Annotated in this window: 172 protein-coding genes, 5 tRNA genes, 5 other RNA genes and 4 pseudogenes (1 of these 186 only partly in view); 105 read left to right on the forward strand and 81 right to left on the reverse strand. The window is 63.8% G+C overall.

The genetic code is table 11. The annotated features are described in order from the left end of the window. The first annotated feature begins 16 nt into the window (after positions 1 to 16). The gene (ispF, locus tag VC212_RS12605) at positions 17 to 508 is read left to right on the forward strand and encodes a 2-C-methyl-D-erythritol 2,4-cyclodiphosphate synthase (protein WP_055844320.1); all 492 of its coding nucleotides are present in this window, start codon (positions 17 to 19) and stop codon (positions 506 to 508) included. Between the two features lie 4 nt (positions 509 to 512). Here the strand turns inward: ispF and VC212_RS12610 are convergent. Then, positions 513 to 589, reverse strand: a non-coding RNA gene (locus tag VC212_RS12610) — sX9 sRNA. A 166-nt stretch (positions 590 to 755) separates the two neighbouring features. Between VC212_RS12610 and truD the strand changes: the two genes are divergently transcribed. Continuing rightward, positions 756 to 1,859, forward strand: coding sequence for a tRNA pseudouridine(13) synthase TruD (gene truD, locus VC212_RS12615; protein WP_323525982.1), 1,104 nt, complete (start codon positions 756 to 758; stop codon positions 1,857 to 1,859). Positions 1,860 to 2,330: 471 nt separating this feature from the next. Here the strand turns inward: truD and VC212_RS12620 are convergent, their stop codons facing one another. Next, positions 2,331 to 2,870, reverse strand: a complete 540-nt coding sequence (locus VC212_RS12620) for a Smr/MutS family protein (RefSeq protein WP_323525983.1) — start codon at positions 2,868 to 2,870, stop codon at positions 2,331 to 2,333. A 99-nt stretch (positions 2,871 to 2,969) separates the two neighbouring features. Here VC212_RS12620 and surE point away from each other — a divergent pair, with 99 nt between their 5' ends. Genes surE through VC212_RS12640 form a run of 4 tightly spaced genes read left to right on the forward strand, consistent with a single transcriptional unit; the run spans position 2,970 to position 5,832 of the window. Beyond that, complete coding sequence (gene surE / locus VC212_RS12625; protein WP_055844314.1) at positions 2,970 to 3,749, forward strand: 5'/3'-nucleotidase SurE; 780 nt, start codon at positions 2,970 to 2,972, stop codon at positions 3,747 to 3,749. Beyond that, entirely contained in the window at positions 3,746 to 4,426 is a 681-nt protein-coding gene (locus VC212_RS12630; RefSeq protein WP_055844310.1) for a protein-L-isoaspartate(D-aspartate) O-methyltransferase, read from the forward strand. Before surE ends, VC212_RS12630 begins: the two co-directional genes overlap by 4 nt. Positions 4,427 to 4,444: 18 nt before the next feature. After that, positions 4,445 to 5,059, forward strand: a complete 615-nt coding sequence (locus tag VC212_RS12635; RefSeq protein WP_055844306.1) for a YqaA family protein — start codon at positions 4,445 to 4,447, stop codon at positions 5,057 to 5,059. Beyond that, positions 5,056 to 5,832 (forward strand): peptidoglycan DD-metalloendopeptidase family protein, encoded by a 777-nt coding sequence (locus VC212_RS12640; RefSeq protein WP_323525984.1) that lies wholly within the window; start codon positions 5,056 to 5,058, stop codon positions 5,830 to 5,832. Before VC212_RS12635 ends, VC212_RS12640 begins: the two co-directional genes overlap by 4 nt. 216 nt (positions 5,833 to 6,048) lie before the next feature. Here the strand turns inward: VC212_RS12640 and VC212_RS12645 are convergent, their stop codons facing one another. Then, positions 6,049 to 6,423: an Mth938-like domain-containing protein gene (locus tag VC212_RS12645; protein WP_115527603.1), complete on the reverse strand. Its 375-nt coding sequence runs from the start codon at positions 6,421 to 6,423 to the stop codon at positions 6,049 to 6,051. A 15-nt stretch (positions 6,424 to 6,438) separates the two neighbouring features. Then, entirely contained in the window at positions 6,439 to 6,744 is a 306-nt protein-coding gene (yhbY, locus tag VC212_RS12650; protein WP_055844291.1) for a ribosome assembly RNA-binding protein YhbY, read from the reverse strand. 66 nt (positions 6,745 to 6,810) lie between these two features. On the opposite strand from yhbY, the gene rlmE reads away from it, so the two are divergent. The 15 genes from rlmE to VC212_RS12725 all read left to right on the forward strand — a co-directional run bounded on the left by rlmE (position 6,811) and on the right by VC212_RS12725 (position 25,145). Then, the gene (gene rlmE / locus VC212_RS12655; RefSeq protein WP_055844288.1) at positions 6,811 to 7,443 is read left to right on the forward strand and encodes a 23S rRNA (uridine(2552)-2'-O)-methyltransferase RlmE; all 633 of its coding nucleotides are present in this window, start codon (positions 6,811 to 6,813) and stop codon (positions 7,441 to 7,443) included. 60 nt (positions 7,444 to 7,503) lie between these two features. Next, the gene (gene ftsH, locus VC212_RS12660; protein ID WP_323525985.1) at positions 7,504 to 9,444 is read left to right on the forward strand and encodes an ATP-dependent zinc metalloprotease FtsH; all 1,941 of its coding nucleotides are present in this window, start codon (positions 7,504 to 7,506) and stop codon (positions 9,442 to 9,444) included. A 412-nt stretch (positions 9,445 to 9,856) separates the two neighbouring features. Next, a complete protein-coding gene (folP, locus tag VC212_RS12665) occupies positions 9,857 to 10,759 on the forward strand; it encodes a dihydropteroate synthase (protein WP_323525986.1) in 903 nt (300 codons plus the stop codon). Continuing rightward, positions 10,759 to 11,742: a tRNA (adenosine(37)-N6)-dimethylallyltransferase MiaA gene (gene miaA / locus VC212_RS12670; RefSeq protein WP_323525987.1), complete on the forward strand. Its 984-nt coding sequence runs from the start codon at positions 10,759 to 10,761 to the stop codon at positions 11,740 to 11,742. Before folP ends, miaA begins: the two co-directional genes overlap by 1 nt. 77 nt (positions 11,743 to 11,819) lie before the next feature. After that, positions 11,820 to 12,098: an RNA chaperone Hfq gene (hfq, locus tag VC212_RS12675; RefSeq protein ID WP_005915027.1), complete on the forward strand. Its 279-nt coding sequence runs from the start codon at positions 11,820 to 11,822 to the stop codon at positions 12,096 to 12,098. A gap of 11 nt (positions 12,099 to 12,109) precedes the next feature. After that, positions 12,110 to 13,429: a ribosome rescue GTPase HflX gene (gene hflX / locus VC212_RS12680; RefSeq protein WP_115511951.1), complete on the forward strand. Its 1,320-nt coding sequence runs from the start codon at positions 12,110 to 12,112 to the stop codon at positions 13,427 to 13,429. 374 nt (positions 13,430 to 13,803) lie between these two features. Further along, entirely contained in the window at positions 13,804 to 14,298 is a 495-nt protein-coding gene (locus VC212_RS12685; protein ID WP_005992383.1) for a CinA family protein, read from the forward strand. 254 nt (positions 14,299 to 14,552) lie between these two features. Further along, positions 14,553 to 17,087 carry a TonB-dependent receptor gene (locus VC212_RS12690; RefSeq protein WP_323525988.1) on the forward strand — a complete coding sequence of 845 codons (2,535 nt, stop codon included), beginning with the start codon at positions 14,553 to 14,555 and terminating at the stop codon, positions 17,085 to 17,087. Between the two features lie 437 nt (positions 17,088 to 17,524). Beyond that, positions 17,525 to 19,201 carry a 2-polyprenylphenol 6-hydroxylase gene (ubiB, locus tag VC212_RS12695; protein ID WP_323525989.1) on the forward strand — a complete coding sequence of 559 codons (1,677 nt, stop codon included), beginning with the start codon at positions 17,525 to 17,527 and terminating at the stop codon, positions 19,199 to 19,201. 80 nt (positions 19,202 to 19,281) lie between these two features. Next, a complete protein-coding gene (gene lexA / locus VC212_RS12700; RefSeq protein ID WP_055844265.1) occupies positions 19,282 to 19,923 on the forward strand; it encodes a transcriptional repressor LexA in 642 nt (213 codons plus the stop codon). Between the two features lie 172 nt (positions 19,924 to 20,095). Next, positions 20,096 to 21,130 (forward strand): recombinase RecA, encoded by a 1,035-nt coding sequence (recA, locus tag VC212_RS12705; protein WP_055844262.1) that lies wholly within the window; start codon positions 20,096 to 20,098, stop codon positions 21,128 to 21,130. A gap of 248 nt (positions 21,131 to 21,378) precedes the next feature. After that, on the forward strand, positions 21,379 to 21,867 hold the full coding sequence (gene recX / locus VC212_RS12710) for a recombination regulator RecX (protein ID WP_055844260.1): 489 nt from the start codon (positions 21,379 to 21,381) through the stop codon (positions 21,865 to 21,867). A gap of 101 nt (positions 21,868 to 21,968) precedes the next feature. Further along, on the forward strand, positions 21,969 to 24,617 hold the full coding sequence (gene alaS / locus VC212_RS12715) for an alanine--tRNA ligase (RefSeq protein WP_323525990.1): 2,649 nt from the start codon (positions 21,969 to 21,971) through the stop codon (positions 24,615 to 24,617). A 139-nt stretch (positions 24,618 to 24,756) separates the two neighbouring features. Continuing rightward, positions 24,757 to 24,969, forward strand: coding sequence for a carbon storage regulator CsrA (csrA, locus tag VC212_RS12720; RefSeq protein ID WP_003481884.1), 213 nt, complete (start codon positions 24,757 to 24,759; stop codon positions 24,967 to 24,969). Positions 24,970 to 25,052: 83 nt separating this feature from the next. Next, positions 25,053 to 25,145 (forward strand) — tRNA-Ser (locus VC212_RS12725). An 87-nt stretch (positions 25,146 to 25,232) separates the two neighbouring features. On the opposite strand, the gene VC212_RS12730 is transcribed toward VC212_RS12725, so the two are convergent. Further along, complete coding sequence (locus tag VC212_RS12730) at positions 25,233 to 25,394, reverse strand: hypothetical protein (protein ID WP_323525991.1); 162 nt, start codon at positions 25,392 to 25,394, stop codon at positions 25,233 to 25,235. A 1,749-nt stretch (positions 25,395 to 27,143) separates the two neighbouring features. Here VC212_RS12730 and VC212_RS12735 point away from each other — a divergent pair. After that, positions 27,144 to 29,075, forward strand: coding sequence for a PAS domain-containing methyl-accepting chemotaxis protein (locus VC212_RS12735; RefSeq protein WP_323526079.1), 1,932 nt, complete (start codon positions 27,144 to 27,146; stop codon positions 29,073 to 29,075). 265 nt (positions 29,076 to 29,340) lie between these two features. On the opposite strand, the gene VC212_RS12740 is transcribed toward VC212_RS12735, so the two are convergent. Continuing rightward, on the reverse strand, positions 29,341 to 30,042 hold the full coding sequence (locus tag VC212_RS12740; RefSeq protein ID WP_055844255.1) for a pirin family protein: 702 nt from the start codon (positions 30,040 to 30,042) through the stop codon (positions 29,341 to 29,343). A gap of 135 nt (positions 30,043 to 30,177) precedes the next feature. On the opposite strand from VC212_RS12740, the gene VC212_RS12745 reads away from it, so the two are divergent. Continuing rightward, positions 30,178 to 31,122 carry a LysR substrate-binding domain-containing protein gene (locus VC212_RS12745; protein ID WP_115527613.1) on the forward strand — a complete coding sequence of 315 codons (945 nt, stop codon included), beginning with the start codon at positions 30,178 to 30,180 and terminating at the stop codon, positions 31,120 to 31,122. Between the two features lie 44 nt (positions 31,123 to 31,166). After that, positions 31,167 to 32,159 carry a DedA family protein/thiosulfate sulfurtransferase GlpE gene (locus VC212_RS12750; RefSeq protein WP_115561861.1) on the forward strand — a complete coding sequence of 331 codons (993 nt, stop codon included), beginning with the start codon at positions 31,167 to 31,169 and terminating at the stop codon, positions 32,157 to 32,159. Positions 32,160 to 32,445: 286 nt separating this feature from the next. On the opposite strand, the gene VC212_RS12755 is transcribed toward VC212_RS12750, so the two are convergent. From VC212_RS12755 to VC212_RS12795, 9 genes are all read right to left on the reverse strand, one after another. Next, positions 32,446 to 32,522, reverse strand: a tRNA-Arg gene (locus VC212_RS12755). 93 nt (positions 32,523 to 32,615) lie between these two features. Continuing rightward, positions 32,616 to 32,692: transfer RNA gene (locus tag VC212_RS12760), tRNA-Arg, on the reverse strand. A 40-nt stretch (positions 32,693 to 32,732) separates the two neighbouring features. Further along, a complete protein-coding gene (locus VC212_RS12765) occupies positions 32,733 to 33,653 on the reverse strand; it encodes an alpha/beta fold hydrolase (RefSeq protein WP_323525992.1) in 921 nt (306 codons plus the stop codon). Then, positions 33,650 to 34,459 carry a bifunctional hydroxymethylpyrimidine kinase/phosphomethylpyrimidine kinase gene (thiD, locus tag VC212_RS12770; protein ID WP_323525993.1) on the reverse strand — a complete coding sequence of 270 codons (810 nt, stop codon included), beginning with the start codon at positions 34,457 to 34,459 and terminating at the stop codon, positions 33,650 to 33,652. The genes VC212_RS12765 and thiD overlap by 4 nt, the downstream gene beginning before the upstream one ends. A 69-nt stretch (positions 34,460 to 34,528) precedes the next feature. Next, entirely contained in the window at positions 34,529 to 35,011 is a 483-nt protein-coding gene (locus VC212_RS12775) for a hypothetical protein (protein ID WP_055844240.1), read from the reverse strand. Beyond that, a complete protein-coding gene (locus VC212_RS12780) occupies positions 35,011 to 36,408 on the reverse strand; it encodes a PhoH family protein (RefSeq protein ID WP_055844239.1) in 1,398 nt (465 codons plus the stop codon). The genes VC212_RS12775 and VC212_RS12780 overlap by 1 nt, the downstream gene beginning before the upstream one ends. Before the next feature lie 82 nt (positions 36,409 to 36,490). Continuing rightward, a complete protein-coding gene (locus tag VC212_RS12785; RefSeq protein WP_115553585.1) occupies positions 36,491 to 36,973 on the reverse strand; it encodes a peroxiredoxin in 483 nt (160 codons plus the stop codon). Positions 36,974 to 37,012: 39 nt separating this feature from the next. Continuing rightward, a complete protein-coding gene (locus VC212_RS12790) occupies positions 37,013 to 37,363 on the reverse strand; it encodes a ribonuclease E inhibitor RraB (protein ID WP_055844224.1) in 351 nt (116 codons plus the stop codon). Positions 37,364 to 37,376: 13 nt separating this feature from the next. Then, positions 37,377 to 38,003, reverse strand: a complete 627-nt coding sequence (locus VC212_RS12795) for a glycine cleavage system protein R (RefSeq protein WP_323525994.1) — start codon at positions 38,001 to 38,003, stop codon at positions 37,377 to 37,379. A gap of 93 nt (positions 38,004 to 38,096) precedes the next feature. On the opposite strand from VC212_RS12795, the gene dapA reads away from it, so the two are divergent. After that, complete coding sequence (gene dapA / locus VC212_RS12800) at positions 38,097 to 39,005, forward strand: 4-hydroxy-tetrahydrodipicolinate synthase (protein ID WP_115553586.1); 909 nt, start codon at positions 38,097 to 38,099, stop codon at positions 39,003 to 39,005. Between the two features lie 16 nt (positions 39,006 to 39,021). Beyond that, a complete protein-coding gene (locus VC212_RS12805; protein ID WP_055844218.1) occupies positions 39,022 to 39,537 on the forward strand; it encodes a hypothetical protein in 516 nt (171 codons plus the stop codon). A gap of 107 nt (positions 39,538 to 39,644) precedes the next feature. On the opposite strand, the gene fdxA is transcribed toward VC212_RS12805, so the two are convergent. From fdxA to VC212_RS12830, 5 genes are all read right to left on the reverse strand, one after another. Beyond that, a complete protein-coding gene (fdxA, locus tag VC212_RS12810; protein WP_005994928.1) occupies positions 39,645 to 39,968 on the reverse strand; it encodes a ferredoxin FdxA in 324 nt (107 codons plus the stop codon). 301 nt (positions 39,969 to 40,269) lie between these two features. Beyond that, on the reverse strand, positions 40,270 to 41,148 hold the full coding sequence (locus VC212_RS12815; protein WP_323525995.1) for a 2-dehydro-3-deoxygalactonokinase: 879 nt from the start codon (positions 41,146 to 41,148) through the stop codon (positions 40,270 to 40,272). Next, positions 41,145 to 42,056 (reverse strand): SMP-30/gluconolactonase/LRE family protein, encoded by a 912-nt coding sequence (locus VC212_RS12820; protein ID WP_323525996.1) that lies wholly within the window; start codon positions 42,054 to 42,056, stop codon positions 41,145 to 41,147. Before VC212_RS12820 ends, VC212_RS12815 begins: the two co-directional genes overlap by 4 nt. Further along, positions 42,050 to 43,198 carry a galactonate dehydratase gene (dgoD, locus tag VC212_RS12825; protein ID WP_323525997.1) on the reverse strand — a complete coding sequence of 383 codons (1,149 nt, stop codon included), beginning with the start codon at positions 43,196 to 43,198 and terminating at the stop codon, positions 42,050 to 42,052. The genes VC212_RS12820 and dgoD overlap by 7 nt, the downstream gene beginning before the upstream one ends. Continuing rightward, entirely contained in the window at positions 43,195 to 43,827 is a 633-nt protein-coding gene (locus VC212_RS12830; protein WP_115527621.1) for a 2-dehydro-3-deoxy-6-phosphogalactonate aldolase, read from the reverse strand. The genes dgoD and VC212_RS12830 overlap by 4 nt, the downstream gene beginning before the upstream one ends. Before the next feature lie 414 nt (positions 43,828 to 44,241). On the opposite strand from VC212_RS12830, the gene VC212_RS12835 reads away from it, so the two are divergent. The 12 genes from VC212_RS12835 (at position 44,242) to VC212_RS12890 (ending at position 69,326) form a co-directional block, all read left to right on the forward strand. Continuing rightward, positions 44,242 to 45,213 carry a LysR family transcriptional regulator gene (locus VC212_RS12835; RefSeq protein WP_055844203.1) on the forward strand — a complete coding sequence of 324 codons (972 nt, stop codon included), beginning with the start codon at positions 44,242 to 44,244 and terminating at the stop codon, positions 45,211 to 45,213. Positions 45,214 to 45,472: 259 nt separating this feature from the next. Then, positions 45,473 to 48,406, forward strand: coding sequence for a TonB-dependent receptor (locus VC212_RS12840; protein WP_323525998.1), 2,934 nt, complete (start codon positions 45,473 to 45,475; stop codon positions 48,404 to 48,406). Positions 48,407 to 48,740: 334 nt separating this feature from the next. After that, positions 48,741 to 51,461: a TonB-dependent receptor gene (locus VC212_RS12845; protein ID WP_115527624.1), complete on the forward strand. Its 2,721-nt coding sequence runs from the start codon at positions 48,741 to 48,743 to the stop codon at positions 51,459 to 51,461. Positions 51,462 to 51,572: 111 nt separating this feature from the next. Further along, positions 51,573 to 53,831, forward strand: coding sequence for a cellulase (locus tag VC212_RS12850; protein WP_323525999.1), 2,259 nt, complete (start codon positions 51,573 to 51,575; stop codon positions 53,829 to 53,831). Between the two features lie 106 nt (positions 53,832 to 53,937). Next, positions 53,938 to 55,854, forward strand: coding sequence for a sialate O-acetylesterase (locus tag VC212_RS12855; protein WP_323526000.1), 1,917 nt, complete (start codon positions 53,938 to 53,940; stop codon positions 55,852 to 55,854). An 11-nt stretch (positions 55,855 to 55,865) separates the two neighbouring features. Beyond that, positions 55,866 to 57,608: a GH35 family beta-galactosidase GalD gene (gene galD, locus VC212_RS12860; RefSeq protein ID WP_323526001.1), complete on the forward strand. Its 1,743-nt coding sequence runs from the start codon at positions 55,866 to 55,868 to the stop codon at positions 57,606 to 57,608. A 59-nt stretch (positions 57,609 to 57,667) separates the two neighbouring features. Next, positions 57,668 to 60,571 (forward strand): TIM-barrel domain-containing protein, encoded by a 2,904-nt coding sequence (locus tag VC212_RS12865; RefSeq protein WP_323526002.1) that lies wholly within the window; start codon positions 57,668 to 57,670, stop codon positions 60,569 to 60,571. Positions 60,572 to 60,704: 133 nt separating this feature from the next. Further along, positions 60,705 to 63,047: a glycoside hydrolase family 95 protein gene (locus tag VC212_RS12870; RefSeq protein ID WP_323526080.1), complete on the forward strand. Its 2,343-nt coding sequence runs from the start codon at positions 60,705 to 60,707 to the stop codon at positions 63,045 to 63,047. Continuing rightward, positions 63,044 to 64,537 (forward strand): xylulokinase, encoded by a 1,494-nt coding sequence (xylB, locus tag VC212_RS12875; protein WP_323526003.1) that lies wholly within the window; start codon positions 63,044 to 63,046, stop codon positions 64,535 to 64,537. The genes VC212_RS12870 and xylB overlap by 4 nt, the downstream gene beginning before the upstream one ends. A gap of 36 nt (positions 64,538 to 64,573) precedes the next feature. Then, positions 64,574 to 65,911: a xylose isomerase gene (gene xylA, locus VC212_RS12880; RefSeq protein ID WP_323526004.1), complete on the forward strand. Its 1,338-nt coding sequence runs from the start codon at positions 64,574 to 64,576 to the stop codon at positions 65,909 to 65,911. A gap of 85 nt (positions 65,912 to 65,996) precedes the next feature. Continuing rightward, the gene (locus VC212_RS12885) at positions 65,997 to 67,424 is read left to right on the forward strand and encodes a sugar porter family MFS transporter (RefSeq protein WP_055854773.1); all 1,428 of its coding nucleotides are present in this window, start codon (positions 65,997 to 65,999) and stop codon (positions 67,422 to 67,424) included. A gap of 351 nt (positions 67,425 to 67,775) precedes the next feature. Then, positions 67,776 to 69,326: an MASE1 domain-containing protein gene (locus VC212_RS12890; RefSeq protein WP_323526005.1), complete on the forward strand. Its 1,551-nt coding sequence runs from the start codon at positions 67,776 to 67,778 to the stop codon at positions 69,324 to 69,326. Here the strand turns inward: VC212_RS12890 and VC212_RS12895 are convergent. Both VC212_RS12895 and VC212_RS12900 read right to left on the reverse strand, forming a co-directional pair. Continuing rightward, positions 69,265 to 69,756, reverse strand: coding sequence for a hypothetical protein (locus tag VC212_RS12895; protein ID WP_323519123.1), 492 nt, complete (start codon positions 69,754 to 69,756; stop codon positions 69,265 to 69,267). The genes VC212_RS12890 and VC212_RS12895 overlap by 62 nt on opposite strands. A 178-nt stretch (positions 69,757 to 69,934) precedes the next feature. After that, positions 69,935 to 70,156, reverse strand: a complete 222-nt coding sequence (locus tag VC212_RS12900; RefSeq protein ID WP_323526006.1) for a hypothetical protein — start codon at positions 70,154 to 70,156, stop codon at positions 69,935 to 69,937. Positions 70,157 to 70,387: 231 nt separating this feature from the next. Here VC212_RS12900 and VC212_RS12905 point away from each other — a divergent pair, with 231 nt between their 5' ends. Both VC212_RS12905 and folE2 read left to right on the forward strand, forming a co-directional pair. Further along, on the forward strand, positions 70,388 to 71,539 hold the full coding sequence (locus tag VC212_RS12905) for an N-acetylmuramoyl-L-alanine amidase (RefSeq protein ID WP_323526007.1): 1,152 nt from the start codon (positions 70,388 to 70,390) through the stop codon (positions 71,537 to 71,539). A gap of 36 nt (positions 71,540 to 71,575) precedes the next feature. Then, entirely contained in the window at positions 71,576 to 72,499 is a 924-nt protein-coding gene (gene folE2 / locus VC212_RS12910; RefSeq protein ID WP_323526008.1) for a GTP cyclohydrolase FolE2, read from the forward strand. A gap of 441 nt (positions 72,500 to 72,940) precedes the next feature. Here the strand turns inward: folE2 and VC212_RS12915 are convergent. Then, a tRNA-Glu gene (locus VC212_RS12915) sits at positions 72,941 to 73,015 on the reverse strand. 49 nt (positions 73,016 to 73,064) lie between these two features. Between VC212_RS12915 and pcnB the strand changes: the two genes are divergently transcribed. The 8 genes from pcnB (at position 73,065) to VC212_RS12955 (ending at position 79,959) form a co-directional block, all read left to right on the forward strand. Then, positions 73,065 to 74,432: a polynucleotide adenylyltransferase PcnB gene (pcnB, locus tag VC212_RS12920; RefSeq protein ID WP_115511921.1), complete on the forward strand. Its 1,368-nt coding sequence runs from the start codon at positions 73,065 to 73,067 to the stop codon at positions 74,430 to 74,432. Between the two features lie 3 nt (positions 74,433 to 74,435). Beyond that, a complete protein-coding gene (folK, locus tag VC212_RS12925) occupies positions 74,436 to 74,921 on the forward strand; it encodes a 2-amino-4-hydroxy-6-hydroxymethyldihydropteridine diphosphokinase (protein ID WP_323526009.1) in 486 nt (161 codons plus the stop codon). Positions 74,922 to 74,956: 35 nt separating this feature from the next. Further along, positions 74,957 to 75,772, forward strand: coding sequence for a 3-methyl-2-oxobutanoate hydroxymethyltransferase (gene panB, locus VC212_RS12930; protein WP_323526010.1), 816 nt, complete (start codon positions 74,957 to 74,959; stop codon positions 75,770 to 75,772). Then, a complete protein-coding gene (gene panC / locus VC212_RS12935; protein ID WP_323519117.1) occupies positions 75,769 to 76,611 on the forward strand; it encodes a pantoate--beta-alanine ligase in 843 nt (280 codons plus the stop codon). Before panB ends, panC begins: the two co-directional genes overlap by 4 nt. Positions 76,612 to 76,801: 190 nt before the next feature. Further along, positions 76,802 to 77,182: an aspartate 1-decarboxylase gene (gene panD, locus VC212_RS12940; protein ID WP_115511917.1), complete on the forward strand. Its 381-nt coding sequence runs from the start codon at positions 76,802 to 76,804 to the stop codon at positions 77,180 to 77,182. Next, complete coding sequence (gene pgi, locus VC212_RS12945; RefSeq protein ID WP_115561880.1) at positions 77,179 to 78,693, forward strand: glucose-6-phosphate isomerase; 1,515 nt, start codon at positions 77,179 to 77,181, stop codon at positions 78,691 to 78,693. The genes panD and pgi overlap by 4 nt, the downstream gene beginning before the upstream one ends. A 291-nt stretch (positions 78,694 to 78,984) precedes the next feature. Then, positions 78,985 to 79,329, forward strand: coding sequence for a type II toxin-antitoxin system prevent-host-death family antitoxin (locus VC212_RS12950; RefSeq protein ID WP_115527638.1), 345 nt, complete (start codon positions 78,985 to 78,987; stop codon positions 79,327 to 79,329). Between the two features lie 3 nt (positions 79,330 to 79,332). Then, on the forward strand, positions 79,333 to 79,959 hold the full coding sequence (locus tag VC212_RS12955) for an AAA family ATPase (RefSeq protein ID WP_115527639.1): 627 nt from the start codon (positions 79,333 to 79,335) through the stop codon (positions 79,957 to 79,959). Positions 79,960 to 80,908: 949 nt separating this feature from the next. Here VC212_RS12955 and VC212_RS12960 read toward each other — a convergent pair. After that, positions 80,909 to 82,864, reverse strand: coding sequence for an alkaline phosphatase PhoX (locus VC212_RS12960; protein ID WP_323526011.1), 1,956 nt, complete (start codon positions 82,862 to 82,864; stop codon positions 80,909 to 80,911). A gap of 435 nt (positions 82,865 to 83,299) precedes the next feature. Between VC212_RS12960 and VC212_RS12965 the strand changes: the two genes are divergently transcribed. Together VC212_RS12965 and VC212_RS12970 are read left to right on the forward strand one after the other, a co-directional pair. Beyond that, positions 83,300 to 85,912: an exo 1,3/1,4-beta-D-glucan glucohydrolase gene (locus VC212_RS12965; protein WP_323526012.1), complete on the forward strand. Its 2,613-nt coding sequence runs from the start codon at positions 83,300 to 83,302 to the stop codon at positions 85,910 to 85,912. A 259-nt stretch (positions 85,913 to 86,171) separates the two neighbouring features. Continuing rightward, positions 86,172 to 87,734, forward strand: a complete 1,563-nt coding sequence (locus VC212_RS12970; RefSeq protein ID WP_055854870.1) for a sodium/sugar symporter — start codon at positions 86,172 to 86,174, stop codon at positions 87,732 to 87,734. Positions 87,735 to 87,939: 205 nt separating this feature from the next. Here VC212_RS12970 and VC212_RS12975 read toward each other — a convergent pair whose 3' ends face one another. Beyond that, complete coding sequence (locus VC212_RS12975) at positions 87,940 to 89,793, reverse strand: EAL domain-containing protein (RefSeq protein ID WP_323526013.1); 1,854 nt, start codon at positions 89,791 to 89,793, stop codon at positions 87,940 to 87,942. Between the two features lie 426 nt (positions 89,794 to 90,219). Between VC212_RS12975 and VC212_RS12980 the strand changes: the two genes are divergently transcribed. Further along, entirely contained in the window at positions 90,220 to 91,212 is a 993-nt protein-coding gene (locus tag VC212_RS12980; RefSeq protein ID WP_055854873.1) for a glycoside hydrolase family 5 protein, read from the forward strand. Positions 91,213 to 91,265: 53 nt separating this feature from the next. Here the strand turns inward: VC212_RS12980 and VC212_RS12985 are convergent, their stop codons facing one another. Together VC212_RS12985 and VC212_RS12990 are read right to left on the reverse strand one after the other, a co-directional pair. Continuing rightward, a complete protein-coding gene (locus VC212_RS12985; protein ID WP_055854817.1) occupies positions 91,266 to 91,832 on the reverse strand; it encodes a response regulator transcription factor in 567 nt (188 codons plus the stop codon). Continuing rightward, complete coding sequence (locus VC212_RS12990; protein WP_115511910.1) at positions 91,829 to 93,055, reverse strand: ATP-binding protein; 1,227 nt, start codon at positions 93,053 to 93,055, stop codon at positions 91,829 to 91,831. The genes VC212_RS12985 and VC212_RS12990 overlap by 4 nt, the downstream gene beginning before the upstream one ends. Before the next feature lie 120 nt (positions 93,056 to 93,175). On the opposite strand from VC212_RS12990, the gene ispG reads away from it, so the two are divergent. After that, on the forward strand, positions 93,176 to 94,441 hold the full coding sequence (gene ispG, locus VC212_RS12995; protein WP_055854823.1) for a flavodoxin-dependent (E)-4-hydroxy-3-methylbut-2-enyl-diphosphate synthase: 1,266 nt from the start codon (positions 93,176 to 93,178) through the stop codon (positions 94,439 to 94,441). Beyond that, on the forward strand, positions 94,422 to 95,120 hold the full coding sequence (locus tag VC212_RS13000; protein ID WP_115511908.1) for a phosphatase PAP2 family protein: 699 nt from the start codon (positions 94,422 to 94,424) through the stop codon (positions 95,118 to 95,120). The genes ispG and VC212_RS13000 overlap by 20 nt, the downstream gene beginning before the upstream one ends. 133 nt (positions 95,121 to 95,253) lie before the next feature. On the opposite strand, the gene VC212_RS13005 is transcribed toward VC212_RS13000, so the two are convergent. The 12 genes and pseudogenes from VC212_RS13005 to VC212_RS13060 all read right to left on the reverse strand — a co-directional run bounded on the left by VC212_RS13005 (position 95,254) and on the right by VC212_RS13060 (position 111,912). Next, positions 95,254 to 96,534 (reverse strand): MFS transporter, encoded by a 1,281-nt coding sequence (locus tag VC212_RS13005; RefSeq protein WP_323526082.1) that lies wholly within the window; start codon positions 96,532 to 96,534, stop codon positions 95,254 to 95,256. A 188-nt stretch (positions 96,535 to 96,722) separates the two neighbouring features. Next, positions 96,723 to 97,400 carry an aspartate/glutamate racemase family protein gene (locus VC212_RS13010; RefSeq protein ID WP_323526083.1) on the reverse strand — a complete coding sequence of 226 codons (678 nt, stop codon included), beginning with the start codon at positions 97,398 to 97,400 and terminating at the stop codon, positions 96,723 to 96,725. Positions 97,401 to 97,598: 198 nt separating this feature from the next. Continuing rightward, entirely contained in the window at positions 97,599 to 98,510 is a 912-nt protein-coding gene (locus VC212_RS13015) for a DMT family transporter (RefSeq protein WP_323526014.1), read from the reverse strand. After that, on the reverse strand, positions 98,504 to 99,556 hold the full coding sequence (gene murB / locus VC212_RS13020) for a UDP-N-acetylmuramate dehydrogenase (RefSeq protein WP_115561889.1): 1,053 nt from the start codon (positions 99,554 to 99,556) through the stop codon (positions 98,504 to 98,506). The genes VC212_RS13015 and murB overlap by 7 nt, the downstream gene beginning before the upstream one ends. Beyond that, the gene (locus tag VC212_RS13025) at positions 99,553 to 100,608 is read right to left on the reverse strand and encodes a quinone-dependent dihydroorotate dehydrogenase (protein ID WP_055854839.1); all 1,056 of its coding nucleotides are present in this window, start codon (positions 100,606 to 100,608) and stop codon (positions 99,553 to 99,555) included. The genes murB and VC212_RS13025 overlap by 4 nt, the downstream gene beginning before the upstream one ends. Before the next feature lie 4 nt (positions 100,609 to 100,612). Beyond that, entirely contained in the window at positions 100,613 to 101,380 is a 768-nt protein-coding gene (locus VC212_RS13030; protein WP_055854842.1) for a class I SAM-dependent methyltransferase, read from the reverse strand. Positions 101,381 to 101,382: 2 nt separating this feature from the next. Further along, complete coding sequence (locus tag VC212_RS13035; RefSeq protein WP_055854845.1) at positions 101,383 to 101,667, reverse strand: DUF4190 domain-containing protein; 285 nt, start codon at positions 101,665 to 101,667, stop codon at positions 101,383 to 101,385. 333 nt (positions 101,668 to 102,000) lie between these two features. After that, complete coding sequence (locus VC212_RS13040) at positions 102,001 to 103,533, reverse strand: aldehyde dehydrogenase family protein (RefSeq protein ID WP_323526015.1); 1,533 nt, start codon at positions 103,531 to 103,533, stop codon at positions 102,001 to 102,003. 645 nt (positions 103,534 to 104,178) lie between these two features. Further along, positions 104,179 to 105,287 (reverse strand): annotated as a pseudogene (locus VC212_RS13045) (IS3 family transposase). Between the two features lie 374 nt (positions 105,288 to 105,661). Next, on the reverse strand, positions 105,662 to 106,588 hold the full coding sequence (locus VC212_RS13050) for a hypothetical protein (protein WP_323526016.1): 927 nt from the start codon (positions 106,586 to 106,588) through the stop codon (positions 105,662 to 105,664). Between the two features lie 144 nt (positions 106,589 to 106,732). Further along, positions 106,733 to 108,313, reverse strand: a complete 1,581-nt coding sequence (locus tag VC212_RS13055) for a DUF4365 domain-containing protein (RefSeq protein ID WP_323526017.1) — start codon at positions 108,311 to 108,313, stop codon at positions 106,733 to 106,735. A 194-nt stretch (positions 108,314 to 108,507) separates the two neighbouring features. Continuing rightward, positions 108,508 to 111,912 carry an AAA domain-containing protein gene (locus VC212_RS13060; RefSeq protein ID WP_323526018.1) on the reverse strand — a complete coding sequence of 1,135 codons (3,405 nt, stop codon included), beginning with the start codon at positions 111,910 to 111,912 and terminating at the stop codon, positions 108,508 to 108,510. A 274-nt stretch (positions 111,913 to 112,186) separates the two neighbouring features. On the opposite strand from VC212_RS13060, the gene VC212_RS13065 reads away from it, so the two are divergent. Further along, positions 112,187 to 112,789 (forward strand): hypothetical protein, encoded by a 603-nt coding sequence (locus VC212_RS13065; RefSeq protein ID WP_323526019.1) that lies wholly within the window; start codon positions 112,187 to 112,189, stop codon positions 112,787 to 112,789. A 36-nt stretch (positions 112,790 to 112,825) separates the two neighbouring features. Here VC212_RS13065 and VC212_RS13070 read toward each other — a convergent pair. Both VC212_RS13070 and VC212_RS13075 read right to left on the reverse strand, forming a co-directional pair. Next, positions 112,826 to 113,925: pseudogene (locus VC212_RS13070) on the reverse strand (IS3 family transposase). A gap of 86 nt (positions 113,926 to 114,011) precedes the next feature. After that, positions 114,012 to 114,551, reverse strand: a pseudogene (locus VC212_RS13075) (site-specific integrase); the annotation flags it as partial. 29 nt (positions 114,552 to 114,580) lie between these two features. On the opposite strand from VC212_RS13075, the gene VC212_RS13080 reads away from it, so the two are divergent. Next, positions 114,581 to 114,657: transfer RNA gene (locus VC212_RS13080), tRNA-Arg, on the forward strand. Positions 114,658 to 114,976: 319 nt separating this feature from the next. Here the strand turns inward: VC212_RS13080 and VC212_RS13085 are convergent. After that, positions 114,977 to 115,081, reverse strand: a complete 105-nt coding sequence (locus tag VC212_RS13085; RefSeq protein ID WP_323526084.1) for a tyrosine-type recombinase/integrase — start codon at positions 115,079 to 115,081, stop codon at positions 114,977 to 114,979. A gap of 305 nt (positions 115,082 to 115,386) precedes the next feature. Here VC212_RS13085 and VC212_RS13090 point away from each other — a divergent pair, with 305 nt between their 5' ends. Next, positions 115,387 to 115,617, forward strand: coding sequence for a hypothetical protein (locus VC212_RS13090; RefSeq protein WP_323526020.1), 231 nt, complete (start codon positions 115,387 to 115,389; stop codon positions 115,615 to 115,617). A gap of 91 nt (positions 115,618 to 115,708) precedes the next feature. On the opposite strand, the gene pgaD is transcribed toward VC212_RS13090, so the two are convergent. From pgaD to pgaA, 4 genes are read right to left on the reverse strand one after another with little or no spacing between them, the layout of a single operon-like run. Beyond that, positions 115,709 to 116,155, reverse strand: coding sequence for a poly-beta-1,6-N-acetyl-D-glucosamine biosynthesis protein PgaD (gene pgaD / locus VC212_RS13095; RefSeq protein WP_115511895.1), 447 nt, complete (start codon positions 116,153 to 116,155; stop codon positions 115,709 to 115,711). Further along, positions 116,152 to 117,405 (reverse strand): poly-beta-1,6-N-acetyl-D-glucosamine synthase, encoded by a 1,254-nt coding sequence (gene pgaC / locus VC212_RS13100; protein ID WP_323526021.1) that lies wholly within the window; start codon positions 117,403 to 117,405, stop codon positions 116,152 to 116,154. Before pgaC ends, pgaD begins: the two co-directional genes overlap by 4 nt. A gap of 3 nt (positions 117,406 to 117,408) precedes the next feature. Beyond that, entirely contained in the window at positions 117,409 to 119,307 is a 1,899-nt protein-coding gene (gene pgaB, locus VC212_RS13105; protein ID WP_323526022.1) for a poly-beta-1,6-N-acetyl-D-glucosamine N-deacetylase PgaB, read from the reverse strand. Further along, the gene (pgaA, locus tag VC212_RS13110; RefSeq protein ID WP_323526085.1) at positions 119,289 to 121,247 is read right to left on the reverse strand and encodes a poly-beta-1,6 N-acetyl-D-glucosamine export porin PgaA; all 1,959 of its coding nucleotides are present in this window, start codon (positions 121,245 to 121,247) and stop codon (positions 119,289 to 119,291) included. The genes pgaB and pgaA overlap by 19 nt, the downstream gene beginning before the upstream one ends. A gap of 736 nt (positions 121,248 to 121,983) precedes the next feature. Between pgaA and VC212_RS13115 the strand changes: the two genes are divergently transcribed. From VC212_RS13115 to VC212_RS13125, 3 genes are all read left to right on the forward strand, one after another. Beyond that, the gene (locus VC212_RS13115) at positions 121,984 to 123,684 is read left to right on the forward strand and encodes a ShlB/FhaC/HecB family hemolysin secretion/activation protein (protein ID WP_323526023.1); all 1,701 of its coding nucleotides are present in this window, start codon (positions 121,984 to 121,986) and stop codon (positions 123,682 to 123,684) included. Positions 123,685 to 123,754: 70 nt separating this feature from the next. Beyond that, positions 123,755 to 137,221 carry a hemagglutinin repeat-containing protein gene (locus tag VC212_RS13120; protein WP_323526024.1) on the forward strand — a complete coding sequence of 4,489 codons (13,467 nt, stop codon included), beginning with the start codon at positions 123,755 to 123,757 and terminating at the stop codon, positions 137,219 to 137,221. Then, complete coding sequence (locus VC212_RS13125) at positions 137,221 to 137,631, forward strand: hypothetical protein (protein WP_311239573.1); 411 nt, start codon at positions 137,221 to 137,223, stop codon at positions 137,629 to 137,631. Before VC212_RS13120 ends, VC212_RS13125 begins: the two co-directional genes overlap by 1 nt. A 229-nt stretch (positions 137,632 to 137,860) precedes the next feature. Here VC212_RS13125 and VC212_RS13130 read toward each other — a convergent pair. Then, positions 137,861 to 138,072: pseudogene (locus VC212_RS13130) on the reverse strand (integrase core domain-containing protein); the annotation flags it as partial. A 103-nt stretch (positions 138,073 to 138,175) separates the two neighbouring features. Here VC212_RS13130 and VC212_RS13135 point away from each other — a divergent pair. From VC212_RS13135 to VC212_RS13145, 3 genes are all read left to right on the forward strand, one after another. Continuing rightward, a complete protein-coding gene (locus tag VC212_RS13135) occupies positions 138,176 to 138,661 on the forward strand; it encodes a TspO/MBR family protein (protein ID WP_323526086.1) in 486 nt (161 codons plus the stop codon). A 513-nt stretch (positions 138,662 to 139,174) separates the two neighbouring features. After that, a complete protein-coding gene (gene thrA, locus VC212_RS13140) occupies positions 139,175 to 141,682 on the forward strand; it encodes a bifunctional aspartate kinase/homoserine dehydrogenase I (RefSeq protein ID WP_115553616.1) in 2,508 nt (835 codons plus the stop codon). 62 nt (positions 141,683 to 141,744) lie between these two features. Beyond that, positions 141,745 to 142,674, forward strand: a complete 930-nt coding sequence (locus VC212_RS13145; RefSeq protein ID WP_323526025.1) for a homoserine kinase — start codon at positions 141,745 to 141,747, stop codon at positions 142,672 to 142,674. Between the two features lie 74 nt (positions 142,675 to 142,748). On the opposite strand, the gene VC212_RS13150 is transcribed toward VC212_RS13145, so the two are convergent. Further along, on the reverse strand, positions 142,749 to 143,063 hold the full coding sequence (locus VC212_RS13150) for an EthD family reductase (RefSeq protein ID WP_115553618.1): 315 nt from the start codon (positions 143,061 to 143,063) through the stop codon (positions 142,749 to 142,751). 158 nt (positions 143,064 to 143,221) lie between these two features. On the opposite strand from VC212_RS13150, the gene thrC reads away from it, so the two are divergent. Beyond that, on the forward strand, positions 143,222 to 144,526 hold the full coding sequence (thrC, locus tag VC212_RS13155; RefSeq protein ID WP_323526026.1) for a threonine synthase: 1,305 nt from the start codon (positions 143,222 to 143,224) through the stop codon (positions 144,524 to 144,526). 103 nt (positions 144,527 to 144,629) lie between these two features. Continuing rightward, positions 144,630 to 145,370, forward strand: a complete 741-nt coding sequence (locus VC212_RS13160; RefSeq protein WP_055846381.1) for a murein L,D-transpeptidase catalytic domain family protein — start codon at positions 144,630 to 144,632, stop codon at positions 145,368 to 145,370. A gap of 215 nt (positions 145,371 to 145,585) precedes the next feature. On the opposite strand, the gene VC212_RS13165 is transcribed toward VC212_RS13160, so the two are convergent. Further along, entirely contained in the window at positions 145,586 to 146,209 is a 624-nt protein-coding gene (locus tag VC212_RS13165; RefSeq protein ID WP_323526087.1) for a helix-turn-helix domain-containing protein, read from the reverse strand. A gap of 248 nt (positions 146,210 to 146,457) precedes the next feature. On the opposite strand from VC212_RS13165, the gene hisS reads away from it, so the two are divergent. The 11 genes from hisS to VC212_RS13220 all read left to right on the forward strand — a co-directional run bounded on the left by hisS (position 146,458) and on the right by VC212_RS13220 (position 157,448). Continuing rightward, positions 146,458 to 147,894 carry a histidine--tRNA ligase gene (hisS, locus tag VC212_RS13170; RefSeq protein ID WP_323526027.1) on the forward strand — a complete coding sequence of 479 codons (1,437 nt, stop codon included), beginning with the start codon at positions 146,458 to 146,460 and terminating at the stop codon, positions 147,892 to 147,894. Between the two features lie 201 nt (positions 147,895 to 148,095). Next, positions 148,096 to 148,422: a YerC/YecD family TrpR-related protein gene (locus tag VC212_RS13175; protein ID WP_055846394.1), complete on the forward strand. Its 327-nt coding sequence runs from the start codon at positions 148,096 to 148,098 to the stop codon at positions 148,420 to 148,422. A gap of 9 nt (positions 148,423 to 148,431) precedes the next feature. Further along, positions 148,432 to 149,346: an ATP phosphoribosyltransferase gene (gene hisG / locus VC212_RS13180; protein ID WP_055846396.1), complete on the forward strand. Its 915-nt coding sequence runs from the start codon at positions 148,432 to 148,434 to the stop codon at positions 149,344 to 149,346. Next, on the forward strand, positions 149,343 to 150,638 hold the full coding sequence (hisD, locus tag VC212_RS13185; RefSeq protein WP_311239566.1) for a histidinol dehydrogenase: 1,296 nt from the start codon (positions 149,343 to 149,345) through the stop codon (positions 150,636 to 150,638). Before hisG ends, hisD begins: the two co-directional genes overlap by 4 nt. Next, positions 150,635 to 151,723, forward strand: a complete 1,089-nt coding sequence (gene hisC, locus VC212_RS13190; RefSeq protein WP_311239565.1) for a histidinol-phosphate transaminase — start codon at positions 150,635 to 150,637, stop codon at positions 151,721 to 151,723. Before hisD ends, hisC begins: the two co-directional genes overlap by 4 nt. Continuing rightward, the gene (gene hisB / locus VC212_RS13195) at positions 151,720 to 152,847 is read left to right on the forward strand and encodes a bifunctional histidinol-phosphatase/imidazoleglycerol-phosphate dehydratase HisB (RefSeq protein WP_323526028.1); all 1,128 of its coding nucleotides are present in this window, start codon (positions 151,720 to 151,722) and stop codon (positions 152,845 to 152,847) included. The genes hisC and hisB overlap by 4 nt, the downstream gene beginning before the upstream one ends. Further along, positions 152,844 to 153,446 (forward strand): imidazole glycerol phosphate synthase subunit HisH, encoded by a 603-nt coding sequence (gene hisH, locus VC212_RS13200; RefSeq protein ID WP_311239563.1) that lies wholly within the window; start codon positions 152,844 to 152,846, stop codon positions 153,444 to 153,446. The genes hisB and hisH overlap by 4 nt, the downstream gene beginning before the upstream one ends. Then, positions 153,443 to 154,177, forward strand: coding sequence for a 1-(5-phosphoribosyl)-5-[(5-phosphoribosylamino)methylideneamino]imidazole-4-carboxamide isomerase (hisA, locus tag VC212_RS13205; RefSeq protein WP_311239562.1), 735 nt, complete (start codon positions 153,443 to 153,445; stop codon positions 154,175 to 154,177). Before hisH ends, hisA begins: the two co-directional genes overlap by 4 nt. Beyond that, positions 154,171 to 154,947, forward strand: coding sequence for an imidazole glycerol phosphate synthase subunit HisF (gene hisF / locus VC212_RS13210; RefSeq protein WP_055846413.1), 777 nt, complete (start codon positions 154,171 to 154,173; stop codon positions 154,945 to 154,947). The genes hisA and hisF overlap by 7 nt, the downstream gene beginning before the upstream one ends. Further along, complete coding sequence (gene hisIE, locus VC212_RS13215) at positions 154,937 to 155,557, forward strand: bifunctional phosphoribosyl-AMP cyclohydrolase/phosphoribosyl-ATP diphosphatase HisIE (RefSeq protein ID WP_104615444.1); 621 nt, start codon at positions 154,937 to 154,939, stop codon at positions 155,555 to 155,557. Before hisF ends, hisIE begins: the two co-directional genes overlap by 11 nt. A gap of 304 nt (positions 155,558 to 155,861) precedes the next feature. Beyond that, positions 155,862 to 157,448, forward strand: a complete 1,587-nt coding sequence (locus VC212_RS13220) for a calcineurin-like phosphoesterase family protein (protein ID WP_323526029.1) — start codon at positions 155,862 to 155,864, stop codon at positions 157,446 to 157,448. Positions 157,449 to 157,714: 266 nt separating this feature from the next. On the opposite strand, the gene VC212_RS13225 is transcribed toward VC212_RS13220, so the two are convergent. From VC212_RS13225 to VC212_RS13250, 6 genes are all read right to left on the reverse strand, one after another. After that, positions 157,715 to 158,749: a C13 family peptidase gene (locus VC212_RS13225; RefSeq protein ID WP_323526030.1), complete on the reverse strand. Its 1,035-nt coding sequence runs from the start codon at positions 158,747 to 158,749 to the stop codon at positions 157,715 to 157,717. A 509-nt stretch (positions 158,750 to 159,258) separates the two neighbouring features. Next, positions 159,259 to 159,957 carry an acireductone synthase gene (gene mtnC / locus VC212_RS13230; RefSeq protein WP_055846422.1) on the reverse strand — a complete coding sequence of 233 codons (699 nt, stop codon included), beginning with the start codon at positions 159,955 to 159,957 and terminating at the stop codon, positions 159,259 to 159,261. Between the two features lie 2 nt (positions 159,958 to 159,959). Then, positions 159,960 to 160,526, reverse strand: a complete 567-nt coding sequence (locus VC212_RS13235; protein WP_115512852.1) for an acireductone dioxygenase — start codon at positions 160,524 to 160,526, stop codon at positions 159,960 to 159,962. 35 nt (positions 160,527 to 160,561) lie between these two features. Continuing rightward, positions 160,562 to 161,215, reverse strand: coding sequence for a methylthioribulose 1-phosphate dehydratase (locus tag VC212_RS13240; RefSeq protein WP_055846428.1), 654 nt, complete (start codon positions 161,213 to 161,215; stop codon positions 160,562 to 160,564). Positions 161,216 to 161,306: 91 nt separating this feature from the next. Then, entirely contained in the window at positions 161,307 to 162,737 is a 1,431-nt protein-coding gene (locus VC212_RS13245; protein WP_323526031.1) for an amino acid permease, read from the reverse strand. A gap of 177 nt (positions 162,738 to 162,914) precedes the next feature. Next, entirely contained in the window at positions 162,915 to 164,387 is a 1,473-nt protein-coding gene (locus VC212_RS13250; RefSeq protein ID WP_323519080.1) for an amino acid permease, read from the reverse strand. Between the two features lie 176 nt (positions 164,388 to 164,563). On the opposite strand from VC212_RS13250, the gene VC212_RS13255 reads away from it, so the two are divergent. Then, positions 164,564 to 165,112: an NUDIX hydrolase gene (locus VC212_RS13255; RefSeq protein WP_323526088.1), complete on the forward strand. Its 549-nt coding sequence runs from the start codon at positions 164,564 to 164,566 to the stop codon at positions 165,110 to 165,112. Between the two features lie 159 nt (positions 165,113 to 165,271). Here the strand turns inward: VC212_RS13255 and serA are convergent, their stop codons facing one another. Next, positions 165,272 to 166,513, reverse strand: coding sequence for a phosphoglycerate dehydrogenase (serA, locus tag VC212_RS13260; RefSeq protein WP_323519079.1), 1,242 nt, complete (start codon positions 166,511 to 166,513; stop codon positions 165,272 to 165,274). 208 nt (positions 166,514 to 166,721) lie between these two features. Between serA and VC212_RS13265 the strand changes: the two genes are divergently transcribed. The 4 genes from VC212_RS13265 (at position 166,722) to VC212_RS13280 (ending at position 170,487) form a co-directional block, all read left to right on the forward strand. Further along, entirely contained in the window at positions 166,722 to 168,140 is a 1,419-nt protein-coding gene (locus tag VC212_RS13265; RefSeq protein ID WP_323526032.1) for an FAD-binding oxidoreductase, read from the forward strand. A 34-nt stretch (positions 168,141 to 168,174) separates the two neighbouring features. Continuing rightward, entirely contained in the window at positions 168,175 to 168,468 is a 294-nt protein-coding gene (locus VC212_RS13270) for a DUF2388 domain-containing protein (RefSeq protein WP_323526033.1), read from the forward strand. Further along, on the forward strand, positions 168,465 to 170,351 hold the full coding sequence (locus VC212_RS13275) for a DUF4105 domain-containing protein (RefSeq protein ID WP_323526034.1): 1,887 nt from the start codon (positions 168,465 to 168,467) through the stop codon (positions 170,349 to 170,351). The genes VC212_RS13270 and VC212_RS13275 overlap by 4 nt, the downstream gene beginning before the upstream one ends. 60 nt (positions 170,352 to 170,411) lie before the next feature. Next, positions 170,412 to 170,487: non-coding RNA, sX9 sRNA (locus tag VC212_RS13280), on the forward strand. Between the two features lie 248 nt (positions 170,488 to 170,735). On the opposite strand, the gene VC212_RS13285 is transcribed toward VC212_RS13280, so the two are convergent. The 6 genes from VC212_RS13285 to VC212_RS13310 form a co-directional block, all read right to left on the reverse strand. Beyond that, positions 170,736 to 171,116 carry a hypothetical protein gene (locus VC212_RS13285; RefSeq protein ID WP_323526035.1) on the reverse strand — a complete coding sequence of 127 codons (381 nt, stop codon included), beginning with the start codon at positions 171,114 to 171,116 and terminating at the stop codon, positions 170,736 to 170,738. Continuing rightward, positions 171,116 to 171,682, reverse strand: a complete 567-nt coding sequence (gene yeiP / locus VC212_RS13290; protein WP_104615458.1) for an elongation factor P-like protein YeiP — start codon at positions 171,680 to 171,682, stop codon at positions 171,116 to 171,118. Before yeiP ends, VC212_RS13285 begins: the two co-directional genes overlap by 1 nt. A 101-nt stretch (positions 171,683 to 171,783) precedes the next feature. Beyond that, complete coding sequence (locus VC212_RS13295) at positions 171,784 to 172,554, reverse strand: SDR family oxidoreductase (RefSeq protein WP_115527678.1); 771 nt, start codon at positions 172,552 to 172,554, stop codon at positions 171,784 to 171,786. A 139-nt stretch (positions 172,555 to 172,693) separates the two neighbouring features. Further along, positions 172,694 to 173,590 carry a hydroxymethylglutaryl-CoA lyase gene (locus VC212_RS13300; RefSeq protein ID WP_323526036.1) on the reverse strand — a complete coding sequence of 299 codons (897 nt, stop codon included), beginning with the start codon at positions 173,588 to 173,590 and terminating at the stop codon, positions 172,694 to 172,696. A gap of 106 nt (positions 173,591 to 173,696) precedes the next feature. After that, the gene (locus VC212_RS13305) at positions 173,697 to 174,086 is read right to left on the reverse strand and encodes a VOC family protein (RefSeq protein WP_323526037.1); all 390 of its coding nucleotides are present in this window, start codon (positions 174,084 to 174,086) and stop codon (positions 173,697 to 173,699) included. Next, entirely contained in the window at positions 174,083 to 174,880 is a 798-nt protein-coding gene (locus VC212_RS13310) for an enoyl-CoA hydratase-related protein (protein ID WP_323523080.1), read from the reverse strand. Before VC212_RS13310 ends, VC212_RS13305 begins: the two co-directional genes overlap by 4 nt. Before the next feature lie 116 nt (positions 174,881 to 174,996). Between VC212_RS13310 and VC212_RS13315 the strand changes: the two genes are divergently transcribed. The 15 genes from VC212_RS13315 to recJ all read left to right on the forward strand — a co-directional run bounded on the left by VC212_RS13315 (position 174,997) and on the right by recJ (position 189,537). Then, the gene (locus VC212_RS13315; protein WP_064634959.1) at positions 174,997 to 175,245 is read left to right on the forward strand and encodes a FeoA family protein; all 249 of its coding nucleotides are present in this window, start codon (positions 174,997 to 174,999) and stop codon (positions 175,243 to 175,245) included. After that, positions 175,242 to 177,101 carry a ferrous iron transporter B gene (locus tag VC212_RS13320; protein WP_323523052.1) on the forward strand — a complete coding sequence of 620 codons (1,860 nt, stop codon included), beginning with the start codon at positions 175,242 to 175,244 and terminating at the stop codon, positions 177,099 to 177,101. The genes VC212_RS13315 and VC212_RS13320 overlap by 4 nt, the downstream gene beginning before the upstream one ends. A gap of 1 nt (position 177,102) precedes the next feature. Further along, entirely contained in the window at positions 177,103 to 177,357 is a 255-nt protein-coding gene (locus tag VC212_RS13325; RefSeq protein WP_055846469.1) for a DUF6587 family protein, read from the forward strand. 60 nt (positions 177,358 to 177,417) lie between these two features. After that, on the forward strand, positions 177,418 to 177,918 hold the full coding sequence (locus VC212_RS13330) for a nuclear transport factor 2 family protein (protein ID WP_161963042.1): 501 nt from the start codon (positions 177,418 to 177,420) through the stop codon (positions 177,916 to 177,918). A gap of 93 nt (positions 177,919 to 178,011) precedes the next feature. Next, positions 178,012 to 178,089: non-coding RNA, sX9 sRNA (locus VC212_RS13335), on the forward strand. A 68-nt stretch (positions 178,090 to 178,157) separates the two neighbouring features. Further along, complete coding sequence (locus VC212_RS13340) at positions 178,158 to 179,360, forward strand: PLP-dependent aminotransferase family protein (protein WP_323526038.1); 1,203 nt, start codon at positions 178,158 to 178,160, stop codon at positions 179,358 to 179,360. Further along, positions 179,357 to 180,025, forward strand: a complete 669-nt coding sequence (locus VC212_RS13345) for an MOSC domain-containing protein (protein WP_323526039.1) — start codon at positions 179,357 to 179,359, stop codon at positions 180,023 to 180,025. Before VC212_RS13340 ends, VC212_RS13345 begins: the two co-directional genes overlap by 4 nt. Before the next feature lie 116 nt (positions 180,026 to 180,141). Beyond that, positions 180,142 to 180,217, forward strand: a non-coding RNA gene (locus VC212_RS13350) — sX9 sRNA. Positions 180,218 to 180,564: 347 nt separating this feature from the next. Then, positions 180,565 to 181,281, forward strand: coding sequence for a 4-hydroxy-tetrahydrodipicolinate reductase (dapB, locus tag VC212_RS13355; RefSeq protein WP_323526040.1), 717 nt, complete (start codon positions 180,565 to 180,567; stop codon positions 181,279 to 181,281). Between the two features lie 238 nt (positions 181,282 to 181,519). Continuing rightward, entirely contained in the window at positions 181,520 to 182,695 is a 1,176-nt protein-coding gene (carA, locus tag VC212_RS13360; protein ID WP_323526041.1) for a glutamine-hydrolyzing carbamoyl-phosphate synthase small subunit, read from the forward strand. Beyond that, a complete protein-coding gene (locus VC212_RS13365) occupies positions 182,695 to 183,138 on the forward strand; it encodes a hypothetical protein (RefSeq protein ID WP_115561927.1) in 444 nt (147 codons plus the stop codon). The genes carA and VC212_RS13365 overlap by 1 nt, the downstream gene beginning before the upstream one ends. A gap of 8 nt (positions 183,139 to 183,146) precedes the next feature. Beyond that, positions 183,147 to 186,389: a carbamoyl-phosphate synthase large subunit gene (carB, locus tag VC212_RS13370; protein ID WP_115512870.1), complete on the forward strand. Its 3,243-nt coding sequence runs from the start codon at positions 183,147 to 183,149 to the stop codon at positions 186,387 to 186,389. Between the two features lie 8 nt (positions 186,390 to 186,397). After that, the gene (gene greA / locus VC212_RS13375; protein WP_193552439.1) at positions 186,398 to 186,862 is read left to right on the forward strand and encodes a transcription elongation factor GreA; all 465 of its coding nucleotides are present in this window, start codon (positions 186,398 to 186,400) and stop codon (positions 186,860 to 186,862) included. A gap of 18 nt (positions 186,863 to 186,880) precedes the next feature. Continuing rightward, positions 186,881 to 187,801 (forward strand): phosphoglycerate mutase, encoded by a 921-nt coding sequence (locus VC212_RS13380; protein WP_323526042.1) that lies wholly within the window; start codon positions 186,881 to 186,883, stop codon positions 187,799 to 187,801. After that, on the forward strand, positions 187,798 to 189,537 hold the full coding sequence (recJ, locus tag VC212_RS13385; RefSeq protein ID WP_323526044.1) for a single-stranded-DNA-specific exonuclease RecJ: 1,740 nt from the start codon (positions 187,798 to 187,800) through the stop codon (positions 189,535 to 189,537). Before VC212_RS13380 ends, recJ begins: the two co-directional genes overlap by 4 nt. A 99-nt stretch (positions 189,538 to 189,636) precedes the next feature. On the opposite strand, the gene VC212_RS13390 is transcribed toward recJ, so the two are convergent. The 3 genes from VC212_RS13390 to VC212_RS13400 form a co-directional block, all read right to left on the reverse strand. Continuing rightward, positions 189,637 to 190,668, reverse strand: a complete 1,032-nt coding sequence (locus VC212_RS13390; RefSeq protein WP_323526045.1) for a DUF1176 domain-containing protein — start codon at positions 190,666 to 190,668, stop codon at positions 189,637 to 189,639. 298 nt (positions 190,669 to 190,966) lie between these two features. Further along, positions 190,967 to 192,004, reverse strand: a complete 1,038-nt coding sequence (locus VC212_RS13395; RefSeq protein ID WP_323526046.1) for a DUF1176 domain-containing protein — start codon at positions 192,002 to 192,004, stop codon at positions 190,967 to 190,969. Positions 192,005 to 192,269: 265 nt separating this feature from the next. Further along, complete coding sequence (locus tag VC212_RS13400; protein WP_323526047.1) at positions 192,270 to 193,481, reverse strand: acyltransferase family protein; 1,212 nt, start codon at positions 193,479 to 193,481, stop codon at positions 192,270 to 192,272. Positions 193,482 to 193,640: 159 nt separating this feature from the next. On the opposite strand from VC212_RS13400, the gene VC212_RS13405 reads away from it, so the two are divergent. From VC212_RS13405 to VC212_RS13425, 5 genes are all read left to right on the forward strand, one after another. Next, positions 193,641 to 194,591, forward strand: a complete 951-nt coding sequence (locus VC212_RS13405; RefSeq protein ID WP_323526091.1) for a LytTR family DNA-binding domain-containing protein — start codon at positions 193,641 to 193,643, stop codon at positions 194,589 to 194,591. Between the two features lie 254 nt (positions 194,592 to 194,845). Beyond that, positions 194,846 to 195,971, forward strand: a protein-coding gene (gene prfB, locus VC212_RS13410; RefSeq protein ID WP_115561934.1) for a peptide chain release factor 2 whose coding sequence is annotated in 2 segments (ribosomal slippage) — positions 194,846 to 194,920 and positions 194,922 to 195,971 — 1,125 coding nt in all. Because the reading frame shifts where the segments join, the coding sequence is not laid out codon by codon here. 195 nt (positions 195,972 to 196,166) lie between these two features. Continuing rightward, the gene (gene lysS / locus VC212_RS13415; RefSeq protein ID WP_323526048.1) at positions 196,167 to 197,684 is read left to right on the forward strand and encodes a lysine--tRNA ligase; all 1,518 of its coding nucleotides are present in this window, start codon (positions 196,167 to 196,169) and stop codon (positions 197,682 to 197,684) included. Positions 197,685 to 197,823: 139 nt separating this feature from the next. Next, positions 197,824 to 198,960: a two-component system response regulator gene (locus VC212_RS13420; RefSeq protein ID WP_055846510.1), complete on the forward strand. Its 1,137-nt coding sequence runs from the start codon at positions 197,824 to 197,826 to the stop codon at positions 198,958 to 198,960. Positions 198,961 to 198,963: 3 nt separating this feature from the next. Then, entirely contained in the window at positions 198,964 to 201,150 is a 2,187-nt protein-coding gene (locus VC212_RS13425; protein WP_323526049.1) for an ATP-binding protein, read from the forward strand. Between the two features lie 50 nt (positions 201,151 to 201,200). Here VC212_RS13425 and VC212_RS13430 read toward each other — a convergent pair whose 3' ends face one another. From VC212_RS13430 to VC212_RS13440, 3 genes are all read right to left on the reverse strand, one after another. After that, the gene (locus VC212_RS13430) at positions 201,201 to 202,070 is read right to left on the reverse strand and encodes a crotonase/enoyl-CoA hydratase family protein (protein WP_323526050.1); all 870 of its coding nucleotides are present in this window, start codon (positions 202,068 to 202,070) and stop codon (positions 201,201 to 201,203) included. 450 nt (positions 202,071 to 202,520) lie between these two features. Further along, positions 202,521 to 202,973, reverse strand: coding sequence for a hypothetical protein (locus VC212_RS13435; RefSeq protein ID WP_323526051.1), 453 nt, complete (start codon positions 202,971 to 202,973; stop codon positions 202,521 to 202,523). 184 nt (positions 202,974 to 203,157) lie between these two features. Continuing rightward, on the reverse strand, positions 203,158 to 204,840 hold the full coding sequence (locus VC212_RS13440) for a long-chain fatty acid--CoA ligase (RefSeq protein ID WP_115512881.1): 1,683 nt from the start codon (positions 204,838 to 204,840) through the stop codon (positions 203,158 to 203,160). A gap of 97 nt (positions 204,841 to 204,937) precedes the next feature. On the opposite strand from VC212_RS13440, the gene VC212_RS13445 reads away from it, so the two are divergent. Continuing rightward, positions 204,938 to 205,384, forward strand: a complete 447-nt coding sequence (locus tag VC212_RS13445; RefSeq protein WP_323526052.1) for a nuclear transport factor 2 family protein — start codon at positions 204,938 to 204,940, stop codon at positions 205,382 to 205,384. Between the two features lie 215 nt (positions 205,385 to 205,599). Here VC212_RS13445 and acnA read toward each other — a convergent pair whose 3' ends face one another. After that, on the reverse strand, positions 205,600 to 208,368 hold the full coding sequence (acnA, locus tag VC212_RS13450) for an aconitate hydratase AcnA (RefSeq protein WP_323526053.1): 2,769 nt from the start codon (positions 208,366 to 208,368) through the stop codon (positions 205,600 to 205,602). Positions 208,369 to 208,515: 147 nt separating this feature from the next. Between acnA and VC212_RS13455 the strand changes: the two genes are divergently transcribed. The 4 genes from VC212_RS13455 (at position 208,516) to VC212_RS13470 (ending at position 212,837) form a co-directional block, all read left to right on the forward strand. After that, positions 208,516 to 208,764, forward strand: coding sequence for an AbrB/MazE/SpoVT family DNA-binding domain-containing protein (locus tag VC212_RS13455; RefSeq protein WP_016903180.1), 249 nt, complete (start codon positions 208,516 to 208,518; stop codon positions 208,762 to 208,764). Beyond that, on the forward strand, positions 208,761 to 209,171 hold the full coding sequence (locus tag VC212_RS13460; RefSeq protein WP_011259444.1) for a type II toxin-antitoxin system VapC family toxin: 411 nt from the start codon (positions 208,761 to 208,763) through the stop codon (positions 209,169 to 209,171). The genes VC212_RS13455 and VC212_RS13460 overlap by 4 nt, the downstream gene beginning before the upstream one ends. Before the next feature lie 65 nt (positions 209,172 to 209,236). After that, complete coding sequence (gene acnB / locus VC212_RS13465; RefSeq protein WP_115561945.1) at positions 209,237 to 211,828, forward strand: bifunctional aconitate hydratase 2/2-methylisocitrate dehydratase; 2,592 nt, start codon at positions 209,237 to 209,239, stop codon at positions 211,826 to 211,828. A gap of 193 nt (positions 211,829 to 212,021) precedes the next feature. After that, a complete protein-coding gene (locus VC212_RS13470; RefSeq protein ID WP_323526055.1) occupies positions 212,022 to 212,837 on the forward strand; it encodes an alpha/beta fold hydrolase in 816 nt (271 codons plus the stop codon). Positions 212,838 to 213,354: 517 nt separating this feature from the next. Here the strand turns inward: VC212_RS13470 and VC212_RS13475 are convergent. From VC212_RS13475 to VC212_RS13530, 12 genes are all read right to left on the reverse strand, one after another. Beyond that, positions 213,355 to 215,718: an EAL domain-containing protein gene (locus VC212_RS13475; protein WP_323526056.1), complete on the reverse strand. Its 2,364-nt coding sequence runs from the start codon at positions 215,716 to 215,718 to the stop codon at positions 213,355 to 213,357. 6 nt (positions 215,719 to 215,724) lie between these two features. Further along, positions 215,725 to 216,801 carry a chemotaxis response regulator protein-glutamate methylesterase gene (locus tag VC212_RS13480; protein WP_055846532.1) on the reverse strand — a complete coding sequence of 359 codons (1,077 nt, stop codon included), beginning with the start codon at positions 216,799 to 216,801 and terminating at the stop codon, positions 215,725 to 215,727. Beyond that, positions 216,798 to 217,394: a chemoreceptor glutamine deamidase CheD gene (gene cheD / locus VC212_RS13485; RefSeq protein WP_005993860.1), complete on the reverse strand. Its 597-nt coding sequence runs from the start codon at positions 217,392 to 217,394 to the stop codon at positions 216,798 to 216,800. The genes VC212_RS13480 and cheD overlap by 4 nt, the downstream gene beginning before the upstream one ends. Further along, positions 217,391 to 218,257: a CheR family methyltransferase gene (locus VC212_RS13490; protein WP_055846534.1), complete on the reverse strand. Its 867-nt coding sequence runs from the start codon at positions 218,255 to 218,257 to the stop codon at positions 217,391 to 217,393. Before VC212_RS13490 ends, cheD begins: the two co-directional genes overlap by 4 nt. 219 nt (positions 218,258 to 218,476) lie before the next feature. Then, positions 218,477 to 218,552: non-coding RNA, sX9 sRNA (locus VC212_RS13495), on the reverse strand. A gap of 53 nt (positions 218,553 to 218,605) precedes the next feature. Next, on the reverse strand, positions 218,606 to 220,984 hold the full coding sequence (locus VC212_RS13500; protein WP_323526057.1) for a methyl-accepting chemotaxis protein: 2,379 nt from the start codon (positions 220,982 to 220,984) through the stop codon (positions 218,606 to 218,608). An 82-nt stretch (positions 220,985 to 221,066) separates the two neighbouring features. Beyond that, on the reverse strand, positions 221,067 to 221,450 hold the full coding sequence (locus VC212_RS13505; protein WP_005993867.1) for a hypothetical protein: 384 nt from the start codon (positions 221,448 to 221,450) through the stop codon (positions 221,067 to 221,069). Between the two features lie 313 nt (positions 221,451 to 221,763). After that, a complete protein-coding gene (locus VC212_RS13510; protein WP_011037040.1) occupies positions 221,764 to 222,249 on the reverse strand; it encodes a chemotaxis protein CheW in 486 nt (161 codons plus the stop codon). Between the two features lie 121 nt (positions 222,250 to 222,370). Then, on the reverse strand, positions 222,371 to 223,159 hold the full coding sequence (locus VC212_RS13515; protein ID WP_323526058.1) for a flagellar brake protein: 789 nt from the start codon (positions 223,157 to 223,159) through the stop codon (positions 222,371 to 222,373). A gap of 977 nt (positions 223,160 to 224,136) precedes the next feature. Continuing rightward, positions 224,137 to 226,809 carry a Cache 3/Cache 2 fusion domain-containing protein gene (locus VC212_RS13520; RefSeq protein WP_323526059.1) on the reverse strand — a complete coding sequence of 891 codons (2,673 nt, stop codon included), beginning with the start codon at positions 226,807 to 226,809 and terminating at the stop codon, positions 224,137 to 224,139. A gap of 477 nt (positions 226,810 to 227,286) precedes the next feature. Next, the gene (locus VC212_RS13525) at positions 227,287 to 229,548 is read right to left on the reverse strand and encodes a methyl-accepting chemotaxis protein (protein WP_323526060.1); all 2,262 of its coding nucleotides are present in this window, start codon (positions 229,546 to 229,548) and stop codon (positions 227,287 to 227,289) included. A 743-nt stretch (positions 229,549 to 230,291) separates the two neighbouring features. Further along, on the reverse strand, positions 230,292 to 230,686 hold the final stretch of the coding sequence (locus tag VC212_RS13530) for a methyl-accepting chemotaxis protein (RefSeq protein ID WP_323526061.1). Its footprint extends 1,870 nt past the window's final position; only the last 395 of its 2,265 coding nucleotides appear in the window; its start codon lies beyond the right edge, outside the window; its stop codon occupies positions 230,292 to 230,294.

Below are 230,686 nucleotides of genomic sequence, written 5' to 3' on the forward strand. Positions count from 1 at the left end.
TCACCACGGGTTTTCCATGTCCTTCAATTTCCGAATCGGCCAGGGCTACGACGTACATGCGTTTGGCGATGGCGACCATGTGATGCTTGGCGGCGTGCGTGTCGCGCATAGCCACGGCGTGCTCGCGCACAGCGATGGCGATGTGGTGTTGCACGCGCTCTGCGATGCCATGCTGGGCGCCTTGGCGCTGGGCGATATCGGCCAGCATTTCCCGCCCTCGGATGAGCGCTGGAAGGATGCCGACAGCGCGCAGTTTCTGCAGCACTGCGATCAATTGCTGCGCGAGCGTGGCTGGCGCGTCGGCAATGCCGATATCACCGTCATCTGCGAGCGGCCCAAGGTTGGCCCGCATGCGCTGGCCATGCGCGAACGCATTGCCGGGCTGCTGGGCATCGAGCTCGATGCGGTCAGCGTCAAGGCAACAACCAGCGAGAAGCTCGGCTTCACCGGTCGTGGCGAAGGTATCGCCGCGCAGGCTGCGGTGCTGCTGGGCAAGATCGCGCTCTAAGCGCGGCTAACACACATAGCGAGCGGTCGTCAGGTGGGTGTGGACGGCCGCGCTCGCAACTGCAGTGTACGAGTCGTGCATACCGCACCGAGTACCGGCCGCATCCGGCTGGCGGTGAGCGCCGTGGTTTTGTTAGCTGCTCTACAACGCACTCCTGCATGCCGGGTTGTTGGCATGCACCACCACATTCCGCGCCGAAAGCTCGGCAAACAGCGCACGATCCGTCGGCGCGAAGGCGAACCACACTATGAGCGAGACCTCCTCTCTTCCGCGTGCGCATGGCGCAGCGGTCCTCAGCGCGGCAATGCGCAGCACGCCGGAAGATTTCCAGGTCGATGAGCTGCCGTCGTTCGAGCCCTCGGGCGAAGGCGAGCATCTGTTGCTCACCATTCGCAAGCGTGGGCAGAACACGGCTTACATCGCTAAACACCTTGCGAAATGGGCGGGCATCGCGGAGATGGGCGTCAGCTATGCAGGGCTGAAGGATCGCCATGCAGTGACCACGCAACGTTTCAGTGTGCACCTGCCCAAGCGCATCGCGCCGGACCTTGCCACGCTCGACGATGCGCAGATGCAGGTGGTCCACAGCACCTGGCATAACCGCAAGCTGCAGCGCGGCGCGCTGCTGGGCAATCGCTTCGTGCTGACGTTGCGTCAGGTGGAGGGCGAGCGGGATGCCATCGAGCAACGCTTGCAGGCAATCGCCGCGCGCGGCATCCCCAACTGGTTTGGCGAACAGCGCTTCGGTCGCGATGGCGGCAATGTGGCGTCTGCGCTTGCGATGTTCGGTTACCTGCAGGAGGCCGACGGCACGCTGGTGCCGGCCCCCAAGCGCCGTCTGCGCAACGATCAACGCTCGATCCTGCTATCTGCGGCGCGCTCGTCGCTGTTCAATCGCGTGCTGAGCGCACGTGTGGAACAGGGCAGCTGGGATGCGGCGCTGGATGGCGAAGCGTGGATGCTGGATGGCTCGCGTAGCGTATTCGGCCCCGAGCCGTGGAGCGAGGTGTTGGCCGAGCGGCTGGTACGCTTCGACATCCATCCGAGCGGTCCGTTGTGGGGCGTGGGCGAACTGCGTCCCACCGCTCAGGCCGCCGCGGTGGAGCAGGGCGCGTTAGCAGACCCGCAATCGGAGGCGTTGCGCCAGGGACTGGAAGCTGCCGAATTGAAACAGGAGCGCCGCGCGCTGCGCCTTCGTCCGCAAGAGCTGCAGTATCGCTGGCTGGACGAGCAGATTTTGCAGGTGGAATTCGCGCTGCCACCGGGCTGCTACGCCACTGCAGTGCTGTGGGAGTTGGGCGATGTCAGCGATGCGGGTCGTGCAGCGGCAACCAGTCGTTCCGATGACTAAGCGTGCTCAATCAGAGCACCCTATGCTGCAGATGCCAGGCCCAACGCAGCCATCCGTCTCGTAGGAGCGGCCCCGGCCGCGACCCGCACCACCGATCGCTTGTCAGCCGCACGCAAGCGCGGTTGCAAGCGAAGCAGTTATCCGGCGCAGCGAATACTCGGGAATGAAGGCGGCTGAGCGGATCAAGCAAGCCGTCTGCTGCCGCACGCACAACAACGAGCCCCGTTCTCGTAGGAGCGGCCCCGGCCGCGACCCGCACCACCGATCGCTTGTCAGCCGCACGGAAGCACGGTTGCAAGCGAAGCAGCCTCTCCGGCGCAGCGAATGCTCGGAAGTGAAGACGAATGCTCGGGACTGACTATGGGTGGCGCAACGCAAGCGTCAGGCTGCATGCGCATAGACCGCAACTCATCCCAACACGTCTGCCTGTCAGGCAGCAAACACACCCGCACCTACCCACACATCACCCCACTATCGCCGCGCCAGTAACACCAACAACGCACCGGTGCCGCCCTGCGTCGGCGGCGCCGAATGAAATGCCAGCACATCGTTGCGCTGGCGCAGCAGGCGGTCCATCAGGTTCTTCAGGACTGGCGCGCCATTGTCCGATTGCAGGCCCTTGCCATGGATGATGCGCACGCAGCCATGTTCGTGCGCATGGGCATCCAGCAGGAACTGCCGCAGCAACACCTCGGCCTGCGCTGCGGTGGCGCCATGCAGATCCAGCTCGTCCTGCACCGAAAATTGCCCGCGCTTGAGGCGTTGAAACAAACGAGTGGGAAGATTGTCGCGACGATAACTAGCCGTGTCGCCGGCTTCCAGCGGCGCGCTGTCGCGTAGCAATCGGACGAATTCGGTGTGCGCTTGCGCCTCGTCGCGCTCGGCCATGCGCGCGCGGGGTTTTGGGCGCGGTTTGGCATTGGCCGGCGGCGCCACTTCGCGGATCGGCTTCACCGCGCCGATCGCCGCGCGGAACAGCGCGCTGTCGTCTTCGTCTTCAGGATGTGACATCGGTACAGCGTAACCGGTCCAACCTCAGACACACGCGAAGATCAAGCGGCAAGCACATGGACGCATCCGGTATCATGGACGGGTTTTCCGAGGAGTCTCATGCGCGTACTGGTTAGCAACGACGACGGTGTCGACGCCCCCGGCATCCAGATCCTGGCCGAGGCGCTGCGGCATGCCGGTCATGAAGTGATGGTAGTCGCGCCCGATCGCGACCGCTCCGGCGCTAGCAATTCGCTGACGCTGGATGTGCCGATCCGCACCCGCCGCATCGACGCGCAAACCTGCGCGGTGGCTGGCACGCCCACCGACTGCGTACATCTGGCGCTCACCGGCATGCTGGATTACGACCCGGACATCGTGGTCTCCGGCATCAACAACTCGGCCAATCTCGGCGACGACGTGATCTATTCCGGCACCGTCTCTGCTGCGATGGAGGGCCGCTTCCTGGGCCTGCCCGCGGTGGCGGTGTCGCTGGTGACGCATAACCACGAAGCCCATCACTACGACACCGCCGCGCGCGCCGCAGTGGAAATCGTCGCGCGGCTGAAGGCCGACCCATTGCCGGCCGACACCATCCTCAACGTCAACGTGCCGGATCTGGCCTGGTCGGATGTGCTCGGTTTCGAAGTCACCCGGCTCGGCAACCGGCATCGCTCCGAGCCCTGCGTGCCGCAGCAAGACCCGCGCGGCCGCACCGTGTATTGGATCGGCCCGGCCGGTCCGGAGCAGGACGCCGGCGCCGGCACCGATTTCCATGCCGTGCGCACCGGGCATATCTCGATCACGCCGATCCATGTCGATCTCACCCGCTACCAGGCGCTGGAGACGGTGGCCGGCTGGGTCGGCGGGCTGACCGCTGCGCTGGACGGCCCGGCATGACGCCGAGGCTGCGCATGCTGCAACCGGAATCGGTCGGCATCGGCATGACCTCGCAGCGCGTGCGCGACCGTCTGGTCGAGCGCCTGCGCGAGGCCGGCATCCAGGACGAAGCCACGCTCAATGCCATGCGCACCGTCCCGCGGCATCTGTTCATCGACGAAGCGCTGGCCTCGCGTGCCTACGAAGACACCGCGCTGCCGATCGGCCACGGCCAGACCATCTCGCAGCCCTGGGTGGTCGCGCGCATGACCGAGGCCGTGCTGCAGGTGGCGCCGACCAAGGTGCTGGAAGTCGGCACCGGCTCCGGCTATCAGGGCGCGATCCTCGCCGCGCTGGGCCTGGAGGTCTACACCGTCGAGCGCATCGGCGACCTGCTGCGGCAGGCGCGCAAGCGCTTTCGCCATCTCGGCATGAACGTGCGCAGCAAGCACGACGACGGCCGCATCGGCTGGCCCGAGCACGGCCCGTACGACGCCATCGTGGTCACTGCTGCAGCGCCGGCTCTGGTGGATGCGCTGGTCGATCAGCTCGCGGTCGGTGGGCGCCTGGTGGCCCCGGTCGGTGGTGCGTCCTCGCAGTCGCTGGTGCAGCTCACCCGCGCTGCCGACGGCGAGATCGAGCAGCAGGTTCTGGCGCCGGTCACGTTCGTCCCGCTGTTGTCGGGCATGCTGGATTGATCTGATGAGAGTGACTCGATGAAGATTTTCGGGCCGTTGTACGACGTGGCCATCCGTTGGTCGCGCCACCGCCGCGCGCCAGCGCTGCTGACCGGCCTCAGCTTCGTGGAGGGCTTCATCTTTCCGGTGCCGCCGGAAGTGATGCTGGCGCCGATGTCGCTTGCCGAGCCCAAGCGCTCGCTATGGTTCGCCACCTTGAGCCTGGTTGGCTCGGTGTGCGGCGCAATGGTCGGCTATCTGCTGGGGCATTTCGCCTTCGCCGCGCTGCAGCCGCTGATCGAATGGCTGGGCTGGAGTGTGAAGATCCAGGCCCAGATCGAAACCTTGCGCGCGCTGGTGGCGGAGTCGCCGTGGAAGGCGTTCTGGGCACTGGTGCTGGTCGGCTTCACCCCGATCCCGCTGAAGATCTTTACCTGGGCCTCGGGCGTGGTCGGCGTGCCGATCCTGCCTTTCATCGCCAGCATGCTGGTCGGGCGCGGCAAACGCGTCTATCTGGTCGCCGGCGCGATCCGCCTCGGCGGCGCACGGGCCGAAGCGGCGCTGCATCGCTGGATCGAGCCGCTGGGCTGGATGGCGATGGCGGTGCTTGCAGCAGGCGCAGCTTGGCTGGTGTGGAAGACAACGAACGGATGAGCAAGACGCAGATGAATTCGGTACGCAAGACAGCAGTCGTGCTCGTAGTGGCAATCGGGCTGACCGCCTGCAGCAGCGCGACAGTGGTGCGTTCCCCTGGCGCCGGTGGCGGTTCGTCATCCTCGCGACCGTCTGCCGCGCCACGGCCATCGGTGCCCCGTCCCGGTGCGACGGTGACCGTGCAGCGCGGCGACACCCTGTATGCGATTTCTCGCCGCACCAATATCACCGCGCCGGATCTGGCCGCGTGGAACGGCCTGTCCTCGCCCAACACCATCTATCCCGGCCAGACCTTGAAGCTGTATCCGCCTGGTGCCAGCAAGCCGGGAACTAGCGCGCCGGTGGCTGGCACGGTGGTGGTGCCGCGTCCGGCCACGCCGGTCGCCGCGCCTGTCAGTAGCGGCTTTTCCTGGCGTTGGCCCGCCGACGGCGTGGTGGTCGGTACCTTCGTGACCGGCGAAACCACCAAGCAGGGCGTGGACATCGCCGGCGCCAGCGGTCAGGCCGTGCGCGCAGCCGCCGATGGCGTGGTGGTGTACTCGGGCGCCGGCCTGGTCGGCTATGGCGAGCTGATCATCATCAAGCACAACGACCAGTGGTTGTCGGCATACGGCCACAACCGCAAACGTCTGCTCAACGAAGGCCAGAGCGTCAAGGCCGGCCAGCAGATCGCCGAGATGGGTCGCAGCGGCGCCGCCCGCGACATGCTGCACTTCGAGATTCGCTACAACGGCAAGCCGGTCGATCCGTTGCTGTATTTGCCCCGGAAGTGATTGGGGAGTGGGGATTGGGGATTCGTAACAGCCTGGGGCTGTTAGCGCTGCGGGATGGGCTGGGTCGCCGCGCTAAGGCCGGCTGATTGTGGAGTTGGGGAATTTTCACTTGACAGTGAAGCCTGCGAAAACACGCTTTCCCGATTCCCGATTCCCGATTCCCGATTCCCGATTCCCGATTCCCGATTCCCGATTCCCGATTCCCGTCCCAGCCAATCAGCCAGGCAAGACCATCGCCAACGCCACCCGGCGGCCTTCGCTGGCCAGCACGTTGTAGGTGCGCGCCGCAGCGGCATTGGTCATCGCTTCCAGCCCGATGCCGCGGGTCAGGCAGGCGGCAAGCACTTGTGCGTTCGGAAAGCGCTGGCGCTCGCCGGTGCCCAGCAGGATGACCGCCGGCGTCAGCGCCAGCACCGCATCCATGTGGCTTGCCTGCAGGTGTTCCAGATCCTGCACCGGCCAGCGTTCCACCAACTCATCCGGCATCAGGATGAAACTCTGCTGCAGGATCTGCTCGTTGACCTTGGCATGGCGGCCGTCGGCCGCGCGCAGCGCGTAGGCGTAATCGGGGTGTTCTTGGCTTAAAGGCATAACAGACTCGGTTGATCAGCCGCGCGGCAGCACGATCTGACGCTTTTCCTTGCTGGGGCGGTACAGGATGGCGACGTGGCCGATACGCTGCACCAGGGCACTACCGGTTTGCCCGACCAGTTCGGCGATCAGCGCGTCGCGCGTCTCACGATCCTCGGAGGCCACCTTCACCTTGATCAGTTCGTGGCGCTCGAGCACTTCCTCGAGTTCGGCCAGAAATGCTGGCGTGACCCCTTTGCCGCCGGTTTGCAGCAGCGCCTTGAGATCGTGGGCCTGGCCGCGCAGGAAACGGTTCTGGGCGGAGGTGAGAACAATGGACATGCAGGATCGAAAGGCAGCAAAGGGTGTTCAGGGTATCATGGCGGCCCGTTCGGACCCCCGTTGCCAATGCCTTCCCGTAGTAAAAGCAGCCAGCGCTGGCTCAAGGAACACTTCGCCGACCCTTACGTGAAGAAGGCTCAGGCCGAAGGCATGCGCTCGCGTGCCGCCTACAAGCTGGAGGAATTGCTCCAGCGCGACCGCCTCCTGAAGCCGGACATGGTGGTGGTCGATCTGGGCGCCGCGCCCGGTGGCTGGTGCCAGCAGGTGCGCAGGTCGCTCGGCGACACCGGTCGGGTGCTGGCGCTGGATATTCTGGAGATGCCCCCGCTGGCCGGGGTGGAGTTCCTTCATGGCGACTTCAGGGAACAAGCGGTCCTATCAGAATTCGAAGCGATGTTGGGCGATGTGCCGGTGGACCTTGTTCTGTCCGATATGGCCCCCAATAAGAGTGGCATGGATGCGGTCGACCAACCGCGGATGATGCACCTGGCGGAACTGGCGATGGAATTTGCCGACACCCACCTCAAGCCGGGTGGGGCGTTTTTGATCAAGCTGTTCCAGGGTGTTGGGTCCGACGACTACATTCGCGAGCTTCGCCGCCGCTATGACAAGGTGACGATTCGCAAACCGGCGGCCTCGCGCAAGCGATCCCCGGAAGTTTATGCGCTCGGTCAGGGCAAGCGTGCCCAGATCAAGTAAGCTGCCAATGATCGCTGAATTTCAAGAATAGAAGAGTAGAGGGCACCGGAGCCAATGAGGATGAACGACTTGACCAAGAATCTGCTGCTGTGGGTGGTCGTCGCGGTTGTGCTGATGGTCGTCTTCCAGAGCTTCTCGCCGCGGATGGCGGGCGGCGTCGGCCCCGACTCGATCACCTATACCCAGTTTCTGAAAGAAGTGGACTCCGGGCGCGTCAAATCGGTGGACTACACCGATGAGACCAACCTTGCGGTCAACGCGATCCGCTTCAAGCGTACCGATGGCAGCGAAGCCACCGTCTACGGTCCGCGCGACGACAAGTTGGTCGACGTGCTCTACAGCAAGAACATCGAAATGACCCGCCAGAAGCCGTCCACCGGACCGGGTTTCTGGTCGCTGGTGCTCAACTTCCTGCCGGTCATCCTGATCATCGGCTTCTGGCTGTTCATCATGCGCCAGATGCAGGGCGGTGGTGGCGGTGCCAAGGGTGCGATGAGCTTCGGTAAGTCGCGGGCCAAGCTGCAGGGCGAAGATCAGGTCAAGATCACCTTTGCCGACGTTGCCGGTTGCGACGAGGCCAAGGAAGAAGTCAGCGAGCTGGTCGACTTCCTGCGCGACCCGACCAAGTTCACCAAGCTGGGCGGCAAGATTCCGCGCGGCGTGTTGATGGTCGGCCCACCGGGTACCGGTAAGACCCTGCTTGCCAAGGCGATTGCGGGCGAAGCCAAGGTGCCGTTCTTCAGCATCTCCGGTTCGGATTTCGTCGAAATGTTCGTCGGCGTCGGTGCGAGCCGCGTGCGCGACATGTTCGAGCAGGCCAAGAAGCACGCGCCGTGCATCATCTTCATCGACGAAATCGATGCAGTGGGCCGTCATCGCGGCGCCGGTCTCGGCGGCGGGCATGACGAGCGCGAGCAGACCTTGAACCAGTTGCTGGTCGAAATGGACGGCTTTGAAGGTGGTGAAGGCGTGATCGTGATCGCGGCTACCAACCGTCCTGACGTGCTGGATCCGGCGCTGCTGCGTCCGGGCCGCTTCGATCGCCAGGTCGTGGTGGGGCTGCCGGACGTCAAGGGTCGCGAGCAGATCCTGCGCGTGCATATGCGCAAGCTGCCGCTGGCCGACGACGTGGTGCCGATGGTCATCGCACGCGGTACCCCGGGCTTCTCCGGCGCCGACTTGGCCAACCTGTGTAATGAGGCCGCGTTGTTTGCGGCGCGTGGCAGCGAGAAGGAGGTCCGCATGGACCACTTCGACCGTGCCCGCGACAAGATCCTGATGGGTGCCGAACGCCGTTCGATGGCCATGAGCGAAGACGAAAAGACGCTGACCGCGTACCACGAAGCGGGCCACGCCATCGTCGGGCGGCTGGTTCCGGAGCACGACCCGGTCTACAAGGTCACCATCATTCCGCGCGGCCGCGCACTTGGTGTGACCATGTATCTGCCGGAAGGCGACCGTTATTCGATGAACCGTGTCGCGATCGAATCGCAGCTGTGTTCGCTGTATGGCGGCCGTGTTGCCGAAGAGTTGATCTTCGGTGGCGACAAGGTCACCACCGGTGCGTCCAACGATATCGAGCGTGCGACCAAGATGGCGCGCAACATGGTCACCAAGTGGGGCTTGTCCGACGAGCTTGGCCCGGTCGCTTATGGCGAGGAAGAGGATGAGGTGTTCCTGGGTCGCTCCGTGACTCAGCACAAGAATGTCTCGGACGAAACCGCGCGCAAGATCGACGAAGTGGTGCGTTCGATCCTGGACAAGGCCTACGGCAAGACCAAAGCCATCCTCACCGAGAACCTGGACAAGCTGCACGCGATGTCGCAATTGCTGCTGCAGTACGAAACCATCGACGTGCCGCAGATCGACGCCATCATGGAAGGCCGCGAGCCGCCGCCGCCTGCGGGTTGGGCCAAGTCCGACAAGGACGGTGGCAACAACAACGATAAGGGCAGCCCGCGTCCGTTACCGCCGATTGCAGGACCGGCCGAGCAGATTTAAGTCGGGCGTTTGCAGTTGCAGGTATCCAACGGGGCCAGGAAGCGATTCCTGGCCCCGTTGCGTTGTGCTGTTTGGAGACGGTGAGCGATCGGCCGGCGGTGAGCGATGAAGTGCATTGCGTTCCGTTCTCCGATGCAATCGAAGCTGCATTCCAGTGTGGGCGCAGCCCTGAGTTCTCCACGCACAGGGTGCGACGCGGTGCGGGCTGCGCGACAATGGCAAACGCTCCCTGCAACACGCGGACGACCCTGCATCAAGCCGCATCCGCTAGCCTCAGCCGTTCACCGGGTGCGCGCAGTCGCTGCAGTCGGTAGCGATTGTCTGCCGATATCCAAATCGGCGGGCAGCTGTCCGCTCACGCCGCACCGGCTCAGATCACCCTCTCTCTCACTCGCTTCAGGAGAAACCACTGATGTTCGATACCGCCCTCAAGCTGGATTGCGCTGGTCGCAGTTTGCGACTGGATGCGCCGCAGGTGATGGGGATCGTCAACGTCACGCCGGACTCGTTTTCCGATGGCGGCCAGCACGCGACCTGCGAGGCGGCGATCGCGCACGGGCTGCGGCTAGTGGAGCAGGGCGCTGCAGTGCTCGACATCGGCGGCGAATCCACCCGTCCCGGTGCCACGGCGGTATCGCTGGAAGACGAATTGCAGCGTGTGATCCCGGTGATCGAGGCACTGGTGCAGAAGACCAGCGTGCCGATCAGCGTGGACACCTTCAAGCCGGAGGTGATGCGCGCGGCGGTCGCTGCCGGTGCCGGCATGATCAACGATGTCCATGCGTTGCGTTCGCCGGGCGCGCTGGACGCAGCATCCGAACTGGGCGTGCCGGTGGTGCTGATGCACGCACGCAGCGCACCGCATGCGATGCAGGACGCGCCGCAGTACGACGACGTGGTGGCGGAGGTGCATCGCTTTCTGGCCGAGCGCATTTTTGCCGCCGAGATGGCCGGCATCGACAAGCGCCGGTTGATCCTCGACCCGGGCTTCGGCTTCGACAAGACCACGGCGCATAACCTGACCGTGCTTGCGCAGTTGCAGCGCCTGCAGGAGTTCGGCTTGCCGGTGCTGGCGGGGCTGTCGCGTAAACGCAGCATCGGCGAATTGACCGGGCGCGAGGTTGCCGCCGAGCGGGTGCATGGCTCGGTCGCGGCGCATCTGATCGCCGCGCAACACGGTGCCTTGTTGCTGCGCGTGCACGATGTGGCGGCGACCGTGGATGCCTTGAAGGTCTGGAACGCGGTGGCGGCGATTCCTACCCCGCGGGTCAGTGCGCCGGCGGCGCCGACCATTCGCTGGCCGGACGAGGACTGATGCCGGCCGACCGACGCCCGCTGGCGATCGCCTTGATGGGCCCTACCGCCAGCGGCAAGACTGCGCTGGCCCTGGAGGCGGCGGAACGCTGGAACGGGGAGATCGTCAGCGTCGATTCGGCTCTGGTCTACCGCGGCCTGGAGATCGGTGCGGCCAAGCCCGATGCCGCGATGCGCGCCGCAGTACCGCACCATCTGCTCGACCTGCGCGACCCCTGGCAGATTTATTCGGCCGCTGAGTTCGCCGCCGATGCACGCAAGGCGATCGACAACATCGTTGCGCGCGGCAAGTTGCCGATCCTTGCCGGCGGCACCGGGCTGTATTTCCGTGCCGTGCTCGAAGGGCTGTCGCAATTGCCCGAAGCCGATCCGACCGTGCGCGCCGCAATCGCCGCCGAGGCCGAACAGATAGGCTGGGCCGCATTGCATGCGCAACTGGCGCAGGTCGACCCGATCGCTGCGGCGCGCATCCATGCCACCGACCCGCAGCGCATCCAGCGTGCGCTGGAGGTGTACCGCCTCAGCGGGCGGCCGATCAGCTATTGGCAGGCGCTCCCGTCAGGGCCGCGCCTGCCGCTGCGGGTCTTGAAAATCGTGCTGGCGCCGCAAGATAGAGCGGTGCTGCACACACGCATCGCGCAGCGCCTGGACGCGATGCTGGCGCAGGATTTCCTGGCCGAAGTGGAGCGATTGCGGGAGTTGCCTCAGATGCGCGCCGTGGCTACGCCGCTGGATTTGCCGGCAGTGCGCGCGGTCGGGTATCGCCAGGCCTGGGACTATCTGGATGGCGCCGGCAGCTTGGCCGAGTTCCGCGACAAGGCGATCCAGGCGACCCGGCAACTGGCCAAACGGCAGCTCACCTGGCTACGTGGCGAGCTCGACGCACGTTGGTTTGACCCAGAGCGTGATCGGCATCAATTGGACGACGCACTTGTCGGCTTCCTCGCTCATCGTTCCACTGTGCAGCAGGCTTCAGGCGTGTAACATCCCGTTTCCGGGGCCGGCTGGGGATAGCAGGTGTCGACCGGGACAATAAGAACAATAATGAAGAGGATTTTTCGATGGCTAAGGGGCAATCGTTGCAGGACCCATTCCTGAATGCGCTACGGCGCGAGCGGGTGCCGGTCTCTGTGTATCTGGTCAACGGCATCAAGCTGCAGGGCACCATCGAGTCGTTCGACCAATTTGTGGTCCTGCTGCGCAACACCGTGAGTCAGATGGTTTACAAGCACGCCATCTCCACGGTCGTGCCGGCGCGCAACGTGCGCGTGGGGCCGGGTGGTGGGTATGTGCAATCCAATGAAGGTAATCAAGCGGAAGATGACGACGTCGAGCAGTAATGGAGTAACGCGTGTTTGATCGTTCCCGCAAGGGTGAGCACGCGCTGTTGATTCAGACCCATGCAGGTGGGCCTGCCGAAGACGATGTGCTGGAGGAGTTCGCCGACCTTGCAAGGTCGGCGGGCGCCACGGTGGCGGCAACGCTCACCGCGCGCATCGACAAACCCAGCCCGTCGACCTTGATCGGCAGCGGCAAGCTGGAAGAGATCAAGGCCGCCGCTGAGGCGACTGGCGCGGATCTGGTGTTGGTCAACCACACCTTATCGCCGGGTCAGGAGCGCAATCTGGAGCGCTACCTGGAGCGGCGGGTGATCGACCGTACCGGCCTGATCCTGGATATCTTTGCGCAACGCGCGCGCAGCCACGAAGGCAAGCTGCAGGTGGAGCTTGCCCAGCTGCGGCATATGGCCACACGGCTGGTACGCGGCTGGACCCACCTGGAGCGTCAGCGCGGCGGTGCGATTGGTCTGCGCGGCCCCGGCGAAACCCAGCTGGAAACCGACCGCCGCCTGCTGCAGAAGCGCGTGGAGCAGTTGCAGCAGCGCTTGGAAAAAGTCGAGGTGCAGCGCACCCAGATGCGCCGTGCGCGGATGCGCAGCGAATTGCCGCGCATTGCATTGGTCGGCTACACCAACGCGGGCAAGTCGACGCTGTTCAATGCGTTGACCGGTGCGCAAGCCTATGTGGCCGATCAATTGTTCGCCACGCTGGACCCCACCGTGCGCCGCATCGCATTGCCCGGCGGCAGTGCGATTCTTGCCGATACGGTGGGCTTCGTCCGCGATTTGCCGCACCAATTGGTTGCTGCCTTCCGTTCGACGTTGTCCGAAGCACGCGACGCCGATTTGTTGTTGCACATCGTCGATGCCGCCGACCCGCTGCGCGAAGAACGCATCCTGCAAGTCGATGAAGTGTTGCAGGCGGTGGGCGCTGGCGATCTGCCGCAGCTGCTGGTGTTCAACAAGATCGACAAGATCGACGGTGCCGAAGTTCGCCACGATGCGCAGGACGGCATTCCGGATCAGGCGCGGCGCGAACGCGTGTGGGTGTCGGCGCGCGACGGGCGTGGCTTGCAGGAACTGCAGCACGCACTTGGTCAACGCCTGGATCTGCGTCATTTGACCGGACAGCTGCGCTTGCCGTCGTCGGCCGGTCGCTTGCGTTCCAAGCTGCATCAGCTGGAAGTGGTGCGCAACGAGCAGTCCGACGAGGACGGTTGGTTGCTGGAAGTCGATCTGCCGATGGTCGAAGCCGAACGGCTTGCCGCCGGAGATGACGGCGCGCCGTTGCGCGCGATGCTGCCGGACCGTCGGGAAGACTGGGAAACCTGACGCGGCATTCGACGGGGCTGGCCGCAGTCAGCTGCGTGCCAGCTGCAGATTGCAGGCCCCGTTCACCCATCGCAGGCGTCACCACGCACGGGCTGCCGCGTCCCGATGCATTTCGGTGCGGACCGTCAGGTCCGCCGTGACTTCAGTGTCGTGTGCGCTCCCTGGATCGATCATCTGTTGCTGCGCAGATCAGCGGGAAACAGTCACCTACGTGCGATGTCAGGCTGCAGCTCCATCAGCGGCGTCCCGCACTGCGTGGGCACTTGCCGAAACAGGCGGGCGGTCCAAACACCGATCGCTGACCAGGCAGCTGGCGGAAGACAGCGCGGGCAAATTCGGATAAAAGTGACCGCTGTTCAATCCTGACCCCCGCAATGACGTCTCCCACTGATCACGACCTTCTGCAGCTCGCCGAGTCGCTGAGCGCACAGTTACGCGCGGCGCGCGAGCGGCTGGTGACCGCCGAGAGCTGTACCGGCGGCTGGATTGCCAAGGCAATGACCGACATTGCCGGCTCTTCGGACTGGTTCGATTGCGGCATGGTCGCTTACAGCTACGAGGCCAAGCAGGCGCTGCTGCGGGTCAGGCCGCAGACGCTGGAGGTACATGGCGCGGTCAGCCGGGAAACCGTGATCGAAATGGTATCCGGTGCATTGGTGACCTCCGGTGGCAGCATTGCCGTCGCCGTGACCGGCATCGCCGGGCCGGGCGGTGGCAGCGAAGACAAACCGGTGGGCACGGTGTGGATCGGCTGGAAACGACGCGGCGGTTACGCCACGGCGCAGTTGTTCCAGTTCGACGGCGACCGCGATGCAGTCCGTCGTCAAACCGTAGTCGCGGCACTGCGTGGCTTGAGCGCGCTGCTATAGCGGACGTGCGGCAGCTGCTGCACTCACCGATGTTCCATCACTGACATCCATGACATCCATCCGGCAGCGGTCAATGTGCGTGCCCACGCCGGGATCGCTCAAGTTCCATGGTGTAGCGCTAGAGTTCGCTAGGGGAGCGCCGTGTTCGGATTGAGGTCCGCGCTCCCTGCAAGTGGGCGTTAACGTCTTCCCCACACGGCTCGTACCATTTGCTGCGCTTGCGCATGTACGCGTCTCTTCATCCGGGGAAGTTGATGAGCATCGAACGCTGCTATTGCACTGCACTTGCGCTTGCCGTTATCGCCGCAATTCAGACCCCGCTGTTGCATGCGCAAACGCAGGCAACTGCCGAGCACACCGAGCCGGCAACGCTGGCCGCGATGAAAGTCACCGCGCAAAAACGCGAAGAAGAACTGCAGGATGTGCCTGTGATCGTGTCGGTGCTGTCCGAGCAGCTCCTGCTGGACACGGGCGTGAACGACATCAAGGATTTACAGGTACTGGTGCCCGGCTTGATCGTCACTAGTACGCAGAGTGCGGCACAGACCAGCATCCGCATTCGCGGCATCGGTACCGTGGGCGACAATGCGGGCCTGGAAGCCTCGGTCGGCGTGGTCATCGACGGTGTGGCGCGTGCGCGCAACGGTGTGGCGTTCTCCGATCTGGGCGAACTAGAGCGCATCGAAGTGCTCAAGGGCCCGCAGGGCACGGTATTTGGCAAGAACACCTCCGCTGGCGTCGTCAACGTGGTGACCCGGCGGCCCAGCTTTACGCGCAGTGCCGATGCAGAAATCACCGCCGGTAATTTTGGCGCATTCGGGCTGGCCGCTGCGTTCAATGATGCGGTGGGTGAAACCGCCGCGCTACGCGTCTACGCGGCAAAGCGTCGCCGCGATGGTTTTGAAGACGTGGTCACCGGTAACGGCCCGCGTACCGATACACGCGACGGCGATCAGAATCTTGAGACCGGACGCGTCCAGCTGCTCTGGGAGCCGTCTCACGATCTGGCGATCAACTTCTCTGCCGATGCCACCAACCGCGCGGAGAATTGCTGCGTCACCGTCACCACCGAACGCGGGCCGCTGGCGGCGATCATGGATGCAGTCGCTCCGGGAGGTCAGGCCGGTATTCCGATTGCCGACCCGTCGCGCCGGCTGGCCTACAGCAATCGCGGCACCGTTCAGAACATTCGCGATCGCGGCGTGTCCGCGCAGGTCGACTGGACCACGCCCTGGCTAAACGAGGCGACGCTGACATCCATCACCGCACTGCGCGACTGGACGGCGGTCAACGGCTTGGACTTCGACTACAGCGCCGCCGATGTGCTGTACCGCGAGCCGCGCAAGGACGAGACGTTTACCGGCTTCAGAACCTTCAGTCAGGAGTTGCGCCTGGCCGGCTCCACCGAACGCGTGGACTGGATGATTGGCTTCTTCTATGCCGACGAAAGGCTGCGACGCAACGAGTCGTATCGCTTCGGAAGCGCCTACGAACCCTATCTTTCGACAGCACTGCTGGCGCGGATCAACCCGGCCTTGGCCACGCGTGCAGATGCACCGCGTTTTCTCGCCGATGCCACCGGCGTGCCGGCCGGTTCGCTGTTCCGCGGACTTGGTAGCCAGGATCGTTATCGTCAGGATGGCAAGAGCGTGGCGCTGTTTACCAACAACACCTGGCATGCGACCGATGCATTGGATGTGGTGATGGGTTTGCGCTACACGCACGAAAACAAGGTGCTGGCCTCGACCTACGACAATCCGGACGGCAGCCCGGCGTGCGCCAGTTATTTCGCTGCCAACGGGCAGTTGAATCCTGCGGCATTGCGCCGTATCGGCGCCGCCCTGGGTGCACGTGGCGTGCCTGCCACGGCGGTCCCGCTGATCGCGCCGCAGGTGATCGGATTCACCTGCCTGCCGTGGAGTAACGTGGCACACAACGGCCGCAGGACCCACCAGGAACTGACCGAGCGCGAATGGTCCGGGACCGTCAAACTGGCTTATCGCTGGAGCGACGAAGTGATGACGTATGCCTCGGCCGCCCGTGGCTACAAGGCCGGCGGCTTCAATCTGGACCGGGTGCAGTCGGCAGATGGCCTGTCCAGCGGCGCGCAAGGAATCGTGCCGGTAGACGACACCGCGTTTCCCGGCGAGTTCGTCAACAGTTTTGAATTGGGTGCCAAGACCACCTGGATGGACGGCAATCTGCTGTTGAATGCGGCGCTGTTCTACCAGAACGTCAGCGATTTCCAGCTCAACAATTTTCTCGGCACCAGCTTCGTGGTTCGCTCCGTGCCCACCGTGATTTCGCGGGGAATCGACACCGAATTGCTCTGGCAAACCGGCGTGCGTGGCTTGATGCTGCAAGGTGGGCTCAGCTACACGGATACCACGTATGGTGATGACCGTTTGCCCGACGTCGATCTTGCGCTGTTGCCGGGTAGCCGCATGAGCTTCGCACCGCGTTGGTCGGGCAATCTGTCGGCTACCTACGAACGCCCGTTGGGCAATCAGCTGACGGCGCGTTTCAATCTGGGCGCCAAATACTCATCCGATTTCAACGCCGGCACCGACCTGGACCCACAAAAGGTGCAGCCGGCCTACACCATCGTCAATGCCAGGGCCGGTATCGGCGCAGACGACAAGCGCTGGATGGTGGAAGCCTGGGCAGAGAATCTGGGCAACGAAACCTATCGTCAGGTCGTCATCGACGCGCCGCTGCAGGCCGGTTCCTGGAACGCATTTCTCGGCGCGCCGCGGACCTATGGGTTGACCTTGCGCCTTCGGTATTGAAGCCGCTGGGCCGCACTGCGTGCTGCGGGATCGAAGCGTCAACTCGCACGCGTGCCACACTGCGAGCTAAGCCCGCAGCGGACAGAAGCGCGACAGCGGCAGAGAGATCGGCTACAAACTAGAGTCTCTTCGCCAACCTTTGTGCCGATGTTCGGGTTTTCCGCTGCTGTGTTCGATACGTTGCCATCCATCTTCATCCGGCGCAGTCCGCCTGGTGCGTCGCCGGTTATTGCTGCGCAGGTGCGCCGGCTTGCGCGACGTGAGGCGGGGAGTCACGCGGCTGTCTTGCCGGCACGTGATGCTGGTAGGCCTGTGGTCCTGGATCGGTCGGTCCGCGAGGCATCGCTATTGCATCGAGAGATCGCTCACGTTGGGGCCTGCGCGCAGGCGTGTAGCGAGCCAGCCACCCGTTTCGAACCTGCGCAGGCGGTGCACTGATGTGGGAAGCGCTTGTCACCGTGCGTGACCTCGGGCGTCTGCAGGAAATCGCCTCGGTCCTGATTCGATACGGCTTTGGCGATGTGGTGCGCCGCATCGGGCTGGCCGATGTGCTCGAACGTGCCGGCAGGTTGCTGCACTGGAACAACGCCGAGGGCCGCTTGCGGATGTCCGCCGCCATGCGTGTGCGTCGTGCGCTGGAGGAACTCGGGCCAACCTTCGTCAAGCTGGGGCAAGTGCTGGCGACGCGTGTCGACTTGCTGTCGCCGGAATGGATCGAAGAACTGAGCGAACTGCAAAATGCGGTTCCTGCATTGCCGTTCGAACAGATCCGGCCGCAATTGGTCGCCGCATTGGGCGCAGAGCCGGAAAGCGTGTTCGCACGCTTGGACGAACAACCCCTGGCCGCTGCATCGCTGGCGCAAACGCATCGCGCCTGGCTGGCCGACGGCACGCCGGTGGTCTTGAAGATCCGTCGACCCGGCATCGGCGACACCATCGATGCGGATCTACGTCTGCTTGCACGGCTGGCTGACATCGTCGAAACGCGCGCACCCGATCTCAAGCGCTATCGCCCGGCTGAAGTGGTGCAGCAATTCACTGTCTCGCTGCGGCGCGAGCTGGACTTCGCCGCCGAGTGTCGCAATGCCGAGCGCATCGCCGCCAACTTCGCGCACGACCCGCAGGTGGTGGTGCCCGCGGTGTATTGGCAGTGGACCTGCGAGTCGCTCAATGTGCAGGAGTTCATCGATGGCATCCCAGGGCGCGACATGGTGTCGGTCGATGCGGCGGGGCTGGATCGCAAGGCGCTTGCGCGCACGGGTGCCGGCATCGTGCTCAAGATGGTGCTGCAGGACGGCTGCTTCCACGCCGACCCGCATCCGGGAAATATTTTCTATCTGCGCGACGGTCGTATCGCCGTCATCGATTTCGGCATGGTGGGGCGTGTGTCCGAACAGCGCCGTTTCCAGGTCGCGCAGCTGCTGCACGGCATGGTCAGCTACGACGCCGAGGCGGTCATCGATGTGCTGCTGGAGTGGGCCGGCACCAGCCTGGAGATCGACGAGGCGCGGCTGCAACAGGACATCGGTGCATTCGTCGACGAATACCGTGGCGTGCCGTTGAAAGAGCTACGCATCGGCGCGATGCTCGGCGACGTCACCGCCATCCTGCGCGATCACGGACTGACGCTGCCGTCGGATCTGGCGCTGATGATCAAGGCCTTTCTCACTCTCGAAGGGATGGGGCGCCAGCTGGATCCGGATTTCGACATGGCCACCGAAGCGCGGCCGTACCTGGAGCGCGTGGTGTTGCAGCGGTACGCACCCAGCGCCATGTTGCGCCGCAGTCGACGCACCGTGACCGGTGCGATCGATCTGATCGGCGATCTGCCACGCGATCTCAAGCGTCTGATCCAGGCCGCACGGCGCGGCAAGTTGCAGCTGCACGTGGAAACGCGCGCCCTGCGCGAGTTCGGCGAGCAGGTCGACCGCGCCGCCAATCGCCTCACCATGGGCATCGTGACCGCTGCCTTGGTGATCGGTTCGTCGATCGTTATGAACAGCGTCGGCGGGAGCGCCAGTCGATGGTTGCTGGCGCTGGGCGTTGGCGGATTCATCGGCGCCGGCTTGTGCGGCATCTGGATCCTGTTTTCGATCTGGCGCAGCCGGCGCTAGCGATCGGCAGGGCTGCCGGCCTTCTCGACAGGGGAAACTAGCTCTTGCGCTTGGCCTTGTTAGTAGTAATACTACTAACCATGGACCTGACCGATACCCAGCAAGCAATCCTGGCCTTGATCGCAGAGCGCATCGACGCCGACGGCGTCCCGCCTTCGCAGACCGAGATCGCCCGTGCCTTCGGCTTCAAGGGCGTGCGCGCCGCGCAGTACCACCTGGAGGCATTGGAGCAGGCTGGCGCGATCCGTCGCGTGCCGGGTCAGGCACGTGGCATCCGGCTGGCCGGGCAGGGCGCGCACTCGCGGACGCCGCCGGTCGCCGAGCCACTGCGCGACGACGTGCTGCGCCTGCCGGTGCTAGGGCGCGTTGCAGCGGGTCTGCCGATCGGTGCCGATATCGGGTCCGACGACTTCGTCGTGCTCGACCGGGTGTTCTTCTCGCCGTCGCCGGACTATCTGCTCAAGGTGCAGGGCGACTCGATGCGCGACGAAGGCATCTTTAACGGCGACCTGATCGGTGTCCACCGCACTCGCGACGCGCGCTCGGGGCAGATCGTCGTGGCCCGGATCGATGAAGAAATCACCGTCAAGTTGCTCAAGATCGGCAAGGACCGGATCCGGCTGCTGCCGCGCAACCCGGACTACGCCCCGATCGAAGTGTTGCCGGATCAGGATTTCGCCATCGAAGGCCTGTACTGCGGGCTGCTGAGACCCAATCGCTGAGGGCTGCACCGATGTCTGTGCTGGCGTTTTCCCCAGCCGGCATTGCAGGATTCGCCGCTGCCCGCACAGGATTCGCAACATTACGCTGAGTGTGTCGCCACCAGTCTCAGCCCGTGCGATACACCGCCGTTACATTTGCTCCACACCGAAATCACTGACAAGGATCACCCAGATGGATGAGAACAAGAAGCGCGCCCTTTCCGCCGCACTGAGCCAGATCGAAAAGCAATTCGGCAAGGGCTCCGTGATGCGCATGGGCGATCGCGTGATCGAGGCGGTCGAAATCATTCCGACCGGTTCGCTGATGTTGGACATCGCACTGGGGATCGGCGGCCTGCCGAAGGGCCGCGTCGTGGAAATCTACGGGCCGGAATCCTCGGGCAAGACCACCCTGACCCTGCAGGCCATTGCGCAGTGCCAGAAATTGGGTGGCACCGCTGCGTTCATCGACGCCGAGCATGCGCTCGACCCGATCTACGCGGGCAAGCTGGGCGTCAATGTCGACGATCTGCTGCTGTCGCAGCCGGATACCGGCGAACAAGCGTTGGAAATCGCCGACATGCTGGTGCGCTCGAGCTCGGTCGACATCGTGGTGATCGACTCGGTGGCTGCACTGACGCCGAAGGCGGAAATCGAAGGCGAGATGGGCGACCAGCTGCCAGGTCTGCAGGCACGTCTGATGAGCCAAGCGCTGCGCAAGCTGACCGGCAACATCAAGCGTTCCAACACCCTGGTGGTCTTCATCAATCAGCTGCGCCACAAGATCGGCGTCATGATGCCGGGTCAGAGCCCGGAAGTGACCACCGGCGGTAACGCGTTGAAGTTCTACGCCTCGGTGCGTCTGGACATCCGTCGTATCGGCGCGATCAAGAAAGGTGACGAGATCATCGGCAACCAGACCAAGATCAAGGTGGTCAAGAACAAGTTGGCGCCTCCGTTCAAGCAGGTCGTGACCGAAATCCTTTACGGCGAAGGCATCAGCCGCGAGGGCGAACTGATCGACATGGGCGTGGAAGCCAAGCTGGTGGACAAGGCAGGCGCCTGGTACAGCTATGGCGACGAGCGCATCGGTCAGGGTAAGGACAATGCACGCGGCTACCTGCGCGACAACCCGCAGGTGGCGGCCAAGCTCGAAGCCGAGCTGCGTGAGAAGTTCCAGCCCGCAGAAGCGCCGCGCGAAGCGGGCGACGACGCCGAGAAGGAATAAGCGCTACCGGCAGCAAGCGATTGCGGTCCGAGTGGGACGGCATGGCGCACATCCCGTCATGTTCCCGCAGGACATGACGGGCTGAAGCGCCTGGCAACAGCTCACTGCTGAGCGACCGGTAAGGCGGAGTTTTTCTATCGCGAGGACAGCGGAGTCAGTGCCGTTGCTTCTCGCGGTAGATCTATCGAAGGCCAGGAGGGCAGGCGCCATGGAAGGCGCATTGATTCAGCGATCGGGGACACGTCACGATGGACGAGCAAGAGCCCGCACCAAAGCGGGGGCGGCGGTTCAAAGAGCAGACGCCGGTCCAGCGCGCACTTGGTCTGCTGGTGCGGCGCGAGCACTCGCGCAAAGAATTAAACCGCAAGCTGCTGGCGCGCGGTATCGAGCCAGATGCCGCACAGGCGGCGGTGGAGCGGCTGGCTGGCGAGGGCTGGCAGGACGACACCCGGTTTGCTGCCGCGGTGGTGCGCAATCGTGCCGGCTCCGGCTACGGCCCCCTGCATATTCGTGCCGAACTCGGAACCCATGGCCTGGATAGCGAGGCAATCAGTGCCGCCATGGCGACGTTTGAAGGTGACTGGACCGAGAACGCGCGCGATCTGATCCGGCGCCGGTTCGGCGAGCAAGGCCCGGTAGATCTGCCGCAGCGACGCAAGGCCGCCGATCTGCTGGCCCGGCGCGGTTTCGACGGCAACAGTATTCGTAGCGCCACGCGCTTCGACCTTGAGGACTGAGGGCGTCAGGCCTGCTACCCTTCGTGGTTTCAGGTTGTTCCCCTCATCTGCGCCCACATCTCATTGGGTGACCGGGACTGCCGCCCGCCCAATGCCAGCTCATGAACGCACCTGCCAAATTCAGCACTTCCCAGATTCGTAGTGACTTCCTCGCGTTTTTCGAGGGGAAGGGTCACACCATCGTGCCGTCCGCGCCGCTGGTGCCGGGCAACGACCCAACCTTGCTGTTCACCAATTCCGGCATGGTCCAGTTCAAGGACGTCTTCCTTGGCGCGGAAAAACGCAGTTACGTGCGTGCTGCGGACGTGCAGCGCTGCCTGCGTGCCGGCGGCAAGCACAACGACCTGGACTCGGTGGGCTACACCGCGCGCCACCACACTTTCTTCGAAATGCTGGGCAACTGGTCGTTCGGCGACTACTTCAAGAAAGACGCCATCGCCTGGGCGTGGGAGCTGCTGACCCAGGTCTGGAAGCTGCCGGCCGACCGTCTGCTGGTGACCGTCTACCACACCGACGAAGAAGCCGTCGCCTTGTGGCGCGACATGATCGGCATTCCCGAAAGCCGCATCGTGCGTATCGGCGACAACAAGGGTGCGCCATACGCGTCCGATAATTTCTGGCAGATGGCCGACACCGGCCCGTGCGGCCCGTGTACCGAAATCTTCTTCGACCATGGCGATCACATCGCTGGCGGTCCGCCCGGTTCGCCTGACGAAGATGGCGATCGCTTCATCGAGATCTGGAATCTGGTCTTCATGCAGTTCGACCGTCAGCCCGACGGCACCCTGGTGCCGCTGCCGGCGCCGTGCGTGGATACCGGCATGGGGTTGGAGCGTCTGGCGGCGATCCTGCAGCACGTCCACACCAACTACGAGATCGATCTGTTCCAGGCCTTGATCGGCAAGGCCAGTGCGCTGACCGGCATCGCCGATCTGGAAAACAAGTCGCTGCGGGTGATCGCCGATCACATCCGCGCCTGTTCGTTCCTGATCGTCGATGGCGTGCTGCCTTCCAATGAAGGCCGTGGCTATGTGCTGCGCCGAATCATTCGGCGTGCGCTGCGGCATGGCTGGATGCTGGGCGTGCGCCAGCCGTTCTTCAGCAAGATGGTGCCCACCCTGGTCGAGCTGATGGGCGAGGCCTATCCGGAACTGGTGGTGGCGCAGGAAACAGTGGCGCGCGCCCTGCTGGCGGAAGAGGAGCGTTTCGCCGAGACGCTGGACGCCGGCATGAAGATCTTCGACGACGTTGCATCGCGCTCGCAGGACGTGATTCCCGGCGCGGATGCATTCCGTCTGTACGACACCTATGGCTTCCCCGTCGATCTGACCGCCGACATCGCACGCGAGCGCGGCATGCGCGTGGACATGGAGGGCTTCGATTTCGCCATGGAGCGTCAGCGCGAGACCGCGCGTGCGGCAGGCAAGTTCGGCGGCGGCGTCGCACTGCCCGCCGACTTGGTTGCGACCATGTCGCCGACCGTATTTCTGGGCTACGAGGCGTATGACGCCGACGCGCTGAAGGTTGTCGCGCTGCTCAAGCAGGGCCGCCCGGTCGAGCGTGCCGAAGCCGGCGATGAGGTCATCGTGTTCACCGATCGCACGCCGTTCTACGCCGAATCCGGCGGTCAGGTCGGCGATAGCGGGCAGTTGAGCACGGCCGATGTTTCCATCGACGTCGCAGACACGCAGAAGTTCGCCGGCCAGTTCCATGGGCATGTCGGACGCATCACCGAAGGCGCGCTGGCGCTGGGCGATGTGCTGGCAGGCGGCATCGACGTGCAGCGCCGCGGCAAGACCATCCTCAACCACTCGGCCACGCACTTGCTGCATGCCGCATTGCGCGAAGTGCTGGGCACGCATGTGCAGCAGAAGGGCTCGCTTGTGGCGCCCGACCGCTTGCGTTTCGACTTCTCGCATTTCCAGCCCATCACTGCGGAAGAACTGGCAGTGGTCGAGCGCAAGGTCAATGCCGAGGTGCGCACCAACCACAGTGTCGAAGTGCACAACATGGCCATGCAGGAAGCGCTGGATTTCGGTGCGATGGCCTTGTTCGGCGAGAAATATGGCGAGCACGTGCGCGTGCTGAAGATGGGGGGGTATTCCACCGAGCTGTGTGGCGGTACCCATGTCAGCCGCACCGGCGACATCGGTCTGTTCAAGATCACCTCCGAAGGCGGCGTGTCGTCGGGCGTGCGTCGTATCGAGGCGGTGACCGGGCAGGGCGCGCTGGATTACGTTGCCGATGAAGAACGCCGGCTGTTCGAGGCGGCAAGCCTGCTTGGCGGCAACACCACCGAGGTGGTCGACAAGGTGCGCGCACTGACCGAGCGTCAGAAGCGTCTTGAGCGCGAGCTGGAATCGCTGAAGGCCAAGCTGGCCTCCGGCGCGACCGCAGATCTTGGCGCCAGTGCTGTCGACGTGGACGGGGTCAAGGTAGTTGCCGTACGTCTGGAAGGATTCGATGCAAAGGCGCTACGCGAGGCGATGGACCGCTTGAAGCAGCAACTCGGCGATTCGGTGATCGTGCTGGCCGGTGCATCGGCGGGCAAGGTTGCGCTTGTCGCCGGCGTGAATGGCAGCCCAACTGGCAAGGTGAAGGCGGGGGAACTCCTCGGCCATATCGCCAGTCAGATCGGAGGCAAGGGCGGTGGCCGTCCGGATCTCGCCCAGGGTGGTGGCGAGGACGGGCCCGCCCTTGCGACCGCACTCGACGGTGTGCCCTCCTGGGTCAAGCAACACTTGGGCTGAACACTTGTCCTGCTATGCCTTGCTGGCTAGCAGGATGTCCCGCTACCATTTCTGGTCTATTCCCTTTACCTAGGGCGCGTCTCACTCACGAGGCCGTCGATGCTGGTGGGAAATCCACCGGTTCCAGGAGATTTGCAAAATGTTGATCCTCACTCGCCGGGTAGGCGAAACCTTGATGATCGGCGACTCGGTCACTGTTACCGTGCTCGGCGTCAAGGGTAATCAGGTGCGTATTGGCATTACCGCACCGAAAGATGTGGCTGTGCATCGCGAAGAGATTTATCAGCGCATCCAACGTGGGGACGAGCCGGTCGCCTCTGGCGCGCATCACGGCGACGATTCTTCGAATTGATCGTCATAAAGGGTTTACGTTAGCCCCTGTTACCCGGTATTCTTCGCGGCCTGCCACGGACATCGCGGCAGGACGCAAAAACTGGAGCGATGCCCGAGCGGCTGAAGGGGCTCCCCTGCTAAGGGAGTATAGGGTCAAAAGCTCTATCGAGGGTTCGAATCCCTCTCGCTCCGCCAGTGTTCTAGACGCCCGCAAATCCTTGATTTGCGGGCGTTTTTATTTGGGTTGATGGGTGTAGTCAGCGGTGATCGCCAGCTGTGACGTCAAATTCCATCGCCACTGCCATCGCCACTGCCTTTGATGGATTGCGAACCGTACGCTCGCTCTTGCTCGGGTGCCTGCTCGGCGGTCATGCCTTCCTGTGCTGTTGTTCCTCGATCGCTGCGTTCTTCATGGCCGCCGCCGGGGATCTTTGCATCGCTCATGGTTGAGGGCGCTGCGGTGCGAGCTGTGTTGCATCGAAGGCGTGAATCCGCGATGCCTGCAACAGGCGGGTGTGTTAATCGACGATGCGTGGGACAGGCGATCGGCAGCTGTGTTGCGGGAGGCTCAGGCATCTTGCGAAGCATGCGCGGCGGCGTTGCCGCTGCACGTGGCAGCGCTGGCTTCTTGGTCAAGGCTTATCGTCATCGCTTCCGATAACTGACAGCTACCGCGCCAGACGCGCATTCGTGAGTGTGCGTCGCGGGTTGGTGGCTTGAGCGATGTCGGATTGCCGCGGGATGATATGACTGGTGTGCTGGCATTGCGCCCTGGGTGAGGCCGCAACCGCCATAAATCGCAACCGACATGCAGTTGCCGGGTCTGATGGGCGCCATCCGCCATCCGCCATCCGCTAACCGCTAACCGCTAACCGTATCGGTCGCGTCGTCGACCATTTCGGCACCGAGTGTCGCTGTTCAAGCGATATGTATCGGGTCGCCTGCCACCTGGCTCGGTCGGCGCGTTGTTCTTGGCTTGTTGCCCTGTTGCGTGCCCTCATGCTTTTTGATGTTCGAAAAATAGGCGCGTTTGGAGGGAGCGGTTAGCGGGCTGCGAAACCATCTTCGCTTGCCGCTTGCCGCTTGCCGCTTGCCGCTATTTCCCGCCATGCAAACAGCAAACAGCAAACTGTAGGGTCAATCTCCTGCGTTCAAGTTCGCAGATCACCTACTGCGCTAACTGCAGAACTAAGGCCTAAGAACTAAGGAAGCTCTGAACAATTCGTTCGCGTGTTTTCGATCCAAACTCCTGGCAGTCTTCACTACGCGCAACGGCTTGATTTTCAGTATGGAAGACCACCGCGTTCGAGCGACATCCCAGGATCACTCGTTCCGCGGCGAGTCGCTCAGGCCTTACCCAAGCTGCTGGGCTTGCCTTCTTGCTGGTGCGTTTTGCCCGGCGTCCCCATCTTGCTGCTAGTTGCCGGTTCCTTGTTCAAGGCGGCAACTTTTTTGCCACACGCGTGTTCCAGTGCGCGTGCCTCGCCGATGCACGACGATGCTGCGAGAGGACGTGGCCGATCTTTATCTGAGCCTCGTTCTGCCGATGATCCTGCGCATGTTGCCGCGTCGGTGACGCCGCCAGTGATGTTGGCAGTGATCTCTGCATGGCGAGAGATGCTGTGGAGCGTGTGGCGCTGTCGACGGAGTCGCTATGCAACGGGTAAGTCGTCGGTCGCTCGAAAATGCAGAAGCCAGCGGTCCGGAGAGCCGGTCGCATCCGCCAGTGTGAGCGGCGTTTATGGGTGCTTTTTTCCAACGATGCAAGACGGAGGAGCGCCCATCGCGAGCGATCGCCGATACGCTGGCGCTGCGCGCGCCTTGGCGGCCAACGTACGGCATCAGCCACTGTGTTGCAGATCGGAGAAGAAAGTCTGGTCTCCCTTGTACGCCAGGAAACAAGGCCTCGACTTTACGCTGGCGCTGCGCGCACCTTTGCGGCCAACGCACTGCATCCGCCCTTGTCTTGCAGATCGGAGAAGAAGAGTCTGGTCTTCCTTGCATACCCGGAAATAGGGTCTCGACTTTGGGAACGCTGGGGCATGAAGAGGATGATCAGAGAGAGACCGTCTGACATCTGAACCACTCGACTCTATGGCAAGCGAAGGGGGTCAAGTACGGCGCGTGCGTGTCGCTAAAGACGTGACCCATATCTCGGATTTCGACGTGATGCGCCTACCGTTGCTTGGACGCCTGTTCTCTTCCTGGAGCCGTGGGCTGCAGCACAAGGCCAATGCAGTGGATCGGGTGATGGCGGTGATCGAATTCGATCTGGACGGCCGCATTCTGGATGCCAATCAGAACTTCCTCACGCTCATGGGATACCGGCGTGACGAGGTGGTTGGCCAGCATCACCGCATGTTCGTGACGACGAGTGATCGCGACAGCGAGAGCTATCGCCAGTTCTGGGATGCGTTACGGCGTGGCGACTTCAATGCCGGGCGCTTTTGCCGACTGGATAAACACGGTCGCGAGGTCTGGATCAATGCCTCCTACAACCCGCTACTGGATCGTGCGGGCAAGGCCTACCGCGTGGTGAAGTACGCCACCGACATCACCGAGCAGGTCCGTCAGACCGCCGATTTCGAAGGGCGCATCGATGCGATCGACAAGGTGATGGCGGTGATCGAATTTTCGCTGGATGGCACGGTGCTCGATGCCAACCAGAACTTCCTGCAGGTCATGGGCTATCGGCTCGATGAGATACGCGGCAAGCACCACGGCATGTTCGTGGAGGCGCAGACGCGTCAATCGGCGTCCTATCGCGCGTTCTGGGATTCGCTTGGACGCGGTGCATTCGATGCTGGTCGCTACAAGCGCATCGGCAAGGATGGCAGGGAAGTGTGGATCCAGGCGTCCTACAACCCGGTTCTCGACGAACTCGGTCGCCCTTACAAGGTGGTCAAGTACGCCACCGACGTCACCCGTCAGGTCATCGATTCGGCCGATGCGGATGGGCGCATACAGGCCATCGACAAGGTGATGGGCGTGATCGAGTTTGATCTGCACGGCCGAGTGCTGAGTGCCAACGATAATTTCCTGGCGATTCTTGGTTACTCGTCGAACGAGGCCATTGGCCAGCATCACGGGGTGTTCGTCGATGCGGCCTATCGCGCCTCCGACGAATACCGGCATTTCTGGGCAAAGCTGGCGCGCGGCCAGTTCGACGCGGGGCGGTATCGGCGGTTGCGCAAGGATGGCAGCGCGGTGTGGATCCAGGCGTCCTACAACCCGATCCTGGATGTCTCCGGGCGCCCGTACAAGGTGGTCAAGTACGCCACCGACGTGACCGATCAAGTGCGCTCTGCCGAGCGCATGCGCGACCTGATGCGGCAGACCATGAGCATCGCGCAGAACGTGCAGCGCGAGTCGCATCATATTTCTGCCAGTAACCAGGAGCTGGTCAGCCGGGTGTCCACGCAGTCCAGCGCCGTGGCGCAGACCTCGAGCACGATCGATCAACTGGCCGCCACCGTGCGCACCAATTCCGAAAATGCCGGCTCGGCCCGACGCATGGCCGAGGATTCGGCTGCGGTGGCGCGGCGCGGTGCAGACGTCATCGCCGACGTGGTCAAGACCACCGCCGGCATTCGATCGGCAACCGACCGCATCGGTCAGATCATCGAAGTGATCGACGGCATCGCGTTTCAGACCAACATTCTGGCGCTCAACGCGGCGGTGGAAGCGGCGCGCGCCGGCGAGCAGGGACGCGGGTTTGCGGTGGTCGCCACCGAGGTGCGCAGCCTGGCGCAGCGCTGCGGCGTGTCGGCCAGGGAGATTCGTTCCCTGATCGACAATGCGACCAACCAGGTCGGCGATGGCTCGCGCCTGGCCGAACAGGCCGGCGTGGTGATGCAGGACGTGGTGGCCTCGGTACTGCGTGTCACCGCGACGGTGGAGCAGATCGCCGCCGCCAGTCACGAGCAGGCGCTGGATATTTCGACTGCGAACACGGCGCTGCACTCCATTGGCGTGCAGGCGCGCGACCAGGCGCAGATGGTCGACGATCTGGCGCGGTCGGCACGCGTGCTGGAAGCCGATGCGGACGCGTTGTTCGCGCTGGTCAATGGCGATGCCGACGGAGCTGCGCAGCCCGACGCGCCGTTCAAATCGCAGGCCGCATAACGGCCAATCGCTGAGACTGCGACCCCGGTGGCCGGGTGTCGAAGCCTTCGTCTTTGGCGCTGAAGACTGGCGTCATGTCGTGTCGCGGTGCGTGTAAGCCAAGCGTTGTCGCAGCAAGGTAAGGCAAGCGCACGAACCACACGCACAGCGTCGCGCTCAGATTTTCGCGCGCAGCACAAAGCCCGCTAGCGCGGGCCTTGTGCGTTGGGGGCAGCGCCGCTTGCAACACATGAATGTCGCGTGCGCTGCAAGAGCCGTGAGCGGCTTACTTCGGCAGATCGAACACCAGTACTTCGGCGTCGCGTGCGTCGGCCAGCACGATCTCCGGCTCGCCGATGACCTGCACCGCATCGCCAGCCGACAACGCCTGTCCATTGACGCTCAGGCTGCCGCGGGCCACTTGCACGTAGCCGATGCGGCCTTCAGCCAGCGGCTGCTGCAGGCGTACGTCGCCATCGAGGATCGATGCATACAGCCGTGCGTCCTGGTGCAGGCGCAGCGAGCCGTCATCACCAGCCGGCGAGGCGATCAGACGCAGCTGGTTGCGCTTGCTGTCGGCATCGAAATGCTTTTCTTCGTAGCTGGGCTCGATACCGTTGCGCTCGGGCATCACCCAGATCTGCAGGAAGTGCACCGGCTCGCTGGACGAATGATTGAACTCGCTATGGGTCACGCCGCTGCCGGCGCTCATGCGCTGCACATCGCCGTAGTGCAGCACCGAACCGGTGCCCATGCTGTCCTTGTGTTCCAGCGCGCCGTCCAGGACGTAGGAAATGATCTCCATGTCGCGGTGGGCGTGGGTGCCGAAGCCTTCGCCTGGGGTCACCTTGTCTTCGTTGATTACCCGCAGCGGGCCGATGCCCATGTGGCGCGGGTCGTGGTAGCTGGCGAAGGAGAAGGTGTGGCGCGAAGACAGCCAGCCATGCTCGGCACGGCCACGGGTTTCGCTCTTGCGGACATTCAACATGTTGCTTCTCCTTGAAAGATTCGAATTGGCGCCGGGGGTGAATCGGTGTCCCTGCGGCTTGATGCGTAGTCTCCGCCTCTGCCGATCAGAGAAAAAGCGAGTAGATTTGGCTGCTACCATCGAAAAATTCGAACAATGAAAATCAGCCTGGAAGCGCTACAGATCCTGGATGCGATCGACCGTCGCGGCTCGTTCACCGCGGCGGCCAAGGTGTTGTTCAAGGTGCCCTCGACGATCTCGTACACGGTTTCCAAGTTGGAAGACGATCTAGGCGTGCAGCTGTTCGAGCGGGTGGGGCCGAAGGCAACGCCGACCCAGGCCGGGCGCGAACTGCTGCGCGAAGGGCGCAACCTGCTGCGTGCCGCGCAGGAGCTGGAGGTGCGCGTGCGGCGCGTCGCCTCGGGCTGGGAGTCGGACTTTGCGATCGGACTGGATGCGATGTTGCCGGCTGCACTGCTGCAGGCGCAGATCCTGGACTTCTACGCCGTGGCCGACAGCACCCGGCTGCGGGTGCTCAGCGAGTCGCTGTCCGGCAGCTGGGAGGCGCTACTGGACCGGCGCGTGGATTTGATTGTGGCGGCGGGCGAGGGGCCAAGCGGCGGTGGTTATGTCGCCGAACAGATCGGCACCGTGCGCTTTGTGTTCGCAGTGGCCGCGACGCATCCGTTGGCCGGCGCTCAGCTGCTCGGTGCGACCGAGCTGGCCGACCATCGCGCGATTGCCGTGGCGGACTCGGCGCGGCGTCTGCTGCCGCGCACGGTCGGCCTGTTGTCCGGCCGCGATGTGCTGACCGTGCCGGACATGCACACCAAGTTGCTGCTGCAATTGGCCGGGGCAGGCTACGGGTTTCTGCCTGAGCCGTATGCGCAGGGGGCGCTGCTGGAGGGCCGTTTGCGCCAGGTGCCGGTGGAAGCGCACAAGGCCGACGAGACCTTCTCCCTGGCGTGGCGGCCGGGAGAAGAGGGCGAGGCGCTTGGCTGGTGGCGGCGCGCGTTGCGGGCCGACGGTCTGTTCGAGCGATGGTTGCAAGCGCTTGCCGAAACGTATCGTTTCGCTGCCGCCGGGCAGTCGCAAACGTGATCAAGAGCGGATAATGACCGTTCGCCGTCGCGCAGGGTCGTCGCATGCAAGGCTTGATCGAACAGTACGGATTGGCGCTGGTGTTTGCCAACGTGCTGGCGTTGTCGCTCGGGCTGCCGGTGCCAGCGCTGCCGACGCTGGTGCTGGTCGGCGCCGGTTACGCGCTGCGCGGTGGAAGCGAGGCGTGGCTGGCGGGTCTTGCCGCGTGGGGCGTGTCGGTGCTGGCGAGTCTGCTTGGCGACTTGGTGTGGTATCTGGCAGGCCGTCGTTTTGGCAATCGCACCTTGCAGTCGCTGTGCCGGTTGTCGCTGTCGCGCGATACCTGCATGAAGCAGACCGAGCGATTCTTCTCGCGGTGGGGCGTGCGCGTGCTGGCGGTGGCCAAGTTCGTGCCGGGCCTGTCGATGGTGTCGGTCCCGATGGCTGGTGCGATGCGGGTGCGGCCGGGCGCGTTTCTGCGTTACGACGCGTTCGGCGCTTCGCTGTGGGCATTGGTCGGGCTGGGTCTTGGGGCGGTGTTCGCCCATCAGGTGCAGGACGTGCTCGTGTTCTTGTCCGAGCTTGGTTCCGGTGCGGTGGTGGTGTTGGCCGCGCTGCTGGCCTGCTACGTCGGGTGGCGCTGGTGGCGGCGTCACACGCTGCTGCGCTCGCTGGAGCAGGCGCGTATTGCAGTGGACGAGCTGGTGCCGCTGCTGGACGGTGACGAGAGCCTGCGGCCGACGGTGCTGGATATCCGTGCGCCGGGATATCGCGACCTGCAGCCGTACACGATTCCTGGTGCGGTGTTTGCCGACGAACGCCAGCTTGCGCAGATTCTGGCCAGCGTGCCGCGCGATCGCAGTGTGGTGATTTATTGCGCGTGTCCCGATGAAGTGTCTGCGGCGTGGCTGGCCGGCCGGATGCGCGAGCGTGGCTATCGCGATGTGCGTCCGTTGCTGGGCGGGCTGGATGCATGGCGCGATGCCGGGCATCCGGTGACCTCGTTATTGCCGGTGGTGGTGGTCGGCCAGTCGGATGCTGTGGGCGCTACCGCGTGAGCGTTCTGCGTCCTGTTCGATAAGAACAGCTCACCAAACGACTGTGCAGTTGCCTGGCGGGTGGGCGGGCGGGCGCGGCCGGTGCTCGCTGCCGCGTCGCTTACAGTGTGGTTCTGAGCGCGCCTTCCATACCCATCCAGCAACGCGCGCTACGTCTTGATGGGCGCTTTAACGCGCATCGCAGCGCATTCGTATCGATACGCTGCACAAGTCGCATTCGCGGGCGATGCAGGACAAAAACGACAGGCAAAAAAAAGACCAGCAAGCTGGTCGTTTTCTTCAAGATTGGTGCGCCCGGAGAGATTCGAACTCCCGACCGCCTGGTTCGTAGCCAGGTACTCTATCCAACTGAGCTACGGGCGCATATCTTGTTTGACTTGCCATCCGATGCAGTGCAGTCGGACGTTTTAACTAAAAAAACAGCGGTTCAGTGCTGTCTTTTTTTGTTCCTGAAGATGGTGCGCCCGGAGAGATTCGAACTCCCGACCGCCTGGTTCGTAGCCAGGTACTCTATCCAACTGAGCTACGGGCGCCTCGTCAGGAGCGGAATTATGCGGATGCCCGACGTACTCGTCAATCCCTTTGTGAAATTCGATTGTCGCCGACCGCATCGGCACGCGTGCGTTGCAGCGCAGCCGCGACGGCGGCGGGCGCCTTCATCCATGCAAAGTGATCGCTGCGCACGCCCAGTTGCGCATCGTCCAACTGCTGCACCTCGGCATGCGCCTGCGGCATCTTCTGCAGCAGTGCATGCAACGCCGCAGCCGGGCCGAAGTGATCGTGGTCGAAGGTCAGCGCCTTGATCGGTACCGTCAACGCGCCCAAGGCGCGCTCCAGATCCCAGCCGCTGCCTGCAGCACGATAGCGATTGCTGCGGCCGACCTGTGCCCAGTCGGCGATCAGGCTGCGTGCCTCGGTGCCGCCGAAGCCGAGCGATCGCCCGTGCAGCACGCCTTGCACGCGTGCAAGCCAGGGCAGGGCGCGATACGCCAGCGGCAGCCCGTAGCGCATCGGGCGCGGAAAGTTGCGCCAGTATGGCGAGCCGCTGGCAACCAGCCACAGCTGCGTCAGCGGTGAGTCGCGTTGCGAAGGAACTCGCGACGCCTGCAACGCGGCATGACAGCAGGCCAGCTGCCCGCCCAGGCTGTGCCCGCCAACGATGCGTGGGTGCTGCGGGTCGTGCCGATCCATCAGCGCCTGGCTGGCCGGGAGGTCGTCGGCAAGCAAGGCGCGATAGCCCCAATCGTGTTGGCGCGATGGGCGCAGCGTGCTGCTGCCATTGCCGCGCCATTCGTGCAGGTAGACCGCGATCCCGGTAGCGGCCAATGCATCGGCAAACGCTTGGTAATGCGGCGCTGCCACGCCCAATGCCGGCAGCCACAGCAAGCTGGCGATCGGTTGCGCTGGTGCGCTGCGAATCACCTGCCAGCGATGTCCATCGGCTGCGCTGGCGGGCAGCGTGTCGCTGTGCACGCCCTCGCTGTGCACGCTCATACCGCTGGAGCGGCGCCGAAGTGGTCGAGCACCAGTACCTCGCTGTGCCCTGGGCGCTGCCCCAGGCGAATGGCGCGCGCCACGTAATCAATCGCTGCTTCGCAGGCATTGAGCAGCGACAGGCCCTGGCACAGTTGCGCGGTAATCGCTGCCGACAGACTGCAGCCGGTGCCGTGCGCATCGACGTCGACACGCGGATGCATGAACACATCCTGGGTGACGCCGTCATCGAAGCGATCGATCACGCGCGCGCCCTCATGCAGATGGCCGCCCTTGAGCAACACAGCGTTCGCGCCCAGCTCCAGCAGCGCGGCAGTCGCATGTTCGGCGGCGTCGGCCGTGTCGATGCGGCGGCCGGTCAGCAGCTCGGCTTCGGGCGTATTGGGCGTGATCAAGGTTGCCAGCGGCAACAGGCGCGTGCGCAGCGCATCCAGTGCCGCGTCCTCGAGCAGGCGCGCGCCGCTGGTGGCGACCATGACCGGGTCCAGCACGATGAAGGGTGGGCGATGGGTTTCGAGCAGATCCGCCACGCAGTGGATGACGTCGGCATTGGCCAACATGCCGAGTTTGACGGCCTGGATCTGGAAATCGGCGAAGCAGGCATCCACTTGCGCGCGCAAAAATTCAATCGGCGGGATGTGCACGGCGGTGACGGCGCGCGTGTGCTGCGCGGTCAACGCGGCAATCGCCGACAAGCCATGCACGCGGTGCGCGGCGAAGGTTTTGAGATCGGCCTGGATGCCGGCACCACCGCCGGAATCGGAGCCGGCGATGGTCAATGCGGACAGCGTGCTGGGCGTGGTCATGCGCCGATTCTGCACTGCCGGCTGGCGGCTGTGCAGGGATGGTGCAGCGATGCTGACGTGTGGGCGGTGTTACGGCGTGCCGTTGACCGCGATCTGCGAGAACGCGCCGGTCTGCGGGTCGTACAGCGCACCCCAGAAGGCGCTACCGCCGTCGCAAACCTTGATCGCTTCCCTGGCCGGTTTCACTGGCGGGTCGTTGGGCAGCTTGAAGGCGTTGATGTAGATCAGTTGCTGGCCCTCGATCACCACGCCCACATATTGCCGGTCGAACTCGCGCGGCTCGGCGATGCTTGGCGTCAACGCATCCTGCCGGGATTCGAGCTGCTCGATCTGTTGATGGCTCGGTTCCCAGTAGCCGGTGATCTGGCCTGGGTGACGCGCCGGACTGTCGCGCGAGCAGGTGTCCAGCACCTGCTCGGCGACGCTCTGACGGGTGATGATCCACGACTGCCCGCTTTTGAGGTTGGTCGGTACGGTAGAGGGCGCTTGCGTGGTCGCACAGCCGGCCAGCGCGAGCACTGCAAGGGCTGTAGCGCTGCGAAGCGTTCGCATCACAGCACCTCCGAGGCGAAGTCGGCCAGACGCGAACGTTCGCCACGGCGCAGCGTGATATGCGCGCTGTGTGGCCAGGCCTTGAAGCGATCCACCGCGTAGGTCAGGCCGGACGTGGTCTCGGTGAGGTAGGGCGTATCGATCTGCTCGACGTTGCCCAGACAGACGATCTTGGTGCCGGGGCCGGCGCGGGTGATCAGCGTCTTCATCTGCTTCGGCGTGAGGTTCTGCGCTTCGTCCAGAATCAGATACCGCGACAGGAAGGTGCGGCCGCGCATGAAGTTCATCGAGCGAATCTTGATGCGGCTGGCAAGCAAGTCGTTGGTGGCTGCGCGGCCCCACGAGCCGCCGTCCTGGTTGTGGGTGAGCACTTCCAGGTTGTCGGTGAGCGCGCCCATCCATGGCGTCATCTTTTCTTCTTCGGTGCCGGGCAGAAAGCCGATGTCTTCGCCCACGCTGACGGTGGCGCGGGTCATGATGATTTCGCGGTAGCGCTGCTGATCCATCGTCTGCGCCAGGCCCGCGGCAAGCGCGAGTAGGGTCTTGCCGGTGCCGGCGGTGCCGAGCAGCGTGACGAAATCGATCTCCGGGTCCATCAGCGCGTTGAGCGCAAAGTTCTGCTCGCGGTTGCGCGCGGCGATGCCCCAGACCGCGTGCTGGGTGTGGCGGAAATCATCCACCAGGCACAGCGTGGCCTTGCCGCCGCCGACCTTGGCCACACGCAGTTCGACGTCGTCTTCGCCCGGCAGATACAGGTACTGGTTGGGGTACCAATCTTCGTCGTCGGCCAGCACGATCTCGTAATGGGTGCGGCCGCGCTCGTTCCAGCTGCGCAGGTCCTCGTTGTGCTTTTGCCAGAAGTCTTCCGGCAACTCGATGGCGCCGGTGAACAGCAGGCTGAAATCGTCCAGCGCGCGGTCGTTCTGGTAGTCCTCTGCCACCAGGCCGCTGATGTAGGCCTTGATGCGTAGGTTGATGTCCTTGGACACCAGAATGACCGGCACATCCGGGTTTTCTTCGCGCAGCGCCAGCACCGAGGCCAGGATCTTGTTGTCCGGCAGCATCGCGCCGAAGGTGCGGCCTGGGTCGATCGGGTGAATCTGGAAATACAGCCGGCCAATCGCGGCCTGGCCCTTGAGCTGGATGCCCTGCGGATGACTCAGCAGGATGCCGGCCTGAATCTGCTCGGCGTTGGTGTTTTCCAGCAGCTCGTCCAGGAAGCGGCTGACCTGGCGCGCGTTGCGGCTGACTTCGGAAGTGCCCTTCTTGGCGTTGTCGAGTTCTTCGATCACCTGCATCGGCAGGAACACATCGTGTTCTTCGAACTTGAACAACGAGGTGGGATCGTGCATCAGCACGTTGGTGTCCAGCACGTAGATGCGCTTGCCTCGGGTCATTGGGTCTTCCAAGTGATGGAGCAGGGGCGAGCCATCACGCCTGCGTGTGCAGGGTGATGGAGGACAGGGGAAACGAGGGGCGTCACTGTTTGGCGTGCGCCTTCACGGCAGCCAGCACAGCCTCGGCATGGCCGGCAACCTTGACCTTGCGCCAGGCCTGCACAATGCGCCCCTCGGGCGACAGCAGGAAGGTGCTGCGCTCGATGCCGAGCACCTGCTTGCCGTACATGTTCTTTTCTTTGATCACGTCGAAAGCGCGGCACAAGGCTTCGTCGCCATCGCTGATCAACGGGAAGGTGAAGCCTTGCTTGGCGCAGAAGTTGTCGTGCGACTTCACCGAGTCGCGCGAGACACCCAGGATGGCAGCGCCGGCTTTTTTGAAGTCCGGCAGCAAGGCATTGAAGTCCAGGCCTTCGGTGGTGCAGCCGGGCGTGCTGTCCTTCGGGTAGAAGTACAGCACCACCCACGTGCCGGCATAGCCGCGCAGGGTGGTCTGGGTGCCGCCGGACAGCGCCAGCGGCAGGTCGAGAGTGGTAGCGGGCAGTTCCAGTACAGCGTCGGTCATCGTTGCTCAGCCTGAAGGGGAGAGGCGGTCGGCGGCCGATCAGGCCGGCCCGACGTCCATCCCATCATAAGCAGCTACATGGAAACGTTTGGCGAGTGCATCGAACTCTGCATTGCGCTGATTCAGCGATTCAATGGTGTGGTGTTCGCGCTTGTCCACATGCAGGAAATACGACTCCTCATCGTCGCCGTCGTCTTCGTCGCGTTCGCCGAGAAAGATGTCGATGACGCGATAGCCGTCCTGGGTCAGCTGCTCGGAAAGTTGTTGCAGCGGCTGCTGCGCCGGGTCGGCGAAAAAGTATTCCCAGCGCAACGGGCCGTCGAGATTCCAGTCGGTCTCGGAGCGGATGTGATCGAACATCTGTTTCAGCGCGGATTTGGCGATGGCCATCGGTGCGTCTGCCTTAGAACTTCATCGGGTCCATGATCGCGTCGAGATTGAGGTGATCACAGAATTCCAGGAAATCATCGCGCAACGCGGCGATGTGCATGTTGGCCGGTACCCCGATGGTCACCTGCGCCGAGAACATCTCCGCACCGGTCTGCATGGCGCGGTAGCGGGTGCTCTGCAGGTTTTCGATGGTGATGCCCTGGCGGTCGAAGAAATCGGCCAGTTGGAACAGGATGCCCGGCTTGTCGGCGGCGATCACTTCGACGATATACGGCAACAGGTTGGACTGGGTCTGCTTGGGGCCGGTGCGGTACCAGACCAGCTTGAGGCCTTCCTCGCGTTCCAGCCGGGTCAGCATCGCTTCGAGCTTGGCGACCGAATCCCAGGAGCCGGTGGCCAGTGCGGTGACCGAGACATCGCGCCCCACCGTGGCCAGGCGAGCGTCCACAAGATTGCAGCCGCTGTCGGCGATGCGGCGGGTGACAGACAACAGGGGGGACTCCGGATGCGTCGTGTAGGCGTTGATCAGGAGGTGATTTTCGGTCGGCGAGGGCCGGGGTGTAGAGTCAGTCAAAGGGGCTTCCGGCATTGCATCAGGCTGAATGGCCGCCCGGACAGGCGCCCTGGCGGTGACCAGCATACTTGCCCGTGGTTTCGCGCCGCAAGTAACATGCAGGCGGTCGCAACCCGCGTGCGCGCGGGCCTCCCCTTGTCACGTAAGAGCAGCAGAATCTTGTCCCTTTCCGGCATCATCACCGCGCTGGCGACCCCCTTCGGGCCGGACGGCGCACTCGACCTGGATGCCTGGCGGCGGCTGCTGGAGCAGCAGCTGCACGGTGGCGTCCAGGGAATCGTGGTTGCCGGCTCCACCGGCGAAGCCGCCGCGCTGAGCGACGACGAATACGACACATTGCTGCGCGCCGCGGTGGCCCAGGTCGCCGGCCGGGTGCCGGTGCTGGCCGGTACCGGGCTGTCCGGCACCGCAAAAACCATTGCGCAGACGCGCCGTGCCGCCGCGCTGGGCGCGCAATACGCGCTGGTGGTGACGCCGCCGTACGTGCGCCCGACCCAGGCAGGGTTGAAAGCGCATTTTGTCGCCGTGGCCGACAGCGGCGGGTTGCCGGTGGTGTTGTACAACGTGCCCGGCCGTACCGGCTGCGATCTGCTGCCGGAGACGGTGGCCGAGCTGGTCGATCACCCCAACATCGTCGGCATCAAGGAAGCGCGTAGCGAGCCCGAGCGCGTCGCCGCGCTGGTGGCGTTGCGCAGCGACTCCTTCGTGGTGCTCAGTGGCGATGACGGCAGTGCCGCGCAATCGATGCTGTCCGGCGCCCAGGGGCTGATCTCGGTGGCGTCCAACGCATTGCCGTCGGCGTACCGTCGCTTGTGCGATCTGGCCCGCGATGGCCAGCGCGATGCCGCCCTCGCATGGGATGCGCGCCTGAGCGAATACCATAGCTTCTGCGGGATCGAATCCAATCCCATCCCGGTCAAGGCGCTGCTGCAGCGCGCCGGGATCGGGCACGGCCTGCGCTTGCCGCTGCTGCCACTTTCTGCGGCGCACCAGCCTGCCGCCGACCGCCTTGCCGCCGACGCCGTTGCGTTGGAAGCACTTTCCAGCCGCGAAATGCTCGCGGCCTGACCCAGGAGATCTATCGATGCGTCATTCCGTTTCCCCCGTCCGCGTGCTGTCGCTCGCGTTGCTGGCGACCGCCACCGTCGCCGCCACGAGTGGTTGCAGCTGGTTTCACAAGGGCGCGCGCGGTGACTATGCGTTGGCCCCGGAAGCCCGTCCGCTGGAAGTGCCGCCGGATCTGAACCTGCCCGACACCTCCGGTGCGATGAAGGTGCCGACCCTGGCATCGACCACCCAGCAGACCAACACGCCGCCTTCTGCGAGCGCCAACAGCGGTTTCACCGTGCCGGGCGAGCGCGATGAAGTGTTTGCCAAGGTCGGCACGGCGCTGGCCGAGATTCCCGGCCTGACCGTCGCCAGCAAGGCGCAGATGCTGGGCTCCTACGACGTGAGCTACGAGGGTTCCAGCTTCCTGGTGCGCGTGGTCAAGGTCGAGGCGGGCAGCTATGTGTCGGCAGTGGATCCGCGCGGCATGCCAGCCACGGCTGCTGCACCGGTGGCGGTGATCAGCGCGCTGAAGGGCAAGCTCGGCGGCTGAGTGGTTTGGCCATTACCGGACAGCAAAACGGGCGCTCAGGGCGCCCGTTTTGCGTTGTTGCGGTGTGGTTAGCGGGCAGCGATGCTGTCGCGCGCCGGGAGAGTGGCTTAGCGCTGCAGCAGCGGTAGCTTGTTCGGCTTGCCGTCCCAGTCTGCCGCATCGGGCAGGGGCTCCTGGCGCACCGTCAACACTGGCCAGGCCTTGGCCAGTTCGGCGTTGAGCGCGACGAAGCCTTCCTGGCCCGCGGGCACGTCATCTTCCGGATAGATTGCGTTAGCCGGGCACTCGGGCTCGCACAGGGTGCAGTCGATGCACTCGTCCGGGTCGATGACCAGGAAATTCGGGCCGACGTGGAAGCAATCCACCGGGCAGACCTCGACGCAGTCGGTGTATTTGCACTTGATGCAGTTTTCGGTGACAACAAAAGGCATGGCGGAATCCGGCGTTTAGCCTGGTAATTCTAAAGCAGTCGGGTGGTGGGTGTGAGGTGGGACGGAGATTGTTTGCCGCGCAGATGATGGATTGGTCGTGGTCTGCGGGTGCCTTGATGCCTGGATCTCGCTGGGTGGGTTGGCTGTCTTCCGCCGTACCCTCACTCCAACCTCCGCTCCGCGTCCCGGCCCGCGCTTGCGGCGCGGGCGCTCCAAGGCCCGCGCGCCGCTGGCGCGCAAGCCGTGCCTTCTCGCCCCACGGGGAGAGAGGGGCTTTGCATCCTGTCTCCCCTCAGGGAACTCAGGTCAGGCCGTGTTGCCGGGCCAGCGCGAACAGGCCGGTGGCGGCCAGGTCTTCCGGGTGTTGTTGTGTGGCGACGCCCAGGTGCGTCAACGCCAGGGCGTAACGCTGCGCCAGGGCGGGGCTGCCGACCAGATGCACAGTGGCGTGGCTGCCGCGATGCTCGCGTAGCTCGTGGCCGATCAGCAGGCCCGAGAGATACGAGGGCAGGGCCTGTGCGCTGAGGCGGTCGAACAGGCCCAGCGTGCGGGTGCCGAACAAGTGGTGACTGAGGCCGCCAGGTTCGGCGCTGCGATCCACGCCTGACAGGAATGCGGCCTCATCGAGATCGGCATGGTCGTCGGGCATCAGCTTGCCGAGGATGCTGTGCTGGCGCAGCACCGCGTACAGCTCGCCGGTCATCACGGTGGCGAAGTCGGTCAGCTTGCCGTTGGCGATCGTCGCCCATTTGCTGTGCGTGCCGGGCAGGCAGGCGATGTGGTCGCCGTCGCCAAGTGTGGCGATCAGGCCGACCAGTTGGGTTTCTTCGCCGCGCATGACATCCGGCACGCCATGCTGCGCGCCGGTGCTGACGCCGGGGACGAACCACAGCGTGCGGCCGGGCAGCAGATCGTCGTAGCGGCGCATGGCAGCGGCCAATGCGGCGGTGTCGGCCGGGCAGGGCAGGTAGGCCTGTTCGACCCAACCGTTGCGGCTGCCGATCATGCCCGACAGCACGACCGGGCCGTCCCAGCCGTCGATCAATGTGCTCAGGACCTCGCCGAAGCGGCCCTGGCAGGCGAGGATGCCGTCGCTGCCACGGCGTTGATCGAGCACGGCGCCGGTGGCGTCGAGCAGGTAGGCGCGCAGGCTGCTGGTACCCCAATCGACCGCGATCATGCGCTGGCCACCCGGCTTTCGGGCAGGCCGGCGATGGCGACGTCGCAGACGAACAGGCCGCCGGCTTCTGGCATGCGTGCGAGTTCTTCGGCGCTATGGTCCAGGCGCGAGGAGATCACGTGCAGGCGATCCAGCGCCGCGCCACCGAAGGCGCTGCAGGTGGGGTGTTTGACCGGCAGGTGCACGATGCGCTCGACACTGCCGTCGGGGCGATAGCGCACCACGCGCGAGGCGCGCCATTGCGCATTCCACAGATGGCCTTCGCTGTCGATGATCGAGCCGTCCGGCTCGGCGTCGTCGCGGTCCAGGGTGGTGAACACGCGCGCGTTGCTGGTTTGCGCGGTCTCCGGGTCGTAGTCGCAGCACAGAATCTGCGGGCGCACCGAGTCGCAGTAATACAGTGTGCGGCCGTCGAGGCTGAAGCAGATCGAGTTGGGGATCGACACGCCCGGCAGTGGCAATGCGCGTAAGCCATGTGCCAGCGAGAACTGATACATCGCGCCGCGCGCGGTCTTGTTGTCGTGTTCGTCCATGGTGCCGAACACCAGATTGCCGTGCCGATCGGCGCGGCCATCGTTGCTGCGCGTCAGCGGGTTGTCTGCCTCGATATCGGCCAGTTTTTCGAAGGGCAACACGTCGTCTTCGGTGCTGTCCGGGTCGGCGATGCCGATGGCCTTGGCCAGTGCGATCAGCAGGCGGCCATCGTCCATCAGGCCGAGGCAGCCGGGGCGATCGGGCAGCGTCCAGTAGCGCGTCTGCGCGCTGGCCGGATGATGCCGCCACAGGCGTTTTTCGCTGATGTCGACCCAGTACAACGCCTCGCGCCGTTCGCACCACAGCACGCCTTCGCCGTGCGTGCAGCGGCTGTCGACCGCCAGTACGGCGGTGTGCTCGGGCATGCTCACCATTCGGCGATGCTGCCGTCGGCGTGGCGCCACACCGGGTTGCGCCAGTCAGGCGGATTTTCGTTTGCGCGCTTGAGCATCTCTTCGTCGATTTCCACACCGAGCCCGGGCTTGGGCAGTGCGGCGATACTGCCATCCACGCACTGAAAATCTTCTTTATTGATGACGTAATCGAGCAGGTCGGCGCCTTCGTTGTAATGGATGCCGATGCTCTGTTCCTGCAGTACCGCGTTGTGCGAGACGAAGTCGACGTGCAGACAGGCAGCCAGCGCAATCGGGCCGAGCGGGCAGTGCGGGGCAAAGCCGACGTCGTAGGCTTCGGCCATCGCGGCGATCTTGACGCACTCGGTAATGCCGCCGGCATGCGACAGGTCCGGCTGCACCATGCCGATGCCACCGGCGCACAGCACGTTCTTGAATTCGAAGCGCGAAAACATGCGCTCGCCGGCCGCCAGCGGAATCGAGGTGCTGGCGGCCAGGCGCGGGTAGTACTCGGCCTGTTCGGCCAGCACCGGTTCTTCGACGAACAGCGGCTTGAACGGTTCGAGCTCGCGCAGCAACGCCTTGGCCATCGGTGCGCCGACGCGGCCGTGGAAGTCGATGCCGAAGTCGATGGTGTTGCCGAAGGCTTCGCGGATTTCGGCGACCTTCACCACGGCGGCATCGACGGCGCGCGCGCTGTCGATCAGCTTCATTTCTTCGGTGCCGTTGAACTTGAAGGTGTCAAAGCCCAGCGCGCGGTAGTCGGTGATCTGCTGAATGATGGCGCCGGGGCGGTCGCCGCCGACCCAGCGGTAGGTCTTCATGCGATCGCGCACCAGCCCGCCCAGCAGCTCGTACACCGGCACGCCCAGCGCCTTGCCCTTGATGTCCCACAGCGCCTGGTCGATACCGGCGATGGCGCTCATCAGGATGGCGCCGCCGCGGTAGAACCCGGCGCGGTACATGGTCTGCCACAAGTCGTTGATGCGCGCCGGGTCCTTGCCGACGACATAGCCGGCCAGTTCGTGCACGGCCGCTTCCACGCTACGCGCGCGGCCTTCGATGACCGGCTCGCCCCAGCCGGTGATGCCCTCGTCGGTCTCGACCTTGAGGAACAACCAGCGCGGTGCGGCGTGGTAGGTGGTGAGGCGGGTGATCTTCATCCTTGCAGTTCCTGGTAGGCCTGCACGAAGTTGCGTGCATGCGTCTGGGTCGTTTCGAGTGATTGCGCGGGTTTGTACAGTTCGCCACCGATGCCGGCGCCGGCGGCGCCCTGGGCGATGAAGCCGGCCAGGGTCTGCGGGCTGACGCCGCCGACCACGTAGACCGGGATGTGGGTGGGCAGCACCGAGCGCAGCGCGCGCACATGCGCAGCGCCATAGGTCGCGGCCGGGAACAGCTTCAGGATCGTTGCGCCGGCGTCGATGGCGTCGAACGCCTCGCTGGCGGTGGCGAAGCCGGCCACCACGGTCAGCCCGCGCGACACCGCATGGCGGATCAGGCTGGGGCGCGTGTTGGGGGTGACGATGAAGCGCGCGCCGATGTCGGCCAGGGTGTCGACGTCTTCATTACGCAGCACGGTGCCGGCACCGATCCAGGCGCGCTCGCCATAGGTTTGCTGGGCGAGGGCGATGCTCTGTTCCCAACGCGGCGAATTGAGCGGGATCTCGATCGCATCGAAGCCGGCGTCGATCAGTGCGCCGACATGGTCCAGCGTTTCTTCCGGCGTGATGCCACGCAGGATGGCGATCAGTGGCAAGGCGAACAGGCTGGCGGTGGTGTCTGAGGTCATGGTGTTACTCGCGATAGAGCGGAAAGCGGCCGTTGGCGGCCAGATGGCCGGCAACGTCGTGGGAGCTTGCGCGACTGCGCGCGGCAAGCAGGTGCTGCCGATGCGCAATCCGGAGAAGAAAACGAAGCGCGGGTGGGCGGGCGCCCGGGTGGTCGATGCGCGCGTGATGCGCGACATGTCTACCGCTACGGCCTGCAAGTGGCCGGCAAGATGCCGTCATCGTCGTCCACCTCCGCGGTCATGGCGTGCGTGCTGCCACCTGATCAAAGGCGGTCACGTCTGTTCTGGCCGCGCCCGGGAGGTAGGGGCTCCTGCTGCGGCGAGCGCTAGCCTCGCCTGGGGAGATATGTGCTGCAAATGAAATTTTCGGCATATTCTATTCCTCCGACGAATACACAGCCGCAACCGCACCCCATGGCAAATTCCGGTACTCCCTGGTTCAACGCAGCCCGCCTCAAGACGCGTCAACTGCTGCTATTGCTGCATCTGCACGAACAGCGCTCGGTATTGCGTGCGGCCGAGGCCGCCAGCATGACCCAGCCGGCCGCGTCCAAGCTGCTGGCCGAGATGGAAGACATGCTGGGGGTCAAATTGTTCGAGCGGCATGCCCGCGGCGTGGAGCCCACCTGGTACGGCCATGTGTTGATCCGGCGTGCCCGTGCGGCGATGTCGGAGATTGGCCGCGCGCAGGAAGAAATCGCTGCGTTGCGCGCCGGCCGCATGGGCCAGGCCTCGATCGGGACGGTGGTCAATCCAGGAACCAATCTGGTGCCGCAGGCCATTGCCGAGGTCAAGCGCGAGTTTCCGGACATCCTGGTGCGGGTGGAGATGGACTACAGCCGCCCGCTCGTTGCCAAGTTGCTGGATGGTCAGCTGGACATCGTGATCGGCCGCATCCTCGGCCCGGAAGGCGTGGGCGAACTGGAATTCGAGCCGCTGGCCGATGAGCCGCATTCGGTGATCGCCCGTGCCGGCCATCCGCTGGCCAGCCGCGTCGGCCTGCAGCATGCGGACCTGGTGCGGTATGGCTGGATCCTGCCGCCGGCCGACAGCGTGCTGCGCGCGCGGCTGGACTCGATGTTCATGGAGCACGGCGTGCAGACGCCGACCAACGCCATCGAAACCTCGTCGTTGCCGGTGACTTCCACGCTGTTGCGCGGCACCGACATGTTGACCGCATTGCCGGTGGAATCGGTGGCGCCGCTGATCCAGGCCAAGTTGCTGACGGTGCTGCCGATCGAGCTGGGGGTGCGGATGGAGTCGTTCGGCATCATCCGTCGGCGCGATTACATCCTGCCGCCGGGTGCCGAGCGCATCCTGCAAGCGCTGCGGACTACGGCGCGCCGCTTGTACCCCGGTCTGCGCGGGCCGGAATCCCTTACCTAGCGGGCTCTTCCATTTCTATTCCGTGAAGTAATACCAGTCCGTGAATTTTTCATTGGCTGGCGCTAGACCGTGCGCCTATATCTGTGCGCCAGATCGCACGCTGAAGCGCACGTGAAGTCGGGCAGGTGATCGGCGGCCAAGCCGCCAAGTTGAGCAACGGTGGAGATCGGCATCAGTGCCTGTTTCCACCCGATCACGCGGGGCGTCTTGCGCCGCGACAACCAGTCTTCAGTCGTCTTGCGTCCTGGGAGGGATTCAGATGTTCAAGTTTTCAAGCCATGCCTCGGCAGGTATGGGCGTGCGCGCCTGTCGTCTGCAACATCTGCGTCACTCGGCCATGGCCGTCAGCATCGGCGTGTTGCTTGCCGCACCGGTGTATGCGCAACAGGCGCAATCGTCGCCGGGCGCTGCCTCGAACAAGGCCGGCGCCAGCGCGGTGGACCTGGATACGGTGGAGGTGCGCGGTGTGCGCGCCAGCCTGATCAAGTCGCAGGTGATCAAGCGCGACTCCACCCAGATCGTGGATTCGGTCAGTGCCGAAGACATCGGTGCGCTGCCCGACCGCAGCGTCACCGAAACCCTGCAGCGCGTCAGTGGCGTGACCATCGACCACTTTGCCGCGCGCAGCGACCCGGACCACTTTTCGGCCGAAGGCAGTGGCGTGATGATCCGCGGCCTGACCCAGGTGCGCGGCGAACTCAATGGCCGCGACATCTTCAGCGCCGCCAGCGGCCGTGGCTTGAGCTTTGAAGACGTGCCGGCCGAGTTGATGGCCGGCGTGGACGTGTACAAAAACCCCTCGGCAGAAATCATCGAAGGCGGTCTGGGCGGCACGGTCAACCTGCGCACGCGCATGCCCTTCGACAACCCGGGGCGCATCGTCGGCGGCAATATCGACGTCAATTACGGCGACATGAGCAAGAAGTACAAGCCGTCGGCGTCGTTCTTGTTCAGCGATCGCTGGGACACCGGTGTCGGCGAAATGGGCTTCATGATCGATATCGCCCATTCGGAACTGGCGACACGCTCGGACGGCATCCAGGTGGAGCCGTATGTGCGGCGCACCGACGACGCGGTACTGGCCGGCAGCGGGCGCAGCGAGGTGTACGTGCCCGGTGGCGTCAACTGGCGTCAGCTGGATTTCGAACGCAAGCGCGACGGGATTGCCGCAGCGTTCCAGTGGAAGCCCAGCGACCAGACCGAGATCTACGCGCAATACCTGCGCTCGCGTTACGACATGAACTGGCAGGAGCGCGCGGCGTTCTTCAACGACAGCAACAACAGCATCAGCCCGGCACCCGGCACCACCTTCGAGTACGACCAGGACGGCGTCTTCCAGCGCGGCTCGCCGGTGTCCAACTCCTGGCGCGGCGTGCTGACCGGCGACGGCGTGCGCTTCAATACCGACAACCGCTATTCCGAGCAGCGCACCACCACCTCGGACCTGTCGGTGGGCTTCAGCCACTATTTCAACGACAACCTGCAGATCAAGGGCGATGTGCAGCTGGTGCAGTCGGAGAACGACCAGCTGGACTTCACCGTGTTCAGCGCGACCTATCTGCCTGGCTTGACCTATGACGTGTCGGGCAAGTATCCGACCGTGCAGATCGCCAACCAGGGCTTCACCCAGGACCCGTCCAATTATTTCTGGGCGGCGGCGATGGATCACCTGGGCAAGAACCGCGGACGGCAGCTCTCTACCCGCGTGGACCTGGAATACACCTTCCAGGACAGCAGCTGGCTGCGCTTCATGCGCTTTGGCATGCGCGCCACCGACCGTAACCAGACCAACAAGAACTCCGGGTACAACTGGGGCGTGTTGTCGGACAACTGGGCGGCGATCCCCGGCAGCGCGACGGGCCTGGCGGACATGTCGCAATACCTGCCCGACGAGTCGTCGCGGTTCACCTTCTCCAATTTCTTCCGTGGCGGCGTGAATGTGCCCACCACACTGGTGGTGCCCAACGGTGGCCTGGTCAAGAACTACCGGCGCGCATCGGACCTGCTGCAACAGCAGATCGTGGCATTGCGTGGCTACGGCTGGGCGCCGGATACCTATCAGCCGCAGGACACCAATCGCCAGTTCGAGCGCACCCAGGCCGCGTACGCGGCGCTGTACTTCGGCAACGACGAGGCATGGGGTGTTCCGGTGGACGGCAATATCGGCGTGCGCATCGTGCAGACCAAGACCCAGGCCGAAGGCTTCGGTCAGTTTCAGGACCTGTCCGGGTTGAACGTGTCGCCGGAGCTGCAGGCCCGTTACACCGGCCAGTACTTCGACAACAACGCGCAGGGCAGCTACACCAATGTGCTGCCGAGCTTGAACATGCGCTTCCGCTTCACCGATACCTTGCAGTGGCGTATCGCTGCGTCCAAGGCGATGGCGCGCCCGGATTACACCCAGTTGCAGCCATACGTATTGCTCAACGTGGAAACCGACGACGCCGGCAATGCGACCAATTTCGTCGGCACTGCGGGCAATCCGACCCTCAAGCCGATGACCGCCAACCAGTTCGACACCGCGCTGGAGTGGTACTTCGACAGCAGCGACATGCTGTACACCACGCTGTTCTACAAGAAGGTCAAGGATTACTTCTCCACCCAGACCCGCAGCGAGACCTACGACAACCGCGAGTGGCTGGTGACCCGGCCGTACAACACCGACGAAGGCACCATCCGTGGCGCCGAAGTGGGCTACACGCAGTTCTTCGACGAACTGCCGGGCTGGATGAGCGGGTTCGGCATCAACGCCAACTTCACCTTCGTCGACAGCAAGGGCGGCGCCAATACCGCCATCGACCCGTACACCCGCACCACGGTGACCGGTGTCGAGCTGCCGCTGGAAGGCTTGTCGCGGCGCAGCTACAACCTGGCCGGCATCTACGAGAAGGGCCCGCTGTCGCTGCGCCTGGCCTACAACTGGCGCTCGCGTTATCTGTTGACCACCAGCGATGCGGCCACGCGCCTGCCGACCTGGGCCGACGACTACGGCCAGCTCGACGGCTCGTTCTTCTACCGCTTCAACGACCATCTGCAGCTGGGCGTGCAGGCCAACAACCTGACCAATACCGTGACCAAGGTGCTGATGGGCCCGACCTCGTATGCGGACGGCGAAGTGGACCCGCGCCTGTACACGCGCTCGTCCTTCGTCAACGACCGGCGCTACTCGCTGGTGCTGCGCATGAACTGGTAAGCGACGTCGATCACGGATCCACTGTGCGCGGACTCGCAGAGTCGAGTCCGCTTCTGCCGGGCCACTTACCCTGCCTGCCGATGCCAGAGCAATCGGGTTTAACGGGCTTGCTATAGCTTTAACGAATACCTTTCCAGGAATATTTCATTGGTGTGGCATGACGGCCGCGCCCTATGCTCCCGCCGCAGCCGCAGGTCTGCCCGCCAGGGCGACCACGCATCCGCGCCTCCGGTCTTGTCCGGGTGGCAGATGCGGGCCAGCAACAACGACGGGCAGGGCGTTCGCGCACCGGCCCGCTAAAACGAGTAGTACATGCGTCCTGGGAGGGAGCACCATGTCAGTGCAATATCGCCACATTCCGGCAGGCCGGACTGTGGGTCAGCGTTCGATCCGTGATTTCCGCCGCTCCGTGATGGCCATCAGTGTGGCCACGCTGCTGAGCGCGCAGGCCTACGCGCAGGATGCGACCACCACTGCCGCGCCCGCATCGGACGCCACCACCCAGCAGCTGGACACCGTGCAGGTCACCGGCACGCGCAGCAGCGTCACCAAGGCGCAGCTGGTCAAGCAGAACGCCGAGCAGATCGTCGATTCGATCGTCGCCGAAGACATCGGCAAGCTGCCCGACAACAACGTCGCCGAGGCGCTGCAGCGCATCTCCGGCATCCAGATTTCGCGCAACTACGGCGAAGGCAGCTCGATCGCCATCCGTGGTCTGACCCAGGTGCGTACCGAACTCAATGGCCGTGACATCTTCACCGCCAACGACGGCCGCGGCCTGAGCTTTGAAGACGTGTCGGCCGAGCTGCTTGGCGGCGTCAACGTGTACAAGAACCCGTCTGCCGACATGATCGAAGGTGGCCTGGGCGGCACCGTCGACCTGCGCACGCGTCTGCCGTTCGATTACGACGGCCGCAAGATCGCCGGTAGTGTGCAGTACAACCATTACGACCTGGCCGACGACGGCAAGCCGGCGTTCTCTGGCCTGTTCAGCGATCGCTGGCAGACCGGGATCGGCGAGATCGGCATCCTGGTGAACTACTCGCAGCAGAAGAGCCCGTTCCGCCAGGACACCATTTCGATCGAGCCCTGGTACACCCAGACCGATCTGCCGGGCTATGAAGGCCAGCAGATCTCGGTGCCGCACGGCGCCGGTATCAACACCACCGTCGGCGAGCGCGAGCGCAAGACCGGCGCGTTTGCGATGCAGTGGCGTCCTAACGATGCGGTCGAGGTCTATACGCAGGTGCTGCGTTCGGACTACGACTTCAGCTGGCACGACTATTCGTTCTTCGCGTTGACCGGTGCCAACCCGATGCAGGGCACGCCGGGCATCCAGATCAACGACCGCAACGAGTTCGTCAACGGCACCTTCCAGAACGTGCCGGCCGACTCCAACACCAGCCTGACCGAGCGGCATTCGGTGACCACCGATTACTCGCTGGGCGCCAAGTGGACGGTCAACGAAAAGCTGACCCTGAGCACCGACTTCCAGTATGTCGATGCCACCACCACCGGCACGCGTTACATCGTGGCGACCGGCTTGAACAACACGCCGTTCTTCAATATCGATTTCCGCGGCGACCTGCCCAAGTTGTCGGTGACCGATGCAAGCGGTGCCGAAGGTTTCCTGGCCAACCAGGACAACTACAACGGCTGGCGCTGGCACCTGGATAACAAGGACGACAACAAGGGCACCGAATTCGCCTGGCGTTCGGATATGGATCTGGCGTTCGACAGCGATTTCGTGCGCAGCTTCAAGGCCGGCGTGCGTTACACCGACCGCGATGCCGAGACCAAGGGCAACGTGTTCCGTTTCATGTGCATCAACGGATGCGCCGGCACACCGTTCTCGCAGTTCCCCACCGTGGGCGTCGTGACCAACCCGATCACCGACTTCTTCCGTGGCAAGAGCAGCACCTTCGGCCCGACCTTGACCGCATCCGATGTGGCTGTGGGTAACTACGAGCAGACGCTTGCGACCTTTGGCGGCACCCCGCTGGAATTTGCGCCCAACAACATCAACACGCAGAACGAGAAGACCTACGCCGCCTACGGCGTGCTGCGCTTCGGCGTGGATGGCGACATCCCGTTCGACGGCAACATCGGTGTGCGCGTGGTGCGGACCGAAGTCGGCTCGCAGGGCGTGCGGACCGGCACCGACGCTGAAGGCGGCGGTCTGATTCCGGTCGATGCACAGCAGACCTACACCGACGTGCTGCCGAGCTTGAACCTGCGTTGGATGCTGAGCGATCAGCTGCAGTGGCGTTTTGCGGCCTCGCGCGGCATTTCGCGCCCGACCTTCGATCGCCTCAATCCGAACCTGAGCCTGAGCACCGGTACCTCCAACGGTGCGTCGACCTTCACCGGTGCCGCAGGTAATCCGAGTCTGGAAGCGGTCAAGGCCGACCAGTTCGACACCGCGCTGGAGTGGTACTTCGGCCAGGGCTCGATGATGTACGGCACCTTGTTCTACAAGAAGGTGGAAGGCTTCATCGCCAACGCCGTCTTCAACGAGGTGTACGACGGCCAGGTGTGGCAGATCACCCGTCCGGTCAATGGCGACTCGGGCAAGATCCGCGGCGCGGAACTGGGCTACACGCAGTTCTTCGACTTCCTGCCGGGCTGGTTGAGCGGCTTCGGCGTGCAGACCAACTACACCTACGTCGACAGCGAGGCGCCGAGCCCGACTGCCACCGACACCAACGGCCAGTCGTTGACGGTGCCGCTGGAAGGCCTGTCCAAGAACAGCTACAACGCGATCCTCAGCTACGAAACCTCGCGCTTCCAGGGCCGTGTGGCCTACAACTGGCGCAGCGACTGGCTGGTGACCACCGCAGGCAACGGCACCGGCAATCTGCCGGTCTACAACAAGGGCTTCGGCCAGCTGGATGCCTCGCTGCGTTTCAACATCAATGCTGTGTGGTCGATTTCGCTGGACGGCGTGAATCTGCTCGATACCCGTCGCGAAAGCTACCTGGGTAACGAGTCGCGCTACCGCGACTTTGTGATCAACGATCGTCGGTATGGCCTGACATTGCGGGCCAGCCTGTAGAACGCGCCGTAGGAAGTGCGTCTCCGGTCCGGCGAGCTGTGCAGGCAGCTCGTTGGACCGGTGTTTTTCCTATCGATGGCGCTGCCGTCGATCGCGAAGGGAGCCGGAGGAATGATCGCCATGATCGATCCGCCTACTAAGCGCCGCCTTTTCGCAGCACATGCGTGGCTGACAGCTGTTTGCCTGACGCTGGTGTTGCTCTTCATGACGTCTCACGTGCACGCGGCCGAGCCCGTCACGCAGGGGCCGTACCAGTGGCGCAGCGTGGCCATTGGCGGTGGCGGCTTTGTCACCGGTGTGCTGTTTCATCCCGCCGAACGCAATCTTGCCTATGCGCGCACCGATGTCGGTGGCGCGTATCGCTGGGATGCGCGTGCGCAACAGTGGGTGGCACTGACCGATTGGTTGGGCGCCGACGACTGGAATCTGATGGGTATCGATGCATTCGCCATCGACCCTGCCAATCCCGCCGCTATCTATCTGGCCGCTGGGACCTATATGCACACGCGCGCCGGCAATGCCGCGGTGCTGCGTTCGTTCGATCGCGGCCGCAGCTTCAAGCGCGCCGATCTGCCGTTCAAACTGGGCGGCAATCAACTGGGCCGCGCCAACGGCGAACGGCTGGCGGTGGACCCGCACGATGGTCGTGTGCTGTTGCTGGGCGCACGTGATGCAGGCCTGTGGCGCAGCGACGATCGCGGCGCGCACTGGGCGCGTGTGGACGGATTCCCTGCCCAGGCAATGGCCGGCGCCACCGCGCGCAACCATGTCGGACGCGACCAGGCGGTGGGGATTGCCTTTGTCGTGTTCGACGCCGCCAGCGGCCGCGCTGGCAGTCCCACGCCACGGATCTACGTTGGCGTTTCCACCGCACACACCAGCCTGTATGTGTCCGACGACGCCGGTCGCACCTGGTCGGCGGTAGCCGGGCAGCCGCACGGCTTGCGCCCCAGCCATATGGACGGCGGCCGCGATGGGCAGTGGTATCTCAGCTACGGCGATCAGCCCGGCCCGGACCTGATGGCCGGTGGTGCGCTGTGGAAGTACAGCCCGGCGCAGGGGCGCTGGAGCGAGATCAGCCCGATTCCGCAACCGGCCACTGGCGATGGCTTCGGCTGGGGCGCGGTGTCGGTGGACCCGCACGATCCACAGGTGCTGCTGGCCAGTACCTTCCGCCGGCGGACGCCGCGCGATGAGCTGTTTCGCAGCGTCGACGGCGGCAAGCACTGGACGCCATTGTTGGCCGATGCGGTGTTCGATCACAGCGCCGCGCCGTGGACCGCGCAGGCGACACCGCACTGGATCGGCGCACTGGCGATCGATCCGTTCGACAGCAACCACGCGCTGTTCGTCACCGGCTACGGCATCTGGGCCTCGCGCAATCTGCGCGATTTCGCCGACACGCGGCAGCCGTTGCAGTGGTGGTTCCAGGACCGGGGGCTGGAAGAGACCGTGCCGTTGGACTTGCTCAGCCCGATGGCCGGCGCGCATTTGCTCAGCGCGCTGGGCGATATCGATGGGTTTCGCCACGACACTCTGGATACCGCGCAGCTGCAGTATGCCGGCCCGCGTCTGACCAACGGCGAGAGCATCGATGCTGCAGGACAGGTGCCGCTGACGGTGGTACGCAGCGGTACCGTGCGCGACCGTCGCAACAACGAGATCCGCGCGCTGCTGTCGCGCGATGGTGGCGCGCACTGGAGCGCGTTTGCCAGTGAACCACCGGCCGGGCAGGGCGCGGGCACCATTGCCATCGCGGCCGATGCATCGCAGGTGGTCTGGACGCCCAACAACGGTGGCAACTGGCGCACGGCCGATGTCGGCAGGCACTGGCAACGCGTGCAAGGGCTGCCCGACACGGCGGTGGTGGTGGCCGACCGCGTCGATGCGCAGCGCTGGTATGCCGCCGACACCGTCAGCGGACACTTTTACGAAAGTACTGATGGCGCGGCCAGCTTCCGCGATACCGGGCACCAGGTCGGCAACCCTGCACGCGATGAGCGTGCGCGTCCGCAGCTGCGGCCCGACCCCTGGCGTGCCGGCGTGGTATATCTGGCCAGCCCTTCGCTGGGCGTGATGCGTTGGCAGAACGGACGCTTGCAGACCCTGTCCAAGCCGGACGAAGCGCGCTCGCTGGGCATCGGCAAGCCCCTGCGCGATGGCGCACCGCCAGCGCTGTATCTGGCCGGGCGCGTGGCCGGTGTAGATGGCGTATTCCGCTCCGACGATGACGGCGCGCAGTGGCTGCGCATCAACGACGACGCGCACCGTTTCGGCAAGCCTTACAGCGTCACCGGCGACCCACGACGTCCTGGTCGCGTCTACTTCGCCACCGGTGGCCGTGGCATTTTTTACGGTGATCCACGATGAGCGCTGCGTGCCTGCGCGCGGCATCGCGCTGCCGTACCTTGACCCGCTGCATTCCCTATCGCCTCGTTGCGCGCCGACCGGCCGCGCTGTTCCTGGAGATCACCGCATGACCGCACCTCTCGTTCGCCGCGCCTGCCTGCTGGGTCTGGTGCTGGCCAGCCCGCTCGCGCTGGCCCAGCCGACCCTGCCGCTGTTGTTTGCCGATGGCGCGGTGTTGCAGCGCGACCAGCCCATGCCGGTGTGGGGGTGGGCATCGCCCAATGCCGCGATCACGGTCAGCTTCGATGGCAGGCGCGCCACCGCCAAAGCCGACGCACAGGGCGCCTGGAAGGTGAGCCTGCCCGCGCACAAGGCGGGCGGCCCGTATGTGTTGAGCGTGCAGGGCGATGGTGGGCAGCTGCAGGTGCGCGACGTGCTGGTCGGCGATGTATGGCTAGCCAGCGGGCAATCGAATATGGAATTTACGTTGGCGCAGGCCAACGATGGCCCGCAGGCGGTCGCCGCCGCCAACGACCCGCAGTTACGCCACTTCAAGGTACCCAAGTCGTGGTCGGTGCAGCCGGAAGCGCGCTTGACCGGTGGCGAGTGGAAGGCCGCCACGCCGGCCACTGCCGGCGAGTTCACCGCGGTGGGGTATTTCTTCGCCAAAGAGCTGCGCGCCAGCACCGGCGTGCCGATCGGCATCGTCAACAGCACCTGGGGCGGCAGTGCGATCGAGGCGTGGATGGATGCTGCATCGCTGGGCTTGAATGCCGAGCAGAACCAGGGCGCGATCGAGGCGATCAAGCAACGCGACGCTGCCGCACAGGCCGCCACCGGCAAGCGCATCGCGCGCTGGCCCAAGGTCGACGGCGACATGCCGCAATGGCGCGACGCCGAGTTCAACGACAGCGATTGGGACAGCATCCCCACCACCCAACAATGGGAATCCAGCGGTTACGACGGCATGGATGGCATTGCCTGGTACCGCACTACGGTGACCTTGAGCGCTGCCGAGGCGAAGGCCGGCATTACCCTGGGCGTGGGCCAGATCGACGATTCGGACATCACCTACGTCAACGGCCAGCAAGTAGGCAGCACCGAGAAACAATGGAATCTGCCGCGCGTCTACAGCGTGCCGGCGGCGGCACTGCATGCCGGCGTCAATCACATCGCCGTGCGGGTAGAAGACCTCAGCGGCGGTGGCGGCATGCACGGCCCGGATGAGCAGCGCTTCGTGCAGACCAACGATGGCGCCAAGCGCGCGCTGAGCGGCTGGAAATTCCGCCCGGCGCAGGTGCGCGTGTCGTTGGTCGACAACAAGAACCAGCTGCCCACGCTGCTCTACAACCAGATGATCCACCCGCTGCAGCCGTTCCCGGTCAAGGGCGTGATCTGGTACCAGGGTGAAACCAACGCCACCGACAACGGAGCAGTGGCGTATCGCGAGCAGTTCGCCGCGATGATCCAGCAATGGCGTGCCGAGCGCGGCGCCAAGGCGCTGCCATTTTTGTGGGTGCAGCTGGCCAACTTCAAGGCCGGCGGCGATAAGGGCGAACTGAGCCCGTGGGCGCTGTTGCGCGAGTCGCAGTCCAAGACGCTGGCGCTGCAGGCGACCGGGCAGGCGGTGATCATCGATATCGGCAACCCCACCGACATCCATCCCACCAACAAGCGCGATGTCGGCCATCGTCTGGCGCTGGCGGCGCGGCACGTGGCGTACGGCGAAACGCTGGTGTACAGCGCGCCGGTGTTCAAGCGGGCAAGGTTTGAAGGTGGCAAGGCGGTGCTGACATTCGACCTGCAGGGCAGTGCGCTGCAGGTACGTGGCGGCGGTGCAGTGCAGGGCTTGCGTGTCGCTGGTGCCGACAAGCAGTTCCATCCGGCCACCGCGCGCATCGACGGCGATCGGGTGAGCGTGCAGAGCGATGCGGTACCTGCACCCGTGGCAGTGCGCTACGGCTGGAGCGAGAACCCCGACGACGCCAACCTGATCAATCGCGACGCCCTTCCTGTTTCCCCCTTCCGCACCGATACCTGGTGACACGGAGCCTTATGTCCATGTATTCCCCCGTTGCACATGCCATCACCTATTCCAACGCGCGGCGTTGCCTGCGTCCGCTGCTGCTGTCCGCGCTGACGCTGGCCTTGGCCGCGTGCCAGTCCGGCGAGCAGGGCGATGCAGCTAAGCCTGCCGCCTCCACGCCGGCTGCAAGCACCGCAGCGGCAACGCCGGTAAGCGCACAGACACCGGCCGCGCAGACAGCGATGCCGCAGTTCGTCAGCAAGGACGGCAAGCATGCCTTGATGGTCGATGGCGCGCCGTTCCTGATCCTGGGCGCGCAGGTCAACAACTCCAGCAACTATTCCGGCGTGATGGACAAGGTGTGGCCGGCCATGCAGGTGCTGGGCCCCAACACCGTGCAGGTGCCGATCGCCTGGGAACAGGTCGAACCGGAAGAAGGCAAGTTCGATTTCTCCTTCGTCGACACGCTGCTGAGCCAGGCGCGCGAGCACAAGGTGCGGCTGGTGCTGTTGTGGTTTGCGACCTGGAAAAACAATGGCCCGGCCTACGCGCCGTTGTGGGTCAAGGCCGACAACCAGCGCTTCCCGCGTGTGATCACTCGCGAGGGCAAGGCGATCGGGTCGCTGTCGCCGCATGCGCAGGCCACGCTGGATGCCGATCGCAAGGCCTTCGTCGCCTTCATGCAGCACCTGAAAAAGGTCGACCCGCAACACACCGTGATCATGATCCAGCCGGAAAACGAGCCGGGCACCTACGGCAGCGTGCGCGACTTTTCGCCGATGGCGCAAAAACTATTCGACGGCCCGGTACCGGAGGCACTGCTCAAGCGCTTGAACAAGCAGCCGGGCAGCTGGGCGCAGGTGTTCGGCGCCGATGCCGATGAAATCTTCCATGCGTGGTCGATCGGGCGTTACATCGATCAGGTCGCCGAAGCCGGCAAGGCCGAGTATCCGTTGCCGATGTACGTCAATGCCGCGCTGCGTGGCCCGTTCAATCCGGGACAGCCCGGCCAGTACGCCAGCGGTGGCCCCACCGACAACGTGCTCGATGTCTGGAAGGCGGCCGGCCCGCATATCGATCTGCTGGCGCCGGATATCTACATGCCCGAATACCGCATGTACACCACGGTGCTGGAGCGTTACGCGCGCCCGGACAACGCCTTGTTCGTGGCCGAAACCGGCAACCGCCAGGAATACGCGCGTTACCTGTATCCCACGCTGGGCCACAACGGCATCGGCTGGTCCGCGTTTGGTATGGACTACACGCGCTATTCCAACTATCCGCTGGGCGCCAAGCACGTCAATGAAGAAACGCTGGCACCGTTCGCGCTCGGCTTCCAGGCGGTGAGCATGGGTATGCGCCCGTTCGCCAAGGCCGCCTCTGAAGGCAAGCTGCACGGCACCGCCGAAGAGCCCGGCCAGGCCGTGCAGGAGCTCAAGCTCAACGACCGCTGGAGCGCCACCATCACCTACGGCGTGCCACAGTTCTGGTTCAAGGGCGAGCCGCCGGGCAACCCGGAACCGATCGGCGCGGCGTTGATCGCCGAGCTGGGCCCGGATGAATTTCTGGTCACCGGTTACCACGTGCGCGTGACCTTGCACCCGGCCAGTGACGCCACCGCGAACATGTTCTACGACCGTGTCGAGGAAGGCGTGTACGAAGACACCCAGTGGAAGTTCCAGCGCAATTGGAACGGCGACCAGACCGATTACGGCGTCAATTTTTCCAGCGTGCCACAGCTGCTCAAGATCAAGCTCGCCACCTACAAATAATCAGCAACCCATGCGCTGCCGCCCCCGCGGCAGCGTTTCGAAATTCAAAGGGAGTGACCATGCAAACCACCATCCGTTCCGCCGGCGCCGCGCCTGCCAACCGACGTACACCGCTTGCCCATTGCCTGGCGTTGTCGCTGGCCCTGTTGGCCAATGCCGCGCATGCGCAGGAAGTGCGCAAGGCCGCCGATGGCGTCACCGTGGTGCCGAGCGCCAAGGGCGCCGCACCGGTGCGCCTGCAGGTGGTCGATGCCGGCATCATCCGCGTCAGCGCCGATCCGGACGGCGACTTCGCACGCAGCCCCAGCCTGATGCGCGTGCCGGTGCATGGCGATAGCGCCTTCCAGGTGGCCGAGCAGGCCGACAGCGTGCAGCTGAAGACCGGCAAGGTGACCGCCACGGTGTCCACCGTCGACGGCCATGTCAGCTTCGCCGATGCCAATGGCAAGCCGGTGCTGTCCGAAGTGGCCGGCGGGCGCAGCTTTGCCCCGCTCAAGGTCGAAGGCAAGCAGTACCTGAGCGTGCGCCAGCGCTTCCAGTCGCCCGATGACGAAGCGTTGTACGGCTTCGGCCAGCACCAGCAGGGCTGGATGAATCAGAAGGGCCGCAACGTCGAATTGCAGCAGAACAACATCGACATGGCGGTGCCGTACCTGGTGTCCAGCCGCAACTATGGCCTGCTGTGGGACAACAACTCGATCAGCCGCCTGGGCGACCCGCGCGGTCTGCAGCCGCTGCCCAAGACGCTCAAGTTGTACGACGCCAAGGGCAAGGCCGGCGCACTGACCGCACGCTATGCCATCAACGGCAAGCAGGTGCTGGAGCGTCGCGAGAGCGAGGTGAACTACCAGTACCTCAGCGACCTGACCAAGTTCCCGAAGAAGGCCATCACCAAGGACAAGGACAGCCGCATGCAGGTCACCTGGGAGGGCGAGATCGAAGCGCTCACCGGTGGCGAGCACACCTTCTCGCTGTATTCGAGCGAATACGCCAAGTTGTACGTGGACGGCAAGCTGGTGATCGATCGCTGGCGGCAGAACTGGAACCCGTGGAATCACGAGTTCAAGCTGGACCTGGAGCCGGGCAAGCGCCACACCGTCAAGGTCGAATGGGATCTGATCGACCCCAGCTATATCGCGCTGCTGCATCGCGACCCGCTGCCGGCAGCGGAAGCGAAAGATCTCTCGCTGTGGTCTGAAGCCGGCCAGATGATCGACTACTACTTCGTCTCGGCCGATTCCTACGACCAGGCCGTGGCCGGCTACCGCGAACTCACCGGCAAGTCGGTGATGCTGCCCAAGTGGGCCTATGGTTTCTGGCAGAGCCGCGAGCGTTACAAAAGCCAGGATGAGTTGGTCGGCGTGCTGGCCGAGTACCGCAAGCGCAAGCTGTCGCTGGACAACATCGTGCTCGACTGGTCGTACTGGCCGGAAAACGCCTGGGGTTCGCATGATTTCGACCCGAAGCACTTCCCGGATCCGGATGGCATGGTCAAGTCCGTGCACGACATGCACGCGCAAATCATGATTTCGATCTGGCCCAAGTTCTATCCCACCACCGCCAACTACAAGGAACTGGATGCCGCCGGTTTCATGTACAAGCGCAACGTGGAAGTGGGTGAGCTGGACTGGATCGCCAAGGGCTACAAAAACTCGTTCTACGACCCGTACTCGGAGAAGGCGCAGGCGATCTATTGGCGCCAGGTCAACGAGAAGCTCAACAGCAAGGGCTTCGATGCGTGGTGGATGGACGCCGACGAGCCGGACGTGCACTCCAACCTGGACATCGGCGAGCGCAAGGCACGCACCACGCCGACCGCGCTGGGCTCGTCCACCGAATACTTCAATTCCTACCCGCTGCCGCACACCCATGGCGTCTACGAAGGCGACCGTGCGGCTGACGACAAGCGCGTGTTCATCCTCTCGCGCAAGGGCTATGCCGGCACCCAGCGCAATGCGGTGGCGGTGTGGAGCGGCGATATCGTGTCGCGTTGGGACGACATGCACGACCAGATTTCCGCCGGCGTCAACATGGCGCTGTCGGGCCTGCCCAACTGGACCTTCGACATCGGCGGGTTTGCGGTGGAGAAGCGCTACGAGAACCAGGACCCGGCGCATCTGCCGGAATGGCGCGAGCTCAATACGCGCTGGTTCCAGTTCGGTGCGTTCGTGCCGATCTTCCGCTCGCACGGCCAGTTCCCGTACCGCGAAATCTGGAACATCGCCCCGGAAGGCACGCCGTTCTACGACAGCATGGCTTACTACAATCGCCTGCGTTATGCGTTGCTGCCGTACATCTACAGCCTGGCCGGCGATACCTATCAGCGCGATGGCGTGATCATGCGCGGCATGATGATGGACTTCCCGGATGATGCGAAGGCGCGCGACATCAACGACCAGTACCTGTTCGGACCGGCGTTCCTGGTCGCACCGGTGACCCGCTTCGGCGCCACCTCGCGTCAGGTGTATCTGCCGGCCGGCACCAGCTGGCTCGATTTCGCCACCGGCAAGCGTTACGACGGCGGCCAGACCATCGAAGCGGCCGCGCCGATCGAACGCATGCCGCTGTTCGTGCGTGCCGGCTCCATCGTGCCGACCGGCCCGGTGCAGGAATATGTGGACCAAAAACCCGACGCGCCGCTCACCGTGGTGGTCTACACCGGCGCCGACGGCCAGTTCTCGCTGTACGAAGACGACGGCAAGGGCTATGGCTACGAGAAGGGCGAGTTCAGCCGCATTCCGCTGGTGTGGAACCAGGCCAAGGGCGAGCTGAGCATCGGCAAGCGCGAAGGCAGCTGGACCGGCATGCAGGCCAAACGCACCATCAATGTGCGCTTCGTCGATGGCCCACGCGACGATGCCGGTGCGCTCGAGCCCAAGACCGACACCAGCCTCCAGTACGACGGCAAGGCGGTCAGCGTGTTGCAGCGCAAGATTGCGTCCGGCAAAGCGCGTCGTCGATGATCGCAGGCTGTCTTCAGTCGATGAGCAAGCAGATGCCGGAACGCCGCAAGGCAGTCGCGGGCGGTTCCGGTGATGCAACACGGCGGTGGCCGTGCTGACCCGTCGGGAACTGTGCAAGGCAACCGGGGCCGCGATGGCGGTCCTGGGCGCCGCACCGGTTGACGCGCAGGCTGCAGCGCAGGCTGCAGCGTCTTCCAAACACGCCGCGTTGCCGCCCGTGGCGGCCGCTGACGCATTGCAGCTGTGGTACCGCGAACCGGCCAACGAATGGGTGGAGGCTCTGCCGGTCGGCAATGGCCGAGTCGGCGCGATGGTGTGGGGCGGTATTGCCCACGAGCGCCTGCAACTCAACGAAGACACGCTCTACGCTGGCGGGCCCTACGATTCCACCAGCCCGGACGGATTGGCCGCGTTGCCGCAGGTACGTGCGCTGATCTTCGCCGGGCGCTATGCCGAGGCCGAACAACTGGCCGATGCCAAGCTGCTCTCGCGTCCGCTCAAGCAGATGCCGTATCAACCGCTGGGCGATCTGTTGCTGGATTTCGATCGTGTCGACGGCATCAGTGAGTATCGCCGTCAGCTGGATCTGGACACCGCAGTGGCCACCACCAGCTTCCGCTCTGGCGGCGTGCTGCATCGGCGCGAGGTGTTCGTCTCTGCGCAGTCGCAGTGCATCGTGGTGCGTCTGTCGTGCGAGCGGCCGCGCGCGATTTCCTTGCGCGTTGGCATCGACAGCCCGCAACACGGCGAGGTCACGGCAGAGCAGGGCAGTTTGCTGTTCACCGGCCGCAACGGCAGCTTTGCCGGCATCGACGGCAAGTTGCGGTTTGCGTTGCGCGTGCTGCCGCAGGTGAAAGGCGGCAAGGTGACTGCGTTGCGCGATCGCTTGCGTATCGAAGGCGCCGATGAAGTGGTCTTGCTGCTCACCGCAGCCACCAGTTACCAACGCTTCGACGCGGTGGATGGCGACCCGCTCGCACGCACCGCAGCGAGCCTGCGCAAGGCCGAAACGCTGGACTATGCCGCATTGCTGCGCGCGCATCTGGCCGATCACCAACGCCTGTTCCGGCGTGTGGCGATCGACCTGGGCACCAGCGACGCGGCAGCGCTACCCACCGACCAACGCGTGCAGCGGTTTGCCGGCGGCAACGACCCGGCATTGGCCGCGCTCTACCATCAGTACGGCCGCTATCTGCTGATCTGCAGCTCGCGGCCCGGCTCCCAGCCGGCCAACCTGCAGGGCATCTGGAACGACCTGATGCAGCCGCCGTGGGAAAGCAAGTACACCATCAACATCAACACCGAGATGAACTACTGGCCCAGCGAGGCCAACGCATTGCACGAGTGCGTGGAACCGCTGGAATCCATGCTGTTCGACCTGGCCACCACCGGCGCGCATACCGCACGTACGCTCTACGACGCGCCCGGCTGGGTGGTGCACAACAATACCGATCTCTGGCGTCAGGCCGGGCCCATCGATGGCGCCAAGTGGAGCCTGTGGCCGATGGGCGGGGTGTGGTTGTTGCAGCAGCTGTGGGACCGCTGGGATTACGGGCGCGACCGTGCGTATCTGAGCAAGATCTACCCGTTGTTCAAGGGTGCGGCGGAGTTCTTCGTTGCCACCTTGATGCGCGACCCGCAAACGGGCGCGATGGTGACCAATCCATCGATGTCGCCGGAAAATCAGCATCCGTTCGGCGCCGCCGTGTGCGCCGGGCCGAGCATGGATGCGCAACTGTTGCGCGACCTGTTTGCGCAGTGCATCGCGATGAGCAAGGTGCTCAACGTCGATGCAGCGCTGGCGCAACAGCTGGCCACGCTGCGCGAGCAACTGCCGCCCAACCGCATCGGCAAGGCGGGGCAGTTGCAGGAGTGGCAGCAGGATTGGGATATGGACGCGCCGGAGATCCACCACCGCCACGTCTCGCATCTCTACGCGCTGCATCCGTCGAGCCAGATCAATCTGCGCGATACGCCGGAGCTGGCCGCTGCTGCCAGGTGTTCGCTGGAAATCCGTGGCGACAACGCCACCGGCTGGGGGATCGGTTGGCGGCTGAATCTGTGGGCACGGCTGGCCGATGGCGAGCATGCGTATCGCATCCTGCAACTGCTGATTTCGCCCGATCGCACCTACCCGAACCTGTTCGACGCACATCCGCCGTTCCAGATCGACGGCAACTTCGGCGGCACCGCCGGCATCACCGAAATGCTGTTGCAAAGCTGGGGCGGCAGTGTGTTCCTGCTACCCGCCTTGCCCGCTGCCTGGCCGCGCGGCAGCATGCGCGGCGTGCGCGTACGTGGCGGCGCCAGCATTGATCTGGAATGGGATGGCGGTCGCTTGCAGCAGGCACGCCTGCACAGCGATCGTGGCGGACGCTATCAACTGTCCTATGCAGGGCAGACCCTGGACCTGGAACTGGGCGCGGGCCGCACCCAGCAGGTGGGACTCAACAACAACCGATTGGTGAAGCAATGAGCTTGTACGTAGGACTGGACGTAGGCACGCAGAGCGTCAAGCTGGTGGCCTACGACGCGCAGGAGCGCGCTGTGGTTGCCACGATCGCCGCACCGATGGAGCTGATCAGCCGCGATGACGGCACCCGCGAACAGCAGGCGCAGTGGTGGGTCGACGGCATCGTGCATTGCTTCGCGCAGCTCGATGGCGAACAACGTGCGCGCGTGCGCGGTATCTCGGTGTCGGGCCAGCAGCACGGCTTCGTGCCGGTGGCCGCCGATGGCAGCGTCACCGCGCCGGTCAAGCTGTGGTGCGATACCAGCACGGCGCTGGAATGCGACGAAATCATGGACGCGGTGGGCGGCGCAGCGGGCAGCGTGGCTGCCGCAGGCAACCCGATCCTGGCCGGCTACACCGCATCCAAACTGCCGTGGACGCGCAAGCATCGCCCTGAGGCGTATGCAGCGATGACCACGGTGATGCTGCCGCACGATTACATCAATTTCTGGCTCACCGGCGAGCGCTTTGCCGAAGTGGGCGATGCCTCCGGCACCGGCTGGCTGGATGTACGCACGCGTCAGTGGTCCGAGCGCATGCTCGGCGCCGTCGATGCACAGCGCGACCTGCGCGCGGCGTTGCCGCCGCTGGTGGAAACCGGCGCGGTGTATGCCTTGTCCGATGCGGCCGCCGATGCATTGAAGTTGCCGGCCGGCGTGCGCGTCACCACCGGTGGTGGCGACAACATGATGGCGGCCATCGGCACCGGCAATGTGGTGCCGGGTCGCCTGACGATGAGCCTGGGCACCAGCGGCACTTTGTTCGCCTACGCCGATCATCCGGTGGTGGACGACGACGCACGTTGGGCCGCGTTCTGCTCGTCCAGCGGCGGCTGGTTGCCACTGATCTGCACCATGAACTGCACCGTCGCCACCGAAGCGGTGATGCGCATGTTTTCCATCACTCGGGAGCAGACCGAGGCGATGATTGCCGACACCGCACCCGGTGCCGACGGGCTGGTGTTGCTGCCGTTCTTCAACGGCGAGCGCACACCCAATTTGCCCGATGCACGCGGCTGCTTGTTCGGTATGGATCTGCACAACACCACCGCTGCGCATTTCTATCGCGCCGCGATGGAAGGGGCCACCTACAGCCTGCGCAATGGCTTCGACGCCTTCGTCGCGGCCGGTCTGCAGTTCGATACCATCCTGCTCACCGGCGGCGGCAGCAAGAGCGCGCAGTGGCGGCAGATGGTGGCCGACGTTTTCAATCTGCAGGTCGTGGTGCCAACCCAACCCGAAGGCGCCGCCTTCGGTGCCGCGCTGCAAGCGTTGTGGGCCTGCGACCGCGACGATGGTGGCGATGCCGCGTTGTCGGAGGTGGTGCTGGAGCACCTGCAGGTAGACGACGCGCTCGCCGCACAGCCCAACCCGCAGCGCGTAGCCCAGTATCAGCAGCACTACCAAGCCTTCCTCAAGCACCTGCACGTCGTCAGCCCGCTCTACGCTGACTGATTCACCACTCCCCCAGAACCAAGGACATCACACCCCATGAGCAACACCGTTTTCATCGGCGCGAAGGAATATTTCCCCGGCATCGGCAAGATCGGCTTCGAAGGCCGCGACTCCGATAACCCGCTCGCGTTCAAGGTCTACGACGCCAACAAGAAAATCGGCGACAAGACCATGGCCGAGCATCTGCGCTTTGCCGTGGCCTACTGGCACAGCTTCTGCGGCAACGGCGCCGATCCGTTCGGCCCAGGCACGCGCGCGTATCCGTGGGATGCGGGCAATACCGCGCTGGGTCGCGCCGAAGCCAAGGCCGATGCCGCGTTCGAATTCTTCACCAAGTTGGGCGTGCCGTATTACTGCTTCCACGACATCGACCTGTCGCCGGATGCCGACGACATCGGCGAATACGAAAGCAACCTCACCCACATGGTCGGCATCGCCAAGCAGCGCCAGGCCGATACCGGCATCAAGCTGCTGTGGGGCACTGCCAACCTGTTCTCGCACCCGCGCTACATGAATGGCGCATCCACCAACCCGGACTTCAATGTGGTGGCGCGTGCGGCGGTGCAGGTCAAGGCTGCGATCGATGCCACCGTGGAATTGGGCGGCGAAAACTACGTGTTCTGGGGCGGCCGCGAAGGCTATGCCTGCCTGCACAACACGCAGATGAAGCGCGAGCAGGACAACATGGCGCGCTTCCTCACCCTGGCACGCGACTACGGCCGTGCGATCGGATTCAAAGGCAATTTCCTGATCGAGCCCAAGCCCATGGAGCCGATGAAGCACCAGTACGACTTCGACAGCGCCACGGTGATCGGCTTCCTGCGTCAGCATGGCCTGGACCAGGATTTCAAACTCAATATCGAAGCCAACCACGCGACGTTGTCGGGCCACAGCTTCGAGCATGACCTGCAGGTGGCATCCGATGCCGGCCTGCTCGGCAGCATCGATGCCAACCGCGGCAACCCGCAGAACGGCTGGGATACCGACCAGTTCCCGACCGACCTGTACGACACCGTCGGCGCGATGCTGGTAGTGCTGCGGCAGGGCGGGCTGGCACCGGGCGGCTTGAACTTCGATGCCAAGGTGCGTCGCGAATCGTCCGACCCGCAGGACCTGTTCATGGCGCATATCGGCGGCATGGACGCGTTCGCACGCGGTCTGGAAGTGGCCAATGCGCTGCTGACGTCCTCGCCGCTGGAAACCTGGCGCGCCGAGCGTTACGCCAGCTTCGACAGCGGCGCCGGTGCGGCGTTCGTCAATGGGTCCAGCACGCTGGTGGACGTGGCCAAGCATGCGGCCGGCAATGTGCCGACCCAGATCAGCGGCCGCCAGGAAGCCTACGAAAACCTGATCAATCAGTACCTGACGCGTTGATGTCCCGTGGCGGGCGGCGCATCGCGTCGCCGGCCGACGGCGGCCACACCAGTGACCGCTCCCTTGCATGTTTCCAGGTGAACCCATGTCCAGTGTCTCCGTAAACGGCGCCCCCGATGCCGGTGAGAACACCCGTTTCATCGTCCTGATCAGTTGCGTTGCAACGATCGGCGGTTTTTTGTTCGGTTTCGATAGCGGCGTGATCAACGGCACTGTCGATGGCCTGAAGCAGACTTTCCATTCCAGCGCAGCCGAGACCGGATTCGAGGTCGCCTCGATGCTGCTGGGTTGCGCCATCGGCGCCTTCTTCGCCGGCCGCCTGGCCGACCGTTGGGGCCGCCGCGCGGTCCTGATCATTTCTGCGGCGCTGTTCCTGCTCTCGGCCATCGGTGCCGGTGCCTCGCACAGCTCCGGCTTTTTCATCTTCGCGCGCGTCATGGGCGGCTTTGCCGTTGGTGCGGCGAGCGTTATTTCACCGGCCTACATCGCCGAGGTTGCCTCCGCGCGCTATCGCGGCCGGCTCGCCACGATGCAGCAGATCGCCATCATCAGCGGGCTGTTTTGCGCCTTCCTGAGCAACTATCTGCTCGCCAACGCGGCGGGTGCCTCCACCGAGCCGTTGTGGGCCGGGCAGGCCGCCTGGCGCTGGATGTTCTGGATGCAGGCGATTCCGTCGCTGGCGTTCCTGCTGTTGCTGCTGGTCATCCCCGAAAGCCCGCGCTACCTGGTGGTCAAGGGCCGTCGCGAGCAGGCGCTGGTGGTGCTCAAGCGGCTGTACGGCAACGCTGCTGCGCAGACCAAGCTGACCGAGATCTCCGCGTCCATGTCGGCCGACCAGCACAAGCCCAAGTTCTCCGACCTGATCAGCAAGGCCACCGGCAAGGTTCGCCCCATCGTCTGGATCGGCGTCGGCCTGGCGGTGTTCCAGCAATTGGTCGGCATCAACGTGGTGTTCTATTACGGCGCGGTGTTGTGGCAGGCGGTGGGCTTCTCCGAACAGGATGCACTGCTGATCAACGTGCTCTCCGGCGGCCTGAGTATCGGCGCCTGCCTGGTCACGGTGATGCTGGTCGACAAGATCGGCCGCAAGCCGCTACTGTGGATCGGCTCGGTCGGCATGGCAGTGTCGCTGGCCTTGGTGACTTATGCGTTCGCCACCGCGTCGCTGGACGCCACAGGCAAGCTGGCGATGTCCGATGCCATGGGCATGCTGGCACTGGTGGCCGCCAACGTCTACGTGGTGTTCTTCAACGCCTCGTGGGGCCCGGTGATGTGGGTGATGTTGGGCGAGATGTTCCCCAACCAGATCCGCGGTTCGGGCCTGGCCATTGCCGGTGCCGCGCAGTGGACTTCCAACTTCGCCATCACCGTCAGCTTCCCGATCCTGCTCGGCAGCATCGGTCTCGCCGGCGCCTACGGCATCTACACGGTTGCCGCCTTCATCTCGGTGTTCTTCGTGCTCAAGTACGTCTACGAGACCAAGGGCAAGGAGTTGGAGCAGATGGAAGGTTGATTTAGCCTGCTATGCAACTTTCGGCATGAAAAAAGAAGAAAGCCGCGCAACAACGCGGCTTTCTTTTATGTCCTAGCGCATGCGGCGTCGAAGACGACTGCTGCATAAGCGCATCAAGATGAGTGTTGATGGCTTGAGTGTTCCTGCACCTGATCCGGTCAGGGCGACGCGATGCCGGCTAGCGCACTTCCTCGAGTTGAGTGACGCACCAGTAAAGTGCAAAGCGTGTCCTCGAATGCATTTGCCGAGTGAAGAGCAACTGCCTCTTCTAGCGAATTGTGCGCCACCGCTATACTCCAATCCGCAGTTCCCTCCAGACTAGGGTGAATCGTGGAACCAAGGAGTGGTGGTATGGCTTCAGCCAGGGAAGTCCTCAGGGGCACGCTGATCGGCGTGTGCTACGGACTTACGTTTGTGATGCTTTGGTTCTGCTCGATAGACCAGTGGTACCTGCCTGTCGGCTTGCGCGTCATCACCTTGCTGTTTCGGCCGTACCGTGAGTGGCCGTTTTTGTTGGCGGGTGACGCTGCTGCCATGCTCTGGCTGCGCGTCCCACTGGCACTGCGCCAAGATTACAGCTTGATATGGGCCTATCTCAGTCCGTTTTTGCACGCGCCAATGATTGCGTACGTTATATGGCTAGCAAGGCATCATTCGCGCGGGCAGGTCTACCAAGTTCGTTGGTTGATCCCATTTGCCATCGCTGTCGCTTTTTGTAATTCATTGTGGAGCATTGTGATCAATGCACTGCTGGATGGCCCGGCGACAGTTAACTTTTTGGAGTTCCTACTCCGTTATTGGGTAGGTAGCTATCTCGGCATCTTGATGTTCCTGCTTCCAGTGATGCTTTGGTCGCCCAAGCAGTCGCAGCCGATCAGGGCTGAATTGCCACGTGATCTTGGTGCTTCGGTAGTCGCCATCGTTGCGTTGTTTTATATGCTCAATTACACGCACGATGCGCTTCCCCGTAACATCTTGATGATCGCATTGATAGGGCCCGCAGTTTTATTGACTCGACGTCACGGCATTACAGGGACTGCTCTAGGTACCTTGTTGGCGATGGTGGCGCTTGCTATCAGTATTCCAAAGGTCTATCAAATTGGATTCTATGATCCGAATCTTTTTTTGATTCAGTTGTTCCATGTCCTGGTAAGTGCCACGCTTTTCATTTTTGGTGCTCGTCTGACCATTCCTTTTGAGCGATTCGATACGATCCGCAGAATCAGGGCGGACTCGCAACAGGCCGTAAAAGATAGTTATTTAGGTGCCGAACGTACCTTGCGCAATCAAGTGTTGGAGTATTCGGATGTCAATGCTCAGATCAATCGAATGCGCAAAGATATTGTGGCGGATTTGCGTTCGAGGGGGCATCACGCGGCTGCGATGGAAATTACTCGTGTCGCTGTGATTGAATCTCGGCTTCTTCAGGAGTATGTCGCCAATTTGTACCCTCTGGAGATTGAAACGCACGGCTTGTTTCAATCGCTGCGTTCGCCAGCTTTGGCGCGATTCAAATCCACAGGGTTCGAGTATCTTTTGCGAGGGGATTGCCGTCAGCTCTCACTCGGTCTTCAGTTGGCTGCCTATCGCTGCACGCTTAGTGCAATCGAGTTGCTGCCCCATGCAAACAAGCATTTTATCCAAGCCCGCGCATGGCGGGGCCGGGGTGGGCAAGGTGTTGTGATACGTGTGTTCGCGGATACATCTTTGGTGGACTCCGTGCGGCGCGACTCGCCCGAAGCGGAAGCCGAGTTTCGCGCCCGATTGAAATCGCATGGCGGCATGTTCCGTCGCCGCCATGCGTTAGTACTCACCTTCCTTGTCGCGGAGGCGTCTGCTGTTACTTCGAAGGAGAGACTCTCCAGTGTTCCCCGTTGGCTTGCGACTCGACGTGCACAGTGAAATTTGCATTCCGATAGACCATGCGAGACGTGTTGCTGATTGCACTATTCACGTTGAAAGAAACCGCGTTTTCCGAAATAGAGTTGGTGGTCGGTACTGAAACGCGGTCGACATCCTTGCCCATTGGGACTACCCAAAGCGCATTGTCGACACGCGCGACCACGGCCCGTACTGTGCCTGCGGTGTCGTTGATTTGCAGGTAGGTGACGCCATCACGTTGAAATTCGTAAATGGACCAAGCGGCATCCAATGCGAGGTTAGTGGCACTCGGATGGTTTTCGCCGAGTCCGGTTGCTCTCACTCCTACGCCTCCGGAAGGACAACATGTTTGAGCGATCGCATGACCCATCACCAGAAATCCCGTTAGCACAAGAATTGCTTTCAGTGCATTATTTTTCGCGTCCATAATGTCTTTGCCTTCCCCCTGCATGGGGCAACTCCGCCTGCAATTCAGGCGCTTATACGTTACGTGTTGAGGGAAGCGTTTTGTTGATTGTTTGTCGCATAAAAACGCGACCACATATCACGGGTGATAAATAAGCGTAGTCAACCACGGTATGCATCCCGGACCCATCTTCTTCACCAAGCGTCGCGGCTTTGAGAGGTGCTTACTTAGCCGAGCACTCGCTGCCGGCACGCTCGAACCATTCAATCACTTGCCGGTGGTGTGCCAGGCCCCAACGACGCAGAAATTGTTGGGTTTGGTGGTTGGCGGTGTCGCGCAGTTCGATGAGGCGCTGCGCAATGAAGACCGGCGTCAGCGGCTGGGCACAAGCGATCTCGATGCAGTGACGCCAGGCAGAGTAGCTATCAGGAAGGTGGGCAGACATCGGGCGGGCTCCAGGGCGGGTTGTTAGATGAATGTCGAGGCACAGGGTTGGACGTTCCCTAGTGCTGCGACAGCGTTGTGTTATATTATAACAATTACGGATCTTCGCGCGCTTCCTGCCTCTCGTGTCTTACCCCCTATCTCTGTCTAAATGCTGTTCGATCGTGCGTCACCCTCCACGGATTCCCCTGTCCGGGCGAGCTGATGGCTCGGGCAGGCGCGGGTGCCAACGATGAACCGGCGACATCTGTTGCAAGGCGCGAGCGCTGCGTTGCTGCTGTCGCCCGTTGCCGGCTATACGCAAGGTCTTCCTTCCCTGCTTGAGTGCAGCGTGCAGCAGCAAGGCGATGTACTGCGTCTTCGGCTGGCCTTGAGTGGACAGGCTGGTTATCGCAGTTTCGGCTTGTCGGGTCCTGAGCGTTTGGTGATCGATTTATCCGGTGTGTCGGCACAATCGCCCCACATCGTGCCGCCAGCTGACGATGTTGCGGTCACACGCATCCGCAGCGGGCCACACGCCGATGGGATGCGTGTGGTGCTCGATCTGGCCCAGCCGGTCGCAGTCACTAAGCACTGGGACGGCAATGTTTTGTTACTGGACCTGGTTGCCGCATCCAGCGCGGTGCCGCTGCCGACAGTCGTTGCTGCAGACGCGCCGGTCATCGCGATGCGCTCGCGCCTGCATCCGTACGTGATCGCCATCGACGCCGGCCATGGCGGCAAGGATCCCGGTGCGGTCAGTGCCGATGCGCGTTATGAGAAGTATGTCGCCATGGCGGTGGCTGGGCGTCTGCATCAGCGGCTCGTTGCCGACACGCGCTATCGACCGACCATGATCCGTAGCGACGACCGTTTCGTACCGTTGCACGAACGGGTGTTGATCGCCCATCGCCACAATGCCGATCTGTTCGTGTCCATCCATGCCGACGCCGCGCCCAACGCGCAGGCCAGCGGCGCGTCGGTGTTTGCTTTGTCCGAAAATGGTGCCAGCTCGACGTTGGCGCGTTGGATTGCCGACAGCGAGAACGCCGCAGACGACATGGGCGACAACGCACGCCGGCTGCGCGTGCCGAGCAATCCGGTGCTGTCGCAGGTACTGGCCGATCTGTCGCTGAGCGGAACCATCGCCAGCAGCGTTGCGTTCGGTAATTTGATGCTGGGCCGCCTGCAGCACGTGACCCGGCTGCATCAGCCTCAGGTGGGGCAGGCCGGTTTTGCGGTGCTGAAGTCGCCCGACATTCCCTCGCTGCTGGTGGAAACCGGCTTCATGAGCAACCGCGACGATTGCTATCGCTTATGCGGCGATGCGCATCAGGACGAGCTCGCGCAGACCCTGCATGCGGGCATCGACGACTACTTCCAGGCATTTCCTGGCCGCGCCTGATACGCGGCTGTCATCTTCATCATCAACGAGTTCCCGATGTCCGCCACGCTTCCCGATGTTGCCGTTACCGAACCGCCCGCGTTGAGCGCACCGCTGCGCTGGGTGGGCATGCACGATATTGCCATCCCCGTACGCCTGGATGAGGCCGAGCCCAGCGGCACCGTCTCGGCTCGCGCCAGCGTGCAGGTCGATCTACCGCGCCCCGAGATCAAGGGCATCCATATGTCGCGGCTGTATCGCCTCTTGGACCGGCATCTGGAACAGCCGGTCTCGCCAGCGATGTTGTCGCAGTTGCTGCAGGCCTTGATCGACAGCCATGCCGACTGCGGCAGCCGGGCGGCGCGGGTGACGCTGTCGTTCGAGGTGATGCTGCGCACGCCGGCTTTGCTCAGCGAAGGCCTGGCCGGCTGGCGCGCATACCCCGTGCGCATCGATGCGCAGTGCAGGGCAGGGCGCAGCCAGGTCCAACTGCAGATCGACGTGCTGTATGCCTCGACCTGCCCGTGTTCGGCGGCATTGTCGCGGCAGTTGTTGAGCGAGGCATTTGTGCAGCAGCACGCCGGTCGCGCTGCGGTGCCGTTGGACGACATTGCGCAGTGGCTGCAGGTGCACGGTTCGTACGCCACACCGCACAGTCAGCGCAGCCTGGCGCAGGTGCGCGTGGATCTGTTGGCCTGCCTGCAGCGGCTGGATATCCGTGCATTGATCGGCGTCTGCGAACAGGCATTGGCGACGCCGGTGCAGGCGGCGGTGCGGCGGATCGACGAGCAGGCATTCGCACGTTTGAACGGCGCCAACCTGATGTACGTGGAAGATGCCGCGCGGCGTTTGCGCATGGCGTTGGCCGAGCGCTACACGTCCTTCGACGTGGCAGTGCGCCACCTGGAAAGTTTGCATGCCCATGACGCCGTTGCCGAAACCGGCAGCGATGAAGATCGCACATCCCCGTTTGCCAGTTGAGGAGAGGCCATGCACTGCAAGTATCCAAGGCGTGTCGCGCGGATGGCGCGCAAGTACGGCATGTCGGCTATCGCGATGGGGCAGGGGCGATACAACATGCGCTGCGCGCCAGGGATCGATCTGTCTGTGCTGCTGGCACTCATCGTGTTGCTGTGATCGACCAGCCTGCGGATCACGCCGCGCACGCGTGGCAGTGCAGCAGATCGCTCGGCAGAGTGCGATCTCGATTGCTTCCAGGTCGGCCAATGGTGTGGCGCTCAACCGGACTCGGCCAGATGACTCGATTGGCCTAAGAGTGCTGTGACGGAGGCTGCCGAACGTCACGGCCTGTGCGGTCACGCTGCCCGCCGCTGCAGCGCCGCCGCCCATTAAAACTACCTGCGCCACAATGCAAAAACCCCGCAATGCGGGGCTTTGGCGTGGTCTGCAGCAGGACGAACGTGGTGCTCCCTAGGGGACTCGAACCCCTGTTTTAGCCTTGAGAGGGCCACGTCCTAACCATTAGACGAAGGGAGCGTTTTTGTCGCGTCTTGTGCAGCGCGCTAGTATAGTGAGGTAATAGCCGTTGGGCAATCCTGCAACACAAGACGGAAGCGCCATCATCGAACCCTCAGTTACATCCCCGTTCACGCTGCGCGTCATCCCACGCGATCAGCACACCATTTCGCGTAAGGACATCAGCCCCAACGCGCTGCGCGTGCTGTATCGCCTGCGCGAGTCCGGCTTTGGCGCCTATCTGGTCGGTGGCGCAGTCCGCGACCTGCTGGTCGGTGGCCACCCCAAGGATTTCGACGTTGCAACCAGCGCCACGCCGGAAGAAGTCAAGGCGCTGTTCCGCAATTGCCGGTTGATCGGCCGCCGCTTTCGTCTGGCGCACGTGGTGTTCGGCCGCGAGATCATCGAAGTTGCCACGTTCCGCGCCAACATCGACGATGGCAGCGGCGACCGCGAGCTGGATAACGGCCGCCTGGTGCGCGACAACGTCTACGGCAGCATCGAAGACGATGCGATCCGTCGCGACTTCACCTGCAACGCCTTGTACTACGCGATCGAAGATTTTTCGGTGCGCGATTACTGCGGCGGCTTCGAAGACGTGCAGGCACGCCTGATGAAGTTGATCGGCGACCCGGAGCTGCGTTACCAGGAAGATCCGGTGCGTATGCTGCGTGCAGTGCGCCTGGCGGCCAAGTTGAACTTCGAAATCGAAGCCGGCAGCGCCGAACCGATCCCGCGTCTGGCCGGGCTGTTGTCCGAAGCCGCGCCGGCACGCCTGTTCGAAGAAATTCTCAAGCTGTTCCTGTCCGGGCACGGCGTGGCCAGTTTCGAAGGCCTGGAGCGTTACGGCCTACTCGGTGCGTTGTTCCCCGAGAGTGCAGCGGCGCTCAAATCCAACCGTAGCGGCGCATTGCGCGCGATGGTGCTGGAAGGTTTGCGCAATACCGATGCGCGCGTGGCCAACGACGAGCCGGTGTCGCCGGCCTTCCTGTTCGCGTTGCTGCTGTGGCCGGCGTTCTGCCGCACCTTGATGGGGCTGCAGGCGCAGGGCGTGCAGCCGGAAGATGCGCAGCGGCGCGCCGCCGACCGGGTCACCTTGCACCAGCTTGAGCGGGTGGCGTTGCCGCGCCGCTTCTCGCTGCCGATGCAGGAAATCTGGTTGCTACAGACGCGCTTCTCGTCGCGTCAACGCAAGCGCGTGTTCCGTACCTTGTCGCATCCGCGCTTCCGCGCGGCGTTCGATTTTCTGGTGTTGCGTCAGTTCGCGTCGGCCGATCATGCGGCCGATGTGGAGTTCTGGCGCGAGGCGCAAAAGTCGTCCGGCCAGGAGCTGGTCGATGCGATCGAATCGGCGCAGGCCGATCACGACGGCGACGAGGGTGCGCCGCGCAAACGTCGCCGTCGTCGTCGTCGCACCGGCGCGTCGGCAGGCGAGTAAGGCATGCATGTCGCCTTTGTCGGCCTGGGTGCCAACCTGGGCCCGGCCGAGGCCAGCGTGCGCGAGGCCATCGCTGCGCTCGGCGCGCTGCCGCAGTCCACGCTGATTGCGGCTTCGCGCCTGTACCGCACGCCGGCCTGGGGCCACGAGAACCAGCCCGACTTCATCAATGCCGTGGCGCAGCTGCGTACCGAGCTGGCGCCGCTGCCGCTGCTGGAGGGCTTGCTCGGCATTGAGCAGTCGTTCGGCCGTGAGCGCCGCGCCGGCGAGCGCTGGGGCCCGCGCACGCTCGATCTGGACCTGCTGCTGTACGCCGATCAAGTGATCGATCTGCCGCAGCTGCAGGTGCCGCACCCGCATCTGCACGCGCGCGGCTTCGCGCTGCTGCCGTTGTCCGAGCTGGCACCGGAGGCCATCATTCCAGGTCATGGAACAGTGCGGCACGCATTGCAGGCCATCGATGTCTGCGGGCTGGAGCCGATTGGGTAGATAATGGCCGGCTTATCACCCCACGTAATGACTTCATGAGCAGCCACGCCGACAGCAAGCCCTGGACCGTGCCCGCCTTGGCGCAGGCCAAGCGCGAGGGTCGAAAACTGGTGATGTTGACCGCCTACGACGCCGGGTTTGCGCGCAGCTTCGACGCCAATGGCGTGGACCTGATCCTGGTCGGCGACTCGCTCGGCATGGTGGTGCAGGGGCACGATTCCACCTTGCCGGTCACCACCGCCGACATGGTCTACCACACCGCTGCGGTCGCGCGCGTGCTGGAGCGGGCCTTGCTGGTGGCCGATCTGTCGTTCCAGGCCGATGCCACGCCCGAACGTGCGCTCGATGCCGCCACCCAGCTGCTGCAGGCCGGTGCGGAGATGGTCAAGATCGAAGGCGCCGGGCACAAGCTCGACGTCATCCGTTACCTGGTGGAGCGCGAGATTCCGGTGTGTTCGCACCTGGGGCTCACCCCGCAATCGGTGCTGCGGTTTGGTGGCTACAAGGTGCAGGGCCGCGGCGAAGCCGGCGAGCAATTGCGCCGCGATGCGCGGGCGGTGGTCGACGCAGGAGCCAGCCTGGTGGTGCTGGAATGCGTGCCCACGCCGATCGCCGCGCAGATCAGCGCCGACCTCAGCGTGCCCACCATCGGCATCGGTGCCGGCCCGGGCTGCGATGGCCAGGTGCTGGTGATGCACGACATGCTGGGTCTGGACAGCGGCCATCGCCGGCCCAAGTTCGTCAAGGATTTCCTGGCCGAAGGCGGCTCGGTGGCCGGTGCAGTGCGTGCCTATGCGCAGGCCGTGCGTGATGGCAGCTTCCCCGATGCAGAGCACGCGTACGCCGCATGATCCAGACCATTACCGATCTTTCCACCTTGCGCGCCCTGGTCACCGGCTGGAAGCGCGAGGGCCTGCGCGTGGCGCTGGTGCCGACCATGGGCAACCTGCACGCCGGGCATTATTCGCTGGTGATGCTGGCGCGCCAGTATGCCGACCGCGTGGTGTCGAGCGTGTTCGTCAACCCGACCCAGTTCGGGCCCAATGAAGACTTCGCCCGCTACCCGCGCACGCCCGAGGCCGACCTGCGTGGGTTGGAAGACGCCGGTTGCGATGCGCTGTGGCTGCCGGACGTAGACACCATGTATCCGCTCGGCACCGCGTTGGCTACACCGGTCCACGCACCGGGCGTCAGCGATGTGCTGGAAGGCGTGTGCCGGCCGGGGCATTTCGATGGCGTCTGCACGGTGGTGGCGCGTCTGTTCAACCAGGTGCAGCCGGATGTAGCTGCATTCGGCAAGAAGGACTACCAACAGCTGGCGGTGATCCGGCAGATGGCGGCCGACCTCGCATTTCCGATCGAGATCCTGGGCGGCAGCATCGTGCGTGAAGCCGACGGCCTGGCGATGAGTTCGCGTAACCAGTATCTGTCGGCCGAAGATCGGCCCGTGTCGGCACAGATCCGCAAGGTGCTGCTGCAGATGCGCGACAGGTACACCGCCGGCACGCCACGCGCGCAGGTTGAAGAAAGCGCCGTGCAGGCGCTGGAACAGGCCGGTTTCCGGGTCGATTACGCGGTGGTGCGCCTGCCCGATCTGAACGAGCCGGACGATAGCAATGCCGGTGCGCGTGTGGCCTTGGTCGCCGCGCGTCTGGGCGCGACGCGGCTGATCGACAACCTGGAATTCTGAGACTGCCCGGATCGCCGCGTGCTGCCGCGCTGGGCGGTAGCGACAAGCGCGCGATCCAGGGCCAAAGGTCGGGGCCAAAGGTCTTGCCTCACCGCCGCCTGAAGCCCTCACCAGCGGCCGCGCGGCACCCGGGTGAGCGCGGGCGCTTTCCGCTAAAATGCCATCTTTCCTTTCGTTGTTGCCTGCGTCCATGCACCTGTCCCTGCTCAAAGCCAAGATCCACCGCGCCACCGTCACTCACTCCGAGCTCAATTACGAAGGCTCGATCGCCATCGACGGCCTGCTGCTGGAAGCGACCGGCATCCGCGAATTCGAACAGGTCCACATCTGGGACGTCACCAACGGTGCGCGCTTCAGCACCTACGCCATCCGTGCCGAAGACGGCAGCGGCATCCTGTCGCTCAACGGCGGTGCTGCGCGTCACGTGCAAGTGGGCGATCTGATCATCGTGGCTGCGTTCGCCAGCATGAGCGAAGACGAAGCCAAGACCTTCAAGCCCAATCTGGTATATGTGGACGCGCACAACGCAATCTCCCACACCAACCACAGCATCCCCACGCAGGCCGCATGACACAGACCAACGGATTCGACGCGCTTCACGCCCACGCCCAGCGCCTGCGCGGCGCTGCCATCCCCGCATTGCTTGCCGCCGAGCCGGAACGGCCGACGCAATACGCCAGGCAAGTCGGTCCGTTGTATTTCAATTTCGCGCGCCAGAAGTACGACCGCGCAGCGCTCGACGCACTGTTCGCCATCGCGCGCGAGCGCGATCTGGCCGGTGCATTTCAGCGCCTGTTTCGTGGCGAGCAGGTCAATGTCACCGAACAGCGCGCTGCATTGCACACCGCGTTGCGTGGCGATTTGACCGACGCGCCGGTGGCCTCTGAGGCTTATGCCACCGCTGCGGAAGTGCGCCAGCGCATGGGTGCGTTGATCGAGCAACTCGAAGCCACCGACGTCACCGATATCGTCAGTGTCGGCATCGGTGGGTCGGACCTGGGTCCGCGTCTGGTCGCCGATGCATTGCGTCCGGTGACCGGTGCGCGCTTCCGCGTGCATTTCGTGTCCAACGTCGATGGCGCCGCCATGCAGCGCACGCTGGCCACGCTGGACCCGGCACGCACCGCCGGCATCCTGATTTCCAAGACCTTCGGCACCCAGGAAACCCTGCTCAACGGCGGCATCCTGCATGCCTGGTTGGGCGGCAGCGAGCGCCTGTTTGCAGTGAGCGCCAACCCCGAGCGCGCGGCCAAGGCATTCGACATCGCACCAAGCCGCGTGCTGCCGATGTGGGATTGGGTCGGCGGGCGCTATTCGTTGTGGTCGGCGGTCGGTTTCCCGATTGCGCTGGCGATCGGCTTCGAACGTTTCGAACAGCTGCTCGAAGGCGCCGCGCAGTTCGATGCGCATGCGCTCAACACGCCGCTGGAAGAAAACGTCGCGGTGCTGCACGGCCTGACTGCGGTGTGGAACCGCAATCTGCTCGGCAGCGCCACGCATGCGGTGATGACCTACGACCAGCGCCTGGCCCTGCTGCCGGCGTATCTGCAACAGCTGGTGATGGAGAGCCTGGGCAAGCGCGTCAAGCTCGATGGCTCGGCGGTCGACAGCGACACCGTGGCGGTGTGGTGGGGCGGTGCGGGCACCGATGTGCAGCACAGCTTTTTCCAGGCGCTGCATCAGGGCACCAGCGTGGTGCCGGCCGATTTCATCGGCACCGTGCACAACGACGACCCGTATGCCGAGAACCACGTGGCCCTGATGGCCAATGTGTTGGCGCAGACCGAGGCGTTGGCCAATGGTCAGGACAGCAGCGACCCGCACCGTAGCTATCCGGGAGGCCGTCCGAGCACGGTGATCCTGCTCGATGCGCTCACTCCGCAGGCGCTGGGCGCATTGATCTCGATGTACGAGCACAGCGTCTACGTGCAATCGGTGATGTGGGGCATCAACGCGTTCGACCAGTTCGGTGTGGAGCTGGGCAAGCAGCTGGCCAGCCAGTTGCTGCCGGCACTGAAGGGCGAGTCGGCCGACGTCGCCGACCCGGTGACGCGCGAGCTGCTGAGCAAGTTGCGCGGCTGAGCGACTGCGCAGCTGTAGCGTCAAACGACGGGGCCTGCGGGCCCCGTTTCAGTTTGGGCGGCTAACAAGACGACTGCGCTCGCCGCCAGATGGGTGCGGCCGCTGCTGGGTGCAGCGTATTTACTCGTCTGTCTTAGTGCTGAGTGCGCCGTTTGCACCCACCTGATGACTGCCCACTACGGTTTTTAGCCTCTCGTGTAGGGTTTGGCGTGGAGTAGTCCAAAATGGACAAATTTCCAAAAATGGGTATTTTGGCGTAGCCTGGGACCACTCACATCGCAGGACCGCCCCATGTCCCGTCATCAGGACTTGCCCGAGCTCGAAAAAGCGCCAGCGGCCGACATCAAGATCAAGGGCTGGCCCAGCCTGATGCGCAAGGTGCGCACCCATGGCGCGGTGGTCATCACCAATCACAATCACCCCGAAGCGGTGGTGGTGGATGCGGATAAATACCGGCATCTGGTGCGGCAGGCCAGCGCGCTTGCCGATGCGGCCACGCGCGCGCAGTCGCTGCAGGCCTTGCAGGTCAGATTCGACGCGCATCTTGCCGCGGTCACCGATGGCGCGGTGCTGGGACAGGTGATCGCCAAGCCCGCACGCCGTGGCCGCAAAATTCCCTTGGGTCCGTCGCTCTGATCGATGGGACATATTCTGGTACTGGCCGGCGTCAACGGTGCCGGCAAGAGTTCGCTGCTGGGCACCTTGCTGCAGGAAGACGGCGCTACCTGGTTCAACCCGGATGCCTTCACCCGGCAACTGGTGGAGCAGGGCTGGACGTTGGAAGAGGCCAATGCCCAGGCTTGGCAGGAAGGTGTGCGACGGCTGCGCCAGGCAATGGCGGACGGCAGCGATTACGCCTTCGAAACCACGTTGGGCGCAACCACCATCCCGCGCTTGCTGCGCGAGGCCTGCGAACGGCACACGGTGGCAGTCTGGTTCTGTGGCTTGTCGACGGTGGAGTTGCATATCGAACGCGTTGCAGCGCGGGTTGCCGGCGGAGGTCATGCGATCGCCGAGCACAAGATCCGCGAGCGCTTCGATGCCTCGCGCGCCAATCTGATCGCCTTGCTGCCGCATCTGTCGGTGCTGCACGTCTACGACAACAGCGCCGCTGCCGATGCATCGGGGCAGGCCGAGCCGCTGCTGGTACTGGAACTGGATCGGGCCGGTCTGCATTACCCGCAGACGCCCGCAGAGCTGGCACAGGTACCGGAATGGGCCAAGCCCATTGTGATGGCAGCACTGGAAACGCGCCGCGTGTCTTGAAGCGTGCATCCGGGTGGGGCTGCGCGAGTTCCCTGCCTGATTCGCAACGCATGCGTTGAACATCAGAGTGGCTAGTAAAACTACTTCACACCGGTCTACCGCAGGCCGGTTGATCTGCTGCCTGGCTGCAGGGTCCTTGCCCGCCCACCCTCGCGGGACACGCCGTGAATCCGTCCCTGGAGGCTCTTACGCGGCATCCATGCCGCGTAAGGTCCCGCGAGGTTGGGCGGGCAAGGACCAGTCGGGAATGTCGGTCCGCATGGTGCAAGCAATGCGCGATGTATGTTGTTGGGATAACCGTGGTTTCGGTTAGCTTTCCAACGCAAGCCGAGCCACCAATAAGCTTTCAAAGAAGCAACCGACTACCTTTCTGGTGCGGTGTCCTCACCGCTTGCGGGACCGTGTGGCGGCATGGATGCCGCCACACGGACGGATTCACGGCGTGTCCCGCGAGCGGTGAGGGCACCGTGCCCTCGACTCACTCAGCTTCTGACTGTATCCAAACGCCTCTACGACTCAAATCCTTTGCTGCTTTTGCATCTTGTGTCTGGATGGAATGAGACAGTCGGATGGATCAAAAAACAGAGCGAATGATCTGCAGCGTGCAACACCACTGCATTCATTACTAGGCGAGTGCTCGCTACGTTGTGTCAGTCGCTCAACATCTGTGCCGCAGGCAGACCGCGATTGCACAGACGGGCGCCGATCTCCCAGCCTCGGCAGACATCGGTGTTGCAGAACAAACGCGTTGCCGAATTGCAGAAATGCAGGTTGCCGAATTACAAAAAGCAGATGGATTGGATTCGACGTCTTGCGTTGTTTGCATCAGATAGCCGTATACCAGCGCGCCCTCGCGCAAGCGTCCGTCGCCCATCGCCCAGTTGCAACGACAGAAAGACGGTGCCGCTCGCAGCGCTTTGCCAGCACTGCGAGCGACGACAACCTGCGCTTACGCCTTGCTCAATTGCACTGCCACCGGGTCGCCGGTGAGATACCCCACTGCAGCGCCAAAGCGGTTCTTGTAATTGGCGCGCACCAGCGGGTCCAGGGTGGCCTTGACGGTGTCGTGCAGCGGGGTTTCCCAATCGCCGGGGTGCTGGAAGTTGCTCATCACGTAGGTCCAGCCGTGGATCTGGTCGACCGCATGCAGGCCGGTGGATTCGGCGCCTGCCGGCACCGACAGCACGCGTGTCAGTGCGCCGCTGTCCACGTTGTAGGCCCACAGGAAGTTGTTGACGTGCAGGCTGCTGTCTTCGCCGATGAACAAGGTGCGCAGCGCTTCGGAGAACTTGAGATTGTCCGGGTTGGCCAGCCGTTCCGGGTCGGCGAGATTGCCCAGTGCATCGGCGCTGGCCAGGTCATGGCCGGTGAGCGCGGCCGGGGCGGCCATATCGATTGGCACCCAGTCGCTGTGGATCGTCGCACCGTGGCTGTCGCGCTGCCCGCCACGTAGATTCAATGCGTACACCGCGCCGGATTCCGGGCCTTGCACTTTCACGTCGCCCGAGCCGTTGAGCATGCTGGTGACGATGTAGGACATCGCCATGTAGGCGACCTTGTCCTTTGCATTGACGGTAGTGCCTTCGAGTTTGGTAAAGCCCAGGCTGCCGCCGGCCAATGCCGCGTAGCGGTGGGTTTCCAGATACGTGGCGGCCTTTTCCATGCCGGGCTTGATGCGGATCCAGTTGAAGGTGCCGTTGAACGGGATCTTGGTGAAGCTGGCATCGCCCGGGTCGCTCAGATGCACGTCGAGAATGTCGTCGGCGGTAAGGCGGTCGGCCATCGCCTGGATCTCGGCGCTGGTGGCGTGGCCCAACTTGATCCAGCTCAGCGTGGCCGCACCCGGGCCGATGCCCGAGGTCTGGTGCCACTTGCCGACATACAAGGTGCCAGCCGACAGGTCAGCCTTGCGGTCGGCGATGAACATGAAAAGCCCGCCATTGGTGGCGTCGTCGCCCATCAGCACGGTGCGTTGGTCTGGCATCACCTGCACCAGTTCGTGCGAGATGCGGCCCAGGCAGTAGTGCTTGCGCACGCTCCCGGTGCCATCCGGGTGCACGGTGATCTCCGGCAGGTGGCCGTAGTGATACGGGTTGGCCTTGGTCGGGTCGCCGTAGAGATGCGTGCTGTAGCTGCGGAACTGGGTATTGCTGGCCAGCGCGGTGGCGTCGGGTTCGTACTCTTCGCTGGATAAGTGGGTATTCCACGGCGACAGGCTGGCGCCGCAGGTGGTCCATAGCCCGTGCACCGGCGCAGTGTCGACGTTGTGGTACTTCACCAGCGATAGCTTGCCGGTGGTCGGGTCCTGGTCCAGCGTCAGCACCGCGATCGGCGCCGGAAGGTGACGGTTGGTGTCGTTGCCGGCCTGGTCGCGGGTGGTGTATTCGAACTGCACCACCGCAAACACGTGATTGCCCTTGACTCCGGTCACCTTGGCATTGGGCAGGGTCAGCAGCGACGAGCCGTCCGGGCAGTCGGAAAAGAACGGGCGCTCGGCGCCGGGCTTGGAGCGGTCGATGATGGGGCGATGCTGGATGTCGTAATAGCCGCCGGCCAGCACGGTGCCGCCCTTGCCGTCGGGCACTTGATCGCCGGTGATGAAGAACGGGTGGTAGGCCAATGCGTAGCGCTGGGTACTGCCGTCGCTGCGGGCCACGGTCAGTGCCGAGCCCACCGTGGTGGTGGCCATCGCGGCCGGGTTGGTCAGGCTGGGCGCAGGCATGCCATGGAAGGTGGCCGAGACCAGACGGGTGGGGTTTTCCGATGGCCGCAACCCACGCGCGGCCATGGCGGCACCGCTAAGTTGCTGGAGCGCGGCGGCGCTGGCGCTGCCGAGCGGCAACAGGGGAACGGCCGCCAGCAGTTGCATGAGGCGGCGACGGGAGGGGTCGGGGGAGGCAGACATCGGAACTCCAGGCAAAGACAACGATCAACGATGGCCGGTGGCGCATCGGCAAGCGGGTCACGCTAGGCCCGGGATATGACAGTTGTTTGACGGCGAGCTCACCCGTTGGCGTCGGTTCGGATGCCGCGCGTAAAGCGGACGCGACCAGTTCGCTGCGAGGCGCAGCGCCTGCGCAGTGCGGTCCGAGTCCGGTGGTGCGATGCAGCAAAGTACGAGATGGGCCAAGGCCAAACGGCGCGCCGGATTTGGCGATTTTCCGTGGTTTGACAGGTGCTGTCGGTATTCCAAGGCTATAGCCCCGGCCAATAAGTTGGCCGTCATTCGGCATACGGGCGAGCGTGGTTGACAGGGTAGGGGAATCACGCAAGCGTACGCCGCCTAATGGCCTGCGGCGCAACGCATCGCCGTGGGAGAACCACCCTGGAGACCCGGATCTTGGACATGCTGCTTCGCCGTACCGCCGCGCCCGTCGCGCGCCGCGCCCTCTCTCTGGCTACCGCTGCGGCGGTGCTCATGCTGGCCGCCTGCCAAGGCAAGGATGCCACTGCCGAGGCCAGCAAGACCGCGCCGGCCGCAGCGCCTGCCGAAGCGTCTACCACCATCCATCCGGACCAGTGGCCGTCGCCGAAGTGGCCGTTTGCGCAGGATGCGGCGCTGGAGCAGCGCGTCACCGACGTGATGGCCAAGATGAGCGTGGAAGAGAAGGTCGCCCAGACCATCCAGGGCGACATCGCCAGCCTGACCCCGGACGATGTGCGCAAGTACCGCCTCGGCTCGGTGCTGGCCGGCGGCAACTCCGATCCCGGCGGCAAGTACAACGCCAGCCCGGCCGAGTGGCTGAAGTTGGCCGACGCCTTTTATGAGGCGTCGATGGACACCTCCAAGGGCGGCAACGCGATTCCGATCATCTTCGGGATCGATGCGGTGCACGGCCAGAGCAACATCGTCGGCGCCACGCTGTTCCCGCACAACATCGGCTTAGGGGCCACGCGCAACCCGGAGCTGATCAAGAAGATCGGCGAAGTCACCGCTGCCGAAACCCGCGTCACCGGCATGGAGTGGACCTTCGCGCCCACCGTCGCGGTACCGCAGGACGACCGCTGGGGCCGCAGTTACGAAGGCTATTCCGAGTCGCCGGATGTGGTGGCCAGCTTCGCCGGCAAGATGGTCGAAGGCGTGCAGGGCATTCCGGGCACTCCGCAGTTTCTGGATGGCAGCCACGTGATTTCGTCGGTGAAGCACTTCGTCGGCGACGGCGGCACCACCGACGGCAAGGATCAGGGCGACACCAAGGTGTCCGAAGCCACCATGCGCGACATCCACGCCGCCGGTTACCCGCCGGCGATTGCGGCCGGCGCGCAGACGGTGATGGCCTCGTTCAACAGCTTCAACGGCGAAAAGATGCACGGCAACAAAGTCATGCTGACCGACGTGCTGAAGGGCCGCATGAACTTCGGTGGCTTCGTGGTTGGCGACTGGAACGGCCAGGGCCAGGTCAAGGGCTGCACCAACGACAACTGCCCGGCCTCATTCATTGCCGGTGTCGACATGGCGATGGCTGCCGACAGCTGGAAGGGCATCTATGAAACCGAACTGGCGGCTGTGAAGTCCGGCCAGATTTCGGCCGAGCGCCTGGACGATGCGGTGCGCCGCATCCTGCGCGTCAAGCTGCGCCTGGGCCTGTTCGAAGCCGGCAAGCCGTCCAAGCGTCCGCTCGGCGGCAAGTACGAATTGCTGGGCGCGCCGGAACATCGCGCCATCGCCCGTCAGGCGGTGCGCGAGTCGCTGGTGCTGCTGAAGAACCAGGCCGGCATCCTGCCCCTGGATCCAAAAAAGCGTGTGCTGGTGGTCGGCGATGGCGCCAACGACATGGGCAAGCAGTCCGGTGGTTGGACGCTGAACTGGCAGGGCACCGGCACCAAGCGCAGCGACTACCCCAACGGCAACACCATCTGGGAAGGTCTGGACAAGCAGATCAAGGCCGCCGGCGGCACCGCCGAGCTGGCTGTGGATGGCGCCTACAAGACCAAGCCGGATGTGGCGGTGGTGGTGTTCGGCGAAAACCCGTACGCCGAATTCCAGGGCGACATCGCCACGTTGCTGTACAAGCCGGGCGACGACAGCGAGCTGGCCTTGCTGAAGAAGCTCAAGGCCGACGGCATTCCGGTGGTGGCGGTGTTCCTGAGCGGCCGTCCGCTGTGGATGAACCAGTACATCAACGTGGCCGATGCGTTCGTCGCTGCATGGCTGCCGGGTTCGGAAGGCGAAGGCCTGGCTGACGTGCTGCTGCGCAAGGCCGATGGCACGGTGCAGAACGACTTCAAGGGCAAGCTGAGCTTCTCCTGGCCCAAGACCGCAGTGCAGTTCGCCAACAACGTGGGCCAGAAGGATTACGACCCGCAGTTCAAGTTCGGTTTCGGCCTGACCTACGCCGACAAGGGCGACCTGGCCGCACTGCCGGAAGACTCCGGCGTGTCCGGCGAGCAGTCGGTGGGCGGGGTGTACTTCGTCCGCGGCAAGCCGGCGCTTGGCATTGCGATGCAGCTGTCCAACGCGGGCCAGGCCAACATGCCGGCGACCACCCTGCCGGTGGGCCTGTCCGATGGCAGCCTGAAGATGAGCGCAGTCGACCACAAGGCGCAGGAAGATGCGCGGCGTCTGGTGTGGTCCGGTGCCAAGACCGCCAGCGTGCTGCTGGTGTCCGGCAAGCCGGTGGATGTCTCGCGTGAGAGCAACGGCGATGTGCAGCTGCAGCTGACCATGCGCCGCGACAGCGCAGTGACCGCGCCGGTGTGGCTGGGCGTGGGCTGTGGCGACAAGTGCGGCGGTCGCGTCGATGCGCAGAAGACCCTGGCCGCACTGCCGCAAGGCCAGTGGAAGGTGGTCGGAATCCCGCTCAAGTGCTTTGCCAAGGCAGGTGCCGACGTCACCAAACTGACCCAGGTCGCCAGCATCGAAAGCGGTGCGGCACTGGATCTGGCGGTGTCGAAGATCGCGCTGGGCGCGCTCAACGAAGCCGACGTCGCGGTGGACTGCGCGGTCAAGTAATCCCCATGCCCGGAGGCACGCTTCCGGGCACGGTGCAGGTCAAGCGAAACAGGTGCGTCGCCGTTTCCGGCGACGTCTCAAAGCGGCCACCGATCGCGGTGGTGCCATCAGCCGCCGCGGGGGCGGTGTTGTCGATCGGCCGGGATGGCCTGCAGACGCGGTTCGCCGCGCTGCCATTGCGCACCTGGTGCGCTGCGGCGGCATTCTGCAGCCCTGCCTGATCGTCGGCGCATACCCCAGAGCCAGACAGGAGAGTGCAGTGGGTTTGGCGACGTTGGATATCGTGATTGTGCTGGTCTACCTGACCGGCATCTTCGTGCTCGCGCAGTGGGTGTCGCGCGAGAAGGCAGGCCACAGCAAGAGCGCCGAGGATTACTTCCTGGCCAGCAAGTCATTGCCGTGGTGGGCGATCGGCGCTTCGCTGATTGCCGCAAATATTTCTGCCGAACAGATCATCGGCATGGCCGGCTCCGGCTATGCGATCGGCTTGGCGATTGCGTCCTACGAATGGATGGCGGCGTTGACGCTGCTGATCGTCGGCAAGTTCTTCCTGCCGATCTTCCTGCGCAACGGCATCTACACCATGCCGCAGTTCCTGGAGCAGCGTTACGGCAAGTGGATACGCACGCTGATGGCGGTGTTCTGGCTGCTGCTGTACGTGTTCGTCAATCTCACCTCGATCCTGTGGCTGGGGTCGATCGCCGTCAGCCAGGTCACCGGCATGGACCAGACCCTGGCGCTGACGCTGATCGGCGTGTTTGCGCTGGTCTACCAGCTGTATGGCGGGCTGAAGGCGGTGGCGCTGACCGATATCGTGCAGGTCACCCTGCTGGTGCTGGGCGGGCTGCTGGTGGCCGGGCTGACGCTGGCGCGGATCGGCGATGGCGCCGGCGTGCTGGCTGGCTTCAAGCAGTTGTGGGCCGCGCACCCCGAGCACTTCCACATGATCCTGACCAAGGACAACCCGTTCTACAAGGATCTGCCGGGCCTGAGCGTGCTGCTCGGCGGGCTGTGGGTGATGAACATCAGCTACTGGGGCTTCAACCAGTACATCATCCAGCGCGCGCTGGCCGCCAAGAACATCGGCGAAGCGCAGAAGGGCATGGTGTTTGCGGCGTTTTTGAAGCTGCTAATGCCGTTGGTGATCGTGGTGCCGGGCATTGCCGCGGTGGTGCTGGCGCCGGATCTGGCCAAGCCCGATCAGGCCTATCCGACCATGATGCAGTTGCTGCCGACCGGCATCCTGGGTCTGGTGTTTGCGGCGTTGGTCGCGGCGATCGTGGCGTCGCTGGCATCGAAGATCAATTCGGTGGCAACCATCTTCACCCTGGATTTCTACGCCAAGTTCCGCCCGCAGACCGAGCAGAAGCAGCTGGTACGCGTGGGCCGGATCGTGGCCGCAGTGTCGGTGCTGATCGGCATCCTCACCGCGCGTCCATTGCTGGGCAACTTCGATCAGGGCTTTCAGTTCATCCAGGAATTCACCGGCTTCTTTACGCCCGGCGTGGTGGTGATCTTCATGCTCGGCCTGTTCTGGAAGCGCGCCAACGAAGCAGGTGCGTTGACCGCAGCGATCGGCTCGGTGGTGCTGTCGTTCGCGCTGAAATTCGCCTGGCCGGAACTGCCGTTCATGGACCGTATCGGCGTGGTGTTCCTGGCCGCACTGGTGCTGGCGGTGGTGGTGTCGCTGATGACCGCACCCACCCAGGCACGTGACCTGATTCGTACCGACGATGTGGCCTACGGCACCACGCTGGGCTTCAAGATCGGCGCAGCCGGCGTGATCGCGATCCTGATCGTGCTGTACACGGTGTTCTGGTAAGTCAGGGAGTTGTATGGAGTTGCCGACGCATCGTCTGTCGGCTGCTCCAGGGCTGAAAAACAACGCGGCGCGACACTTCGGTGTCGCGCCGCGTTGCGTTACAGCGTTCGTCGCTGGCGTAGCAACCAGTGACAGTCACGTTGCTTGCATGGCGAGCGGCTGCGTAGCGGCAGCGCGCGATGGTGCAGGCATCGGGTGCGCGTGCTTACACCCGCGCCGCAGCCAGGCTTGCTGCAAGCAACGTGGCCGGCGCGTTGAATTGCGCGTGCCACGGCGTCTGTAGCCAGGTTTCCAGTGCGGCGGCCGGCATCGGCTTGGCGATCCAGTAACCCTGGCCTTCGTCGCAGCCCCAGGCGCGCAACTGCGCATACGCCTCGGCCGACTCGATGCCTTCGGCCACCACGCGCTGGCCCAGGCTGTGGCCGAGCTGGATCATCGCCGGCACCAAGGTGCGGTCGGTGCGGTTGTCCGGCAGCGAGCGGATGAAGGATTGATCGATCTTCAGCGAGCTGGCCGGCAGCTGCTTGAGGTAGCTGAAATTGCTGTAGCCGGTGCCGAAATCGTCGATGGCGATGTGCACGCCCAACGCGGCCACATCGGCCAGCTGTTCGGCCAGATGATCGGGGTGGCGGATCATCGCGCTTTCGGTGAATTCGATTTCCAGCCGGCGCGGGTCGAGCTTGTGACGTTCCAGCCCGCGTCGCAGCATGCCGGCAAAGCCGGGACGGTCCAGATCGGCCGCCGACACATTCAAGGCCAGGTTGAAGTCCAGGCCCTGCTGCTGCCAGCGCGCGGCCTGGGCGATGCCGCTATCGATGACCCAGGCAGTGATGCGGTTGATCAGCGCGGTCTTTTCGGCCATCGGTATGAAGTCCGATGGCATCACCGGGCCGATCATCGGGTGCTGCCAGCGCAGCAGCGCTTCCACCGCCACACAGCGGTGATCGTTCAAGTCCACGCGCGGCTGGTAATGCAGACGCAGCTGGCTGGCGCTGTCCAGCGCGGCGGGCAGGGCGGCGAGCAGACGAAAGGTGTTGCGCTGTGCCACATCGTGCTTGCGCTCGTACATGCTCCACGCCAAGCAGCGTTCGCGCGACACGTCCACCGCAGTGGTCAGCGAGCGGATGGTGTCGGCCGCGCCGTAGCTGGTCTGCAGCGACACCGCGCCGATCGAGGCTACCGCGGTATGCGGGATGCCCTGGTGATCCAGCGGCTCGGCAAACGCCTTGGACACCTTGTTGCACAGGCTGGACAGGCGTTGGCTTTCGGCCTGGGTGAGGAAGCCGAAGGTGGTCGGGTCCAGCCGGTACAGCACCGTGGTGGCAGGCAGGTAGGCGGCCAGGCGACGCTGTGCCAGCGCGACATACCCGTCGGCGTAGTCCCAGCCCAACGCCTTGACCATGTCGCGGAAATAGTCGCTGCCGCAGATGTCCACCGCCACCGCAGTGGTGGTCGATGCGGTATCGCGCTGCAACAGCCAGGCATCCAGATCTTCGCCAAAGCGCGAACGATTCGGCAGCCCGGTCGACCCGTCGCGATAGGTGGTGCTGCGTAGGTTTTCCACCCGCAGCACGGCCAGATCGCGCAAGTCCTGCAGATGCGTCAAGGCGTCCGCATCCAGACCCTCGCGCGGGCTGGTGCCGATCACGCACAGGGTGCCGATGCGGTGACCGTCGCGCAGCCGCAACGGCGCGCCTGCGTAGAAGCGGATGAAGGGCGGGCCCAGCACCAGCGGGTTGTCGCAGAAACGCGGATCCAGCTGCGCATCCGGTACCACCATCACCTCGTCCGAGCGGATCGCATGCGCGCAGAACGCCTGGTCGCGCGGAGTTTCCGGTGCGTCCAGACCGACACGCGCCTTGAACCACTGGCGATGTTCGTCCACCAGCGACACCAGCGCGATCTCCGCGCCCAGGCTGCGCGCTGCCATCGCGGCAATGGTTTCGAACATCGGGTCCGGCGGCGAATCCAGCAGGCACAGGCCGCGTAGAACGGCCAGACGGGTGGCTTCGTCGGACATGGAGGTCGCTTCAGTATCGGAGGTGGGCACGGATTGCATGTGGCTCTATCGGCCTCGGCCGTATCCACTTGACGTGACCGTGCCGGCTTATTCAGCTGCCAGCAGCGCAACGGCATGCTGCAGCGCGGCGGATGGAGCGCGCGCGCTGTTGTTACTGCTCACGCGGCAGATCCGGTTTTCGCGCTGCAGCACGCGAGTGCGCGCTGCCGCGTGTCACCAGTGCGTTGCGCTGTCAGGCTGGGCGCGTCGTCATGCCGACACCGCAAGTCGCTTGAACACACGGAAGTTAACGTTACCAGCGGGCTGGTGCCTGGTCTGCGCGCTCGGTCTGCATCCCGCAATTTTTTCGGATCTGTGAACCAGCCGCAGATCGCGCCCGCCGGCCACCGGCACGGTTGGGCGCACGTGGGCCGGACATGCGAGTGCGTGTCGACGCGCCCGCGCTACCCACTCCTGGAGCCGATCATGAAGATCTTCAATCGTCTGGCGCAGCGCCTGGTGCTGCTGGTCGCCGGTCTTGCGCTGGCCTCGGCCGCGCACGCCGGCCTGTCCGTGTCCGGTACACAGTTGCGAGAGACCAACGGCAACACGCTGGTCCTGCGTGGCATCAACCTGCCGCATGCCTGGTTTGCCGATCGCACCGATGCTGCGCTGGCGCAAATTGCCGCCACCGGTGCCAACAGCGTGCGAGTGGTGCTCAGCAGCGGCCACCGCTGGAACCGCACGCCGGAGGCGGAGGTGGCGCGCATCATCGCGCGCTGCAAGGCATTGGGCCTGATCGCCGTCCTGGAAGTGCACGACACCACCGGCTACGGCGAAGACGGCGCGGCAGGCACCCTGGCCGATGCCGCCAACTACTGGACCAGCGTGCGTGGCGCGCTGGTGGGGCAGGAGAACTACGTCATCCTCAATATCGGCAACGAACCGTTCGGCAACCGCCTCAGTGCCAGCGAATGGGTCACCGGCCATGCGCGTGCGATCGCCACGCTGCGCAATGCCGGCCTCACCCACGCGTTGATGGTGGATGCCCCCAACTGGGGCCAGGACTGGCAGTTCTACATGCGCGACAACGCTGCGGCGTTGCTGGCGCTCGACAGCCGCCGCAACCTGGTCTTCAGCGTGCACATGTACGAAGTGTTCGCTAACGATGCGACCGTGGACAGCTATCTGCGTGCGTTTCGCAGCAATGGACTGGCCTTGGTGGTCGGCGAATTCGGCGCCGACCATCGCGGCGCGCAGGTCGATGAAGCGTCGATCATGCGCCGTGCGCGCGAGTACAACGTCGGCTACATGGGCTGGTCGTGGTCGGGCAACGACAGCAGCACGCAATCGCTGGATATCGTGCTGGGCTGGGACCCGACGCGGCTCAGTAGCTGGGGTCGCACGCTCATTCAAGGCCCCGACGGCATCCGTGCAACGTCGCGCAGGGCCAGCGTGTTCGGTGCCAGGCAGCGCTGACTCAATGGTCGCGGCGACTGGTTACGTTTTGCCCGGGCGGCATCAGCGCCCGGTCAGCGCAACGGTCCAGGGCTGGGCCGCTTGGTCAGCTTGCGCTGCAGTGAGCGCCGATGCATGCCCAGCAAGCGTGCGGCAGCGGAGACGTTGCCGCCGGTTTCGTGCAGCGCCTGCTGGATGTGTTCCCACTGCAGGCGGCTGAGCGGGGTCATCATTTCCTGCGCGGTTTCTTCTTCGTTCGGCTCGGGCAGGTCGTCGTCTTCTTCGCCCAGCGCCCGCATGATGGTGGGAATATTGGCCGGCTTGGGCAGGTAGTCGTCGGCACCGAGTTTGATCGCTTCCACTGCGGTGGCAATGCTGGCGTAGCCGGTCACCAGCAGGATGCGCATGTCGGCGCGAATTTCGCGCAGCGGCTGGATCAGGCTCAGGCCGGAATCGTGGCCGAGCTTGAGATCGACCAGCGCGAAATCCGGCAACGCGCTGCGCGCGATCGATAGCGCGCTTGCCGCATCGGTGGCGGTCAGGGTTTCCACGCCGCGTCGAGCCAGGCTGCGTTGCAAGGTGCGCAGGTACAAGGTGTCGTCGTCGATCAATAGACCGGTGCGGATCGGAGTGCTTGTCATGCCAAAGCCTCGTGTTCGGAAAGCGGCAGGCGGAAACCGACGCGGGCGCCGCTGCCTTCGGCGGGCAGCATCCACAACTCGCCCTGCAAGCGCTCGACGGTGGCGTGCGACAGCGCCAGACCGACGCCCATGCCATCGTGCTTGCCGCTGTTGAACAAGGTACCCGGCAACATGGCTTGCGCGGTGTCGAAGCCGGGCCCGTAATCGCGGACTTCGCCACTGAGATGGTCATGTTCCACCCGCAAGGTCAGATCGATCTGCGGGCGTCCGGCGCGTTCGCCGGCATCGGCGGCGTTGTTGAGCAGCACCATCAGCAGATGGCTGACGCCGGGCTGCAGCATCAGCCGCATCGGTGCGTCGTCGTTGCGACGCAGTTCGATTGTAGGGCGCACCAGCCGCCACTGCTCCAGCACATCCTTGACTGCCACTTCGCGGCTCAAATGGCCGTTGTCGGCCGGCGCGGCCAGCGCCAATACGCGTTCGTGGCATTGCACCAACAGCTCGCGCAAGGTGTCCAGATCTTCGCGCAGTTCGTTCTGATCGCACTGGTCGGCAATGTCGTCGACCAGCAGGGTCATCGTGGCCAGCGGCGTGTTGAGTTCGTGCGCCACCGACGCCGCATGCGTGGCCAGCGCGACGATGCCCTCATTACGGGCGAAGCGCTCGCGCAGGGTGGAGATTTCCCGCTCGCGTTCGCGCATCGACAACGCCAGCCGGGTGGCGAAGGCCAGCACCACCACCGTAGACAGCAGGAAGTTGGCCGCCATGCCCCACATGTGCAGGCTGAGCGGGTCGAAGCTGCCGTACGGCAACGGCAGGCCGAACGCGGCGCTGATCACATAGCCGGCCACGCACGACGCCGCCACGGCCATCGCCCAGCTCAGCGGCAGGGCCAGCGCGGCCAGCGCGATCAGCACCAGGAACAATGAGCCGAACGGGTTGGCGATGCCGCCGCTCCAGCCCACCATCCAGGTCAGCACCGTCACATCGACCAGGATGTGGCCGAACTCGGTGGCCGGGCTCACCGCGCCGCGATGCGCCACGCGCAGCTGCGCATACAGGTTGAACACCGCCAGCGCGGCGACGCCGGCCCACAGCGGTTGTTGCGGCAGGTGCAAGCCCATCAGGCCGGAGGCGACCAGGATGGTGGCGGCCTGGCCGGCGGTGGCGAGCCAGCGCAGGCTACACAGGGTCCGCAGGAAGGAAGCGTCGGAGCTGTTCATCTGGGCAATGCTATGCGCTCAGGGACGTGATGGCCTGCGACAAACCGTCGCATCGGCCGGGATGGCGGCCCGCACGACGCTTCAGCTGTGAGCGGACGACGGACAGGCTAAAATAGCGCCATGTATGACGCCGTGACCCGCCCAACCCCTCCCGCCGACGCCACCGCCTGGCCGCGCCGCATCACTCAGGCCGTCAAGATCGGCAGTGTGATCGTGGGCGGCGGCCACCCGGTGGTCGTCCAGTCGATGACCAACACCGATACCGCCGACATCGCCGGTAGCGTCAAACAGGTGTCCGAACTGTGGCGCGCCGGCTCGGAGATGGTACGTCTGACCGTCAACAACGCCGAGTCCGCCGCCGCCATCCCGCGCATCGTCGACAAGCTGCGCATGATGGGGATCGAAGTGCCGCTGATCGGCGACTTCCATTACAACGGCCACCAGCTGCTCGCTGCCGAGCCGGCCTGTGCCGAAGCGTTGGCCAAGTACCGCATCAATCCTGGCAACGTCGGGTTCGGCAAGAAGAAGGATCTGCAATTCGCGCAGCTGATCGAATTCGCAATCAAATACGACAAGCCAGTGCGCATCGGCGCCAACTGGGGCTCGCTGGACCAGTCGCTGGCCGCGCAGCTGATGGACGAAAATTCCAAGCGCGACACGCCATGGGACGCCAGCCGCGTATTGCGTGAGGCGCTGATCCGGTCTGCGGTGGATTCGGCCGAGCGTGCGGTGGAGCTGGGTTTGTCGCGCGAGCGCATTATCTTGTCGGCCAAGGTATCCGGCGTGCAGGAGCTGATTGCGGTGTATCGCGACATGGCGACGCGCTGCGATTTCGCGTTGCACCTGGGCCTGACCGAAGCCGGCATCGGCAGCAAGGGCATCGTGGCCTCGGCCGCGGCGTTGAGCGTGCTGCTGCAGGAAGGCATCGGCGACACCATCCGCATTTCGTTGACGCCGGAACCGGGCCAGTCGCGCACCCAGGAAGTGGTGGTCGCACAGGAGCTGCTGCAGACCACCGGCCAACGCGCCTTCACTCCGATGGTCACTGCGTGCCCGGGCTGCGGCCGTACCACCTCCGAGTTCTTCCAGGAGTTGGCCGGCGTGGTGCAGAACCATGTGCGCGCCAAGATGCCGGAGTGGAAGATTTCCAACCCCGGCGCCGAGAACATGACCCTGGCGGTGATGGGCTGCGTGGTCAACGGCCCGGGCGAATCGCGCCACGCCAATATCGGCATCTCGTTGCCGGGCACGGGCGAAGCGCCGTCGGCGCCGGTGTTCATCGATGGCGAAAAAAGCGTCACCTTGCGTGGCGAAAACATCGCGTATGAATTCATCGATCTGATCGATCAGTACGTCGAACGCACGTATGTCCGCCGCGCCGGCTGAATCGCCGGCCGGTTTCAGCGTCTGGCTGCGCAACAATGCATGGCGCATGGCGCTGTTGTTTGCCGGCGTACTGCTGCCGCTGGGTCTGTTCGTGGACCTGGCCGATGAAGTGCATGAGCTGGAAAACTTCTATTTCGACGAACCCTTGCTGTGGAGCATGCGTAGCATCGCAACGCCCGGGCTTGATGCGTTTTTCGGCGTGATTTCCAAGGTGGGCTACCAGTACGGCGTGATCCCGATCGATATCGCGATCGTGGTGGTGTTGTTGGCGCTGCGGCGCTGGCGCGAGGGCACCTTTGCGGCGCTGGGATTTGCTGGTTCGGCGTTGTTGAACATGGGCGCCAAGCAGTTCTTCCAACGCGATCGGCCCAGTTTGTGGGAGTCGATCGCGCCGGAAAGCACGTTCAGCTTTCCCAGTGGCCACGCGATGGGCTCGATGACGCTCGCCGCCGTGGTCATCGCGCTGGCATGGCGCACGCGCTGGCGTTGGCCGGTGACCATCGCCGCCAGTCTGTTCGCCGCGTTGGTGGGCATTTCGCGCATCTATCTAGGCGTGCATTATCCCTCCGACATCCTCGGCGGCTGGTCGGCGGCGTTGGTATGGGTGGTGGGGCTGTATCTGGTGATGTTCCGCGGCGCACGGCGGCCGCATTGGCGTCGCCCGGTCGTGTCGGGCTAAGCCAGGGTAACCGGGCGACTGCGCAATGGGCAGGCATGCGCGGCTGATGTTCGGTGCGGCATGTGCACGTTGTATTCGGTTGCTCCGCGCTGGACGCCCCGGTCAACGATTGCTCGTTCTGTCAGATGCCGCTCTACGCAGACGGATGGCCGGCACGTTCCCGTCGCGATAGCTGCAATCCAACCGTCGTGCCGATCACTGCCAGTAACACCATGTAATAGCCCGGTCCCATGGGATGTTGCTTGGCCAGCATCACCACCAGCAGCGGTGTCAGCCCACCAAATACGGCATAGCCCAGGTTGTAGGCGAACGACACGCCGGACAGGCGCACTTCCGGCGGGAACGCCCCGACCATGATGCGCGGGATCACCCCAAGCACGCCCAGTGCGGCGCCCAGCAGCGCATACAACGGAAACACCAGCTGTGGATCGCCGGCCAGGCGGTAGAACAACCATGCCGAAACGCCCAGCAGGACGCTGCCGATGAGCAGTACGCGCCCATTGCCGTAACGGTCGGCCAACGCACCGGCCACCACCGACCCCGCAGCCTGCAGCACGATCGCCAGACTATTTGCCTGCAGCGCCACTGCCGCCGGGTAGTGGTAACTGCTCTGCAACAGGCCAGGTGTCATCAACGACACCACCAGTACGCCGCCGGCCACCATCCAGGTCAATGCCAACGACAGCAGCACGCCAGGCCGATGATCGCGCAGCACCAGCTTGAGCGGGGTTTCGCGCGCCAGCGCACGCATGGCGACCAGTTCTGCGAACACCGGCGTCTCGTGCAGCCAGCGCCGCAAGTAGACCGATACCAGCCCGAATACGCCGCCCGCCAGGAACGGCAGCCGCCAGGCATAGTCGGCGATCTCGGCAGGGCTGAAGTGGCGGTTGAGGGCGCCGGCGCCCAGTGAGCCGAGCAATACGCCACCGGCCAGGCCGGCGGTCAGGGTGCCGCAGGCGAGTCCGGTGCGGTGCGCGGGGACATGCTCGGCGACGAACACCCAGGCGCTGGGCACCTCACCGCCGATTGCGGCACCCTGCAACAGGCGCGCGCCCAGCAGCAGCAGCGGCGCAGCGATGCCGATCTGCGCGTAGGTCGGCAACAGGCCGATGCACAGCGTTGGCAACGCCATCAGCAGCAGGCTCAGGCCGAGCATGCGTTTGCGACCGAGCAGGTCGCCGAAATGGGCCATCACCATGCCGCCGAGCGGACGCACCAGATAACCGGCGGCAAAGATGCCGAAGGTCTGCAGCTGGCGCATCCACTCCGGGATGCCGGGAGGGAAGAACAATTCGCCCAGCACCGCGGCAAAAAAGATGAAGATGATGAAGTCGTACAGTTCCAGCGCGCCGCCCAGCGCAGACAAGGCCAGCGTCTTGTAGTCGCCGCGTTTCAGGTGCGGCTTCGGTGCAATGCCTGTGGATGGCTGGGTCTTCAAGGCGTGACATCCTGTAGCGGGTGATGGCGCGCATGCGCGTGGGCAGCAGTACAAGTGCAGGCGGCAATGCTAGCGCGCCAAGAGAGTCCAGCTTGCATGCTTGTGTTGGATGGCACGTATGCGGGTTTCGGTAAACGCGTGGTGCCTGCGCCCGTGGTAACGCATCAAGCGCGCAGGCTTGCCAACGCCGCTGCTTCGGCATGCAGCACGGTGGTATCGAACAGCGGCCGCGCTGCATCGTCGGCATCCACCAGCAATGAAATCTCGGTGCAGCCAAGCACGATCGCTTGCGCGCCTTGCCGGTCGAGTTCGGCCATGACCTGACGAAAATACGTGCGCGACCCGGCATCGATCACGCCCTGGCACAGCTCCTCGTAAATCACCCGATGCAGTTCCGCGCGTGCATCGGCAGGCGGTATCGACACCGTCAGCCCACGTGCTTCCAGACGCTGACGATAGAACGGCTGCTCCATGGTGAAGCGCGTGCCGAGCAGGCCGACCTGGGTGATGCCTGCCGCGAGCAAGGCATCGGCGGTGGCATCGGCGATGTGCAGCAACGGCAGTGGCGTTGCTGCGGTGATCGCATCGGCAACGCAGTGCATGGTGTTGGTGCACAGCACGATGAAGTCCGCGCCGCCAGCGTGCAGCGCACGCGCGGCGGCCGCCATCTCGCGTCCTGCGCCTTCCCAGTCGCCGGCGTGCTGCAGGCGTTCGATGTCGTGGAAGTCGACGCTGTACAGCAACAATCGGGCCGAATGCAGCCCGCCACGTTCGCGGCGAATGGCCTGGTTGATATGTCGGTAGTAGGGCAGGGTGGACTCCCAGCTCATGCCGCCGATCATCCCGATGGTTTTCACGTGCAGTGTCCTGGCGCAACCGTGTTCGCCTGCATGGTCGCATACGACCTCAGTCGCGTGACAGCAGTGCCAGATGGCCGCCGGTAATTGCTCGTGCGCCGTGACGCCACTGCCTTGGGTGTGGTGCGCATGATGACGCGTGAGACCAAGCGCACTGCGCGCGTACTGCCCATCGCTGTCGCGTCACTCGCCCGGTTTTGCGCCCTCCACCGGGGCATGCGTGGCAGCACGACGTGCCAGCACCGCTTCGCGATGGGCGATGTAGACGTTGGCACCGATGATGATGGCCGCGCCAATCAAGGTGTGACGCTCGATGGCCTCGCCAAACAACCACCAGCCCAGCAAGGCCACCAGCGGTAGCTGCATGAAGCTGATCGGCTGCAGCGCGGACACTTCGCCCATCTTCAGCGCACGCGTCCAGAACAACTGCCCGACAGTGCCGAAGATGCCGGTCGCCACCAGCCACAACCAGTCGATGCCGTGCGGCAACGTCCACTGGAATAGCGCCGGAATCAGCGACATCGGCACCCAGAACACATAGGTGTAGAACACCACCGTATCCGAGTCGTCGCTTCGCGACAGTTGCTTGATCTGGATCGCGACGATGGCGCTGATCACTGCAGCCAGCAATGCAATCAACAGCCCCGGACTGAAGGTGGATGAGCCCGGGCGCAAAATCACCAGCACACCGATAAACCCGGCCGCCACCGCCAGCCAGCGCCGCATGCGCACCTGCTCTTGCAGCCACACCACCGCCAGCACGGTGACGAACAATGGCGTGGAATAGGACAGCGAAATCGCCTGCGACAGCGGCAGATGCCCGATGGCCCAGAACCCGCACAGCATCGAGGCCAGGCCAATCAACGTGCGTGCCAGATACTGCGGCAGTTGGCGTGTACGCGGCAGCGTCTTGCCGGGGCCGATGAGCAACGGCAGCAATGCCAGCAACCCGAATGCATTGCGGAAGAATGCAATCTCGGTAGTGGCGATATTCTTCGATGCCAGTCGGATGGTGATGGCCATCAGGCCGAACGCGAGTGTGCTGATCAGCATCCAGACGGCGGCGCGCACGGGCGCCGATGCAGCAGTCACCAATGCGCCCCGATGATGCGTGGCTCCGGTTCCAGGATCACCGAGTAACGCTCGCGCACCGATTCGGCGATGCGCCGCGCAAAGTCGAGCAACTGCGCGCCGCTGGCAGTGCCGTAGTTGACCAGCACCAACGCGTGGTCGGGGGACACGCCGGCATCGCCTTCGCGCTGGCCCTTCCAGCCGCATTGCTCGATCAACCACGCGGCCGATAACTTGCCCTGGCCTGGCTGCTCGCCGGGATACACCGGCATGTCGGCGAAGGTGGCCTGCAACGCGGCGATCTGTTCGCTGGGCAACAATGGATTCTTGAAAAAACTGCCTGCATTGCCCAGCACATCGGGGTCCGGCAGCTTGCGTCGACGGATGTTGATCACCGCCTGCGCCACGTCGGCCGCGCCCGCCAGTTCGGCGCCCATGCTGGCCAATTCTTCGCGAATGCCGGCGTAATCAAGGCGTAGTTCATGCAGCAACGGCAGATTGAATTCCACCGCCACAATCAGATAACGCTCGGGCTGCTGCTTGAACACGCTGTCGCGGTAGGCGAATGCACACTCGGCCGCGGTCATCCGCACAAACTGCTGGCTAAGCCGATCGAACGCTTCCACCACGTGGATGAAGTCGCCCACCTGCGCGCCGTAGGCACCGATGTTCTGGATCGGGCTGGCGCCGACAGTGCCGGGGATCAATGCCAGATTTTCCAGGCCCGACAAGCCTTGCTGCAACGAATACAGCACCAACGCATGCCAGTTCACACCGGCCCCGGCGCGCACGATGGCGTGGTCGGCGTGGTGCGCGATGATGGCGATCTCGCGATTTTCGAAACACAGCACGTAACCTTGCGGGTCGCCGGCCAACAGCACATTGCTGCCGCTGCCAAGCACCAGCAATGGAAGCTCGGCAACCTCAGGCGCGGCCAGCGCCTGCGGCAATGCCTCGGGCGTGTGGATGCTCAGCAACCAGCGCGCCGTTGCCTCGACATGAAACGTGTTGAGCGCACGCAGCGGCGCATGCGCGCTCAAGCTCCAGCCGGTCTGCACTGCATCGCTCATAGCGGCGAAACCGCGCCACCGCTGGGCGCTTCGCGACGACGACGGATGGCGTCGACGCACTCGCCGATCAACGGCGGACCGCGATACACCAGGCCGCTATAGCACTGCACCAGGCTCGCACCGGCCGCCATTTTGGCTAATGCATCGGCGCCAGAATTGATGCCGCCCACGCCGATCAACGGAATCGACTCGGGCAGGCGTGCGCGCAAGCGTCGTAGCACCAGGGTGGATTGCCCCAGCAACGGCGCGCCGGACAAGCCGCCGGCCTCACCAGCCAGCGGATGATTGGCTATCAAGGTGCGCGTCACCGTGGTGTTGGTAGCGATCACGCCATCCACCGCCAGATCGGCCAACACGCGTGCGGCGGCATCGATGTCGCGGTCGTTGAGATCCGGCGCCACCTTTACCAGCATCGGCACGCGCTTGCCATGTTGCGCAGCCAATGCTTCCTGGGTTTCGCGCAGATCGGAAATCAGCCGACGCAGCGCCTGTTCTTCTTGCAGCTCGCGCAAGCCGGCGGTATTGGGCGAGGAAATGTTGACGGTGATGTAGTCGGCCAGCGGATACACGCGCTCCATGCAATAGCGGTAGTCGCTGGTCGCGTCTTCGTTGGGCGTGTCCTTGTTCTTGCCGATGTTGATGCCGAGCAGCCCGCCGCGTCGGCGCGCACGTTGCACATTGGCGACCAGCGCATCCACGCCCAGATTGTTGAAGCCCATGCGGTTGATCACCGCCTGATATTCCGGCAACCGGAACATGCGCGGCTTCGGGTTTCCCTCCTGCGCGCGCGGAGTCACCGTGCCGATCTCGATGAAGCCGAAGCCCAACGCCAGCAGCGCATCGATGTGTTCGCCGTTCTTGTCCAGGCCGGCGCCAAGGCCGACCGGGTTGGGAAACATCAGCCCGAATGCCGGCGTCGGCAGCGGGACCGGTTGCTTGGCCAGCAGCGACGTGGTGCCGGTGCGGTAGGCGATGTCGATGGAGCGCAGCGCCAGCGCATGCGCGCGCTCGGCATCGAGGGTGAACAGCAGGGGGCGGGCAAGCGAATACATGGGGTCAGTTCAATTTTCCTGCGAACACGCGGGTCTGGTATTGGAAGTCGATCTGCCCGTCCTGTGCATGCGCGTCGAACAGCGTGCGCAGCGCGGCGAGCATCGGCGCATGGCGTGGGTCGTGTGCGAGCGGCGCGTATGAAGACGACAACAGGCGGCCGCGCAGTGCGTCGAAATCCAGTCGCTGCACATTGGGAAAGCGCGCCATCGCACGGAACCCATCGCCGAACCAGGCCTGCATGGTCGCATCGTCCTGGTAGCGCTCTGCCACTGCCGAGTAGTCGGTGCCGTAGTCCAGCAATAGTTGCTCGTAGCCGCGCAAGAAGGCGGTGGTGTCCAGCTCGCGCGAGTTCCAGTAGATCACCGCCAGCCCGTCGGGCCGCAGCACGCGCGCCCATTCGGCACGGATGGCCTGGGTGTCGAACCAGTGGAAGGCCTGCGCGGCAGACACCAGACCCATGCTGGCATCGGCCAGCCCGGTGGCTTCGGCCGTGCCATCGATGGCCTGAAACTTGGGGAAACCCGCCAGCCATTGCTGCGCGGCCTCACGCATGGCCGGATTCGGCTCCACTGCCGTGACCGCATAGCCGGCTTCCAGAAACAACCGGCTGGAAATGCCGGTGCCGGCGCCGATATCGGCCACCGCGGTCGCTGGGGTGATGCCAAGTTCGTCATGCAGCCAGCGCAGCAACTGCGGCGGATAACTGGGCCGGTAGCGCACATAGGCCGCCACGCGGTCGTTGAAACGCTGGGCCGAGGAGGGCGCGGCCATGCTCAACTGTTTGCGGCCGCAAGCCAGGCCATGCCGCCAAAGAACAGGACAAAGATTGCAATGCCGATCAGCCACATGGCCGCTGCCAGCCAGCCGAGGATCAGCCCGCCGATCGCCAAGCCGTCGCCTTCCAGCCCCTGCGGGTTGCGGCGGATTTCTGCGCGCGCCAGGTGGCCGGTGATGATGGCGCACACGCTGCCGAGGAACGGGATCAGCGTCCAGCCGAGAATGCCTGCGACCAGGCTGACGATCGCCATGGCACTGGTCTGTCGAACGACAACGTTCATCATGAACTCCTAGAGATTGGCGGCAGCAGAGGGCTGGCGTGGGCCGATTATCCCAGAGCGGCCGCCCGAATGGCGTGCCGTCTGCGGCGGAAACGCGATCGCCGGGCCATCAGTGGCCGGGAAGAGGGGCCTGAACTGTCTGATTGCGTGGGGCAGGGAGGCGTTACCGAATGGGCTCCGGTCCCGGCCGAGACGTCATCGGCCCTTGGCGAACCGCTGCGGGGTGGCGCGTACCGCTCTCTTTATCGCGATTGCAGGCCGCCCGTAGCAGAGGGTGGCCATGTGACAGCTGCAGCGCGCCGGCCATGGCCGGGCGCGCTGCGATGCCATCGATTACAGATCGAACTTGATGCCCTGTGCCAGCGGCAGCGAGTCGGAGTAATTGATGGTGTTGGTCTGGCGACGCATGTAGACCTTCCACGCATCCGAGCCGGACTCGCGACCGCCGCCGGTTTCCTTCTCGCCACCGAACGCGCCGCCGATCTCCGCACCGGAGGTGCCGATGTTGACGTTGGCAATGCCGCAATCGCTGCCCGCAGCAGACAGAAACTTCTCGGCCGCTTTCAGGTCCTGGGTAAAGATCGACGACGACAGGCCCTGCGGCACGCCGTTCTGCAGATCGATCGCTTCATCCAGCGTGCTGTACTTCATCACGTACAGGATGGGGGCGAAGGTCTCGTGCTGCACCACCGCGTCGCTGTTCTGCAGCCCGGTGACAATCGCCGGCAGCACGAAGTTGCCCGGGCGATCGATCGCGGTGCCGCCCACTTCCACCGTGCCGCCGGCGGCCTTGGCCTTGGCGATCGAAGCCAGGAACTGCTCCACCGCGCCGCGGCTGTTGAGCGGGCCCATCAGGTTTGCCGGGTCGGTGGGGTCGCCGATCTTGCTGTCGAGCTGCTTGTACGCCTTGACCAGCGTCGCCAGCACGTTGTCGTAGATGGACGCATGCACGATCAAGCGGCGCGTGGTGGTGCAGCGCTGCCCGGCGGTGCCGACCGCGCCGAATACGATGCCGGGGATCGCCAGCTTCAGGTCGGCGGTGTCGTCCAGGATGATGGCGTTGTTGCCGCCCAGCTCCAGCAGGCAACGGCCCAGGCGGTGCGCAACCTTCTCGGCCACCACACGACCGATCTGGGTCGAGCCGGTGAAGCTGATCAGCGGGATGCGGGTGTCTTCGACCAGCTTTTCCGACAACGCCGTGCCGGCATCGTTGATCAGGAAGAAGATGTCCGGGAAACCGGCGTCTTTCAATGCCGCATTGCAGATCTTCATCGTGGCGATCGCGGTCAGCGGCGTTTTGTTGGACGGCTTCCAGATACAGATATCGCCGCAAATCGCCGCCAAAAACGCATTCCACGCCCACACCGCCACCGGGAAGTTGAACGCGCTGATGATGCCCACCAGCCCCAGCGGCTGGTACTGCTCGTACATGCGGTGACCGGGACGCTCCGAATGCATGGTGTAGCCGTAGAGCATGCGGCTCTGGCCCACGGCAAAGTCGGCGATGTCGATCATCTCCTGCACTTCGCCATCGCCTTCGGGCTTGCTCTTGCCCATTTCCAAGGCCACCAGCGAACCGAGTGCATCCTTGTGCTTGCGCAGCGCCTCGCCACACAACCGCACTGCCTCACCGCGACGCGGCGCCGGGGTGGTGCGCCACACCTTGAAGGCCGCCTGCGCGCGCGCCACGATCAGCTCGTAGTCGTCCGGCGTGGTCGCCTGCACATCGGCGATGACCACGTTGGTGGTCGGATTGAGCGGCTGCAGCACGCCGGCGCCGGTGGCCTGCGACCAGGTCGCCTCGCCGAGGTAAGTGCCGGAATTGGACGCAGCGAGGTCGAGCGCCTTGAGCAGGTCAGCGGACATGGAATCTCCTGGAAACAGTGGCGGTCGCGCGGTAGCCAAGGCCGGCAGCGACACGGGTAGCCGCCGATTTTAGCAGGCTCCACCCACCCCCGGCCGGCTTGGCAAGCTGGCTGAACATGCGACAATGCCGCCCTTGGCCCCGTAGCTCAGCTGGATAGAGCGTCCCCCTCCTAAGGAAGAGGGGAAATTGAAGGACCACCTTTATCTGGTCTAACCTCCTGTTTCATAAGGCGTACGGCTGACCTTGCAGTGGGCGCTATGCAGGTCTAGACAACGTAAAGCAGCTTCTAAAAGCGCTTGTTCGTCACAGCATTGCCACGGCTTCCAAGGTCTCTTTAGCTACGCTATAAGACAATTGTAATGAGTCTAGGGATGGCCCATCTCGCATGTCTGCAAGCGCGCTTCAAACGCTTCGAGAGTTGTATCCGCAGCGCTATGCACTTCGGCCCGAAGAGGTCGCACATGTGCTTCGCGGTCAAAGCACAAGTCTGGTTGGCAAGTGACTCTGGCGCGGGTGTATCGACAAGTGATTTGGCGTTGTGCGTTCGACGTCCCCCCGCCCTGAGTAGCGGTCTGGTTTAGAGTCCGGGGTTGATTGACCCACCCCCGATTACCTTGCCATTCGAAAGTAGAGAATTCGACCTTCTACGGCGCCTGGGAATTCGCTTGGGACCCGCAATTTCGGGCGAATTCCTCAGGGGTTTTCCATGCCAGTGCACTGTGGGGTCGCTCCTCGTTATAGAAGCGCCGCCACGCTTCGATTTTGCTCCGCGCGTCGGCCAGTGACAAGAACCAGTGCTCATTCAGGCACTCCTGCCGCAGGCGCCCGTTGAAGCTTTCCACCAGCGCGTTGTCGGTCGGTGTCCCTCTGCGGGAGAAGTCCAGCTCCACGCCGTTTTCATACGCCTAGCGGTCCATCACCTTGCCGGCAAACTCGCTGCCGTTATCCACCTTGATCGCCTCCGGCTTGCCGCGTTGAGCGGCCAACCGTGTCACTGCCTCGGCCACATCGTCGGCCCGCAAGGACTGGTCTACGACGATGGCCAGGCACTCATGCGTGAAGTGATCCAGTACCGGCAACAACCGGAAGCGACGGCCATCGAACAGCGCATCACTGACGAAGTCCATGCCCCACAGGGGATTGGGCGCAGTGGCCACTTTGATCGGTTGCCGTCGGCGTGCACTGCGACTGCGACGAGGCCGACAATGCCTTAAAGACAGGCCTTCCTCCTTGTAAATGCGATGGATGCGCTTGTGGTTGTCCCGCCAGCCTTCCCGGCGCAGCATCACGAAAACCCGCTCGCACCCGTAATGAACACGGCTCAAGGCGATCTCCCGCATTCGCATGCGCACCACGCTGCAGTCCCGCGCCTTGGCCTTGTAGGAGTAGCTGGACTGGGACATCGACATCATTTGCAACGCGCGGCGCAGGCTGACCCCAAAACGCTCACGCAGCTGGCCTACCCAGGAACGTCGCTGGGCAGGCCTCAGAGCTTTTTTGTGACCACCTCCTGCAGCATCGCCTTGGCCAGGCTCAGGTCGGCCACCAGTTGCTTGAGCTTGCGATTCTCCTCTTCCAGCAGCCGCAGGCGCTTGAGCTCGGACGGGCCCAGCCCACCCTATTTCTTGCGCCACACGTAGAACGTGGCCTCGGCTATGCCCATCTTCCGGCAGATCTCCCCGACCGCCATCCCCAGCTCGGCCTGCTTGAGCGCGTAGGCCATCTGCTCTTCAGTAAATCGTGACTTCTTCATCGCTTGAATCCTCGTTGCTACGGGGGCCCATGCTGCCGAAGTCTCTACTTTACTGTGGCTTAGTTTTCAGTGGGTGGGTCAACGCCAAATTCAATGGAAAAGCGTCCATCTCGCAGTGCTCGCTTGTGAGTGGTGCTGGCCGATGAATTGGATGTTTTGAAGAACTTCGAAATTTCGTAGGGCTTCTCGTTGGCTTCCGCGACGCTATAATCCTGATGTGGTTGAGTTCTGTGCCTTAAACAGCAATACGCTCAACACTTCTGGCTTTCCGGGCGCCACCGTGGAAACTAGTAATTTAAGATGACTACCCACCATCTGTTGCTGCGCCCAAAGGGCCGCTATGCTTCATAGGCAAGCTTAAAATGTCTTGCAAACTAGCCCTCGCCGATGTGCCAGTCGTGAAGAGCCAATATATCGCTCTGGATATCAATGTTTTTTGCGCGTAATGCAATGGTGATCGCAGGAATTACGTGCCATGTGATCATTTCGCTGGGCAGATCGATCGCTGCGCGCCAATGAGAACCCATAGCTAAATCCCGCATAGAGGAAAAATCCAAGTGATTTAGCATTGCAGAAATCTCTTCGGAATTTAGATAAATTCCTGAAAATACCTCAGGTTCCTCGGTTCGCCACACATCTATCTTCTTCCCAGAATGGTGATCGTTAGGGTCAAGGCTTGCAAGTTTTATGAATTTTCCGATTGCCAAATTCCAATCTTGAGTCGTGCTTAAAAAGTAACGCCATGCGTCTTGAGCAAGAGGAGAGGTGAGAAACGTAAGCCTTTCTTCAAGCTCTTTGGCTAGCTTTATCCGCGACTGTTCGTATCGGGCAAGGAGAAGTTGGTCATTGGCCGCTATGCTAACCACCGTTTTTTCCAAGTTTACCTTGAATTGAACAGCCTCTTGTTCAATCGCGTGGAGCGCAATGCGCGTGGCCAAAGCCTCCTGATCACTTGGTGTGCCAGTAAATTTGTTTAGTTCGCCCAGTGTTATGGTTTCAATTGCTGATGGCGCTTGTGAAACAGGGGTTGCGCCATTAGCTCTGATGTGAATTAGAAGGTCATTTAAGTCATCCAGTCGTTTCATTAAATTTTGATGCGACTCTCTAAGGAAGGTTTTTGTGCTTGAAGCGGTTATTTGGTTTGATTCGAGCAGGGCAATCACATCATCATGCCTTTTCGTAGCAAGCCAGGATTTGAACTCTTCGATCTCTGCGTCGCGAGAAGATTTGCGCTGCGCTACGAAGTCGGAAGCAAGCGAGACGATGGTGGCTAAGCCTGACGCTGCAGTGATCGGATCCATGATAACCTCTTGTCGGTTGCAAGCTGGGATTTTTAAGTAATAGATTGAAAGTAGCGCAGGTTAGAACGAGATTTGGTCGCCTTTGCTGTTCTTCCGTTGATCGCACGCTGAAGGTATGACCAAATTCACGGCTGTTCAAAGTCATCAGAGTTGCATCTTCCGAACTTTATTCTCTAAGTCTGTGGAGCGTGGAGCGGTGGAGTGGTCGTCGTGCGAAAGCATGCCGAGGTGCTTTCCTTCCTTTGTGAGCTTGTGCATCGGCGATCCATCCAGCGGCGCTACCTTGAAATCGGGAAGTTCGATCTTGACGGGAAGCTCGGCAAGAAGCAGTTCGCCAATCTCAATTCGAAGCGTCGTTTGAACTAAGATTTCGTAATCTTTAGCTTCAAACGGTGCCTTGGCTTCAAACTCAAGTGGTCCCATGACAACTGATAGCGTCTCGCCCTTCAAGAGTGCATAAGCAAGCTCGATATCTCCCATTTCGCCCGGTGTGATGTCATAGCCAGGCGGCAATTGGAAAGAAGATTGGACGGCGTCGGCCACAAGGTGGAGCCTCCCAAACGTTCGGGCGGTATTTATCAGCGATTGGAGCTCCGGCGCCGTGGCCAGCGTAATGGGAAGAACGTGGTGCGCACCTTCGAAACTAAATTCAATCCTTGCACACTGCTTGATCTCCACTGACGTCGCCCATGACTCCCAATCGCGAAGCGCGGTGAGATCTCGCATGAGAACCGATGACAATCTCACATCACTCCAATTGATGTGCCAATCTACTTTTCCCCTCATGGCACCTTGTTGATGGAAGTCGGCAGACATATCCATGAGGCGATCTGGATGACATGCCAGCACCGACGCGCCTTCCTGCCCAATGAAGAGTTCAGCGGGAAGCGTAACGGTTGGCGAAGATACAGTTTGACGTTCACCCGCATGCAGGCGAATGAATCCTGTGCGGCGTTGAGTTGGTTCGATTGATATCGTTCCACCGGACCTGGAATCTAAGCCGAGAGTGGAGAGAAGGGGAGACCCCATCGAGCGTACATCTTCCACCTGGATCTCTGCAGGCTTACCTAGCCTAATGGCGTCAGACAAAGCTTTTAAGTTAGCCTCGCCGGCAGCAGCTTGAAATTGGATGCGGGCTTTGGAATTGTCCACAGTAGCCCGGACAGTGAAGCACTCATGCCCATCGACGAGTCCAACTTCAACCTCAAGGCTAGGATCAAGAGAGTTAAGGTAGATGCGACGATCTTCCGCAAGTTCAGCTAATGCATGAGGCCGCTGTGCAACTGGCGTTAGACTTGCTTGGAGGAAGTGTTCGAAGCTCTCGCGTTCGTTAAGTTTTTGATTGAGGTCCATCCGCACACCCGCATTGCCTGAGCCGCTCAATCGACCTGGATTGGCTTTGGCCCACGCCTGCGCGTGAACCCAATAGAGCTCCCCATTACCGGTGCGCCTGACGATAATAACGGGCTGTGGATCTTCCGCGTAGTGAAGAAGACGCTTCTTAGCAACCGGTGCTGTAACGCTACGCTTCTTGCCAATTTTCGCCTCCCCCTTGACTTGGACCGAAAATCGAGCGCCCTTGTAAAGAGCGCGATCAGGCATAACGAGAAGGTCGTAGCCATCGTCAATGTGGTCTGTGCCGACCACCCATCCCCAACTGTTGAAGAGCTGCTCAACCTCGAGTTCAGCGGCCCGTCCTGTAATTTGATTGGCTGAAAGACTCAAAGCAACCCCTCATTTGTAAAATAGCTGCCTCTAAGCCAATGCCGCTGGGCACCGGGAGATGACTGCATAAGCAGCCGGACCTTTACCAAATTCCCGGCCTAGCCCCGGTTCCGGATACCGGTTCATGCTCATGCCGCGACAAACTGAGTCTATTCACTGCTTTTGCCGTTGTAGGTGTGGCTACGTTCGGAGGTTCAAAGCATCTGCTCGAGCATCGCGAAGTGCCCGGCTCCTGACCAAAGTGATCGATTGCCAATGACATACACCGCCTCCTTGGCGCGCGTGACTGCAACATTGAGGAGGTTTGGCGTCGATCCAGCCCATCCTCGCGCACCATGCTGGGCAGCTTGCGGAGCGCCCAGCACGAAGATCACAGCCTGGGCTTCGCGACCTTGGACAGTGTGTACGGTGCCAATACGCTCTTTGGTCCAATCGTAATCGCTATCCACCCAGCCGGTGAGCAAGCCTGAGCGACGGATCAAATCTCGAAGTTCGTCCTGAACCACGACGAATGGCGTGACGATATAGAGATCAGGCTCAATGTTAGCTGCGTGCAATGAATGCAAGAGCGCGATCACCTGCTCGCCTTCCTCAGGCGAATACTTATCGCGCCCACTTCCGCGAACATCGATCCAGCGTGAAGGACCCAAAACATCCCGGATGAGCGAAGCGTCAGGCACTTTGGCTTGCACCATGAGGTTGTTGTAAGCAACCCGGTTAGAAATATCGAACATCGGCGAGGCACAACGCCTATGCACCAAGAGAGGCGCGCCAACCATGCGCGAACCTGATGTGGTTTCAAAGCGTGCGCAGTGCAGGCTGCCATCGTCAGCAAGCGTTTGGGCAGAAGCGTTGGGAGCAGCAAAGCGATCCGGATCAACCCTGAACTCGCGCATCACTGCTTGCGTGAGGACGGGCGGCAGCGGGACCACGGGCTCTACCTGCAATGGATCGCCCACAATGAGCGCGTGCTTGGTTCGAAGCAGTGCACCAACGGTCGACTGAGGCGTTGCTTGGCCAGCTTCATCGACGAGCAACCAACCTAGGCTCTCATCAGGGAGCTGGTTGAGCATACGCTCGACTGATGCAAAAGCAGTGGAAATGACTGGCACCACAAGGAACAAGCTCGCCCACAGATCTGCTACCAGTTGCTTGCGATCAGCCCCGAGCTTGAAGTTGCTGCCCACAAGCCCCTGCAAGTTGCGAAGGAGTGGTAAGGCCGCCGCATCGATAAAGGCGCGGTGGACATCCATTGCCGCTTCAAACAGCTCAGAACGCTGGGTTTGAAGATCGCGATCCAGCCAAGGCAACGCCAAATTCTTGGCGCCGTGCGCAAGATCGTGGAAGCTCGCATCAAGCACGCAAGCGCCGTCGCCCACTTGAATGCTTGCGCATCGAGCAAGGACCTTGTCCAGCGCATCCTTTGTTGTGACGTGAGATGCGGCGGTATCATGGGCGGCTTTTCGCGCCTGCTCAGACGCTTGAAGGGCGGCATCTTCTTCGGACTTTAATTTCCGACAGGCAACTTGTGCTTGATCATGCTCGCGAGCAAGGGGTGTATGTGCGGCCTCCCACTGCTTCACGCTGGTCGAACCAAACAGGCGTTTCACGGCGAACAAACCAGGACGATCCCGCTCATGTTGGCTCAGCGCTTCCCGGCTGCCTTCAAGCTGGCTCCTGGCGTTGGTTGATATCGATTGTGCTGTCTGCCAAGTCTCCATCGTTGTGGCAGCGCTATGCTCAGCATCGGCTCTTTGCCGCGAGGCGTGTTCTTCGCGCTGCCGAAGAGAGGGCAGTGCACTCAGCGCCTGTCGCAGTGCCTCCAATTCCGCCAAGCGCTTGCTCACTTGCGCTGAGCGGGTTTGGAAATTCTGTTTTGTTTGCTGCCAACGAGCCATCGCCTCAGCTGGATTGGCCGGAGCTTGGCAAAGCTCAGCTAAGCCCTCGGGGTCGGATTCTTGGCGCGGCGTGATAGCACTGACGCGTTCCAGGTAGGTCTTGAATGAAAGATGCGATTCGGTCCAAAACGCCTTTCGAAAGCGTGAGCGATTGGCGCCGTTTCCTAGGACAGCTGCCGAAAGACCCCAGGCGTTTTTTCCAAGCAGCTGGGTTGCTAACGGTTCGAAGTAGCGAAGCGTGCTCCCGGACGCAATTGATTTGAGAGCCGGGATCTCTTCGCTGATGTTCTCGACTGCTTTGTTGTTCGAGCTTGCTACGACCATTTCGAAACCACGAAGCGACGGATCAAGAGCAAAAAGCTCCTGGTTTTCGCCTCGGATGCGTTTACTCCATGCGGTCTTGAAGGCCTTATTTGGATCATTGAAGGCGCACATGGCCTCAGCCCGACGCGTCAGCTGATCGGCCACAACATCGCGCAGTAGCGTGCTCTTGCCCGTGCCAGGAGGACCATTGACGCCCAGCAAGGGGCTCGTCTTAGGCAACTGTGAGGCGAGGTTTACCGCCGCTTGCTGCAAGAGCGCAGGACGCTGGTTTGGTGGGGTGATCCAGCGCCCCAAGGGCGTAGTAGCGGGTGACAGCGCTTGGTCGAGCGCTTGGGGATCATGCAAAAGATCATGGCGTTCTGAGGGCTTCGTCTGGCCTAAGAAGCGCGCCAATGCGGGCGGAAGCGTCTGACGCACCGCGCGATCCTTGGCTCGGGCCAGATCGCGCAAGAAGAAGCTGTTGAGCAGGAGCGGATCCGGGATGAGGCTGCTACGAAAGCCTATGTAGGCAGCGACGGCAAATTGCGGGCCCTGCGCCAGCTCGGCAGGGAGTCCGAGGGTTTGCACCAGCCAAGAGAACGCCTTTTGGATTGTGGCGTAGGCGATCGGTGTATCCGTCCCACTTGGGTCGGGTCGGAGCTGCTTGGTCAGACCTTCAATCAGGCGTTCTTCCTCCTGTGTCCAAGCAGCCAAGCTTTGCAATGAGCCGCCCAGCGCCACAGGTAGGCCCCAGCCGAACGCCGAGAGGGACACCGGCATTTCGCCAGCCAGAAGCCCATCTTTGTCGACCAAGATCGACGCCAGAACGACTTCGCCCTTGATGTTGGGTGGGTTGGGGCGTGCATCTTGAAAGCGCGTTAGAAGCTTGCCGAAAGCGGGCTCGGCTGCAAGTGTTCCCAGTATGATATGAAAGTAGACCTTGAAGTTCGGTTTGGAGCGGGCTGAGCCTCTATCCCAAGGCAGTCCTGGTCCAATCGAGACGACATTTTGCGCGATGTTGCTCGCAAGTTCTGCTCGGCGCTTGAAGGTCGTAGGAGACAACACCTCCAGAGCCGACCAAGCATCCAGAATGTCGGGAGCGCGATTGGTGTAGTTCACTGGTTCGAGGTCAGGCGAGGGGATGGTGGGCCCAGCCGGATGCTCCGCCGTATCGCCCGGCTCAGAACGAGAACGCATTGACTCGTTTGGAGCGTCGGGTGGCGGTGCCGGGTTGCGATCCAAGGCATTGACCACCTCGGTAGCAAGCTCCTTCGCACGAGGGGTCCGGCGAAAGCCAAGCTCCTCTGAGAGTTCAGTGAGCGTAGCCGGATCGTAGAGCGACGCTGCGTAAAGCTCTTCGAGCTGATCGATGGACTTAGATAGATGCGGGCGGCTCATCCGTGGGCTCAGGTGCAGAATAGGCCTAGCTTCGTAACTGCGGCGTTCATCGTCAAGCTTCTAGCGAGTTTTCGCCAAACGAGGATTTTGTTAAATCAGTCCGTTGGCATTTTTGCGACATTTCTGTGCGGGTTTAGAGCCAATTCCCAACTATGCTTCTAGCCAGCTCATCGAGAGTGGGTGGAACTGTGTCCTTCGTTGCGGAATGGCAGGCGGGCGTTTGCGTTTGCGTAGGTTGGGTGACCAGATAGCACGCCGTGGCCCTGGTGCTGTAATGAGTGCAACCGATCTGATTGCGGAAGTATCCAAGACGAGCTTCGCTCTGTTTTGCCAACTGCTTGGTCAGAGCAGAAAAACCGTGTGGCGGCGCCTTAGCTTCATGATGCTCATGGGCATCTTGATCTGTCTTGGCTCATCTATCTTTGTCAAGCTCCTGATGGCCGAAATTGATAGTCGCAATTCCCAGCGAAGTGCCGAACAGCGTTGGGCAATTGAGGATGCTTTTCGTTTTCGTGCACTCAGCGCCATTGATGATTGCATCGGGGCCATGCAACGCAAAGACCCAGAGGTGGTGTGGTATTGCGACGAGGCGAAGTGGAGCTACACACAGGTTGTTTGGCCGACGCCTCAGCAAAGAGAGCAGGAGATCATCAAGCGTGAGGTCTACTGGGCCATGCGCTCGGACCTGCTGATGCAGGAGCATCGTGCAGATGCCAGTCGAAAAGCGGCTAAGCCGGAGCGATGGGAGCGGGCAGTTGACTCACTCGGCAAATTCGAATGGATGTTGACGGCCTCGCTCTTGGTGCTAATTCCTTACTTGTTGGCCAGTGGTGCACTGTATTGGGGTCTCGGACGTTGGGGATCCCACAGGACTTGACCGAGTTTCTGGGTGAAGCGTCCTCGATTCTTCGAGTCACTCAGAAGTAGAGGTGGTTGCTGATTGTGCCATTGCGAAGCGGATGGGCGGCAAGCCGCCGAGTGATCGATGTGGCCGTTGGTGGTTGTATCGATGACGCCAGTCCTCTGCCATGCGCCGAACCTCGTCGAGCGTGGTGAACACGAAGCGGTCCAGGACTTCGCTGCGGAAGGTGCGGTTGAAGCGTTCGATGTAGGCGTTTTGGGTAGGTTTGCCCGGCTGGATGTGGATCAGGGTGACGCCGTGCTGCTGTGCCCACTGCCTGAGCGCAGCGCTGATGGACTCGGGGGTCGTTGTCCAGGCGCAGTCGCCTTGGGGCACCACGCAGCTCGACCAATTCGTCCAGTGCGCGGATGACCCGTGCCGAGGGCAGGCTGGTGTCGATTTCGATCTTCATCGATTCGCGATTGAAGTCATCGTTGATGTTGAAGGTGCGGAAGCGGCGTCCAGACCACAAGGCATCGGACATGAAGTCCGCCGACCAAGTGTGGTTTGCCGCTTGCGGGATCTCCAGCGGCGCGCGGATGGGGTCAGGTAATCGGCGTTTGCCGCGACGTGGAAGGTTGAGCTTCAGCGCGGTATAGACCCGCTAGGCGCGGGTCTTGCCCCAGCCCTGCGGTCGCAATGCCCAATCCATCAGCAGGCCAAAACCGTGGCCGGGGTTGTCCTTCAAGTGCGCCTTGATTGCGGCGATGAGCAGGCCATCGTCGCGCTGGCGCGGACGGTAATGCCGTGCAGATCGGGACAGCTGCAGCACCCGATCAGCTCGACGGGCACTGAGGCGTGAGTAGTTTGCATGGCCAGACTCAATTCCAGTCGACGAGCCTGGCTCAACCTTTTCGCGACAGCACGTCCTTGAGCGCGTGGTGATCCAATGCCAACTCGGCATACATGCGCTTCATCCGGGCCAACTCGGCTTCCACATCCTTCAGATGCCGCAACTGCGACACCTCCATGCCGGCGTACTTGGACTTCCAGACGTAATGGGTCGGCTCGCTGATCCCGTGCTTGCGGCAGGTCTCGCCAACCCTTGCACCGGCCTCGACTTCTTTGAGGATCCGAACCATCTGTTCTTCGGTGAACTTCGACTTCTTCATACAGAGCTCCTTGGGATGGAACTCTACTTCCAAGTGGATCGAGTTAACGAGGACGCTTCACTTGATGTAGGAGTTCACAAAGAGCCGGCATGGCGCCCCAAGAAGTCATCCTGAGTCAGATCCTTGGCCAACTTGCGTGTGAGGTGGGGCATGTCGGTTTGGCTCAATCCAAGACCTTTTCCACCTCCCAAGAAGAGATAGGTATTGGAGTGGTCGGTCCTGACCGAAGCGTGCTTGATCAGTCCATCATCGATTTCTTGGACAAACCGGCGCAGCAGATCCCCGAAGGTCCAGGCCTCTGCCGTGTGCGCGTAGGGCGTTTGCCGAAGCTCTAATGAGGGATGCTCACGGCGGATATAGGCCTCGGCCATGAGCCGAGCAGCATCGATGTAATGCTCAGTGTTCGTGGGCGCCTTGGGGTCGACGGGATAGCGCACCAGCGGGAACTTCAATACCTGGCCGTTGAGTGAGCGGCGGATGCGCGCCTCCCACCTGAGTTGACCATCGGTTCTGAGCGTCACGCCCGCCACAGTGCTAACGGCCTGGGAGGCCTTGATGCCGCGCGGGAGCGTGCCATTGAAGGTCTTGGTACGCCCAGGCTTGACGGCCGCTTTGGCTTTGCTCACTTAGCGTCTCGCTGTATCCTTAGACATATGGCCCCGTGGCACAATTGGATAGCGCGCGTCCCTCCTAAGGACGAGGTTGCTGGTTCGAACCCAGCCGGGGTCACCACTTTTTGGCAAACGGCGGGAGTAGGACCGTCGTTACCACAGAATCGCCACAGTCAAGCCAAATTTACGTGCAAAGCCTCGTTCCGCTTGGGTCGTAGTCTAGCGACGTTGTTCCTCCTAAGGGGAAGGTCGCCCGTTCGAATCGGGCCGGGGTCACCAAACGCAATCGTCTCGAGATTTGGCACGGAGTGTGAGGCTGCCATATTTTGCCGTTATCCACAGTCCTTGGTCACAGTGGTCACACCTGGGACCGTAACTTCCTGACAGCTCCATCGCCACCCTCCGGCGTCAGGTGCGCGTAAGTACTTCTCCGTCGTCGCTTAGTCGGCATGGCCGGCCAAGATCTGCACCCACCGCAGCGGTTCTCCAGCGATCACCATGTGCGCGCAGAACGTGTGTCTTAGCCGATGCAGGCTGCCTCCAATTCCTGCCTTAGCGGCGTCCTTCGCGAACCAGTCTGATACCGTTCAAGCTAGGCGCTCACCGGAGGCAGGCGAGCGAGGATGCGAACGCCATGGGTTAGCTCAGCTTCTTTCGCTGCTCGTATTTCTTCAGCCTCATGAGGGCCGAGGCGGCCGAGAGAAATGCGGTGAAGTATGCCGCGTTGGTGCCAGAGGAAGTAAGCGCTTGCGCCTCGCAGACGCTAACGAAGCGAGTTGGCGGACCGCTAGTTACTTGACTTGCCGCGGTGCGGCCAAGCAGCCTCCGCTGCATCTAAGGACAGATTGATATGACCATGCGCGAAATTGATGGATGGACGGTGACCGCCCATGTGGAGACTGATGAAAAGGGCAAGCCCTTGGCCGGCGTTTTGAGTAGGCGCATCGAAGGCCGGACACGTCACATACTCTGGCTGCGTGGCTTCAAATTTCGCAGTGAACGTGAGGCGAGAGAACACGCTGAGCGTGTTATTGCCAAGATTCGGGGCGTCACCGGTGAAGGCATTCCGATACCTTTCTGAGTAGTGCTTGTCTGAGGAGTGCTTGGGAGGCAGGGCCTGCCCGCGCAAAATAGGCACTAGCTCGTTTGTCGTTACGCAAACGCTACCTTTCTCACCGATGCCGCACCACCCGCACCCCCACCGGCCGTGCGGACTTATCCATCGACACCGATGAGATGCGGCTATGGCGGAGCAGGGTGCCGAGTTGTTCGGTGGCGCCCAGGCGTTGGTCCACTTCCAGTTCGGCCACGGTGCGGGGGCGTTTGCGCTTGTCGGCGTTGGCGAAGCGCAGGCGGTTGTATTCGGCCCAGCCGACCGTGGTGATGGCGGCCATCAGGGCGATGACCGGCAGTGCGCCGAGGGCGAACGGGTCGATGGCGTTGTGCTGCAGGTAGAGCTCGGTATACGCGCTGCGCAGGCCGAAGAACCAGGCGATCAGCGTGGCCAGCGGTGCCCAGAGATAGAAATAGACCATCCAGGCGCCGGCGGTGGCAGCGCCATAGGCGAGACGGCGCGAGCGGCCGAGGCGTTGCGGCAGGTTGATGATGGGCGGGGTCATTGGATTCCTCGGTCGGGGCTCTTCCATCGCGCGCGTTTATTGCGGCGTGCGATGAGAGCGCGGGGGAAGGCGATGACGGCAGTGAGCATGCCGATCATCCAGAAGGCAGCGGGGTACCAGATCACCCAGAAAAACTGGCGTGCCAGGCCTTTTTCGTAGCGACGTTCGATGATCAGGCTGGTGCCGAACTGCAGCAGGCAGACCACTGCCAGCACCAGGCCATGCCAACGTGGCAGGATGGTGTCGATATACAGCGCAGGCGGCATCGCGATGAACTTGCCGAGCACCCACAGCACGATGATGAACAACATCACGTAGGCCCAGATCAGGCTCAGCGTGTATTCCAGCAGCACTGCCCACATGCGCCGGCTGCGCCAGGCCAGTGCGCGGCGGCCATGGCTCAGCAGTACCTCGACGCCACCGCGCGCCCAGCGCAGGCGCTGCATCCACAGGCCGCCAAAGGTTTCGGGCATCAGGATCCAGCACAGCGCGTTGGGCTCGTAACGGATATCCCAGCCATCGAGCTGCAGGCGCCAGGAGATGTCGATGTCTTCGGTGACCATGTTGTCGGACCAAAAGCCGACGTGGTGCAGGGCCGAGCGACGAAACGCGCAGATCACACCGGACACGGTGAACAGGCGGCCGTACACGCGTTGGGCGCGCTTGATCAGGCCCACGATTGCGGAGAACTCGCCGACCTGCATGCGGCCCATCAGCGTGGTGCGATTGCGCACGCGCGGGTTGCCGGTAACGCCGCCGACGCGCGGGCCGGAAATCAGGTGACCCACCATCCAGCGCGTTGCATGCGGATCGAGAATCGCATCGGCATCCACGCACACAAGATAATCGGACCGCGCCGCAAGCGTGCCGACCCGCAAGGCGTTGGCCTTGCCGTGGTTCTGCTCAAGATGCACCACGCGCAAGCGCGGATGCTGATGCGTGAGGTCGTCGAGGACTTCGGCGGTGCGGTCGGTACTGCCGTCGTTGATGGCAATGATCTCGAAGTCCGCGTAGTGCTGCGCACTCATCGCTGCGATGGTTTCCGCGACATGCTTGGCCTCGTTGTAGCAAGGCATCAGCAACGACACGAACGGCTCGCTGGCCATCGGCGGCGGCTTGGACGGCCCTGGTGTGCCGCGTTCGCGCCGCAGGTAGTAGTAGATACCGCCGATCATCCAGAAAAACGCCATGATGATCGGGTAGTAAAACGCGAAGTTGAACAGGGCGGCCAGTAAGAGGCTGGTCGTCATCGGTCATCGCTCGATATAGGGGAATTGGCGGGCCGAGATGGCTTCGCGCGCTTCGGGCAGGGACGGATGGCCGCCAATGAAATCGTCGGGGTAATACGCCAGATGACGCACGCCGGCCGCCAGCAGCAGTTTGGAATGTGCCAGTAGCACGCCCTCAGGTAGCGGCTTGCCGGTGCGCCAATCCACGGTCTGCAGTTCGAAGATGGTCTTGTCGAAACCATGTGGCTGCTGACCGACGCGCGTGGCCAGTTGCGTGAGCCACTGCTGCGGGTCGTCGGCCTTTTCCATGTAGGGCATCGCCATCAGCGCGGTGTAATCGTAGGCGGCAGAAAAAGCGTCCAGACGCTGCGCAAACCACGCTTCGCTGTGCGGCTCCAGCACCGGCTGCGCGAACAAATTGCGCACCGTGACCAGCTTGGGACGCCAGCGCTCTGCGGCGACCTTGAGCTGCTGAGTGAAGCCGATCAGCGCCTGCGTGCGCTTGGCCGGATCGCCGCCGCCGTAGGCCGGCACTTCGTCATCGCGCAGGTAGGCATCGTCATGGAACAGAAGGCCTTCGAAGTAGGCATTCGCAGCGAGGTCTTCGTAGACGTCGGCGACCAATTGGCGGGTGCGCGGGTTGCCCGGGTCCAGACGCGGCACATCCTTCGGGTCGTTTGCACGGATCTGCAATGCGGCCTGTTGCTGCGCGTCGGGCAGATGGAAGCCGAGCACCGGCAACCAGGCGAATACGCGCACACCGGCGCGGGTACGCAGCTGCCATGCCACGCGTCCGAACAGGTCGGCGCGCATCGGCAGATGCCGATTGGGGAAATACAGTGCATCGGCCGCGCCATCGCCATCCGGGTCGGCAAAGGCCTGCAGGAAGACGTGGCTGGGCCCGATGTCCTTGACGCGCTGAACCAGGATGTCGAGGTTGCGCGCCAGCTGTGCCGGGTCCGGGTCGTAGACGTAGTCCAGGTCGATCTGGATGGCGCGCAGCCCATCGCGTGACAGATCGCGGCGCAGTTCGCCGGCCAGATCGCGCACGTCGGGGTTGTTGAACAACAACAAGCGCCCGAGGCTGGCCAGCAATTGCCCATCCACGCGGTCGCGGCCTTGCTGGCCGATATCGGCTTCGTGCGAGCGGCCTTCCAGATCGAAACTGAGCGTCATGCCCAGTTGCGCGGCAATGGCGTTGCTGGCGCGGTTGTAGGCGGCATACGGCCACACCATCGTGCGCGGCGGCTTGCCCAGATGCGCCACGATGGCATCGCGGCTATGCCGCAGATCGGTTTCGATGCGCTGGCGATAGTCGGCTTCGTTCTCGTAGCCGCTGCTCGCATCCCACAGCCGTGTGACTGCCGCAGGGGTCTGGTTGCCGAAAGGATTGCCGGCAATACCTTTATGCAGGTCGTCGCTATGCGAGCCGATCTCGACCAGGCCGCTGTCCTGCATCTCGCGCAGTTGCGCCCAGGTGACGAAATCGTCGCGGGTGAAATCGCGCGGGCCGTACGGCACCACCTTGCCCGCAGGCAGTTCGACCCAGCTGGTTACCGGCGCGACCAGGGCGGGGTAGCCGTAGGCCTGCAACAGCGGAAATACCCGTGTATAGACGCTACGTAAGCCGTCATCGAAGGTGAGCAACACCGGCCGCGAGGGCAGGGCACGCCGGCCGGCGCGTGCATCCAGCACCTGCTGCACGCTCACCGGGTGATACGCGTGCGAGCGCAGCCAATCCAGATGCGCGGCGAAGTTGCTGGTGGACACCGCATAGCGATCCGGGTCGCCTTTGGCGGCGACGTCGTCGCGAATATCGTGGTAGCTGAGCACCAGCAGACCCGCATGCGCCGACGACGCGAAGGTCATCAGCAGCAGTGCGAGCAGTAACAGCGGCAGGCGGATCAAGGCGTACCTCCCCATCGGAAATCCAGGTCCAATCCAAGTTGTTGTTCGCGCCGGCCGTCGTAGACCGGGCGCGACCAGCTCACGCCATACGTCAACGCGCTGCCATCGCCCAGCGACCACAGATGCCGATAGGCCAGCGCAGGCACCCATTGGCTGCCAAAGCCGGATTGGTAGGTCGGGCCGGCGGTGACTTCCAGACGCTGCCGAAACGCGTAGTCGTAACGCCGCCAGCCAATCTGTTCGATCCGCACACCCGCAGCCACGCCTGCGCTGCGGCGTGGGTTGAAGTAATCGACCACACGGTCGTCTTCGGCACGCCCGGCAGATGCAGAAATCAGCCCATCGATCAGCACATGCGGCCGTGCCCACAGCCGTTGACTGCCCGAGAGATCGAGCTGGTTACGCCGATTGCCATCGCTGTAACGCAGCTGGCGTGCCTGCAGGTCCCAGCGCGTTTCATCGCTGGGTGTCCAGCGCAGCGTCGCGCCGATGCTGTCGCCGGTGATGCCCAACCGACGCGCTTGCAACGATGCCTCCGGGTCGCGTGTGCGCCAGGCAACGCTGCCGTACCACGCATCGGAGAATCGCCAGCCCGCATCCAGTGCCCAGGCGGTGCCATCGCGATCGAAATCATCAAGTGCGCGGCCACCGTAGGCGCTCAGATCCAGCCGGTCGTAGCGGTAGTGCGTGCCCAGCCAGAAGCTGCGATAGCGCACGCGGGTGTCCTGAAAATCGGCCCAGTCGTCGCGCGCGCGCAAGCCCACGCGCCAGCGCTCGCCCAGCAGCGGCGATTCGGCTTCCAGCAGCGAGCTGCCGAAATGATTGCCGAGCGGCGAGGTTGCGCTGGCGCTGTTGTCGTTGTCGCTGCGTCCCCAGGCATGGCTCAGATGCACCTGCCAGCCGCGTTGGCGCTCCAGCGACGCACCCAGCCGTTGCAGGCCGACATCATCGGGATACTCGGTGCGCAAGGTCTTGAACTGCGCATCGGCCAGATCCAGGCGATCGAGATCGCGCTGGTTTTCGACCACGCCGCTGCGTGCCTGCTTTTGATGCGGGTCCAGCGTCAGCGCGATCTGATTGCGTTGCAGGGCTTGCGTGGTGTGTCCGCGGCGCGATTCGATCGAGGCCAATGCCGCTTGCAGCTCGGCATTATCGGGCCCAATTGCGATGCGCTCGCGCAATACCTGGTCCGCACCGCGGTTGTCGTTGGCTGCAGAGCGCGCGGTGGCGAGTGCGACATCGGCGCTGAAACGGTCCCAGTTTTCGTAGCCGCTGGTTGCGCCGGCGCGACGTGGCCAAGGCGCTTGCGTGGCCGCAAGTTGTTCGAACAACGGCATCGCCTGATCGAAGCGTTCTTGCTCCAGCAATGCGTAGCCGAGCAGTAGTTGCGTGTTGAAGTCGTCCGGGCTGTGTTGCAGCGCTTGCCGCAGCACGGTCTCGGCTTCGGCAGGGCGACGCAGCCCCATCAGCGAATCGCCAATCGTCGGCAGCACGTAGCTGGGCACCTCGATGCCTTCCGCACGCAATGCCTGATAGTTGGCAACGACGTCGCGATGGCGCTGACGCTGATTGAGGGCAACCAGGCTGTCGATGCGCAACCGCGTCGCTTCCCAGGCCACCTGTGGTGGTGCATCGCGCTCGATGCGCGCCACATTGACCAACGCCTGATCGGTCTCGGCATAGCGGTGCGCGGCATCGACCGGCTCGGCGCTGGCCCAGCCGATCATGCGCGCGACGCGATCGTTGTCGATGCGCTCGCGCTCCTGCTGCGAAAACCAGTCCGGATGGCGCCACATCGCTTCTGCGGCAAGCTGCGCGCTGCCCAGATCGCTGAGCGTGAGCGCACGCAGCGTGTACGCGCCTTTGTCGCGCGGGTCTGCACGCAACACGCGTTCGTAGATGGCGAGCGCCTCCGCATAGCGCTGCTGGCCGCGCAATTGCTCGGCTTGCTGCATGGGCGTAAGGGCGATGGAGGCGCCAGTCACATCTGTCGACCGCACTTCTCCGCTGTGCGCCAGGGGCACACATGCGGCAAACAAGGCAAGGCTGATCAGGGGAGTGAGTGCGCCTGTACGGTCAGGACGACCGCGCTGCACGTGCATGTGCAAACAGGGGGGAAGAGAAGTTCACAAGCGATCCAGCTATGAAGTGCGGCGATACTGCGTATGCCCGTGTAAAGCGAGCGTCATCACTATGTTGATGAGATGTTCATTACTTGAGATCGGTTGGCACAAATGCGCAGGTCTGCACAATCATGGGCGCCAATGTAGCGGCCCATCTATTGAGTCGACAGCAGCGTCCGGCCTCATTTTTGAAAAGCCGTCTACGCATCAAGAATGAGTTAAGACACAGGTAGGGGTAACGGTATGCGTTGTGGTGCATGTCTTGAATAGTCTCAATAGCCGCGCGTTGGCGGAACTTCGGGCCTATGAGGGCGATTAAGCGACCCTGCGATCTCCGTGACCCTTACGGTAGCGTCCGATATTTGTGTGATTTATGTCACATAAATGCATTTGTCGGCATTTTCTTACAGGGTGGCCCCTACACGCTGCGTTGACCTGCTCTTAACGCTGCAGCACAGTGGCGCCGCATTCGCCGTGTCCAAGGGTTGTGCTGCCGTTTTGGCAGCCAGGTGCGGCGATGTGAGCAACGGCAGGCCCAGGTCTGACCGGTGCACAGGGGGCATGACAGATGTGGATGCGATCGGCGCCGTTGGCGCTGGCGGCTTGCCTATGGGCGGTCGCCGGGCTGGCGGCTGCACAACAATCGGCACCGACCAGCCTGGACCGGCAGGAGCAACTGCGCCAGGCCGAAGAGATTCAGCGTCGGCAGGATCAGGAGCGCCAGGCGCCTTTCGCCGGCCCGCGCGAGGATGCCGAGCGCGTGGACGTACGCAGTACTGTGCTTCCCGAAGAGGCGCTGTGTTTTTCGATCACGCGTGTGCGCCTGTCGGGCGCGGGCCAGGATGCTGCGCGGTTCGCTTGGCTGTGGAAATCGCTGCGCCGTTACGAGGGACGCTGCATCGGCCGCATCGGCATCGATGTCATTCGTCGTCGCGCACTGGATCGGCTGGTCGCGCGCGGTTTTGTCACAACGCGCATCGGCGTGCCCGAGCAGGATTTATCACGCGGCGAGTTGCGCTTCGAACTGATGCCGGGCCGTTTGCGTGCGGTACGTGTGGTGTCTGATACCGACGGTGCGCACTGGAAGACCGCCTTGCCATTGCGCACTGGCGATCTGCTGGATTTGCGCGCGATCGAACAAGCCGTGGAGCAGTTCAAGCGCCTGCCATCGCAGGACGCCAAGATCGATATCGCACCGGGCGAAGCGCCAGGCGAATCGGATCTGGTCATCACCTTGCAGCATGGGCGGCGTTGGCGCGGTGTGGTCAACGCCGAGGATTCGGGCGTGGAAGCCACCGGTCGCGTGCAGGGCGGGCTGGATGTGTCGCTAGACAATCCGTTGGGGCTCAACGACCTGCTCAGTGTCGGCTACAGCCACGATCTGGCGACACGCGATGAAGAGCGCGGCACCCGCGGCAACAGTCTGAGCTACAGCCTGCCGTGGGGCTGGTGGACGGTTGCGCTGTCGGCGTCGTCGTACCGCTATCACCAGCGCGTGGACGGGTTCTTGCAGACCTTCCAGTCCAGCGGCGAATCCAGCAATGCCCAGCTGGACATCCAGCGCGTCTTGCATCGCGATGGCACCAGCAAGACTTCTGCCGGGGTGACAGTGGGGCGGCGGCGTGCGCGCAGCTATCTGGACGGCGTGGAGATCGGTATCCAGCGGCGCGATACCAGTAGTGCCGAGTTCTATTTCACGCATCGGCGTTACCTGGGCGCGATGCAGCTGGATGTGCGCATCGCACACCGACGCGGCACGCCGTGGTTCAACAGCCAATGGACCGGCTATGACCCGCAAATCGGTTTCCCCAGCTTTCGATATGGCGTGACCACGCTGGATGTGAGCACTGCGCTGCCGTTCAAGCTGGGTGCGGTGCCCATGGCCTGGGAAAGCAGCCTACGTGCCCAGACCGCAGGCGAACTGTTGCTTGGCTCGGAATTCTTCACGATCGGCGGCCGGTACAGCGTGCGCGGCTTTGATGGCGAAGCGACCCTGGGTGCCGAAAAAGGCGGGTATTGGCGCAATACCCTGAGTTTTCCGGTGCAGCAGATCGGGCTCACGCCTTACCTGGGTTTGGACGCGGGACGCATCGATGGCACCAGCGCCAGCGGGCTACGCAGTCGCAGTCTGGTCGGTGGCGCGGTAGGGCTGCGCGGCGGCTGGTTTGGCGCCAGCGTCGATGCATTTGCCGGTTGGGCGATCCACCGGCCCGATGGATTTGGAAGTGCGCAGCCGGCCTACGGCGCGCGTGTGATCTACCAGTTTTGACATGGATCGCGCTGCCAGCCGGCGGCGCGCTTGTTGATTGATGACGCCTGCGGGCGGCGAGAGAGAAACGATGGACACCGAAGCGATGAGCGTGCGTGGTTACGTAGCCGAACAAAGCAAGCGCGCGTTGGCGCTGCTGCTGTGCTTCACCGTGACCTGGACATCGTTTCCGGCGTGGGCGCAGGTTGTGCCGACGGCCAACCCCGGTGGTCAGACACCCGGCCAGCAGGTCGCGGCCAACGGCGTGCCGGTGGTGGATATCGTCGCCCCCAATGCGCGCGGCATTTCGCACAATCGCTACAGCAATTTCAACGTCGGCCCGAACGGGTTGATCCTCAACAACAGCGCGCAGATCTCCAAGACCGAGCTGGGCGGCTATGTGGCCGGCAACAATAATCTGCAGCGTAGTGGTGCGGCGTCGTTGATCCTCAACGAGGTCACCTCCGCCAGCAGCCGCCTGCAGGGCTACACCGAAATCGCCGGCGCCAAGGCGCAATTGGTCATTGCCAATCCCAATGGCATTTCCTGCGACGGCTGCGGATTTCTCAATACCTCGCGCGTCACGCTGACCACCGGCACGCCCAACCTGGGCGGCGATGGCGCATTGACTGGCTTCACCATCACCGGCGGTGCGCTCAGCATCGGCAGCAATGGTCTTGACGCCTTCAATGTGGATCGTCTGGATCTGCTGTCGCGTCAGCTCAGCGTCAATGGGTCGATCTGGACCAAGGAATTGGTCGCGAGCGCTGGCGCAGGGCGCGTCAACTACGACGGCATGTTGCTCGACGTGCTGCCTGGTACCGATGGTGCTGCGCCGTCGATCGGCATCGATGTCGCGCAACTGGGCGGCATGTATGCCGACCGCATCCGCCTGATCGCTACCGAAGCCGGTGTGGGCGTGGTCAGCCGCGGCACCCTTGCCGCGCAGAGCGGTGATCTGCAGATCGACAGCGCTGGGCAGGTGAGTCTGAGCGGCACCGCCGTGGCACGCGATGGCTTGAACGTGCGGGCAAGCGGTGATCTGGACCAGCGCGGCGTGCTTGGCTCGCAGCAGGGTGATGTCAGCCTGCGTGGCGCAGGCATGCGCCTAGCCGGCGACCTGGTGGCCGCTGGCGCGTTGACTGCGCAGGCCGACGGTGCGTTGAGCCATACCGGGCGTAGCAGCGCGGGGGCGATCCGTCTGTTCGGCTCCGAATTGACCGCCGATGGCAGCCTGCATACCACCGGCGCGCTGGAGCTGGGCGCTGACGGCGTGTTGCGCAGCGGCGGTGTGGCCTATGGCGGCACGGGTGCAACGCTACGCGCGAATCGCATTGCATTATCCGGCACCTTGCAGAGCGGTAGCGCCATTGCATTGAACGCAACCAGCATCGATGCGCTGGGGACGCTGGATGCAGCGTCCGCACTGCGTGTGGTCGGCAGCGGTGATGTGCGCATGGACGGGTTGGCCCAGGCCGGGCAGGCTGCAGAGATACAGGCCGGTGGCCGCCTGGATGTGCAGGGTCGGGTGATCGCTGCAGATACGCTCGTGCTCAACGCCGCTGCGATCGATATTGCGCAACGCGGCGCCGTCTCGGCTGGCACGGATCTGGATCTGCGCAGCGCCGGCGCGTTGAGCAATGCCGGCAGCGGCTACGCGGGGCGCGATTTGCGTGTCCAGGCCAACAATCTGACCACCACCGGCAGCTTGTCTGCCGCGCGTGACGTGCAGGCAACCGTGGTTGGCGGGCTGGTCAACGCCGGGACCGTCGTCGCCGGCAATGCATTGACCGTGGACGCCGCACAGCTGGAAAGCCGCGGCGACATTGGTAGCCAACGCGGCGACGCCACGCTGCGCAGCCGCGCTGGCTTGAGCTTGAGCGGCAACACGGTGGCGGGCGGCACGCTGGCACTGGATGCCGGCACGGATGCACGGATTGCCGGTGCGGTGAATGCCGCCAGCGTGAACCTGCGCAGCGGCGGCGATACGGCGGTGTCCGGCACATTGCAGAGCACGCGTGGTGCACTGAACATCGCCACCGGCGGCGCGCTGAGCAGTGATGCCATCGTGCAGTCGGCTGGTGTGCTCGACCTGCAGGCGAACGGTGCATTGCGTCAACGTGGGCAGCTGCGCAGTGGCGGCGCGCTGCAATTGCGTGGCTCCACCGTTGATCATGATGGCGTGATCGATGCAGGCGGTGATCTGCGGATTGCAAGCACTAATGGTCTGGCCCTGAGCGGCACGGTGCAGAGCGCAGGCGCTGCTACCTTGCAGGCAGGTGGGCTGCTGGACAATCGCGCCAACGTGGTTGCAGCAGGTGCACTGCAGGTGGATGCGGCGTCGCTGCGTAATGCGCAGGGTGCTGCATTTTCGTCCGATGCCGATATGCGCTTGCGCACCACCGGTGCGTTCGACAATGCCGGCAGCCTCTATGCCGGCAATGCACTCCAGCTCGCCGCTGACACGCTGACCCAGAGTGGCCGGGTCGGTTCGGGCAATACGCTGTCGGTGTCGGTAGCAGGTGCGCTCGACAACACTGGCAACATCGTGGCCAAGAACGCCTTGCAGATCGAGGCCGGTAGTTTGCGCAGCAGCGGTCAACTCGGCAGCGAAGCGGCAGAGGTGCGCCTGACCACCGATGGCGACATCGCATTGCAGGGTGTGGTCGCTGCGGGGACGTCGCTGCAGGCCACGGCCGGTGGCGATCTGCAACAAGCAGGTTCCGCGACCGCGCAAACCATGGTCCTCGCTGCCGGTCGCGATCTCACTGCGGCCGGCACCTTGCGTGCTGCATCCGCGCTGGATGTGCAGGCGCAGCGCACGCTGACGTTTGCCGCACAAGGCCAGGTGGGTGGCGATGCTGCATTGCGTGCAGCCACCGTGATTAACAGCCAGGGTGCGGTGTTGCAGGCTGGCGGTGCGATCGCGTTGGACGGCGCCGCAATCGATAGCCGCGGCACGCTCGACGCAGGCAGCGATCTGCAAATGCGCAGCGATGGCGATCTGTCCCTGGCTGGCATTGCACAGAGCGGACGTGATGTGCGTCTGAGCGCGGCCGACACCGTCAGCAATGCCGCGCAGGTCGTCGCAGGCCGCAATCTGACAGTGCAGGCGCAACGTCTGGACAACACTGCCGCTGGCGTATTGGCAGGCGAGGGCAATGTGTCCCTGACGACGACGGCGCAGCTCAACACCGCCGGCCGCGTGCAGGCCGGTGGCGATATGCAGCTCACCGCGGCAGCGCTGGACCAGAGCGGCAGCGTGTCTGCAGGCAAGGCAATGACGGTTGCGGTAGCGGGCACGCTGGACAATCGCGGCACGCTGATTGCCAAGGATGCGATGCAGATCGATGCAGGCACGCTGCGCAGCACCGGGCAGTTGGGCAGCGAACGTGCCGATGTGACGTTGGCGAGCCAGGACGTCATGCAGCTGGGTGGCGTGGTCGCCGCGGCAACCGCGCTGCGCGCTACCGCCGGCAGTGATCTTGAGCAAGCCGGCGCGCTCAACGGGCAGTCCATTGCACTGCAGGCTGGCCGCGATCTCACTCTCGGCGGCACCCTGAATTCTGCATCCACTCTGGATCTGCAGGCCGAGCGCACGCTGGCCTTGAATGGCCAGGCAGCGAGCACGGGCAGCGCCGTCCTCAAGGGCGCAACCATCGCCACTGGCAGCACGGCTGTCCTGCAGAGCGGTGCCAACATCACCCTGGATGGCGCAGCGATCGATAGCCGTGGCTCGCTCGATGCAGCAACCGACCTGAGCGTGCGTAGCGCAGGCGATCTGACATTGGGCGGTATTGCCCAGGCCGGACGCGACGTCGCGCTGACTGCTACTAATGCATTGCGTAATGGCGCGCAGGTTGTCGCCGCACGCGACCTCAGTGTGCAGGCGGCCAGCGCCGAAAACCTGACGAATGCGACGCTGGGTGCGATGCGGGACCTGCGTGTCGACGTCGCTGGCGCACTGGACAATAGCGGTACCTTGCACGGCGAGCGTGGGCTGGCGCTGTCGACAGGGTCGCTGTTGCAGCGCGGCCGACTCTATAGCGGCGATGCGATCTCGATCGCATCGACTGGCGCATTCGACAATCGTGGTCAGCTGGTTTCCGGCAAGGATCTGAGCATCGCCGCCGGCAGCATTACCAGCACCGGCCAGCTTGGCTCGGTGAATGGCGCGCTGACGCTGATCAGCCAGAATGCGATCGATCTGCAAGGCGTCGTCTCTGCCGCCACCACGCTGCAGGCCACTGCAGTGGGTGACCTGGTGCAATCTGGTTCGCTCACCGCGCAGACAGTTGGCCTGCAAGCGGGGCGCGATCTCACTGCCGGCGGTACGCTGCAGTCAGCTTCCACACTGGACTTGCAGGCGCAGCGTGCGCTGGTCTTGAATGGTCAGGCACAGGCAGGCAGCGATGCCGCGTTGCGTGGCAACAGCATCGCCACCGGAACTGCTGCTGTGCTGAAAAGCGCTGGTTTGATCACCCTAGAGGGCGCGGCCATCGACAGCCGCGGCACGCTCGACGCCGGTAGCGACCTGCGTCTGCGCAGTACCGGCGCACTGGCATTGGCAGGCGTGGCGCAAGCCAATCGCGACGTCGTACTCAGTGCCGACGGCGCGTTGAGCAACGCCAGTCAGGTCATCGCAGGCCGTGACCTATCGGTGCAGGCAGGCACTGTCAGCAATGCTGCCACGGGCACGCTGGCTGCACAGGGCGGCGTCACACTTACCACTGGCACATTGCAGAACGCAGGCAGCGTGCAGAGCGGTGGCGATTTACGCATGACCGCCACCAGCATCGACCAGAGCGGTGCCGCCATCGCCGGCAAGGCGTTGACTGTCACGGCGAGCGGGCTGGTCGATAACCGCGGCAACCTGATCGCCAAGGACGCGTTGACGGTGGACACAGGCACCCTGCGCAGCAGCGGGCAGCTTGGCAGTGAAACAGCCAACGTCACGCTGGTCAGCCGTGGCGACATCGCGTTGCAAGGTGTTGTGGCTGCCGCAACCACGTTGCAGGCAACCGCTGCTGGTGACCTGCAGCAAGGCGGGTCGCTCAAGGCGCAGTCGGTCGCATTGCACGCAGGGCGCGATCTGGTTGCAGCAGGCACGTTGCAGTCGGCTTCGTCCCTCGACCTGCAGGCGCAGCGCACGCTGGCGTTGAACGGGCAGGCCGCCACTGGCGGCAACGCAACCCTGCGCGGTGCGACGGTCACCACGGGACAAACTGCTGTCCTGCAAGGCGGCGGTGCGATCAGTCTTGATGGCGCGGCGATCGACAGCCGCGGCGCGTTGGATGCGGGCACTGATTTGACCCTGCGCAGCACGGGTAACCTGGCAGTGGCCGGGGTGGCACAGGCTGATCGCGCAGTCGTGCTGAGTGCGGCCGGCGCATTGACCAACGCGGCACAGGTTGTCGCCGGCCAGAATCTGTCCGTCACCGCAGCCAGTGCAAGCAACACCGCCACGGGCGTGCTGCTAGCACAAGGCGATACCACGCTGTCCATCGCCGGCTTGCTCGACAATGCAGGCGCGATGCGCGCAGGCAATCAATTGACGCTTGGTGTCGGCTCACTACGTCAGACCGGCCAGGCGTACGGCTTGCAGCGCTTGGGTCTGACCGCCGCAGGTGCGGTGGACAATCGCGGTGATTTAATTGGCGGCAACGGCCTGCGTGTGGAGGCCGCGCAGCTCGCCAGCACTGGTCAGCTCGGTAGCGAGCGCGGCGACGTCGCCTTGATCAGCCGTGGCAACCTGCAGCTCGACGGAAGCCTGGCAGCAGCGGGCGCGTTCTCTGCGCAAGCCGACGGTACGTTGGCGCAAAGCGGCACCCTGAGTGCAGGCAGCACGCTCGACCTGCGTTCGAAAAGCGATCTGACCGTTGCAGGTCAGCTGCGCGGCCAGCAGATCACGCTCGCCAGCGACGCCGTAGTGCGTCAGCAGGGCGTGGTCAGTGGTGAGACGGTGGGACTGCAAGGCGCGCGTATCGAAAACGCCGGGCAGACCACTGCCGCCGGAAATCTTAGCCTGCGTGCGGGTGAAATCACCATCGCCGGTACGGTTGGTGCAGGCATTGCGGGTGATGGCAACCTGGGAACCGGCAGTACGTTGAGTCTGGTCGCCGATCGCCAGCTGAGTGCCTCGGGCAAGTTGTTGGCGGGCGGCAATCTGCTGGCGCAGGGGGCCCAGTTGCAGCTGGCTGGTGCCAGCACGCGCGCCACCGGTAATGTCGCGCTGACCACCGGCGGTAGCCTCGACCATCGTGGCGGCGACCTGCTCGCCGGCGGCACGCTGACTGTGCAGGCAGGCGGCACTATCGATAACGGCCGTCTCACGACGACTGGCGGCCAACTCCAGGCCAGTCAGCTCAGCATCGACGGCGGCAGTTTGAACAATGCCGGCGGCCGTCTCGTTCAAAGTGGTGCAGGCGCGACGCGCGTCAGCATTGGTGGCGCAATCGACAACACGTTGGGAACCTTGGCCAGCAATGGGCAGGATCTGACCATCACTGCCGCAAGCCTTGAGAATGCGCAGGGACGGATCGAACACGCTGGTACTGGCACTGCGTCGGTCACCAGCCGTGGCGCATTGGGCAATGCCAACGGTCGCATCGTCTCGCAGGGGACGCTGAACATCGGCGCCAGCAGCGGCATGAACAATCAGGGCGGCACGGTGGCTGCCGCTGGCGATGCAACGCTTGCTGCGGCCAGCCTCAACAATCTCGGTGGTTCGGTCGCTGCACGCGGTTTGACGGTGCAAAGCGGTGGTGCTGTCGACAACCGTAGCGGCCTATTGCAGGCCAGCGGTGGCGCGATGACGTTGCGTGCCGATAGCCTCAGCAATAGCGGTGGCACGCTGCAGGCGGTGAGCAGCGGTGGTGTGGGCGGCAGTCTGCGCGTCGAGCTCACTCGTGGGTTGGATAACGGCACTGGCCTCATTGGTGCCAGTACCGATGCAGTGATCACTGCGGAAAATATCGCAAGCTCCGGTGGCAGCCTGCAAGCCGGGCGCGACCTCAGCGTCACCGCACGCGGCCAGCTGGACAATCACCAGAGCGGCAAACTCAGTGCGGGCCGCGATCTCAATGTTGCGGTAACAGGCGCGCTGCTCAACAGCGGCGGCCAGCTCGACGCCGGTAACACGCTCACCGTATCGGGCGGACGGATCGACAATACGCAGGGCAGCATCGTCAACAATGGCGGCGGACTGACGCGTATCACCACCGGCGGCGCATTGACCAACACCAGCGGTAATCTCGGTGGACGCGGCAGCGTGGTGATCGATGCCGCCAGTATTGCCAATAACAGCGGGCAGCTGGTGGCAGGCGGCGACTTGATCGCCAATACCAACACCTTGAACAATCAGGGCGGCAACATCTATGCCGGCGCAAGCTTCCTGCTGCAGCGCGCAGGCGCCACGCTGAACAATCAGAACGGCAGGATCAAAGCCGAGCAGGCAGTTCGCCTGAACCTGCAGAGCCTGAGCAATGCCGGTGGCCAGATTGGCGCGGGCAGCATCACCGGCGGCGCCGGCGATGTGGTGATCGATACCGTCGGGTTCGACGGTGGTGGCAGCATCCTGGCGCAGAACCTGCTGGATCTGACCTTGCGCAGCGACTACACGCATCGCGCCGGCGCAGATCTCACCAGTAATGGCGATTTCAACCTGCGTCTGGGCGGCAACCTGGTCAACGAGGCCACGCTCAAGGCAGCGCGCCGCCTGGACATCACCGCCAGCAGCATCGCCAACCGCGCCGGCGCCAACATCCTGTCCAACGATACCCGCCTCAACGGCGGCAATGTCATCGACAACGCCGGCAGTATTTCCGGCAACGCCGCGCTCTCGCTGGTGGCAAACAGCGTCTACAACACCGGCAGCATCGTCGGCGGCAATGTGTCGGTGAATACCGGCACGTTGGTCAACGGCGCAGATTTTGGCGGTGTGACCAACAACGCTGCCTATGGTTCGGCCCTGCTGGGTTCCACCGGCAACATGAACCTGATCGTGCGCGATCAACTGCTCAACCGCGATGCGCGCATTTTCAGCCTGCGCAATATCGCCATTGGTGGTGCGCAGGATGGTGGTGGCACCTTGGTCTCGCGCACCGGTGTGGTGAATAACCTGTCGGGCAGCATTGAGGCCGATGGAAGTATTTTGATTGCGGCTAGTCAGCTGAATAATCGGCGGCGTGTTGTTAATGCCAGAACTGGACCTCTGACAGAGGCGGAGCGTGTTGCTGCTAATGCTGCTATGCCCGAAGACGTTATCCGAAGAGATCCAAGGCCGGGGAGTTCCGGTGCCGGTGGTGTTCGCTACGCAGGACACGATCCTGGTGTATACCGTTCTTACGATGTGCGTGAGCGCGAGCAATTGATTTCGGCTAGCGCCGAAGGCCGGATTATTGCCGGTGGTAATATCGGCTTGTCGGGTTACATAACAAACAATACGTCGACAATAGCTGCTGCGGGTTCTCTGCTGGTGAACCAGCGTGGTGTCGGTGGTTTGTCAGACGGAATGCTGGCCAGTAGTGATGATGTGCTCAATCAGGCCTTGGCGCTTAAGCAGGTCGCCAATTACACAGACACCGAATATACGGCTAGGGCAGTCTATAACGACTGCATGCAGCGGCCTGGTCAGAACGTGGTCTGCTATTGGGAAACAGATGAGCGTGTCGTAGGTTCTGGCAGCGTAGATAGTAGCTACCTCGCCCTAGGCGCCAGCATGACCGGCGGCCAAGGCGTCAGCATCAACGGTGCCAGTATCAGCAATGGCGCGGTCGGCAGCGATGGCCGTAACATCAGTGGTGCCTCGCTCAATGGCGTCAGCGCACAAGGCGGATTGAGCGGTCGCACGCGGCAGACCGCGGCAAATGTCGGTGGTCAGGCTGTCATCGGCCGGGCCAATGGCGGCGCAGCCAGCATCAGCGTGGCGAGCAATACCGCCGGCAACGCGGGTGCGCAGGTTGGCGCGAATACGCAGGATGCGTCGCTTGCGGCATCTGGCGGCATCGTCGCCATGTCGGCTGCACCGGTCATGACCAATGACAGTGTCTTGGTGCGCAGCACTGTTGATCAGGCCAACGTGCAGACCACCGCTACCGGTACCGGCGTCGTTGCAGGTGCTGGCGAAAGCCGCACCCGCGTCGATCCGGCCACCATTCCGGTGACCAACATCGTTGGCGGCGGCCAGACCTCGCTGACGCAGATCGATCTGCCCATCGGCGGGTTGTATCGCTTGTCCAATGGCAACGCCACCGATCGCACTGCCATGGGGCGCGCGGCAGTCGGCCTCGGCGGCATCAATGCCTGGCGCAGCAATGGCCCGGGCCGTCGTTACCTAATCGAGACCGATCCGCGCTTCGTCAATTACGACAACTTCATCAGCAGCGACTTCCTGCTGGACAAGCTGGGCGTGGACCCGGAGTGGACCCAGACCCGCCTGGGCGATGGCTTCTACGAGCAGCGCCTGGTGCTGGACCAGATCACCCAGCTCACCGGTCGTCGCTATCTGGGCAACTACGCCGATGGCGTGGCGCAGTACCGCGCCTTGCTGGAGTCGGGTGTCGCGGCCGCTGGTCAGCTGCAGCTGAGCATGGGCGTGGGCTTGACCGCCGCCCAGGCGGCAGCGTTGACGCAAGACATCGTGTGGATGGTGGAGCAGGACTACCAGGGCCAGAAGGTACTGGTGCCGGTGGTGTATCTGGCCTCCAACTCGTTGCAATTGCGCGGTAATGGCGCCTTGATTGCTGGCGGCAACGTCGAGCTCAACGCCACCAATGCCATGAGCAACCAGGGCGTGATCGCCGGTGCCGACGTCAGCATCACCGCAGGCAACCTGCTCAACCAGGGCCGCATCAGCGGCACCGGCGCTGTCTCGCTGGAAGCACGTAACGACCTGTTCAATCAGGGCCAGATCCAGGGCCGCGATGTGGCGCTGGTCGCTGGCAACAATCTGATTAGCGAAGCAACCAAGGCCATCAACGGCGTCGGCATCCTGTCGGGCATTACTGCCAGCAACACCTTGCAACTGTTTGCCGGCAACGACATGACGCTGACTGGTACCCGCGTGCAGGCCGATGGCAGCGCGGCCTTGATCGCAGGCAACAACCTCAGCCTTACCCCAAGCGCGTTGCGCGACGATAACGGCCTGCTGCGCGGTGGCGACGCCGTGTCGGTCATCACCGGCAAGGATCTGATCGTCTCGGCAGGCAACGACCTGCAACTGCACGGCGTCACCATCAAGGCCGGCGGCAGCGCCGCGCTGCAGGCGGGTAACGACCTCTCGCTGACCCCGACCACCGGTCTGGACGGCAAGGTCGCCACGCGTACCACCATCAGCACCGGCGACAGCCTGCAACTCACCGCAGGCAACGACCTGACCATCCGCCAGGCCAACGTCAACGCCGGCGGCGATCTGATCGCGGCAGCAGGCAACAACCTCAACGTCGAGTCGGTGCTCAACGACAGCGAAACCAACAGCTATAAGACACGCAACGGCAAAACCCGCGTCACCACGACAACCACGACCCAAACCATCGATCAGCAAGCACTGACGGCCGGCGGCAACCTCATCCTCAGCGCCGGCAACGACGTGAATCTGGTCGCGGCCAAGCTGGACGCCGGCAAAGGCCTGGGCATCAGCGCCGGCAATGACATCAACGCCAGCACACTGACCACGGTGGACACCAGCAACACCCTGGAAACGCGCAAGCGCTTCAAGCAGACCACCGCAACCAGCGATGAAACCGTCTACGGCACCGAGTTCAGTGCCGGCGGCAATCTCGCCATGCAGGCCGGTAACGACATCAACCTGACCGCCGCATCTGCGGCCGCCAAGGAAGGTGGCATCACTCTGGCTGCCGGCAACGACGTCAACCTGCTCGCCGCCAGCGAGCAGCACGATGCCGTGCAGGACATGACCAAGAAGAAGAAGGGCACGTTCTCAAGCAAGACCACGACTACGCATGATGAGTGGCACGACAACGTGGCCGTCACCACCACGCTCAGCGGCGAAACCGTGCAGATTGCGGCAGGTAACGACCTGTTGTCGCAGGGCGCGCAGGTCGCCAGCACCGGCGATGTAGTGTTGGCCGCAGGTAACAACCTCACGCTGGACACTGTGCAAAACACCCGCAGCGAAGAGCACGAAAAGACCGTCAAGAAGTCCGGTCTGTATGGCGGTGGCGGATTCAGCGTTGCGATAGGCGTCAGCAAGAAGACCGACGGCCTGGATGTTACCGAGGTGACCAACAGCGGCAGCCTGGTCGGCAGTACCGATGGCTCGGTGACAATGACCGCCGGTAACAAAGTGGCCATCACCGGCAGCGATGTGCTGAGTGCCACCAGCACCACGATCGTGGGTAAGGAAGTCACGATTGCCGCGGCGGAAAACACCGTGGATACGGTGCAGACGTCCAAGCAGCAGAGTGCGGGCATTACGTTGGGATTGACGGGTGGAGTGGTGGCTGCTGCGGAAGCGGCCTATAGCGCGACTAAACGTGGCTCGGAGGTGGAAGACGACCGTCTAAAAGCCCTCTATGCCGCCAAGGCGGGTTACGCGGTCAGCGACGGCGTGGCCGAGTATCAGGCAGCCGCGGCCGCTGGCAGCAATATGGGGGGCGTGAGTCTACGCATCGGCATTGGCGCTAGCAGTGCGTCGAGCAAGACGACTACACATGAGGAAACCACTGGCGGTAGCCGCATTCTAAGCGACGGCAACGTCACCATCGCAGCGACCGGCGGCGACCTGAATGTCATTGGCAGCAAGATCAATGGTGAAAATGTCGCGCTGTCGGCGGCGAACGACCTGAATCTGCTGAGTAGCCTGGAGACAAACACCAACAAGTCGGAGAACAAGAACGCAGGCGGCGAGATTGGTGTAAGCGTTGGTACCACGACGGGTGTGTATCTCACTGCTTATGCGGGTAAGGGCAGTGCCAAGGGCAATAGCGATGTGCACGCTGAGAGCGTTGTGACCGCTAATGACAGGTTGACTTTGATCAGTGGCAACGACACCACAATCAAGGGTGCACAAGCGATCGGCGACAGAGTGCTGGCCGACGTAGGCGGTGACTTGCTGATTCAAAGTGAGCAAGATACAAGCGACTACAAGAGCAAGCAGCAACAGGCCGGTATGACGTTGGTGTGGGGCTTTAGTGGCAGTAGTGCGAACTACAGCCAGCAGAAGGTCAACAGCACTTACACCAGTGTTAATGAACAAAGCGGAATTCAGGCTGGCACTGGTGGATTTGACATCACTGTTGGTGGCAATACGCACCTTGTTGGCGGTGCCATTGCAAGTACGGCGGATGCGACACTTAATCGATTGTCAACCAATGGTCTGATCGTCGAGAGTCTTGAGAATAATTCTAGCGGTAATGCCTCGGGGTTAGCATTGTCTGTAGATTCTGAGATGTTAAGTGGTAGCAAGTATGCCGCAGCCAAAGGGATTGTTGGCAATATGCTAGGTGACGGAAGTGCAAAGGAGAGTCATGCAAGCGCTACTCACAGTGGTGTAGCTATGGGTTTTATTGAAGTGCGAAATGGCGACTACTCGGCTTTACCTGATTTAGCTGGAGATCATTCAATTTTAAGTGGCGATGGCCTGAGGAAGGTGGATGTCACGGATCTGCAAGAAAGAGTTGAATTTGAGCAGCAAGCCAAAAATCTCGTTTATGATCAAGCAGTCAAATTTACGGATGAAGCTTACAAAACAATATTTTTAAAGGAGGCAAAAGTATATGTGGTTGAAAAAGACGAGAATGGAGGGTTGCTTGATCCACGGGAATTGAGTTTTGATGAAAAGTCAAAATTGGAGCCTTCTGCTGATGGGATGGTACATATGGCGAGCAATGGGATAAATAATGTTCTTAGTGGAGCTAATAAATATGCCAATCAACACTCTTCAGTAGATGGCCCTCAGTATTTTGTGCATTTTCCAAAGGCGGGTGATGCTTTCTCTGAGCTATTAATTGCCGGCTATCAGAAGTATCTGGAAAGCGATCTTTTGGGATTGGCGAATGCTACTGAAGTGACGCGCGGATACATGTTGCAGTATGGTCAAGAAGGCTTGGTTCTTGATGCACATAGTCGTGGCTCACTGACAGTGGGGAATGCAATGGAGTCTCTAGAAAATTTATCTAATTCTGTCGGATTACTTAGTGAGACAAGAGTTAACTTTATGGGCCCCGCTTATAATGCGGGTGCGGCTGATCATATTTTAGCGTACTTGCAGGATCGTGGCTCGTGGTCGAATCCCCAGGATGGTGTCCTTACGCTGCAAAATCATGCTAATGACTTCGTGGGAATATTTAGTGGTCTAAATCCTGTTACCGGAGGCGTAACTCCTGATGGTGGATCATCTCTTTGGGAGTTACTCAGAGTCATGGGTGGTAAGAATACTCCTCATAATTGTTATGGCGCAGCTCCGGCTGAATGTGCGCCGCTCTGGCTTGGCTCACCAGGAAATCGTTCGACCCCTGTTCCTATTGATAAGGTTCCAATGACTGTTATTGATAGATTTATTCGAAATGTAGAAATTTTTAGGGGGGGGTTAAAGTGATGAGATTTTTTATATCAATTCAATTGGCTTTTGTTTTGTCTGGTTGCATTCCCGTGGTCGTTGATTCCCCTCCTTCTGACGATTATGAAACCTGGAAGAAGGCTGGATCTAATAGTTTAGATATTTGGAAGGTGATGCTTGAGTGTGGTTATGCTAGTCCCTTTAGGCCCCGTGAGAAATTTTCTGGTGGCTATCGGACAGAAGAGGAAGTTACGGATTCTATGCTTTGTATTCAAAGCATGGGTTATGTTAAAAGCGTGGATGGAAAGGTTTCGCCTGTGTGTGATGGATTTAGAAAAAATCTACTTCCCTGTCGGGATGGCTTTAAAGTTCGTAAGCCGAGTGTTAGTGTAAGGCTGAATAGTGGGTATTGTAAGAGTTATCCGAAATCTATTGCCTGCGTATCTTGATATCTATTACTTGCCTGTCTTGATGTGTGTCTAATTTTTAATTTTTTAGAGTTGATACATAGGGTTAATCCTGGACTGCTGGACTGATAGGTGTTGTCGCTTATGCAAAGAATTTTTGCTGCGCACCGGGGTCCTCCCGTTTTCTAGTGGAGCCCCAGTTTGGAATCCAATTCCCTACCCATGGAGGTTGGACGGTAAGAGGCGTTTTACCGAAGAGAAGGTCATAGTTTCAGCCGCCGCAACTCTGTACCACATGAAACTTAGAGGTCCGCGATGGATGTTGACCACGAAACTCGGCGGGCGTAGTCCGCCCATGCTGTCGTGCGGTGTCTGTTCGTTCTAGGCGTTCAGCCAATGCGTGGTCTGCTCGCTCAACTCGTTCGGTGTGCGGAAGATGTGCATCTCCAGCATGCCGTGCCGGTAGCCTCCGTTGAAACTCTCGAACGCAGCATTTGCACCGTCTGGACGGCCGTTATGGCAGCTTAGCGGCTTCTGCGAGTGCGGCATCAGCGCCTCGTTTTTCACTCTGGGATATGCCGTGATGATGTCGAAGAAAGGGCAGTGGTTCGGGCTGATCGGCTGGCTGGCACTGTGCTACGCCGTGGCCGGGCTTGGTGCGATGGCGTCCATCCAGGCGGCCATCTTCTATGCGGAGCTGGCGCGGCCGGCGTGGGCGCCGCCCGGTTGGTTGTTCGGTCCGGTGTGGACGGCGTTGTACGGGATGATGGCCGTGGCGGCCTGGCTGGTCTGGCGACGCGGGGGATGGCGTGCGTGCCGGGGAGCGCTTGGTCTATTTGTTCTGCAGTTGGGCTTGAACGGGCTGTGGAGCTGGTTGTTCTTCGCGTGGCATCAGGGGGCGTGGGCCTTCGCGGACATCGTGGCGCTGTGGCTGTCATTGGCCTGCACGATTGCCGCCTTCGGCAAGCGGCAACGGTTGGCCGGGTGGCTGTTGGTGCCGTATCTGTTGTGGGTCAGCTTTGCAGCAGCATTGAATTACGCGGTGTGGCAGCTCAACCCTGGCGTGCTGTGAGCAAGCTAGCTCAAGGCGCTTTGGCCGAGTTCCAGGCGGGATTGCTAAGCGCACGAACCGAGCTGCGCGCGAAGATCTGCTTGCTGCGACGCCCTTTTCGCGGGTACATGGGCTGCGCAAGCAACGGTCTTGCCACTGCCTAAAAAGTTTCCATAGCAATCAATCGCTTGCCGAAGGATTGCTTAAAGCACTGTCCAGCAAGGTTTTCTGATCAGGCGATCATCGGGGCGCAAGCGCGCATTCACGCAATGCTTGACAGGCCTCGGCCCGGTGATGTCTTTTGCGTACATGCCTAACGCCTGTTCCACCGCTTCGCTTCTCTGTCAGCCGCTGCTGCGGCCGGGTGCGGGCGTGGCCGGCATTACCACCACCATTACCACCGTCACCATTCGCCCGGTGCGGCCCGTCGTCTTCGCGTAACTTCCGAAAACAACGGCCCCGCACCCGGATCAGGATGCGGGGGCTTTCCTCCCTCATCTGATGCGGACGGGGCCTCCCTAACGAGGTCTGTCGATGTCATCGCCTGTCGTTTCGCTCGAACCTGCTGCTGTTGCCGCCTCTTCCGCACGCACCGTTGTGCACAAATTCGGCGGCACGTCGGTGGCCGATGCCGAGCGCTATCGGCATGTTGCGCGCCTGTTGCTGGCGCGCGAGGAGACCGTGCAGGTCACCGTGGTCTCGGCGATGAAAGGTGTCACCGATGCCTTGATCGAACTGGCCGAGCTGGCTTCGCAGGATCGCCCGGAGTGGCGCGAGCGCTGGCATGACACGCGCGCACGCCATCGCGGTGCGGCGGTGGCCTTGCTCGGCGAACACTCGGGTCCCACGGTGGAATGGCTGGACGAACGCTTCGAGCATCTGGCGCAGATCCTGGGTGCCTTGGCGGTGATCGGCGAGTTGCCGCGCGAGGTGCTCGACCGCGTGCAGGGCCTGGGCGAGGTGTATTCGGCGCAACTGCTGGGCGATCACTTCCGCGCCATCGGCGAAGACTGCGCGGTACTGGATGCGCGCGATGTGCTGGTGGTCAACCGTGGTGAGCTCGGCGTGGATGTGGACTGGGATGTCAGCGCGCAGCGGCTTGCGACCTGGCGCCAGGCGCATCCGCAGACGCGGGTCGTGGTGACCGGATTTGTGGCGCGCGACCGCGCCGACCGGATCACCACGCTGGGGCGTAACGGCAGCGATTATTCCGGCGCGATCTTCGCGGCCTTGTTCGATGCCGAGGAGCTGCATATCTGGACCGACGTGGATGGCGTGCTGTCGGCCGATCCGCGCGTGGTGCCGGAGGCGGTGCAGCTGGAAACCTTGAGCTACGACGAGGCCTGCGAGCTGGCCTATTTCGGTGCGAAGGTGGTGCACCCGCAGACCATGTCGCCGGCGATCGAGCGCGGCCTGCCGATCATCATCCGCAACACCTTCCAGCCCGAACATCCGGGCACGCGCATCACCGCCAGCAGCGCGGTGAGCGGGCCGATCAAGGGGTTGACGCTCAGTCCCGACCTGGCGGTGTTGAATCTGGAAGGCACTGGCTTGATCGGCGTGCCAGGCACTGCCGAGCGCGTGTTCGCGGCGCTGCGGACGGCGCAGGTGTCGGTGGTGATGATCTCGCAGGGCTCGTCCGAGCATTCGATCTGCTGCGTGGTCAAACAGCACGAATCCGAGCGTGCACGCAATGCGTTGTTGCAGGCGTTTGCGCACGAACTCACCGTTGGCCAGGTGCAGCGTGTGCAGCTGACCACCGGCATCAGCGTGTTGGCGGCGGTGGGCGATGGCATGGCCGGCCAGCCGGGTGTTGCTGCGCGCTTGTTCGAATCGCTGGGGCGCGCACAGGTCAATATTCTGGCCATCGCGCAGGGTTCGTCGGAGCGCAATATCTCGGTGGCCATCGATGCGGCGCATGCGACCAAGGCCTTGCGCGCGGCGCATGCCGGCTTCTGGCTGTCGCCGCAGACGTTCTCGGTGGGCGTGATCGGGCCGGGCAATGTAGGCGCGGCGTTGCTGGATCAGTTGCGCATCGCGCAGCCGCAATTGCTGGGCAAGGCCAATATCGACCTGCGCTTGCGCGCGGTGGTGTCGCGTGGCCGCATGTTGCTTGACGAGCGCGGTCTGGTGGGCAACTGGCGCGATGCCTTCGCGTCCGCAGCTACCGCGACCGATCTGGAGCGGTTCACCACGCATCTGCTGTCTGCGCATCTGCCGCATACGGTGATCATCGATTGCAGCGGCAGTGCCGAAGTGGCCGACCGCTATGCGGGTTGGTTGGCGGCCGGTATCCACGTGGTGACGCCGAACAAGCAAGCCGGCTCCGGCCCATTGGCGCGCTACGAGGCGATCCGTGCGGCAGCCGACGCCAGTGGCGCGCGTTTCCGTTACGAGGCCACCGTGGGTGCAGGCCTGCCGGTGATCACCACGTTGCGCGATCTGGTCGATACCGGCGATGCGGTGACCTCGATCGAAGGCATCTTCTCCGGCACGCTGGCGTGGCTGTTCAACAAATACGACGGCAGTGTGGCGTTCTCCGAACTGGTCACCCAGGCGCGGGGCATGGGCTATACCGAGCCGGACCCGCGCGACGATCTGTCGGGCGTGGATGTGGCCCGCAAGCTGGTGATTTTGGCGCGCGAAGCGGGGCGCGCGATCAGCCTGGAAGACGTCAACGTGGAAAGCCTGGTGCCCGAAACCTTGCGTCAGGCCAGTGTGGATGACTTCATGGCGCATCTGCAGGACGTGGACGCGGGATTCGCGCAACGGCTGGCCGATGCGCGTGCACGCGGCAATGTGTTGCGCTATGTCGCGCAGCTGCCGCCCGATCGCGCGCCCAGCGTGGGCCTGGTGGAACTGCCGGCCGATCATGCGTTCGCCAATCTGCGTCTGACCGACAACGTGGTGCAGTTCACTACGCGGCGTTACTGCGAAAACCCGCTGGTGGTGCAGGGCCCGGGCGCCGGGCCGGAAGTCACCGCGGCCGGTGTCTTTGCCGATCTGCTGCGCGTTGCAGCAGGCGAGGGGGCGCGGTTGTGAATCAGGCGGTGAGCGGTCAATCCGCAGTCGCGTATACGCAAGCAAGCGGTGCGTCTTCCGGCATGGGCGCTCTGCACCAAGCGCGCGCCTTCGCCCCGGCATCGGTTGCCAATGTTGCCGTGGGCTTCGACCTGTTGGGGTATCCGGTCGATGGCGTGGGCGATACGGTGACGGTGCGTCGCATCGATACGCCGGTGGTACGCATCGCCGCCATTCGCGGCACTACCGTCGCGTTGCCGCTGGATGCCGAGCGCAATACCGCCGGCGCCGCCTTGATGTCACTGCGCGCTGCATTGGAGCTGCCTTACGGCTTTGAAGTGGAGATCGACAAGGGCATTGCGCTGAGCTCGGGGATGGGCGGCTCGGCAGCCTCGTGCGTGGCCGCGTTGGTGGCGGCAAACGCACTGCTGGACACGCCGTTGAGCACGACACAGTTGTATCAGCATGCGCTCGATGGCGAAGCCGTCGCCAGCGGTAGCCGGCATGGCGACAATCTGGGGCCGCTGTTTTTAGGGGGCTTGGTGTTGTGCACGCTGGAGCGGCTGGTGCGGATCGCGGTGCCAGCGGCGTGGCATAGCCTGTTGGTGCACCCGGACGCAGTGCTGGAAACCCGTCGCGCGCGCGAGGCCCTGGCCGGCGATTATCAATTGCGCGAGTTTGTCGCGCAGAGCACCAATCTTGCGTTAGTGCTGGCGGGCTGCCATGTCGGCGATGCCGGGTTGGTGCGTGCCGGCTTGCGCGATGTCCTGGTCGAGCCACGCCGTGCGCCATTGATCACCGGCTTTGCCGCCGCCAAGCAGGCTGCGCTGGGGCATGACGCAATGGGCGCCAGCATTTCCGGTGCCGGCCCCAGCGTGTTTGCATGGTTCGAAACGCGCGCCGCCGCGCAAGCCGCGGCGCCTGCGGTGCAGGCTGCCTTCGCCGCTGCCGGGTTCGATAGTCAGTCCTGGGTGTCGCCGATCGCCAGCCCGGCCGCACGGCTGATCGAATGAGCCGGCATCTGCATGTCCCGGCTAGGCAGAATGCAGCGTGCGGCGTGTGGAGCACGCAACACGCTGCAAGCAGCTCATTCCACCACGACCTCGCTGATCTGCATCACCGGGCTGAGGTCGGTGTAGTTGGCGATGTCGGCCAGGATCTCTGTCGCGTGCGGGCCGAAGCTGCCGTTGAAAGCTTCCACCGAGTCGCAAAAGATATGGCACATGCCGATGAAGGCCGGCGTGCTGCCGGGCTCGCCGCCACTGAGCCCCTTGTCCACCGTGTAACGCAGGCAGGCCGCACCCATGCGCGCGGCCACCAGCGGCATGTGCTGGTCGCGGTAATAGGTGTGGTCGAAACGGGCGCCTTCGCGGTAGGGGTACATCACACTGACCTTGATCATCTGCCGACTCCACGGAAAGGTGCGCGCAGCATAGCGCCGCGCCGGCGCGCGCAGGCGACCATTCGGCGGAACGCAGCAACCGCGCCAGCCATGCCCATTGCCTCGATCATTTCATTGCCGGGTCACGCCCGGTCCTGTTTTTGCCTGGAGTCACGCTGATGTTCATCTCCACCCGTGGCGGCGCACCCGCCGCAAGCCTGAGCCAGGCGATTGCCGCCGGCCTGGCCCCCGATGGCGGACTGTATGTGCCGCAGACCTTGCCGCCGGCGCGCACGCTGGCCGCTGGCGCCGACCTGGCCGCGACAGCCACCACCTTGCTGCAGCCGTTTTTTGAAGGCGATGCGTTGGCGCCCGAGTTGCCCGCCATCTGCGCCGAGGCGTTCGATTTCCCGGCGCCGCTGGTGGCGCTGGCCACGCCCGGCGATTACGCGCTGGAGCTGTTTCATGGCCCGACCGCTGCATTCAAGGATTTCGGTGCGCGCTTTTTGGCTGCCTGCCTGACCCGTCTACGCCGTGCTGAAGACCGCCCGCTCACCATTCTGGTGGCCACGTCCGGCGATACCGGCGCTGCGGTGGCGGCGGCATTCCATCGCCAGCCGGGCTTGCGCGTGGTGGTGCTGTATCCGGACGGGCGGGTGTCGCCGCGTCAGGCGCATCAGCTGGGCTGTTTTGGCGACAACATCCAGGCATTGCGGGTGGCCGGCTCGTTCGACGATTGCCAGGCGATGGTCAAGCAGGCCTTGAGCGACACAGCGCTGCAGACGCAGGTGCCGCTGAGCTCGGCCAACAGCATCAGCCTGGGCCGCTTGCTGCCGCAGATGAGCTACTACGCGCATGCCGCCCTGCAGCACCAGGCGACGGCGGGCAGTGTGCTGAATCTGGTGGTGCCCACCGGCAATCTGGGCAACGGGCTGGCCGCGATCCTGGCGCGCGCGCTCGGGGTGCCGTTGGGCAAGATCGCGCTGGCGTCCAACGCCAACCACGTGTTGCCGGATTACTTTGCCGGCGACGACTACGCCCCGCAGCCCAGCGTGGCGACCCTGGCCAATGCGATGGACGTGGGTGCACCAAGCAATTTCGAGCGGCTGCGCTGGCTGTACCAAGGTGACGATGCGGCGTTGCGCGAGGCTTTCCGCGCCCTGTCGGTCGACGATGCGGCCATCAGCCACACCATCCAGCAGCGCTATGCGCGCTACGGCGAAGTGCATTGCCCGCACACCGCCACCGCAGTGCATGTGCTGGAGCAATTGCGTGCCGAAGGTGCCGAGGGCGTGACCGGCGACTGGGCCGTGGCCGCCACCGCGCATCCGGCCAAGTTCGAAGGGGTGGTGGAGCCGTTGATTGGCCGCGCGGTCGATGTTCCGCCGGCATTGGCGGCGCTGCTGCAACGTCCGGCACACGCCGAAGCGCTGGCGCCGGATTACGCCGCGTTCCGGCAGCGTCTGCTTGCGGATGCGGGCTGAGCCAAACGCGTTCAGCCAGCCGGGGTTGGAAAGTGCCGCGCATGGGGCTATCTCTATCGGGGTGCGGCCCCGGCGTGGCGCCGCGTTCGATGTGGGTTGCTGCATGTCTTATCGAGTGATTGCCGTTGCCGCCGCGTTGTGCGGATGGGCAGCGGCGGGTGCGGCCGTGGCGGCCGATACCATGGCTGCGTCTCCGGTGTCGCCATTGGGCGCGCCGCGTGCCGGGCTGATCGATGCCTTGGCGCGTCAGGCGCCGTCGCTGGATCGCCAGGTTCTGGCGTTGGCCACCGAAGCGTTGCAATGCGCGCGGCAACGCCAGCAGGTGGGCGATGAGCGTGTGCTCAGCGTCATCGACTACAGCCGGCCGTCGACCGAACGCCGGCTGTGGGTGTTCGATCTGGCACGGCAGCGGTTGTTGTTCCAGGAATGGGTGGCGCACGGGCGCAATACCGGCGAGAACCTTGCCGCGAAGTTCTCCAATGCCGACGGCAGCTTCCAGTCCAGCCTGGGGGCGTTTACCGCGCAGGAGTCCTACACTGGCCACAACGGTTATTCGTTACGGCTCAAAGGCCTGGAGCCGGGTTTCAACGATCACGCGCGCGACCGCGCCATCGTGATCCACGGTGCGCCCTACGTCAGCGAGGCCATCATCCGCAGCCAGGGTCGGCTGGGGCGGAGCCTTGGCTGCCCGGCAGTTCGGCCGGCAGTGGCCAGGCAGCTGATCGACACTTTGCGCGAGGGCGCGTTCGTGTTCGCCTATTACCCCGACCGTGCCTGGCTGCGGCAGTCGCAACTGCTGAGTAGCGGCTGCGGTGCATCGGTGGCGAGTGCGGGTGGGCGTTGAAGTGTCGTGCGCTGCGTGCTGATTCGACAACGTAGTTGAGAACACAGCCGGCGCGAGTTGAGCGCATCTGCGCTGTCGCATTGCGTGCCGCCATCCGGCCAGCACACAGCTGTCTTCGTCACCGCCGAGCGTATTGGCGCCGCGTCGTCGCCAACGTGCAGTGGCGCGGCCATGCAATCAAACCAATTGTTCAACCACCATCGACCAGATAGCGCTCAGACCGTGTCGCACGCCAGGCTGCGCAGGGCGGCGTAGTCCAGGATCTGCACCAGCTGCAGTTGCGGCAGCGCGATCAGCTGCTGCTGCCTGAGTTTGGTGAAGGTGCGGCTTACCGTTTCCATGGTCAGCCCGAGATGGTCGGCGATGTCGCCGCGGCTCATCGGCAGCGCCACGGTGTCGCCGCTGGCGCCGGGCTGGGTGGAGCGGGCGGCCAGGCGCAGCAGAAAGTGCGCCAACCGTTCGCTGGGCTGCAGCCGCGCCAACAGCAGGCCGGTGTCCTGCGCGGCGGCCAGTTCCATGCTGGCGCGTTGCAGCAGCTTGCGCTCCAGATGCGGGTAGCGATCGCGCAACTGGCGCATCTGCGCCATCGGCGTACGACACACGCGGCTGTCGACCATGGCTTCGATATCGTGGCGGTGCTGCGCGGTTTCGGTCAGCCCTACATAGTCGCCGGGTAGCACGAAACCGGTGATCTGGCGGCGGCCGTCGGCCAGCGTGCGCACCAGGCGCAAGGCACCGGAGGTGACGGTGTAGACGTGCTGGCGCGCATCGCCGGCACGCACCAGCGTATTGCCGGGTGCATAGCTGGACGCAGTGGTGGCCTCATCGAGTGCGTCCATTTCCTGCGGCGACAATGCCGCGCAGATCGCACGGCCGCGGACCGCGCATAGCGCGCAATCGGAGCTGCGCGCGTCGCTGCCGGATGCGGTGCCGGGCGCCGGGCAGGTCACGCTGGGGTCTGAAAGCTGCCGATACATGGGTCACGCACTGCCTGGGACGCAGATCGATGATACGCCATGCGCTCAGCGCGGCCGCCCAGCCGGTAGAATTGCGGGCTCGCCCCAGTCGTTCTGCAGGAGTTTCGCTCGTGATCAAGCCCCGTACGCCGCCCGGCATCATGGAATTGCTGCCACGCGAGCAGATCGCGTTCCAGCGCATGCTGGACGTCATCCGCCGCAACTACGAGCGGTTCGGGTTCCTGCCGGTCGAGACCCCGGTGTTCGAGCTGTCCGACGTGCTGCTGACCAAATCCGGCGGCGAAACCGAGCGTCAGGTCTATTTCGTGCAGTCCACCGGCGCGTTGGCCAATGCGGCAGCCGCAGCTGACGACGGTACCGAAAACGGCGGCTTGCCGGAGCTGGCGCTGCGCTTCGACCTCACCGTGCCGCTGGCGCGCTATGTCGCCGAGCACGAGCACGATCTCAGCTTCCCGTTCCGTCGTTATCAGATGCAGCGCGTGTACCGCGGCGAGCGTGCGCAGCGCGGGCGTTTCCGCGAGTTTTACCAGTGCGATATCGATGTGATCGGCAAGGATGCGCTGAGCATCCGCTACGACGCCGAAGTGCTGGCGGTCATCCACGCGGTGTTCGCCGAACTGGGCATCGGCGATTTCAAGGTGCAGTTGAACAACCGCAAGTTGCTGCGCGGGTTCTTCGAAAGCCTGGGCGTGGCCGAAGGCGAGTTGCAGCTGGCGGTGTTGCGCGAGGTCGACAAGATCGACAAGCGCGGCGCCGATTATGTGCGCGACACGCTGGTGGGCGAGGGCTTCGGCATTGCTGCCGAGCAGGTCGCCAAGATCCTGGCCTTCGTGGCGGTGCGCTCAAGCGGCCATGCCGATGCGCTGGCGCAGTTGCAGGCCTTGGAAGCCTCGGTCGGCGCCAGCGCGACGCTGGGCGAGGGCATTGCCGAATTGCGCGAGGTGCTGGAGCTGGTCAAGGCGCTGGGCGTGCCGGAAAGCGCGTACTGCCTGAACTTCTCGATCGCGCGCGGGCTGGACTACTACACCGGCACCGTCTACGAAACCACGCTCACCGACCACCCGCAGATCGGCTCGATCTGCTCCGGCGGCCGCTACGAAAGCCTGGCCAGCCACTACACCAAGTCCAAGCTGCCGGGCGTGGGCATCTCGATCGGCCTGACCCGATTGTTCTGGCAGCTGCGCGAGGCCGGCCTGATCCAGGGCATTGCCGAAAGCAGCGTGCAGGCCATGGTGGCGCTGATGGACGAAACCCGCCTGGACGACGCGCTGGATATTGCGCGCCGGCTGCGCATCGGTGGCATCAACACCGAAGTGCAGATGGAGCCGAAGAAGGTCGGCAAGCAATTCCAGTACGCCGCCCGCGCCGGCATCCGCTTTGTGGTGCTGGCCGGCGACGACGAACTCGCGCGCGGCGTGGTAGCGGTCAAGGATCTGGTCCGCGAGCAGCAGTTCGATGTGGCGCGCGAAGAGTTGGCGAGCACGCTGCAGGTGGAGCTGGAGCAGGCCAAGGCGATGTTGGTGGCCGGGGGCGACAAGGCCGGTTGAGCGGATGGTTCGGCCGATGCGCTTGGCTAGACCCAGCCGACTGATCGCTGCGAAGACGAACCCACTGATGCCTGGCATCAGTGGGTTTTTCATTGCCTGCATGTAGCTGATTCGGATTTTGGCCTGAACAGTTCGCGTCCCAGGCCTTGTCGCTAGCGCACGATTTGCGTTAATGTACTAACACGCTATTACATTAACGCAATGAAACAACGACCCGCTCCCCGCGAAACCACCGACGTCGCCGCCTCCCTCAAGATGCTGGCCGATGCACTGGCATGCCTGACCGAGCCCGGTTCGGTCGAGGCATTTCTGCGCGATCTGTGCACGCCCGCCGAGCTGGAGGCCATGGCCGACCGCTGGCGGGTGGTGCCGCTGCTGATCAAGGGCGTGCCGTACCGAGAAATCCACGAGCTGACCCAGGTCAGCGTGACCACCATCGGGCGCGTTGCGCGCACCCTGGATCATGGCGCCGGCGGCTATGCCGAGGCCTTGCGCGAGCAGTCGTCGCGCCCTGTCGATTCCCACTGAGAGAACAAGATGAGTGCTTCCACGGCAGCGCCGGCACGTGACCGGTTGCGTATTGCCATCCAGAAAAACGGCCGTCTGGCCGAGCCGGCGCGCAGCCTGCTGGCCGCCTGCGGGCTGAGCTGGCGGCAGAGCCGCGACAAATTGTTCTGCTATGGCGAATCGTTGCCGGTGGACTTGCTGCTGGTACGCGATGACGACATCCCGGGCCTGATTGCCGATGGCGTCTGCGACCTGGGCATCGTGGGCCAGAACGAGCTGGACGAGCAGGCGTCGTCGCGTCGTCGCGCTGGCTTGCCGGCTGCGTACCACGCTGTTCGCGGGGTCGGTTTCGGCCAGTGCCGGCTGATGCTGGCAGTGCCGGAAGAATGGGACTGGCAGGGCATCCAGCAACTGGCGGGCAAGCGCATCGCCACCAGCTACCCGGCGATCCTGGCCGACTGGCTGGAGCGGCAGGGCATCGATGCGGCGGTGGTGGAATTGTCGGGTTCGGTGGAGATCGCACCGCGTCTCGGCACTGCCGATCTGATCTGCGACCTGGTGTCCAGCGGCGCCACGTTGGCGGCCAATCAGCTCAAGCCGGTGGAGCTGGTGATGGAAAGTGAAGCCGTGCTGGCCGGCGCCGTACGCGAGCCGGCCGATGCGCGCGCCGCGTTGCTGGCGATGCTGCTGCGACGCATGGACGGCGTGCTCAAGTTGCGCGACAGCAAACTGCTGATGTTCCGTGCCGAACACGGCAACGTGGATGCGCTACGCCGCCTGCTGCCCGATGCCGACCCGCTGGTACAGCTGCCGGACGATGGCAACGGCGCACTGCGGCTGCAGACCATGTGTCACGGCGCGGTGACCTGGCAACGGTTGGAAGAACTCGAACGCGCAGGTGCGCAAGGCTTGATGGTGTTGACAGTGGAGCGCTCGCTGGCATGAACATTCTCGATTGGTCCCAACTCGACAGCGCGTCGCGTACCGACGCCTTGACGCGCCCGGTGCAGACCGTGGCCACACAGACCCGCGACGCGGTCGCCAGCTTGATCAGCGATGTGCGTGCCCGTGGCGATGCGGCATTGCGCGAAATCACCGCGCGTTTCGATGGCGTGTCGCTGGACAGTTTTGCAGTGAGCGCGGCCGAATTTGCCGCCGCCGAGGCCGCCGTGGCGCCGGAGTTGCGTCAGGCCATGCAGGACGCTGTCGCGCGCATCGACACCTTCCACCGCGCCGGCATGAGCGAAGGGTATGCAGTGGAAACCGCGCCAGGCGTGGTCTGCGAGAAGATCGTGCGGCCGATCGGGCGGGTGGGGTTGTACGTGCCGGCCGGCAGCGCGCCGTTGCCGTCGACCGCGTTGATGCTCGGTGTTCCCGCGCGTCTGGCCGGCTGTCGCGAGGTCGTGCTGTGCACGCCGCCGCGCAAGGACGGTAGCGTGGATCCGGCGGTGCTGGTCGCCGCGCAGCTCACCGGCGTGCGCCGCGTATTCAAGCTCGGCGGCGCGCAGGCGATTGCGGCGATGGCCTATGGCACCGAGTCGGTGCCGAGCTGCGACAAGTTGTTCGGGCCGGGCAATAGCTACGTCACCGAAGCCAAGCAGCAGGTGGCGCAGTCTGGCGCGGCAGCGATCGATATGCCGGCCGGTCCGTCGGAAGTGCTGGTGATTGCCGATGCCGGCGCGCAGCCCGCCTTTGTGGCTGCCGACCTGCTATCGCAGGCCGAACATGGCCCAGACTCGCAGGTCTTGTTGTTGTCCGACAGCGATGCGTTGATTGCCGCCGTGCAAGTGGAGTTGGATGTGCAACTGGCGCAGCTGTCGCGTGCCGCTATCGCCCGTCAGGCGCTGGCGCAGTCGCGGCTGGTCAAGGTGCAATCGCTGGACGAGGCATTTGTGATCAGCAACCGCTATGCGCCCGAGCACTTGATTCTGGCGCTGCGCGAACCGCGCGCATGGTTGAACCAGGTGGAAGCGGCCGGCTCGGTATTTCTCGGCGACTACACACCCGAAGCCTTGGGCGATTACTGCAGCGGCACCAACCATGTGTTGCCGACCAGCGGCGCGGCGCGCGCGTATAGCGGCGTGAGCGTGGCCAGCTTCCAGAACATGGTCAGCGTGCAGGCGGCGAGCAAGGCCGGCATCGATGGCATCGGCGAGTGCGCGTTGATTCTTGCGCGCGCCGAAGGCCTGGATGCGCATGCCAATGCGGTGGCGCTGCGCATGGGAGTGGCGGCATGAGCACGCCATCGATTCTTGAGTTGGTGCGCGAAGACCTGCGTGCATTTGCCGGCTATTCGTCGGCGCGCACCAGCGCGTTGCAGGGCGATGTCTGGCTCAACGCCAACGAATCGGCCTGGGGCAACCCGGCCGATCCCCACGGCAGCACGCGACGCTATCCCGACCCGCAACCCAAGGGCCTACGCGTGGCGCTGGCAGAGTTGTATGGCTGCGCCCCCGAGCAACTGCTGATTGGCCGCGGCAGTGACGAAGCGATCGACCTGCTGGTACGCGGCCTGTGCGTGCCCGAGCGCGATGCAGTGGTGGTGACGCCACCGGTGTTTGGCATGTATGCGGTCTGCGCGCGCTTGCAGAATGCGCCGCTGGTGGAGGTGCCATTGGTCGATGGCAGCGATGGATTCCATGCAGACATCGCCGCCATCGTCGAGGCGGCACTGGCCTCGAAGGCGAAGCTGGTGTTTTTGTGCTCGCCCTCCAACCCGGCGGGGTCGGCGATTGCGTTGCAGGACATCGAAGTTGCAGTGCAGGCGCTGCAGGGCAAGGCGCTGGTGGTTGTGGACGAAGCCTACGGCGAATTTTCGGACGTGCCATCTGCGGTGACGCTGCTGAGCCGCTACGACAATCTTGCCGTGCTGCGCACCTTGTCCAAGGCGCATGCGCTTGCCGCTGCACGCATTGGCTGCCTGATCGCCAATGCCGAATTGATCGCGTTGTTGCGACGCTGCCAGGCCCCGTATCCGGTCCCCACGCCGTGCGCGGTGATGGCCGAGCAAGCGTTGTCTGCGCCGGCACTGGAGGTCACACGCCGGCGGATTGCCGAGGTGCGCAGCGAGCGTGAGCGCGTGCGTGTGGCATTGACGCAGCTTGCCGGCGTCCGCCAGGTGTATGCGTCGCAAGGTAACTTTTTGCTGGTGCGGTTCGACGACGCAGAGGCTGCCTTCCAGGCGCTGTTGGAAGCCGGCGTGGTGGTACGCGATCAACGCGCGGTGCCGCGCCTGTCCGATGCATTGCGTATCACGCTGGGCACGGTCGAACAGAACCAACGCGTGCTTGGCGCGCTGCAGCGCAAGCAGGAGGCCGCATGACCCCGATCCTTTTTGTCGACCGCGATGGCACGCTGATCACCGAGCCGGCCGACTACCAGATCGACGCCTACGAGAAGCTGCGCTTTGTCGATAACGTGATTCCGGCGATGCTCAAGCTGCGCGATGCCGGCTATCAGTTCGTCATCGTCACCAATCAGGACGGTCTGGGCAGCGACAGCTATCCGCGCGCCGCATTCGATGGCCCCAACAACCTGATGCTGCAGATCTTCTCCAGCCAAGGCATCGAGTTCCGCGAAGTGCTGATCGACTGCAGCTGGCCGGCCGATAACGCGCCCACGCGCAAGCCTGGCGTTGGGCTGATGGTGCCTTACCTGCAAGACCGCAACATCGACTGGGCGCGCTCGGCAATGGTGGGCGACCGCCTCACCGATATCCAGTTTGCGCAGAACCTCAACATCCGCGGATTCCAGCTACGCACCGACGAATTCGGCGGCGACTGGGATTGGCCGGGCATCGCGCACGAACTGGCCGATGCGCCACGGCGTGCGGTGGTTCAGCGTAATACCAAAGAAACCAAGATCCGTGTCGAGCTGGACCTGGATCGCGTGGCCGAACCGCATACCGCCACCGGCCTGCCGTTCTTCGATCACATGCTGGAGCAGATCGGCAAGCACGGCGGCTTTGCGCTGGATATCCGCGCCGACGGCGACCTGCATATCGATGAGCACCACACCATCGAAGACACCGGCCTGGCGCTGGGCCAGGCACTGCGCGAAGCCCTGGGCAACAAGCGCGGAATTGGCCGCTATGGGTTCGATCCGGCCGAAAGCCCTTGGCTTGCGGCGGGCGAGGGCGCGCAACACGGGTTCACCTTGCCGATGGATGAAACCATCGCCAGCGCTGCGCTGGATTTCAGTGGCCGGCCGTACTTCGTGTTCGATGGTGAGTTCAAGCGCGAACGCGTGGGCGATATGCCCACCGAGCTGGTCCCGCATTTCTTCCGTTCCATCTGCGATGCGTCCGGCTTGAACCTGCATCTGAGCGTGCGGGGCGAGAACGATCACCACAAGGTCGAGGCGTGCTTCAAGGCGCTTGCACGCGCCTTGCGCCAGGCGATCCGTCGCGAAGGCACGGCGCTGCCCTCGACCAAGGGCGCGCTATGACTGACCTTGCGCTGATCGACGCCGGTGGCGCCAATCTGGGCTCGGTGCGCTACGCATTGGAGCGGCTCGGCGTGGAAGCCCGACTGGTGCGCGATGCGGCTGGTTTGCAGGGTGCCGATCGGGTGATCCTGCCCGGCGTCGGCGCGGCACCGGAAGCGATGAAACGGCTGCGTTCACAAGGATTGATCGAGCCGCTGCGCCAGTTGCAGGTGCCATTGATCGGCATCTGCCTGGGCATGCAGCTGCTGTTCGAGCGTTCCGAAGAGGGCGATGTGGAATGTCTGGGCCTGTTGCCGGGTGTGGTGCGCCACATGACGCCGGCGCTTGGCATCCGCGTGCCGCATATGGGATGGAACCAATTGGTGCCGATGCGCGAATCGGCCTTGCTGGCCGGCCTGCCCGAACGCGCCAGCGCCTATTTCGTGCATGGGTACGCCGCGCCAGTCACCCCGGATACGGTGGCTGCTTGCGATCACGGCGGCTTGTTCACTGCAGTGGTGCAGCAAGGCCTGCGTTGCGGCGCGCAGTTTCACCCGGAGCGCTCAGCCGAGACCGGTGCCCGCATCCTGCGCAATTTTCTTGAGATGAGCTTCCCATGAGTTTTACCGTTTACCCGGCGCTGGATATCCGCAACGGCCGCGTGGTGCGCTTGTTGCAGGGCGATTACGCGCGCGAAACCCAGTATGGCGACGATGTGCTGCCGCGTGCGCAGGCGTTTGCCGATGCCGGCGCACAGTGGATGCATCTGGTGGATCTGGATGCGGCCAAGGCCGGTGGCTATACCTTGGCCGGCACGCTGGGCGAGATTGCGCGCGCCACCGGCTTGCAGGTGCAGACCGGCGGCGGCGTGCGTTCGCGCGACGATGTGGCGCACATCCTCGACGCCGGTGCGGCGCGCGTGGTGATCGGCTCGCTGGCGGTGCGCGAGAGCGACACCGTGATTGCATGGTTGCAGGAATTCGGCGCGGATCGCCTGACCATTGCGCTGGACACGCGGCAGGATGCGGCGGGTGTGTGGCAGCTGCCGGTGCATGGCTGGACCGAAGCGGCCGAGGCCACGTTGGACCAATTGGCGGTGCGCTACGCGCAGGCCGGCCTGCAGCACCTGCTGTGCACCGACATCGCACGTGATGGCATGTTGTCCGGGCCGAACATGGACCTGTACGCGCATCTGCGTGTGCTCACGCCGCAGCTGCAGGTGCAGGTCTCCGGCGGCGCGCGCAATCTTGCCGACGTCGCCGCGGCCAAGGCCTCGGGCTGCGCCGGCATCGTGCTGGGCAAGGCCTTGCTCGAAGGTCACCTGGATCTCAAGGACGCACTGGCATGTTGAGCCGTCGCATCATTCCCTGCCTGGACGTGCGCGATGGGCGTGTGGTCAAAGGCGTCAAGTTCCGCGACCACATCGACATGGGCGATATCGTCGAACTCGCATTGCGTTATCGCGCGCAGGGCGCCGATGAGCTGGTGTTCTACGACATCGGCGCCAGCCCGGAAGGGCGCTCGGTCGATTACACCTGGGTCGAGCGCGTGGCGCGGCTGATCGACATTCCGTTTTGCGTTGCCGGCGGCATCCGCGATGTCGAGACGGCACGTGCGGTGCTGCACGCCGGTGCCGACAAGATTTCGATCAACTCACCTGCACTCGGCCGCCCGCAGCTGATTTCCGAACTGGCCGATGCCTTTGGTGTGCAATGTGTGGTGGTCGGTATCGATTCCATTCGTGAAGAAGACGGCCAGTGGCGGGTACGTCGCTACACCGGCGATCCGAGCAAGACCCAGGCGCTACCGATGCGTACGCTGGATTGGGTGGCCGAAGCGCAGCGTTTGGGCGCCGGTGAGATCGTGCTCAATTGCATGGACAACGATGGCGTGCGGCGCGGCTACGATATCGCGCAGTTGCGCCAGGTGCGTGCGCTGTGTCGGGTGCCGTTGATCGCCTCCGGTGGTGCAGGCGAACTGCAGCATTTTGCCGATGTGTTCGACCAGGCCGATGTGGACGGCGCCCTGGCCGCCAGTGTGTTTCATAGCGGCGCGATTCCGATCCCGGAACTCAAGCAATTTTTGCGCGCGCAACAGATCGAGGTACGTGATGGGCAGTGACACCGTGGCAACCGACGACGCGCTGCAGGCGCTGGACTGGAGCAAGGGCGATGGCTTGTTGCCGGTCGTCGTGCAGGATGCCGACAACCTGCGCGTGCTGATGCTGGGCTACATGAATGCCGAGGCGTTGGCAGTGACGCAGCAGCGCGGCGAAGTCACCTTCTTCAGCCGCAGCAAGCAACGCTTGTGGACCAAGGGCGAAAGCTCGGGCAACGTGTTGCGCGTGGTCTCGATCGAAGCCGACTGCGACGCCGATACGTTGCTAGTGTTGGCGCGTCCGCATGGTCCCACCTGCCATCTGGGTCGCACCAGTTGTTTTCCGAGCGCGCCCGGTCAATTCCTCGGTAGCCTGGATGCATTGATCGCCACGCGCGAGCGCGAGCGGCCGCATGGCAGTTACACCACCCAGCTGTTCGAGCAAGGCATCCGCCGCATCGCGCAGAAGGTGGGCGAGGAGGGCGTGGAAACCGCCCTGGCCGGCGTGGTGCAGGGCGATGCGGAGTTGCTCGGCGAATCGGCCGACCTGCTGTACCACCTGATCGTGCTGCTGCGCGCACGCGGCCTGGGCCTGGGCGATGCAGTGGCATTGTTGGAGTCGCGGCACAAGTAGTGGATTGGTAGGAGCGCACCCAGGCGCGACGCGTTACCGATAAGGCCCCCATCGCGCCCGGGTGCGCTCCTACGACGTAGTGTGGAGTGCCCGTCTCGTTCACGTGGCCGCAGAGCACGTACCCGTCCCGCCGGTCTTTGCGTAGGAGCGCACCTGGGCGCGATGTGGGGGCGTTAATGGTGAGACCCCGTCGCGCCCTGGTGCGCTCCTACGTTGCGATGCGATGCGATGTGGTTTGCACGCCTACGCCGTCCACGTTGCCTCGGCGGGTACAATTTCCGCTGGTCTTATCGCGGGAACACGCATGCAGCTTCGCTTCGCTCTTCTAGCCCTGGGTGTGCTCGCCGGCAGCGCGTATGCACGCGATGCGGTGGTCGATGGCATCGTGTACGAAGAACGCGACGGGCGTGCCGGCCGCAGTGCCGATGAGTCCGGTGTTGCCGATGTGGCGGTGTCCAACGGCACGCAGATCGTGCGTACCGATGTACAAGGTCGCTATCGTTTGCCGGTGCGCGAGGGGCAGACGGTGTTCGTGATCAAACCGGGCGATCGCGGTTTTGTGCCTGCCGCTGACGGCTTGCCCGGGTTCTGGCGGCACTACGCGCCGCGCGGTTCGATCAAGCGCAAGTATCTAGGCATCGCCGCGACCGGTCGCAAGATGCATGACTGGAATTTCGCGCTGACGCCGCGCACGCAGGCGGCAGGCAGTGGCTTCGACATGCTGGTGTTTGCCGACACCCAGACCGCCAACCTCACCGATGTGGGCTATTACCAGCGCGATATCGTGGCGCCGCTGGTCGGCAAGACCGCCGCCCGGCTCGGCACCACATTGGGCGACATCGTCAGCGACGATCTGAGCCTGTATCCGGCCTTGAACAAGGTCACCACGCAGCTTGGCGTGCCGTGGTTTCATGTGCCCGGCAATCACGATCTGAATTTCGATGCCGGCGACGATCTGCAGTCGCTCGACAGCTGGCGTGCGGTGTACGGGCCAGACACCTACGCGGTAGAAGAAGCCAACGCCAGTTTCGTGTTTCTGGACGATGTGATCTATACACCCGGCGGCAAGCCGGCGTATGTGGGCGGTCTGCGCGAAGACCAGTTCGTGTTTCTGCAGGCCTATCTGGCGCAGCTGCCGCGCGAGCGCTTGCTGGTGCTGGGCATGCATATCCCGTTGTTCGATGCAGCCCCGGGGCAGGAGACCTTCCGGCATGCTGACCGTAGCCGCCTGTTCGCGCTGCTGAAGGATTTCCCGCATGTGCTGGTGCTCAGCGGGCATAGCCACACGCAGCGGCAGGTGGAGCATGGCGCGGACGAAGGCTGGCAGGGCGCGCGCCCGTTGCACGAATACAACGTTGGCGCGGCCTGCGGTGCGTTCTGGTCCGGCGTCAAGGATGCCGACGGCATTCCCGCTGCGACGATGAGCGACGGCACGCCCAACGGTTATGCAGTGCTGAAGGTCGCTCCCAGCGGCGACTACACCCTGGCCTATCACGCTGCGCGCGCGGCCGACGATGCGCAACTGTCGCTGTCTGCGCCCAAGTTGCTACGGCAGGGTGCGTATGCGGCCTGGGGCGTGTACGCCAATGTGTTCATGGGGCAGGACAGCACCGTGGTGGAGTCGCGCATCGATGCTGGGCCGTGGCAGGCGATGAAGCGCGTCGAGCGTGCGGACCCAGTGCTGCTTGCGGAGAATGCGCGCGACGATGCAGCGCCGGAACTGCGTGGTTACGACCGCTCGCCTGAAGCCACGCCATCGACGCATCTGTGGCGCAGCGCGTTGCCCACCACGCTCGGCGTTGGCGAACATGTCGTCGAGGTGCGCGCCACCTTGCCGACCGGGCAATACAGCGCACGCACGGTGTATCGCTTGCAGCGCGCCGATCCTTGAGCAGATGCGCGCGTGCAAGGCGGCAAGAGGTGTTGCGGTAACGCCCGCCGCGCCCAATGACGCTCTTGCGGCATCGCTGGGGGGCTCGGTATCGAGCCCCACAAACGCAAACGCCTCCACGAAGGAGGCGTCTTGAGATCCGGGCTGGCAGGCGAAGGCGCGCTGGCGAAGATCGGTGCTGGCTGGCGAGGTGCTGGCTGGCTGCGCGAGTGTAGCGATGCGCAGACATTGCTGGCGAAATGAGAATTAGTCTCAGCGCGTCGGCTTTATCGCGATGATGCGGGTGTCGGGCGAGTCGGTGCGTTGCGTCGCGACGCAGGCGACGCCGCTCCCGCCGTATCGGCTGCCGGTTCGGCGTCAGCCTCGCTCTGCGCTTCGGCGTCCATATCGGCGTTGGGGTCGACCTCCAGCGGCGGATACGGATAGGCAATTGCTGGGCCGAGGTGCAGCCCGGCGCGCCAGCGCGCCACTACCGGCGCAATGCGCCGGCCCAACGATTGTTGCGGCAATGACGGCAACTCGCCGTCCTGTTTCTCGCGCGCGGTGATCGCGGTCTTGGCGATGTCGAAGGCGGCCAGCGGATCGTCGCTGCGGTTCATCGCATCGATCAGCCAGGCTTGGCCGAAGTAGGTGGCATTGGACGTGTTGCCACAGCCGAACGATGGCCGATCGGCACGTGCCGCGGTCAGGACTAGCGTGTCCGGCGAGCGCAGCGCCGGAATGAAGCCGCCCGAATAGCAGGCCGACAGCACGATGATGCGATTGTCGATACCGGCATCGTCCAGCGCCTTGCGCAGATCCTGCGGGCTGATGAAGTCTTCTTCGTTCTGATCCACCTGCACATACAGCGTGTGGTCTTCGGTACCGTGGGTGGTGACGAACAGCAGCAGCGCATCTTCCTTGCGATCCATGCGCTTGCCGATCGCAGCGAGCGTGTCGTAGAGATTGTCGTAGGTCGCCAACGGTGCGTACGGCTGCTCGCCCAGATTGTCCGGGTTGTTGACCAGCGCGACCACGCGGCCGCGCGCATCGAAGCGTTGTTCGAACAATTGCTTGAGGTACAGCGTTTCGTTACGAAACACGTCGTCGCTCGCGTCGCCGGCAAAGCCGACGACATATAGATCGGTGACGCCGGGGCGTTGCGGCTGCACGGCGGCCAGCGCTTTTTTCAGCGCGGCCTGGTCGACCGGGTCCACCTGCGCCGCGTCGTCCGCAGTCTGTGCTGGCAACGCCGCACCCGCATCGGGATGACAGCCGGCAACCAGCAAGACCACGGCGAGCAGCACCAGCATCCGGCGCATCAACGCGTGCGACGCCAAGCGTGATTGGAGCGATGGGGACAACGCCGATGCCTCGATGATGCGTGGAATGGGAATGTGTGGGGCGGTCGATCGAACGTTGCATCTGGCGACTGCGACTGCCCTCAGACAGATGCGGAGACTGCTCAAGCCAGAAGTGGTGGGGCGCAGATCAGAACGCATCTTTCAGCCTTGCAAGCCGCTGCGCATCGTCTTCCAACCCGTCGTTGGCGCATGCATCAGCTGGCGAACCAGTTACTCCACTGACGCATGCGCTAGCTGGCAATCGGTTGCGCCAAGCCAGCCTGCTTCGGTGGCTTCAACACGGCTGTGCTGCTTACAAGATGTGCCCTCATGCGGCCGCGATCAGTCGTCGCACAAGGGCCAATCCATCACATGAGGCTTCGGTCCAGGTGCCTGTAGGTCCTACGTGCAACGCATCACACACGGCGTTCTTGCAACCTCATCGGCCGCCGCACCGCGACAGCCGATGTCTCAGCGAACTTGCCAGCTCAAAACACCAGCTGCGAAAAACTTTCCACGCGCAGGTGGCTGCCCACGTCCTCGGCCGAGCGTGGCGTTGGATAGTCTTCGCGGCGGTCCAGCAGCGCGGTGCGCATGCCGGTGCGCTTGGCGGCGTCGAGTTCTTCGATCACGTCCGACAAGAACAGGATCTCCGTTGCAGGCTTGCCGATGCGCTCGATAATGCGGCGATAGCTGGCGCTCTCGCGCTTGGGGCCAAGCTCGGTATCGAACCAGTCGGTGATCAAACCACTCAGGTCGCCGGCATCGCTATGCGCGAAGAACAGCTTCTGCGCCGGTACCGAGCCGGACGAATATACGTACAGCGGGATTCCCTGCGCGTGCCAGGCCTGCAGCTGGATCGCCGCATCGGCATAGATGTGCGCGGTGAAGTCGGCAGTCTTGTAGCCGTCGCCCCAGATCAGCCCTTGCAAGGCCTTGAGCGCGGTGTGCTTGCGGTCCTCGTCGATCCAGGTCTGCAGCGTGGTGATCAACACCTCGTCCGGCACGTCTTCGCCGATCTCGTCGGCCACCTGGTTGAGCCAGTGACGCACCTGCGGGTGATTGCCGTGCTCGCGCACGTAGGCGGGCATGGCACGGCGTGCATACGGAAACAGCACGTCCTTGACGAACGAAATGCTGCTGGTCGTACCTTCGATATCGGTGAGGATCGCTTGCGGTCGTGTCATCGTCAGCTGGCCTTGTGAGGTGTCTCGGGGGCGTAGCGGGGGAATTGTTTGGCGATTTCGGTGCCGGTGAAATGTCCGACCCAGCCGTCCGGCTCGGTGAAGAAGCGGATCGCCACAAAATGCGGCTCCGGCCCCATGTCGAACCAGTGCAAGGTGCCATCGGGCACCGCGATCAGGTCGTCCTTGACGCACTCGATCTCGTAGACCTTGGCATCCACGTGCAGCGTGAACAAGCCCGAGCCGGCGACGAAGAAACGCACCTCGTCTTCCTTGTGAAAGTGTTCGTCCAGGAACTTGGCGCGCATTTCTTCGCGCTTGGGGTTATCCGGCGCGATGCTCACCACGTCCACGGTCTTGAAGCCGCGCTCGCTGCTGATGCGGTCGATGTCGGCGCGGTAGGCGGCCATCACTTGTTCGGGCGTGGCGCCGGGTTCGACCGGCTGGCTGGCAGCCCAGCGCTCGAAGGTGACGCCGATCTTGACCAGCTCGGCAGCGATCGCATCGCCGTCGCGGCTGTCGAATTCCGGAGTGGTCGGGTTGGTGTCGGCAAAGATACGCAGTCGGCTCATGTCGGTCTGGCTCACGAATGGGGGGCGGACAACACTCAGCGCGGGCCGCGCAGTTTCAGCAGTTCGAGTTCGCAATGCAGCAGGAATTCGAACGCTTCCAGATGGCGGCGTGCCTCGGCCATGTTGCGGCCCCAGGCATACAGGCCGTGTCCTTCGATGAGATACCCCCACATGCTCTGTTTGTCCAGCAAGGCCTCGACCTGCGCGGCCAGCACCTGCATGTCCTGGGTGTTGGCGAACACCGGCACGTCCATTGCAGTGTCGTGGGTGGTATTGCCTTCGAACGCCTTGAGCAATTCGTAGCCTTCCAGACGGATCGCGCCGCTGCCTGCATACAGGCGGGACGCAATTGTCTGCACCGGCGAATGCGTATGCAGCACGCAGCCGATCTCCGGGAAGCGGCGATACAGCTGGGTATGCAGCAAGGTTTCGGCGGATGGGCGCAGCGGGCGGCCAACGGCCTGGCCATCGAAGTCCACCACCATGATGTCTTCTTCGACCAGGCGGCCCTTGTCGCGGCCGGACACGGTAATCGCGGCGTGCTGTTCGTCCAGACGATGAGAAAAATTGCTGCTGGTGGCGGGCGTCCAGCCGGCCTGGGCCAGCTCGCGGATGTTGCCGATCAGCAACTGCGCCAGCTCGTGCAAACGGGCGGCGCTATAGGGCAGGGGGGCAGTGGTCGCATTCATACGGCTATTCTACTGCCCCACCAGATTACGGTCAGGTGCAGCGCAGCAGGGTGTTCGACCTGCCACGCCCGGACTCCGTACACGCGCGGGGTCAGCGGTTGTCGCGCAGACGGCTGTGGCGATAGCCGTAGCCGAAATAGACCACCAGCCCCACCAAGGTCCATAGACCCATCAGCATCCAGTTGTGCAAGGTCATTGCCGACAGCAAGGCCAGGCAGCTCAGCACACCGGCGCTGCAGATCAGCCACGCGGCCGGCATGCGGAACGGACGCGGCAGTTCCGGATGTGTGCGGCGCAGGATCAAGACACCGGCGCACACGGCAGCGAAGGCGATCAGCGTGCCCATCGAGGTCAGCTCGCCCAGTACATCCAGCGGGAAGATGGCAGCCAGTAGTGCGATTCCCACGCCGGTGATGACGGTATTGATATGCGGCGTGCGGTACTTGGGATGGATGCGGGTGAAGATCGCCGGCAGCAGGCCGTCGCGCGCGATGATCATGAAGATGCGCGGCTGCCCGATGATCATCACCAGCACCACCGACGACAACCCGATCAGCGCGCCCACTTCCACCACCACCCGCAACCAGGCCAGCTGCGGATGCGCAGCCACAGCCGTCACTACCGGCTCGTCGGTGCCCAGCTGGGTGAACGGCACCAGGCCAGTCATCACCGCGGCCATGGCGATGTAGAGCACGGTGCAGATCACCAGCGACAGCATCATGCCGATCGGCAGGTCGCGCTGCGGCCGGTGCGATTCCTGCGCCGCCACCGACACGGCCTCGAAGCCGATATAGGCGAAGAACACCATCGCCGCACCGCGCAGCACGCCCTCCATGCCGTACTTGCCCGGTGCTTCGTTGGCGGGGATGAAGGGATGCCAGTTGGCCGGGTCCACGTACTTCCAGCCGGCCGCGATGACCAGGATGATCAGCCCGGTCTTGAGGATCACCATCGCCATGTTCATCGCCGACGATTTGCGGATGCCGACATAGCACAGCCAGGTCAGCAACAAGACGATGCCCGCGGCCGGCAGATTGGCGATCGCGCCGGTGCGCTGCAGCTTGCCGTCCAGCGGTGCGCTGACCAGCGAGGCGGGTAAATGGATGCCGAAGTGTTCCAGCAGGCTGAGGAAGTAGCCGGTCCAGCTGACCGCCACCGCCGAGGCGGAGACGCCGTATTCCAGCACCAGCATCCAGCCGATGAACCAGGCCGCCAGCTCGCCGAAGGTGGCGTAGGTATAGGTGTAGGCGCTGCCGGACACCGGCACCATGGCCGCAAATTCGGCGTAGGCCATGGCGCAGAACGCGCAGCAGATCGCTGCGAGCACGAACGACAGCACGATCGCCGGGCCGGCATGGTCGGCCGCGGCCTGGCCGGTGATCACGAAGATGCCGCCGCCGATCACCGCGCCGATGCCCAGGGCAGTCAGCCCCCAGGGACCGAGCGCGCGTTGAAGGCCCAGCCCGTCGGCCGCCTCATGGCTGGCGTGCGGGTGTTTGGTAGCCCAAAGTTGTTTGAACATGGAGCGATTCCTGTTGAATCCCTGCGCGTGACGGTGCGTGCTTTTGCGGGATGTGCGGGCTGTTGCGGGGGACTCGCGTTGTCAAATCCCCGCACACGGATGTGCGGGCTGTTGCGAGGGACTCGCGTTGTCAAATCCCCGCACACGGATGTGCGGGTTGTTGCGAGGGACTCGCAATCAAGCCTTGCGGGCCAGACGGCTATGGTGGATGCCATAGCCGAAATAGATGAACAGGCCGATCACGGTCCAGCCCACGAACACCTTCCAGTGCTCCTGGAAGGCCTGGAAGAACAGGAACAGGCAGGCCAATGCGCCCAGCGGGCAGATCACCATCGCCAGCGGCACCCGGAACGGGCGCTCCAGCTCGGGCTTGGTGAAGCGCAGCACCATCACCCCGGCGCACACGGTGGCGAAGGCGAGCAGGGTACCCATCGACACCAGTTCACCCAGCACATTCAACGGAATCACCCCGGCCAGCAGCGCCGCGACCACGCCGACGAAGATGGTGCCGACGTAGGGCGTATGGAATTTCGGGTGCACCTTGCCGAACAGCTTGGGCATCAATCCATCTTTGGCCATGGTGTAGAAGATGCGCGGCTGCGCCATCAGCATCACCAATACCACCGAGGACAGGCCGGCGATCGCGCCGATCTCCACCGCGGTTTTGAGCCAGCTCAATTGCGGGTGCGCTTCCAGCGCGGTGGCCACCGGCTTGGCGGTGCCAAGCTGGGTATAGGGCAGCAATCCGGTCAACACCGCACAGACGATGATGTAAATAACCGTGCAGACCGCCAGCGACACCAGGATGCCGATCGGCATGTTTTTCTGCGGGTCCTTGGTCTCGCCAGCGGAGGTGGAGACCGCGTCGAAACCGATGTAGGAGAAGAACACGATGGACGCCGCGCGGAACACCCCATCCCAGCCGAACTGGCCCGGACCGGTGTTTTCCGGGATGAAGGGGTGCCAGTTCGCCGGGTCGATATAGGCGATGCCGAAGCCGACGAACAGGCAGATCACCACGACCTTGATCGCCACCACGATCGCATTGGCGAACGCTGATTGCGTGACGCCCACGTAGCACAGCATGCTCACCGCGGCGACGATCAGCACCGCCGGCAGGTTGACGATGTTGCCGGAGCTGACAAAGCCATGACCGTCCCAGGCCAATGGCGCACCCGCAAGTTCTGCCGGGAACGGCAATCCGAGCGTGCCGGTCAGGAAGCTGATGAGATAGGCGGACCAACCGACCGCGACGCTGGAACCGGCAAACAGGTATTCCAGCACCAGGCACCAGCCGATGAACCAGGCGATGCCTTCGCCGAGGGTGGCGTACGAGTAGGAGTACGCGCTTCCCGAGACCGGCATCATCGCCGCGAACTCGGCGTAGCACAGGCCGGCGAAGGCGCAGGCGATACCGGCGAAGACGAACGACAACATCACTGCGGGGCCGGCGTGATTGGCCGCGGCCTGGCCGGTCAACACGAAAATACCGGCGCCGATCACTGCGCCGATGCCGAGCATGATCAGATGCTTGGCGGTGAGGGTCCGTTGTAGCGTCGCTTCGCCCTGCAGGCTGCCTTCGACCGGTTCGCCCGCATCCACATGTCCAGCGGGCTCGATCGGTTTGACCCTCAACAGAGACTTCAGCATTCGGTACATCCCTAAGTGGCAGAACAAAGGCGCGCGCGCCTGGGCGAAGGTGTGCGCCGCATCCCAGTGGGACAGGCAAGCGGCCTACCTTGCCAAAGCTACACGCTCACGACAAGCGCGTACGCAGCATGAATGGCGATAATGGTCGCTGATCCATGCGCAACCGAGAACGACAGATGGTGGATGCAACCCTGCGGCAGCAACTGGCTGCCTACCGCGCACGTTGGCCGGACGAGGCCGAGGTGGCCGACCAGTTCGTGCAGCTGCTGGACGATGCCACCGATCCGTTCGTGCGCGAGCGTGTCGAAGGTCATTTCACCGGCTCGGCCTGGGTGGTCAGCGCCGACGGCAGCCGCACGCTGCTGACCCACCACCGCAAGTTGCAGCGCTGGCTGCAGCTGGGCGGCCACGCCGACGGCGACCGCGATCTGGCGCAGGTGGCGTTGCGAGAAGCCGAAGAAGAATCCGGTCTGACCGGTTTGCGGCTGGCAGATGCCGAGCTATTCGACCTGGACCGCCACTGGATCCCCGCGCGCGGCGAGGTGGCGGGGCACTGGCATTTCGACGCGCGTTACGTGGTGGTCGCAGGCGCGGACGAGGCGTTCGAAGTCAGCGAAGAGTCGCTGGCGCTGGCGTGGCGCCCGATTGCCGAGCTGCTCGCCGAGCCAGAGCTGGATCCGTCGATGCGGCGTATGGCCGAGAAGTGGGTGGCCCGAGGCGTGTGATGGGGGCTAAAGGAGTGCGCCCTCATCCGCCCTGCGGGCACCTTCTCCCGCAGGCGGGAGAAGGCAGCACGCGGGAGAAGGATGACCTGCACTCCTTCTCCCGCTTGCGGGAGAAGGTGGCGCAAAGCGCCGGATGAGGGCCGCTCCTCCACCAACACCTCAATACAAAATCCGCGTCCGCAATGTCCCTTCGATCAAGGCCAGGCCTTCCTTCAGCGCGGTGGCCTGCGCTTCGCTGGCGCTGACGTCGATCACCACGTAGCCGACCTTGGCATCGGTACGCAGGAACTGGCCGTCGATGTTGACGTTGTGGCGCGAGAACAACTCGTTGATCTTGGACAGCACGCCCGGCACGTTGCGGTGGATGTGCAGCAACCGCAGGCTGTCGGGGTGCTCGGGCAGCGTCACTTCCGGGAAATTCACTGCCGACAAGGTGCTGCCGTTATCGCTGTAGCGCACCAGTTTGGCGGCCACTTCGATGCCGATATTGTCCTGCGCTTCCAGCGTGCTGCCGCCTACATGCGGGGTCAGGATCACGTTGTCGTGCGCGATCAATGGCGATTCGAATGCATCGCCATTGCCCTTGGGCTCGATCGGGAACACGTCCACCGCCGCGCCGCCGATCTGGCCGGAGGTGAGTGCCGCATCCAGCGCGTCGATGTCGATCACGGTGCCGCGCGAGGCGTTGATCAGATGCGCGCCAGGCTTCATGCGGGCGATTTCTGCCGCGCCGATCATGTCCTTGGTGGATGGCGTCTCCGGCACGTGCAGCGTCACCACGTCCGAGCGCGCCAGCAGGTCGTCCAGATCGATCGCCGCACGGGCGTTACCCAGCGACAGCTTGGTTTCGATGTCGTGGAAGATCACCTGCATCCCTAAGGATTCGGCCAGCACGCCAACCTGGGTGCCGATGTGCCCGTAGCCGACGATGCCCAGCACCTTGCCGCGCGTTTCGTGGCTGCCAGCGGCCGATTTGGACCAGCCTCCGCGATGACATTCGGCATTTTTCTGCGGGATGCCGCGCAGCAGCAGGATCGCCTCGGCGATCACCAGCTCGGCCACGCTGCGGGTGTTGGAGTAGGGTGCGTTGAACACCGGAATGCCGGCCAGCTCGGCCGCGTCCAGGTCGACCTGATTGGTGCCGATACAGAAGCAGCCCACCGCCATCAGCCGCTTGGCATGCGCCAGCACCTCGGCGCTCAACTGCGTACGCGAGCGGATGCCAACGATATGCGCGTCGGCGATGCGCGCGATGAGCTCGTCTTCGGGCAACGACTTGGCGTGCAATTCGATCTGCGAATAACCGGCGGCGCGGAATACATCCACGGCGGTCGGGCTGATGCCTTCCAGCAACAGGACGCGGATGTCCTGCTTGGGAAACGAGGTTCTCTTCGGCGACATGGGGGAGCGCATTGCAGCAATCGGGTCGGCAACTATGCCAGATGAGGTGCCGGATTGGGTGCTCGCCATGCATGGGTTGCACGCGGCAATCCCTTGCGCTGCAACGGTTTCAGCTGAATCCAACGCAGCGCAAGCGCACCACAGCGCAACTGGACGAGGCCGGCGCGCACTGGCACGCTGTGCGGTTCCTACTGCCGCGCCGTGCCCCATGACCGATCCCCGCATTCTTTCGTTGCAACAGGCCGTGCCGGCATTGCGTTTGAAGACCGAGCCGGCCGACCTGGAGCATTACGGCCGCGACTGGACCCGGCGCTGGACGCCCAACCCGCTGGCCATTGCACTGCCAGGCTCGGTCGAAGAAGTGCAGGCCGTGGTGCAATGGGCGAATGCGCAAGGCGTGGCGGTGGTGCCATCGGGCGGCCGTACCGGTTTGTCCGGTGGCGCGGTGGCCGCCAATGGCGAGCTGGTGCTCAGCCTGGAACGCTTGAACAAGCCGCTGGACTTCAACGCGGTGGATCGCACGCTCACCGTACAGGCCGGCATGCCGCTGGAAGCGGTGCACAACGCCGCGCGCGACCACGGGCTGGTGTATCCGGTGGATTTCGCCGCACGCGGGTCCTGCTCGATCGGCGGCAACATCGCCACCAATGCTGGTGGCATTCGCGTGATCCGCTATGGCAACACGCGCGAATGGGTGGCCGGTTTGAAAGTGGTCACCGGCGGCGGAGAGTTGCTCGAGCTCAACAATGCGTTGGTGAAAAATTCCAGCGGCTACGATTTCCGTCATCTGATGATCGGTTCCGAAGGCACGCTCGGTATCGTGGTCGAAGCGACGCTGCGGCTGACCGACCCGCCGCCGCCGAGCAATGTGATGCTGCTGGCACTGCCCTCGTTCGAGGTGTTGATGCAGGTGTTTGCCGCGTTCCGCGCGCAGCTGCGTCTGGAAGCGTTCGAGTTCTTCACCGACCGCGCGCTGGAGCACGTGCTCGCGCACGGCGCGCAGGCACCGTTTGCCGAGGTGCACCCGTATTACGTGGTCACCGAGTTCGCGGCCGGCGATACAGCGCAGGAAGCTGCCGCGATGGCTGCGTTTGAAACCTGCATGGAGCAGGGCTGGGTCAGCGACGGGGTGATCAGCCAGAGCGATGCGCAGGCCGCGCAACTGTGGCGGCTGCGCGAGGGCATCACCGAAGCGGTGGCGCGCTATACGCCGTACAAGAACGACGTGTCGGTGCGCATCTCGGCAATGCCGCCGTTTTTGGCCGAAACCCAGGCGTTGCTCGGCGAGGCGTATCCGCACTTCGATGTGGTGTGGTTCGGTCATATCGGCGACGGCAACCTGCATATCAATGTGCTCAAGCCCGACGACACCAGTCAGGCTGATTTTGTGACGGCCTGCGATCAGGTCACCAAGGTGCTGGCGCACGCGTTGCAGCGCTTTGGCGGCAGCATTTCCGCCGAACACGGCATTGGCCTGGTCAAGAAGCCGTACCTGGGGAGCACGCGCTCTGCCGCAGAAATCGCGCTGATGCGTGGCGTCAAACATGTGCTGGATCCTCAGCTTTTGCTGAATCCCGGCAAGCTGTTCGACATGGACAACGTGCCCGGCGCGACGCCTGCCGGGTAGTCTCTTCATCACCTCACATGGAATCGACACGCCGATGATGCGCTCTCTGGTGTTTTGTGCTTTGACCGTGCTGCCGCTGGCAGCCGCCGCATCCAGTCTTGCGGGTACTTCGGCCGGTGCATCGTCTGCCGGTTCGTCCAACAGCAGCAGTTCCGGCGACGACAAGGTGGTTGCCGACGCACGCGAAGATGCGGCCGGCTTCGTCGCCAGCGATGGCGCCATTCGCGGCGCGCGTCTGGAAGCGGCGTTGCTGCAATTGCGCAGTCGCAGCGATGCGGCGCGTGTGTCCAGCGATCTGGAATTGGCTCAGTCCATCCTGGCGCAGTGAATCGTCGTCGCCGGTGCGCATGGCTGTGGCTGGCCGCAGCGATCGCACCGGCGGCGCAAGCCCAACCGCAGCTTTCGCCTAAGCTGCAGGTGACGGTTGTCGCATCGGAGTTGACTCCGTCAGAGCGCGCTGCCAGCCAGGCGCTGGTGCAGCAAGTCTTACAGCGGTTGCCGACGGGCTGGGTAGGGCGCGACGCGGAACCCGTTCAATTGCAGTGGCGCCGCGATCTGCCGGCGCAGGTGCACGGCCGCGCGATCGGCAATCGCATCCTGCTCGATCATGCGTTGTTGCAAGCCTGGAGCGTGCAGTCCGCCAGCGCACGCTCCGACATCGGCGCACCAGCCACGCGGGCGGCGATGGCAGCGGTGGTGCACGAATTGGCACATGTGCGCGACCGTGGCACCGGCAGCAGCTTATCGCGCGACCCACGCCTGCGCGATCTTGCCGGCTGGCAGGTGCGTCCCTGGCGGGTCGGACGCGGCGCAAACCGCTTCAGTGACCGTAGTCCCGATGCGTACGAGCGACATAGCCCGGCCGAATTTGTTGCCGTCAATCTCGAGCATTACGTGCTGGATGCGGACTATGCCTGCCGCCGTCCCGCGCTGGCGGCATGGTTTTCCGAGCGGTTAGGGCCGTCGCAGAATGCGGCAGCATGCGCGCCGACCTTGCCGTATCTACAGGCCGACAACGATGCCGGTGCGATGTCGCTGCTGACGCTGGATCCATCGCGCGTCTATGCGGTGGATTATCTGCTTGCCGAAGGCAACGAGCAGCCGATGAGTCGCTGGGGCCATAGCATGTTGCGGCTGGTGATCTGCGCGCCCGGTCGCATGCCAGGGCCGGCGTGCCGGCTGGATCTGCAGTATCACCGCGTGCTGTCGTTTCGTGCGTTCGTTGGCGATGTGCAGATCTCCAGCTGGCGCGGGCTGACCGGCTCCTATCCGTCGCGGCTGTTCGTGCTGCCGTTGAACCAGGTCATCGACGAATACACCAAGGTGGAACTGCGTGCCCTGTCGTCGGTGCCGCTGGCGCTGAGCCCGGATGAGATCGCCGCTTTGCTGACGCGCGCCGCGCAGGTGCACTGGAGCTACGACGGGCGCTATTACTTCATCAGCAACAACTGCGCGGTGGAAACCTACAAGTTGTTGCACGACGGGGTGCCGCGTCTGGCCGCAGCCGGCCTGTCGTCGATCACTCCGCGTGGCGTGCGCCAGCGCCTGCAGCGTGCCGGCCTTGCCGATCTGCGCGTGCTGGACGACCGCGCGCAGGCCACACGTCAGGGCTATTACTTCGAATCGGCGGCCGCGCATTATCAGGCCATGTTCGATGTGCTTCGACGCGGCATCCCGGTGCCGCAGACGAGTGTCGCGCAATGGCTGGATGCTGCGCCTGATGCACGCGCGCAGTGGTTCGACCGCGGTGGCTTACGCGAAACCGCAGCCGCATTGCTGCTGGAACAAGCCGCGTTACGGCGACAGGAACTGGTGGCGCGCGATGCGCTCAAGCGCCTGTTGCGGCCCGGCATTGCCGAGCGCGCAGCAGTGCAGGAGCAGCTGCAGAGTCTGTTCGCCCGGCAGGCGCAGCTCAGTCACCCGGCGGCGCTTCTCGATGACTCCGATCTCGATGGCCCCGGCTACGGACTGCCGCAGGCCGACGAGCAACAACGTGTGAGCGCGCAGGTCGCCCAGGCAAGCGGTGGCTTGGCCGATGGCTGGAAGCAATTGCAGGCCTTGGGCCGACAACAGTTGCCGGCTGAGTTGCGTGCCGATCTGGAGCAAGGCGAGGCGAACGTGGAAAGACTGCGTGCACGACTGCGGGTGCTTGCACAGCCGGTGCAGGCGGTTGCGGTATTGCCGGAGCAGCGTGTGGCAACTGCACAATAAGAGCAGCTAACAACACGGCTGTGCAGCCGCGAGGCGGGTGCGGCCGGTGCTCGGTGCGGCATGTGCCACGCGTACACTCCGCTTCCTCCGCGCCGCACGCACCCACCTGGCGACTGCTCGCTACGTGTTGTTAGCCGCTCTAAGTGGCGTCCGCGTCTTTGGGTAGCAGCGTTGCAGGCATTGCGGGGCAGCCGGGAAACGGACACGCCCGCGACGTGAAAGTCTTTCCAGACGATTACGAATGAGTCGACACTGACAATAGCGCGCATGCGGCGTTGCGCCGCGAAGTAAAGTTCGGAATACACGGCACTGGGCACGTTCCATCGTGAAAGAGCGGCTTGCGGCAATCGAACCCGCAACAAGCCGCTATAACTCACGCACTGCTCAGCTCGCCGGCTGCAACTCCGCCTGGGTGGCGTATTGCCGCAACCACTGGCTCACCTGCGCATCGTTGCGGTACCGCTGCATCAGCTTGGCAAGGCGTGCCGGTGCCGGTGTGCAGAACTGCGCAATCGCCACTTCGATTTCGTGGCGACGGTCGGCGTCGTACGGCTCTTCGCCGGCGAAGTGTTCGCAGGTGTCGTAGTCCTCCACCAGCTTGCGCACATCCTCCGGCATGCCGCACAGGCCTGCCGGATGTTGCAGCCATTCTTCTTCCACCTTGGGATCGGTGCAGGCGACCGCAGCGGAGGCCGGCGCAGGGGCCGGTTCCGTGGTGCAGGCAGCCAGCAGCCCCAGCGTCAGGGCAACGGCCAGGCGACGCATCAGTCGGCGCGGCCGGCAAATTCGCCGGTGGTGGTGTTGACCAGCACGCGCTCACCGTTGGTGATGTACTCGGGCACCATGATTTCCATGCCGGTGTTGAGCTTGGCCGGTTTGGGACGCTTGGTGGCGGTGCCGCCCTTGAGCTCCGGTGGCGTCTCGATCACTTCCAGCGTCACCGTCTGCGGCAGCTGCACCGCCACCGGCTGGTCGTCGATCACCTGCACATAGATGCCGGTCAAGCCATCGGTGATGTAGCCGGCGTCGGTGCCGATCACATCGGCGTCCAGCGTGTAGGGCGTGAAGTCTTCGTCGTCCATGAACACGAACGCTTCGCCATCCTTGTACGAAAACGTGGACAGGCGACGCAGCAGTTCCACTTCGGGCAGATTGTCGTCGGCATCGAAACTGGCATCGGTTTTTACGCCGCCCGGCACGCTGTACATGATGAAGCGGAAGCGCACGTTGCCGCCGCGCCCCTGCGGCGAGCTGCGCTCGATGTCGCGAATCTGGTAAATGCCGCCGTTGTATTCGACGACGTTGCCTTTCTTGATGTCGTTAGCTTTCATGGGAATCGTGAGTAGGGAATGGGGAATTGGAAAAGCCGGTAGCGGGGTGCTGAGAGTAAGGCGCCATTGCGATTCCCCATTCTCGATTCCCCATTCCCGGCCTACTTGGGCGCCAACCGCACGCCGCCATCCAGGCGAATCGTTTCGCCGTTGAGGTAGCGGTTGCGCAGGATGAAGGCGACGGTGTCGGCGTATTCGTCGGGTTGACCCAGGCGCGACGGGAACGGGATGGAGGCGGACAGCGATTGCTGCACGGCCTCGGGCATGCCGTCCACCATCGGGGTCCAGAACACGCCCGGTGCAATCGTCATCACGCGAATGCCGAAGCGCGCCAGTTCGCGCGCCATCGGCAGGGTCATGCTGACCACGCCGCCCTTGCTGGCGGCATAGGCCGCCTGGCCGATCTGGCCTTCATAGGCGGCCACCGAGGCGGTGTTGATGATCACCCCGCGCTCGCCGTCGTCGCCGGCAGCGTTGTGCTGCATCACATCGGCCGCGGCCTTGGCGACATTGAAGCTGCCGACCAGGTTGACCAGCACGGTGGTGCGGAAGGTCGCCAGCGGCATCGGCGCCTCCTTGCCCAGCACACGGCCGGCGCCGAGGATGCCTGCGCAATTCACCGCAAGATTCAGCCCGCCCAGCGCTTGCGCGGCCTGCGCGATATTGGCGGCAACCTGCGCCTCATCCGTGACATCGGTGGCGAAGTAATGCGCGTTGCCGGCACCCAGCAAGGCCAGCGCCGCATCGGCCTTGTCGGCATTGACGTCGAACAACGCAACCTTGCCGCCGTCGGCCACGATGCGCTGCGCCACTGCCAGGCCCAGGCCGGACACGCCACCGGTGATGACGGCAAGAACAGAAGATGGCTGCATGCGGTGGTTCCCTGGTAGAGACAAGCATGGCGGCGGATGCCGACACGCGAACGGTGGACGAGGCGGCCGGCAATTCTAGCCGAAGCCTTTGCGTGATCGTGCCGGGGGACGCTGCCACTGCAACGGCAGCGGCGCGGTGTCAGCCGGCGGCCGCCAGCGCCTTGCCGACCTTGCTGCCGGTGTCGCGGCCCAGTAGCTGCGCCAGCCAGCGGCCAGTGTGGGCGAGGGCAGGCAGGTCGATCCCGGTCGAGATGCCCAAGCCGTGCAGCAGATACACCACGTCTTCGCTGGCGACATTGCCGCTGGCGCCCTTGGCGTACGGGCAACCACCGGCGCCGGACACCGCGGCATCGACCACGCGCACGCCTTGCTCCAGGCAGGCCGCGATATTGGCCAGCGCCTGCCCATAGGTGTCGTGGAAATGCACCGCCAATGCGTGCATCGGCACCACCTCTGCCACCGCGGCCAGCATCTGCCGCGCCTTGCGCGGGGTGCCGACGCCGATGGTGTCGCCCAGCGAAATTTCGTAGCAGCCCAGTGCGTAGAGCCGCTGCGCGACATCCGCCACGTCGGCCACTGGCACCTCGCCTTGATATGGGCAACCCAGCACCGTGGAGACGTAGCCGCGCACGCGCACGCCGTCGCGGGCAGCCTGTGCAAGGATCGGCCGGAAACGCTCGATCGATTCGTCGATACCGGCATTGGTATTGGTGCGGTTGAAGGCCTCCGACGCGGCGGTGAAGACCGCCACTTCCTGCGCGCCGGCTGCCTGCGCACGGGTGTAACCCTGCAGGTTCGGCACCAGCACCGGATAGGCGATGCCTGGCGCCTGGGCGATGCCGGCGAAGACCTCGGCTGCGTCGGCCAGCTGCGGCACCCAGCGCGGGCTCACGAAGCTGGTCGCCTCGATGGTGCGCAGGCCGGTGGCCGACAACCGATCGATCAACGCGATCTTGTCGGCAGTGGCGATCGGCTGCGCCTCGTTCTGCAGCCCATCGCGCGGGCCGACCTCGACAATGCGCACGAAGTCGCTCATGCGCGAGCCCCGCTGCCTGCAGTAGTGCGAACAGCGACCAACACCACACCGCGCAAGGTCGCTGCGGTGCGTCGACGATCATCAGTGAAAGACATCGTTAACGTGCTCATGCGGCGCGGTGACAGACCACTTCGATGTTGTTGCCATCGGGGTCGAGTACGAAAGCGCTGTAATAGTCAGGGTGATACTGCGTGCGCAGGCCAGGTGCACCATGGTTGCGGCCGCCTGCAGCGAGCGCAGCCCGATGAAACGCATCGACCTCGGCGCGGTGGGTGGCGGCCAACGCCAGATGCGTATTGCCCGGCGCCTGTGGGTCGGCGCCCAGCCAGAGAACTGGCCGCTCGATACCGAAGCCGGCGTGGGCGCGGGTGCCTGTTTGTTCTGCACTCAGCTCCGTGATCAATGCAATGTTCAATGGAGCCAATGCGGCCTGATAGAACGCCACGCTGGCGCCCAGGTCGCTGCATGCAAGTCCCACATGATCGATCACGCTCATGCCGCGTTCTCCGGCATCCAGGCCGGCGAGCGTTTTTCCAGGAATGCGCCCAGGCCCTCCTGGCCTTCGGGCGAGACGCGCAAGCGGGCGATCCACGCGGCGTTGGCGGCATCGATGGCATCGCGGTCGGCAGCCGGCAGCACCGAACGGACCAACGACTTGGCCGTGCTGGCGGCCAGCGGCGCGGCCGCCAGCAGCAGGCGCACCTGCCGCTCCACCGCAATGTCCAGTTGATCGGCCGCCACCAGTTGATGCAGCAGCCCCAACAACTGCGCGGTGCCGGCGTCGAAGATCTCGCCGGTGGCGAACCAGCGGCGTGCCTGGCGTGCGCCGATGGCGGCGATGACATACGGCGAAATCACCGCGGGCAAGAGCCCCAGCTTGCTCTCGGTCAGGCCGAAGCGCGCCTCGGTGCAGCCGATGGCGATATCGCAGCACGCCACCAGCCCCACGCCGCCGCCGAATGCTGCGCCGTTGACGCGCGCGATGGTGGGTTTGGGCAGTTCGTCGAGCGTGCGCATCAGGCGCGCCAGCGCCAGTGCATCGGCGGCATTCTCGGCCTCGCTGGCGGTGGCCATGCCGCGCATCCAGTGCAGGTCGGCGCCGGCAGAGAAGGCGCCGCCGTCACCGGTCAGGATCACCACGCGAATGTGCGCCGCCGCGCCGGCCTGCTGCAGTGCGTCGGTCAACGCGGCAATCAAGGTCGCATCGAAGGCGTTGTGGACGGTCGGGCGGTGCAGTCGCAAGCTGCGGACCGGTCCCTGGTCCTCAACGATCAAGCCGGTGTCCTGCATTGCGCATACGTCCATGAATGGGATGCGAACCATGATAGCGGCACGGGTCGCCGGAGCCATGACGCGGTGCGTCGATGCTAGAATTGAGAACCATTCCTAACAATCAGGCCGTCTTTGTGACGCTGTCCGACATGCCTTTGCATCGCGCCGCCATCGTGGACTCCGTGGAGGATCGTCTCCCCAACGACACGATCGCCCGGCGCCTGCGCGAGCTGGGGTTTGTCGCAGGCGAGGAAGTGACCGTGCTGGCCACCGGGCCGGTCGGCCGCGAACCGTTGCTGGTGCAGGTGGGCTACACGCGTTTCGCCCTGCGCCGTAGCGAGGCCGCGCGCGTGCAGGTGCGGCAAGACGGAGCATCGGCATGAATGCGGCGGCCGTGCCGCTGCGTCTGGCGCTGGTGGGCAACCCCAACAGCGGCAAGACCGCGCTGTTCAACCAGCTGACCGGCAGTCGCCAGAAGGTAGCCAATTACACCGGCGTCACTGTCGAGCGTAAAGAAGGGCATTTCCGTGCGCCGTCCGGTCGCGACTTTGCGGTGCTCGATCTGCCCGGCGCCTACAGCCTGCAACCGGCCAGCCTGGACGAAGCGATCACCCGCGACCTGTGCCGTGGTTTCTACCCCGGCGAGCCGGCGCCGGACGTGCTGGTGTGTGTGATGGATGCCACCAACCTGCGCCTGCATCTGCGCTTTGCATTGGAGCTGCGCGAGTTGGGGCGGCCGATGATCGTGGCGCTGAACATGGTCGACGCCGCGCAACGGCGCGGCATCGTGATCGATCTGCCGGCGCTGGAGCAGGCACTCGGCGTGCCGGTGGTGGAGACCGTCGCGGTGCGACGCGGTGGCGCCAAGGCACTGGTCGAGCGCATCGATGCGCAGGCCGCCAGCCTGGTGGCTCCGACTGCCACGCCGCCTGCCGACGGGAATTATCATGCGCAGGTGCGGCAGATCCTGAGCGCGGCGGTGACCATGCCGACGCGGACTTCGCGCGTGGACGATGCGCTGGACCGCTGGCTGCTGCACCCGATCTGGGGGCTGGTGACGTTGGCGGTGGTGATGTTCCTGATCTTCCAGGCGGTGTACGCCTGGGCCACGCCGATGATGGACCTGATCGATGCCGGCACTGCACTGCTGGGCGAATGGGCGGGCACCACGCTGCCGGAGGGCCCGCTCAACAGTCTGCTCAAGGACGGCATCATTGCCGGTCTGGGCGGGGTGATCGTCTTCCTGCCGCAGATCCTTATCCTGTTCGCCTTCATCCTGGCGCTGGAAGAATCCGGTTATCTGCCGCGTGCGGCATTCCTGCTCGATCGCATGATGGCGGCAGCCGGCCTGTCCGGGCGCTCGTTCATTCCGTTGCTGTCGAGCTTTGCGTGCGCGGTGCCGGGCATCATGTCCACGCGCAGTATCCAGGACCCGCGCGACCGGCTCGCCACCATCATGGTCGCGCCATTGATGACGTGCTCGGCGCGCTTGCCGGTGTATGCGCTGCTGATCGGTGCGTTCATTCCGCAGAAAACCGTCTGGGGCATCTTCAATCAGCAGGGGCTGATCCTGTTCGCCCTGTATGCCGCTGCTATCGTCAGTGCGTTGTTGGTGTCGTGGACGATGAAGAAGTGGCGTCGCGACAAAAGCGAGCATCCCTTGATGCTGGAGCTACCGTCGTACCGCGTGCCGCAGCTGCGCGACCTGGCCTTGGGCTTGTGGGAACGCGCGGTGATCTTTCTCAAGCGCGTCGGCGGCATCATCCTGGCGTTGACCATTCTGCTGTGGTTCCTGCTGTCGTTCCCGGCCGCGCCGGTCAATGCGACCTTACCGCCGATCGACTACAGCTTTGCCGGCCGCATCGGCCACGCGATGGCGGTGTTCTTCGCGCCGCTGGGCTTCAACTGGCAGATCTGCATCGCGTTGATTCCCGGCCTGGCCGCGCGCGAGGTGGCGGTGGCGTCGCTGGCCACCGTCTATGCGTTGTCGGCTGCCGATGACGACGCAGCGGCGCAGGCCTTGTCGCCGCTGATCAGCGACGGCTGGTCGCTGGCCACCGCGCTGTCGCTGCTGGTCTGGTACATCTACGCGCCGATGTGCATCTCCACCCTGGCCACGATCAAGCGCGAAACCAACTCGTGGAAGCAGATGACCATCAGTGCGGTCTACCTGTTCGCACTGGCGTATCTGGCCTCGCTGGTGACCTACCAGCTGGCCGTGTTGTTTGGCGCCGGCTGACATGGATCTGTCGCTCACCCTGCAATACGTGGTCATCGCTATCGCAGTGCTGGTCAGCCTGTGGGTGGTAATGAAAAAACAGTTCCCGAGCGCATTGCGGCGCATGCGCGGCGCGCTGGCACTCGCGTTGCTGCGCGATGGGCGACCGGCCTGGATGCAGACCCTGGGGCGACGCGTGGCGCCGCCGGCCACGCAAAGCAGTGCGGCCTGCGGTGGTTGCGACAGTTGCGGCCCAGTACCAACGCGCAAGCACTGATCCCGTTCGCCTCGGTTAAACTTGCAAGGCCGCAGGACGCGGCGTGACAGGGGGCAGTACATGCGTTTGCTGGTGTTGTTGGCGGTTTTGGCCGCGGTTGCGGGGTTGTACAACTATGGTGGCAACGCGCTTGACGAGACGCAGGTGCGCGATTTCTACGCGGCGCACGACAAGGCGATGGTGAGTCAGGATGGTGAGGCGCTCTGCGCCATGACCGCGCCGGAATTCGAAATGGTGGTGCTGTACCGCATGGACTCCCATCAGAAACGCGAGACCGTCAATCGCGCCAAGTACTGCAAGTCCAACGGCGAGTGGGCACAGGTGCTGCAGCAGATGCGCTCTGTGGCCGAGCCGGAAGAGCTGATGGACTACAAGCATTCGATTACCAAGATCGAGATCGCGCCCGATGAGCAATCGGCGATCGTCGAAACACGCGCAACGCTCGGCTTGCCGGGTCTGCGCATGACTTTCCGTTCGCGCGACAAGGTGGTACGCAAGCGCTGGAAGACCTTGATCACGCGTAGCGAAGGCACCGCCTGGGTTGGTCCGGCGTATCGGTAGCCGGTAACCACGGTGCCTTCTACTGCCGCCAAGACCGTCTAACGACGCGACTGCGCGCACCGCCAGTTGGGCGCGGCCGATGCTCGGTGCGGCAGTGTCCACTCGTCCGCTCCGGTTCTAGGCGCGGCCGTCCACACCCACCTGACGACGGCTCGCCACGTTCTGTCAGCGCTCTACATCGCAGCACGCACGCTGCAGTGCACAGCGCCGGCATTGCGGGCGTTGGGTATGCTTGCGGCATGACGACCTCCTTCCAGATCTCCCGACGTGCGCAGGCGCTGACCAGTTCGGCGATTCGCGAAATCCTCAAGGTGACCGAGCGGCCGGAGGTGACGTCCTTCGCCGGCGGTCTGCCATCGCCGGCGACCTTTCCGGTCGAGCGCATGCGCGCGGCCAGCGATCAGGTGTTGCGCGATGCGCCGCAGGCAGCGTTGCAATACGGTCCCACCGAAGGTTATGCGCCATTGCGCGAATGGGTGGCCGCGCGCTTGAGTCGCGATGGCGCCACGATCCGGCCCAGCCAGGTGCTGATCACCACCGGCTCGCAGCAGGGCCTGGATCTGCTCGGCAAGGTGTTCATTGACGAAGGCAGCAAGGTGCTGGTGGAGACGCCGAGTTATCTTGGCGCATTGCAGGCGTTTTCGCTGTTCCAACCAGCGTTTGTCGGCATGCCATCGGACGAGGATGGCGTGGTGGTGGATGCGCTGGATCCGGCGCTGTTGGCCGATGCGCGCTTTCTGTATTGCCTGCCCAATTTTCAGAATCCCACTGGTCGGCGCCTGCCATTGGCGCGACGTCAGGCGCTGGTCGCGCGTGCGGCCGAGGCCGGTGTGCCGATCGTCGAAGACGACCCGTACGGCGAGCTGTACTACAGCGGCGAACCCTTGCCGAGCCTGTTGTCGATGAACCCGGAAGGCGTCATCTACATGGGCTCGTTCTCCAAGGTGTTGGCGCCCGGGTTGCGGTTGGGGTATGTCGTCGCGCCGGAGGCTGTGCTGGGCAAGCTGATCCAGGCCAAGCAGGCGGCCGATCTGCATACGCCTTCGTTCACCCAGCGCATGGTGTATCAAACGCTGCAGGACGGCTTTCTCGACACGCATATCCCGCAGATCCGCGCGCTGTATGCGCGGCAGTGCAGTCTCATGCTGGAAGCGTTGGACCGGCACTTCCCGGCGCAGGTGCAGTGGAATCGCCCCGAAGGCGGCATGTTCCTGTGGGTGACGCTGCCGCCGGGTCTGGATGGCACCGTGCTGCTGGCGCGTGCGATCGCACGCAATGTCGCCTTCGTGCCGGGTGCGCCGTTCTTTGCGACCTTGCCGCAAGTCAACACGCTGCGGCTGTCGTTCGTCACCGTGCCGGGCGAGAAGATCGATGCCGGCATCCAGGTGCTGGGTGAGGTGCTACGCGAGGCGCTGGCCGAACTGCCAGGGCAGGGCGCATGACATCGCCTGCGTTGGTGTCGCAAGCGCCGGTTGCCACGCACATCGATAGCGTCGCAATTGGTGTTGCGCGCGACTTCACCCGCCCCGGTAGCCGCAGCGCGATCGACAAGCGCGTCGTGCACGGGTCGCTGCAAGTCGGTGTCGAAGGCTTGCAAGGCGACGAGCAGGGAGACCGGCGCGTGCATGGCGGGCCGGACAAGGCGATTCATCATTATCCGCGCGACCACTACGCTGCCTGGCGCAACGAGATTGGCGCGCATGCACTGCTGGAAGCGGCCGGCGCGTTCGGCGAGAACCTGAGCAGCACCGGCCTGACCGAGGCCACGGTCTGCCTTGGCGATCGCTTTAGGTTGGGCACGGCCGTGGTGGAGGTCTCGCAGCTGCGTCAACCGTGCTGGAAGCTGTCGGACCGCTTCGGTGTGCGCGACATGGCGCGCCGGGTGCAGGAAACCGGCCGCACCGGCTGGTATTACCGCGTACTGCAGCCCGGTGCCGTGGCCTCCGGCGACACGCTGACACTGCAGGAGCGGCCGCATCCGAAGTGGAGCCTGTCGCGGGTACAGCAGGTGCTGTATGCACGCGAAGTCGATGTCGCGGCCATCACCGAGCTGCTACGTCTTCCGTTGGTGCCGTCGTGGCAGGCCTTGTTCGAGCGCCGCCTGTAGCGCAGCGAAGTGGAGAGCTGGAGCAGGCGCCTGACCGGCGTCGACGAATAAAGAGCAGCTAACAAAAAACCACCGTGCTCACCGCCAGGCGGGCGCGGCCGGTGCTCGGAATCCTCTTGTACGACTCATGCGCGTCGGTTCTCGTGCGCCGTCCGCACCCAGCTGACGACTGCTGGCCGCGTTTTGTTGACCAATCTAAGCAGGCGTCGCGCTCTGCGGTCATTGATCAGCCGCTGGCCAACCGCGCAAAAATCCGCGCAAAGCTAACGTCACGCGCTGCGGCGGCGCTGAAGCACAAGCCATTGCCGCGCACGCACAGTCTCCACAGATGCGCGCAGCCAGCCGCGGCGCCACTGCAAACGTCAACAAGCCACAAGCGACAAGCCACAAGCCACAAGCCACAAGCAGCTCCACATCCACCAAACCACGACATCCCCAACAATCGCTCAGACCGCACACACCGCTCTGACGATTCCCCAATCCCGACTCCCGATTCCCCGCACCTTGTGCAACCCCCACCGCCTCGCTAGCCTGCGGGCATGACAACGTCCCCTGTAAAAGTGTTGATCCACGGTGCCTCCGGGCGGATGGGCAAGGCATTGCTGCGCCTGGCGGCTGAAGACGACGCGTTGCATGTCGTCGGCGCGGTGGTAGGGCGCTCGCCATCGCAGCGCGTGGTGGACGGCGTGCCGTTCTTTGCCGCCAGCGAACTGGGCGGTGCACCAGCCTTCGATGTGGCCATCGACTTCAGCCTGCCGCAAGGCTTTGCGCCGATTCTGGCGCTGTGCGCGCAACGCGGTAAGCCGCTGGTGTCCGGCACCACCGGGCTGGACGAAGTGCAACGCGCCGCGCTGCGCGATGCTGCGCAACAGATTCCGTTGGTGTGGGCCTCCAACTTCAGTCTGGGTGTCGCGGTGCTCACCGAATTGGTCGAGCGCGCCGCCGGCACCTTGCCAGGCTGGGATTGCGACATCATCGAAGCGCATCACTTGCACAAGCAGGACGCGCCATCCGGTACCGCATTGACGCTGGGCGAAGCGGCCACCGGTAGCGGTGCGCAGCCGCGGTTTGCCAGCCTGCGTGCCGGCGACATCGTCGGCGAGCACACGGTGCAGTTCACCGGGCTGGGCGAGCGCGTCGAGCTGGTGCACCGCGCCACCAATCGCGACATCTTCGCGCGCGGGGCCTTGCACGCGGCCAAACGCCTGATCGGCCGGCCGGCCGGCAGCTACCGGGTACGCGACCTGGTGCTGTAAGACATCGCGCAACCGCGTATGAACAATGCGCGGTCGCGCGGCGTATTCATGCCGCCGTTGCGATGCGCCCGACGCATTGGCTGCGCTGCAGGCTGGCAAGCCGGGGCACTTGCCTTTACAATTCTCGCTTGCCCGAACCAGCGTCGGACCGGTCCCCAGCACCGCGTCCGCGCTTTGCTGCAACCGGAATTTGGCCGGAAGCGCATCGGAGTCCCAGGCAGCCAGAGCGAGACCCCACGTGACCCAACCCGCAATCCTTGTCCTCGAAGACGGCACCGTGTTCGAGGGCGAATCCGTAGGCGCCACCGGGCTTTCCGTCGGTGAAGTGGTGTTCAACACCGCCATGACCGGCTATCAGGAAGTCCTGACCGATCCCTCCTACGCCCGCCAGATGGTCACGCTGACCTATCCGCACATCGGCAGTACCGGCTTTACCGACCAGGACGACGAGGCCCGCAAGATCTGGGCCGCCGGCCTGATCGTGCGCGATGTGCCGCGCCGCCCCAGCAACTGGCGCAGCCAGGTGGCCTTGCCGGAGTGGCTGCAGGCCCGCGGCGTAGTCGCCATCTCCGGCATCGACACCCGCAAGCTGACCCGCCTGTTGCGCGAGAAGGGCGCCCAGAACGGCGCGCTGATGGCCGGCGAGATCGACGTCGAAAAGGCACTCGAAGCCGCGCGCAAGTTCCCCGGCCTGAAAGGGATGGACCTGGCCAAGGTGGTCTCCACCGAGACGCGTTACACCTGGCAGGAAGGCTCGCTCGACCTGAACTCCGACACCTTTCTCGGCCTCGGTGCCTTGAAGAGTGGAAAGTCCGCAGATGCAGGTGCGGGCTCTGTCGAAGGACGCACGTTCAAGGTCGTGGCCTACGACTACGGCGTGAAGCTCAACATCCTGCGCATGCTGGCCGAGCGCGGGTGCGACGTCACCGTGGTGCCGGCGCAGACCCCGGTGGCGGAAGTGCTGGCGATGCAGCCCGATGGCGTGTTCCTGTCCAACGGCCCGGGCGACCCGGAGCCCTGCGATTACGCGATTGCCGCGATCAAGGAACTGATCGCGCAGAAGATGCCCACCTTCGGCATCTGCCTGGGCCATCAGCTGCTGGCGTTGGCCGCCGGCGCGAAGACGGTGAAGATGACCACCGGCCACCACGGCGCCAATCACCCGGTGCAGGATCTGGATGGCGGGCGGGTGATGATCACTTCGCAGAATCATGGCTTTGCGGTGGACGAAACCACACTGCCGGCCAATGTGCGGGTCACCCATCGCTCGCTGTTCGATGGCACCAACCAGGGCATCGCCCTGACCGACGCACCGGCGTTCTCGTTCCAGGGCCACCCGGAAGCTTCGCCGGGCCCGCGCGATGTGGGGCCGTTGTTCGACCGGTTTACCGCGTTGATGGCGGCCAGGGCCTGATGATGGCGTCGCTGGCTCTGCCGTCGCGACCGCGCCGCTGGCGTGTGTACGTGTTGGCGGCGCTGGCGCTGGCGGCCTATCCGGCGTTCGTGCTGGTTGCGGTGTATTCGCAGTGGCTCGGCGCTGGGCTGGCAGGTGGACGCAACGGCCCGGCCGATGCGTATCGGCACAGCCTTGCAAGCGCCATCGTCGCCTACACCTTGTCCCCGCGTTGCGTGGATTTGGTGACGGCGGTGATGGAGCGCGGCGGGCAGGGCAACGCCAGTCGGGCGATGGATGCCCACAACAACACGATCGGCGCGCGCATTGGCGCGGCCGCTCCGAGCTGGGCCGCGATGCAGCGAGAGGTTCGCGCCGCGGTCGACCATGGTGCGATCGATGCCCGATCGCCCGACCAGATTACCTGGCGCGCCCCTGCGGCGTGGCAGGACCGACTTTACTGAGGACCCCCATGCCAAAGCGCACCGACCTAAAAACCATTCTGATCATCGGCGCCGGCCCGATCGTCATCGGCCAGGCCTGCGAGTTTGATTACTCCGGCGCGCAGGCGTGCAAGGCGCTGCGCGACGAGGGCTACCGCGTGGTGCTGGTCAACAGCAACCCGGCCACGATCATGACCGACCCGGACATGGCCGACGCTGTGTACATCGAGCCAATCAACTGGCAGACGGTCGAAAAGATCATTGCCAAGGAAAAGCCCGATGCGCTGCTGCCGACCATGGGCGGGCAGACTGCGCTGAACTGCGCGCTGGATCTGGCCGACCACGGTGTGCTGGAGAAGTACAACGTCGAGTTGATTGGCGCCAAGCGCGAAGCGATTCGCATGGCCGAAGACCGCGAGCTGTTCCGCGTGGCGATGGGCGAAATCGGCCTGGATTGCCCCAAGGCCGAAGTGGCGCATACGCTGGAAGAAGCGCTGGATATCCAGACCCGCGTCGGCTACCCGACCATCATCCGCCCCAGCTTCACCCTGGGCGGTAGCGGTGGCGGCATCGCCTACAACCGCGAAGAACTGATCGACATCGTCGGCCGCGGCCTGGAACTGTCGCCGACCACCGAAGTGCTGGTGGAAGAATCGGTGCTGGGCTGGAAGGAATTCGAGATGGAGGTTGTGCGCGATACCGCGGACAACTGCATCATCGTCTGCGCGATCGAAAACCTCGACCCGATGGGCGTGCATACCGGCGACTCGATCACCGTGGCGCCGGCACAGACGCTCACCGACAAGGAATATCAGCGCCTGCGCGATGCGTCCATTGCAGTGCTGCGTAAGATCGGCGTGGATACCGGCGGCTCCAACGTGCAGTTCGGTATCAGCCCGACCAATGGCCGGGTGGTGGTGATCGAGATGAATCCGCGCGTGTCGCGTTCGTCGGCGCTGGCGTCCAAAGCCACCGGTTTCCCGATCGCCAAGGTCGCCGCCAAGCTGGCGGTGGGCTACACGCTGGACGAATTGCGCAACGAGATCACCGGTGGGTTGACCCCGGCCTCGTTCGAGCCGTCGATCGATTATGTGGTCACCAAGATTCCGCGCTTTGCGTTCGAAAAATTCCCGCAGGCCGATGCGCGCCTGACCACGCAGATGAAGTCGGTGGGCGAGGTGATGGCGATGGGCCGCACCTTCCAGGAATCGCTGCAAAAAGCGCTGCGCGGCCTGGAAACCGGCAAGATCGGGCTGGACCCGACCGGCCTGGATCTGGGCAGCGAAGACGATATCGCTGCGCTCAAGCGCGAGCTCAAGGCCCCCGGCCCGGAGCGTCTGTTCTATGTGGCCGATGCGTTCCGCGCCGGCATGAGCGTGGATGAGGTGTATGCGCTGTCGTTCATCGACCCCTGGTTCCTGGATCAGATCGAAGAACTCGTCAGCCACGAGCAGCAGCTGGCCGACGATGGCATGGCCGCGCTGGACGCGCCGCGTCTGCGCAAGCTCAAGCGCGCAGGTTTCTCCGATGCGCGCTTGGCCGAGCTGATCGGCAGCAATGAAGAATCGGTGCGCACGCTGCGTCGCGCGTTGAAGGTGCGCCCGGTCTACAAGCGCGTCGACTCGTGCGCGGCCGAATTCGCCACCAGCACCGCGTACCTGTATTCGACCTACGAGGACGAGTGCGAAGCGCTGCCGACCAATCGCGACAAGATCATGATCCTGGGCGGTGGCCCTAACCGCATCGGCCAGGGTATCGAGTTCGATTACTGCTGCGTGCACGCGGCACTGGCGCTGCGCGACGACGGCTACGAGACCATCATGGTCAACTGCAACCCGGAAACCGTCTCCACCGATTACGACACCTCCGACCGTCTGTACTTCGAGCCGCTGACGCTGGAAGACGTGCTGGAAATCGTCGAGCTGGAACAGCCCAAGGGCGTGATCGTGCAATACGGCGGCCAGACCCCGCTGAAGCTGGCGCGTGCGCTGGAAGCCAATGGCGTGCCGGTGATCGGCACCTCGCCGGACTCGATCGATCTGGCCGAAGACCGCGAGCGTTTCCAGCAGCTGGTCGACAAGCTGGGCCTGAAGCAGCCGCCGAACCGCATTGCCCGCAATCCGGAAGAAGCGCTGGTGCTGGCGCGCGAGATCGGCTACCCGCTGGTGGTGCGCCCGAGCTATGTGCTGGGCGGCCGCGCCATGGAGATCGTGTACGGCGAATCCGATCTGGCGCGCTATGTGCGCGATGCGGTGAAGGTGTCCAACGATTCGCCGGTGCTGCTGGACCGCTTCCTCGACAATGCGGTGGAAGTGGACGTGGACATCATTGCCGACAAGGACGGCAACGTGTTGATCGGCGGGCTGATGGAGCACATCGAAGAAGCCGGCGTGCACTCGGGCGACTCGTCGTGCTCGCTGCCGCCGTATTCGCTCTCGCCCAAGACCCAGGCCGAACTGCGTCGCCAGGTGGTGATGCTGGCCGAAGGTTTGAACGTGGTTGGCCTGATGAACACCCAGTTTGCGGTGCAGGTGGATGAGGCTGGCGACGATGTGGTGTTCCTGCTGGAAGTGAACCCGCGTGCTTCGCGCACCGTGCCGTTCGTGTCCAAGGCCATCGGCATCCCGCTGGCCAAGATCGCCGCACGCTGCATGGCCGGCAAGACGCTGGCCGAGCAGGGCGCCACCAAGGAAATCGTGCCGGACTATTACTCGGTGAAGGAGGCGATCTTCCCGTTCGCCAAGTTCCAGGGCGTGGACCCGATCCTCGGGCCGGAGATGCGCTCCACCGGTGAGGTGATGGGCGTGGGCCGCAGCTTCAGCGCCGCGTTTGCGCGCGCGCAGGAAGCCGGTGGCATCAAGGCACCGCCGGTGGGCAAGGCCTTCGTCTCGGTGCGCGACCCGGACAAGAAGCGCGTGCTGCCGGTGGCGCAGGCGCTGGTGGAACGCGGCTTCACCCTGGTGGCCACGCGCGGCACCGGTGCCTGGCTGCAAGAGAACGGGCTGAACTGCGAGATCGTCAACAAGGTGGCCGAAGGCCGCCCGCATATCGTCGACTCGATCAAGAACGGCGAGATCGTCTATATCGTCAACACCACCGAAGGTCGCGCCGCCATCTCGGATTCGTTCTCGATCCGGCGTGAAGCGCTGCAGCATCGCGTGACCTATTCGACCACTGTCGCCGGCGCCAAGGCGCTGGTGCATTCGCTGGAATTCCGCGGCACCGGCCCTGTCTGGTCGCTGCAGGAACTGCACAAGGAGCTGGAAGCATGAGAGCACCCATGACCGCGAAGGGCGCGCTGCGCCTGCGCGAAGAACTCGATCAGTTGAAGTCGGTCAAGCGTCCGGCGGTGATCAGTGCGATCGCCGAAGCGCGCGCGCACGGCGACCTGAAGGAAAACGCCGAATACCATGCCGCGCGTGAGCAGCAGAGCTTCATCGAAGGCCGCATCAAGCAGCTGGAAGGTGAGCTCTCGCATGCCGAGATCATCGACATCACCAAGTTGTCGGCCGGCAGCAAGATCGTGTTCGGCGCCACCGTGACCCTGGCCGATACCGAGACCGACGAAGAGAAGCGCTACCAGATCGTTGGCGATCTGGAGGCGGACATCAAGATGGGCATGATCGCGATTTCTTCGCCATTGGCGCGCGCCCTGATCGGCAAGCTGGAAGGCGATTCGGTCACCATCGACGCGCCGGCCGGCCAGCGCGAGTACGAAGTGGTCACCGTCGCGTATCTGGATTGACGCACTGACGCCTGAGCGATGACGACCGCAACGCTGCTGCTGCCCGAAAAACGCCGTCTGCCCGGAACGCTGGACAACGCGGTGGTGGCCAGTGCCCTGGCGCGCGCCGATCTGCACGCTGCCGATGCCGGCGAAGTGGCGCAGTTGCAGCGGCATTTCACGTTGACGCCAGCGCAGTGGCCGGTGGCGGCGTTGACCCGGCAACTGGATGCCGGCGATGCCGCAGGCGCCACCTGGGTGCGTGCCGACCCGGCCTATGTGGTGCCGGACATGCAGGGCGCACGCCTGATGGGCTACGGCGAGGCGCTCGGTGCCACCGCCGAGGACCTGGCGGTGCTGCTGCCGATTCTCAAGCCGATGTTCGGCGATGCCGGATTTCTGCTCGATGCGCCGACCCCATCGCGCTGGTATCTACGTCTGTCGCCGGATGCCAAGCTGCCGGACTTCGCGCCGCCGGATGTGGCGATCGGCGACGACCTGTTCGAGCATCTGCCGGCCGGCGATTCTGGCCGGCGCTGGCGTGCCTTGCTGACCGAAGCGCAGGTGTTGCTGCATCAGCATCCGTGGAACGAAGGCCGCGTGGCCAGCGGCAAGCCGGCGATCAATTCGCTGTGGTTCTGGGGCGGCGGCGCACTGCCGCATGCGGTGATATCGCCGCATCGGCAGGTGCGCAGCCGCGAGTCGTTGTTGCGCGCGCTGGCGCTGGCGGCCGGTGCCGATGCGCAGGGCGATCAACGCGTGGATGCGTTGGTGGACCTGCGTCATCTGCGCTCGCTGCAGCAGTTTGGCGACGACGCAGTGGCACCGCTGCTGGCGGCGATGGCACGTGGCGAACTGGATCGGCTGGTGCTGGATTTCCAAGACGGCGAAACGCTGACGTTGGCACGCACGCAACGCTGGCGGTTTTGGCGCACGCCGCGGCAGCAACTGACGCAATGACCTCCACTCCCCGGATCGTCCGGCGCCCGCCAGGGCAGGCCGGAAGCTGGCCCGATGCCATGTTGCCGCTGCTGCGCCGCATCTACGCCGCGCGCGGTGTCCGCGATGCGCAGGGCGCGCAACCGCGCCTGGGCCAGTTGCTCTCGCCGGAGCTGCTGCATAACAGCGACGTGGCCGCCAACCTGTTGGCCGATGCGATCGCCCAGCAACGGCGCATCCTGGTGGTAGGCGATTTCGACTGCGATGGCGCCACCGCCTGCGCGGTTGGCGTGCGCGGTTTGCGCATGCTCGGCGCGCTGGATGTGCACCACGCCGTGCCCAATCGCATGGTGCACGGCTATGGCCTGTCGCCTGCCTTGGTGGACGAGCTTGCCGCGCTGCAACCGGAGGTGTTGGTCACCGTCGATCACGGCATCGCCTGCCATGCCGGCGTGGCCGCCGCCAAGGCGCGCGGCTGGACGGTGCTGGTCACCGACCACCATTTGCCGGGCGAGGTGCTGCCGCCGGCCGATGCGATCGTCGACCCGAACCTGGCGGTCGACAGCTTTCCCAGCAAATCGCTGGCCGGCGTCGGCGTGATCTTTTACGTATTGCTGGCGCTGCGCAGTGCGCTGCGCACGCGCGGCGCGTTTGCCGACCGCGCCGAGCCGGAACTGTCGGTGTTGCTGGATCTGGTTGCCGTCGGCACGGTGGCCGATCTGGTGCCGCTGGACACCAATAACCGCGCGCTGGTGTCGGCCGGATTGCGTCGGCTGCGCGAGGGCAAGGGCTGTATCGGATTGCGCGCCCTGATCGATGCCAGCGGCCGCGATGTCGCGCGTCTGAGCGCCAGCGATATCGGCTTCGCGCTCGGGCCGCGCTTGAACGCAGCCGGCCGGCTCGAGGACATGGCACTGGGCATCGAGTTGTTGCTCAGCGAAGACTGGAACCGGGCGCGCGAGATCGCCGCCACGCTCGAAGAGATCAATGCCGAGCGCCGCGCGGTGCAGCAGTTGATGACCGACGATGCCGAGCAGGCGGTGACCAAGGTGGTGCTGGACGCCGATGGCGCCTTGCCGATCGCCGCCTGCCTATTCGATGCGGAATGGCACCCCGGCGTGATCGGCTTGGTCGCCTCCAAATTGAAAGACCGGTTGCACCGTCCGGTGATCGCGTTGGCCCCGGCCGAGCCGGGCAGCAGCCAGTTGCGCGGTTCGGCGCGGTCCATTCCCGGCCTGCATATCCGCGACGTGCTGGCGGCGGTGGATGCGCGTCATCCGGGCTTACTGCAGAAGTTCGGCGGTCATGCGATGGCGGCGGGCTTGAGCATGGATCATGCCGCGCTGGCGACCTTCGAACAGGCGTTTCAGGCGCAGGTGCAGGCGATGGTGGATGCGTCGCTGCTGCATGCCGAGTTGCACAGCGATGGCGAGCTGGCCGCGCACGAACTCGATCACGTGCATGCCGAAGCGCTGCGTGTGGCCGGACCGTGGGGGCAGGGCTTTCCGGAGCCGCTGTTCGACGGCGAGTTCGAGATATTGCAATGGCGTCTGCTCAAAGAACGCCATCTCAAGCTGACCTTGCGGTGCGCCGGCCGTGCCGAGCCGCTCAATGCCATCCATTTCAACGGTTGGCGCGGCAGCGAACCAGCACGCAAGGTGCGGCTGGCGTATCGGTTGGTCAGCGACGATTACCGCGGCGGCACTGCGGTGCAGTTGATCGTCGAGCATTGCGAACCGGTTGTGGTCACGGCCTGAGCCGAACGCGTGGCAACTTGCCTGCTGGCGCTGTTTTGATATGAGTGCAAATAACTGCGGGCGCCCAATGGCGCCCGCAGCTGTCAGACAATAACGCTGTTACTTCTTGACTGCGGTCACCAGCGTGGGGAGCTGCCAGGCACCGCCGGCGATTCCGCGGCACAGACCGGAATTGGACTTGGCGGTCTGCACAAAGCGCTGTCCAGTCCAGCCCCAGCTTGCATCGACCGAGCAATCGCCCAGCCCACGTCCCTTCTGCGACGAGCGAATGGTCGACCCGCTCAGATCGGTGCCCTGCAGGGTCACCAGCACAGGTGCGAACGGCGCGCGCGCGTTGACCACCCAATACCCCATGCCGAGGTTGTAGGCACCCAGCGTGCAGGCAGCCGACACCAGCAGCTTGTCGTTGCTCAGGCGCGCGATGTTCAGCGGCTCCTGCGCGCCGCCCGGCTCCAGTGCCTGGCATTGCTCGTTGGCAGGCAGAGCGGTTTTCAGCGCGGCATACAGCGCCGGCAGACGCGCCAGCTTGGCATCGCCGGGTTGCGCGGCAGCGAGCTTGACCACGTGTACCTGTGGAGCCGGCAGTGCCGGCAAGACCGCCGATTCATTGCCCTTGCCCTTGCGGACCAGGGCGCCGCGGGTGCCCAGGCGGCCCTGGAACTCATCCATCTTGAGCAGCACGGCGCTGGCGCCCTGATCGGAGAGCTGCCAACGGCGGCCATCGTTACCCACCGCCGCAATGGCTGCGCTCTCACCGGTCAGTGCAGTCAGCAGTGCGCTGGTCTGGGCGGCGCTCAGCGTGGCGCTGCCTGTCGCGCCTTGCAGATTCAGGGGGCCGAGATCGCGCTTGCCGATGGACAGGGTCAGGGTCGAGGGAGCGGTAGCCTGCTTGAGCTGACCGATCTTGAGCTGCGCGGTCACCGGTTGTGCAGCTCCGGCCTTGCGGGTGAGCAGCACAGAGACCGCCGGTTCGGTGTCCTCCGGTTGGTAGCCGGCGGCACGGCAGGTCCGCGTGTTATCGCAGGCGATCGTCCAGTCCTTGTGACTGAAGTCGATACCGGTTGCGGAGGCGGCGGCAAGTGCTGCGCCAGGCGAGAGTATCAGTGCGGCGGCGATCAGGTTGATGCGCATGTCTTTCTTTCAGGGTGGATCGAGCCGGCATCTTGAGCGCTCGTTTCCAACGCCGTCTATACGGTCTCGCGCTGCTACCTAGTAGATCCGTGGAGCCGTTCAGTTCGACGCGCGTGGCCGGCAGCGCTACCGCTGCGGCCTTGCGAAATCTTGTCCGTTCATGCGATCCGCAGTGCAGAGATTCAGGCTGGAGCCGGCTCGGTCGAACGACATCGCTGAGCAGAAATCCGGTGGCGGCTGTTCTCTGCGTCGGTCGCGGCCGCACGGCTATGGGCGGCCGCACTGTCACTTGCCTGGATCAAGGTGACTGCTTGACCTCGGCCACCACCGTTGGCAGTTCCCAGGCGCCGCCGGCGGCCACCAGTCGGCACAGGCCCGACGTGGATTTGGAGGTCTGCACGAAGCGATGGCCGTCCCAGGTCCAGCGCTCCTCGCTGTAGCAATCGCCCAGGCCGCGACCCTTTTGCGAGGACAGGATGGTAGAGCCATCCAGATCGCTGGCATGCGTGGTGATCAACGTCGGTGCAAACGGCGCACGCGCGTTGACCACCCAGAAGCCGGTGCCGATGTTGTAGGCGCCCATCCAGCAATCGGTCGACACCAGCAGCTTGTCGCTGCTCAGGCGGGCGATGGTCAGCGGTTCGGCGGCATCGCTGGCATCCAGGCCCTTGCATTCTTCATCGGCCGGAAGCGTGGCGCGTAGCGCCTGGTATAGCGCCGGCAAGCTGCCCAGACCTGCGTCGCCGGCCTGCGCTGCGGCCAGCTTGGCCGCGCGGACTTGCGGGACCGGCAACGCCGGCAGCACGGTGGCCTCGTCGCGATCGCCCTTGCGCAGCAGCGCGCCGCGCGTGCCCAGCCGGCCCTGAAATTCGTCCATCTTCAGCAGCGTTGCCGCCGCGCCGCGATCGGATAGCTGCCAGCGGCGGCCATCGTTGCCGAGCGCCACGATCTTGCTGCTGCGGGTCAGTGCCGCCAGCAGCGCGGCGACCTGCGTGCTGCTCAAGACTGCGGTGCCGCTCTTGCCATCCAGCGCCAGCTTGCCCAGATCGCGCTGATCGATCTGCAGGCTCAGCGACGCCGGCAGCTTGATCTCGTCGTACTGGCCCAGCATCAGCTCGGCCGTCACCGCCTGGCCGGCACCGGCCTTGCGCGTCAGCAGCACCGATACCGGCGGGTGCTCGCCTTCGTCCGGCTGGTATCCGGCGGCGCGGCAGGTGCGGGTGTTGTCGCAGGCGATGGTCCAGTCGTCGTGACTGAAATCGACACTGGTGGCAGGCGCGGCAAGCGCGAGTGCGGGGCTGCACAGCAAGGTCGCGGCAAGCAGGTCGTAACGCATCGAAGTTCCTTCATCGCAGGTCCGGGCCGGCATCTTGCGATGGCTGCCGCAGGGCGTCCAGGCGAATCGTCCGCAGGCAGTGAACGCAATTCATGACGGCGAATGTGTCCGGTTGCTGCGGTGCATCGGCGCGCCCCCGCGAATCGACCACACTGCGCGTTGCAGATGGACTGCGATCTTCGCGCGGTGCCTGGGTTGTTCTGGCGACGATGCGCTAACGGCATCGTCTGTTCGGTCTTGTCTGCCGGCCTGTCGCTTTCAGCGATCACGCTTGCGTCAGCGTTGCCGCGGCGCGCGCCCTGCTCGGCGATTCCCGCATCGGCATCCCGAACAGCGGACGCAGCCAGCGCACGCGGCGGATCAGGTATTCGTGCAATAGCAGGCAGCCGGCAACGGTGGAGGCCAACACCAGCGACGGTTCCAGCCACGGGCCCAGGTGCAACGGCGCCAACCAGTACAGCGCCAGGATGATCAGACTCTGATGCAGGATGTACCAGGGGAACACCGCCTGGGTGCAGTACGGCAGCCACGCGAAGGGGCGGTTCAAGCCATGCCTTGCCCAGCCGAACAGGGTCAGCAGTGCCAGCCAGGTGTAGGCGGCGCGCGCCAGCCGTTCGACCACGTCCCAGCGGACTGTCGCCAGCAGGGCGGGCAGCTGCACCGGATCGAGCGAGCGGCCCAGATGGCGGATGCTCAGCTCGGTGGCGATCGCCAGCAGCGCGGCGATCAGAGTTGGCCAACGCAGCTGCACTGACCACGTCCAGAAGCGTGCGTGATGGGCCAGTGCATATCCCAGCACGAACAACGGAAACGACTCGGCATGCACAAACCAGTCGCCAACCAGGGCGTGGGTCGGTGGGTGGCGCGGCATCACCCACAGCAGGCAGAAGGCCTCCCACAGGATCGGGGCCAGCAGCAGGGCCGGCAGCGCGATGGGCGCCGGCAAGGCTCGCAGCGACACGGGTAGCATGCGGCCCAGTGCGACCATGGCCATCAGTAACAAGGTGTAAGGCAGCAGATAGGCCAGGTACCACAGATGGTTCCAGGTGATGCCGTGTTCCCAGCCATCGAAGCTGCCGGCGGGCCACGGCCGGACCTGCCAATAGCGCAGCAGGAAGTTGCCAAAGCCGGGCACGACCTTGCCGTTGCTGACGCCCTGGCAGTACGCCTGCACCGCCACCACCACGAACATGCCGAACAGCAGGGGTGGCAATAACCGGCCGCAGCGTCGCCAGGCGAACTGCCACGGCGCCCGTTCTGGGCGCGCCAGACCGATCGCGATGCCGGAGATCATGAACAGCAATGGCATCCGCCAGCGGTTGAGCGCGATCATGGGCGCCTGCAGCCAGTCGGTGGTGTACGCACTCTTTAAATGGAAGTCCCAGCCGGCCACGTAGGCCATACCCACGTGATAGAGGATCAGCAGGGCAAAGGCGAAGACGCGCAAGGCATCGATATCGTGGCGGCGCTCGGTCATGGGGGCGGTTGGTCGGTGAAGTGCACGTATCCTGCCCGCCGACCCGCATGAAGAAAGGGGCCAGGGGTGGACACGCCCGCGCGCAGTGACCAGTTGCATCCCCCCAGGGACGAACGGGAGCAGTGGGGATGACGGTGTCGCCCCGTTGCGCAGCCCTCTATCATCGGCAGCTGCCAACTGCGGACCTCTGCAATGGAAACCATCGGGCCGCGCCCGCCGACACCTCAGGACGGTGCGCGTCACTTCGCGACGCGCTGGGCAGTGACGATCTGGTTGCTGGTGTTTTACCTGAGCGCACTGGGCAACACGCTGACCGCATGGTTGGCGGGGCGTCGCGATGGCGAAGCGATCGTGCTGTGGCAGGTGCTGAGCTGGGAGCTGACCAGCGCCACGGCATCGCTGTTGTTGCTACCCGCGGTGTTCTTGCTCTGCGCAGCTTGGCCGCTGCATGCCGATGTCTGGCGTCGCCGTGTGCCGGTGTATCTGGCGGCTGCATTGGGTTGGTGGCTGGCGCACGTTGCCGGCATGGTGCTGTTGCGCAAGCTGGTTTACGCGCTGGCCGGTAGCCATTACGACTTCGGTGGCTGGCCGCTGCAGTGGTTTTATGAGTTGTCCAAGGATCTACGTACCTTTGCGATGCTGGTGGCGTTGCAGCACGCATTGGGCTGGTACGCGCGGCGGCGCCAGGGCGAGGCGCATCTGCTTGCGGCGCCGGACGAAGGCCCCCCGGAGGAGCCGCTGGACCGCCCGGAGCGCTTTCTGGTGCGCAAACTCGGCCGCGACTTTTTGGTCGCTACCGCCGATATCGAATGGGTCCAGGCCTCCGGCAACTACGTCAACCTGCGCGTGCGCGGCCACGACTATCCGTTACGCAGCACGATGGCGGCGATCGAAGCCAAATTGGACCCCGCAGTGTTCGTGCGGATCCATCGCAGCTATCTGGTGAATCTGGGCCAGGTGCAGGCGATCGAACCGGTCGATTCCGGCGATGCGCGCGTGCATCTGCGCGACGCCACGGTGTTGCCGTGCAGTCGCAGTCATCTGGCCGACGTACGCGCGCGGGCAGGGCAGGGTGCCGTTGCGCGCCGCACAGATGCAGTGACGGTCTGAGGCCGCTAGAGCCTGCGGGGCGGCAAAGCTGGCCACGGCGCCCTGCATATCCGTCGCAGCCACTGCGCCCATGCCGCCGCCGCTGCGACATCAGCACGCTGGGGGAAGGGGACCCGCAAGCCCTGCGGTCGCGCGCAACCGCAAGGCGGGCATCGAGACTGCCGGCTCTGAAGCGTGTGCAGCCCCGGCGCAACCGCGTTCCGCCACCGTCGCCCGCTTGCTAAACTAGCCCGCTTGTTTGCCGGAAGTCCGTCATGATCGAAACCAATCCGATCCGCCAGCGCATCACCGATCTCAACGATCGCGTGCTCTCGCTCAGGGGGTATCTTTGACTACGACGCCAAGAAAGAGCGTCTAGAGGAAGTCAGCCGGGAGCTCGAAAGCCCGGACGTGTGGAACGACGCCGAGCGTGCCCAGGCCCTGGGACGTGAGCGTTCCATGCTGGAAAAGACCGTCATCGGCATCGCCGATGTGCTGGCCGGCCTCACCGATGCCGGCGATCTGCTGGAACTGGCCGAGAGCGAGCAGGACGAGGACACCGCGGAAGCGGTGATCGCCGATCTGGACAAGTACCAGATCCATGTCGAGAAGCTGGAATTCCAGCGCATGTTCTCCGGCGAGATGGACGGCTCCAACGCGTTCGTCGATATCCAGGCTGGCGCTGGTGGTACCGAGGCGCAGGACTGGGCGGAAATCCTGTTGCGCATGTATCTGCGCTGGGCCGAGTCGCGTGGTTGGAAGACCGAGCTGATGGAAGTGTCCGGCGGCGAAGTGGCAGGCATCAAGTCGGCCACGATCCGCATCGAGGGCGAATACGCTTACGGCTGGTTGAAGACCGAGATCGGTGTACACCGGCTGGTGCGCAAGTCGCCGTTCGACTCCGACAACCGCCGGCACACCAGCTTCACCTCAGTGTTCGTGTCGCCGGAAGTGGACGACAACATCGAGATCGACATCAACCCGGCCGACCTGCGTACCGACGTGTACCGCTCGTCCGGCGCCGGTGGTCAGCACGTCAACAAGACCGAATCGGCGGTGCGTATCACGCATATCCCGACCAATACGGTGGTTGCCTGCCAGACCGGCCGCAGCCAGCATCAGAACCGCGACAACGCGATGAAGATGCTGGCCGCCAAGTTGTACGAACTGGAAGTGCAAAAACGCAACGTCGAACGCGACGCGCTGGAAGCCACCAAGTCCGACATCGGTTGGGGCAGCCAGATCCGCAACTACGTGCTCGATCAGAGCCGTATCAAGGATCTGCGTACCGGCATCGAACGCAGCGACACGCAGAAAGTGCTGGACGGCGACCTGGACGAATTCGTCGAGGCCAGCCTGAAGGCCGGTCTGGCAGCAGGCTCCAAACGGCTGGACGCCTGACCGCCGCGCGAGGTCGCAGCGGATGCGACGACCTTGCACGACGCTAGGCTGCATGCAGCGCTGCGCCACTCCGCGTTGCGGCAGCAAGACGTCAGGCCACCGACGCGCGACACCGTCAATGTAAAAGAGCCCGGCGCTGCCGGGTGCTCACTCCCCACCGGGCACGCGCCCGACTTCTAGCAGACCGACCCCGCCATGACCGAACAGACCCCCGCGCCACACCTTCCCGTCGACGAGAACAGCCTCATCGCCGAGCGTCGCGCGAAACTGGGCGCGTTGCGCGGCCAGGGCATCGCGTATCCCAACGACTTCGTGCGTGAGCATTTCGCCGGCGATCTGCAAGCCGAATTCGCCGATGCCGACACCTGGACCCCCGAAGCGCTGGAAGCCAGCGGTCGCACCGTCAAAATGGCTGGCCGCCTGATGGCCAAGCGGGTGATGGGCAAGGCCAGCTTTGCGCAGATCCAGGACGAATCCGGGCGCGTGCAGTTGTTCCTGCAGGGCAATGTGCTCGGCGATGCCTATACCGCGTTCAAGGGCTGGGATGTCGGCGACATCGTGGCGGTGGAGGGCGGGCTCACCCGGACCAAGACCGGCGAGTTGTCGGTCAAGGCCAGCACGCTGCGGCTGCTGACCAAGTCGCTGCGCCCGTTGCCGGACAAGTGGCACGGCCTGTCGGACGTGGAGCAGCGCTACCGCCAGCGCTACGTCGACCTGATCGTCACCCCGGAGGCACGCGAGGTCTTCATCAAGCGCTCCAAGATCATCCGTGCGATGCGCGCGTGGCTGGATGCGCGGCGTTTCCTGGAAGTGGAAACGCCGATGATGCATTACATCCCCGGCGGCGCCACCGCCAAGCCGTTCACCACCCACCACAATGCGCTGGATCTGGATCTGTACCTGCGCGTGGCGCCGGAGCTGTATCTCAAGCGGCTGGTGGTCGGTGGCCTGGAGCGCGTCTACGAGATCAACCGCAACTTCCGCAACGAAGGCGTGTCGACCCGGCACAACCCCGAGTTCACCATGCTCGAGCTCTACGAGGCCTACGCCACGTACCACGAGATCATGGATCTGACCGAGCAGGTCATCCGCGACACCGCGCAGTCGGTGCTGGGCACCACTCAGGTGAGCTGGGATGGCGCCGACATCGATCTGGCGCCGGCTTTCCGTCGCTGGCGCATGGATGAGGCCGTTCGTCACCACAATCCGGAAATCAGTGCGGCCGATTGCACCGATCGCGCCGCGCTGCTGCGCCATTGCGAGCGGCTGAAGATCCGCACCAAGCCGTCTTACGGCTGGGGCAAGCTGCTGCTGGAAATCTTCGAAGCCACCGTCGAGCACACCTTGGTGCAACCGACCTTCATCACCGACCATCCGGTGGAGGTGTCGCCGCTGGCGCGCTCCAGCGACACCGAGCCGGGGTACACCGACCGCTTCGAGCTGTTCATCAACGGCAAGGAGCTGGCCAATGGCTTCTCCGAGCTCAACGACCCCGAAGACCAGGCCGCGCGCTTCCAGGCGCAGGTGCAGGCCAAGGACGGCGGCGACGACGAAGCGATGCACTACGACGCCGATTACATCCGTGCGTTGGAGTACGGAATGGCGCCGACCGGCGGCCTGGGCATCGGCATCGACCGGCTGGTGATGCTGCTGACCGGGAGCACCTCGATCCGTGATGTCCTGCTGTTTCCTTACATGCGCCCGGAAGCCTGATTTTTTTTGTGCGAACGCGTGCTCACGGCACAGATACTGCATATGCTAGGGCACAGCTCCAGACAGCGTCAGGTCCGGGGGAGTCGACACAGGGGTCGGCGTCACGCTTTTCCGTTCTCGGGATAGAGGAGCAACGGCTATGCAGGATGTTTTAGGGAATCCGGACGGCATGGTGTCGGCGGATACATGGGGAAGCTGGGCGGAAAAGGCGGATCTGGGATTGAACATCGTCATTGTCGATGATCAGATGTCCGCGCGGACGATGCTGCGCCATGTCATCGAGGACATCGCGCCGGAGCTGAAGGTCTACGACTTCGGCGACCCGCTCGACGCGTTGGCCTGGTGCGAAGCCGGGCGCGTGGATCTGTTGCTGCTCGACTACCGCATGCCCGGGATGGATGGCCTGGAGTTCGCGCGGCGCCTGCGCCGGCTGCCGAGCCATCGCGATATTCCGATCATCCTGATCACCATCGTTGGCGACGAGCCGATCCGCCAGGCGGCGCTGGAAGCCGGGGTGATCGATTTCCTGGTCAAGCCGATCCGCCCGCGCGAGTTGCGGGCACGCTGCTCCAATCTGTTGCAGCTGCGTCAGCAGAGCGAGAGCGTCAAGCAACGCGCGCTGTCGCTGGAACAACGCCTGCTGGCCAGCATGAACGAGGTCGAAGAGCGCGAGCGCGAAACCTTGTCGCGGCTGGCGCGCGCCATCGAATACCGCGATTCGGGCACCAGCGCGTTTCTGGAGCGCATGTCGCATGTGGCCGGCCTGATCGCCGAACAGCTGGGCCTGTCGGAAGAAGAAGTGCGCATCATCGAGATGGCCGCACCGCTGCACGACATGGGCAAGATCGCCATTCCCGATTCGGTGCTGCTCAAGCCGGGCAAGCTCACCGACGACGAGATGAGCGTGATGAAGCGCCACCCTCGGATCGGCTACGAGTTGCTCAGCGGCAGCCAGAACCGCTTCATCCAGGTCGGCGCCTTGATCGCGCTGCGCCACCACGAGCGCTACGATGGCACCGGCTATCCGGACGGCCTGGTCGGCGAGGCGATTCCGCTGGAAGCGCGCATCGTGGCGGTGGCCGACGTGTTCGACGCCCTGCTGTCGCCGCGTCCGTACAAGGAAGCGTGGACGATGGATGCCGCGCTGGCCTATCTGTATGCGCAACGCGGCCGCCTGTTCGACCCGCGCTGCGTGGATGCACTATTGCGCGGTCGCGCGCAGCTGGACCAGATCTGCGGTGAGTTCTCCACCGCATCGGCGCGGCCCGGGGTATAGGCCATGAACTCGTTCGGATGGATCCGGCAGCGGCTGACGAATCGACCTGACAGCGAACATGGTCAAGCGATTGTTCGCATCGTTTTGATCACCTTGATCCTGTGTTACGTCCTGCTGCCAAGCGTCCATCACAGCTTGCCCCCGACCCAACACGCCAGCGTGTTGGGCATTATCCTCACAGGCTTAAGCCTCGGGCTTGCATTGTTCGGCTGGTTGCTATGGCGCCCCGGCCACTCGGATGCGCGTCGCATCCTGGGGATGCTGGCCGATTACGGCTTGATGGCAGCCGGCATGATCCAGATGGGGGAACCCTTGGCCTGGGTCTATGTGGTGGTCATGTGGGTCACCGTCGGCAACGGCCTGCGATACGGCAACCGCTATCTTTACCTTGCAGTGGTGATGGCTGTTGCGAGTTTTGCCACGACAGTTGCAATGACCGACTACTGGCGTCTCAACCAACGCCTTGGGGTCGGGCTGACAATTGGCCTGGCTGCTGTTCCGTTGTATTTCTCTAGCCTTTTACGGCAGCTGACCCGCGCCACGACGGAGGCACGCCGTGCCAGTGAAGCCAAGAGCCGTTTCCTCGCGAACATGAGTCACGAATTCCGTACGCCACTCAACGGGTTGTCCGGAATGACCGAGGTGTTGGCGACTACGCGTCTGGATAGCGAGCAGCGCGAATGTCTTAAAACGATTCAAGCCTCCACACGTAGCCTGCTTGCGCTGGTGGAAGAGGTATTGGACATCTCGGCCATCGAGGCCGGCAAGCTCCGGATCACTATTTCGGATTTTGCGCTGCACTCTACATTGCAGGCGATTGGCCTCATCCTCAAACCGCAAGCCAAGGCAAAGGGCTTGAGCTACGAGATGACCGTCGCCGCGGACGTGCCCCCGCAGATTCAAGGCGATGCCGGTCACTTGCAGCAAATCTTGCTCAACCTGGTCGGTAACGCAGTCAAGTTCACCGATCAAGGCAGTGTGCAGTTGAAGGTGTCGACAGGCTTGCCTAGCGGCCATGCCGGGGTATTGCTGCGCTTTGAAGTGCTCGATACAGGTATCGGTGTGCCGGTCGACATGCGGCCACGTCTGTTCGATGCGTTTGAGCAAGCGGATACCGGGCTGGCGCGTCGGTTCGAAGGCAGCGGTCTGGGGACCACGATTGCGAAGGGGCTGGTGCAGTCGATGGGCGGCGCGATTGGTTTTGCGGAAAATCCGACCGGCGGCAGTCTGTTCTGGTTTGAGCTCCCATTTGGTCTGGTGGCAGAAAAGCCCGCAACGGCGCTAGCGCCACTGCCCGTGTCGCAGGATGCAGACGCGACAACGATTCCGGGCAACGTCATCGCGTTTGCCGATCCATTTCTGCGTCACCGTGCCCGCGTGCGCAGCATGCATATCCTGGTGGCAGACGACCATCTGGCAAATCGTCTTGTGCTGCAACGTTTGCTGCAAAAGGCGGGGCATCGCGTCACCTGCGTCGACGGTGGCGAAGCAGTGCTCGACGCGCTTGCTGCGACGGATTTCGACCTTGCGATCGTGGATCTGCACATGCCTGGCGTCAGCGGTCTGGACATGCTGAAGCAACTCCGTGTCATGCAGGCCGGAGGCCAACCGGGTACTCCGGTGGTGGTGCTGAGCGCTGACGTAACCCCAGAGTCAATCCGTAGTTGTGAACAGGCCGGGGCTTACGCCTTCCTGGCAAAGCCGGTGGCGGCAATCAAGCTGCTGGATACGCTGGCCGAGATCGCCGTCAATCAAAAACTGCGCCAGACGGATTTGACGATTGGCATCCGCGGACCGGTTGTGACCGGCACCGTGCTGGATCCTGCCGTGCTGGACGAACTGGCGGAGCTGGGGATGGGCAATGAATTCGAGCGCGAGTTCATTCAACAATGTCTCAGCGATGTCAGCGCGTGTGTCGTTCAACTGGGTAAATCCGCTGCCGATGAAGATTGGGCACGGTTGCGTGAGCATGCACATGCCGTCAAGGGTGTCTCCAGCAATCTTGGACTGGTGATCTTGGCCGAACAGGGCGGAGAGTTGATGCGACTGTCAGAGGCGCAGCTGCGGGCCGAGTGGCGTCAGCGGCTGGAGCAACTCAAGGATGGATTGCAGCAAGGACGCGATGCGCTCGCTCAACGTGCACAACGGAAGTCCCAGGAAGGCGCCAGTGGAAATGGCGATCTTGGATGAAAGCCCGGCAATAGGCCGGGCCTGATCCCCCTGCATTGGATCTACCAAAATCAGGCGGGACCTACGCCCATTCGTCGATTCTGTGCCTTGACCAGCCGGTCCATCGTACGCAACGATTTGTTGCTCAATGCCAGTGCTGCATCCACCCATATTTCGGTGATGCGCAGCAATTCTTCATACGGAACCGACTGTGCCACGTTGCGCGCCGCATTCATCGCAAGGTAGGAGCTGGGGATACGTTTTTGCTGACGAATGAGATTTTCAGTCGCCATCACGCCTTGCCCCTTCGGGACCAGTACGTCCACGATCCCCATCGCGTGCATTTCTTCGCTGCTGTAGATGCGTCCGTCAAGAATGATTTTTTCTGCCAGATGAGGCGCGACGCGGCGGCATAGGAAGGAATATGCGCCCATTCCAGGGAATAGATCGAACAAGACCTCGGGAAGTCCCATGCCGATGCCTTCCTCGGCGACGATGGTGTGACAGGCAAGGGCCATCTCCAGTCCGCCGCCCAGTGCATCGCCCTGCAGTAGCGCGATGCTGCGGACGTCACCACCAAAGCCCACGTGCAGATGGTGCACACCTTCCACGCACCGTTTTGCATAGCGCAACAAGTGATCGCGATTTTGCTCGCGGATCAGGCGCGCAAACAGATCCAGATCCCCGCCTAGATTGAAAGCGCTTGAGTCAGAGGCAAGAACGAAATGACGCAGCTCGCCATTACGCCTTTCGTGCGGAGCACGCGTGATTGAACCCATGACATCCCATATCTCGTCCAATAACTGGGGGTTGCAGCAAGGGCGTACACCGAGGTGCGCGTTTGCATGCATATATAACCAATGGGTGCCGTCAGCTGCTGAGCAGTCGACACGAATGGTGGAGTGGGGGCGGCCGAGGGAAATCTTTTCAATCGTGTTCATGGGCTGATCCTGGAAGTGCCCGCTTCGGGAGAGTGGATGTCGGCGGGCGCGCACGATCCACTCGAAATCGATGCTACACCGGCACTATCTCCATAATGGCAAGGGGTTTCTTCCAAGTGTGAAGGATCAACGAACCGAATCTTTCGGTGAGCCTTCGTTATAGGGCGTGTGGCGTTGTGAGCTCAATTCTTTCGAAAATGAGCCCGGTTGTCATAATTATCTAGTTTGGCGTTAGCTATGTTTTGATGGTCGATTTTCTCCTCACTGGGTGAGGTTTATTGCGATGTGGTTAGAGGAGCGAGCTCTTCCGAATTGCGAATTGCGTCGTAGAAGATCGGGCGCGTGCTGGTTGCGGTTGCTTCAGAGGCGAGCCTTTATCGCTAAGCTAAGAGTCAAAGTAAGGCAGCATTTTTCATGTCGATGATTGGCGCCCCGAGTACATGGTGGCATTCAAGTCGGTGTCGCAATGTTGCGCGTAGCCGTCTGTGGCTTATTCTGAATTCTTGTCGGCGGTTCTTTCACTGCGGTAGATGGTGCTCTGTCGCAATCCAGTGTTTTTATGATGATGTCGCCAAGCGTTCGCATCATTGGGTTGGGGATTTGGCTCTCGCTAGCGCTGCACTTTTGGTGGTTAATCGAGTCCTTGGTGAGCGCGCCGGCGGGTGGTGTATGCTCGGTGCAAAGGCGCTCTAACCAGCGGTTCGTCTGATTGTTCTCGGCCCTCACCCGAGTCGTGGCGATCGCGCTTCGATGCTTCGCTTTTATCGAATGGGAACGCACGGTCTTTCCGTTATCAAACTTCCTACTTCCCCTCATCGCTGCGAACGTGAGGCTGAGTATATGCAGCGTGGTGTTCCCTTGCTTGCTTCCAGCCTTCATCGCGATCGCTTCTTTCACTTTCATGCTTCTTGACGTCTTGGATCCCTCTGCGGCCGTCTAGCATGAAGCATGCAGTGAAGTACGACAGGTAGAGCATGTATTCGTTTTCTGATGATTCCTGGGCTGAAATGTAGACGCCCGCAAGGCCTTGCGGCGTTGCGGGCGTCATGACGACTGAACGTCTTCAACTCTGCGGTCGCGCGGTGGACTACGCCTTCGGCGCATCCCGCAGTTCGCGCCGCAGGATCTTGCCGACGTTGGTTTTTGGCAATTCCTTGCGGAATTCGATCACGCGGGGCTGCTTGTAGCCGGTCAGATTGGTCCGGCAGTGCGCCTTCACATCGTCGGCGGTGAGGGCAGGGTCTTTCTTGACGATCACGACCTTGACGATTTCGCCTGATTTTTCGTCCGGTACGCCGACCGCCGCCACTTCCAGCACGCCGGGCATGGTGGCGATGACGTCTTCGATCTCGTTCGGGTAGACGTTGAAACCGGATACCAGAATCATGTCCTTCTTGCGGTCGACGATGTAGACGAAGCCCAGCTCGTCCATCCGCGCGATGTCGCCGGTGTGCAGCCAGCCGTCCGCGTCCATCACCTTGGCGGTTTCGGCGGGCTGCTTCCAATAACCCTTCATCACCTGCGGGCCCTTGATGCACAACTCGCCAATCTCGCCGATCGCCAGTTCCGCACCGGCGTCGTCCTTGATGCAGGCATCGGTGGAGGGAATCGGCAGGCCGATCGAGGCGTTGTAGTCCTTCAGGTCCATCGGGTTGATGCAGGCGGCCGGCGACGTCTCGGTCAGGCCGTAGGCCTCCACCAGGGTTTGGCCGGTGACTTTCTTCCACCGCTCGGCGACCGAACGCTGCACGGCCATGCCGCCGCCCAGCGTCATCTTGAGCGAGGAGAAGTCGATCTGGTCGAAACCGGGCGTATTGAGCAGGCCGTTGAACAGCGTGTTGACGCCAGTGAAGGCAGTAAAGCGGGTCTTCTTCAGTTCCTTGACGAAGCCGGGCATGTCGCGCGGATTGCTGATCAGGTGATTGCAGCCGCCGATCTTCATGAAGACCAGGCCGTTCGCCGTCAGCGCGAAGATGTGATACAGCGGCAGCGCGGTGATCACCACTTCGTTGCCTTCTTCCAGCTTGCCGGTGCCGGACAGCCACTGGTGCGCCTGCTGCATGTTGGCGACCAGGTTGCGGTGGGTCAGCATCGCGCCCTTGGCCACGCCGGTGGTGCCGCCGGTGTACTGCAAAAACGCAATGTCGTCCGATTCGATCTGCAGCGTCGGCACGCTGTGCTTGCGGCCCAGCGCCAATGCATCGCGGAAGCGGATGGCACCGTTGATTCGGTATTCCGGCACCAGCTTCTTGACGTATTTGACGACGAAATTGACCAGCGCCGCTTTTGGAAAGCCGAGCATGTCGCCCAGGCCGGTGGTGATCACCTGCTTGACCGGGGTGTCGGCGATGACCTGCTGCACGGTGGTGCCGAAGTTGTCGATGACCACCAGCACGCTGGCGCCGGAATCGATCAGCTGGTGCTTCAACTCACGCGGGGTGTAGAGCGGGTTGACGTTGACCACGGTCAGGCCAGCACGCAGGACGCCGAAGGTGGCGATGGGATACTGCAGGCAGTTGGGCATCATCAAGGCGACGCGGTCGCCTTTCTTCAACTGCAGCTCGCCGAGCAGATAGGCTGCGAATTGCTCGACCAGCTGATCGGCTTCCCGATAGGTAATGGTCTTGCCGAAGCTGTGATACGCAGGACGATCGGCAAAGCGCGCGACGGATGTCGCGAACACTTCGGCAATGGTGCGGAACTGCTCGAGATCGATCTCGGCGGCGACGCCGGCCGGATAACTTTGCAACCAAGGACGTGCCTGATTCATCTGCCCCCCTCCAGGGTGTTTAGTACGTGACGCGGTGTGTTCCACGGCACTACAACTCCTGGCAGCATACCGTCATGGATGGAAAAGGCGAAGCGTGATGCACGGCAGCATTCGGCAGTGGAAGCGGCTGTGGTGGCTGGTGATTTGTGCAGTGCTCCTGGCCGCTTGCGGGCGCGATGCGCCGGAGCAGCGCCTGCGCGCGACCTTGCAACACATGCATGAGGCGATCGAAGCGCGCGATATCGGCGACGCGATGGCGCCGGTGTCCGCCGATTTCGTAGGCGAAAATGGCCTGGACGCGGCCGGGTTGCGGCGCCTGATGCAGCTGCAGATGCTGGGGAATCGACAGATCGGCGTCACCGTGGGCCCGTTGGAGGTAGAGCTGCGCGGGCAGACGGCGACCGTGCGCTTCACGGCCTTGCTCACCGGCGGCAGCGGTGGCTGGGTGCCCGAACAGGCGCAGACCTATCAGGTGGTCACCGGCTGGCGGTTGCAGGACGGCGATTGGATGCTGAACCACGCGCAATGGGAACCGGCGGGGTAGTGATGGCGGTTGGGTGCCGCGTATGCCGGCCCTAACGCCATCACCGCAACGGGCGAGCCGCAGGGTAAAACGATGACGTGGCGGACGAACGCGTTGTTGCCTGGCAAGCGCGTGCACTGCATCGACAGCCCGCGGCATGCGACAAACGCACCGGACCCAGAAACGACATTCCCGCCAATCGGCGGGAATGTCGGTCCAGCGTCAGCGGCTAAGGATCAGGCCGCCTTGCGTGCAGCCAGCTGGCGCAGGACGTACTGCAGCAAGCCGCCGTGCTTGAAGTACTCTACTTCCTTCGGCGTCAGCAACAGCACCTTCACCTGGAACTGCTTGACGCTGCCATCGGACTTCTTGGCATCGACGGTAGCGCGACGGCTGGCGCCGTCCTGCAGGCCGGTGATGTCCAAGATTTCGGAGCCATCCAGACCCAGCGTCTGCGCGTTTTCGTTTTCCAGGAACTGCAGCGGCAGCACGCCCATGCCGACCAGGTTGGAGCGATGGATGCGCTCGAAGCTCTCTGCGATTACCGCCTTGACGCCCAGCAGGTTGGTGCCCTTGGCCGCCCAGTCGCGCGAGGAGCCGGTGCCGTATTCCTTGCCGGCCAGCACCACCAGCGGCACGCTATCGGCCTTGTACTTCACCGCCGCGTCGTAGATCGCCAGCTTTTCCGGCTGGCCGCCAGCTGCTGGGTAATACAGCGTGTTGCCGCCTTCTTCGCCACCGAACATCAGGTTCTTGATGCGGATGTTGGCGAAGGTGCCGCGCACCATCACATCGTCGTTGCCGCGGCGGCTGCCGTAGCTGTTGAAGTCGGCCGGTTGTACGCCGCGTTCCTGCAGGAAGCGTCCTGCCGGCGAATCCTTCTTGATGTTGCCGGCCGGGGAGATGTGGTCGGTGGTGATCGAGTCGCCGAACAGGCCCATGATGCGCGCGCCGTGCACGTCCTCCACATGGCCGACCTGCATGGTCATGCCCTCGAAGTAGGGCGGGTTCTTGATGTAGGTGGATGCGGCATCCCACTCGTACAACGCGCCATCTGGCGAGGCGATGGTGTTCCAGCGCGAATCGCCCTTGAACACATCGGCGTAGTTCTGCTTGAACATCTCCGGGCCAACGGTCGCGGCGATGGTGTCGCCGATTTCCTTGTTGCTCGGCCAGATGTCGCGCAGGTACACCGGCTGACCATCACTACCGGTGCCCAGCGGCTCGGTGGTGAGGTCGATATCGGTGGTGCCGGCGATCGCATAGGCGACGACCAACGGCGGCGAGGCCAGGTAATTCATTTTGACTTCGGGATGCACGCGGCCTTCGAAGTTGCGGTTGCCCGACAACACCGATGCGACGACCAGATCGTCTTTGGCAATCGCGGCGGACACGTCTTCCGGCAGCGGGCCGGAGTTGCCGATGCAGGTGGTGCAGCCGTAGCCGACCACGTAAAAGCCGAGCGTTTCCAGGTCGGCCAGCACGCCGGCCTTGCTCAGATAATCGGTGACCACGCGCGAGCCCGGCCCGAGCGAGGTCTTGACCCACGGCTGCGCCTTCAGGCCCTTGGCGGCCGCGTTGCGTGCCAGCAGGCCGGCACCGAGCATCACTGCCGGGTTGGAGGTGTTGGTGCACGAGGTGATGGCGGCGATCACCACCGAACCATCGCGCAGCTGCCAGCCGGCGCCGCTGTCGGCCGCGCCTTCGGCATGGGCCGCCTTGGCGCCGACTGCGGTACCGCCACCGCCTTCGTTCTTGAGGCGATCTTCCTGCTTGATGTCGCCCAGCCGCTTGCTGCGCGCCTCGGCGAACGGCTTGAGGCTTTCGCGGTAATTGGCCTGCATGTCTTCCAGCAGCACGCGGTCCTGCGGACGCTTGGGGCCGGCCAGCGACGGCTTGACCTCACCCATGTCCAGTTCCAGCGTGGCGCTGTACTGCGCCGGCGGGGTGGTGGCGTCGTGCCACAGGCCCTGCGCTTTTGCGTAGGCTTCCACCAGCGCAATCTGCTCCTCGCTGCGGCCGGACAGGCGCAGGTAGGTCAGCGATTCTTCGTCGACCGGGAAGATGCCGCAGGTGGCGCCGTATTCCGGTGCCATGTTGCCGATGGTGGCGCGGTCGGCCAGTGGCAGGTGCTGCAGGCCCTCGCCGAAGAACTCGACGAACTTGCCCACCACACCAGCCTTGCGCAGCATCTGGGTGACGGTGAGCACGAGATCGGTGGCGGTGGCGCCTTCGGGCAGTTTGCCGGTGAGCCTGAAGCCCACCACCTGCGGAATCAGCATCGACGACGGCTGGCCCAGCATCGCGGCCTCGGCTTCGATGCCACCCACGCCCCAGCCCAGCACGCCGATGCCATTGATCATGGTGGTGTGGCTGTCGGTACCGAACACGGTGTCGGGATAGGCGACCAGGGTGCCGTCCTTGTCCGCGCTCATCACCACGCGGGCGAGGTTTTCCAGATTGACCTGGTGGACGATGCCGGTATTGGGCGGCACCACCTTGAAGTTTTCGAACGCTTTCTGGCCCCAGCGCAGGAAGCCGTAGCGTTCCTGGTTACGCTGGAATTCGATCTTGCCATTGAGGTCGAGCGCGTCGGGCTTGCCGAACACGTCCACCTGCACCGAGTGGTCGATGACCAACTCGGAGGGAATCTGCGGGTTGATCTGGTCGGCGTCGCCGCCCAGCTTGACCACCGCATCGCGCATCGCGGCCAGGTCGACCACGCACGGCACGCCGGTGAAATCCTGCAACACCACGCGCGCGGGCATGAAGGCGATTTCGATCTCCGGCTCGGCCTTGGGGTCCCATTTGGCGACTGCCTCAATGTGGTCCTTGCCGACGGTCACACCGCCGTCCTCGTGCCGGAGCAGATTCTCCAGCAGGATCTTCATCGAGTAGGGCAGGTGGGCGATATCGAATCGCTCGCCCAGTTTGGGCAGGCTGTAATAGTCGTAGCGCTTGCCGTGGACCTCAAATGAGGCGCGGGTGGAAAAGGAATCGCTCATGCATCACTCCTATGGCGTCGAAGGCTTTAGGTAGGGGCCTATTCTGAGCAGTTCAGTGTGTACGCACGGTGTGTCCGAGTCGATCTGCTCGCTTGAGTACGACCGCCCAAGTACGTATCATGTACGCATACTTTCTGGAGCATGCTCATGGAAGCCACCGTTGCCGAACGTGGACAGATCACGCTGCCCAAGGCCGTGCGCGATGCCCTGGGCCTGACCAAGGGCACCACCCTCAAGATCGAACTCGATGGTGGGCGCATCATCTTGCGTAAAGATGTCAGCGAAGCGCTGCGCAAGGTGCGCGGCAAGTTCAAGCTGGTCGACGGCCTGACCAGCACCGACGAAGCCATGCGCGCCATCCGTGGCCGCGCGCCCGGGGATCCGTTCGACCCATGATCGCCCTGGATTCCTCGGTGCTGCTGGACATCCTCATCGGCGACCCGGTGTACGGCGAGGTGTCGGAAATCTGCATCGGCGATGCACTGGCGCGCGACGAGGTCGTGGTCTGCGACGCGGTGGTGGCCGAAGTGCTGGCCATGCTGGACACCCAGGTCGACCTGATGGAAACCCTGGCCTCGATCGGGGTGCGTTACGAAGCCACCCAGGAAGCGGCGGCAGTGCGCGCCGGCCATATGAACAAGCGCTTCCGTGCACGCGGCGGCAAGCGCGAGCGGGTGGTGGCCGATTTTCTGATCGGCGCCCACGCGATGCTCCAGTGCGATGGGTTGATTACCCGCGACGAGGGCTTCTTCCGCGACTACTTCAAGGGCTTGAAGATCACCGTCCCCAAGCCCGTTGCCTGATCCACGCCTTCTGATCCACGTCTGACGTTTTTACACATTCACTGCTGTCCTTTTGGAGAACCCGCATGTTGGAAGCCTATCGCCACCACGTTGCAGAGCGCGCCGCGCTCGGTATCCCGCCGCTGCCGCTGACCGCGCAGCAGACCGCCGAGGTCATCGAACTGTTGAAGGCTCCGCCTGCCGGCGAAGAAGCCTTTTTGGTCGAGCTGCTGAGCCAGCGCGTGCCGGCCGGCGTCGACGACGCCGCCAAGGTCAAGGCCTCGTACCTGGCCGCCGTGGCCTTCGGTACCGAGAAGACCGCACTGATCAGCCCCACGCGTGCGACCGAGCTGCTGGGCACCATGCTGGGCGGCTACAACATCCAGCCGCTGATCGACCTGCTGGATAACGCCGAGCTGGGCGCCACCGCCGCCGAAGCGCTCAAGCACACCTTGCTGGTGTTCGATGCGTTCCATGACGTGCAGGAAAAGGCCGACGCCGGCAACGCGCACGCCAAGTCCGTGCTGCAGAGCTGGGCCGATGCCGAGTGGTTCACCAGCAAGCCGGAAGTGCCGCAGAGCATGACCGTCACCGTGTTCAAGGTGCCGGGCGAAACCAATACCGACGACCTGTCGCCCGCGCCGGATGCGACCACCCGCCCGGACATCCCGCTGCACGCGCTGGCGATGCTGAAGAACACCCGCGAAGGCGCGGCGTTCGTGCCGGAAGAAGACGGCAAGCGTGGCCCGATCCAGGCTATTGCCGACCTCAAGGACAAGGGCCATCTGGTGGCCTATGTGGGCGACGTGGTCGGTACCGGTTCTTCGCGCAAGTCGGCGACCAACTCGGTGCTGTGGTGGACCGGCGAAGACATTCCGTACATCCCCAACAAGCGCTTCGGCGGCGTGTGCCTGGGTAGCAAGATCGCCCCGATCTTCTACAACACCATGGAAGACGCCGGCGCGCTGCCGATCGAGCTGGACGTGTCGCAGATGGAGCACGGCGACGTGGTCGAGCTGCGTCCGTATGACGGCAAGGCGCTGAAGAACGGGCAGGTGATTGCCGAGTTTGCGATGAAGTCGGACGTGCTGTTCGACGAAGTACGCGCCGGTGGCCGCATCCCGCTGATCGTTGGCCGTGGCCTCACCGCCAAGGCGCGCGAATTCCTGGGCCTGCCGGCCTCGGATCTGTTCCGCCTGCCGATGGACCCGCCGGACACCGGCAAGGGCTTCTCGCTGGCACAGAAGATGGTCGGCCGCGCCTGTGGCTTGCCGGAAGGCCAGGGCATGCGCCCGGGCACCTATTGCGAGCCGAAGATGACCTCGGTGGGTTCGCAGGACACCACTGGCCCGATGACCCGCGACGAGCTGAAGGACCTGGCCTGCCTGGGCTTTTCGGCCGACCTCGTGATGCAGTCGTTCTGCCACACCGCCGCTTACCCGAAGCCGGTGGACGTCAAGACCCACCACACGCTGCCGGAATTCATCTCCACCCGTGGCGGCGTGTCGCTGCGTCCGGGCGACGGCGTGATCCACAGCTGGCTCAATCGCATGCTGCTGCCCGACACCGTGGGCACCGGCGGCGACTCGCACACGCGTTTCCCGATCGGTATCTCGTTCCCGGCCGGCTCCGGCCTGGTGGCGTTCGCCGCCGCCACCGGGGTGATGCCGCTGGACATGCCCGAGAGCGTGCTGGTGCGCTTCAAGGGTGAGATGCAGCCGGGCGTGACCCTGCGCGATCTGGTCAACGCAATCCCGCTGTATGCGATCAAGGACGGCCTGCTGACCGTGGCCAAGCAGGGCAAGAAGAACATCTTCTCCGGCCGCATCCTGGAAATCGAAGGCTTGCCGAATCTGAAGGTGGAGCAGGCGTTCGAACTGTCCGACGCCTCGGCCGAGCGTTCGGCGGCCGGTTGCAGCGTGCACCTGGACAAGGCGCCGATCATCGAATACCTGACCAGCAACATCACCCTGCTGCGCTGGATGATCGCCGAAGGCTATGCCGACGCGCGCACCCTGGGCCGCCGCATCAAGAAGATGGAAGAGTGGCTGGCCGACCCGCAGCTGCTGCAGCCCGATGCCGATGCCGAGTATGCCGCGGTCATCGAGATCGACCTGGCCGACATCCACGAGCCGATCGTGGCGTGCCCGAACGACCCGGACGACGTCAAGACGCTGTCCGACGTGGCCGGTGCGGCGATCGACGAAGTGTTCATCGGTTCGTGCATGACCAACATCGGCCACTTCCGTGCCGCGGCCAAGCTGCTGGAAGGCAAGCGCGACATCCCGACCCGCTTATGGGTGGCACCGCCGACCAAGATGGACGCCTCCGAGCTGACCAAGGAAGGCCATTACGGCACCTTCGGCGCAGCCGGCGCGCGTATGGAGATGCCTGGCTGCTCGCTGTGCATGGGCAACCAGGCGCAGGCTCGCGAGGGCGCCACGGTGTTCTCCACCTCCACGCGTAACTTCCCCAACCGTCTGGGCCGCAACACCAATGTGTACCTGGGCTCGGCGGAACTGGCGGCGATCTGCTCGCGCCTGGGACGGATTCCGACCAAGGAGGAGTACATGGCCGATGTGGGCGTGATCAAGACCAGTGGCGACCAGATCTACCGCTACATGAACTTCGATCAGATCCAGGAATATCAGGACGTTGCGGATACCGTCGCGGCCTGATCCAGCGGATTAGATGGAGCTTAGAACGCCCGGCAATGCCGGGCGTTTTTCGTTTATCGGGCAATGACTTCGCTTCGCGTAGAGCGTGACGTGCGTCAAAACAAATCGCAGTTAAACCGCTTGCCGCACTGCAACAAATTTCTGATGTGAAGAGGTCTAGAGTTCCGCCGCCCTCCCATTTATGTCGATGCCGATGCCTTCTTGCACGATCGCAGGTCAAACACTCCATTACACCCAGCACGGTCACGGGTTCCCGATCCTGCTCGGCCATAGCTACCTGTGGGACGCGGCGATGTGGGAGCCGCAGATCCAGGCCCTTTCGCAGCACTACCAGGTGATCGTTCCCGAGCTGTGGGGCCATGGGCAGTCGGGCGAACTGCCGCAAGGCACGCAGGGAATCGACGATCTTGCCCGGCAGATGCTTGGCCTGCTGGACGCGCTGGAGCTGCCGCAGTGCGCGGTGGTGGGCCTGTCGGTGGGCGGCATGTGGGGCGCTGAGCTTGCTTTGATGGCGCCGGAGCGCGTGCGCAGCCTGGTATTGATGGATACCTTCCTGGGCGCCGAGCCGCAGGCCACGCGTGCGCGTTACTTCGGCATGCTGGATGCGATCGAAGCGGCCGGGCAGGTGACGCCTGCGCTGATCGAGGCGATCGTGCCGATCTTCTTCCGCCCCGGCATCGATCTGACCTCGGCCTTGCCGGCCGCGTTCGCGCAGCGCCTGGCGGCGATGTCGGCCGAGCAGCTACGGACGTCGATCGTGCCGCTTGGCCGCCTGATCTTCGGACGTGCCGATCGACTGGATGCCATGTCTGCGCTGGATCCTGCCAACACCTTCCTGCTTGGTGGCGACGCGGATATTGCGCGGCCGCCGGAAGAGCTGTGGATGATGGCCGAAGCGATTTGCTGCGATTACGAACTGGTGCCCGATGCCGGGCATATCGCATCGCTGGAGAATCCGGCGTTCGTCAATGCGCAGTTGCTCGGGTGGTTCAAGCGCACCTTGTCGTGAGGTTGAAGCGGGGAGGGTGCGCGTGGAATGACGCGTGTGCCTTTACCCCCAAGGCCTCTCCGATAGGGTGAGATGGCTTATCGCTGCTTTGCGTCTCCCGTCGGGAGCTTCAGATGTGTTTCCTTCTCCCGTCGGGAGAAGGTGCCCGCAGGGCGGATGAGGGTAGGGTTTCGGCGGGAATTGTGGGTGGCCGTACCCTCACCCCTCTCCCGGGGGGAGAGGGGCTTGTAAGCGCTGCAGCCGTCTAGGCGCTGCGGTCGTCTACGCGCTGCGGTCGTCTGGACGCTGCGTCGCTACGGTTGAGTGCCTAGCCAGGCTTCCAGTGTCGGCAGCTGCTTTCCTTCTCCCGTCGGGAGAAGGTGCCCGTAGGGCGGATGAGGGTAGGGTTTCGGCGGGATTTGTGGGTGGCCGTACCCTCACCCCAACCCCTCTCCCGCAGGGAGAGGGGCTTATAAGCGCTGCAGCCGTCTAGGCGCTGTGGTCGTCTAAATGCTGCAGTCGTCTGGACGTTGCGTGGTTATGGTTGCGCGCCTAGCCAGGCTTCCAGTGCCGGGGCCGGGAGGGGCCGCGAGAACAGGTAGCCCTGCAGGACTTCGCAGCCCAGGTCGGCCAGGAACAGGCGCTGTGCTTCGTTCTCGACGCCTTCGGCGACGACGTGCTTGCGCAGATGCTCGCCGATGCGCAGCACCGAGGTGGTGAGCGCGCGTGCGTCTTCGCTGTGTTCGATATCGCGTACGAAGCTCATGTCCAGTTTGAGTTCGTCGATCGGTAGGCGGTGCAGATGGCTCAGGCTGGAATAGCCGGTGCCGAAGTCGTCCAGCGATAACGAGATGCCGGCTTCGCGGATGGCATGCAGATTTTCCAACACGCCCGGTTGCCCGGACAGCATCACGCTTTCGGTCAATTCCAGGGTGAGGTCGGAGGCTTGCACGCCGGTGTCGGCGATCAGCCCAAGCAGGTCGGGGAGCATGCGCGGGCTTTCGAAGCCGCTGGCCGACAGATTCACCGACACGCGTGTGACCGGCACGCCGCGCAGACGCCAGTCGGCCACTTGTTCGCAAGCGCGCCGCAGAACCCAGGCGTTGAGCTGGGGCATCATGCCTTGCTCTTCGGCGACCGGCAGAAACCGTGCCGGCGAAATGGCGCCGAGTTGCGGATGATTCCAGCGCAGCAACGCTTCCACGCCGTACAGCGCGTGCGGCGCGGCGCTATGTAGTTGCGGCTGGTAATGCAGCTGTAGTTGGTCGCGGCCGATGGCCTGGCGCAGTTCCGCTTCCAGCGCCACGCGCTCCTGCGCCATGCGATTCATGTCGGAGCTGAAGAAACGGAAGCGTCCGCCACCTTCCTTCTTGGCGCGATTCATCGCCAGATCGGCATGCCGCAGCAGGATGTTGATGTCGCGCCCGTCTTCGGGAAACATCGCTACGCCGATGCTGGCCGACGGATGCACGGTCATATGGCCTACCGACAGCGGGCCGGCGATGGTGCCCAGCACGCGTTCGGCCGCGGCGCTGGCCTGCTCGGCGCTGCATTGCGGCAGGGCCAGTGCGAATTCGTCGCCGGCCACGCGTGCCAGCATGGCGGTGGCGGCAAGTTGGTCGCCGACGCGCAGCGCGATGTCGCGCAGCAGACCATCGCCGGCAGAATGGCCCTGACTGTCGTTGATCAGCTTGAAGCGGTCGATGTTGATGAACATCAACGCGACCGGCTCGGCAGCGTATTCGGCCTGGGTCAGCGCCTGCTCGGCGCGCGCGCTGAACATGATGCGATTGGGTAGGCCGGTCAGCGCGTCGTAGAACGCGAGTTGATGTACGCGTTGACGGATCTGCTCGCGCTCCAGTGCCAGCGTGCACAGCTGTTGGCACAGTTCGGTCAGCCGTACGTGCCAGGCATCGGCACGTTGCGGCTTGCGGTAATACAGCGCAAAGGTGCCGAGCACGCGCGAGCTATTGGCGCGGATTGGGGTGCTCCAGCAGGCGCGCAGACCCATCGGCATCAACTGCTCGCGGTAGGCGGTAAACAACGGGTCGGTGGCGATATCTTCCACCATCACCGCACGGCCGCGCCAGGCAGCGGTGCCGCAGGCACCTGCACCGGGGCCGATCTTCAGGCCGTTGACGGCGTCGGCATACTCGGGCGGCAGACTCGGCGCGGCCAGCGAATGCAGGCAGCCCTGGTTGTCGGCGCTCATGACGGTCGCCAAGACTTCCGGTGCGATGCGTTCGACCTCGGTGCAGATCAGCGTCATCACCTCGATCAGCGGGCGCTCCTGCACCAGCGCTTCCAGCACGCGGTGCTGCAGCACTTCGTGCATCTTGGTGTCGGTAATGTCGGTCAGCACCGCCACGTAATGCGACGGATTGTGTTTGGCGTCGTAGATCGGATTGAAGTTGAGCGAGATCCACAACGGCGAGCCGTCCTTGCGATAGACCAGCAAGTCGGCACGGGTTTGCTGCAGGGCATCGGCGCGATCGCGGATGCGCGCAACCTCGCCTTGGTCGCTCTGCGCACGGGTCAACACATCCGACGGGCGCTGGCCGACCAGCTCGGCTTCGGTGTAGCCGAACATGCGCTGGAAGCCATCGTTGGCGTAGAGCAGGCGCGATTGCAGATCGCAGATGAGGATGGCACTACTGCTGCCATCCAGCGCTTCGGCCAGCAAGCGCGAACGACGGTCATCCGGCGCTTCGCCGGGCTTGGCCATGCCGGCCGTGAGCGGGCCGTGCTTGATCGGCGTGCGCGCATGGTCGAATGCGGTAACCGACGACGTATCGCCGACCAGTTCCGCTGTCGCCCACGCATCCGTCGCCGTGTTGGCGTCGGTGTCCGGTGCGCCGTCGTGCGGCGGCAGATCGGTCGGATGCGGGGGCAGGGCGCGCATGGGCGATCAGCGCGCCTGTGCCGACAATGCGATCAGGCGTTCGGCAACACGGTCCAGCGGTACCACTTCCTGCGCGGCGCCCAGTTTGTAGGCGGCGCCGGGCATGCCCCACACCACGCTGCTGGCTTCGTCCTGTACCAGTGTGGGGGCGCCGGCCTGCAGCATTTCCAGCAGGCCGCGCGCACCGTCGTCGCCCATGCCGGTGAGGATGGCGCCGACCGCATTCGGCCCGGCGTTGGCGGCGACCGAGCGGAACAGCACGTCCACCGCCGGCTTGTGGCGATTGACCGGCGGGCCGTCGTCGATACGGCAGCGCCAACGCGCACCGTCGCGAATGATGCGCAGGTGCTGGCCGCCCGGCGGCAGATAAGCGTGGCCGGGCAGAATGGCTTCGCCGTCGCTGGCTTCGCGCACCGACATCGCCGAGTGGCGATTGAGGCGTTCGGCGAATGCGGTGCTGAAGCTGGCCGGCAGATGCTGGGTCATCACCACCGCCGGTGCGTCGGCAGGCATGTGTTCGAGCACCACGCGCAGCGCTTCGGTGCCGCCGGCAGAAGCGCCGATGGCGATCAGGCGGTCGGTGGTGCGGAAGCGCAGCGCGCTGCCCGGCACCGGTGCCGATTGCATGTCCAGGGTGAGCTTGGGCGTGCTGGGGCGATGCAGTGCACTGACCTTGGCCTTGGCGGCCATCTTGACCTTGCTGACGATTTCTTCGGCATAGCCTTCCAGTCCACGCACGACGTCGATCTTGGGCTTGGAGATGAAGTCCACCGCACCCAGCGACAAGGCCTGCAAGGTGGTGTCGGCACCGCGCTCGGTGAGCGAGGAAATCATCACCACCGGCGTCGGGCGCAGGCGCATCAGGTTTTCCAGAAACACCAGGCCGTCCATGCGCGGCATTTCCACGTCCAGCGTGATCACGTCCGGATTGAGGCGTTTGATCTTTTCGCGCGCCAGGATCGGGTCGGCGGCCGAGCCGATGACTTCGATGCCCGGATCGCGCGAGAGGATTTCGGTGAGCATCTGACGGACCACCGCCGAGTCGTCGACGATGAGTACACGTACGGGAGTTTCCAGCGTCATTCGAACAACTCCACTCCACCGGTGACCGGTGCTTTGGACAGACGGGCGCGCACGGCCGATTCTGTGGCGGCGACTTCGGCTTCGTGCGCATGCGGCAAACGCTGCACGACTACCCGGCCGGTCGTCGGAAAGAACCACACCTTGCGCGGATGGATGCCGCACAGATCTTCGGCAATGATGGGAATGTGTTCGGCTTGCAGGTACTGGCGCACGAACTCGGCGTTGCGGGTGCCGACCGGATTGCTGGTGAAGCCCTTGAGCACGTTGGCGCCGCCGAAGACCTTGGCTTCGATGCGTTTGCGATGCGCGCCGCGCTTGAGCATGTCGTTGATCAGCAACTCCATCGCATAACTGCCGTAGCGCGCCGGTGCACCGTCGCCGACCTGTCCTTCGGGCAGCAGGAAGTGATTCATGCCGCCGATCTTGAGCACCGGATCACGCAAGCAGGCCGCAACGCACGATCCCAAGGTGGTCGTCAACGCGGTGTCGTCGTCCACCACCAGATATTGAGTGGGCAGCAGCTTGGCGGTAATGGTCTGGAACCGCGAATCGCGGTAGCGCATCACGTCGTCGACTTGCACGGCCGTACTCATGCAGAGGCTCCCGAACGCGGAGCGCGCCGATACAGCGTGCGCCCGCACGGCTGGATCAGATCGGCTGCGTGCAGGTAATTCTCCGAGTGCCCGGTGTAGAGCAGACCGTCGTCGCCCATGTGGCTGACCAGACGCGACAGGATGCCGCGCTGGGTCGGTTTGTCGAAATAGATCATCACGTTGCGGCAGAACAGCGCTGCATAGGGGCCGCCGACGTCGTAACGCGGCGATAGCAGATTCAACTGGCGGTATTCGATGAGTTGGCGCAGCGCAGGAATCACCCGGCACTTGCCTTCGTTGGGGCCGCTGCCGCGCTGGAAATACTTGCGCTTGATCGCCGCATCCAGCGAGGCGACGCGGTCGATGGCATAGACGCCGCGCGAGGCGGTTTCCAGCACCTGGGTGTCGACGTCGGTGGCGACGATGCTCACCGGCGGGGTCAGTGTGCCGAACGCCTCGCAGGCGGTGATGGCGATGGAGTAGGGCTCCTCACCGGTAGATGCGGCGCACGACCAGATCTTCAGTGGCGCCTGCGAGGCGCGCTTCTGCAGTTCTTCGCGCAATTTGTCGAAGTGATGCGGCTCGCGGAAGAACGAGGTCAGGTTGGTGGTCAGGGCGTTGGTGAACGCCTGCCATTCTTCTTCGTCGTTGCCGGCTTCCAGCTGGTCGATGTACTCGCGAAACGAGCGCAGCCCGAGCACGCGCAGGCGGCGCGACAGGCGGCCATACACCATGTCGCGCTTGGCCGGTGCCAGCGAGATACCGACGCGTTGGTAAATCAGGTCGCAAACGCGCTTGAAGTCGCGGTCGCCAAAATCGAATTCGCGCGTGTCTGAAGCGGGAGTCGTAGTCGTCATATCCATACACGTCGGGAGCTATAACGTGGTATCGGCCATGTAGCCGTGCAACTGAAGCACCAATCCATCGATGACTGCGGTTGGGCTCGGTATCGCAGCAACGCTGCGGTGCGGCGGCGTGCAGCGACGGCGCGGCGGGGTGAAGGCTGCCTGTCGTTGCGAGAGGCAGAAACACAACGCCCCGGCAGTGCCGGGGCGTTGTGGGTGACAGCGGTGACTTGGAGCGGTTACCAGAACGTAGCGAGCAGTCGTCAGTTGGGTGCGGACGGCGCGAAGGAGGCGGAGTGTCCGCGTGGTACCTGCCGCATCCGCCGCGCCCGCCTGGCGCCTGCACAGCCCTTCTGTTGGCTGCTCTTAGAACTCTTGCCAGTTACCGTCGGCCAGTGCGGCCTGTGGCTTGGCAGATCGCGCCGACGGCGCTGCGGCTGTCCGCACGGCCGGCTTGGCCGCCGTCTTGACCGCAACCGGACGCGAGGCCACCGGGCGCACACGCGCTTGTGCAACCGCGGCCGATTCGTCCAGCTTGAACACCGACACCGCTTCGGCCAGATGACCGGCCTGCTCTTCCATCGAGCGGGCGGCGGCAGTGGCTTCTTCCACCAGGGCGGCGTTCTGCTGGGTGGTTTCGTCCATCTGGGTGATGGTCTGGTTGACCTGTTCGATGCCGGCCGACTGTTCCTGCGAGGCGGCAGAAATTTCGCCCATGATGTCGGTGACACGCTGCACGCTGGCAACGATCTCGGCCATCGTCGCACCGGCCTTGCGCACCAACGCAGAGCCTTCGGCGACCTTGTGCACGGAGTCGTCGATCAAACCCTTGATCTCCTTGGCGGCGCCGGCCGAACGCTGTGCCAACGTGCGCACTTCGGAGGCGACCACTGCAAACCCGCGGCCTTGCTCACCGGCACGCGCCGCTTCCACCGCCGCATTCAACGCCAGGATATTGGTCTGGAAGGCGATGCCGTCGATGACGCTGATGATGTCGGCGATCTTCTTGGACGAGGCTTCGATGCCGGACATGGTGGTGACCACCTGCGACACCACTTCGCCGCCCTGCGAGGCCACACCGGTGGCGCCGATGGCCAGCTGATTGGCCTGACGTGCGCTTTCGGCGTTCTGCTTGACGGTGGAGGTGAGCTCTTCCATCGAGGCAGCGGTTTCTTCCAGGTTGGCGGCCTGCTGTTCGGTACGGTGCGACAGATCGCTGTTGCCCGAGGCGATTTCGCCGGCTGCCGAGTTGATCGCACTGGAGGAGAGCTTGATGCGACCGACGATATCGGCCAGTTGCTCGGCGGTGGCATTGGCATCGTCACGCATCTGCGCGAACACGCCGCTGAACTGCCCTTGCATGCGCACGGTCAGGTCGCCGCGCGACAGCGCAGACAACAGCGCAGAGATCTGCTCGAGGCTGCCGGCATTGGCATCCAGCAAGCCGTTGAGCTGCTGCGCCAACTGCAGGAAGAAGCCCTGCTTGCCGTCGGTTTCGACGCGGCCGCTCATGTCGCCGCTGGCAGCGGCACGCACGATGCGGGCGACTTCTTCTTCGACCTGGACTTCGATGGTGCGGTCGCGCCATTCGCAGACTTCGCCGGTGGTTTCGCCTTGCTCGTTCTTGATGCCGGTGACGGTCTGCGCCAGCACGACTTCGCCGAAGCGCTCTTCGAAGCTGGTGACACCATCGCGTTCGAGCGCAGCAACGGCCTTGCGCACGGTCGCATCGGACAGGCCCAGGTAGCTGATGTGCTGACCGATGACCTTGCTCGCATCGAACTCGGGCGATGCCAGACGGATGCTGCTTTCGTACTGCGTCACGATCTTCTTGAAGGCATCGTTGGCGTAGATCATGACGCGGTCGGGATCGGTGATGAAGGTGCCGGTGGACGACTTGTCCAGCGCGGTGCGGATGCGCAGGTTCTCGTCGGCGATCTTCTGATCGCGTTCGATGCGCTCCTTCAGATCGCGCTGCATGCGCTGCATGGAGCGCATCAGTTCGCCCACTTCGTCCTTGCCGTGCGCATTGATCTGACCATCCAGCTTGCCGCCGGCGATTTCGGTGGCGGTGCTCACCGCGCCGCGCATGCTGCGCACGATGGAGCGGGCAAACAGGAATGCCAGGCCCAGGCCTCCGGCAATGCCGATCAGCAACACCACCAGGGTCAGCGAGACCGAGGTTGCGTGGACCTTTTCGGCCTTGGTCTTGGCCGCCTGTGCCAGCAGATTGTCCTCGGCGATCAACGCAGCCAGCGAATCCTTGGCCTTGTTGTGCAGGGTGCGGGTCTCGCCGACAAAGGTGTCGATGGCATCGTCGGGAAGATTGAGCTCGATCATTTCATCGACGCTGGCGTACGAGGCCGAGGCCTTCTTCCAGTCGGCCACGAACACGTTGAAGAGTTTTTTCTGCTGCGGGCTTTCGATCAGGCGGGGATAGCCCTTGATCGTTGCCTCGATTTCGCCGTTGAGCTTCTTGGCGCGGACCCTGGCTTCCTGCTTGACCGCATCGCTGGCGCGCACCAGATTTTGATAAGACGCATTCCGGTATTCGCCGAGCATGCCGCGCAGATCGCCGGCTTCGCGGACGCTGGACATGGTGTTGCCGGCCAGATCGCGCGTCACGTTGTTGAGCGATGCCAGGCCCGAATACGCGATGATTCCCTGCACCAGCATGATCAGCAGCACGATGCCGAACGCCAGCATCAGCCGCGGCATCAATTTCAGATTATTAATCCATTGCATTGACACGATTCCCCCGTAGAAGTCAGTCCGCATAATCCAGACAGCAGATCGCCACGCATGGGCGTGGCGATCTGCGATGCGATTACTTGATGGTGGCAAGCTTCAGGCTGGCCGGGGAGCTGACTTCGATTTCGGCGCGCGAGCTGTCGCGCTGGATCTTGCCGAGGACGCAGACGTCCTTGCCTTCCAACGATTCCGGGGCAAAGCTGAACTTGCCGCGGTTGGCGCCGTCGATGCGGGCCGAGAAGGTGTGACGCGGGAACATGCCGCCCATGTACAGGAAGGTGGGTTCGCCTTCCGAGCTCTGTGCGTACTTGGCCTTTTCGACCTTGCCGCACACCATGCCGTCCTTGCCGACGAAGCGGGTGGCCATCTCCGGCGGAATCATTTCCTGCGACTGAGCCGACAGCGTGGGGGCAACGATCACGAGAGCAGCGACGGGGAGGAGCGAGAGCAGGAACTTCATTGGGGATTCTCCAGAATCGAAAGTCGAACGGTGACCCGCTTATGAACGCGGGCTTCTATTCAGCTATCGGCTAACTGGGATTCAACTTGAAGTAAAAAAATGTGAGTCACATCGCACTTCTATCTAGCAGTGCGTCTCGTGTCAGGACGCTCCCGACACCTGATGGTGGTATGCGCATTAGGCATAAACCACTGCGGCCGTCAGAGGGCTGCCGGGTGCTCAAACGCGGCGATGCATACCTGCTGCATCGCTACGCTTGCCAACCACTGCATCCCTCTGACGACCGCAGGTCGCCGCACTCAACCACCGTGAATCAGGCAGCTTCTTCAGCCAGCTGCTGCTGACCCAGCTCGGTGCTGTCCAGCAGGGTTTCGATATCCAGCAGGATCAGCATGCGATCGTCCTGGGTGCCGATGCCGGAGATGAAGCGGGTATCCACTGCGGCGCCGAACTCGGGCGTCGGGCGGATCTGGTCGTCATTGAGCGGGATGACGTCGGAGACGCTGTCCACCACGATGCCGACCACGCGGTCTTCGACGTTGAGCACGATCATCACGGTGAACGCGTCGTAGCGCGCTTCCTTGAGGCGCAGCTTCAGGCGCAGGTCGATCACCGGCACGATGGTGCCGCGCAGGTTGATCACACCCTTGATGTAGTCGGGCGCGTCGGGCAGACGGGTGACCGAATCGTAGCCACGGATTTCCTGCACTTTCAGGATGTCCACGCCGTAGTGTTCTTCGCCCAAAGCGAAGCTGAGGAATTCACCACCGGTGCCGGTGGCAGTGCTTTTGTCGTTCATGAAAACTCCGGGCGTTGCGGCTGAGTGTCAGGTTGCGGCACTAGGTTGAAAAGGCTGCCATAGCAACATCGGCGCAGCGCTCGGCAACTTTAGGTGCGTGGACCAAGTGGTACGTGCGGGTTCAGAACACGCCGCTCTTGCGCGCGTTGCGCTGGCGGTCGACCCGAAAGATGTAGCGCTGGATGGTTTCGTCGGCGCCACGCGGCAGATCGCTGAACTGCAGGCCGACGCGGAAACCTTCGCTGCCATTGGGCAGGGTCTGCTTGTATTGGCTGCACACCGTGAGCGGCAGGGCGATCGGTGCGACGTCGGGCAGGTGCAGCGTGCAGTCGCGATAGGTGCGTTGCGGCTCCAGCAAGGGCATTCCGGCGGTGAGCGACACCGCCAGGCCGCCGCTGCTGATGTCGATCACGCGCAGCTGCAGGTTGAGGTTGCCGCCCTGGGCTTCGTCCTGGCGGATGATGCACACGGGCGAGTCGGTGATCGGCGTTTCCAGCCGGTACGATTCGCGACGTTGCATGTGGTACATCGCGTCCGGCAGCTCGGCGCGGAAGGCGACGTGGATGTCGCGCTCGATGCGCTCGGCCTTTTCCAGCCGGAAGCGCACGTTGACACGCTCCAGTTGCGCATAGCAGAGCAGGTACTTGGCATCTTCGATGGCACGGTTGGAGGTGTCGTTGTGGCTGCCGTCCAGAATCACGCAATCGTCGTCTTCATCGATTTCGAGCACGGCGGTAGGCACGGCCATGTCGCGGCCGGCCACATGCATGGTCACCACGGCGCGTTGATCGAGCAGCTGGCGCAGCAAGCCACGGATCTGCCGCTTGTTGCGCAGCAGATAGCGTTCGTCACCTTCTGCAAGGTGATCGTCGTGGTCCAGCTCTGACTCTGAGGTATCGCCTTGGGACATGGGCACAAGCACAGTGGTAGCGGGAAGAAGCCCGGAGGGTTGTCCCGGCGTCGCCTTGATATCGGCGGCAAAGCGAAATCTTTAAGTGCCGCTGACAAAACTCGTACGCCTGGCGCTGCTCATGACCCGTCGCGATGTGCGGTGTGCAGAGCTTTTAACGCAGCATCCATGCCGCCAAGGATCCTGCGACGGTGAGCGGACAAGGGCCAGTGAAGGTGGTCGGCGCGTTGGTGCAAGCGACAGGCGACGTTCGCCCGCGGTGCCGTCATATCACTGGCTGCTTTCGTAAAACAGCCAACCAACGTTCTGGTGCGGGGCACTGGCCGATTGCGGGACCGTTGGCGGCATGGATGCTGCCAACTAGCCCGCAGGGACGGGTTCACGGTGTGTCCCGCGAGCGGCGAGGGCACCGCGCGCTCGAGGTTTTTGCGTTTGCTGCAGGGCCCTTGCCCGCTCACCATCGCAGGACACGCTGCAAGTACGTCCTTGTAAGCTCCTTGGCGGCATCCATGCCGCCAAGGGTCCTGCGACGGTGAGCGGACAAGGGCCAGTGAAGGTGGTCGGCGCGTTGGTGCAAGCGACAGGCGACGTTCGCCCGCGGTGCCGTCATATCACTGGCTGCTTTCATCAAACAGCCAACCAACGTTCTGGTGCGGGGCGCTTGCCGCTTGCGGCATGGATACTGCCAACGAGCCCGCAGGGACGGGTTCACGGTGTGTCCCGCGAGCGGCGAGGGCACCGCGCGCTCGAGATCTTTGCGTTTGCTGCAGGGCCCTTGCCCGCTCACCATCGCAGGACACGCTGCAAGTACGTCCATGTCAGCTCCTTGGCGGCATCCATGCCGCCAAGGGTCCTGCGACGGTGAGCGGGCAAGGGCCAGTGCATGTGGTCGGCGCGCAGTGTTTGAGCGCGGCAACCAACAACGCCTGGACCTCTCTCGACTCACCCGGCGTTTGCCTCAGACAGCGTTTGTCGCATCAGTGATAGGCGTGGCGTGCGTTGGCCAGCAAGGTGCTCAGGCTGTCCTGCTGTTCGAGGCGGAACACCGCCACTGCGTCCACCAGCTGCGTGGCCTGTTCTTCCATCGAGCGCGCGGCTGCCGTGGCTTCTTCAACCAGGGCGGCGTTCTGCTGGGTGGTTTCGTCCATCTGGGTGACGGTCTGGTTAACCTGGGTGATGCCGGCGGCCTGCTCGCGCGAGGCGCTGGTGATCTCGCCCATGATGTCGGTGACGCGCTGCACCGAGCTGACGACCTGCTGCATGGTACTGCCCGCTTCCGACGCCAGTGCGGCGCCGTTGCCGATGCGGGTCACCGAGTCTTCGATCAGGTGCTTGATCTCCTTGGCCGCACCGGCCGAGCGCTGGGCGAGCGTGCGCACTTCCGAGGCCACCACGGCAAAGCCGCGGCCCTGTTCGCCAGCACGCGCGGCTTCCACCGCCGCGTTCAAGGCCAGGATGTTGGTCTGGAAGGCGATGCCGTCGATGACGCTGATGATGTCGGCGATCTTCTTGGACGAGGCGTCGATATCGGACATGGTGGTGACCACGCGGGAAACCACGTCGCCCCCCTTGGCGGCCACGCCGGCCGCATCCAGCACCAGGCGGTTGGCCTGGTCGGCATTGTCGGCGTTCTGCTTGACGGTGGCGGTGAGCTCTTCCATCGACGCGGCAGTTTCTTCGAGTGCGGCGGCTTGCTGTTCGGTCCGACGCGACAGGTCGCCGTTACCGGTGGCGATTTCGCTGGCGGCCGAGTTGATCGCCAGCGACGCGTCCTTGATGCGACGCACGATGCCGGCCAGCTGGTCGGCGGTGGCGTTGGCGTCGTCGCGGATGGTGGCGAACACGCCTTGCAGATCGCCGTCCATGCGCGCAGTGAGGTCGCCCTGCGACAACGACGACAGCAGCGCGGAGACACGCGATAGGCCATCGGCGTTGTTGTCCAGCAGCATGTTCAATTGCTGGGCGAGCTGCAGCAGGAAGCCCTGCTTGCCGGCGGTGTCCACACGGCCGCTCAGGTCGCCGGCTGCGGCGGCCTGCACGATGCGGGCGACTTCTTCTTCCACCTGCACTTCCTGGGTGCGGTCGGCCCACTCGATGACAAAGCCCATGCGCTCGCCGGCGGCATCCAGTACCGGGCTGACCACCTGGCGCACGATGCGGTCGCCAACGGTGATCTGGGCGACGTTGGTGCCGGTGAGCTGTTCGAGCATGCGCTCGTGCTCCTTCGGTGCGGCATGGAACTGATTGATGCTGGTGTCGATCAGCTTGTCCGCATCGAAGCCGGGCGCAACGCCACGCAGCTGTTCCTGCACGCCCTTGAGCAGGCGTTGCAGCGGCCGGTTGACGTAGATGATGCGCTGATGGATGTCGGCGATCATTACGTTGGTGCTGACATCGTCCAGCGCGGTGCGCACACGCAGTGCTTCGCTGGCGATCAGGTGATCGCGCTCCAGCCGCGCGCGCAGGTCGTCGCGCATGGTGCGGGCGCTGAGCAGCAGGCGGCCGAGTTCATCGTGCCGATCGATCTCGATGGGGTTGTCCAGACGGCCGGCGGCGACATCGCCGAGCACGCGTTCCACTGCAATCAGCGGCCGGGTGACCATCTTGCGTGCGGCGATGAACACCACCGCGATGCACAGCGCCAGTACCACCAGCGAGAACAACAGCATGCTGCCCATCAGTTGGTCGAGCGGGCCGTCGATGGCGCTGCGCGGCTGGGTGCCGATCACCGCCCACTGCCACGGCGCATAGCGCTGTGCGGTGACTTCGAACGCCTGCGCGTTGCCCTTGGCATCGCGCAGCTGCAGGCTGGCGCTGGGCTGCTTGCCGTCCAGCACCGACTGCAATGCCGCTTGCTGCGCGGCCGGCACCAGTGCCGACAACGTCGCCGGAGCACCAGGCGGTGCGGCGATGATCTGGCCCTGGTGCTCGCCAGGCGCCATGTCGGCGATGACGAAATAGCCGTCCTGTCCCAGCTTGGTCGTGCTGACCTGGGCCTTGAGCGCGGCCAGGCCCTGGGTGTAGTTGCGACCGACGAACAGCGCGCCGATCACCTCGCCAGCAGCGTTACGCAGTGGCGCGTAGTACGTCATGTACTGGTCGCCAAACAACTGCGCCTGGCCGGTGAAGGGCTTGCCTTCGGACAGCGCGGCGTAGGCCTTGCCCTTGCGATCGAGCAGGGTGCCGATCACGCGCTCGTTCTGCTTGTTGCGCAGCGAGGTGGTGATGCGCACGAAGTCGTCGCCGGTGCGCGCGAAGATGGTCGCAACGCCGCCGGTGGTCTGCGCGAAGCGATCCACCGCGTCGAAGTTGAGATTCAGGGCCTGCTTGCCGGAGCGCAGCGTGGGCGTGTTCTGCTCGCCGATGCTCACGGTACTGGCGGTATCCAGCTCGCGTTCGCCGCGCGGCAGCATGTCGTCGAAGACGCTGCCCAGACGCTCGGTGCCTTCGGTCAGGGTGACGTCGTACATCGCCACCGACTGCTGCATCAGCCGCGTGCTCGAACGCAGTTCGGCCTTGACCTGCGATTCGATGTCGCCGGCCGATTGCCGGTAGATGGTGAGGGCGAGCAGCCCCAGCGACATCGCGATGACCAGGGTCAGCAATGCGGACAACCGCGTACCAACGGAAAGTCGGTTGAAGAAATGCATGAGAGTGCCTTGCCCGGGGGAGGGCGTTACGGATGCGTGAATGCGATAACGGCCGTCTATGCGCGAAATTGATCGTTTTTGTAGAAATCAGCACAACAGGGTGCGCTGTATTCAGTTCCCGCTCATTGGAAGCGTTTCCAGCTACGCCGCCGACAATCAGCATATGTAAGGACTATGTGAAGTTGGAAGGGTCAGCGTAAAGGAAGCCATCGACCCCGATCTGCGGGTGCCGACGACGCGGACATAAAAACGCGAACATAAAAAGGGCCGCGTCCCCTTGCACGGGATGCGGCCCACAAGATCTGCGAAGCGCAGACTCGAACGACTCTCGAACATTCTGTAGTGCTGATGCTGATGGTGGCGGTGTTGCGCAACGCGTAGATCACTCACCGCGCCGTTACCTGCTGCAACGGTGGTACATGGCTGCGTCGGTGCATGCGCTGACGGGTATCAGCGCATTCCGTGCTGCGGGTGAATTCAGAACTCCTGCCACCCGCTGGCGTTGGCTGTCGACGCAGAGGCGCTCACCGCAGGGCGGCGCGCCATCGCTGGCGTGGCGGTGGTGCGTGCCGCCAGACGCGCTGGCAGGCGCGCAGTACGTGGCGCGCTGGCGATGGCAGTCAGGTGACGCGCGACCGGCGCCTGTGCCTCGACCTTGAACACGGCCACGGCTGCAGTGAGTTGCTGCGCTTGTTCTTCCATGGCGCGCGCAGCGGCGGTGGCTTCTTCCACCAACGCTGCGTTCTGCTGAGTGGCTTCGTCCATCTGCGTCACGGTGAGGTTGACCTGCTCGATGCCGGCCGACTGCTCCTGCGAGGCGGCAGAGATCTCGCTCATGATGTCGGTGACACGCTGCACCGAGGAGACGATCTCCGCCATGGTCTTGCCGGCCTGATCCACCAGTTGCGAGCCATCGGCCACGCGCTGTACCGAATCGCCGATCAGGTCCTTGATCTCCTTGGCGGCCGCCGACGAACGCTGCGCCAGCGTGCGCACTTCAGAGGCGACGACTGCAAAACCACGGCCTTGGTCGCCGGCGCGCGCCGCTTCCACCGCCGCATTCAAGGCCAGGATATTGGTCTGGAACGCGATGCCGTCGATCACGCTGATGATGTCGGAAATCTTTTTCGATGAGGCCTCGATGCCGGCCATGGTGTCGACCACTTTGCCGACCACTTCGCCACCTTGCGATGCCACGTTGGCGGCACCGATGGCGAGCTGGTTGGCCTGGCGTGCGCCCTCCGCGTTCTGTTTGACGGTGGAGGTGAGCTCTTCCATCGATGCGGCGGTTTCTTCCAGATTGGCCGCCTGTTGCTCGGTGCGCTGCGATAGATCGTTGTTGCCCGTGGCAATCTCGCTGGCCGCGGCGTTGATCGACAACGCAGAGGTCTGGATGCGCCCGACGATGTCGGCCAACTGGCTGGCGGTGGCGTTGGCGTCGTCGCGCATCTGTGCGAACACACCCTTGAAGTCGCCATCCATGCGTGCGGTGAGATCACCCGCTGCAATGGCCTGCAACATGCCCGACAGCGATTGCAAACTGCCATCGGCGGTGGCCATCAATTGATTGAGGCTTTCGACCATGATGCGGAAGTCGTACTGAAACTGCGCCGCATCGCCGCGTGCACTGAAGTCGCCATTGGCAGCAGCGTTTGCCAGGTGCTTGATCTGTTGGTTCATCGCAGCCAGGTTGGCCTTGACCTGCGCCATGGTGTTGGTGAGTGCGGCCTTTTCGCCGGGGAGCTGCTGCATGTCTTCGCTGAGGTCGCCGATCGCATAGCGGCCCATGATCTGCGCCAGACGTGTGGTGACCTGGATGTGGCTGTCGACCAGCGCATTGGTATCGCCTGCCATGCGGCCAAAATCGCCAGGAAATGCGCCGCCATCCATGCGGAAGCTGATCTGGCCGGCATCGTGGCGTTTGGCCATATCCAGCTGCGCGGTGATCAGGTTGCGTACCTGCGTTTGCATCTTGTCCATCGCCTGCAACAGGCGGCCGGTCTCGTCGCTGGCATCGGTGTGCACGGCATTATCCAGCTTGCCGTCTGCAATCGCTTCGGCAGCGCGTGTGGCACGGCTCAGCGGCCGAGTGAGGCTACGGGTGATCAGCAAGCCCAGCGTGCTGCTGAGCAGCACCACCAGCAGCGTACCGCCCACCAGCAGCTTGCGCGAATCGTTCATCGATTGCAGCGCAACTGCAGCGGCTTCGGCGGCGAGTTTGTCCTGCAAAACGATGTTGTCGCCGATCTTGTCCTGCCACTGCTGCAGCGCGGGCGCTGCCTTGGTGAGCAGCAGCGGCAGCGCTTCGTCGCTGTGGCCGGACGTCACCAGATCGATGACGTGGTTGTTCAAGTCGCGCACCGTGGGGGTGAGCTGATCGATGTCGTCGCGAATGGCCTTGCCTTGTTCCGAGACGGGCATGGCGTACAAGGCGTCGCGCGCTTTGGCGTAGTCGGCGCGTGCGCGTTTGATCTTTTCGATGAACGTCAGATTGTCGGCATCGCTGGTGGGCAGCACCAGGTTGCGCAATTCCGCGGCGATGATGTAGTTCGCATTCATCATGTCGTTGGACAGGCGGATCTTGGTCATGTTCTGGCTCACCAGGTCATCGACCAACCCGCGTGCCGAGGTCAGGCCGCGATAGCCGATAAAGGCAATGAAGCCCGATAGCAGGATCAACACGGCAAAGGCGCCCGCCAGGCGTGGTCCGACATTGAAACGCAGCAAAAAAGAGTTCATGGAGTCGCTCGGCTCGAAGGGATGGGGTGCATGACATCGACCGGGTGGCACGTCGCCGTGCGCTCGTGTCCGCTTTGCGGCATGCCCAGTGGTAACGGCTGCAACTGCCTCGAATTGACCGGATGCGCGGTGCCTGTACAGCGCTGGATCACACTGGTGAACAGGACGTGTGGGTCGGGTTGGCGCTGGTAAAAAATTGTGCTGAGTTGTTCGATTTCGGCGCCGGAATGTGCTGTTTATGCGCGTGGGCAGCGAAGTGGCATCTGGCTGTCATCGTTGGGTTTCACGTGCGCTGCACGGGTTTTGGCGACGTGGGCTTGGTTGGAGTGAGTGCAGTTGGGGCAATGGTTTTGAGTTTGTCGCTGCGCCGTACCCTCACCCCAACCCCTCTCCCGAGGGGAGAGGGGCTTTGGGCGTTGGGGCTTCGTTGCTACGTGCGCTGCGTGGTTGATCGTTGGTGACGGGCGGTGCGATTCTGCGAGGCGTGTGGACGCTGCTGCGATCTCTGCCAGTTGTTGCTGCGTGAGTATCTAGCTTCCTGCACGCGAGCAAGCTGCCTGCCAAAACGCACAAAGCCGACCCGCTTAGCGGGCCGGCCTTGTGTTTAATGCGGCGCGGTGTCTCGTCTGCTGCTATTGGTGCGTATAGCGATCGGTGCGCACAGAGTTGATCTTGCACATGCGCCGGTGGTGCGCGACCAGGCCTTTTACCTAGGTCGCGCTTACTGCGCGGCGTTCCTGCGCTTAGAACTCCTGCCAATCACCAGTGTCGTTGGCCGACGCCGATGCGGTGGTCTGCATCACGCCACGTCGCGGTGCTGTTGCCGGATTGGGGCGTACAACCGGACGCGGCGCGGTGCGTGCATTGGCCGGCGCGCTGGCAATGGCCGACAGACGGCGTGCAATCGGCGCGTGTTCGGCCACCTTGAACACTGCGACGGCTTCGGTGAGCTGCTGCGCCTGTTCTTCCATGGCGCGTGCGGCGGCGGTGGCTTCTTCCACCAGTGCTGCGTTTTGCTGGGTGGTTTCGTCCATCTGGGTCACGGTCTGGTTGACCTGTTCGATGCCGGCGTACTGCTCCTGCGAGGCCGACGAAATTTCGCTCATGATGTTGGTGACGCGCTGCACGCTGGCCACGA

The organism is Xanthomonas sp. WHRI 8932A, from assembly GCF_035012785.1.
In the GTDB taxonomy this organism is placed as follows: domain Bacteria; phylum Pseudomonadota; class Gammaproteobacteria; order Xanthomonadales; family Xanthomonadaceae; genus Xanthomonas.

Coding starts and splice junctions, on each gene's coding strand:
- ispF (WP_055844320.1), top strand. CDS start 17: ATGTCCTTCAATTTCCGAATCGGCCAGGGCTACGACGTACATGCGTTT.
- truD (WP_323525982.1), top strand. CDS start 756: ATGAGCGAGACCTCCTCTCTTCCGCGTGCGCATGGCGCAGCGGTCCTC.
- VC212_RS12620 (WP_323525983.1), bottom strand. CDS start 2,870: ATGTCACATCCTGAAGACGAAGACGACAGCGCGCTGTTCCGCGCGGCG.
- surE (WP_055844314.1), top strand. CDS start 2,970: ATGCGCGTACTGGTTAGCAACGACGACGGTGTCGACGCCCCCGGCATC.
- VC212_RS12630 (WP_055844310.1), top strand. CDS start 3,746: ATGACGCCGAGGCTGCGCATGCTGCAACCGGAATCGGTCGGCATCGGC.
- VC212_RS12635 (WP_055844306.1), top strand. CDS start 4,445: ATGAAGATTTTCGGGCCGTTGTACGACGTGGCCATCCGTTGGTCGCGC.
- VC212_RS12640 (WP_323525984.1), top strand. CDS start 5,056: ATGAGCAAGACGCAGATGAATTCGGTACGCAAGACAGCAGTCGTGCTC.
- VC212_RS12645 (WP_115527603.1), bottom strand. CDS start 6,423: ATGCCTTTAAGCCAAGAACACCCCGATTACGCCTACGCGCTGCGCGCG.
- yhbY (WP_055844291.1), bottom strand. CDS start 6,744: ATGTCCATTGTTCTCACCTCCGCCCAGAACCGTTTCCTGCGCGGCCAG.
- rlmE (WP_055844288.1), top strand. CDS start 6,811: ATGCCTTCCCGTAGTAAAAGCAGCCAGCGCTGGCTCAAGGAACACTTC.
- ftsH (WP_323525985.1), top strand. CDS start 7,504: ATGAACGACTTGACCAAGAATCTGCTGCTGTGGGTGGTCGTCGCGGTT.
- folP (WP_323525986.1), top strand. CDS start 9,857: ATGTTCGATACCGCCCTCAAGCTGGATTGCGCTGGTCGCAGTTTGCGA.
- miaA (WP_323525987.1), top strand. CDS start 10,759: ATGCCGGCCGACCGACGCCCGCTGGCGATCGCCTTGATGGGCCCTACC.
- hfq (WP_005915027.1), top strand. CDS start 11,820: ATGGCTAAGGGGCAATCGTTGCAGGACCCATTCCTGAATGCGCTACGG.
- VC212_RS12685 (WP_005992383.1), top strand. CDS start 13,804: ATGACGTCTCCCACTGATCACGACCTTCTGCAGCTCGCCGAGTCGCTG.
- VC212_RS12690 (WP_323525988.1), top strand. CDS start 14,553: ATGAGCATCGAACGCTGCTATTGCACTGCACTTGCGCTTGCCGTTATC.
- ubiB (WP_323525989.1), top strand. CDS start 17,525: ATGTGGGAAGCGCTTGTCACCGTGCGTGACCTCGGGCGTCTGCAGGAA.
- lexA (WP_055844265.1), top strand. CDS start 19,282: ATGGACCTGACCGATACCCAGCAAGCAATCCTGGCCTTGATCGCAGAG.
- recA (WP_055844262.1), top strand. CDS start 20,096: ATGGATGAGAACAAGAAGCGCGCCCTTTCCGCCGCACTGAGCCAGATC.
- recX (WP_055844260.1), top strand. CDS start 21,379: ATGGACGAGCAAGAGCCCGCACCAAAGCGGGGGCGGCGGTTCAAAGAG.
- alaS (WP_323525990.1), top strand. CDS start 21,969: ATGAACGCACCTGCCAAATTCAGCACTTCCCAGATTCGTAGTGACTTC.
- csrA (WP_003481884.1), top strand. CDS start 24,757: ATGTTGATCCTCACTCGCCGGGTAGGCGAAACCTTGATGATCGGCGAC.
- VC212_RS12730 (WP_323525991.1), bottom strand. CDS start 25,394: ATGAGCGATGCAAAGATCCCCGGCGGCGGCCATGAAGAACGCAGCGAT.
- VC212_RS12740 (WP_055844255.1), bottom strand. CDS start 30,042: ATGTTGAATGTCCGCAAGAGCGAAACCCGTGGCCGTGCCGAGCATGGC.
- VC212_RS12745 (WP_115527613.1), top strand. CDS start 30,178: ATGAAAATCAGCCTGGAAGCGCTACAGATCCTGGATGCGATCGACCGT.
- VC212_RS12750 (WP_115561861.1), top strand. CDS start 31,167: ATGCAAGGCTTGATCGAACAGTACGGATTGGCGCTGGTGTTTGCCAAC.
- VC212_RS12765 (WP_323525992.1), bottom strand. CDS start 33,653: ATGAGCGTGCACAGCGAGGGCGTGCACAGCGACACGCTGCCCGCCAGC.
- thiD (WP_323525993.1), bottom strand. CDS start 34,459: ATGACCACGCCCAGCACGCTGTCCGCATTGACCATCGCCGGCTCCGAT.
- VC212_RS12775 (WP_055844240.1), bottom strand. CDS start 35,011: ATGCGAACGCTTCGCAGCGCTACAGCCCTTGCAGTGCTCGCGCTGGCC.
- VC212_RS12780 (WP_055844239.1), bottom strand. CDS start 36,408: ATGACCCGAGGCAAGCGCATCTACGTGCTGGACACCAACGTGCTGATG.
- VC212_RS12785 (WP_115553585.1), bottom strand. CDS start 36,973: ATGACCGACGCTGTACTGGAACTGCCCGCTACCACTCTCGACCTGCCG.
- VC212_RS12790 (WP_055844224.1), bottom strand. CDS start 37,363: ATGGCCATCGCCAAATCCGCGCTGAAACAGATGTTCGATCACATCCGC.
- VC212_RS12795 (WP_323525994.1), bottom strand. CDS start 38,003: ATGCTGGTCACCGCCAGGGCGCCTGTCCGGGCGGCCATTCAGCCTGAT.
- VC212_RS12805 (WP_055844218.1), top strand. CDS start 39,022: ATGCGTCATTCCGTTTCCCCCGTCCGCGTGCTGTCGCTCGCGTTGCTG.
- fdxA (WP_005994928.1), bottom strand. CDS start 39,968: ATGCCTTTTGTTGTCACCGAAAACTGCATCAAGTGCAAATACACCGAC.
- VC212_RS12815 (WP_323525995.1), bottom strand. CDS start 41,148: ATGATCGCGGTCGATTGGGGTACCAGCAGCCTGCGCGCCTACCTGCTC.
- VC212_RS12820 (WP_323525996.1), bottom strand. CDS start 42,056: ATGGTGAGCATGCCCGAGCACACCGCCGTACTGGCGGTCGACAGCCGC.
- dgoD (WP_323525997.1), bottom strand. CDS start 43,198: ATGAAGATCACCCGCCTCACCACCTACCACGCCGCACCGCGCTGGTTG.
- VC212_RS12830 (WP_115527621.1), bottom strand. CDS start 43,827: ATGACCTCAGACACCACCGCCAGCCTGTTCGCCTTGCCACTGATCGCC.
- VC212_RS12835 (WP_055844203.1), top strand. CDS start 44,242: ATGGCAAATTCCGGTACTCCCTGGTTCAACGCAGCCCGCCTCAAGACG.
- VC212_RS12840 (WP_323525998.1), top strand. CDS start 45,473: ATGTTCAAGTTTTCAAGCCATGCCTCGGCAGGTATGGGCGTGCGCGCC.
- VC212_RS12845 (WP_115527624.1), top strand. CDS start 48,741: ATGTCAGTGCAATATCGCCACATTCCGGCAGGCCGGACTGTGGGTCAG.
- VC212_RS12850 (WP_323525999.1), top strand. CDS start 51,573: ATGATCGCCATGATCGATCCGCCTACTAAGCGCCGCCTTTTCGCAGCA.
- VC212_RS12855 (WP_323526000.1), top strand. CDS start 53,938: ATGACCGCACCTCTCGTTCGCCGCGCCTGCCTGCTGGGTCTGGTGCTG.
- galD (WP_323526001.1), top strand. CDS start 55,866: ATGTCCATGTATTCCCCCGTTGCACATGCCATCACCTATTCCAACGCG.
- VC212_RS12865 (WP_323526002.1), top strand. CDS start 57,668: ATGCAAACCACCATCCGTTCCGCCGGCGCCGCGCCTGCCAACCGACGT.
- VC212_RS12870 (WP_323526080.1), top strand. CDS start 60,705: ATGGCGGTCCTGGGCGCCGCACCGGTTGACGCGCAGGCTGCAGCGCAG.
- xylB (WP_323526003.1), top strand. CDS start 63,044: ATGAGCTTGTACGTAGGACTGGACGTAGGCACGCAGAGCGTCAAGCTG.
- xylA (WP_323526004.1), top strand. CDS start 64,574: ATGAGCAACACCGTTTTCATCGGCGCGAAGGAATATTTCCCCGGCATC.
- VC212_RS12885 (WP_055854773.1), top strand. CDS start 65,997: ATGTCCAGTGTCTCCGTAAACGGCGCCCCCGATGCCGGTGAGAACACC.
- VC212_RS12890 (WP_323526005.1), top strand. CDS start 67,776: ATGGCTTCAGCCAGGGAAGTCCTCAGGGGCACGCTGATCGGCGTGTGC.
- VC212_RS12895 (WP_323519123.1), bottom strand. CDS start 69,756: ATGCAGGGGGAAGGCAAAGACATTATGGACGCGAAAAATAATGCACTG.
- VC212_RS12900 (WP_323526006.1), bottom strand. CDS start 70,156: ATGTCTGCCCACCTTCCTGATAGCTACTCTGCCTGGCGTCACTGCATC.
- VC212_RS12905 (WP_323526007.1), top strand. CDS start 70,388: ATGAACCGGCGACATCTGTTGCAAGGCGCGAGCGCTGCGTTGCTGCTG.
- folE2 (WP_323526008.1), top strand. CDS start 71,576: ATGTCCGCCACGCTTCCCGATGTTGCCGTTACCGAACCGCCCGCGTTG.
- folK (WP_323526009.1), top strand. CDS start 74,436: ATGCATGTCGCCTTTGTCGGCCTGGGTGCCAACCTGGGCCCGGCCGAG.
- panB (WP_323526010.1), top strand. CDS start 74,957: ATGAGCAGCCACGCCGACAGCAAGCCCTGGACCGTGCCCGCCTTGGCG.
- panC (WP_323519117.1), top strand. CDS start 75,769: ATGATCCAGACCATTACCGATCTTTCCACCTTGCGCGCCCTGGTCACC.
- panD (WP_115511917.1), top strand. CDS start 76,802: ATGCACCTGTCCCTGCTCAAAGCCAAGATCCACCGCGCCACCGTCACT.
- pgi (WP_115561880.1), top strand. CDS start 77,179: ATGACACAGACCAACGGATTCGACGCGCTTCACGCCCACGCCCAGCGC.
- VC212_RS12950 (WP_115527638.1), top strand. CDS start 78,985: ATGTCCCGTCATCAGGACTTGCCCGAGCTCGAAAAAGCGCCAGCGGCC.
- VC212_RS12955 (WP_115527639.1), top strand. CDS start 79,333: ATGGGACATATTCTGGTACTGGCCGGCGTCAACGGTGCCGGCAAGAGT.
- VC212_RS12960 (WP_323526011.1), bottom strand. CDS start 82,864: ATGTCTGCCTCCCCCGACCCCTCCCGTCGCCGCCTCATGCAACTGCTG.
- VC212_RS12975 (WP_323526013.1), bottom strand. CDS start 89,793: ATGCAATCCGTGCCCACCTCCGATACTGAAGCGACCTCCATGTCCGAC.
- VC212_RS12980 (WP_055854873.1), top strand. CDS start 90,220: ATGAAGATCTTCAATCGTCTGGCGCAGCGCCTGGTGCTGCTGGTCGCC.
- VC212_RS12985 (WP_055854817.1), bottom strand. CDS start 91,832: ATGACAAGCACTCCGATCCGCACCGGTCTATTGATCGACGACGACACC.
- VC212_RS12990 (WP_115511910.1), bottom strand. CDS start 93,055: ATGAACAGCTCCGACGCTTCCTTCCTGCGGACCCTGTGTAGCCTGCGC.
- ispG (WP_055854823.1), top strand. CDS start 93,176: ATGTATGACGCCGTGACCCGCCCAACCCCTCCCGCCGACGCCACCGCC.
- VC212_RS13000 (WP_115511908.1), top strand. CDS start 94,422: ATGTCCGCCGCGCCGGCTGAATCGCCGGCCGGTTTCAGCGTCTGGCTG.
- VC212_RS13010 (WP_323526083.1), bottom strand. CDS start 97,400: ATGATCGGCGGCATGAGCTGGGAGTCCACCCTGCCCTACTACCGACAT.
- murB (WP_115561889.1), bottom strand. CDS start 99,556: ATGAGCGATGCAGTGCAGACCGGCTGGAGCTTGAGCGCGCATGCGCCG.
- VC212_RS13025 (WP_055854839.1), bottom strand. CDS start 100,608: ATGTATTCGCTTGCCCGCCCCCTGCTGTTCACCCTCGATGCCGAGCGC.
- VC212_RS13030 (WP_055854842.1), bottom strand. CDS start 101,380: ATGGCCGCGCCCTCCTCGGCCCAGCGTTTCAACGACCGCGTGGCGGCC.
- VC212_RS13035 (WP_055854845.1), bottom strand. CDS start 101,667: ATGAACGTTGTCGTTCGACAGACCAGTGCCATGGCGATCGTCAGCCTG.
- VC212_RS13040 (WP_323526015.1), bottom strand. CDS start 103,533: ATGTCCGCTGACCTGCTCAAGGCGCTCGACCTCGCTGCGTCCAATTCC.
- VC212_RS13050 (WP_323526016.1), bottom strand. CDS start 106,588: ATGGATCCGATCACTGCAGCGTCAGGCTTAGCCACCATCGTCTCGCTT.
- VC212_RS13060 (WP_323526018.1), bottom strand. CDS start 111,912: ATGAGCCGCCCGCATCTATCTAAGTCCATCGATCAGCTCGAAGAGCTT.
- VC212_RS13065 (WP_323526019.1), top strand. CDS start 112,187: ATGAGTGCAACCGATCTGATTGCGGAAGTATCCAAGACGAGCTTCGCT.
- VC212_RS13090 (WP_323526020.1), top strand. CDS start 115,387: ATGACCATGCGCGAAATTGATGGATGGACGGTGACCGCCCATGTGGAG.
- pgaD (WP_115511895.1), bottom strand. CDS start 116,155: ATGACCCCGCCCATCATCAACCTGCCGCAACGCCTCGGCCGCTCGCGC.
- pgaC (WP_323526021.1), bottom strand. CDS start 117,405: ATGACGACCAGCCTCTTACTGGCCGCCCTGTTCAACTTCGCGTTTTAC.
- pgaB (WP_323526022.1), bottom strand. CDS start 119,307: ATGGGGAGGTACGCCTTGATCCGCCTGCCGCTGTTACTGCTCGCACTG.
- pgaA (WP_323526085.1), bottom strand. CDS start 121,247: ATGCAGCAAGCCGAGCAATTGCGCGGCCAGCAGCGCTATGCGGAGGCG.
- VC212_RS13115 (WP_323526023.1), top strand. CDS start 121,984: ATGTGGATGCGATCGGCGCCGTTGGCGCTGGCGGCTTGCCTATGGGCG.
- VC212_RS13120 (WP_323526024.1), top strand. CDS start 123,755: ATGGACACCGAAGCGATGAGCGTGCGTGGTTACGTAGCCGAACAAAGC.
- VC212_RS13125 (WP_311239573.1), top strand. CDS start 137,221: ATGAGATTTTTTATATCAATTCAATTGGCTTTTGTTTTGTCTGGTTGC.
- VC212_RS13135 (WP_323526086.1), top strand. CDS start 138,176: ATGTCGAAGAAAGGGCAGTGGTTCGGGCTGATCGGCTGGCTGGCACTG.
- thrA (WP_115553616.1), top strand. CDS start 139,175: ATGTCATCGCCTGTCGTTTCGCTCGAACCTGCTGCTGTTGCCGCCTCT.
- VC212_RS13145 (WP_323526025.1), top strand. CDS start 141,745: ATGGGCGCTCTGCACCAAGCGCGCGCCTTCGCCCCGGCATCGGTTGCC.
- VC212_RS13150 (WP_115553618.1), bottom strand. CDS start 143,063: ATGATCAAGGTCAGTGTGATGTACCCCTACCGCGAAGGCGCCCGTTTC.
- thrC (WP_323526026.1), top strand. CDS start 143,222: ATGTTCATCTCCACCCGTGGCGGCGCACCCGCCGCAAGCCTGAGCCAG.
- VC212_RS13160 (WP_055846381.1), top strand. CDS start 144,630: ATGTCTTATCGAGTGATTGCCGTTGCCGCCGCGTTGTGCGGATGGGCA.
- VC212_RS13165 (WP_323526087.1), bottom strand. CDS start 146,209: ATGGACGCACTCGATGAGGCCACCACTGCGTCCAGCTATGCACCCGGC.
- VC212_RS13175 (WP_055846394.1), top strand. CDS start 148,096: ATGAAACAACGACCCGCTCCCCGCGAAACCACCGACGTCGCCGCCTCC.
- hisG (WP_055846396.1), top strand. CDS start 148,432: ATGAGTGCTTCCACGGCAGCGCCGGCACGTGACCGGTTGCGTATTGCC.
- hisD (WP_311239566.1), top strand. CDS start 149,343: ATGAACATTCTCGATTGGTCCCAACTCGACAGCGCGTCGCGTACCGAC.
- hisC (WP_311239565.1), top strand. CDS start 150,635: ATGAGCACGCCATCGATTCTTGAGTTGGTGCGCGAAGACCTGCGTGCA.
- hisB (WP_323526028.1), top strand. CDS start 151,720: ATGACCCCGATCCTTTTTGTCGACCGCGATGGCACGCTGATCACCGAG.
- hisH (WP_311239563.1), top strand. CDS start 152,844: ATGACTGACCTTGCGCTGATCGACGCCGGTGGCGCCAATCTGGGCTCG.
- hisA (WP_311239562.1), top strand. CDS start 153,443: ATGAGTTTTACCGTTTACCCGGCGCTGGATATCCGCAACGGCCGCGTG.
- hisF (WP_055846413.1), top strand. CDS start 154,171: ATGTTGAGCCGTCGCATCATTCCCTGCCTGGACGTGCGCGATGGGCGT.
- hisIE (WP_104615444.1), top strand. CDS start 154,937: ATGGGCAGTGACACCGTGGCAACCGACGACGCGCTGCAGGCGCTGGAC.
- VC212_RS13220 (WP_323526029.1), top strand. CDS start 155,862: ATGCAGCTTCGCTTCGCTCTTCTAGCCCTGGGTGTGCTCGCCGGCAGC.
- VC212_RS13225 (WP_323526030.1), bottom strand. CDS start 158,749: ATGCGCCGGATGCTGGTGCTGCTCGCCGTGGTCTTGCTGGTTGCCGGC.
- mtnC (WP_055846422.1), bottom strand. CDS start 159,957: ATGACACGACCGCAAGCGATCCTCACCGATATCGAAGGTACGACCAGC.
- VC212_RS13235 (WP_115512852.1), bottom strand. CDS start 160,526: ATGAGCCGACTGCGTATCTTTGCCGACACCAACCCGACCACTCCGGAA.
- VC212_RS13240 (WP_055846428.1), bottom strand. CDS start 161,215: ATGAATGCGACCACTGCCCCCCTGCCCTATAGCGCCGCCCGTTTGCAC.
- VC212_RS13245 (WP_323526031.1), bottom strand. CDS start 162,737: ATGTTCAAACAACTTTGGGCTACCAAACACCCGCACGCCAGCCATGAG.
- VC212_RS13250 (WP_323519080.1), bottom strand. CDS start 164,387: ATGCTGAAGTCTCTGTTGAGGGTCAAACCGATCGAGCCCGCTGGACAT.
- VC212_RS13255 (WP_323526088.1), top strand. CDS start 164,564: ATGGTGGATGCAACCCTGCGGCAGCAACTGGCTGCCTACCGCGCACGT.
- serA (WP_323519079.1), bottom strand. CDS start 166,513: ATGTCGCCGAAGAGAACCTCGTTTCCCAAGCAGGACATCCGCGTCCTG.
- VC212_RS13265 (WP_323526032.1), top strand. CDS start 166,722: ATGACCGATCCCCGCATTCTTTCGTTGCAACAGGCCGTGCCGGCATTG.
- VC212_RS13270 (WP_323526033.1), top strand. CDS start 168,175: ATGATGCGCTCTCTGGTGTTTTGTGCTTTGACCGTGCTGCCGCTGGCA.
- VC212_RS13285 (WP_323526035.1), bottom strand. CDS start 171,116: ATGCGTCGCCTGGCCGTTGCCCTGACGCTGGGGCTGCTGGCTGCCTGC.
- yeiP (WP_104615458.1), bottom strand. CDS start 171,682: ATGAAAGCTAACGACATCAAGAAAGGCAACGTCGTCGAATACAACGGC.
- VC212_RS13295 (WP_115527678.1), bottom strand. CDS start 172,554: ATGCAGCCATCTTCTGTTCTTGCCGTCATCACCGGTGGCGTGTCCGGC.
- VC212_RS13300 (WP_323526036.1), bottom strand. CDS start 173,590: ATGAGCGACTTCGTGCGCATTGTCGAGGTCGGCCCGCGCGATGGGCTG.
- VC212_RS13305 (WP_323526037.1), bottom strand. CDS start 174,086: ATGAGCGTGATCGATCATGTGGGACTTGCATGCAGCGACCTGGGCGCC.
- VC212_RS13310 (WP_323523080.1), bottom strand. CDS start 174,880: ATGCAGGACACCGGCTTGATCGTTGAGGACCAGGGACCGGTCCGCAGC.
- VC212_RS13320 (WP_323523052.1), top strand. CDS start 175,242: ATGAATGCGGCGGCCGTGCCGCTGCGTCTGGCGCTGGTGGGCAACCCC.
- VC212_RS13325 (WP_055846469.1), top strand. CDS start 177,103: ATGGATCTGTCGCTCACCCTGCAATACGTGGTCATCGCTATCGCAGTG.
- VC212_RS13330 (WP_161963042.1), top strand. CDS start 177,418: ATGCGTTTGCTGGTGTTGTTGGCGGTTTTGGCCGCGGTTGCGGGGTTG.
- VC212_RS13340 (WP_323526038.1), top strand. CDS start 178,158: ATGACGACCTCCTTCCAGATCTCCCGACGTGCGCAGGCGCTGACCAGT.
- VC212_RS13345 (WP_323526039.1), top strand. CDS start 179,357: ATGACATCGCCTGCGTTGGTGTCGCAAGCGCCGGTTGCCACGCACATC.
- dapB (WP_323526040.1), top strand. CDS start 180,565: ATGACAACGTCCCCTGTAAAAGTGTTGATCCACGGTGCCTCCGGGCGG.
- VC212_RS13365 (WP_115561927.1), top strand. CDS start 182,695: ATGATGGCGTCGCTGGCTCTGCCGTCGCGACCGCGCCGCTGGCGTGTG.
- carB (WP_115512870.1), top strand. CDS start 183,147: ATGCCAAAGCGCACCGACCTAAAAACCATTCTGATCATCGGCGCCGGC.
- greA (WP_193552439.1), top strand. CDS start 186,398: ATGACCGCGAAGGGCGCGCTGCGCCTGCGCGAAGAACTCGATCAGTTG.
- VC212_RS13380 (WP_323526042.1), top strand. CDS start 186,881: ATGACGACCGCAACGCTGCTGCTGCCCGAAAAACGCCGTCTGCCCGGA.
- recJ (WP_323526044.1), top strand. CDS start 187,798: ATGACCTCCACTCCCCGGATCGTCCGGCGCCCGCCAGGGCAGGCCGGA.
- VC212_RS13390 (WP_323526045.1), bottom strand. CDS start 190,668: ATGCGCATCAACCTGATCGCCGCCGCACTGATACTCTCGCCTGGCGCA.
- VC212_RS13395 (WP_323526046.1), bottom strand. CDS start 192,004: ATGCGTTACGACCTGCTTGCCGCGACCTTGCTGTGCAGCCCCGCACTC.
- VC212_RS13400 (WP_323526047.1), bottom strand. CDS start 193,481: ATGACCGAGCGCCGCCACGATATCGATGCCTTGCGCGTCTTCGCCTTT.
- lysS (WP_323526048.1), top strand. CDS start 196,167: ATGACCGAACAGACCCCCGCGCCACACCTTCCCGTCGACGAGAACAGC.
- VC212_RS13420 (WP_055846510.1), top strand. CDS start 197,824: ATGCAGGATGTTTTAGGGAATCCGGACGGCATGGTGTCGGCGGATACA.
- VC212_RS13425 (WP_323526049.1), top strand. CDS start 198,964: ATGAACTCGTTCGGATGGATCCGGCAGCGGCTGACGAATCGACCTGAC.
- VC212_RS13430 (WP_323526050.1), bottom strand. CDS start 202,070: ATGAACACGATTGAAAAGATTTCCCTCGGCCGCCCCCACTCCACCATT.
- VC212_RS13435 (WP_323526051.1), bottom strand. CDS start 202,973: ATGAAAGTGAAAGAAGCGATCGCGATGAAGGCTGGAAGCAAGCAAGGG.
- VC212_RS13440 (WP_115512881.1), bottom strand. CDS start 204,840: ATGAATCAGGCACGTCCTTGGTTGCAAAGTTATCCGGCCGGCGTCGCC.
- VC212_RS13445 (WP_323526052.1), top strand. CDS start 204,938: ATGCACGGCAGCATTCGGCAGTGGAAGCGGCTGTGGTGGCTGGTGATT.
- acnA (WP_323526053.1), bottom strand. CDS start 208,368: ATGAGCGATTCCTTTTCCACCCGCGCCTCATTTGAGGTCCACGGCAAG.
- VC212_RS13455 (WP_016903180.1), top strand. CDS start 208,516: ATGGAAGCCACCGTTGCCGAACGTGGACAGATCACGCTGCCCAAGGCC.
- VC212_RS13460 (WP_011259444.1), top strand. CDS start 208,761: ATGATCGCCCTGGATTCCTCGGTGCTGCTGGACATCCTCATCGGCGAC.
- acnB (WP_115561945.1), top strand. CDS start 209,237: ATGTTGGAAGCCTATCGCCACCACGTTGCAGAGCGCGCCGCGCTCGGT.
- VC212_RS13470 (WP_323526055.1), top strand. CDS start 212,022: ATGCCTTCTTGCACGATCGCAGGTCAAACACTCCATTACACCCAGCAC.
- VC212_RS13475 (WP_323526056.1), bottom strand. CDS start 215,718: ATGCGCGCCCTGCCCCCGCATCCGACCGATCTGCCGCCGCACGACGGC.
- VC212_RS13480 (WP_055846532.1), bottom strand. CDS start 216,801: ATGACGCTGGAAACTCCCGTACGTGTACTCATCGTCGACGACTCGGCG.
- cheD (WP_005993860.1), bottom strand. CDS start 217,394: ATGAGTACGGCCGTGCAAGTCGACGACGTGATGCGCTACCGCGATTCG.
- VC212_RS13490 (WP_055846534.1), bottom strand. CDS start 218,257: ATGGATATGACGACTACGACTCCCGCTTCAGACACGCGCGAATTCGAT.
- VC212_RS13500 (WP_323526057.1), bottom strand. CDS start 220,984: ATGCAATGGATTAATAATCTGAAATTGATGCCGCGGCTGATGCTGGCG.
- VC212_RS13505 (WP_005993867.1), bottom strand. CDS start 221,450: ATGAAGTTCCTGCTCTCGCTCCTCCCCGTCGCTGCTCTCGTGATCGTT.
- VC212_RS13510 (WP_011037040.1), bottom strand. CDS start 222,249: ATGAACGACAAAAGCACTGCCACCGGCACCGGTGGTGAATTCCTCAGC.
- VC212_RS13515 (WP_323526058.1), bottom strand. CDS start 223,159: ATGTCCCAAGGCGATACCTCAGAGTCAGAGCTGGACCACGACGATCAC.
- VC212_RS13520 (WP_323526059.1), bottom strand. CDS start 226,809: ATGCATTTCTTCAACCGACTTTCCGTTGGTACGCGGTTGTCCGCATTG.
- VC212_RS13525 (WP_323526060.1), bottom strand. CDS start 229,548: ATGAACTCTTTTTTGCTGCGTTTCAATGTCGGACCACGCCTGGCGGGC.